Below are 230,686 nucleotides of genomic sequence, written 5' to 3' on the forward strand. Positions count from 1 at the left end.
CCGTGCCAATCGTGATGAACTCCTCAGCATAAGCCGCAGGCGACAAAAATGCGGCGGTTGCGAAGGCTGTGATAGAAGATTTTTTGAGCACTTTGACACTCCTGTTGTCAGTTTTTTTGATCTTTGTGAGAATGGCTGATCCACCCGAAACGTCGTTTGGAATCAGCCATTCAGATGGCAAGGAACTAAGCGAAACCAGACAAGGCGTGTCTATACGGTAGATTACGTATAGGCTGGTGATTCAAAGAGCAGCCACCGCGATACGGCCCAGGTGAAAAGACCGTCTGGATTGACTATTGGACACGACAGCACAGCAACCCTTCCATCAAGATCACTCAGAGCCGGCCCGCAGGCGCAGATCACTGCGTGCGACGCTGGCGCTATGTCTGGCGGGGCTGCAATTCGTAGCGGTGCTGTCCGTGACATTGTCGACTTTTGTCAGTTCGGAAAAAGCCCTGCTACGGCAATCGCGGATTTCTCTGAACGAGGTCAGCGTCAATGTCATTGGCCAGGTGCGGAACTTTCTCAATCCGGCACAGCAAGTATTGGATGCCACCAGGCGGCTGGCGGAAAACGATGTGCTGGATATCAACGACACTTCGGCGCTGGAAAGCCATTTCTTTCAGCAAATTCAGGTGGCTCCGCAATTGGCAGGCATCTATCTGGCAGACCACAGCGGGCGGTTCGTTTATGTCATGCGGACCGAGGAGCCAGGCCGGTATCGCACAAAGGTGATCCCGCCCTTTGCCGCTGAACTGACCGAGCATCCGGCAAGTTTTCAGTGGCGCAATGACCGGTTTACCCTTTTGGAAACGGCGCAATCCCAGACAGATACTTATGAGGCGCGCGCCCGGCCTTGGTTTAGGATGGTATCCGAGGCGAAGGCCCCGATCTGGACCCAGCCTTATATCTTCTTCACCACCCGCCAGCCAGGGATTACGTATGGGGTGCCGGTTTTGGATGACGAGGGAAACATACGGGCCATTCTGGGGGTGGATATTCAGATTGACGCCCTGTCGGGGTTCTTGCTGGATATCTGGTCAGAGCGCCGCGGGGCCGCGCTGGTTTTGAACGAGGATGGTTCCGTCCTTGCCCACCCAACTCTTGTTCTGATCGACCAGGACGCGGATTTTGACAATCCTGAACTGCCAATGGTGGATCAGATTGACGACGAATTGGCCCGCCAGGCCTTTGGTGCTTTGGCGCAGAGGGGCAGCAGTCAGATCACCGGACCTGTTCATACTGATTTCGAGTTGGACGGTCAGGACTATGTTGCCATGTTGATCGATGTCTCGGAACCCGGTTTGAACTGGCTGATCGGGCTCTATGCCGCCGAGGATAATTTTATTGGCGAAGTCAAAAAGAACCGGGTGCAAGGGATCTGGATTGCCCTGTCCATTGCGATTCTGACGGGCGCCATCGGTCTGGCGCTGGCGGACCGGATTTATGCCCCTGTGCGCATGTTTGCCAGTCAGACGCGCCGCCTGTCCAGTGGAGAGATCCCGGCCGGAGAAAGCCTGCACAGCCCCTATCGCGAGCTCGAGGATACCGGCGCGGCGCTGGCGCAGCAGGTGAGGCAGCGGCAGCGTTTTGAGGCGGCCTATGGGCGCACTTTTGATTTGGCGTCGCGTGGGATGGCACAGATTTCTCCCGAAACCGGCCGGTTTCTGCGGGTGAATGAGCAGCTTTGCGATATCATGGGGTATCAGCCGGGTGAGCTGGAAAAGATGACGCTGGCTGATATCCTGCCTGCAGATGGCAAGCAGATCGCTGTGACACTCCGCGAAACGCTATTGCAGGATTCTGAGTTTATCGTTGAAAATCCCTTTGTTCGAAAGGATGGGTCGAATATCTGGCTGCGTGTGAACGCGATTTTAATTCGCGACGAAAGTGGCGCGCCAGATCATGCGGTGGCCATTATCGACGACGTCAGTGACCGCAAGCTAGCCGAGGCTGAGGCCAGTCGTCTGAGCCGCGACCTGTCCCATGTGGCACGGGTGAACCTGATGGGGGAAATGGCATCGGGCTTGGCGCATGAGCTGAACCAGCCGCTCAGCGCGATTTCATACAATGTCGATGCGGCCATTATGACGCTGGACGAACTGGGCGAGACGGACCCGGAGTTGACCGAAATTCTCAGCGATGTTGACCGTCAATCGCGTCGTGCCGGTGACATCATTCGTGCCTTGCGCGATATGGTCCGCAAGGACCGGGGGCGGCAAACACCTTTCGAATTGGGTGGCCTAATCGCGCAGACCATCACCCTGATGGAGGCCGAAGCCAAAGCCCATGATTTAGCGCTGAGATATGATCGGGTAGACCTGCCGCCGGTGATCGGAAACCGGACCCAGATCGCTCAGGTCCTCGTGAATTTGCTGCGCAATGCGATCGACGCCTTGGCTCGAGACTCAGCCGGGGTCGGATCTATCGTGATCACCGCACACGCCGCAGAAGATGTTGTCGAAGTCCGGGTTGAAGACAACGGCCCCGGGGTCAGTCCCGATGTGGTACTGTTCAACACCTTCGACACACAAAAGGCCGAAGGCATGGGATTGGGTCTTTCGATCTGTCGCACGATCATCAAGACGAATGGCGGTGAAATCTGGCATGACCCGTCTGTTCTGTCGGGCGCGCGGTTCTGTTTCACCTTGCGGCGCAGCGACCGTTCCGGGAAAGAAGATACATGACCGAATTGACCGTCTATATCATTGATGACGATGATGATGTTCGTATTGCCTTGTCCCGTTCTTTGCGCAGGCGCGGCATGACGGTTGCGCATTTCCCTGATGCTCAGAGCTTTCTGGATCAGGTCGACGCAGATGCTTCTGGATGCCTTGTCCTGGACTACGGGATGCCCGACATGGACGGGCTTGAACTGCAAGATTACCTTGTCCGGCAGGATTCGACCCTTCCGATCATCTTCATCTCGGGGCATGGTGGCATCCCGGAATCTGTCCGTGCCACCAAGGCGGGAGCGATCGACTTTCTGGAAAAACCCTTTGACCTGAGCGTTCTGACAGACCGGATCGCAGTGGCTTGGGAGTTAGGAGAGAAGTTGCGCCAGCAAAAAGCGCGACGGCTGGATCTTGCGGAAAAGCGAGGGCGCCTTACAGATCGGGAAGACGAGGTATTGCAGTATATTCTGCGCAACCCCGGCCGCACCACCAGCAAAGAAATCGCAGCAGAATTGAATATCAGCCCGCGCACGGTCGAAATTCATAGGGGGCGCATTCAACTGAAAGTTGGGGTGAAAACCACAATCGAACTCTATGAGTTGTTTGGTAGATCGCCCTAGAGGTCGAACAAGAAAGCGCCCAGCCTACTGGCGGCCGGGCGCATGTTCATCTCGACAGATTGACGGTTCGACTTCGGCTTTCGCGATACAATGCCTCGGCTACGCGCGCATATTTGCACCGTTGGCGTCGTATGCAGGTCCCCCCAGAACTTCGGCGTCGTAGAACTCGCCCAGGATTTCCACTTGCAGCTTGGTTCCCGGTGCCGCACTGTCCGAGGCGACATAGCCCATGGCCATCGACTTGCCGACACGGTGGCCGTAACCGCCGGACGAGACATAGCCGACCGCTTCGCCGTCTTTCAGGATCGCTTCGTCGTTTGAGACGTCGATGCCGTCCACGTCGATGGTCATGGTGACCAGCTTTCGTGCCACGCCGTCTGCCTTGAACTTCTCGGTCGCTTCTCTGCCTACAAAGTCCTTCTTCCAGTTGATGAAGACATCCATGCCGGATTCGACCGCATTGAAATCAGGGCGGAAATCGGTGGTCCAGACGCCCCAGCCTTTTTCAAGGCGCAGCGACATCAACGCGCGTGCGCCGTACCAGCGATAGCCCAGATCGGCCCCGGCCTCTTCGATCGCCTCGGCCAGACGCAGCAGGTACATCGGCTTGCAGTAGATCTCAAAGCCCAGCTCGCCCGAGAACGAAATACGGTTCAGGATCACCGGCACGCCGCCTACGAAGGTCTGGCGCAGATCGCGGAACTTAAGCGCATCGGCGTTTACGTCGTCGCGGGTTATACGGGCCAGCAGTTCGCGCGATTTGGGGCCTGACAGCGCGATCCCGTGCCAGTCATCCGAGACATTGGCATAGCTCACGTCCGCAGGCAGGTCCTTTTCGAACCAGCGGCGGTGCGCATCCTGCATTGCGCCCGATCCGAACAGCATGAAATGGTCATCGCCCAAACACGCCACGGTCAGGTCACCGTACAGACGGCCTTTTTCGGTCAGCATCGGGGTCAGCGCTAGACGGCCCGGTTTCGGGACATAGCCTGCAAGAGTCCGGTTCAGGTAGTCTCGCGCCCCGGCGCCCTTGAACTCGTGCTTGGCAAAGTTGGCGATCTCAATGCCGCCCACGGCCTCTTGCACGGCTTTTACTTCGCGCGCCACATAGTCGTGGCTGCGGTTCCGCTCGAAAGTCGGGGTTTCATGCGCGTCTTCGGCGTTGCCAGCAAACCACAGCGCGTTTTCCAGACCAAAGCCTTGCCCCATCACGGCGCCCTTTTCGACCAGACGGTCATAGAGCGCGGTGGTTTTCTGCATCCGACCTTTGGGCAGCGTTTCGTTCGGGAAGGTCATCACGAAACGACGCTCGTAGTTTTCCGAGGACTTGATGGTGCCCCAGTCCGGCGTTGCGAACTCGCCAAAGCGGGCCACGTCCATTGCCCAGACGTCAATCGAGGGCTCGCCGTCGATCATCCATTCGGCCATGGTCAGGCCAACACCGCCGCCCTGACAGAAACCTGCCATGACGCCCACGGCGACCCAGTAGTTCTTCATGCCCGGAACCGGGCCGATCATCGGGTTGCCATCTGGGCCAAAGGTGAATGGGCCGTTGATGGTGTCCTTGATGCCGGATTCGCCGATGGCGGGGATACGCTCGAACGACATTTCCAGACGGTCGGCGATGCGGTCCAGATCAGGTTGCAGCAGTTCGTGGCCGAAATCCCACGGCGTGCCATCGACCTTCCACGGGGTCGATTTCGGCTCATACGTGCCCAGCAACATGCCGTGGCGTTCCTGACGGAAATAGATGTTGGCCTCATAGTCGATACCCGCAGGCAGACGACCCGCTTCACCCAGGCTCTCCATGCGGTCCCTGATCATCGGGATCGCATCGGTGATCAGATAGTGGTGCTCCATCGGCTGCACCGGCAGGTGGATGCCCGACATATGGCCCACCTCACGCGCCCATAGGCCACCGCAGTTCACGACCTGCTCGGCGTTAATGACGCCTTTGGGGGTGGTCAGATCCCAGCTGCCATCAGGGCGTTGGGTCATCGACGTCACACCGCAATGGGTGAAGTATTGCGCGCCGTGGTGACGGGCGGATTTTGCAAAGGCGTAGGTCGCGCCCGAGGGGTCTACGTCGCCGTCCTGCTCATCCCAGAGCGCGGCGTGATAGTGTTTGGGATCGATCAGCGGGTGACGCTCGGCCAGTTCCTGCGGGCTGATGAATTCCTGATGCAGGCCCATGTAACGCGCTTTCGAACGCTCGCGCTTGAGATAATCGTACCATTCCTTGGTCGAGGCCGCGTAGAAACCGCCGGTGATGTGCATGCCGACCGAGTGGCCCGAGGTTTCCTCGATCTCTTTGTACAGATCGATGGTATAGCTTTGCAGGCGCGATATGTTGGGGTCCGAGCTGATCGTGTGGATCTGACCCGCCGCGTGCCAGCTGGAGCCTGAGGTCAGTTCATCGCGTTCCAGCAGGACAACGTCCTTCCAGCCGAACTTGGCCAAGTGGAACAGGATCGAACAGCCTACAACGCCGCCGCCGATAATGACGACTTTGGCATGGGAGGGCAGTTGTTTGCCGGATGTGGTTTCATCTTTTTGAATCTCGGGCATGAGAGGGTCCTGTGTCTTTCGTTTAGCTGGGGAAGGGGGCTGTCTGCCCCCGCCGCGCTGGCGCGCGATTCCCACCGAGGATTTTTTGGCCAGATGAAGAGATCCCGGTGCTAGTACCAGGCGTCTGGGATTTCTTCTTTGCGCTTGGCAACATAGGCGGCCAGTTCTTCTTTCTTGGCCTCGTCCATCTCAGGCGGCTGGTAGTCGTTCAACATTTGGTTCCAGCGTTCATAGGCGCGGCGGCGCATGTCCTTGGAGCCGCCTTCTTCCCAGCTTTCGACATTTTCGCTGTCGCTCAATCTGGGCTCATAGAACGCGGTCTGGTAGTTTCGCATGGTGTGGGCGCAGCCCAGGAAGTGTCCTCCGGCCTTGACCTCGCCATAGGCGTCGCGTGCAAAGGCCTCGTCACTAGTATCCAGGCCCTGGCTGAGCACTTTCTGGTAAGAGCCGAGACGGTCGGCATCCATGATCAGTTTTTCGAACCCGGTGCACAGGCCACCCTCGAGCCAACCGGCTGAGTGCAGCACGAAGTTGGCTCCGGCCAGCATGGTGGAGTGCATGGAATCGGCGGATTCGTAGGCGGCTTGCGCGTCTTCGATCTTGGAGGCGGTCAGCGAGCCGCCGCAGCGCAGTGGCAGGCCAGCCCGACGGGCCAGTTGTCCGATCGCATAGTTCGACATCACCGGTTCAGGCATGCCAAAGGTCGGTGCGCCGGATTTCAGCGACATGGATGACAGGAAATTGCCCAAGACAAAGGGCGCGCCGGGGCGCAGCAGTTGCACATAGGCGCAGACCATCATCGCCTCGGCCATGGCCTGTGAGACGCTGGCGGCAGTACTGACAGGACCCATTGCGCCGGACAAGATGAACGGAACCACGATCATGCCTTGGCCGCGAGTCGAATAGACTCGCGCCGCTTCGGTGACAACGCGGTCGACCAGCAGCGGAGAATTCGTGTTCACGTTGCCCATGATGACGCAGTTTTCGCGCATGAAGTCCGCGCCAAAGACAATCTCGGCCATGTCGACACTGTCTTGCGCCCGGCTCATCTCGGTGATTGCGCCCAGATGCGGTTTGTCGCTGAGGGTCATATGCGCAAACATCATGTCCAGGTGGCGCTTGCTGACCGGAACATCGCAGGGCTCGCAGGTGACGAACCCGCCATGATGCAGATATGGGTGCATGTAGGTCAGTTTGACCAGCTTTTCGAACGCGTCGATGTCGCCATAGCGGCGACCGCCCTCAAGGTCGCGTACGAAGGGCGCGCCGTAGACAGGTGCAAAGACCTGATTGCCTTCTCCGATCACCACTGATCGTTCGGGGTTGCGCGCGATTTGGGTAAAGCTCTTAGGTGCCTTGGCGCACAAGCTGCGAATCCATTGTGCGTCGGCCCGCACAATATCCCCTTCGACCCGCGCACCTTCACGTCGCCACAAATCCAGCGCCTGCGGATCGTCGCGAAATGCGATGCCTACATCCTGAAAAATCCAGTCAACCTGTGCCTCAAGCCGCGTCAGGGCCTCTTCGGTCAGAGGGTCGAAAAACGCCAGTTTGCGCTGGATATATGGGGAGGCCGGAATCGAACCGGGCTCTGAACTGTGGGACCGGGATTGACGCGAACGCCGAGCCATAGTGAATCACTCCATTCTTTTTCGACATATTAAGGCCTTGAAATAGCGCTGTGATGCTTGAAAAAAAGAATGCGTAGCATAAACAGTATTTATGCAAGAACTCTGGAAACTTCTCGGATCTCCGCGGCATCTCGTGGTATTTGAAGCTGCCGCAAGGCTTCAATCCTTCACGCGGGCTGCACAAGAGCTTAACGTCCAACAACCGGCGGTCAGTGTCGCGATCCGACGTCTTGAGGAGGGGTTGGGAACGGCGCTTTTTACCCGAAGCCACCGTCAGGTTGTCCTGACCACGGCAGGCGAGAGGTTGCTGGCCGATGTAACCCGCGCTTTTGAACAGCTCGCTCTTTCTGTCTCATCCATCCAACAGCTTGGTCAGACCGGATATGTGACTCTCAGCGCTTCGACGGCTTTCAATAACTATTGGATCATGCCGCGCCTTGCTGACTTGCAACAGCAACACCCGCAAATTGACCTGAGATTGCAGTCCAGCGACCGGGACCCCGACATTGACGCGGAAAACATCAGTCTTGCAGTGCGGCAGGGGGACGGGAACTGGCTGGAATGCGAAAGCGCCCTTATCGCGCCCGAGGTGATCTATCCGGTTGCATCACCGCGCGTCATGGCGGCGGCTGTTGATCTGCGTAGCTTGCCCAATCTGCTGACCCAGCGCTTGATCCACTTGGAAGAGCCCATTCGTCAACGTCCAAGTTGGCGAGATTGGTTCGCGAATTTTTCGGTCAATACAGCGGTGCCGCAAACGGGTCTGCGTCTCAATGACTATGCTCTGGTCCTTCAGGCTGCTATGGCCGGTGAGGGCTTTGCCTTCGGTTGGAAACACCTGACAGACCGGCTGATTGAGCAAGGTCTGTTGGCGGCCAGACCGGAATGGCAATGGACAACGGGGAAGGGGTTTTACCTTATCTGGTCGAAGAGAAGACCCTTGTCTGATGATGCGCAGAGGGTCAAGGAATGGCTTCTTGCCACCGCGCAAGCAGAAGCCGGATAGACCTGCAAAAAAGGAACCGTCTCGCCTTACATCTAATATTTTCCAGTACCGGCTGAAAGAAGCGGGCTGCTATACCGAAGAGCCGACGCGGAATGGTGTGACCCGTGAACGGAACCCTCGACCGTCCACATTTTGTCCTGAACACTTTGTGCGCTTGACGCAGAAAATACAGTGATATAGCGCAGAAGTGCACCCTTAACGGTTTTGGTGCGCGACCAGGCGGCGATTGAGGCGTTTATGTCCCAACCCCAAAAGTTTGTGTTCTTTCTGACGGATGAGTTTTCGCATCTGGCGTTTTCCTGTGCAGTCGAGCCTTTGCGAATTGCAAACCTGATCAGTGGTAAAGCACTATACGAATGGTCCTTGCGCTCGGAAGATGGGGTATCGGTTACGTCGTCGAACGGGTCTGAAACGCTGGTGGACGGGGATTTTTCTGTCGTCCCGAAATGTCATAGGTTGCTGGTGTTGTCTGGCATCAACATGCGCAATCATGTCAGCCGCCCCTTGTTGGCGGCGCTACGGCGTGAACGCGCAAAAGGAACAGAGATTGGTGCGCTGTGCTCGGGCGCATGGATATTGGCAGAGGCCGGTTTTCTGGACGGTATGAAAGCGGCCATTCATTGGGAATATCACGACAGCTTTATGGAAGAGTTTCCAGATGTGAATCTGGTGCGCAGTGTCTTTGTCGCGGACGAAAAATACATCACCGCCTCTGGAGGCACGGCGACCGCGGACCTGATGCTGCATTTGATCGAAGCGGATCACGGTGAAGACCTCGCCTTGGATGTCGCAGACCAGATGGTCTATGTCGCCGTTCGTAACGCCACCGCTGAACAGCGCGTTTCCTTGCAATCCAGAAATGGGATGCGCAACAAACATCTGGTCGGCGCGATCCGTGTCATGCGCGATCATATCGACGAGCCGGTCTCGCCTTCGGTTATTGCAACGCAGCTCGGCATTTCGACCCGCCAACTTGAAAGGCTGTTCGGCAAATACTTGAATTCGACTCCCAAAAAATACTATGTCGAAATGCGAATGGACCGGGCACGGACGCTGTTGTTGCAGACCGAGGATTCGATCACCGACATTGCGTTGGCCTGCGGATATGAAAGCCCCGGTCATTTTTCGAAAGTCTATCGTGCCCATTTTGGCGTTTCGCCTCACGCGCAGCGCAACAAGATAGACTAGCTTCATACGCCAGGGCCGACCCGGGGCTTCGAAGGTTGATTCGAGTCCCGGGCCCTTGTCGTGTCGCACGCGGCACCATCATGTCGCATCTATCAAATATGCTTCGCTCATTTTGACGCAGCCGCGTTCGGCAACTGCCATATTCTGTGAAAATCCTGGAGAATCCCGATGACCACAGAAACTCGCACCCGTTCCCGCTCTGGCGGTCGTTCTGCCCGGCGGGCCATTCGTACCGCTCCGGTGTTCGACATGCTTTCCGGCTTGACCCGCAACTTGCCGGTTTGTGAAGTCATGGACGGCGCCCAGGTAGAGTTGATCGACAATGCGGCCATGGACATTCTGGAAAATGTCGGTGTCCAGTTCCGCGACCCGATCGCGCTGGAAGACTGGAAGAAGGCTGGTGCAAAGGTCGTTGGCGAACTGGTCTATCTGGATCGCAACATGGTGCGCGAGTTGATCGCAACCATCCCGGCGCAGTTTACATATCACGCGCGCGATCCGAAAAAGAATGTGATGCTGGGCGGCAAGCACTCGGTCTTCGTGCCGATGACCGGCGCGCCCTTCCTGCGAGATCTGGAGGATGTGCGGCGAAACCCGTTGCTGGAAGATCTGGCGATGTTCCACAAGCTCAGCCACATGATGCCGGCGCTGCACAGCTCGGCCCACCATATTGTCGAGCCCTACGATCACCCGATCAGCCAGCGTCACTTGCGCATCACATATTCGTCCATGAAATATTCCGACAAAATGTTCATGGGTATGACCACTTCGCCCAAAAACGCCGAAGACGTGATGGATATGTGCGCGATCCTGTTCGGCGATGAGTTCATCGACAACAATCCCGTCACCACGGGGAACTGCAATGGCAACAGCCCGCTGGTATGGGATGAAACCATGCTGGGCGCGATGCGCGCTTTCAGCCGACGCAATCAACCCGTTTTGTGCTCGCCCTTTGTGCTGGGTGGCGCAAACACGCCGGCATCCGTTCCCGCCACCGTGGCGCAGCTGACGGCTGAGGCCTTGTCGGCGCTGGCCTATACACAGGTGATCCGCAAGGGGGCCCCGGCGATCTGGGGTCACTATCTGTCGACTGTGTCGATGAAATCCGGCGCGCCGATGGCGGGCACACCCGAGATCAGCCTGATGAACTTCATGATCGGTCAGATGGCGCGGTTCTATGATGTTCCGTGGCGCACCTCGAACACTTTGGGCGGTGCCAAGACCTTTGACGCGCAGGCAGGCTACGAATCCGCAACAACGCTCAGTGCGGTGATCCATGCCGGTGCGAACTATATCTGGCACTCCGCCGGTTGGAACGAAGCGGGAATGCATTGCTCGGTCGCCAAGTTCATCGTCGATGCGGAACAATGCGCCATGGCCTATCGCATGGCAGAAGGCCCCAAATGGCACGACTTCGATCAGGCGCTTGCCGCGGTTCCAGATGTTGGGCCCGGTGGTCACTACTTGGGCCATCCGCACACGCAAGACAATTTCCAGGAGGCGTTCTTCATGCCGGAACTGTTCGACAACAACTCGATCGAGCAATGGCAAGCAGAAGGCAGTGTCGAGATTACCGAACGCGCGTTGAAACACGCCAAAAAGCTGTTGGCCGAGTACCAAGAACCCAAATTGGACGAAACCAAGAACGAAGAGCTATTGGATTACATCGCGCGCCGTGAACGTGAGATCCCTGCAGCTGATGAACTGAACCAGACTTACTGAGAAAAGTCTCTCCCCGTACTGGCCCGCCTCAATAGGCGGGCTTTTTTTCGAGGTGGGAAAACAATGTTGCGGGCGACCGAGCGGATCCGCCCGGCGCCCTGACTATTCTACACGCGCGCGCCATTCCTTCCACCGAAGCACGGCGTTGCCGCCGATTTCTCGGAAGGGTTGCGGTGGCAGTCGTTTTGGTTGAGCTTCTGCCGAGAAGTGCTGTGAGATGGCTGAACTGTGACCGCAGGCGAGTTCTGCCGCCGCGATACCTGTGAGGGTTCCGCGCGCAGTGCCCAGCCCGTTTTGAACGCAGCCGGAATAGACCCCGGTGTCGATTTCGCGGGTGACTGAAACGCCGTTCAGGCTCAGGCACAGGTGACCTGCCCATTGGTACTGCATCTTCATGCCAGCAAGCTGGGGGAAGCGCGCGTTGAATTTGCGCTGCATGACCTTTGAGGCGCGCGTCAGGTCGCGAGCAGTAGCGGTCATGCCGGGGCGTAAGGCGGCGCAGGTTCGGGTGATGATGCGGTTGCCGCCTTGTCCGGTGTCAATCCGGCGCATGGTGGTGCCCATGGGATCGGACGGGGTCACTCCCCAGCGGGGTTGGCCGCCCAGTTTCTCCAACGCATCGCTGCCCAATTCCGGGGTCATCGACGCAAACAGAAACAGATGCATCAAACGGTCGCGCTCGAGCCCAAAGCTTTCAAGGTGGCCGTTGACGGTCAGGATCACCATGGGTGCCGTGACGCTGCCTTTCTCTGCCTGCACGCGCCAGTCTTTGCCTTCGCAGGCAAAGCCGGTGACAGGGCTGTTTTCAAAAAGACGCACGCCTTGCCCGACCAGACCGTCCGCCAACCCGCGGATATAACCGGCGGGCTGCAACATCACCGTACCTGACGTGTAAAGCCCTGACGTATAGTGGTGCGAGCCGGTCAGTTCATACATTTGCCGAGCATCCAACGTCTGGCTTTCTTCGCCCAACGATGTCAGGTGCTGCGCATAGCTTTTGTTGTGCGCCTCAGCCGTGTCGCTGACCGCCCCATTGACCTTGCCCGCCGGGTCAAAATAGTTCGGGTCGATTTGATATTCCTCAACGGCCATGCGGGCAAAACGGATCGCTTGTCGGTTCAGATCAATCATCTTGCGATCGTCACCGCTGCCTGCATAGTCGTCCGAGGCCAGATCATGCGGCAGGTCGATCATGAAACCCGAGTTTCTGCCTGCTGCGCCTTCGGCGATCCGACCGGCCTCAATGACCACGACTTCGGCCTCGGGTTGCAACTGTCTAATACGGCGGGCGGCTGTCAGTCCCGCAAAGCCCGCCCCAACAACGACAAAATCAGCAGTCTGATCCTCGTCCAGCTCCGTCGGCTGAGCTTGCGGACCCAGAATCGTGTTCCAAGCAGCCGGTCCGCGTTGGACCGGCAGGGTTTTAGCGGTGTACCGCGTCAATTCACAGCCTCATCGGCGTCATCGGCAAGATCAATCCAGATGGTTTTCAGCTGGGTATATTGATCATGGGCATGGACCGAGTTGTCGCGGCCGCCAAAGCCCGACTGTTTGTACCCGCCAAACGGGGTCGAGATGTCGCCTTCGCCAAAGCTGTTGACTGTGACAGTCCCAGCCCGCAGGGCGCGGGCACCGCGAATGGCGCGTTTGGCATTGGCGGTGAAGATCGACGCACACAGGCCGTATTCGGTGTCATTTGCGACCGCGATCGCCTCGTCAAAGCCCGAGACTTCGATCACCGACAGAACCGGGCCAAAGATTTCTTCGCGGGCCAGAACGGCATTGTTGTCTGCAACTTCGACCACGGTGGCATCGACAAAACCATCCTTGGCAGTGCCGCCGATCAGCACATTTTCGGCCTGGTCCAGATAGCCGCATACCTTGGTGTAATGCCCCTCGGATACCAGCGCGCCCATGCGGGTTTCCGGGTCCAGCGGGTCGCCGATATTCCACTGTTTCGCATGATGCGCGATACGCTCCAACAGCTCGGCCTTGACGTCCTTGTGCACGATCAGGCGGGACGAGGCCGAGCAGTTCTCGCCCATGTTCCAGAACGCCCCGTTGACCAGATGCTGGGCCACGCGGTCCAGGTTTTCGGCATCATCCATCACGATGGCGGGGTTCTTGCCACCCATTTCAAGCACCACTTCTTTGGCGTTGCTTTCCGCCGAATAGGTCAGGAACCGTTTGCCGGTCACGGTCGAGCCGGTGAAGGACACCATGTCGACATCCATATGCCGCCCGATGGGTTCGCCCACATTGGCCCCGCCTCCGGGAACGATGTTGAGAACACCGGCTGGAACACCGGCCTCCATCGCCAGTTCAGCCACACGCAACGCCGTCAGCGTGGTTTCCGCCGCTGGTTTGATCACCAGCGAACAACCCGCCGCCAGCGCCGGACCGATCTTCCACGCCAACATCAGCAGAGGGAAGTTCCACGGCAGCACAAGGCCGACCACACCGATGGGTTCGCGCACGACCATTGCGATGTGATCGTCAGACGCGGGTGACACCTGATCATAAATCTTGTCGATCGCCTCAGCATGCCACTTCAGACAATGAATCGTCTCGGGCACATCCACCGTTTCGCAATCATAGATGGTCTTACCGCTATCGATGCTTTCCATCACCGCAAGTTCCCGCGCATTGCGGGTCATCAGCTTGCAGAGTCGGATCAGTATGTCCTTGCGTTCGGACGGGTGCAGTTTCGACCAGCGGCCATCGTCAAAGGCTTCGCGCGCCTTTTCAACGGCAAAATCCACATCTTCCGCACCACATGCGGCGATCTCGGCCAGAGTCGCGCCGGTCGCCGGGTTGGTGCTGGTGAAGGTCTTGCCCGAGATCGCCGGACGGAAGCTGCCGTCGATAAAGGCACCGGTGGGCAGGTCCAGACCCGCGGCGATGGATTTATATTCGTCCTGTGTCAGCAAGCTCATGCCTTATCCCTCCGCCACGATGTCAGCGATTTTGCGTTTCAACACGCGCGTGACCTGTTCCAGCGCGCGTTTGTCATCCTTGTTCAGACCCTTCAGCGGCGGGCGCATGATGCCCGCGTCGATACCGTTCATGGTGACGCCGTGCTTGATGGTCTGGATGAACTTTCCACCCTGTTCCAGCACATGCATAAGCGGCAGCATGGCCGACATGATGCGGCGGCCTTTGTCAAAGTTCCCCTGGACCACGCAGGCATTGTACAGCGCCACATGTTCCGCTGGCAGGAAGTTCGACCCACCACAGACCCAGAACGGCGCGCCCCAGGCAAAGAATTCCAGCGCCTGATCGTCCATGCCGCAGCCCAGCTGGATATGCGGATAGTCACGCGCCAGCAGGTGTACCCGGTTGATATCGCCCGAGCTTTCCTTGATGCCGCAGAAGTTGCGGCTGCGACCCACGCGATCCAGAAACTCTTCGCCCATCATGGTGCCGGTTCGGTGCGGATAATTGTACAGCATCACCGGCAGATCAGCCGCCTTGTCGATGGTCAGCGCGTTCAGCGCGTTTTCCCGGTCGGTGGGCACCGAATAGGCCGGGCTGGCCAGCAGGATCGCATCTGCGCCAATCTCACGCGCGCCTGTCGCCAGCGCAATGGAATCCGGCGTCATCATCGCACCGGTGCCGACGACCAGCGGCAGGCGGCCATTCAATCGTTCATGGGTGAACTTCGCCAGCTCCAGGCGCTCGGCCACCGGCTGCGCATAGTTCTCGCCGGTGGACCCGCCCGAGATCAGGCCTTGCACACCGTTTTCGATGAGATATTCGATCACATCCGACAGCGCGTCCCAGTTGACGCTGCCATCCTCGTGATATGGGGTCACGACGGGCGTGTAGATCCCTTCAAATTTGAACAGGGGTGTCATTTACATCCTCATGCAGGGGTTTTGCGCGCAAAAGATCCAAGCGGTACATCAAGCCCTGCGGGCGTGACGAACAGCTCGATCTGGTCGCGGGACAGGTTCCAATGGTCGATGGCGAGCTGCGCGGCAGCCGCCTCATCGCCCGCCTCGATGGCGGCGATGATGGCATCGTGCTCACTGCTGGCGACTGATAGGTTTTCGGCCATGTGTTGGTCCTGCGGCTGATAAAAGGTCATGCCAATTCTGGCGTGGTCAATCAGCAGTCGCTTGAAGGACGGCAACAGATAAGTGTTATCTGCCATGGTGCCGGTAATCTCGTGGAACAGGTTGTTGGCCATTGCCCGGTCCGCACCCGAACCCGAGCGCAATGCCGTCTTGAAGTCTTCCTGTGCGGCTTTCAAATCGGCAAGTTGAGCAGTTGTCGCATTCTTTGCCGCAAGGCGCAGAATTGCCCCATAAATCATTGGTGCGGCCAGAAAGAAATCACGCAGGGTCGTGTACGACATCCCGGTTACCCGCGCACCGCGGTTTTCGCGAAGCTCCAGATACCCTTCGCCCGCTAACAGTCGGAACACTTCACGCAAGGGCGTGCGGGACAAGTCGAACTCTTCTGACAACGTGGCTTCGTCCAAATCTTCCCCTGGCGTCAGTGCAAGCGTCATCACCGCTGTTTTCAAATGCTCATAGAGCTGCGTTTTCTTGCGCCGGGATGCATCTTTCATCTCAGGTCCTCTCATCGCGCGCCCCTGCGATCTGTGAAATCAGAATCGCGACAATGGGGGTTGTCTCTCGGTCAGATACCTTAAAATGCAAGTTGTATACAATTATAATATTTTATCATCCGCACATAATTTTTGCTCGAAGGTCCAGGTGTAGGCCCTGTGATTGGTCGGCGAGGCCATGGGGCAGGCGTGGCGCGCGATGCGCACCCTGAGGGGTGCAACACTGGCCGTTCAAGACGGTAAAGTCCGGACATACAATTGAGACATGACCCGACATCCCCCTGAGACATAGAAACAGAACAATCATGACATCCGAATTCGATCTTGGATTGTCTGCTCAATGCGGGGCGATCAAACAGGTTTAAATTCTGTCCAATTCAACGCCGTCGGTTTGGGTTCATGCATGGATACAATTGATACAAATAGCGACATCAAATGGAAAAACTGTCATGGTTCTTTAACCTGTTCGCCAGTCGAACGCTCGCAAAGGACGGTGGTTTTGGAAGATTTTGCCCTACGCTCCGAACTTGACGCCGATGCGGCCATTGCCTTGTTGGAAGATGCGTTTTCCGGCGTCGCCTGCGGTATGGCGCTGTTGGATGAAGATCTGAATTTTGTTCTGGTTAACGAGAGCTTTGCGGATATCGCGTTCGGTGGTGAAACTGCATCTCGGTTTAGCGGGAAAGTGGACAAGATACCATTCGAGAACTGGTCTCTGGATCATTTCCAAACCCCGGATGGTTTGGAAGAAGTAGGGCTCAAGGCCGATCTGCGAAGAGCCATTACATCTTGCGAGCAGGGTATGGCATGGAAATTGCGGGACGGGCGACAATTTCAGGCTTCAGCCAAACGCGCCCAAATTGGCGGATATCTGGTCTCGACGACCGAGGTGACACCCCGCGATACGATGGAGGCCGCCGAACGCGCGCGGAACATGTTGCGTGAAGCGGTGGACGCCTTGGATGACGGGATCATGTTGTTCGACAGCGACATGAATCTTGAGGTCTTCAACACCCGCGCCTCTGAGTTCTTTCAAAGAGATGGCAACCGTTTCGAACCAGGCCAGTCGTTTGAGGCGATCTGGCGCCGTCTCGCGCTGGATGGATTCTGGGTTCTGGAGGACGGCGTCGACCCAGAAGACCGTGCGCGGCTGGCGGTTGAAAACGTGCGAAACGGGGCCAAATACCGCGAAATCCGGCTGTCTGACGGGCGTGAACTGTTGGCCTCGTCGCACAAGACCGATCAGGGCGGGTACCTACTGGTTTACCGCGATCGCACCGATCAGGCGCGGGTGGAAAACCTTCTGGAAGACGTCATCGAAAACCTGCCCGTGGGCGTCGCGGTCGAAGATGCAAACCATCGCCTGACCCATTGCAACGACGCGTTCAGCCGTTTCTACGGTATTTCGGGCGACGAATTGAAGTCGCTATCGCGGGCGGATCGCATCGCCCAATTGTATGACAAGCTCGAGGCCCTGAACGACGTTCCTTGCGACGGCTTCCCGCTAAGCGCCCAACGCTCGATCATGCGCGCCCATAGCGAACAGTTCATCCCTGTTGAGATGAAATTCAGGGACGGGCGCCACATCCTGGCCGAACGTGCCTCGACCACACGGGGCGAGACCATTTTGGTGATGACAGACACGACCTCGCTGAAGGAAGCGCGGGATATGCTGCTGGACGCTTTTCAGGCGCTGGATGAAGGCATGGTGCTGTGCGACGGGGACATGAATTACGTCTTTGGCAATGACGCCTGGAAAAAGATGAATTTCGAAGGGGCTGAGCACATGATCCCCGAGGTCGGAGACAGTGTCGTTGAAAACCTCGCCGCCCTTATCGCCATGGGGCACTACGACATGGGCGGCATGTCGGGCGAGGAATACATGCAGTGGATGATGTCCGAGATGTCCCAGCACGGCAAACGGGCGCATGTGAAGTTCGCCAACGGCCGGCACATCATGGGTTCATCGCACCTGACCTCCTACGGTGGTGCGCTGCTGTTTGTGCGTGACATTACCGAACAGCAAAAGCTGGAAGCTGAACTGGAGCAACAGCGCGAGATCGCGCATCAGAACGAGAAACTTTCGGCTTTGGGCGAGCTTCTGGCTGGGGTCGCGCATGAGCTGAACAACCCTTTATCTGTTGTTTTCGGCTATTCTCAGATGCTGCAAGGCAAAATCAACGACCCGGTCTTGTCGGAACGTGTCGACCTCATCTGCCAGTCTTCGGAACGGGCGGCCAAGATCGTGCGTACTTTCCTGGCCATGGCACGGCAACGTCCGACTAGCATGGAACCCTGCCCGGTCAATGACATCTTGGAAACGGCGCTTGAGGTCTCAAGCTATTCCTTGAAATCCAACGGAACCGAAGTGGTTGTCGATCTGGACGGATCAGATCCCCATGTTACGGGGGATTTCGACCAGCTGGCACAGGTGTTTAGCAACCTGATCGTCAACGCAGGACATGCGGTGCGCAATAAGGGCGCGCGCGGGAAGATCACGGTTCGAACCCGGCATGAAGGCGGGCAGGTGCAGATCGACATTTCGGACAATGGCAACGGCATCCCCAAGGACATCCAGCCACGCATTTTTGAGCCCTTCTTCACCACAAAGGATGTCGGCGAAGGAACCGGGATTGGCCTGGCCTTCAGCCACCGGATCGTTGAAAGCCACGATGGCACTTTGACCGTGGCCTCGACCGTGGGGCAGGGGGCCACATTCACCGTTCGCCTGTTGGCATCGGAGGATGACAGCGTTCTTCTGACTGGTCCCGAGGTTGAACACCCGTCCAGCCGCTCGGTTCTGGTGGTGGATGACGAAGAGGGCGTCGCGCGGCTGATCACCGATTTGCTGACCGAGGCGGGATATACAGTGACCATGTCCACCGATCCGACTGCTGCACTGAAGTTGGCCGAGGCACAACAATTCGATGCGGTGCTGAGCGATTTCAAGATGCCTCAGATGAGCGGTGATACTTTCTTTCGTGCTCTGCGGGCTGTTGCCCCGGAAAATGCCGCCCGAACCGGATTTATCACCGGTGACGCGATGAGTACGCAGGTCACAACCTTTTTCAAAACCTCGAAACGCCCCCATATCGAAAAACCCATTATGCAAGATGAGTTGCTGTCCCTGCTGACATCCTTGATCGGAGACTCCACGAAATGACCGCCCCTCGAATTGCTATTTGCGATGACGAAGCCCCCCTGCGTCGCATGTTGCACGACCATCTCAGTGAATGTGGATATACCGTGGATCAGGCAGCCAATGCACAGGAACTGGCCGAACTGCTGGAGGCCGGAGAGCCCGATCTGATCGTTCTGGATATTCGTATGCCAGGCAAGGATGGCCTGACCGCTTTGCGCGAAATCCGCGAAACCTCGACCGTTCCGGTGATGATGCTGACGGCGGCAGGGGATGTGGTGGACAAGGTGCTGGGACTGGAGTTCGGGGCCGATGACTATCTGGTGAAGCCAGTGGATCTGCGCGAATTGCAGGCCCGCGTCAACGCCGCCCTTCGGCGGAACAAATTTCAGACTGACAAGCAGGAATCGCTGAACAGGTTGTCGGGCACAGTACCTTTTGGAACCTGCCGCCTCGATCTGGATCAGGCTCGGCTTTTTGGTGCCGATGGGCAGGAAATCCCGATCACCGCGATGGAATTCAGCCTGTTGCGGGTTTTTGCAGAAAACCGCGGGCGTGTGCTGAACCGTGACCAGCTGCTGGAACAGGCCCATGATCGCGGGTGGGAGCCTTTCGACCGCTCCATCGACCTGCGTATCTCTCGGATCAGGCGCAAGATCGAACACAACCCGACAAAGCCCGAGGCGATCCGAACCGTGCGCGGCATTGGATATGTCTTCAGCTAGAGCGCTGGGGCCATGATGAACCACACCCGCTGATAAAACGTCAACCCATTGATACAAATGAGACAAACCGCAACATCCTGCTGAGACAGACGGGGCGGATAAGGGGCTATGACAACCTTTTTGTATCGGAGAAACCCTATGCGTCTTGTTAAACCCGCCATCCTGACAGCCTGTATGTCGACCGGTATCGCCGCGCAGGCAAACGCGTGCGACATTGAACATTCCCTACGCTACTCGATCGACGGGCAGGGTGAGCATAGCGTGCATTTGAATGACGTCCTAATCGACAAAGGCGACCATTCAAGCGGTTTCGCGCGGCTCAGCAAAGGGCTGGTTGCCGGCATCAACGAGGTTTCGATCGCGTTCACGGCCCGTGATGCAAACAGCACGGCGCGCTACAGCGTCCACAAAAGCTGCAAGGGCGGCCTTCCAGATGAAACCCCGATTGCGCAGGTTAGCTTTGACAGCACGGCGACTAAGACGCTGCAATTTGACACCGAAGTGCAGGACACCGCAATTTATCCCGGCGTGGAAAGAACCGACGGCTCTGGTCTGATGGCCGCCGTGCAATCACTGCAGGATGCCATTCGCAGCCGCAATAGCGACGCGGTGTTTGCTTTGCATGGGCCTCTGCTTGCCAACATGGTGGCCAACGGCGCGCCACTGGAACGGATCAATGCGCATGTCGGCGGTATGATTGCCGAAGGCGAGCTGCACATTCAGGACGAGCTTGAGATGAAAGCTGTTCTGGACGGTCAAGCCTGGCAGGTGGTTGGCCCGCGGGGTGAACCGCCCGTGTCCATTACCCGGACGCATTCTGACGGCACCCATGGGTGGTCAAGTGGTACGTTGTGGATCTTTGTCGACGGAGCATGGGCCATTCTGGAACCCTGAGCGGAGGGTGTCGCGCCTGCGGGCGCAATGCAGCACATCCCAAAAATTGAAACCCCAGCGCCCCGTTTTGCCCTTCTCCCGTGTCTTATCCAATGAACTGACACCATAAGGGGTATTTGAAATGGTCGGAAAAACACTGATCCTTGGGGCCGGGCTGGGCGTCGGGCGCGCAACGGCGACCGCGCTAGCCAAAAAGGGGCGAAACGTTGTTGCGGTATCACGCTCGGCTGTGGATCTGGACAGTTTATGCGCGGAAACAGACAACATCACGCCCGAAGTCATGGATGCCTCCGAGGATGGCGCGGTATCTGATCTGCTTGGAAAACACGGTCCCGACACGGTTCTGCATATCGGTGGGATCAAACCGCAGATGGGGCCGATCAGCAGCTATGACTGGTCGGATTTCTGCGCGCCGTGGTTCAACGACACCAAGATAACCTTCGATCTGGCACAGGCCGCGTTGAACGGTGCCATACCGCAAGGCGGTACTGTCCTCACCTTTGCCAGCGGCGCAGCCCTGAACGGATCGCCCTTGTCCGGGGGGTACGCGGGGGCAAAACGTATGCAGCATTTCGTGATGAACTACGCGCAGATGGAAGCAGACAAACGCGGGCTCGGTCTGACCTTCGCCACGATCTACCCCAAACAGTTGATCGCGGGCACCGCCATCGCGCAAGAGGCAGCGAGAGCTTATGGGCAGATGCGCGGCGGCGATGCGGCCAGCTTCATGCGCCAATGGGACACCCCCCTGACACCCGAGGCGATTTCTGCGCATATGTGCACCTTGGTCACCCATCCCAAAGCCGGGGCCTATAGCATTGACGGCGCGGGCGTGGAAAACTTGGGGTGACATGAAGCCTGATTTGCCAACGACCAATGCCGCCGTGACCGCTGCACTGACGACACTGCGTCCTGATCTGCATCGCTTTCTGTCGCGTATGATGGGATCCGTTTTTGATGGCGAGGACGTGCTGCAAGACGTAATGCTTGCCGCGCTGCGCGCCATTGAGACGGGGGCTCGGGTCGAAAACCCCCGTGCATGGATGTTTCGGATCGCTCGGAACACCGCGCTCAACGCCATCCGCGCCCGAAAGTCGGAGCAGGCCATGAAATCCCGCCTGAGTCATTTCGAAGAGGTCACACAAACTTTGCCGGTTTCGGGCGGGACGGCGGATACGTTGCGCCCTTTGATGGCGCTGACGCCCAGACAGCGCAGCGCTGTCATCCTGTTTGACGTGTTGGGATACAGCGCTAGCGAGGTGGCCGATATCTCGGATTCCAGCATCGACGCGGTCAAGTCGACGCTCAAACGTGGACGCGCGGCGCTGAGATCCGCGCCATCGGAGCAGCTGGGCGATCTGAACGACACTGACAAAGTGCTTTTGGCGCGATACACTGCCTGCTTCAACGCACATGACTTTGATACGATCCGCGCTATGCTGGCGGAGGAGGTGGCGCTGGATGTCGTCAGCATCGAACACCGCACCGGCGCTGAGGCGGTGGGCGGGTATTACTCAAACTACGCGAAGGTGGCGGATTGGATGATGGTGCCCGGCCATGTGGACGGGACGCCTACGGTGTTGGTCTTTGACCGTGAAAAACCCGGCATTGCCCCGGTCTATGTCATTCGCCTGACCTTTTCGGACCAAAAACTGCTGCGCATTCAGGACTTTCGCTATGCGCGTTACGTGATGCAGGATGTTCACTGGCGGCGGGTATAACCTGATTGTCTCAGTTCAGGATGATAGACCATTCGCCGTCGATCCTGGCCCAATAGGTGCCAAGGGGCTGTGTCCAGGCGCTGCCATCGTACTTGTAACGGGACGCCAACGCCACATCGTACCCATCGGTCAGGCGTTGGAAGATCCTGCCTTCAGCGGCGGGAAAAAAGGTACTGTTTTCGGGCAAGTCAAAGATACCTTCTGTCACGGCATGGATCAGATGAGCAACAAGGGCATCCCGATCCAACCCGCCTTCGACACTCCTGTCTATGACAAGTTGCAACGCGCTCAGTACGGCTTGCGCATCCCGCGCAAGGACTGTGTCGCGAAACGCGTCATAGGCCGCAGCCAGCCCGTCAGGGTCGCCGGGTTCCAACGCTTCAAACAGAGGATTGCCGGGTTTCGTCAAATGAACCGAGAATGCCACTTCGCCCCCGCCAGACAGGTCAGCCTTGGAAGACGCCGCCTGATTTTCAAAACCCCCGGCACAGGCGGACCTGATCTGAAACATCGCGCTCTGATCACCTTCAAATCGGATGTGAACCCGATTTTCGCCTTGAATGTTCCATTCGGCAAAGCCCAGAACGTTTTCATCTGGACCTACGAATTTGCGGTAGTACACGTCATTCAGAAAGATAATCGCGTGGCCGTCTTCGATGCTGAATTCAAGGACGTGTTTTAGATTACGGCTTTGGGCGGGATGGGCCGTAATAGCAGCCGCAAAAAGGGCTGGTTTCTAAGGGAACATCATCTCTCCTGTCAATTTTTCGCAAAATAGGGTGTCGGCTTTTCCGTCCATCCGGCCTGCGCCGTGTGTCTGAAATAGGTTGCGCCCCGTATCAATTGTATCACTGTCGCTTGGGTCAGATGCAGCCCGGAGAACCCGAAAAAGTGGTGGAATTACAATTGATACACTCCGCGGCATGCGGATGATACACAGCGCGTTCAGCATCCCCTCATCACGCGAAGATGGGCTGTTTTGCCCTCGCGGCTAGCATGGGGCAGGTCATATGAGCACGACGAATTTCGTCCTTTTCGCGATGGGGGTCGGTGGCACGACCTTCGCCTTCTGGGGATTCTATACGCAGGCTGGGCAACAAAACTTTGACGGTATGAGCGGCATGATACCGTTCGCCGCTGGGGTTCTGGGCGTGTTGTTTCTGTTTCTGGCCATTCTTTTGGCGGGCTATCAGTATTTCTTTTCACCCATGGCTGTCGCGCCGGTGCCCCCGGCTTTTCCTGATGCGCCGCGATACTCAGAGCAAAATCACTGGGTGTTGCTGCTAGCCCTTGTCGCGATGCTAGGCCTGTTTGATCTGTTCTGTCGCCTAACGGTTGGGGTTTCCGGTATCCTAATTGCGATTTCATGGTTCGAGGGCACCGGGTCTCATTGGGTGCTGGGCGCGCTTTTTGTTTTTGTGCTGTTTCTGCACGCCTTGTTTGCATCAACCTCGCTTGTCGCCATCCATGCCCGGTACTTTAGCCAACCGGAACGCTCGGTCGTGGTCGGCCATGATTTGCACAACGAGGTGTTCCGGCTCTATCCCGCGGGCGAGATTGTCGCGACGTCCAGCGCCGTCCACGATGACAACGACGTGTTCACCGACCGTTTTTCCGATCTGCGATGGGAGAAAACCCTGCGGTTCGGCCAACGGGCCGAGGATACCTTGGGCTGGCAATCCTTCACCACAGCCGCAGCGATAAAGGCGGGTCTAATGCACTGCCTGACCTTGGTGATCCTCGGGCTGTTCTTTATTGGGCTGATTGGCTGGTCTGTCGACTATCAGGGGGATTTGGGTGATAGCTCGGGCCGACCCCTGGAAGATGGCTTTGCCTGGCTTTGGACCCATCACAGGGCTTTGTTTCTGGGCGCGGTTGTCGGCGGCACAGTCGCGATGATAGCTCTGGCCGCCTCGGTTCATGATCCGAAATTGGTTGCGCAACTTCAACCGGACGAGGTTTTTGCGCAGCTCCCCGATACAATCCAGTCCGGCGCCGTTATTCAAGGCGTTGTTACAGATCACACAATCGAACAGTTGCATTTCAAAAACCAGTCTGGCCCGCGCATCTCGCACTACAATGTATTGGTTCGCTTGGACGGGATTTTCGCCCGTCCGGTCTGGATGCGGATCAGCCTGGGCACTCAGAAATCAGTTCGTCTCTGGTTGGAAGGCGCCGTCGCGCAACAGGAATACGCCCAACCTTTCGTTGTGCAGCAGGACCTGTCCATCATGCCTCAATCGCTTCATGGTCAGCGGGTCGGGATCAGCGGTGAGTAGTTTCGTACTTAACCCACAAACCAAATCGCTTTCTTGCAGGATCACATCATGACAACGCCCCCTCTCTCATGTTTCTGGAAGGGTTTGTCAGCGGTCTTGTCTACAGTGAATTGCAGCGCACTGCCGGTTAGTGAAGCGTTCGCGCAAACGGTTGCGGATAGTACGATATTGGCTGAAACACCTGTTCAGGAGGAAAAGCTTGAACTGGCTCCGGGCGATGACGGCGACCTTCGCCTTGAATGCCTCGAGGGGACCATGGACGTGATTGTCAAATCGCGGACCTATCGCCTTGCCGATGGCGAAATTCTGGCGGTTCCGATTGCCAAACCCAGTGAAGTGGATCTGGAGTGCAGGTTTGCAAATATCAGGTTCTCGGCTGGAACAAAATGCTTTACACGCGGGCATCTTCGCGCGTTCTTTCTGAACGGAATGGCGATTTTGGGATGTTTTGACAGGCCGGTGCCCGCCTCACTTTCTTATCGAAGCTGATTTGGCCTGGAACTGCCTGTCCGGACCCAAATCAGGTTCAAGCCTTGTCTCTTTCCATCTGTTCCGGTCTTTCGATTGGGCGGTTGTCATCTCGGTACAAGGCCAAGTGCGTCCGAATGGCGCCGATGCATACCGGTAGATCGCGGGCAATGGCGGCGTCATAGATCGCCCGATGTTCACGGCGTGTCAACTGAGAGAAGCCAAACCCTTCAATTCGGGACACCGCGCACATTCGGAAGGTGTCGTAGACCGATTTGTAGATCCGCATCAGCAGATCAGAGTTGCACGCCCCCAACAATGTGCTGTGAAACACCCAGTCCTGCCGGGACCAGCGTTTGACAAACGGTGTGACATCTTCTGCTTGCTCCATACGCGCCTCGATATAGTCGAGGTTATGATGTGCCGCGTTCAGCGCCATCTCCCATTCGAAATCGCCCTGTTTCAATGCCAGCTCAACCGCTTCGCATTCCAACACCATTCGCAAGTGTGCCGCCTGTTGGAACGTTTCATCTGAGTGTTCCACGGCGCGAAATCCGTGGTTCTTTTCATTTTCGACAAACCCTTCACCGGCCAGGCGTAACAAAGCTTCGCGCAATGCTGCGGTCGAGCATCCGAATTCGTCTTTCAAGTGCTGTGGTTTCAGCCGCTGGCCGGATTTCCAACGCCCCCAAATCAACCCATCGCGCAGGCTGTCGTAAATATCGGCTGATGACGTGCTGTCAGGGGATATGTCCATGCCAAATGCCCTATGGGGCGGTCGTCATGGGGTCAAGAAATTTTGGCGAGAATTTTCCATTTCATTTTGCGGGCCATGTTTCAGAATTCAGGACTTTTGCATCCACCGGAACATTTGGAAATGGTTGAGACAGCGAAACGCCTCTGTCTCAGGTTACCCATCATTACCGCGCTGCGGTGGTGACAAAGAAATAGACCCACTCGCCTTTGAAATCCGGGTTGTCCGCACGGACTTCGGCAATGCGGGTCTTGAGGAATTGCAGATAGCCTTCGGCGGGTTCGACCAAGGGCCGCTCTGTCTGGTAAAGCGGCTCGGACGCGGCGAATGCGACGGCGATTTCCTGACCGTAGGGAGGGCCGATGGTGATGAACAAGCCCGGGTCACCCTGTTGTGCCGCGCCGACCTGTAACCGAGCCTTGGCGGGCGTTAGCTCCATCGGGGTGGAGGTGTTGGGTCTGAGGTGGATCACCTGTCCTTCGGCATCGAAATAATCGACATAGACATAGGCGTCATAATCGGCACCGGTCAGCTCCAGTACTAGTTGCTGGCCGTCAACATAGCGAAAGTCGCGAGCGTGGATATCCTGTCCGATAAGCAGCGGATTGGTGATCTGATCGGTGGACTGCGGCAGTCCCACATCGGCAATCCCGCTGAGCGCGCCGCATTGCGGGCGGGGCAGGATGCGAATGTTGTCATCCACCCGAATGTTGCTGCCCATCTGCGCTTGCAAGGCGGTCAAAACAGGGTTGCGCAATCCATCCTCAGGGATATGACCGATGACTTCCAAAGTATTGCTGTCAGGCCGAAACTGCACCTGAAGCCGCGCGCAGGGCACTTGCGCCAGCAGGCCGTCTATCCCGTCCCGCAGGTCTTGCGCGCTGGCACCGGCATCCTCAGGTCGCATGAAGCTTTGGATCGCAGCCAGTGAGACAGGGTCAATAGGGCCGTCGCCGGTGGTGGAAAAGACCTCGGACGCGCTGGTTTGCGGGATGTCGGGGATGGTCTGGGGCAGGGCGACAGGTTCGGGTTGCAGAGGTCGGGCCTTCTGCGCTTTGGGGGCCGTAAGCTGGGCCGCCTGCGCCGGTGGCAGGTTCAGGACTACAGGCTGCGCTGACACTGCAGCCGAAACCAGTTGCACCGCTGCAACCTCAGCCGCTTGCAGCGGTGCGGCTTCGGCGATGGTCTGTGCAATCACTGTGGCCCCGGAATCCTGAGGCGTTAGAGCCTGCGGCGCGGGTTCGGCGGCCACGACGGCTTGCTGTGGCAAGGGCGCGGCGGTGGCAGAAGACTGCGCGATTGCGCTTTGACCCAGTTGGGCTCCGGTGGCGTCCTGAGCCTGTGCGGCCTCTGGTTCTGGTCGGGCTTCAATGGCCTGACTTTGCTGCACCTGATGTGCCGAAAGCTGCATCCGGGTTTCGGGGACGGGCTGGTCCGCTACGGGGTCAGGCTGAACGCTCCAGACAAGGGCGATCGCTCCGCCGACATGCAGCAAGACCGAGCTGACCAACCCGATCCCCCATATAACCGGCCCCCGGATCACCGCACCGGCCCTGGTGGCGTCACCACCAGCACCACATCGCGCGCGCCCATCGCCTCGAACCGCGCAATCCGAGGCAAGATCGCGCGCAGGGCGGCGTCTCGATGGGCGTTGATGCGGATCAGGACGTCCGGCTGCGTCGCCAGCAACGCCTGAACACGCGGATCGATCTGGTCGGGCGCAATCGCCTCACCGTCCAGTGCCATGGTGCCATCGGCTGCAACGGACAGGGTGACGCCGCCTGCGGGCATGTCCGCACCGGTCAGGGCTGTGGGTGGTGAAACTTCGAAGGGCGCGGTGGCATCCATGCGACCGATCAGCATGAAGAAGACCAGCAGAAAGAACACAACGTCGATCAGGGCAATGATCGTCTCCGGGTGACGGCGCGGGGTGGGGCGGGTGATCTTCATGGGCGTGCCTCAAGCCGGACCACGCGCATGTTCACCGCCCCGGCGCCGGTGACAGTATCCATGACCGAGACAAGCGCTTGCAGTTTGGCCCCACCGGTCGGCAAAATGATGACCTGAAGTGCAGGGTTCGCTGTCAGGCGCGCCGTCATCTCATCGGCTAGTGCGTCCAGTGTCATCGCCTGCCCGCGATGATAGGGCGCCCCATCGCCACCAATACGAACCAGCAAGGTTTCCGAACCCGCCTGACCCGACGATGCCTGCGCAGGCCGATCGGATTGCGCCAGCGCCGGGATCATGTCGAGGTTCAGATAGGTCGACGTCACCATGAAAAAGACCAGCAGAATCAGCATCACGTCAATCATTGGCACCAACGAGATCAAGGGCCCCGTTGGCTTGCGTCTGTTCAGGCTGAGATCGCTGTCCATCGCCATGATCCTAATGCGCGCCGCGCTCCTCCAGCACCATCAGACGGCCAACTGAGTTCTCGATGGATTGGGCGCCTGCTTCGGCCCGGCCCGACAATAGCGAGGCTCCGATGGCAGCGGGAATGGCAACAACCAGCCCAGCAGCGGTCGTCAGCAATGCTTGCCAGATCCCTCCGGCCAGAACCGAGGCGTTGGCCGCACCCTGTGCCAGTTCGAGTTCCTGAAACGATTGGATCATCCCGGTGACCGTGCCCAAAAGCCCCAGCAGGGGTGAGATCATGGCGATCAGTTCCAACACACGCAACCAGCTGTTCATGGCGGCAAATTCCAGATTGCCGCGTCGGGTTAGCTCGGCCATCAGAGCGGGGCCCTTAAAGCCGTCAATCAGCGCCTGCATGGCATAGGCGCAAACCCGATCGGCAGGGGATTTCCCCGCCGCAACCGCCTTTTGTGCGGTCTGCCGGTCGCCGCTCGACCATTGAACAAAGGCCGCATCCCGCGCCGGTCCGCCCGCGCGCACCGGGGCCAGCTTTATCACTTTGACGACGATCACCGTCAGCGAGAGCAGGGACAACAGCCCGAGAATGGCGATGATGGGCCCTCCGGTGCCCAGATTTTCCAAACCCGGCATGGCTTATTGCGCCAGATTGGCAGAGGTCTTGCTGTCCAGCGCCAGCAAAGGGAAGCAATCGACCGGGTCCGCGTTCTGCGGTTTGCAGGCGGGCAGATCGTGCAGCAGAACCTCTGATATGTCGGAACAGTCAATCTCGGGGATCTCGAACAATTTCAAAACCGTCCGTTGCACCGGCAAGGGGGCTGCGTCGATCGACAAGAGCCGGTCAATTACCCCGTTGGTATCAAGGATGGCCAGCGACATCTCGAACGCTTCAAAACTGTTGCCGGTCTGGTTTCGAAACAGAAAGAAGGCCCGGCAGCCGCCGGATTCGCCGGGTTCGAACTTGTTCAGCTCGACGGAAAGCTTGCCGTCCTCGGCCTGCGCGGTGACAGCGGCAAGCGACAGCGCAATGGCCGCGAATAGTCGTGATTTCATTCTTCTCCCCATTTTCCGATCTGGCAGTCTTGTTGACCAAACTCGCAAGCCCGTTTGCCGGTTAGACGCGGACCGGGCTTGTCTGATCATTGCAGCAACACCCCGCAGCCGAGAAGAAAAAAATTCCCGTGCAAGACAACTAACTTGGTTAGACATAAGAAAAAACGCGCCTCGGCGCTGGTGCGACCAAGTCATGTCGCAAAAAAAACGTATTTATTAGGTTTGACTTTACGCCGGGTATGCGGCTGATTCATCACAGTGACTGCGCATGATGTGCGAAATGTGAGAAAATGTCGTGGCCCTGTGAAGTAGTTCATTTAGGTCGTCAACGATATCACGTTAAGCGGTGCCAACAAACAGACAAGTGGTGAATAACCGCGATGTTATTGGGGAGAGTATGAATTTATCGTCTTATCTGGAGCCCAGAAGCGAAGACCAGCCAAGCGGAGAAAACCTGGAATACGATCCGGCGTTTACCGATCTGGAAATAGCCGCGCAGCCCGGTGAAGAACGGCAGATGGGTGACGAGGTGGTCGCCGCCGAAGAACAGGATTGGGCTGAAGTCGAGACCAAGGCGCTGGCGGTCATGGAGCAAAGCCACGATCTGCGCGCTGCAATCTACCTGGGCGAGGCCGTGCTACACACCAAGGGTCTGCCCGCGTTTGCGACGACCCTGAACTATGCGAAATCCCTGCTTGAGGATTTCTGGGACACTTGCCACCCTGAGTTGGACGAAGACGATGGCGACGCCACGATGCGGATCAACGCGGTGCGTGGTCTGGCCTCGACCGACCGGATGGTGCGGGCGCTGCGGCGCACCGGTCTAACCGACAGCCGCATGTTCGGGCGCATGACCCTGCGCCATCTGGATGTTGTGGATGGCCGGATCAACATGCCCGCCGATCTGGATGATATACCGGATGCCAACGGCGTTGCGGCGGCCTTCAAAGATACCGATGACGAGGTTTTGGCGGCCAATGCCGAGGCAGTGTCTGCTGCGCTGGAAGATGTGGGTGCGATTGATGCGGTGTTTACGGACAAGACACCGGGCGAAGGCCCCAATCTGGACCCGCTGATCGAGGCGCTGAAAAGCATCCGACAGGCCTTGGCAAAATATGCCGATGTAGGCGAGGTTGCCGCCGAAGATGTGGCCGATACAAGTGCCCCCGCCGCAGCCACGGCTGCTGCAGGCGGGGCCGGTGCCGCGGCTCCTGCGGGTGGCGGTGCGATCAACTCGCCTGATGATGTAACCCGGATGCTGGATCGCATCATGGACTATTACGCGCGGTGCGAGCCCTCCAGCCCGCTGCCGGTTCTGCTGGAACGCGCCAAGCGGCTGGTCAACGCGGACTTTCTTACGATTATCGAAGATATGGCCAAGGAAGGTCTGGACGAAGTGCGCCAGATTGGCGGCCTGAAAACCGATGATGATGACCATGGATTTTAATCCACTTCCGGCAAGGCCGGGGCGTGGATGGACACAAAAAACTGACGGATGAATCGAGGAGCAACAGATGGCTGACAGTTCACAAAAATTCATAGCCCGGAACAGGGCTCCGAGGGTTCAGATCGAATATGATGTGGAGCTTTACGGCGCCGAGAAAAAGGTACAGCTGCCCTTCGTCATGGGCGTCATGAGCGATCTGGCGGGCAAGTCCGAGGTGGAACAGCCTGCTGTTGCCGACCGGAAATTCCTGGAAATTGACGTCGACAATTTCGACGACCGGATGAAGTCTATGGCCCCGCGTGCCGCCTTTACCGTGCCCAACACGCTGACCGGTGAGGGCAATCTGGCCGTGGATATCACTTTTGAAAGCATGGATGATTTCAGCCCCGCCGCCATCGCGGCCAAGGTCGCACCGCTGAAAGAGCTGCTGGATGCGCGCACACAGCTGTCCAACCTGATGACCTATATGGACGGGAAAACCGGGGCCGAAGATCTGATCTCGAAAATCATGCAGGACCCAAGCCTGCTGAAGACACTTGCTGCGCAGCCCAAACCGGGCGGCGACGCTGCCGAGGAGGAATAAAAGATGGCCGATCAAGAAGCCAAGGTAGAAGCCACTGAGGGCGCAACAGCGTTCGGGTCCTCGGAATTCGAGGCTCTGCTGACCAAGGAATTCCGCCCGAAATCGGATCAGGCGAAAACCGCCGTTGAAAGCGCGGTCAAGACGCTGGCCGAACAGGCGCTGGCCAATACCGGCCTGATCTCGGACGACGCGCTGCGCTCGATCGAAGGGATTATTGCCGAGATCGACAAAAAGCTGACCGAACAGGTCAACCTGATCCTGCACCATGAAGAATTCCAGCAGATGGAAAGCGCGTGGCGCGGTCTGCACTATCTGGTGAACAACTCTGAAACCGACGAGATGTTGAAAATCCGCGTGATGAACATCTCGAAGAAAGACATGCACAAGACCCTGCGCAAGTTCAAAGGGACGGCATGGGATCAATCGCCGATCTTCAAGAAGCTCTATGAGGAAGAATTCGGCCAGTTCGGTGGCGAGCCCTATGGCTCGCTGGTGGCCGATTATCATTTCGACCACAGCCCACAAGATATTGAGCTGTTGGGCGAGATGTCCAAGATCGCAGCCGCAGCCCATGCGCCGCTGATCACTGGGGCCAAGCCCAGCCTGTTCCAGATGGACAGCTGGTCAGAACTGGCCAACCCGCGCGATCTGACCAAGATCTTCCAGACCCCGGAATACGCCGCATGGCGGTCCCTGCGCGAAAGCGAGGATTCGAAATATGTTGGTCTGGCGATGCCGCGTTTCCTGGGTCGTCTGCCCTATGGCTCCAAAACAGAACCGGTCGAGGAGTTTGCGTTTGAGGAAGATACCAGCGGCGCCAACAGCGACAGCTATAGCTGGGTCAACGCGGCCTATGGCATGGCGGTGAACATCAACCGGTCGTTCAAGGAATATGGCTGGTGCTCGCGCATTCGCGGTGTGGAAAGCGGCGGTACGGTCGAAGGCCTACCCGCGCATACATTCCCGACCGACGATGGCGGCGTGGACATGAAGTGCCCGACCGAGATTGCAATCTCGGACCGGCGCGAGGCGGAACTGGCCAAGAACGGCATGATGCCTCTGATCCACCGCAAGAACACCGACTCGGCCACGTTTATCGGCGCGCAGTCGCTGCACAAGCCTGCCGAATATGACGACCCGGATGCCAGCGCCAACGCCAATCTGGCCGCGCGTCTGCCTTATCTGTTCGCCACCTGCCGTTTTGCGCATTACCTGAAATGCATGGTGCGCGACAAAGTCGGGTCGTTCAAAAGCCGTCAGGACATGGAAAGCTGGTTGCAGGAATGGATCAACCAGTATGTTGACTTCAACGCCGACATTTCCGCCGAAGCCGAGAAGGCACGCAAGCCGCTGGCCTCGGCCGAGGTTGTGGTCGAAGACGTCGAGGGCAACCCCGGCTATTACTCCTCCAAGTTCTTCCTGCGGCCGCATTATCAGCTTGAGGGCCTGTCGGTATCGCTGCGCCTCGTGTCTAAGCTGCCGTCTGAAAAGTCCGGTTAAATCAAAAACTTCGACGGCATGTGAAGTGGTTCACTGCCGTCGAATCAAACCTCGCATATCTCAGTGACATCACTAGTCCTTAAAGGAAGGTAAAATGGAAAACGTATTCATCAAAATGGACTTCCCCGGTGAAGCCCGTGAAAAACAACACTCTGGCTGGATCGCTTGTAAAGAGATCAGCTGGGAAGTTGCGCGCACCCTGGATATGGGTGACATGGGCACGACCCAACGTGGATACGCAAACGCGAATTTCGGTAAGGTCTCATTGACGACTGAGCTGAGCCAGGCCTCGGCCAAGCTGATGACGTATGTTGCCTCGGGCCGCGCCAACAAAGAGATGAAAATTCACCTCTGCCGGTCGGGCGATGACGAAAAGAAAGGCATGGAGCCTTACCTGATCTTCACCCTGCGCGACGCCATCGTCGACAGCTATTCGGTCTCGGGTGGTGAGGAATCGATCCCGTCGGAAAACTGGACTGTTGCCTATCGCGGTATCTCGATCAAATACCGCATTGCCGATTTCAGAGACGGCAAGCTCAGCGATTGCAACGAGTTCAAGTGGAACCTGGAAACCGGCGACGTCAGCTGATTTCCCCCACGATCCGGGCTTTGGCGGTATGTGCCGCCCAAGCCCACACTACCCATTTCTGACCATACGAGGGCCGCATGACGCCGGAAGACCATCTAAGAACAGGCGATCTGACTGCCACGCTTGCCGCCCTGCAAGACAAGATCCGCGCAAATCCCGCAGATGCCAAGCTGCGGATTTTCCTGTTTCAGCTTCTTTGCGTTCTGGGTGACTGGAAACGTGCGATCACCCAGTTGAAGCTGAGCGCGGAAATGGACGAAGCGGCCACGATGATGGCCAAGACCTACCGCGAGGCAATCATCTGCGAGGTGTACCGCGAAAAAGTCTTTGCGGCGGAAAAGACGCCGATGATCTTTGGCGAACCCGAAGAGTGGCTGGCCCATCTGATCGAGGCCCAGAAGCTTACCGCAGGCGGCAATTTCGATCAGGCTGCCGTGATGCGCGCCAAGGCTTTTGACGCCGCTCCTGCCACTTCGGGCACCGTGAATGGTGAGCCGTTCGAATGGATTGCCGATGCGGATATGCGGCTGGGTCCTGTGCTTGAGGTCATCGTGAACGGGCGATATTTCTGGCTGCCTTTCGCGCAGATTGCACGGCTTGAAATCGAGCCTCCCAGCGACCTGCGCGACGCGGTCTGGACCGCCTGCACTCTGACCGTGGCCAGCGGCGGTGAGATCGCCGCGCTGATCCCAACGCGCTATCCCGGCACAACCCAGCAGGGTGACGACGCCGCGCGGCTGGCAAGAGCCACAAGTTGGATGGATGCGGGGTCCGAAACATTTGTGGGTCTGGGCCAGCGTCTGCTGACGACGGATCAATCGGATGTTGCGCTTCTGGACGTGCGCGAACTGGTACTGAACGTGGCCACCGAGGCCGGGGAAGCGGCAGGAGATGGCTGAGAAGACCCTTGCCGAACGCCTTCAGCCTTCGCTGCTGGACCGGCTGACTGACAATGCGCCGGACCAGTTGAAAGAAGGGCGCGACGCGCGGGTCATCGACGTCGGGCGTCTGCGCGAGATTATCCAGCGCGACCTGTCGTTGCTGCTCAATACCACCGATCAGTCCGATCTGATTGATGAAGATATCTATCCCAACGCGGCCAAATCGGTTCTGAACTACGGCATCCGCGAAACCTCGGGAGCGTTTTCGACCTTGCGGCAGGCGCAGCGTATTCAGCGCTCGATTTCAGATGCGATTGAGGCGTTCGAGCCCCGGATCGTCAAGGGTTCGGTCTCGGTTGATTTGCGCTCTGAAAAGGGATCGGGCGAGATGCACGTGGAATACGACATCCGTGCCGTGATGTGGGCGCAGCCAATGCCCCTGGAACTCTATCTGCGCAGCCGGGTCGATGTAACGACCGGCGAAGTCGCAATCGAGCGGAGCTAGCGAGATGGACACACGGCTTCTGAAACACTACGAAACCGAATTGGCCTTTCTGCGTGAAATGGGGGCCGAGTTCGCGGCGGCCTATCCCAAGATCGCATCCCGTCTGGGCATGGAGGGGATCGAGGTCGTCGACCCCTATGTGGAACGTCTGCTGGAAGGCAGCGCTTTTCTGGCCGCGCGGGTGCAGCTTGAGCTTGAGATGCAGTTCCCGGCCTTTACGTCGAACCTGCTGGAAATTGTCTATCCCCATTATCTCGCGCCAACGCCGTCCATGATGGTGGTGCAGTTCGAACCGGATGTGGCCAATGCGGCGCTGAAGGAAGGTTATGACATTCCGCGCGGCACACCGTTGCGTTCGCATCTGGCTGAGGGCGAACAGACCGCCTGCGAGTTCCGCACCTCAGCGGACATGACCATGTGGCCGATCGAGATTACCGAGGCCGAATATATCGACGGTCGCGGTGAACTGGTCGCGGCAGGAGTGGCTAGGGATACCGAGGCACGGGCCGGTATTCGCCTACGGCTGAACCGCACCGACGGCGCGCCGATGGCCGAGCTGGCGCTGGACAACCTGGTGCTGCATCTGGACACACAAGGCGGCAAGGCCTGGTCACTGCATGAATTGCTGGCGACCCAATGCGTGGGCCTGACCGGGCGTTCGACCGATCGCCGCGCCGATTGGGCTGTGCGTTTGCCCGCGGCGGATGTGACCCCCAAAGGGTTTGAACGCGACGAGGCCCTGTTGCCGACCCCACGCCAGTCCTTTGACGGCTACCGCCTGCTTCAGGAATATTTTGCCATGCCCGAACGGTTCCTGTTCGTGGAACTGACAGGTCTGCAGCCGGCTTTGCAGAATTCGGCAGGCACGGATGTCGATATCTATATTCTCTTGCAGGACGGTATGCGCGATGTGGCCCCAGCGGTCACCCCTACGGCTTTTGCGCTGAACGCAGTTCCGGCTGTGAATCTGTTCCACCGCCGCTGCGACCGGGTGCATCTGACGCAGATGGACACGCAGCACCATGTGGTGCCGAACAGGACGGCCGGTTTGGACTACGAGATTTTCTCGATCCAGCGTGTCATCGGCATCAAATCAGATGATGAGGGCGACATCCCCTTCCGCCCCTTCTACAGCGACACAGACCTGACCGCAGCGGGCGACAACCACAGTGCCTATTACACGATCAAGCGGCGGATGCGGCAGCGCAACGAAAAGGAACGCCTGCGCGGGGTACGCACGTCCTATCTGGGGTCCGAAGTCTATCTGTCTTTGGTGGACCGGGCCGAGGCGCCGTATCCCGGCACTCTGGATCAGCTTGCGGTCGAGGCGCTGTGTTCGAACCGTGACCTGCCGATGCTGCTGGCAGCCGGTGGGGCGGATGTGTTTCACCTGCCTGAAGGTGGCCCGGTCAAATCGGTACGCACGCCGGTAACGCCGACCCGGCCCCATGCCACGTTGGCACAGGGCGACGCGGCGTGGAAACTGATCAGTCATCTCAGCCTGAACTACCTATCCATCTCGGGCGATGGCAAGGAGGGCGGAGCCGGGGCGCTGCGCGAATTGCTGGGCATTTACGCGCCCTTAGGTAACCGCGTGACCGAGAAACAGCTTGAGGGCGTCGTCTCGGTCACCAGCCGTCCGATCGTGCGCCGCATGAGCGACGAGGTGATAAGCACCGCCGTGCGCGGGCTCGAGATCACGCTGGGCTTTGACGAAAGCTTTTACGAGGGCACCAGCGTTTATGTTCTGGGCGCAGTGCTGGAACGGTTTTTCCGCAAATACACCACGATCAACAGTTTCACGGAAACCGTTCTGAAGACCGAAAGACGAGGAGAGATTGCCAGATGGCGACCGGCAGCGGGTCTGGGCAGGGTCATTTGAACCTGCTTGCCGCTCTGGCGGCGCATCCTGAAAGGCATCACGTCTTTCAGGCGCTTCGCGTGATCGAGGCGCACTATGCCGACGCGCCGCGTCTTGGGGAATCGCGCCGCCCACGCGAGGACAAAGTGCGGCTGGGGCAAGAGGTCTCGCTGGCTTTCCCGCCCAGCACGCTGACCCGGTTCCAACCGGCCTCGGATGATGCACCGGGAAAGCTGAGCAACTTGTTCTTTGGCTATTTCGGCCCGCAGGGGCCCTTGCCGCTGCATCTGACCGAATTTGCCCGCGACCGGCTGCGCAACCACCGCGACCCGACCTTTGTGGCCTTTGCCGACATGCTGACGCACCGGATGCTCAGCCTGCTGTATCGCGCCTGGTCTGCCGCCGAACCCGCACCCAGCTTTGATCGCGGCGATGATCCCTTTGAACAAAGGGTGGCCGCACTGGCCGGGTACAAAGGCACCGGCTTCGATAATCGAGACGCGATGTCGGACATGTTGCGGCGCTTCTTTGCGGGGCATTTGGGGTCAGGTACCAAAACGGCTGAAGGCCTGATCGCCATCCTGTCCGACTATTTCGGCGTCGAGGCACATGTGCAGCAATTCGTCGGCACCTGGCTGGAGCTAGAGCCCGACGACACATGGCAATTGGGTGCACCTGCGCGGCTGGGGCAATCCACCAGTATCGGCAACCGGGTCTGGTCGCGGTCTGCTAAGTTTCGCATCCGTCTGGGGCCCGTCTCGCTGGAGGACTACAAACGCCTGCTGCCTGGCGGGGTGTCGCAAAAACGTCTTGAAGCGATCCTGCGCACCTATGTCGGTGACACGTTGGATTGGGAGGTCAATCTGGTGCTGGCCGGCGACGAGGTGCCGCGCGCCTCGCTGGGCGGTACAACCCAATTGGGCCACACAAGCTGGATTAGAACCCGCGATGACCCGGACGAGGCCCGCCCGGATGCAGAGGATCTGATCCTATACCCCGGATACATGAACCAAGAATTCGAGGCCGACAAATCGGCCCCCAACGAGAGGTATTGAAGATGACGGAAATCAGCCGCGTGTCGCTGTTCGGCAAGCTGAACAAGCTGGGCTATCAGGCGATCGAAGGGGCCACCGTGTTCTGTAAGATGCGGGGCAACCCTTATGTCGAAATCCAGCACTGGCTGCACCAGATCCTGAACGGTCAGGACAGTGATATTCACCGCATCATCCAGCACTATGATTTGGACCCCGGCAAGATCGCGTCCGAACTAACTCGTTCGCTGGACATGCTGCCGCGTGGGGCGTCCTCGATCTCGGACCTGTCGGACCATCTGATGGACGCGATGGAGCGGGGCTGGGTCTGGGGCTCGCTTCTGTATTCCGACAGCAAGGTGCGCACCGGCTATCTGATCCTTGGTATGCTGAAGACGCCTGCGTTGCGCAACATTCTGGCCAGCATGTCGCCGGAACTGGCCAAGATCGGTGCCGATGATCTGGCCGACAAGTTTGCCGAAGCCACCGATGGCTCGCCCGAGGACACGCTGGGCGCGCAGGATGGTTCAAACGTCGGTGGCGGGGCCGAGCCTGGCGAGGCCAGCGGCGCGATGGCCCCCGGTGCCATGGGCAAGGGTGAGGCGCTGGAGCAGTTCTGCACCGACCTGACAGAACAGGCTCGCAATGGTGAGATTGATCCGATCGTGGGTCGTGACGAAGAAATTCGACAGATCGTCGATGTGTTGATGCGCCGCCGTCAGAACAACCCGATCCTCACGGGTGAGGCCGGGGTGGGTAAGACCGCCGTTGTCGAAGGGTTCGCTTTGCGGATTGCGCGTGGCGATGTGCCGCCTGCGCTGAAAGATGTGCGCCTGCTGGTGCTGGATGTGGGTCTGTTGCAGGCTGGTGCCAGCATGAAGGGCGAGTTTGAAAACCGTCTGCGTCAGGTGATTGACGAGGTGCAGGCCAGCCCAACGCCGATTGTGATGTTTGTCGATGAAACCCACACTTTGGTCGGCGCTGGCGGCGCGGCTGGCACGGGCGACGCGGCCAACCTGCTGAAACCGGCGCTTGCACGGGGCACGTTGCGCACCATCGGCGCGACCACATGGGCCGAGTACAAGAAATACATCGAAAAAGACCCGGCTCTGACCCGGCGATTCCAAGTCGTGCACGTCGAAGAGCCCGATATCCCCAAGGCGGTTTTGATGATGCGCGGCATTGCCTCAATGCTGGAAAAACACCACCGCGTGCAGGTATTGGATGAGGGGATCGAAGCGGCGGTGACTCTGTCCGCTCGCTATATCCCCGCGCGGCAATTGCCGGACAAATCGGTCAGCTTGCTGGACACGGCCTGCGCGCGGGTCGCGGTGTCTCAGCACGCGGTTCCGGCCGAGGTCGACGACAGCCAGCGCCGGATTGAGGCTCTGACCACCGAGTTGGAGATAATCGAACGGGATGAAACTGCTGGATATGACGTCGCCGACCGGCGCGAGGCCGTGAATGCCGCAAAAGAGGCGGAAGAGGCGCGGTTGGCCGAACTCAACGGGCGATGGGAAGCCGAAAAGAAAGTGGTCGAAGACATCCTCGATCTGCGGGCTAAACTGCGCGCTGGCGGACAGGAGGTCGAAGGCACCGGCACCGCCGAAGGCGAAGCCGCGACCGAAGAAGCACCGGGTGCACAGCCCATCGACCGCGACGCGCTGCTTGCGGAACTCAAGGCCAAGAACGCCGAGTTGGAAGAGGTGCAGGGCGACAGCCCCCTGATCCTGCCCATCGTTGATCATCAGGCCGTGGCCAGCGTTGTCGGCGACTGGACCGGTATACCCGTGGGTCGCATGGTCAAGGATGAGATCGAGACGATCTTGAACTTAGAAGACCGTCTGGCGCAGCGCGTCATCGGTCAGGATCACGCGATGAAGATGATCGCCAAGCGGGTGCAGACCAGCCGCGCGGGGCTCGATAACCCGAACAAGCCCATAGGTGTCTTTATGCTCGCAGGTACCTCGGGTGTCGGTAAAACCGAAACCGCGCTGGCGCTGGCTGAGGTGCTTTACGGGGGTGAACAGAACGTCATCACCATCAACATGTCCGAATATCAGGAGGCCCATACGGTCAGCAGCCTGAAAGGCGCGCCTCCGGGTTATGTCGGCTATGGCGAGGGTGGTGTTTTGACCGAGGCGGTGCGACGTAAGCCGTATTCCGTGGTGCTGTTGGATGAGGTCGAAAAGGCCCATCCCGACGTGCACGAGATCTTCTTTCAGGTCTTCGACAAGGGCGTGATGGAGGATGGCGAGGGCCGTGTGATCGACTTCAAAAACACGCTGATCCTGCTGACCTCGAATGTCGGCACCGAAATGATCATGGATATGTGCGCAGATCCCGACCTGATGCCCGAACCCGAAGGCATGGCCAAAGCGCTGCGCGATCCGCTGCTGAAAGTGTTCCCGCCCGCCCTTTTGGGACGTCTGGTGACGATCCCCTATTACCCGCTTAGCCCCGATATGCTGGGCGAGATCACCAAGCTGCAACTGGGCCGCATCAAGAAACGCGTGCAAGAGGCCCACGGCGTGCCGTTCGAGTACACGGATGCGGTGGTCGAAGAGATCGTCAACCGCTGTCAGGAGTTGGACAGCGGTGGGCGCATGATTGACGCGATTGTGACCAACACGATGCTGCCCGACATATCTGCCGAATTCTTGCGTCGTATGATGGAAGGGCACGAGGTGTCGAAAGTCACGATCGACGTCAAGGACAATGATTTCACCTATGGTTTTGACTGATCCCCGGCCACACCGGGCAGAAAAAACTCTGTTCTGAAATTGAGTTCACAGAAGGCGCCTTAAGAACTGTGGTTGTTTGAGGCGTCACTGCAAAAGGGAAAGGAAAACCAGTGGTTAAACACGTTGTCATGGACATGAAAAAGGTCCCCATCAAGGTAACAGGCCTTGAGATGGTGAAACCACCAGAACTGTCGTTCAAAGTGGTTGTCGAGCTGGACAAGAAGATGGAAAAAGGTGTCGAGAAAGACCCTCTTTTGCAGCAGGAATTTCAGGCCTCGGCCAGCGAGGTTTTGGAGCAGACCAAGAAGACGATCGAACAGAAATGCAAGGTGTTCGACAAAGCGTTTGTTCAGATGGTTAACAAGGGCGCATCCGACAAGGACATGCAAAAGCAGCTCAAGGGTCTGAACGACGCGATCAAGAATGACATGAAGATCGCTGAAAAAGGCGCTGAGCTGGCCGCGCAAAAGGCGTGGACCAAGCTTCAGGCCAAGAAAAAGGAATGGAAGAAGTTCAAGATCAAGGTTGCAGTGTCCATTGCAGGCACCGTGGCTGGTCTGGCTGTGTCCATTGCGGCGATGGCGACCTCTCCGTTCTCGGGGGGCGCGGGGGCCGCGTTCGGCATTCTTGGGCTGATCAAATCTGGTGTATCGCTGGCCAAGGATATCGGCAAGCTTGCAACGGATATCGATACTGCCAAGAAACACCTGTTGGTCGAGTTGAAGGTAGTTGAGAAAGCCGCCCAGAACAAAGGCCTTTACGCCGCAAACGAAATTTCCGCCGCCGTGCTGAATGAATTCGTGGGCGTCGCACAACCTTCGATCAAGACCGTCGAAGATGCGGCGGATACGCTCAAGGCGAAATACGCCCAGATGGTCGTCAAGGTGCATGATCTGTCCAAAAAGCTGAACAAGGTCCTGAAGGAACAAGACAAGCTTAAGGCCGAGTTCTTGAAAGAGGTTGCCAGCAAGCTGAAGAAGCATCCGGTGAAGGACAAAAAGGCCCAGTTGACCATGATCAGTAAGGCTTTGGACACTGCATTGGCACCCAATTACAAGGCGGTCGATGAAGCGATCAGCAAGGTCCAGATAATGTATGCGGACACGCGGACATGGGCCCCGAAGATCAAGGACCTGATGAAGCGCGTCGCACAGTTGAAGATCAAGGACCCCAAGGGCCTCAAGGTCTTCCGCGAAGGACTGAAATTTGCCGCGCTGGCCACATCGCCGATCGACGGAAACGCGATTGCGAACACCACCAAGGATCTGGCTTTGGGTGTCGGCGGCGCGGTTGGCGGGTATGCTTATGACAAGATCACCAGCAAGGCGCTGGACGGAACGGTGTTTGACGCCGCCTGACGCAGGTCAGGGTAAAGAATACGGGGCGCGCGGGTAGGACCGTGCGCCCCGAACGGACGACAGGAGGCAAAGTTGGAAACCGGAATCGGAAAGGGTGAAACGCTCCGTGATGCTGTGCGCGAATTTGTCGAGCGCAGGACGGTCACGAACACGATTTTGGGTGTGATTATCTTCAACGCGATCACGCTGGGCCTGTCCACCTCGTCGTCGATTCAGGCCAATATCGGTCATATCCTGAGCGTTTTCGACCAGATTGTTCTGGGCATCTTCGTCACCGAGCTGCTGCTGAAATTCTACGCCTATCGGATGAGCTTTTTCAGCAATGCCTGGAACATCTTTGACCTTGTGGTGGTGACACTGGGCCTGTTGCCCAACCGCGATGGCCTATCCGCCCTGCGGGGGTTGCGGGTCATCCGCGCGATGCGCTTGCTGTCGGTCATTCCGCAGATGCGATCCGTGGTGCAGGCATTGCTGGACGCGCTGCCAGGGATGGGCGCGGTGATCATCATGATTTCGATCGTGTTCTATGTCTTTGCCGTCATGGCCACGCTGATGTACGGTCCCGATTTCCCGGAATGGTTCGGCACGCTTGGTCGGTCTCTTTACACGCTGTTTCAGGTCATGACGCTGGAAAGCTGGTCCATGGGCATCGTGCGCCCTGTGATGGAGGTGCATCCCACCGCATGGATATTCTTTGTGCCCTTCATCGTCATCACTGCGTTTTCGGTGCTGAACCTGTTCATCGGTCTGCTGGTCAACACGATGCAATCGGCGGTGGAGGATGATGCGGTCGAGGAGTTCTCTCACCTTCGGGATCTGGTGCGCAGTGAAACAGATATCGTGGACGACCGGGTGAAAGAGCTGCTGGTCGAGGTCAGAGCCCTGCGCAGCGAAGTGGCGGAATTGAAAGGACAGGGGGATGGCTGACAATTCCCAGAAATTCATCGCGCGCAACAGGGCGCCGCGGGTTCAGATCGAATATGATGTCGAGCTTTACGGCGCCGAAAAGAAGGTGCAACTTCCCTTCGTGATGGGCGTTATGAGCGATCTGTCCGGAAAATCCAAGGCCGAGACACCCTCGATATCCGACCGCAAGTTTCTTGAGATCGACGTCGACAATTTCGACGACCGCATGAAGGCGATGGCCCCGCGTGTCGAATTTGCCGTGCCCAACACGCTGACCGGCGAGGGCAACCTGTCTGTCGATCTGACCTTCGAGAAGATGAGCGATTTCAGCCCTGCACAGATCGCTTCGAAGATCGAGCCATTGCAGAAACTGCTTGAGGCCCGGACACAACTGGCCACGTTGTTGGCCTATATGGATGGCAAGGCCGGGGCCGAGGCGCTGATCGAAAAGATCCTGGCCGACCCGGCTTTGCTGGCGACATTGGCCAACAGCCCGGTTGACGCGCAGGACAGCCAATCGACGCTGGACGCCCTACGCGAAATGGCCCCGGAAGACGCGCCTCAGGACACTGCGGTCGCCGATGCGCTGGCCTCATTGCCCGAAGCCGAGGACACAGCGCCCCGGGACGAGACCTCGGATGTCTTGTCCGAGTTGTCCGCTGCAGCCCCCGAGAGCGCGCCGGAAGATACAACTGTGCAGGATGCGCTGGCCTCTGTTCCAGACGCGGTTGACGCCGATGCCGAACCCGATGTCACCGCCGGAGTGCTGTCCGGCCTTGCCAACGCCGCCCCCGACGAGGTCCCGCAGGACACTGCAATCGAAGATGCGTTGGCGTCTATCCCCGAGACTGAGGAACAAGACGCGACAGATGACAGCGCGGATATCCTCTCGGAACTTGCCGACGCGGCGCCCGAGGATGAGGAGGATACCAGCCTCGATGATCTGCTCGGCGATCTTGCCGATATGGCTCCGGATGACGCCGCCGAAGATACCTCTGCAGCCGATGCTTTGGCCTCACTACCCGATGCGGTCGCGGAGGAAGATGCGGATGACAGCGAAGACATCCTCTCGGACCTTGCCGACGCCGCACCTGAGGATGAGGACGAGGATACCAGTCTCGACGATCTGCTCGGCGACCTTGCCGATATGGCTCCGGATGAGGACGTTGAAGATACCTCTGCCGCCGACGCTTTGGCCTCATTGCCTGACGCGGTAACAGAGGACGACGCGGATGACAGCGAAGACATCCTCTCGGACCTTGCCGACGCTGCACCTGAGGATGAGGACGAGGATACCAGCCTCGACGATCTGCTCGGCGATCTTGCCGATATGGCTCCGGATGGGGACGACGAAGACATTTCTGCTGCCGATGCTCTGGCCTCACTACCCGATGTGGTCGCGGAGGAAGATGCGGATGACAGCGAAGATATCCTCTTGGACCTCGCCGACGCTGCACCCGAGGAGGAGGACGAGGATACCAGCCTCGACGACCTGCTCGGCGATCTCGCTGATTTGGCTCCGGATGGGGGCGAAGAAGACTCTTCTGCTGCCGATGCTTTGGCCTCTCTGCCCGATGCGGTCGCGGCTGAAGACGTAGATGACAGCGAAGACATCCTCTCAGAACTTGCCGACGCCGCACCTGAGGATGAGGACGAGGATACCAGTCTCGACGATCTGCTCGGCGACCTTGCGGATTTGGCTTCAGACGACGAAGACAGCGACGAGACTGACGATATTTTGTCTGAACTCAGTGACGCGACGCCCGAGGAGGAAGACGAAGATACCAGCCTTGATGACCTGCTGGGTGATCTGGCCAATATGGCGTCGGATGATGATGACGCCGAGGACAGTTCGACTGATGATGCCTTGGCGTCTTTGCCCGATGTGACGGAGGACGAGGATGAAGGCATGGATCTGGACGATCTGCTGGCGGATCTTGCAGATGAATCTGAACAGTCAGACGAAGATGAGACGGATGATATTCTGAGCGCTCTCCCGGATATTGAAGAGGAGGCGGATGCAGATGACCTCGACGATATTCTGGGCGATCTGGCGGATACCGCGCCAGAGGAGGACGAAGCAGACGATCTGGATGCGCTGCTAAGCGATCTTTCGGACGACTCGCCCGAGGAGGACGAAGACACCAGCCTCGACGGTCTGCTGGATGATCTGACAGCAGAGGATGAAGACACGCCAGAGGATGATTTGGATGCGCTTCTGGCGGATGACACCTCTGACGATGATCTGGACCTCGATAGCCTGCTGGCTGATGACGCGGACGAAGCGGACGACGGGGATGAGTTCGATCTGGACAGCTTGCTGGGCGATGACGACGAGCCTGCCTCGGACGAAACGGACGATACGGACGATTTCGACCTCGACGGTCTGCTGGCCGAGGATGATGATACAGATGATACCTCGGCGCCGGATGGGGCCCAACCGGATGGTGAACCGGTGCTGGCCTTTGGCCGCATGAGCGCCGACCGGCCCGAACCTGAACAGTTGAAACGAAGCCGATTCCGCATTGCCATCTTTGGCGATTTCTCGGGTCGTGCGGCACGGGGCGAGATGGAAACAGGCGATACGCTGGCTGCGCGTGCGCCGATCCTGCTGGACCCTGATACGGTCGAAGATGTGATCTCAGGCTTTGCCACCACGCTGGTTCTGCCTATCGGCAAGGACGGCGCGGGGATAGAGGTCAAGCTGACCGAACTGGACGATCTGCACCCTGACGAACTTTATGAAAAGGTCGCGTTGTTCGAAGGGCTGTCGGGCTTGAAAGGCCAGCTTGGGGCCGGAGCAACCGCCGAGCATGCGGCGAAACAGTTGACCGCTTGGGGCGAGGAATTCGGACGGGCCGTGGTTCCACCGCGCAAGACTTCGGGTGGCAATACCGTGCGGGCCGACTTGAAGCTCAGCGATTTTCAGAAGTTGATCGGAGATACGAGCGGAGAGCTGGCGCGGCCTTCTCCGGTGGATGATCTGCTGAAACGGGTGGTCGGGCCGCATATTCGCAAACTACCAAGCCCGGACGTTGCGGCGATGAAAACAGCAGTGGATGAGGCGCTGAGTGCGGCGATGCGCATGGTTCTGCATCATCCCGAATTCCAGTCGATCGAGGCGCAGTGGCGCAGTCTGGACCTGATCGCGCGCAGCGTTGAGGATGACGATACGCTGGACGTGATACTCTATGATGTCTCAGCCGAGGAAATCGGTGCCGATCTGGCCTCGGAGGAAGATCTGGCGCAGACCGGTTTGGTCCGGCTGCTGACCGAGGAACCGTTGGATGAGGAAAACGGGCGCGGCGGCTATTCCGCCCTGATCGGGCTTTATACGTTCGAGGAAACCCCCCCTCATGCCGAGTTGCTGGGACGTATCGGCCGGGTAGCCGCTCATGTGGATGCGCCTTTCATCAGCGCAATCACGCCCGCCTATTTGGACGTCAAGAAAGAGGACCGCCACCCGCTAGTGGTCAAGGCCTGGGACACGTTCCGCGCCATGCCTGAGGCCGGGCATGTAGGCCTTGCCTCGCCGCGCTTTTTGCTACGTCGGCCCTATGGGGCCAAATCCGAGCCCATCTATGAGTTTGAGTTCGAGGAATTCACCCAAACCGAAGGTCTGCGTGGCATGCTATGGGCCAATCCGGCGGTTCTAGTAACGATCCTGCTGGCGCGGTCCTTCAAACAGAATGGTAAGGCGATGAACCTCGGCTCGGTTATGAGCCTGGGCGGGGTGCCCTATCATTTCGTCAACGACCGCTATGGCGATCAGGTGGCGTTGCCTTGTACCGAACGCAACCTGTCGCTGGACAAGCACGAACATTCGGTTCAGCGGGGCTATATGCCGGTGCTTTCCGTCAAGGGACGAGATGAGATCCGGCTGGGATCATTCAACTCGGTTGCAGGACAAGAACTTCTGGGGCCATGGTCAGGCGTTCCCGCCCCGGCGCCGTCGCCCGATATCCCCGCGGAACCCGAGTCTGAAGACACCCCCGCCGAGGAGGATTTCAATCTAGACGATCTGGGGCTGGACGACGATACCGGTTCTGACGATGACGCGTCGGATGATGTTGATGATTTGGACGACTTCCTTGCTTCCTTCGATAACGACACCGATGAAGACGAGGATGATGATGAAATGGACCCGGAGCTGGCCGCTCTGCTGGCCGATCTATAACGGCGTGTCCAACGCGATTTGGAAGGATTAGGAAATGTCTGACAATCTGCAAAGCAAGGAATGGCCGCTTCGGATCACCGGCAGTTACAAGTACAAGGAAGAAGAGCTCGTCATCCGCCGCGCGATCATCAACGAGAAGATGGGCGAGTTGACCGAGATACAGGTTGAGTTGCTGTCGTCGGACAAGACCATCAAGCTGGAAGAGCTGCTGGGTAAAATCCTGACGATCCACATGGCCTCGAGCGAGGGGAAAGAGCGCAAGTTCACCGGCACGATCGTGCGCGTTGAACGGCTGGCGCTGCGGGATGGGTTCGTGCATCTGCTGGCCGAGCTACGTCCGTGGTTCTGGATGCTTCAACAGACCACCAACAGCCGCATCTTTCAGAACATGTCGGTCGTCAAGATCATCGAGGACGTTTTCAAAGCACACGGGTTCTCGGATTTCCAGAAGAAGCTAAGCGGAACCTATGAACAACGGGAATATTGCGTCCAGTACCGGGAAACCGATTTCGACTTTGTATCACGCCTGATGCAGGAAGAGGGCATCTATTACTTCTTCGACTATGCCAAGGCGAATAACAAATATGAAACGTTGGTCCTGTGTGACGGGCTGTCGGGACACACGCCGCTGACCGGAATGTCGGAGCTGTTTTACCGGGCGGGCGACGACTACAAACAGCGCCTGCCCGACAGTGTGACCGAATGGGCCACCGCACAGCAGATCGTTCCCGGTGTCGTTGCCTTAGGCGATTTCAATTTTGAAACACCCAGTGCCAAAATGGCCTCGGTGTCGAAAACCATCCTTTCGCCCGATCACAAGCACAATAAATATGAGCTGTACGACACGCCCGGTCATTACAGCGACGCCAACAAGGGCAAGCCGCGCGCGCAGGTTCGGATGGAGGCTGAAGAAACCGAATATGACCGCCGCCGGGGTCGTGCCTCGGTCCGGGCGATGGAGGTCGGAAAGACCTTCACCCTGAAGGAACATCCCGACAAGGATCAGAACCAGGAATATCTGGTCACGGCGGCCACTTTCTATTTGCAAACGACCGAAGGCTACGGATTTGTAAAGAACGAAAAGGATCTGGATACGGGTGCGCTGGAGTTTCCTGAAGACAACAGCGAAATGTATATGGTTGAGTTCGACGTTCAGCCCAAGAAGGTCCAGTATCGCAACGCCCGTACCACGCCCTGGCCGGAGATTGCTGGATTGCACACCGCAATTGTCACCGGCCCAGCGGGCAAAGAAATTTACACCGACAAATATGGCCGGATCAAAGTGCAGTTCCACTGGGACCGTGTAGGTAAAAAGGACGAGAAGACCTCGTGCTGGGTGCGTGTTGTCACCCCGTGGTCCGGTAAGAACTGGGGCATGATCCACATCCCGCGGATTGGGCAGGAGGTCGTCATCCAGTTCGAAGAGGGCGACCCCGACAGGCCCATCTGCACCGGCATGTTGTATAATGCCGAAACGATGCCGCCCTATGATTTGCCGGCAAACCAGACGCAGTCCGGTATCAGGACCCGGTCGTCAGAAAAGGGCAAAACCGACACGTTCAACGAGCTGATGTTCGAGGACAAAGCGGGGGCGGAACTGGTGCGCTTTCAGGCGCAGAAGGACCATGAAAAGCTGGTAAAGAACAAATCCACCATCACCATCGGCTATGACAAGCTGGACACGGGCGGCAATGGAGGCGACGGCTGTCTAAGCCAGGTGGTCAAGAAAGACGTTGATGAGACGATCAAGGAAGGTGATCACACGTTCACGATCGAAAAGGGCAATCAGGACGTTTTCATCAAGACCGACCAGACGGAAACGGTCGAAGGGAAATCCACCCGAACCGTCACCGGCAACAACACCGAGACGATTAAGCAGGGCAACAAGACAACGACCGTGAAAATGGGGAACATTCAGGTCGACGCCAAAGCGGGGAAAATCACAATAACCGCGATGCAGTCGATCGAGCTTAAGGTCGGGACCTCTTCGATCAAGCTGGACCCGACCAGTATCACTGTCAAAAGCACGATGATCAACGTTCAGGCGAACGCCAAGCTTGACGCAAAAAGCCCACTGACGACGGTCAGCGGCGATGCTATGCTGACCCTCAAGGGTGGCGTGACGATGATTAACTAGGGGTCGGATGGATGAGCGAACGATTTGCCAATTTGACCAAGACACCCCAGATGCCCGCGGCCCGGATGCTGGCCGATGCCAATGCGCGATTGGGCACCAAGCTGGACGCGCCCGCCAGTGCGCCTCTGGATGTGGTTCTGGCTGAGCTAGATGAAAAAGGTGCCCCGATTGACATGCTACGACTGCTGGGCGTGGCTCTGCCGCCGCGTGAACGGGTATGGTGGTCCTGTCTGGCGGCGCGCGACTATATCGGCGAGGCGCCTGAACACAACACGCCGTCGCTGGCAGCGTCTGAGGCTTGGGTTTTTCGCCCGACGCCCGAGAATCGTGAAAAGGCCGAACAGACGATAGACTTGGCCGATCCGGATGATGAGACGATAAATTGCGCCATGTGCGCGCTTTATGCCGATGGGACACTGGGTACAGGTGAACTTGCCGGGATGACCGCTCCGCTTGGCGCGGCCGAGGCGCTGGCCTTTGCCATGAATGTCACCGCGATGGGTTATCATGAGGGCGACTTCGATGCCTATGTGCAATTGCTGATCGACCGTGGCCTTGATATCGCCCGTGGTGGAAACGGCAAGCTGGAGGCGAAGGAGTAGATATGGGATTTCCTCAGGCCCGCGTTGCGGATCTCCACACCTGTACCTTTCTGGCGCCACCGCCTGCGCCACCCGCGCCGGTGCCTGCGCCGATGCCCATCCTGCCGCCCTGCTGCCCGACAGTGTTGGTGGGCAAGATGCCTGCGGCGCGAATATTTGACATGGCCACACCCGCCTTTCCGCACCCGATCATCAAAGGCTCGGCGACGGTTTTGATTGGCAAGATGCCAGCTGCGCGGGTGATGGATACATGCGCCTGTGGCGGGCCCATCGTCAAAGGTGAATTTACCGTGCTGGTCGGAGGATGAAGACAGAAGAATGACGGTCACGCTCAAATTCCAATCCACCGGCGTCGTGCCGGGCGACGGGCGTCCTGTATCGATGCAGGGGGGATCGCTGACCGTAGGGCGTGGTCCGGCCAATGATCTTGTTTTGCCCGACCCCGAGCGGACGCTCAGCAAGAACCATTTCGTGATCGAGGATCACAATGGCAACGTGGTGATCGTGGACCTGTCGACCAACGGGACCTTTCTGAACTATTCCAAGATTGCTTTGGGTCGGACGCCGACGCCGCTGAACAATGGCGATGTGCTGACGGCGGGCGGTTATGAGATGGTGGTCGAGATCGGTGCCGATCTGCCTTCGTTCGAAGAGATGATCCCACAGCCGATGCGGCAGGGCAATGTCTCGCCCGGACAGTCGCAAAACGCGCCGGATCCCCTGGATTTGCTGGACGCGTCCTCGCCGGGCGGGGATTTTCTGGACGACCTGCTGGGTGGTGAAGCCCCCAAAGGGCCGGGCCAGATCGCAACGCCTGATCCCATGGACGAACTGCTGCCACCACTCGGCGATGATGACCCTTTCTTTGCCAAACCGGCGGATGCGCATCAGGGCATGGGGGCGAGCGACCCGATGCACAACCCCTCGGCCACGGATGCGTTTTCAGCGCCCAGCAGTGGCGGCGGCGCGAATCTGATCCCCGACGATTGGGATGACGACTTCCTGTCGCCGCAAGAGCCGTCCTCCTCGGACCCGTTTGCTGCGCCACCGCCGGAACCGGCCGCTCCACCGGCCAAGCCAACACCGGGCGGGCGTGCGGTCCCACCTCCGCCGCCGGAACCAGTGGCTCCGGCGCCTGCGCCCGAGCCTGCAAATGAGCCCACAGTGGTCGAAACGCCTGCTCCCGCTGCGGCAAGTGGGGACCAATCCGCCGCCCGCGCCCTGCTTGAGGCGCTGGAGGTGGACGATCTGCGCATCGACGACGCCGATCTGCCCGCCACGATGGGCCGGATGGGGCGCGTGTTACGGGCAATGATCACGGGTCTGCGCGAAATTCTGATGACGCGTACCTCTATCAAGTCTGAATTCCGCATTGATCAGACCATGATCAGCGCCGGCGGAAACAACCCGCTGAAATTTTCGATCAGCGCCGAACAGGCGATCGAGGCGTTGGTGAAACCTCGGGTCAAAGGCTACCTCGCCTCCGAGGAGGCCACCGCCGAGGCGTTGAACGATATCAAGGCCCATGAGGTCGCCATGGTCACAGGGATGGAGGCCGCGCTCAAAGGCGTGTTGTCGCGGCTCGACCCCGAGGTGCTGGCCGGGAAAATCGAAGGCTCCGGCAAACTTGGGTCACTTTTCAAGGGTAAGAAGGCCCAATATTGGGAAGTGTATGAAAAGATGTATGCGGAAATTTCGGATCAGGCCGAGAATGATTTTCACGATCTCTTCAGCCGGGAATTCGCGCGTGCGTATAAGGAACAGCTGGAAAAGCTGAAGTAACGCCCCATCGGGCGCAATAACAAGGGAGGGCAGCCATTGTCCTGGGACAGCAAGGTGCTTTGGACCGAAGGGTTGTTTTTGCAGCCCCACCATTTCCAGCAGGCCGACCGGTATACCGAGGCGCTGGTGGCCGGGCTTGCGCGCCGGGTGACACCCTATGCCTGGGGGCTGAGCGCGCTTGAGCTGGATGACGAGGTGCTCAAGGTCGGGCAAATAGCGCTCAAATCCTGTTCAGGGCTGACGCCGGACGGGCAGGTGTTTCGCGTACCGCAGGCCGAAGATCATCCGCCCGCTTTGGAAGTGCCCGAAACGATCAAGGATTGCGTTGTTTACCTGACCGTACCGCAGCGGCGCCAAGGCGCGTCCGAGGTGGATCTGAGCGGTGCGGAACAATCCGTCAGCCGCCTGCGTCCCGCCGAGCAGGAAATCACTGACGTGATGAGCCAGCAGAAAAAGCCGGTAACGCTGGGTGTTGGTAAGCTGCGACTTCAATTTGCACTGGCGGTGGACGATCTGGCCGACAAGCTGGCCATTCCGATTGCCCGCATCATCGAAGTGCGCCCGGACAAAGAGATTGTACTGGATCGCGGCTTTGTGCCCTCGGTCCTGGATGTGCGCGCAGCCCCGGCACTGGCGGGGTTCATGAACGAGCTTGAGGGAATGCTGTCGCACCGGATGCAGGCGCTGGCCGGGCGGCTGTCCGAAGGCGGACCTGCCAAGGGTGCCGCGGAGATTTCGGATTTCCTTCTGTTGATGGTGATCAACCGCAACCTGCCGCTGGTGCGCCATTTCGCCAATATCGAAAACGTGCATCCCGAACACGCCTACCGCGTTTGCGCCGCACTAGCTGGCGAGTTGGCGACCTTCATGAGCGCCGAGAAAGAAGCAGTGCAATTCCCCGCCTACCAGCACGACAACCTGACCGAAAGCTTTGCCCCGGTGATCCGAGTGCTGCGCCAATATCTCAGCTCGGTGCTGGAGCAGACGGCGATCTCGATCCCGTTGGAGCCGCGCAAATACGGCATTAGCGTCGGTGTGATTGCTGATCGCAAGCTGATCGGCTCGGCCGGATTTGTGCTGGCAGTTAATGCGGATATCCCCGCCGAAGACGTGCGGCGGCACTTCGCGGGTCAGGCCAAGACCGGCCCGGTTGAGGAAATCCGCCAATTGGTCAACTCGGCCCTGCCAGGCATCACCTTGCGCCCGCTGCCGGTCGCGCCGCGCCAGATCCCGTACCATTCGGGCGTGGTCTATTTCGAACTGGACGCAGCCAGCCCGTATTGGAGCAAGATGACCACTTCGGGCGGGATCGCGGTGCATGTGTCGGGGCAATATCCCGGCTTGCAGATGGAGCTGTGGGCGATCCGCAATCAGTAGCCGTCCGGGCCGCTGATTGGTACGAAACAAATTGATAGGGTTGCTTGCGTGGACCACTGGACTATGCGGGCGCTGTGAGGAAGCAGGTAGATCATGTCCGACAACGATCCTTTTGCCGAACCGGACGATACAGACAAGACGGTCATTCGCCCCAACCCGGGTGGACGACGTCAGGCCGGGACCATGCCGCAACAACCTGCCGCGCCTCAGCAACCGGCGGGCTACCCCGAGCCGATGGAAGCGCCACAGCCACAGCCTGCCGCAGATGGGGGCGGATATGGCGTGCCACCGGCGCAGGCCCCACAGTCGCGCCCGCCACAAGGCGGTGGGGAACAGGTGGCCGCAACCGGGATGAACCGGCTGAACGCCTGCGCCGCGCCTTTGTTTTCGCTGATCAGTCGTATACGCAACCGCGCCCAGCACATGGACCCTGACAAGCTGCGCCAAAGCGTGGTGGCCGAGGTGCGCAGCTTTGAAAATGCCGCCCTACAGGCGGGCATCGCAGCGCAATCGGTCAAGGTGGCGCGTTATGCACTGTGCGCTACGTTGGATGATGTCGTGCTGAACACGCCGTGGGGCGGCCAGTCCAGTTGGGCGACGCAATCACTTGTTGGCACCTTCCACCGCGAGACGGTGGGCGGGGATCGTTTCTACGACCTTTTGGCGCGGCTGGAACAGGAGCCTGCGAACAATATCGAGCTGCTGGAATTCGTCTACATGTGCCTGTCGCTTGGCTTTGAAGGCCGCTTGCGGGTCGAACATGGCGGCCCGGATAAGCACTTGCAAATCCGGCAGGGCTTGGCGCGGGTCATCCGAGCGCAACGTGGCCCTGTCGAACGTGATCTGGCCCCGCATTGGGAAGGGGTGGACAAGCCTTTCCGCGCGCTCAGCATGTGGAAGCCGGTCTGGATCGCGCTAGGCGTGACGGCTCTGTTGCTGGTGATCGAATTCAGCGGACTGTCTTACGTTTTATCGAACAAGACCGAAAACCTAGTGGGACAGATGTCGGTGATCGACGCGGGCCCAGTGACCGAGTTGCAGCGCCGCGCGCCACCGCCACCGCCACCTCCTCCGCAACAGCAACCTCAGATCGCGAAGGTCGTCGAATTCCTCCAGCCCGAGATTGATGAGGGGCTGGTCGAAGTCTTTGAGAAAGGCAATACGCTGGTCATCCGCATCAAGGGGTCGGGCATGTTCGGTTCAGGCTCGGACAGTCTGCAAGACAAATTCCAAGAGCCGGTGCGCCGGGTTGCCGTGGCGTTGAATGCTGAGCCGGGCACGGTGATCGTGACCGGACATTCGGACAATGTACCAATCCGGTCCGCGCGCTTTCCATCCAACCTCGCCTTGTCGCTGGCGCGCGCAAAATCGGTGATGAATAAGATGTCGCCCGAATTGACCGACCCCAATCGCCTCAGCGCCGAAGGCCGGGCCGACAGTGACCCGATCGCCGACAATTCCACCCGTGAAGGCCGCGCCACCAACCGCCGGATCGAAGTCCTGTTGGTGCAGGAGGATACCCAATGAACATCCGTAGATTCTTCAGATTCGTTTTCATGTCGATCTACACCGTGCTGTTCTTTACGGCGACGGCGCTGTCCTTGTGCCTGTACTTCTTTGGTCCGCTGATCGGGTCGGACGAATGGCGCCCGCTGGACGGGATGACCACCCGGCTGATCTGGTGCGGTGTGATCTACGCATTTTTCCTGATCATCGCACTGACCATTTTCTTTATCCGCCGCCGGCGCGAAAAAAAGCTAACCGAAGAGATCACCGAGGCCGTCAGCGATGGCGGCGACATGATCGACAGCGAAATCTCGGAACTGCGCGGCAAGTTGAAAACCGCAATGGCCGCGTTGCGCAAGTCCAAGAACGGGCGGCGGCATCTGAATGAGCTGCCGTGGTACGTGATGATCGGCCCACCGGGCGCGGGTAAGACCACGGCGATTGTGAATTCCGGTTTGAACTTTCCGCTGGCTGATGAGATGGGTAAAACCGCGATTGGCGGTGTGGGCGGCACGCGCAACTGCGATTGGTGGTTCACCGAAAACGCCGTTCTGATCGATACGGCCGGGCGATACACGACGCAGGAAAGCGATGCGCAGGTCGATAACGCGGCGTGGATTGGGTTCCTTGGGCTGCTCAAGAAATACCGCAAGCGCCAGCCGATCAATGGGGCGATGATCGCGATCTCGTTGTCGGATCTGTCTTTGCAGGATGAGATCACCCAGAAAGAACACGCCAAGGCCGTGCGTCGTCGTCTGGAAGAGCTGCGCGAAAAACTGGGCGTGCGCTTTCCAGTCTATATCCTGTTCACCAAGGCCGACCTGATTGCCGGGTTTGCCGAGTTCTATGACAATCTGGGTAAGGAAGACCGTGAACAGGTTTGGGGTTTTACCTTGCCATTGGACAAGTCCCGGTCTGAGCAATCCCCGGTTGCCGCCTTTGATGAGGAATTCGCGTTGCTTCTGGGCCGTTTGAACGCCCAATCGCTGGAGCGGATGCAGACTGAAACCGACCCGCAGCGCCGCGCCTTGGTTGCGGGCTTCCCGATGCAGGTGGCCTCATTCCGCAAGGTGGCGCATGAATTCCTGACCGAGGTGTTTCAGGACAGCCGTTATCAGCATCGCCACATGCTGCGCGGGGTCTATTTCACATCCGGCACGCAAGAAGGCACCCCCATTGACCGGCTGATGTTGGGCATGGCGCGCACCTTCGGGATCGGACGTCAGGCGATTGGTTCGGGGCAGGGCTCGGGGCGGTCGTATTTCCTGACCCGCCTGTTCGATCAGGTTATTTTTCGTGAGGCTGGTCTGGTCAGCGCCGATGACAAGGTCGAGCGACGCTATAAGATCACCAAATGGGCCTCGGTCGCGGCGACGCTGATTGCCGCTGTGGCAGTGGGTGCTTTGCTGGTGCGCAGCTTCTCGGGAAATTCCGAGTTGATCGCTGAGGCACAAGAAGGCGTGTCCGCTTATCAGGCCGCGGCCGCGACTCTGCCGCCCAGCCCGGTGGGCGACACCGATCTGGTACCGGTAGTGCAGGCGCTGAACACACTGCGCGATCTGCCCGCGAACCCGACCCTGTCCGACCCGGACCCTGAAACGCGCTTGACCTACGGCCTGTATCAGGGGGACGTGATAGGCACGCAGGCGGCGCAGACCTACCGCGCGGCGCTGAACCAGCGCCTTCTGCCGCGGCTGCTGTTGCGTCTTGAAGAACAGATGAGCGCCAATATCAACAACCCCGACGTGCTGTACGAGGCGCTGAAGGTGTATCTGATGTTGGGTTTGCAAGGGCCTATGAACCAGAACCTGGTCAAAGAATGGATGAATATCGACTGGACGGTGTCCTTCCCCGGCCCCTCGCGCGAGGAATTCCGCGCTGATCTGAACGACCATCTTGAGGCATTGTTGAGCCAGCCGATGCAGGCCGTCGCATTGAACGGCCCTATGGTCGAGCAGATACAGGGCTTGCTGTCCGAACTGCCACTGGCGCAGCGCGTGTATAACGGCATCATTTCAAGTCCATCCGCAACGGCGCTGCCGGAATGGCGTATCACCGAGGTCGGTGGCCCAGCGGTTGCGCGCGTTCTGGTGCGGTCCTCGGGCAAACCGTTGAATGACGGGATCGAGGGGATCTTTACCTATCGCGGTTTCAACGACGTATTTGTCGGCGAAGCAGTTGGCGTAGCCAAACGGGTGCAAAAGGAAAGCTGGGTTCTGGGTCCGCGCGGCGAGGCGGAACAGACCGAACTGGCGCTGGCGGCGCTCAGCCGCGATGTTCTGGACCTGTATTACAACGACTATATCGCGCGCTACGACGCGATGCTGGGCGATATCGACATCGTACCGATGGAAAGCCTCAGCCATGCGGTCGAAGTGACCAATGTGCTGTCCGGGCCGACCTCGCCTATCGTCAACATCCTGAATTCGATCTCGGACGAGACGAAGCTGACAGAAAGCCGATCGGTCCTGCCCAATTCCGAAGCGCTGAGCGATGGGTTGTCCAGCGCAGCCAGCCTCGAGTTGCAGTCGGCGACCTCAGTCCAGACGCAAATTCTGCTTGAGGCGCTTGCCAAGTCCAGCGGCGCGACGGTGTCCGAGCCGGTGCAGGAGCCGGGTCAATATGTCGAAGATCGCTTTGCCTGGCTGCATCAGCTTGTAGACCGGCCCGAAGGGCAGCCCTCGCAATTGGATCAGTTGATGGGGTCGTTGACGGGTGTCTACCAGGAACTGAACAAGATGTCCTTCAGCGGAACCTCGGGCGGTGAATCTGGGCAGGCTTTGCAGCAGTTTCAGTTGGAAGCCGCGCGCATTCCCGGCCCAATGGAACGCTGGGCGGTGCAGATCATCGACGGATCTTCAGGGATCACGTCTGACAGCACGCGAGCCTCGCTAAATGCGCGCTGGCAGGCCAATGTGCTGCCCTTCTGCGAGCAGGTCGTCACTGACCGCTATCCATTCAGCCGCAGATCAGGTGCGGATGTGGCGATGGGCGATTTCAGCCGGTTGTTCGGCCCGCAAGGTCTGATCGACACGTTTTTTACGGACAACCTCGCCAAACACGTGGACATGCGCACGCGCCCATGGAGTTGGAAAAGCAGCGTGAACGAGGCGGATCTGGGCATCAGCCAGGCCGTTCTGACCCAATTCCAGAACGCCGCCGAAATCCGCGAGGCTTTCTTTGCCGCCGGCCCTCAACCGCAGATTCAGTTCCAGATCATGCCCGAGGCGCTGGACCCCAAAGCCAAGGGCGTCACGCTTGAGATTGACGGCCAGTCACTGGAGTTCCGCCATCGCGGCGGGTTGCCGTCGCCGATGGCGGTCACGTGGCCGGGGCAGGTCGGGTTGGCGCGGGTCACTTTCCAGCCCGACAAGCGCAACATCGAAAGCGTGCTGTCCAAGGACGGGCCATGGGCGTGGTTCCGTCTGCTGGACGCGGCCGAGGTGCGACGGACCAACGTATCGGACCGCAAGAAGGTGATCTTCAACGTCGGTGGCCGCATTGCGATCTTCCAGTTGCAATCCGGCTCGGTCATCAATCCCTTTGCCCTTCCGGCGCTGCAAAAATTCAGCTGCCCTAAATCGTTCTGATGCAGCGCAGCGGATTTGGCGCATTTGGTAAAATGCCGTCGGTCGGGGATTTCTTCCGACTGGGGGTGACGCAGGATTTCGTCCAGCCGTGGGACACGTGGATACAGCACAGCATGTTGGCCACGTCTGAGGCTTTGGGCGCGTCATGGGATGCCCACTACATGTCGGCCCCGATCTGGCGGTTCTGTCTGGCGCCGGGGCTGGCGGGGCCGCAAAAGATGCTGGGTGTACTGATGCCCTCGGTGGATCGGGTCGGGCGACGTTTCCCGTTGACCCTGGTGGCTGGGGTGTCCAACGAAGGTTCGGCCATTCTGACCCATTTCCGCGCGGATGCCGTGTACCGCCAGCTCGAAGATTTGGCCCTGGCCGCGCTTGGGGACGACATGACCCGCGACAAGCTGGCCGAGGGGCTAGAGGCGCTGCCCGTTCCATTGCAGGAACCCACATCCCCGGTCCGGGCCGAGGGTAAAACGCTGGTTCTGACGCGGGGCGAGGTCTCGGACAGCCTGTTGCCTGACCTTGCGGCGGGGCTGGTGTCGCATCGCTATCACACTCCGACAATCTGGAGCACCGAAATCGCCGGTGTCCCCCGCATGATGGTCTGCGAAGGTTTACCGCAAGCGGCAAACATGCAAGGCTTATTCAATCTTCACGCGTCAGTCTGGACCGAGGCACGGCCAATATGAATTCAAGTCACCGCGTTCGGTACAGCGCCCGCAGCCATGTGGGCCTCAAGCGGAAGCTCAATGAAGATGCCATTCTGGCCCTGCCCGAAGAAAGCCTGTGGTTGGTCGCCGATGGTATGGGGGGCCACGAGGGTGGCGATTTTGCCAGTCGTTTGGTGGTCGATATGGTGGCCGCAATCCCGCCGGGCCTGCCACCCGCGGACCGTCTGGTCGCGTTGCGCGATGTGCTACAACAGGCCCATGCCGCGATTGTGCACGAGGCCGAGGCGCGCGGCGGCAAGACCATTGGCACCACCGTGGCCTGCATGATGCTGGCCAATGGCCATTTCGTCGGGCTATGGGCGGGCGACAGTCGCATCTACCTGCTGCGGGACAACCAGATTCAAATGCTGACCACCGATCACTCGGTCGTTGCCGAACTGGTGCTGGCCGGACAGATGAGCTGGGACGAGGCCGAGCAGCATCCGCAGTCCAACGCCATTATCCGAGCGGTCGGGGTCGGGGATGTGCTGGAACTGGACAAGATCCGGGGCGAGGTTCAGCCGGGCGACCGGTTCCTGATCTGCTCGGACGGGCTGAGCAAATACGCGACATTCCCGATGCTGGAAAAGGCTCTGTCTGAGATGCCGATCGAAACCGTCGCGGATCAGTTAATACAGATCGCGCTGGACGGGGGCGGGGCTGACAATATCTCGGTGATCGTGGTCGATATTCCCTGAACCCCGCGCTATTGCGCGAGGGTGGTCAGGATACGGCTGTCCAGCGACAAAATCCGCGTTTCCACATTACGATCCTGTTCGCGCAGCGCCTCGGCATATCCGGCAGCGGATTCTGTGGTTGGGCGCAGCGTGTCGAACAGTTGATTGTCGGTATGCAGCACGATCACCTTGCTTTTGCCCAAGGTGCTATCATCGACCTGAAAGGCAATGCCGCCGTTTTCCTGACTTTCCGGAATGGAATAAGCCACGCGCACTGACAATGGCCCACTTTCCCCATCCCGCAGCGCGGCGATACCATTTTCCTGACGCGTGACATTGGGCAGCAGGTGGAACACATTGCCCGACACATCCAGCACCGAGACAGACAGGAACCCGTCTTGCACATCCTGCGGCAGGTCTACGTCGATCACTGGGTTCTGGCCGACAACGTAGTCTCCGGTCGGATTGGGGGCGTCGTTCTGTTCACCGTTATAGAACGCTATTGAGATATCGCTGGTGGGTGCTGTTGGCAGGAAATTCTCGATCAGGCAAAGAGTCGGGTTCAATACATTCACGCCGCCCAGATCTATCGGTCGCGCTCCGACCAAAGCTGTCAGGGCAGTGTCCAGGCCGGTCAGGCTGTCTTGCGAGGCCAAGGTGCCAATGACCCGAACCGGGGTCTCGGGGCCGTATCCGGCAGTGGGGGCATTCTCCAGCTTTAGCGCGCCGCAATCGGCTAGACCGGCCAGGATCGGTCGGATATCTGTGGCGGACAGGAACAGCGGCTCAAGTTCCAGCTCGACAGTGCCTTGCAGTCCGGCGGGCAAGCCAGCCGAGTAAAGCTGTTCCAGCTTGTCATGCAGCGCCTGATCCGTGGTTTGCCCTGTCAATTGAGCGTCGTTTCCATTCACGACCAGCCGCCATTCATCCAGCTCCATCACTGTGTCGATGACGTCGCTGACCGCAGCGCCCCAGCTTTCCGAGATATCCCCGGACGCGAGCGTCAAATCAACCGTCCCACCTTGATCGGTGATCTCGCGGGTCATGGCATCACGAGTGTCTTCCGAGGGCACAAAGCCGACGGCGCGCGGCGGCAGGCCCTCGCGCTTGTCCGCCACCAGCGTATAAGGTGCGGCCACGGGATATTGGGGCCCGGTAAAGCTGTCGAATGCGCCGCTGAAATAGGCACCGGCACCACCGCCGACAATGACCAGCGCGCCAAGGGCAGCAACCAGCCCGGTGCGTGATTTCTCGGGCGCTTTGGCGGGTGGCGCTGATGGCGCGGCCGCGGCGGGTTCAGGCGGGGTAGAGGCAGCTGGTTTGCTTTTGGGAACGATGATCGTCGCGTCGTCATCGGTGTCAGCAGGGGGGGCTTGCACCTGTCCCGACCGGGTCGAGGACAGCGCCTTCAAAACTTCGCTGGCTGATTGATACCGGTCATCGGGCTCCGGCGCGGTCATCTTGTCCAGCACGGTTTTCAGAGGTTCGGGTACATCTGCAGTGTCCAGCGGTTGCTTTTTGCTTTCCACAACCTCCAACAGGTTACGCCCGGAATTGGCCTTTTCGCCCCGGAAGTTTGCCAGCAGCAGCGCGCCTAGCGAGTAGATATCGGTGCGCTGATCGGTCTTGCCCGACAGCTGCTCGGGCGCGGCATAGGCGTATTTGCCCGCGAACTCTCCGCCCACGATGGTTTCGGCACCGGGGTTGGTGTCCTTGGCGATGCCAAAGTCGATGATTACCGCCTGTGCCGGATCACCGTCACGCAGGATGATGTTGTCCGGGCTCAGGTCACGGTGGACGATGTTGCGCGCATGCGCGGCCTCAAGCCCTTCGCAGACGCGTTTGCAGATGGTCAGAATATCGTCTGCCGGCATGGGGCCATCGGCCAGTTTCCGGTCCAGCCCCGGCCCATCGACGTAGTCCATCACCAGATAGACATGTCCGTCGGCGGTACGGTTGTTTTCGGAATACCGCACCACTGCGTCATGGCGGATGTCGCGGATTTCTTCCTCGCGGGTCAGCAGGACCAGATAGTCGTCATTGCTGGAGAACTCGGCTTTCAGCACCTTGAGCGCCGCCAAGCGCCCCGAAATTTCCGAACGCGCCCGGTAGACATCCGAGGTTCCGCCCCGCCCAAGGATCGCCTCGATCCGATATGTGTTGTTCACCAGATCGCCCGGCTGAAACAGATCGCCTGCGCGGGATTCAGTCATGCTGCCCTCGTTATTCTTTTGTCTTCAGAGGCTACGGATTCAGCCGAGGGCCTGGAATTCGACGCGACGGTTTTCGTCTGCGCGCGGATCGGATTTATTCAGCGGCTCGGCCTCACCCACGCCCAGCACCTCAAGCCGTTCGTCGGCGATGCCGCAATCGCTGACCAGGAAACGTTTGACCTCTTTCGCGCGCAGCAGCGACAGGTTCTGGTTGTAATCCGCAGACCCGGCGCTGTCGGTGTGACCGATGATCTGGAAGACGCTCACATCCACGTTTTTCATCGCGTTACACAGCGCCGACAGCTTCGGCTTTTCGTCGTCGCGCAGCGCGGCAGAGGCGAAATCAAACCGGACCTGAATATTGACCTGATCTTCGGCCGCAACAGGCTGATATTCCGCAGGCGCTGCGGCTACGGTGGTTTCCTCGACCGCTGAGGAGGCGGTATCGGTGTTGGACGGCACGATGACCAGCCCACGCGTCTTTTGCTTGTTGAACGCGTCGGTGATCTCGTCTTCCGTCAATTCAGTGCTCTGCGCCAACACAACCTGCGCCGAACAAATCAGCGCCACAAACGGCACCGCGATACATTTCCTAGGCGAGAATGCAATCATTACCAAAGTCCTTCCCTGTTTGACGGCAAGAGTATCCGTGCCTCAGGGACGCGGCAATGAAGAATGTCACATATAGGGGGCAGAAACGCAGGCAAATGCGTGACAACTCGACCGGTGGCTTTTAGGTTTGGTGCGACAGGCACGACAAAACAGGAAAATAAGGCAGATGCGCATTGTTCCAGCGATCATTCTTGGGGTCGCGATCATCCTTGCTCCGGTCATCTGGTATGTCTTCCCGCTGATCGTTCCAATTGATGACAATTTCGAAGGGCCTGCCATCGATTCAGGCGCACGGATCGAAATCGAGATGCTCAGCCAGCAAGTCGAGGATATGCGCGCGGAAATCGAACGGCTCTCGCTTGAAATTTCGCGCGCGCAAAGCGGGGCGGCGGCACCGTTGCAGGGGGCTGATGGAGCGGATGATTATGGCTATGACAGCTCAACCCCCAACGAGATTATTGATGCCTATGCGCAGGTCGTGCTGATTGCCGACCGCAACAACGTCAATCAGGATCTGCAACTTGCCAGTTCATCCTTTCTGAAAGAGACGTTTGGACTCCCGCGCGAAGACCTGACGGATAGTTGCCAATCCATGACCAATCCGCGTCTTGAAGAGAATTTGGTGCTGGAAGAGGTCGGGCCGGTTCGTGTGCGCATGCTGAAACCCGCGATCGAATCTCTGCGCACGGTGTTCGACAATATCCGCCGAACCGACCCCGATCTTTATGATCGTATCAACACGGCCGGGTCGCTTTGTGTGCGTAGGGTGCGCGGAGCGACATCGTCGGCCTCGGCGCATGCCTATGGTCTGGCTGTCGACCTGAACGTCGACGGGGTTCTGGATACGCTGGGTGACGGGAAAACCCAGCTGGGCCTGACCATTCTGGCTGATTTCTTCCGGCAGGAGGGCTGGGTCTGGGGCGCGGCCTGGGGGCGCGAGGATTCGATGCATTTCGAGGTCAGCCGCAACAAGATTGAAGAGTGGCTGGAACAAGGACTTTTATAATTTTGTGTGTTGCACACGGTATTGTGAACTGGGACACGGACAACCATAGAATCAACTGAGATATGTATAGCCGCAATCCAAACGGGTATCCGGTGGTGGGAAATACAATCTTGCTTTGGCCTGGGGGCTGGGCTTTTCTAGGTACTGTTTCACGATTTCAGCAAGGGTAGCGAATGCCAAGATCTATGTATCGGACGATCACGCGAATTCCACGTCTCAGCATGATATTTGTATTCGTGACCGTTGGTATTCTTGCGCTTTCTGATAAGGCGCTAGCACAAAGCGCATCGAACCTTGCGCCATCTACGTTTCAGCCGCAAAATCAACGCAATACCGGGCCCGTTACCGTTGCACGCGATCCCGGTGCCCCGGTCCCCGAAGGTGCAGACCGGCTGTTTGTGACTGTTGGTAGGGTCGAGATCGAAGGTGCGCTGCCGCAGATGGAGGCCGCAAATGATGCCTTTATCGCGCGCCTTTCCGGCAAACGTGTTCCCGCGTCCGAGATCTTTGCTGCAACCAATCGTCTGGAAAGTGCTTATAACAATGCGGGGTTTGTCCTTAGCCGGGTCGTTCTGCCGCAACAGACCTTGCGCGACGGCGGGACGCTTCGGATCGTCGTGGTTGACGGGTTTGTCGAACGCATCGACGCTTCGAAAGTGCCCGAAAGGGTGCGCGATCGGGTCGTCAAAATTACCGAGCCGCTGATCGGAAAACGCGGCATTAAGCTACAACAAATCGAACGAGCCTTGCTTTTGGCGGGGGACACGTTCGGCATCCGGTTGGCCTCGACCCTGTCGGCGGGTCAGGCCAATGGTGGCACCGTTCTGACACTGGATGGTGAGTTCAAACAATTCACTGGCTCTTACGGGTTCGACAACACCTTGTCCGATGATCTTGGCCCCGTGAACCTGAGCCTTGGGCTGGAGTTCAACGGCCTTCTGGACCTGGGTGAGACATTCTATTTCAACCTCGGCGGCTCGCCCACACGGTTCTTTTCGGACGATGCCGAATATCGAATTCTGGCGGCGGGTGCAGTGTTCCCCATAGGCTACAATGGCCTGACGATCAACGCCGAGGTCACGTCGAGCACAGCGCAGCCCGACACCGATTTTCTGCCGAATGAAAGCGAATTCGAACGGTTTTCGCTACGTCTGTTTTATCCTTGGATCCGCTCCCGGCAGCTTAACCTGTCGTCGCAATTGATCCTTGATCGGATCAGCGACACGCAGGATCTGCTGATCGGCCCGTTCGAAATTCCGATCTTTGACGACGATATTAGCGTGTTGCGCGCGACGTTGGATGCCACACGCGCCTATGACAATGGTGGCTTCCTGCGCGGTGGTGTGGTGCTGTCACGCGGTTTGGATATTCTCGGGGCGCGGACCTCGGTCGGGCCGGGCGAAACCCCGTTTTCGCGGCAGAATGCCGAACCCGAGTTTACAAAACTGGTTTTGTCGGGGCAGTATCAGCGTCCCCTGAGCGCCAACTGGTCGCTTAATGTGAACGGTCGGATACAGACGAGCTTTGGCGATGCACTGGTGACGTCGGAACAGTTCAGCATTGCAGGCACCAGCGAACTGTCGACCTTTGACGCGGGGTCCCTGCGCGGTGATGATGGTTGGGTGGTTAGGTCCGAGGTCGGACGGTCCCAGCGTGTCGAAGTGGCGGGTTTTCCTCTGATTCTAAAGCCTTATCTGTTTGGCGCCTATGGCGAATTGGGTATTGAAGAGCCAACGATTCTAGAACAAAGCACAACTACGGCCTATTCCTACGGGATTGGGGCTGATCTGATTACGATTGAAGACTCGACCTACAAGTCGGGATCGTTACGAGTTGAATATGGGAGGGGTGAACGCGATGACCTGGGGGAAGACGAAAACCGCTTCAGTATTGTTGCTAGTCGTAGGTTCTAAGTACCGCAACAGCATGCTGCGGTGTGCGATCTTGTCGGCGACGGCGGCGCTGTGGGGCACGACGGCGCTGGCGCAATCGTTGCCAACTGGTGGGACCGTGGCAGCTGGCACCGTGACGATCACGCAGCCCAGCAGCACGCAGTTGGACATTTCGCAAGGGTCGAACTCGGCCATTGTTAACTGGAATGGCTTTTCAATTGGTGCCGATTCAACGGTAAATATCTTCCAACCCGGACAGCAGAGTGTAATCCTGAACCGGGTGACGGGCGACACGACCAGTGAAATCCTTGGCCAGTTGAATGCCAATGGGCAGGTGTTCCTGGTCAACCCCAACGGGATTTTCATCGGTCCGAATGGTGCGGTCAACGCGGGCGGCTTTGTGGCCTCGACCTTGAACATAACTGATGAAGACTTCCTGAACGGGCGCAACAATTTTGCCGGAAACGGAGCCTCGGCGGCGGTGGAAAACGCAGGCACGATCTCGATCGTACCGGGCGGCTATGCGGCGCTGATCGGCGGCAAGGTCTCGAACTCGGGTCTGATCCGGGTGCCGCTGGGCAAGGTCGGGCTTGGCGCGGGTGAGCAGGTGACGCTGGATATTTCCGGCGACGGCTTTTTGCAGGTTGCTGTGCCCTCGGACAGCGATGACGCGATGATGGAGGCGCTGGTTACCAATTCCGGCCGGATCGAGGCCAATGGCGGATCCGTCCACCTCAAGGCAGCCAGCGCCCGCGATGCGGCGCGTCAGGTGATCAACATGTCCGGTGTGATCGAGGCGCAATCAGTGGGTGGCGTGTCCGGCGCTGTTGTGCTTGGCGGCAGCGGCGGTGCGGTTCAGGTCAGCGGCCGAATTGACACTTCGGCGCAGGAAACGCTGGTGGCAACCTCGCTACGGCCTAAAGTGCGTGGGGGATCAATCACCATAACCGGCGAAGCGATCACATTGGCGGGTGCCACGTTGACCGCCGACGGGGCCGGGGGTGGCGATGGCGGCACCATTCTGGTCGGCGGCGATTTCCAAGGCGGCGGCACGCTTCCCACCGCGCAGACCACCTTTGTAGATGCGGGTACGACGATCTCGGCCGATGGCGGGGATGAGGGCAATGGCGGCCGCGTGATCATCTGGTCCGACGATCTGACCGAATTCCATGGCCAGATTTCGGCCCGTGGTGGGGATATTTCGGGCGATGGCGGCTTTGTCGAGGTCTCGGGCCAGACCGATCTGGTTTATCGGGGTTTTACCGACCTTCGCGCCGCGAACGGGGAAACCGGCGAACTGTTGATTGATCCGGTGAACATAACGATCCCGGGCACGTTGACCGAAGCGGGCCTGGAAGCCCAGCTTGAATCTGCGGATGTGTTTCTGACAACGTCGATGGCCGGGTCGGATGCGGGTAATATTACGATAAACGCCGATATCGACTGGATGGCGGCCAATACGTTGTTCCTGGTCGCGGATAACATGATCACGATCAATGGAGCGATCAACGCGGTCAGCGGAGGGTTGCTGTTGAACGCAATGGGAGCGGTTGACGGCGTTGGCCGGATCACCACCGGCCCGGGCGGTAGCATCAATGTGGCCACGTTCAACCTGGTGGCTGGTTTCTGGGACCAGGTCTCGGCCACATTGCCCAGCTTTTTCGCGGGGGATTTCATCGTCTCGCCCAACGCCACATTCCTGCGCGCCACGGGCGGCAACGGATCTGGCGCGAATCCGTTTCAGTTGACCGATGTCTACGGGTTGCAGGGCCTGAACGGCTCCAGCCAGTCCTTTGCACTGGCCAACGACATCGACGCATCGCCCACGTCCAGCTGGTCCTTCGGCTTTGTGCCTGCCGACTTTTCAGGCACGCTTGAAGGCAATCGGTTCAACATCGACAACCTTTTTGTAAACAACGATTTCGTATTCGGCGGTCTGTTTGGTACTTTGAATGGCACCGTGCGCAACCTGAGCATCCGCAACGCCAACGTGACAGCGCAAGGCGGCGGCATTCTGGCCGGTGAAAACACCGGCACAATCTCAGCCGTCAGCGTCTCGGGGCGGTTCAACGGCAGTGACGACGTGTCAGGTGGCCTGGTCGGCATCAACAACGGCGGCACGATTGTCGACAGTTTCTCGACCGCGACCGTTTCGGTCGAACAGATCGAGGCCGATTTCGTCGTTGCAGGCGGTTTGGTTGGCGAGAACTCGGGCACGATCCGGCGTTCGCACAGTGTCGGCCCGGTATTGGGAGTTGGCTTCGGCGACTTCATTATGGGCGGCCTGGTGGGTGAGAACTCGGGCACCGTGGTGGATTCCTATTCGAACTCGAATGTCGATGGCACCAGCCAGTTCTCGGGACCTGCCAACACGGTAGCGGTCGGCGGGCTGGTCGGGTTCAACAATGGTGGTTCGGTCATACGCAGCTATTCCGACGGGTTTGTCGACTTTTCCGGCAGCGATTTCCCCTCGCTCGGAGGGCTGGTCGGCATCAACACCGGGTCGGTTTCAGCCTCGTTCTGGGATACGGAAAACTCGGGTCAGGCAACCAGCGCCGGTGGGACCGGTCTGACCACGTTCCAGTTGCGTGATACGGAAACCTTCTTTGCCATCGCCTCGGCTGCGGGGTGGGATTTCACCAATACATGGGCACCCGGTGTTGGCGAAGTCGGCCCCGCGAATTACACCACCTCGCCGGTGGTGTTCGCTATCCCCGATAATATCGCGGTACTGGATGGCGAAGAGCCACCAAACTTCACCACCGGCACGATCAATGGCGGCCCCTCGGTTTACCTGTTTGGCCCCGAGTCAGATTCACTGGACACCTCGACCGTGTTCCAGGGGCTGGAGTTTTTCGAAACCGAAGGGGGTGAGACCTTCTTCTTCCTGACGACGGACTTCCTGTCCAGTGCTGCAGATGTTGGCTATCAGGTGGCCTCCCTTCCCGGCGCGGTCGTTACCGTTATCGACCCAATCCCGGTGCCGCCAACGCCCGAGGTCGAGGTGACGCCAACCGTTGACACAACCATTACCGGCGGCGGCGGCGGAGGTGGGACTGCCGTGACAACCGTGACCGAGGCCGAAACCGCGCTTGGAACGGTTGACAATGCCTCGCAGGAATTTGGAGGAGAGATCGCCTCTTGCGCAAGCAGCGGTGACAACGTCAGCGAGTATCTGGCCTGCTTAGCCGAGGCAATGGACGACTATGCCTCTGAGCTGGACGGTATCGTGAAAGGCCTGCCGCCGGGTCTGGAGTCGGTGGGTGACATCATTCGCGGTGCCAGCGCGGGTATCCGCGAGGCTGGTGACGAAGCCAATCGCCGCCTGTCGCTGGCCACTACCGCCGAAGAGCGCAACGCCATCCGCCGCGAGGCCGTTCAACAGGCCCGTCGGCAGATCCGTCAGGCCCAACGTGAGATCCGCAAGGCCATCACGTTGATAAGAGCAACCGATCCCGAGCTTGCCATCGTTCAGAACCAGCAGGTAGAAACGATTGTGGCTGCGGTCGGTCAAGCGGAAATCGGACTGACCCGCGCCATCGGGCTTTGATACGTCGGAGAGTGGACCTGTGTCTCTGAAACGTTGCTTCGCAGCGCTTATCCTGATGTTGTTCAGCGCAACCATGGTGCTGGCGGATAAGCGAGTTGCGCTGATCATCGGCAATTCCGATTACGTGTCGGTCAGCCCGCTGGACAACCCGATCAACGATGCCTCGGATCTGGCAATCGCGCTGGAAGGGCTGGGGTTCGAGGTGTTTCTGGGCACCGACCTGACTCGGGATGAGATGCTGTCGCTGGCAGAGTCCTATGGCACGACTGCTGCGGATTCCGATGTATCGCTGTTGTTCTACGCCGGGCACGGGTTTCAGGTGAATGGGCGCAATTACCTTGTGCCCGTCGATGCGCAGATCACCAAGCCCGAAGATATCCCTGAACAGACCATCCAGATGGAGGAGTTCGTCAACCGAATGGAACGCTCGGACGGCATCCGTCTGGTGTTTCTGGATGCCTGCCGCGACAACCCGTTCGAAGGAACGGGTTTGGAGGTAGGCGGCGAGGGGTTGGCACGAGTCGGCAGCGCGGCGGATTTCATGTTTGCCTATGCGACGCAGCCGGACAACGTGGCCTATGACGGCACTGGCCGGAACAGCTTTTTCACCGAAGCGCTGCTGAGCCATATCTATACGCCGGGTCAGGACATTTCGGACCTGATGATCTCGGTGCGCAAGGACGTGCTGGCCTCGACAGGGGGACGTCAGATTCCGTGGGACAACTCATCCCTGACGCGGCAGTTCCGGTTCGACAACAGCCCCGTGACTGCGTCTGAGGAGACGCTGCTGTGGCAGGTTGCCGCCAATGCGCAGGATGCGTCCCTGATGCAGCTCTATATGGATCGCTATCCGCAGGGCGCACATGTGAATGAGGTTGTGGCCTTTTTGGACCGGGCCGGGCAGGGGCAGACACTGACCCGCGCGGTGGCTGTCGAGGACAAAGACGAACAGGCTGAGCGTCTGTGGAAGCTGGCGCAGCGCAGCCGGATGCGCCCGCTGCTGGAGTTCTACCTTGAGCAATATCCCGACGGTGCCCATGCGGCACAGGCGCAGCGTCTGATCGCATCCATCCCGCGCCCCGAGGACAGCACACCCGGCGGTATCTGCGAACGTCTGGCAACGCATCCACGCGACCGCACGGCCAGCATCCCCGGCGTGCCCTTTAGCCGTCTTCAGGAAAATGCCCTGACGGCCATTCAGGCGTGCAGCGCTGCAGCGGCGCAAACGCCTGATTTGACGCATTATGTGGCACTGTTGGCGCGAGCGACGATTGCCGCCGGTGACGTGGATCGGGCGGTAACGCTTTACAAGCAAGCGGCCGAAGCCGGGGACCTGCGGGCCATGGTCTCGCTGGCACAGCTGCATGAGGGCGGCACAGGCGTGTCGCAGGATCAAGCCAAAGCGCTATCTTTGTATGAACAAGCCGCCCAAGGGGGCAGCTTTGATGCGATGATCAATCTTGCCGTAACTCTGTTTGAAGGTCAGATCGTCCCCAAGGACGAAGCGCGCGCAATCGCGCTGTTGCAACAGGCAGCGAATGGGGGGTCAGCCAAGGCGACTTTCAATCTGGGCGTTCTGGCGCAGGATGGAATTACAGGTTCGCCCGATCAGGCACTTGGCTATTTCCAGCGCGCTGCACGTGAAGGCGAATATCAGGGCTATTTGGCAGCGGCGATCCTGCTGGACGAAGGGCGCGGCGTGCCCCGCGATCCGCTTGAGGCCGCGCGCATGTTGCTGCGTGGCGCGGCTGAGGATGACGGGGCGATCATGAACCAACTGTCGCTGGCCTCGGACCAGTGGACGCGCGAGACGGTGATGGAAGTGCAGAAACTGTTGCAAAAGGCTGGCTACTACAACAGCACCATCGACGGTGTGCCGGGGCCGAATTTCATCTCGGCCCTGCAACAATGGCGCAGCGGCGGGTTCGATCCGATCATCCTGGCGGCGAACTGACGCCTCTAGTTCACCGGCACAAATTCGATCCGGCGGTTGCGGCGTTTGCCCTCTGCCGTGTCGTTCGAGGTCACGGGGCGGCTTTCGCCATAGCCCACGGTTACAAGACGTTCCGGCGCAATCCCCTGATCGACCAGATAGGCATTCACCGCCTGCGCCCGCCGTTCGCTGAGCACCCGGTTGGCCGCATCTGATCCATCACTATCCGTGTGCCCACCGATCTCGATCGTCAGGTCCGGGCAGCGGTTCACGATGTCATGCAGGTTGGTTAGCAGCGGGATCGAGGCGTCGGACAAGCGCGCGCTGCCCGAGTTGAAATAGATATTGCCGGTGCGGGACAGGATCTCCATCCGGCCTTCGCAAGCCTCGCGGTCCAGATCACCCTTGGTCTCAAGCGCCGCAGCGCCGGGGGTGGCCGCAGCCGTGATCAATTGCGGCGGGGTGCCCGCCTGGGCGCGGTCGAACACAAACCCAAAGCTGACAAAGCCAAAGGGCAGGATGTCGACGCCCGCGGCCTCTTGCAGCTTGCCGCGACCCTCTTCGAGGTTGAAATCGGGCAGGGCGATGGCAATCGGCGTGGTATTGGCCACCGCCACGCGGTCATTGTCGACCAAAGTGATGGCGACCTGCGCGACGCCATCCTTGGTCACACCGTGTAGCGACAGAGAATAGGGAAGGTCGATGATCTTGTGCCGCGCCTGATGCAGGTCGACCAGCTTTTCGGGCGGAAGCTGGGCGGTGATGATGGCCTCGGGGTACTTGAAGGTTTCAAAGAACAAAAACCGCATCCGCACGTTGCGCAGGTCGATCTTGGTATCCACGCTGTCCATCTGTACCCGGATCTCGGCGGCACCGTCCGGGCCGATCACGCCTGACAGGCTGGCAAACCCGCTATTCTCCGCGACCGAGCTTTTCTTGACCGACAGGAATTGCAACTCGGACGCGGCACCATCCAGCGTCCAGCCGTGTTCAAACGGATCAGCGCTTTGCGCCCATGTCGCGTTGGCCAGCATAAGGCTGGCTATGGCAAAAAAGCTTCGCATCAGGTTTGAACGCGGCATGTGTGACCCTCTTCCTATGCTTGATCGCCAATCCGGGATATGTCAGGCGATGGCCACAATAAAGTCAAACGATAGATTTAGATATATTCAGATTGGCATGATGCTACGGCGTCACGGGTGTGATAAAAGAACGGCGATAAAGGATCCGATGTGTTTCGCATTTTCTACCCTCTGATTGCGATAATCAGCCTGGTATGGACCAGCCTCGCCTGGGCCGAGCCCCGCATTGCGCTGGTGATCGGAAATTCGGCCTATGGCTCGGTGTCGCCGCTGGACAATCCGGTCAATGACGCGACGCTGATTTCCGGCAAGTTGACCGAGCTGGGGTTCGAGGTTCGTAACCTGACCGATAGTTCCCAGATCGAGATGAAGCGTGCCATTGCCCAGTTTGGCCGCGATCTGCGACAGGGGGGCGAGAATGCGGTGGGTCTGTTCTACTACGCGGGTCACGGAGTGCAGTCGTTTGGGTCGAACTACTTGTTGCCGGTTGATATCTCGCTGAGCGATCCCGCCGATCTGGATTTGATGGCGGTCGAGGCGCGCTCGGTCCTGCACCAGATGGCCTCGGCGCATAACAAAACAAATATCGTCATTCTGGATGCCTGCCGGAACAACCCGTTCGAAAATCTCGCCGATATGGATGACAACGGTTTGGCTGAGATGAAGGCTCCCACGGGCACGTTTCTGGCCTATGCCACTGACCCCGGCGGCGTCGCGCTGGACGGTGAAAAGGGCAACAGCCCCTTCACGCTGAGTTTGGCGAGCCATATCGAAACACCGGGGATGGCCATCGAACAATTGTTCAAGAAAGTCCGCGTGGATGTGCTGGAACAGACCCGAGGGCTGCAAACGCCGTGGGATACTTCGTCGCTGACGCAGGATTTCGCGTTCTCACCCGAAACTCAAACGCCCATCGTTCAAACCCAGAGCGAAGATGAGCTGTGGCAGGAAGCGATCACAAACCGTGATCCGGTGCAAATCATGCTGTTCATGCGCGCCTATCCAGACAGTATTCATGCTGACGAGGCCAGCGAGCTGTTGCAAACCGTACTGGCCGAATCCTTCGGCACCGTGCCGCAACCAAAAGTGCCGGCGCAAAAAGTGGTCGAGGCGAACGAAACTGAACGCCTCATGTATGAACTGGCGCTAGCTGATGACACGGTCCACGCCTATGAGGTCTATTTGCAGAGCTTCCCCGAGGGGGCATTTTCAGGCAAAGCCGCTGAGCGTCTTGCTGCCTTGCAGTACGGCGAGGAAAACGTCACCCGCAAGACCGAGCCAGAGGCCGAGGTGTCAGAAATCGCGCCATCGGGCGATACCCCGATGACTTTGGACTCGATATTGGATTTCGGAAACGACCATGTGCGCGGACAGACGATCAATCAGCTGGTGGCAGGCGCGCCACTGTTTCCCCCGATCGAAGGGTTGCCGGATGAGCTGTGGAAAGACCAGTCTTGCTCGAACTGCCACCAATGGACGCCCGAGGACCTGTGCAATCAGGCCCAGACCTATGTCAATCGCCCCGAGGCCGGGAATGTCGCCAAACAGCACCCATTTGGCGGCGGTCTGAAGGTTAACCTACGCCGATGGGCATTGGGCGGATGTCAGGGCTAGGGTCCTAGCCCGACAATTTCGCCAGATCAGCGCTGAGCGCGCGTGCATCCGCGATGCTCTTTTGCAGGGCTGCAAGCCGGGCATCTGGCGTTGCACCGCCGGGGGCGTCGTTCAGGACGCGGTCAATGCGTGCGGCTGTTGCCGCGTCACCTCCTCCAATCGCATCCCGCTGTTGCAGTATTTTCAGTTTTAGCTGGGCCAATTCTGTTTCGGACGTGCGAATTTGCGCGGCCAACGCATCATTTCGAGCCTGCGCCGATGCAACGTCACCCTCGGCGGCGGCGATCCGGTCGTCATAGGCTCCGGTGGCAATGCCCGAAACCCCGGCAAAGAACCCTCCATCCGCCGGGTCGGTCGTGGTCTGGCATGCGGCCAGCACAAGGCAGGGAAGGGCGGCAAAGCGCATCATTCTGTCCCCCATTACAACGACGACGCCAGATCGCTTGCGATCCCGCGCATCTGGGTGATCTGGTTCGACAGAGCTGTCAGGTCTGCATCAATGGGCGATGCCGTCTGACCACGGGCAATTGTCAGCGTTCGAGCCTCGGTGAACTCGGACTGTCGTTTGGTGGCACCGTCTATGGCCAATTCCATCTGGGTAAGGTTGCCGTTGGCTTCAGCCAGTTCTTTTTCGATCAGCGCCGGGTCCGCCTTGCCCGCAGCGATGCTGGCGTTCAGCGCGTCCAATTCAGCTTTCTGCGCGGCCAGTACCTGGTTCATTACAGTCAGCGTTGTCTGCATCTCGGCGGCATTGCGGTCCAGATCTTCTCGGATCTGGCGCAGTCGCGCCTCGCGGCCGGCATAGTTGCGCTGAACAAAGGCCACATAGGTGCCGGCAAGCGCGCCAGCCCCCAAACCGATGGAAATCCCGCTTCCCGCATCGTCGCTACCACCCAGCCCAAAGCCGATCCCGCCGCCAATCACACCTCCGGCGACTGCACCCTGAAGGATGGTCTTTTGCATGGCAGCGGCCTGTTTGACCAGATCTGCCTCGGCCTGCGTTGACCCAGTTGGCGCTGTCGCCGGGGCCGAAGTCTGGCTGCTGTCGCCGCAAGCCGACAGGACCAGAGACAGTGTAACAAGACCTGCGCCTATTCGGGTGGGATAAAATCGGCCAGCCATTGGTAACTTCCTTTTCTGCTATCATCTGCTTGCGACACATGCCGGAGGAACAGCGCCGCATCCCGACGCAATTGCGCGTCGGCAAAATTCAGATCACGCGACTCCGACGCGGCACTTACAATCGAAATATTTATGTCGGGCGGGAAAAACACGACGGCGCGGCGTAGCACCTCGTCGTAGTAGCTGCGACTTTGGTCCAGCCGCCGCAGGATGATCCCGCGTGAACGGTAGATGTCGTAGATATCGTTTCGCGCCTGTTGCAAAACGGGCAGAGCGCTGTCATCTGAGCGGGCAATATCTTCGATTTGGCGCAGGGCATCCTCGGCAATGGTCAGTGTGCGTTCGACGCTGCGCAAGGCCACGATATCAGTGCGCAGCCGTTGCATCGTTGTGGCTGCCAGAAAAACCGAGACTTGCGCCGCATCCTCGAACAATTGCGCGGCCGAAGCGTTTTCAGGCATTGGCAGTCCCTGCCGGTACCTGTCTAACGCCGGGCCAAGATCACGGGTCAGCGGGTCAGTCAAATGCCCCAAAGCCATCAGGGCCGAGGCAAGTTGCTCGGGGTCTGCCTCGGTCATTGTGGTGGGGATTGGAGCGGCAATAAGAGGTGTCGCACCGTCCAGCCCCGATAGTTTCTCGTGCGCGAAAGTTGCGAACAATCCGTCTGGAAAGGTCTGCAAATAGGTTTCGAACGCCCGTTTGTCTGAACTCGAGGCGATCTGCCTCCAATGTTCCAGATCGGCAGCGATGTCGTCTTGGGGCGTGCTGCCCGGCAAGCCCGGCGCAAAGCTATGTTCGTCCAGAACCGATTCCTCAACCCAAGGGATCTGGCGCCCTTCCGTCTCGAGAACCACTTGTTGGCGGACCCGACCCAGCATCAGTCGAACGTCCAGATCAGGGGTTGAGATATGGTCCAAAAGCCCCGAGGTGAACACGCTGTTCTGACCTTCGCCGTCATAGGCCACATTGCCGGGATCCGTGGCATAGGCGATCAACAGACCAGCGCCGCCGCGCATTCGGACCAGCCCTTGTTCCACTAACCCGCTATCCGAAAACGGATTATTGCGGCAGGCGTCCAACAGCAGGATGCCAACATCCGGCCCTGCCTTGGCCATCACGTCCCGCACCCGGTCCAGCGTCATCGAACTGCGCTGCAGCGAGCCGAGATCTGACCCTTGGAAATCGGTGCCGATCAGGTAATTCGCCCCACCGATTTGCACCCCGTGCCCGGCATAAAAGAACACGGCCATTTCCGCCCCTTGCGCCGCGATACCGAATTGATCCACCGCGCGTTCCATGGCGGCGGCTTTCTGGTTTAAGGCCTGAATGACGGTAAAACCCAGCTCCTTTAACGCGTCGCTCAAGGCGGAGACATCATTGCCGGGGTTGCGCAGCGACATATCCGGCGATGCATAGTCCGAATTGCCGATCATCAACGCGACACGGTCCGAAGCAAGTAGCGGAGATGCACACAGAACCGCGCAGAAAAACAGGGCAACTCGGCCAGCAATCAGGCGGATCACATTCATATACTCACATTACCGCAAAGAATCGAAAGACCACAATTCGTTTTCCCGCACGACGTTAAATTCGCGGGCTAGGCCGCGCCTGCCGCCTGGGACACAGTTTAGCTTGTCCGTTCCTTTGCCAGCCGTTTGGCAGCCTGATCCCCGGCAACGTCGACCTGATGCTTAAGCTCCTGTGCCACAACAATCATCGCCGCATGCGGGTTCAATTCGGTGTCCAGCGGGCGATAGCTGTTCAGCGCCTCAGACAGTTTTTTGGTGCGCTTCGCAAATCTGGAAAGAATAGCGTGATCAGCAGAGTCGTCGGGGACAACATAGTTTTCGAGCAATTTGTTGATTTCCGGTGTCTTGAAATACCGAGAGTCCATGCCCGGTTTCGATTTCACCGCGCTGGCCTTGATCCGCGACCAGGCTTTCACGTCGGGCTCCACATCACAGGGCAACCAGTCCACATCCGCGTGCGAACCAATGGTTTCGAACTCTTTATCCTGCAGGGCCGCGCGCAGATAGGCGACCACGCCCTGACACACGTCCGCGCTGTCTTCGAACGCCTCGGGCGTCAGGCCACAGCTTTGCAGCGCGCGGCGGGCCTGTGCGTCGCCATCGATACAGGCACCATAGGCCAGAACGCATTTTCCAAGCGTGGTGTTGACCTTGATCGCTTCACGGGCGAGGCGGCGGTTCTTGGGCTGCTCGCGCGCCAAAACAAACAGCTCCCAACCCTTCTGGATTTGTTCGCGGCCATGTTTCCCGAACCAATAGCTGTTGAGGAACTTGCCGATCTTCTCGATGCTGGTCAGAACAGCCGCGCCGATATGCGTGGCATCGGTCAGCCGGGCAATTTCGGCCCCGACGCCAGCTGAATCGGCGGCGACCTGCGCCGCATCATGGGCGGTGCCTGCGATCAGCACGTCCCGCTCACCCACCACGGCAGGTTCATAGGGGCTGTAGCTGCCACGTATCGCATTCATCTCGCGGCTCCATTTGTTCAGCGACTTGCGGCGGCGATGCAGCTTGATGCTGTCGGCAATCAGAGTGCGGATCTTGCCCAACAGTGCCGCGCCCGGCATGGCGGCCAGCAAAATACCGGTAGCCCCTTTGGTGGCTTGATCAATCATTTTGATGCGCTGGTCGGTTTTCTTGACCTGCAGGGTCAGTTCCTCGACCGCCGACATCGCCCGCTCATACTCTTCAGCATAGATTTTCGGGTCGGAATATTGGTCCAACCGCGTCAAATCGGCCTGTTTTTTCAGTTTTTCAAGCCACTCGTCCTCTTCATCGATATCCGCCTCGACCGAGGCGACGAATTTGGGATCCTTCAGCAAAGTGGCGGTCACGTCGTCATAGAGAACCCGCACCTCGGCTTCGAGCTTATTGTTATTACGTGTGGGTCGTTTTTCAATCTCATCGATCTTGTCGATCATCGAGTCCAGTTTATCGTCCAGCGCCTTCTCATCTTCGGGTGACAGGTTAAGCTCGGCCACGTCGCGCGCATCCTGCGAAACCATGCTGTCGTAAATTTCGCCCAATTTTTTGAGCGCGCCCATCACCGCAGTCGGATCGGCCTTGTCCGGGTCCAACGACAGGAACAGTTTCACATCCTTCTGGTCCTCGGGCAGCTTGTATTTCTTGACCATGGCGCGGCATTTATCCATCGCCTTTTTCACCTTGACCCGGTCGGTCATAAAGCTTTCGTCTGCGATTTGCTGAGACAACTCGCGCGCTTCGTCCATGACCCCGCGCTGATCGGCGACGGTTGCCATGTTGCCGCTCATGCCGAAATCGGTCTGACCCCCGGCATGGGCCTCTTCCTCGAACGGGTTGGTTGCAAAGGGCGAGTCGCTGCCGTGGCCGCCCCAACCGGCCTCGATATCGCGCGCGTCCTTGTCGACGCGGACCGCATCCCCCTGCAAACCGGCGGTACCTGCAAAACTTGCCGCCACAGGCAACAGGGCCAGTTCCTTGACGAACGTGTCCCAATCACCTTTCTGGGCGGCCGCCACCATCTTGTCGATCATCTGGGTCGACATCCCGATGGCCTTGGCCAGCATCCCCCACGAGGCGGCCTCGTCTCGGCTGTCCTTGCCGGTGTCGCCCCAGCCGCCATCTTCACCCTTGGTGCCGCTGGCCGACATGCTTTCGCCTGCCGCGTCACACAGATCGGCGACCGCTTCGACCACCAGCTCGCGCGGATCGCGCAAGGTTCCCTTGGCCTTGGCCTCAGCCAGTTCGCTCAGCTTCGAGACTGCTTTTAGCCCGGCCTTTCCGGCCAGAATCCCGAACTTGGTCTTGTGTTCGCGGTTTTGCGTATCGGCGTCGCTGGTCAGATCCTTGGCGGTGCTGCCGGCGGTCATGCCTGCCGCGAAGGCATCGGCCATCGCCCCGGCCAGACCAATCGCCACCTCGCGTTTCTTTTTCTTCTTGTCCCGCGCGCCTTCAACGGCCTCGACCGCACCAAGAGCTGCTGCAACTGCGCATTTGCGGGCAGCGTCCTGCCGCACGTATTCCCCATAGGCCTGGGTCATCTTGGCGGCCTTGATATTTCCCAGCTCGCGCTCAAGCTCGGCCTTTTCTGTCACTGAGGCGGTTTCCATCTCGGCCAGAATCCGCTTTTCTTCGCCCGCCAGCCAGTCGTCGTAGTCGCCTTTACCGCCGTCCTCTTTGAATTTGTCGAACTGTGCCTGCGTCAATTGCAATTGCGTGACCTTGGCCTCGTCATCAGCCAGTTCTGACAGGGTCATGCCGTCCTTGATCTCAAGGTTCGCATATTCCAGCTTGTTCTGTTCAACCGACACGCCGTCCAACTCATTGCGCAGCTGAATCAGCTTTTCTTCGTCTTTTTCGGTCTCCATCTGCGCAACAAGAGTTTCTTCTTCCTGCGACAGCCAATCCTTGTAGCTTGTCGCGCCTTCCGGGTGGGCCTTAGCATAGCGCGCTTCGGTCAGATCAGATTGCGAAATCTTGGGGCGGTCCTCTTCGTCCATCTTCTTGATCTCGGCGATGGTTTTGCCGTCAATTACCAGATCGTCATATTCGTCGGGCATTTCATCATACGGGACGACATTGCCTTCGATCACATCCGCGCCCTTGAACTTCATGAATTCCGCAATATCGTCGCGGCTGGCCTCGGTGATCGACAGATTGGCGTAGTCGAGGGCCTGCGAACTTGCCAAATTCGCCGCACCAATCAGTAATTTGGCGTTGCGCAGACCCGACCCCAACTTGGAGCCGCCCATTTCCTGCCCCTCTTCTTCCGCCATCAGGCGGGTATAGATCGCGGTGGCATTGCTGAACACGTTCAGCCCCTCGGAAAAACTGTCGGGCACCAGGTTGGACGGAATGACCCCTTCGCGCACCAGCGGGGTCCACAGTTCCTTTTCGATGTCGCGGTCGCTGAACAGCCGCTTGCCATCCTTGCCTTGCAGCTTGGCAAGATCGTTGGATTTTTCGATCAGCGGTTCTAGCTTGGCATACATCTCGCGGATTGCAGCGGCGGCCTCGGGCGAGGAAAAGGCAAATTCCTCGTCGCCCTTTTTCAACTTCTTGAACTCACCCGCGCGGTCGGCATAGCTGTCCCATTCGGCGTTCTCGATCTCGACCGGGATTTTCTTGTCGCCCACATTGGCCAGAACCTGAATGCGCTTGGGCGTTTTGATGCCCATCTTTTTCCACACAAGTCCGGCAGCAGGGTTCAGGGACATCGTGCTTTCGATGTTCTTGTCGTAAGTCATGACGACGAAATCCATATCGGACAAATGCGTCTTGAGGTCGGATTTGATCTTGTCGAATTCTGCGGTCTTCAACGTCGCGTCGATGAAACTCTGACGCTGTTCGAAATCGTGCAGCTCATTGGCCAGTTCAGGGGCCAGAGTATCATTTTCACCGCAGACCTGTTTCAGCCATTCATGTTCTTTTTCAAATGCCATGATCTTTGTCCCCGGTTACGACTGTTTGACTTCGGCCAGAAGGTCGGCTTCGGTTTTTTCGAGGAAGTAGAGGAACCTGCGCACCGGGCGCCCGCCGTCAAACGGGTTGGTCTTGTAAAGCCCGCCGATCTTGCTTTCGTCCAGAAACCGCCTGTTGCGGCGGATCATGGCAAAGGCCTGTTCGCGCAGCGCAATCAGCTCGGGCATGTCCGCATCCTTGGCGGCGGTGATCAGCTTGAAACATTCGGCCGAAAGGTCCATCTTTAGGCCGACCTGTTCGGCAACGGATTTGATTGCTTTTTCATTTTTGTCGATCAGAGCCACGACGTTTTGGGCCGTTTCATCCGCGTCCGAGTCGCGCGCTTTGGCGGCGACGGATTTCACGTGCTTGCCGTAAAACTCATCCATTCCCTTGAAATAGGGCGACAGACTGTCGATCAGCCGGTTCAGGATCATCTCAAACTTCTCAGCGGGCGGTTTGTCTTTCAGGTCCAGCGTGACATTTGCATCGGCAAACTCGCGCGCCTCGTCCATCAGCCGCAGCGCTTCGTCACGCAATTCGTCCCAGTCCTCAACTGTGACCGCAGATTTCGCGCGGCTTTTCAGCGCTTTCAGCAGGGTCTCGTTGCTTTCGAAACTGTCCCGTGCCGCCCCTTTGAGGTGTTTCTTTTCCGCCGAGATCAGATTGTCGAACCGGTCGCGGGCTTCTTTGTACCGCGCCTTGGCTTCTGCGGTCTTTTCGTTCTTGTCGCCCGACGTGTCCATATCGGAAAGTGCGTCCTTAAACGCCGTGCTACCATGCCCCTTTATGCCGGCAATCAGCGCCGAAGGCGCTTTCTTGCCCTTCAGCCCTTTGAACGCGTCTTCGGCCTGTTTTAGCAACCGGGTTTCACGGCCAATCTCGGCAATCAGTTTTTTCAGGGCCGGTTCACCGTTGAATTCGTAGGTTGTGTTGTCGCCAATTTCGATGGTTCCCCAGAGCTTGGCAAATTTCCCCTCAAAACTTCCGACGTAGTCTTTGCGGTCGGCGGCAGACTTAAGCCGTTTCAGCATCGCGGCGTCAATCTTCAGCCCCTCGGCCATGTTGTTGTCATTGCCGGTGTCCAGCTTGTCAGAAAAGGCCTTTAACGTGGCCTTGAATTGATTGACATAGGCTTTGGTCAGGTCCTTGCGCGCCGAATTGAATCTTTTTTCGAAATCCTTGTAGAGCGTGCGATAATATTCCGCGCTTTCCACCTGAGCTTCCAACTTCTTTTCCTGCGATTTCAGGGTTTTCAGACAATCAGGCAGGTTTTTGGGGTCTTTGACCTTTTCATTCGCCCCGTCGAACTGATCTTTATAAAACTGCTTGCCAGTAGCGGTGTATTTCAGAACGCCCTTATCCAGTTGGGTCTGCCACCTCTGGGCGCATTTTTCATATTCGATATAGTCGTCGACATTATCCTCCAGAACTTTCAGTTCGGCAGCCATCTCTTGTTCGAAGGTTTCCAACAGCTCCAGATCGGCGCGGCCCAGCTCTTCTGACCCCGCAATCAACTGCATAACCTCAAGATTTGCGGCCAGAGGGCGCAGCACTTCTTGCGGCAATCCGGTCAGACCGCGCCGGATCAACGGGATCGAGCGGCGGGTCTGCAATTCGCCGTGGCCCGTGGCATCAGCGCCTTCCTGTTGGATCTCGTGATCCGAGATGGCCAGATATTTGGCCAGCTTTTTCTCATGAAATTCGGCGCATTCCTTGAAAAAGGCTGCCAGCAGTTTTTCACCAGCAGCGACTTCTTTTACCGCCTTTTTCTGCCATGCCAGGATCTTGTCGACATCCTCCTCGAAATGGTCCTTGGCCTCATCAAGTTTTGGCAGGTGCACATAGTTGGGCATGGTGTCGTTGAACTTGGCCAGCGCCTCGTAGGGTTTGTTCTTTTTGTCCTTGTATCTTGACGCGTATTTCTTGCGCATTTTGCTTGCGGTGATGCGCATGTCCCTCATATGCCGGGTGGTATCGACCACCTCGCGCGCCAGACTATCCAGTCGGTTGGCATCGGCTTCGTCGGCCAGTTCCTCGGTCGATTTCCGGCTCGCGACCGCCTGTTCCAGATCCTGATCCTCATTCCCCAAAATCTCGCCTTTCGGGGCATCGGCGGCTTGGTTTTCGGACAGGGCCAACTTTTCGAGTGTCTCAAGGTACAACAAACCATTCAGAACCGCCTGAGCCTTGGAATAATCCCCATCGGCGCACAGTTTCTCGGCCACTTTCGCAGCCCGTTTCAGCACGCGCTGACCCCGACGGGCGAGCTTGTCGTGATCGCTGTCCTGATCGCCCTTTTCGGCCTTTTGGTCTTGCAGATCGGCCAGATCGCCCCGCACGGTCTTGAGTTTCAGGTCAATCGAGGCCTTGAGCGCTGCAACTTTCTTGTCGCGCAGTTTCTTGTCTTTTTGGTGGTCACGGAAATCAATCGGATGCCGCCATGCTCTCAGCAGCTTGACCTCCTGCGAGGACAGCTCGAACTTCTCTAGTTCCCGATCTGTAAAAGTGAACAGCTCGGGGTCGAACTCATCAAGATCGGCACCCTCTTCGGTCATACCATAAAGCTGAGCTGCCGCCTGACTGATTTTCTCTTCGATGGACGTCCCATCGGGCCGGTCGGGCACCACTACGGATTTCAGTTTTAGGGCTGCCATCAACTTGGCGGCAAAATCGCGCGCCCGTTCGGCTTTTTTCGGATCTACAGTGTCGTCCAGTTCCTGAACTTCTGCGCCTTCAGGCATTTGCTTTCCCCCCAACGGACCTTTTAACTGGTGCTCAAGGCCTGTTTCATCTGTTCGACCGCCCCACCCAGCGTTTCGGCCAAAGTCATCGATACGCTCAGATCATTTCCATCCATGATCTGAATGGCCTCGTTCGTGTTAAGGAACTGGCCCATTTCGTCAAAAATGCTCTGCGCTTCGGCCTTGGCGTTGGGCAGCTTGTCCTCATTCGCGGCGTCAAGGCCCAGAAAGGCCGCATTCAACCGGGTATAAAGATTTTCGGAAAATCCGGTCAGGCCGTTATCGGCCAAAATCTGGCAATTGGGGTCTGAGAAACCCGCCAACTCTTTCCGCAAGGATTCGATCTGACCATTGGCCTGAGTGCAAGCCGCGTCCCAGATATCGCGCACGCGTTTGGCGGCTTCCCGACCAGTCGGACCGGGGTCAAGGCCTGCGGGGGTCGCATCAGCGCTGGCCAATTCCTGTTCGATCATCGCCAGCGCTTTCAGAGCAATCGGGTATTCCCCGGCCTCGGCCCGAGTGACCGCTTGCGCATATATCTTTTTGGGCTTTGCGAACTGTGCTGCGTCCCGTTTCAGGGCCGCCGCCAGAATCGGTGCAATCCGGGCGCGCTCCTGTTCGTATTTCTGCTTGCCTGCCAGAGCGTCAGTCTGCCGGGTTTCGGGCTCCGCAGTACTCCCCGCTTGAATCTGGCCGGACAGAGCTTTGAGAATTTTCAACGCCATCTCAAAATTGCGCGCATCCGCTTCGGCCACCGCCTTGACCCAGGCCGCGTTGGCTTTGCCGCCGTCGATCCGGCCTGCATCGATCGCTTTTTTCAGAACGGGCTCAAACTTGGCCGAGCCGATTTGCCATTTCTTTTCGTTCAGATCGATAGGTGCAGGCGCTTCCTCGGGTTGCTGGTCTGCAGCGGTCATCGACTGAATCACCCGTTTGGCGACCTTGATCGCCCCGGCATAGTCGGTCTCTTCATCGCCGATCCGCACCGCATAGGTCCAAGCGGCTCTAATCTTGGATACATCGCCAGTCGAGGTCTTGAGGAATTGCAGTATTTTGGGTTCAACGGTCGATTTCAGCTGTTCCCATTTCGCTTGAAGCGGGTCGGGAGCTTGGGTTTCCGCGGTATCGCCCTCGGCATCCGCATCTTCGCCATCCTGTTCGATCAGGTTTCCCTGAGCATCCAGGATACACACTTTCATAGGCAGCTTGGCCAAAGTCAGAAAGGCGCGGGTCTTTTTGGACAGCCCGCCCAATTCATCGGAAAGAAGGGTCAAGTTTAGCGTATTGCCGTCAGCGTTACAGGTTCCAAAAGCGACCTTGGGAGTTTCTCCGGCCTTTTTCGCGTTTCGGCCTAACAGGTCTGGGGCCTTGATGCGGTCCAGCAGGAAAACGGTAGTGTCAGATTTCTTCCCCAAGCAAATAGCGAAATTGAGATCCCGTTTTCGGGCCGCAGCAATATGACCTTTGAGGTCTTTTACTACTGTCTTGTCCAATGCCATCTCTATGCCTCCCCCGAGCGCAAGAAAACGCGACGGTGCTGGCGGTAAACAAGATTTGCGACAGCACTTGGTAACGATCACACTTTTAACTTCGCACAAATTTGAAATCTTTGCGCGCAAAACTCAACGAATTTTTGGTTTCTTTTGTGTTTAGTCTATACCTTTGGAGTGTTTATCCGCCCCAACGCGTCCAAAACGGCAGCGCCGGTTTTAATTCCATCCAGAAATCTGACAATCTCCAAATTCTCGTTCGGTGCGTGGTTAGCCTCGTCTGCGTTGGCATAGGGAATGACGAAGGCGTCCTTGCCTAGTATTTTTGTAAATACATAGTCTGGCAGGGATCCCCCCATTGTGGGATAGATCAGGGGCTCGACCCCACGGGCCGCGACAATGGCGTCGCGCAGGGGTTTTGCGTAGGGGCTGTCCAATGGTGTTTTCGACGGCAGCATCCCGTTGTGGCGCACCACCTGAACGTTCGGCGCATGTCTGGCGACATGAGCCTCGATCCGTTCGAAAACGTAACTTGGCGTCAGCGGCTCGACCAGACGCACGTCGCATTTGGCAAATGCCTCATTCGGCAGAACCGTCTTGCTGCCGGGTCCGCCATAGCCGCCATGCAGGCCATTGATGGTCAGCGTCGGGTGGAACATCAGCCGGTCCCAATAGGGGCGCTCGAGCGGACCGTCCATCTGATCCAGTGCCAGATCTTCCATCACCGCCTTTTCGTCGTCAGGCAGGCGAGCCACGGCGTCGCGTTCCAGATTGGTCGGTGGGATTACCGGTTCGGTCAGCCCCTCGACCGTAATGTTGCCCTCGGCGTCTTTCATCGTGGCCAACAAGTGAACCAGCGTCCAGATCGGGTTGGGCACCACGCCGCCGTAATTGCCGGAATGCACATCTCGGGCCGCCCCTTTGGCCACCAGATCGAACGAGGCCACGCCACGCACGCCAAAGGTAATCACGGGCGCGCCGCTTTCATGCAGGGGCCCGTCCGAGGTGACAACCAGATCGGCCTGTAGCCGATCCGCGTTCTGTTGCACGAACTCGGCGATTTGGGGTGAACCAATCTCTTCTTCACCCTCCAGCAGGAAGATGATGTTGCAGGGCAGGGTGCCATTCACGGCCAGATGCGTCTCAATCGCCAGAAGCTGCGCGAAGTGCTGCCCCTTGTTGTCGCCAATCCCGCGGGCCCAGATGCGGCCATCCCGCAGCGTTGGCTCGAAGGGCGGGCTGACCCACTGGTCCAGGGGGTCAGGGGGTTGCACGTCATAATGACCGTACAGCAGCACGGTGGGCTTTTCGGGATCAACGGTGGCGTGGCCTAGCACGAAGGGATGTCCCGGTGTTTCGACCAAACCAGCATCGAACCCAAGATCGGAGAGAAACCCGACCAGCATGGTCGCGACCTCGCGTATGCCAATGTCATGGGCCGAGATCGACGGGTGGCGCACATAATCCATCACCCGCGCGATGAAACTGTCGGCCTGCGTGTCGATATGGTCGAAAAGGGCTTGGGTCATTCTGTGTCTTCCATAAGCAATAGAGCGCCCGATGGGTGGACCGTCGCGGCCCATCCGGGTGCGATCAAGGCGGTGGTGTCCAACTGGGTCAGGATTGCCGGTCCGGTGATTGTGGCCTCGGCTCCAAGCGCTGCGCGGTCATAGATAGGCGTCTCGGCCAGCCCGGTTGGCCAATAGACCTGTTGCATCTGCAAGGGTGCGGGCTGGTCAGTCTTGTCCAACGTCGGAGTTTGCACCGGAGCGGTCTTGCCGACGGCCTCGATCCGCAATGTGACCAGCTCAATCGGAGCATCCAAAACGAAGCCGTACAGAGACCTGTGCGCCTCGCGGAACCGGGTTTCCGTATCGTTAGGTGTTTCGGCCCAATCGATCGCGATTTCCCCACCCTGTCCGTGAAAGCGCAATAAGGCGCGGGCCTTAAGCGCCCTCTGCTCGGGTGCAATGCCTTCGTGATCCATCCAATCAGAGGCATCTTGCGTCAATTCCGCCACGATGCTGTCTCCCAAATCCTGATCGACCGGGCCAGGCTTGGGCAACGCCCGGGTGAATTCGGCCTTCATGTCGGCGGCCAACAACCCTGCGGCACAAAGTAGCCCAGGCGCGGCGGGGATCATTACTTGGTTGATCCCCAGTAAATCGGCCAAAGCACAACCATGCAGCGGGCCAGCCCCGCCAAAGGGAACAAGGGTGAAGTCGCGCGGGTCATGGCCGCGCTCGACGGAAACGGTGCGAACCGCGCCCACCATGTTGTTGTTCATGATGGCCAGAATGCCCTGCGCCGCCTCTTCGGGTGTCAGGCCAAGCGGGCGGGCGACGTTGTCGGTGACGACGCCTTTGGCGGCCGTAACATCCAAAGACATCGCGCCACCCAGCAGGGCATGGGGCAGGGTGCCCAAAGTGACATGCGCGTCGGTGACGGTGGCTTCGGCCCCGCCATGCCCATAGGCCGCCGGTCCGGGCCGCGCCCCGGCCGAGTTTGGCCCGACCGACAGGGTGTTATGGGTCACCGCAGCGATAGACCCGCCCCCGGCGCCGATTGTCACCATATCCACCATCGGCAGGGATAAAGGCCATTCACCCACTTTGCCCTGTTGGGTCAGGTTGATCTGCCCGTCGCGGATCAGGCAGATATCGGCAGATGTGCCGCCGATATCCACAGTGATGATATCCTTGATCCCGCAGGCCGCCGCCGCATCGACCGCGCCCACCACGCCTGCGGCAGGGCCAGACAGTGCGGTTAAAGCGGGCGCCGTGCGGATCGCTTCGGTCCCCGCGACACCGCCATTGGATTGCATCAGCAACAGAGGCGAGCTCGCCTGCGCTTCGGCCAGCCGGTTTTCCAGACGTGAGATATAGGTTGATACCCCCGGCATCACATTTGCGTTTAAGACGGTGGCCAGAGAGCGTTCGAATTCGCGCACCACAGGCAGAACATCCGTAGAGCAGGTGATGGCGACATCTGGCAGCGCTGCGCGCAACAGCTGGGCCACGCGTTTTTCATGAGTGGGGTTGGCATAGGCGTGCAAAAGGCAGATGGCGATGGCCTCGACCTGCTGGACGCGCAGGCTGTCCACCAGCGCGGTCACGCTACTTTCGTCCAGTTTTTCGACCACATGACCGCCGGTGCCGATCCGTTCATCGACCTCATGAATGCGGTCTGCCGGAACGGGCCTTGCGGGTTTAACCCAAGTGAACAGATTGGCGTGGCGCGGGATGTCTTGTCGCCCGATCTCAAGCACGTGGCGGAATCCGCGGGTCGTCACAAGGGCAGTGCGCGCGCCTTTGCCTTCGAGGATCATGTTCGTGGCAACCGTCGTACCGTGCAGAACGCGCGACAGGTCGGCGGCGCTAAGCCCCGCATCCTCCAACACCATGTTCACGCCGGTCATAAACGCCTGCGACGGGTCGCTGGGCACCGAGGCGGTCTTGGCCCGCCACACCGCGCCAGAGCTGCGGTCAAGCAACGAGATATCCGTGAAAGTCCCGCCTATATCAACGGCCACGGCAAAGGACGGGTCAAAGAACATATCAGACGAGGGCATCGACATACTCCTGTCGGTAAAAGCGGCGGGTTTCGGGCCTGTTGGCGCGCAGGGTCTGCGTGGCTTGCACGTCCAGCGTGTCGCTCGCGACAACCACACCATATTCGGACCGGGCGGCATCAACGGTGACAAAGCCGCTTAGAACATCCTGCAACACGGTCTCTGCGGGCCGGTCATAGGGATGGCCGTAGCCACCACCGCCCCCGGTCTCGATCCGCAGGATGTCGCCGCGTTTGAGCATGTTACCATCCGACAGCGGATCAAGGCGCACCTCTTGCGGCGTGCCCGGGTTCACGATGGCGATGCCATGGCGACCAGATTTGCCGCCGTGAATGCCCCATGGCGGGTTCTGAACGCTGTCGATACGGATGGCGACCATGGTTTCTTCGGCCAGAATTTCATATTCGCGGACGATCCCGCACCCGCCGCGATACCGACCCGCTCCGCCGGAATCCGTAACGATGCCATAGCTGCGCATGGTCACGGGATAGCCCGCTTCCAGAAACTCGACCGGATAGTTTTCCTGCGCCACGAAATAGACCGCATCTATTCCGTCCGCCGTGGACCGTGCGCCATAGCCAACGCCGATCCCATCCGCCAACAAGTAGGGTTCCAGCGTCCCATCCTTGGTGCGGTACTTCCCGCGCATGATGTTGACCACATAGGCCGAGTTCGCCGCCGGGGCTTCACCACCGCCCGCGTTCAACAGCCCGCACATGGCCGAGATCATCCGCATCGCGGTCAGGCCGCGCAGACCCAGTGGGGCGGGGTATTCTGGTTGCAGAAAGCTGCCCTTGCGAAATAGGACCTCGTCCAGCGCATTGGGCCCCCCTGCATTGCAGACCTGACTGGGATCACCCCCCAGATAAAACAGACCCAGTGCCATACCGGGCACGCCGTTGTTCATCAGGTAGTTGATCGGGCCGGGGGCCTGATCGTCACTGTCGCGGGCGTCGAAAGTGAAATGATCTGCACCATCTGCGCCCTTTGCGCGAGTTAGCGAGAAGCGCATGTGGAATGGACCGTTGCCGTGCCCATCTGTGTCAATCGCGTCGGTGAAGGAATAGGTGCCGTAGTCGAAAGTCTCGGCCATCTTGTCCCGCACCAGATTTCGCGTGCGTTCCAGCAACTGCGCCAACGCGTCTTCGGTCACGTCCGGCCCGAACCGGTCGAGGATTTCACCCACTCGGCGCACGCCAAGTTCGACACTGGCCATCAGCGCGCGCATGTCGCCTTCGCTCTGCTCTGGATAGCGGGAATTGCGGTGGAAGATATCCAGCACAGCCTGATTGACGCGGCCCGCCTCGACCATCTTGGTCACGGGGATCATGACGCCTTCCTGAAAGATGTCGGTGGCATCAGGGCTGATCGAGCCGGGGCGCAAGCCGCCGATATCGGCGAAATGCGCCCAGCTCATGACAAAAGCGCAGACACGGCCCTCACGAAACACCGGGGCCAGCAGGACCTGATCGTTGGAATGGGAAATCGCGCCGTATGAGCCGTAGCAGTCATTGTACCAGTAGACGTCGCCGTCCTGCATCGTCTCAATCGGGAATTTTTCCAGCACGGGTCGGGTCATGTCGCCAAAGATCGGCACCATCGACCCCACGGCCATCGTGCCATTGCCGTCAAACAGCGCCGTATAGAAATCCTTCTTTTCGCGGATAAAGGCGGAAATGGCCGTGCGCTCGATCAGCGCCTCCATTTCGGATTGCGCGGCGGCAATGGCTCCACGGATGATTTCGAGCGAGACCGGATCGCACAGCGCTGCTGTTTTAAGCGTTGAGGGCTTGTTCATGGTCATCTCCCATCTGGTAAGCTGAGAAAATGCACGGTGACGCAGACCGTGCGCGTATATGTGGCTGCCCAAGTCATTCTTCGGCGAAGTGACACGCGACGCGGCGCGTTCCTATGGGGCGGGGTATTGGGACTTCGTCGGCGCATCGGGTTTGCGCGCGGGGGCAGCGGTCGCGGAACACGCAGCCCGAAGGCGGATTTCGCGGGTCCGGGGCACCGCTGCCTATTGGCAGGGGATCATGGCTTTGGTCCACATGGGGCGTAGGCACCGCCGCGACCAGCGCCTGACTGTAAGGGTGCAGTGGGGCATGCACGATGTCCTCGGTCGGGCCGTCTTCCATGATCCGGCCCAGATACATGACGATGGTGCGGTCACAGACATAGCGCACCAGCGCCAGATCGTGGCTGATATAGATCGCCGTCAGCCCCAGCCGGTCGCGCACATCGCGAAAGACGTTCAGCACGCCTGCCCGCACCGATACGTCCAGCATCGAGACAGGTTCATCCGCGACCACGAATTCCGGCTGAAGGATCAGCGCGCGGGCCATGACGACGCGCTGCAACTGCCCGCCGGAGAGTTGATGGGGATACCGCTCCAGAAACTGTTTCGGATCGCCCAGCCCGACCAACTCCAGTGCGTCGATGACGCGGGTATGCCATTCGTCACGCGGAATGCGGGCGTTGGCCAGCGGTTCTTCCAGCGTCTTTCGGATGGAATAGCGCGGGTTCACCGCATCGAACGGGTTCTGGAAAATCATCTGCGACCGGCTGCGGAAGGCGCGCAGCTCATCGCCCGACAGATCCTTGATCTCTTGCCCGTCAAACCGGGCCGAGCCACCCGTCACCTCCTCCAGCCGCACAAGGATGCGACCCATCGAGGTTTTTCCGCAGCCGGATTCGCCCAGCAGACCGACGCTTTCGCCCTTGTTCAGGGTCAGCGTCACGCCATCCACTGCCTTCACGGTTGAGGGCAGCCCCATCATCGCTGAGATCGCGTTGCCGATCTTGTAGTGCAACTGCACGTTTTCCATCTGGATCATCGGGTGGGTCATGCGGCGGTCCCCCATGTCGCAGGGTCCAGCGCCACTTCGCGCAAGGTGGCGGCCTCATCGGCGCGGTGGCAGGCGACGTGGTGGTCTGCGGCGGCTTCGGTCAGCGGTGGCTCTGTGCTGCGACACAGTTCGGTGGCGAAGGGGCAGCGCGGGGCAAAGCGGCAGCCTTTGGGCGGATCAATCAGGTCCGGCGGGCTGCCCGCGATAGGGGTCAGAACACCGGTTCCGGCGGATTGCAGATCGGGAAACGCGTTTTTCAGCCCCATCGTGTAGGGGTGCAGCGGTTCATTCAGCAGGGTCGCGGTGTCGCAGTTTTCAACGACCTTGCCCGCGTACATCACCACCGTGCGGTCGCAGATATAGGCCACGACCGAGATATCATGCGTCACCATGATGACAGACAAGCCAAGGTCGCGTTGCAGGCTGCGCAACTGGTCCAGAATCTGGCGCTGAATGATGACGTCCAACGCTGTAACCGGCTCATCCGCCACGACCAGTTTCGGGTTCAGCGCCAGCGCCAGCGCAATCGCCGCGCGTTGCCGCATGCCGCCCGAGAATTGATGCGGGAAATCGCGGAGGCGACCCGGATCAATCCCCACCATCTCAAACAATTCGACGGCACGCGCGCGGGCTTGTTGCTTGCTCATCCCGCCTCGGTCGCGCAGCACCTCCAAGATCTGATATTCTACGCGATAGACGGGATCGAGCGAGTTCATCGCCGATTGCGGAATGAACGAAATATCGCGCCAGCGCAGGTTGTTCATTTCACGCTCGGACATCGCGGCAAGGTCTTGTCCGGCGAACTGCATCGCGCCGGCGGCAATACGCGCATTGTCGGCAATCACGCGGGTCAAGGCTCGGGCCATGGTGGTCTTGCCGCAACCTGATTCCCCCACCAAACCGACGATGGCGCCTTGCGGGACGTCGAAAGACGCCTCACTGACGGCGACCACATCCAGTGCGCCCACCTGATAGGCAATCGACAGGTCTTGGATGGAAAGAAGCGTGTCTGCCATTGTCAGCGCCCCAGCTTCGGAAACAGCAGGTTTTCATACCCACGCGAGATGAAGAAACCGGCACTGACCACAAGGATGATCGCCAGCCCCGGCGGGATGAACCAGTGATAAGCTTGCCGCGCCAACGCCTGACTCGCAAAGGCGTCCTGCAGCATGAAACCCCAGCTAATCGCATCCGGATCGCCGAAACCTAGGAAGCTGATTGATGCCTCGGTCAGGATGGCCCAGCCAATGGCAATCGAGCCATACAAAAAGCTCAGCGGCAGGATATTCGGGGTGATGTGGCGCAGGATGATCTTCAGATCGGAAGACCCGACAACACGCGCCGCCTCGACATATCCGCGCGAGCGCAGGGACAGGACCTGTGATCGGATCACCCGGCCCGTGTCGCGCCATAGCACCAGCGCCATGGCGATGACCGTGTTCCATATCGACGGCTCGGAAAAGGCCGAGATCACGATGACGAAGGGCAGGAACGGGATGCCGAAGGCCACATCGGCCAGTCGCATTAGAAAGGCGTCGACACGGCCTCCGAAATACCCTGCCAGCAATCCCACGACCGAGCCGATGAACGCCACCATGAACGCCGCCGTGAACCCCACCAACAAGGCTGATCTGGCCCCCCAGACGATCTGGGAAAAGATATCGCGGCCAAGGGATGTGGTGCCTAGAATATGCCCCTCTTCCCCCGGCAACAGGTCCGAGGCGAGGTCGTAGTCCTCGGTATAAAGGATCTCGGTCGGGTCGTAAGGTGCAATCAGAGGCGCAGCGATGGCCGTGAAAATGAACAGCGCATAGATGATCAGACCTGCCAACGCGAACGGGTCGCCAACGGGCAGCTTGATCGCCTCGAATATGCGCGCGATGCCCGAGGAGGGTGCCTTGACGCTGGTATCAGGCATGGGAAATCCTCGGGTCCAGGAAGGTATAGAGCAGATCGGCAATCAGGTTCATCGTGATGACCACGATGGCGATCATCAAAAACGCACCTTGCGCCAGCGGATAATCCGAGGCGGCGACCGCGTTCACCAGCTCTCGCCCCAGACCGGGCCAGGAAAACACGCTTTCGACCACCACGTTGCCCTGAAGCTGATAGCCCACTGCGATGGCGAACGAGGTCATCACTGGCAGCAAAGCGTTTCGCGCGCCGTGCCGGATCACCACCGCCGAGGGCGACAGCCCCTTGATCTTGGCCATGGTGACGAAATCCTCTTTCATCACGTCCAGCATGTTCGACCGCATCAGCAGCAACGGCAGACCTTGCGAGTAAATCGCCAGTGTCATCATCGGCAGGAACAGATGCGAAAGGAAATTGGCCGAGGTATAAAGCTGCCACAGGCTGTCATAACTGGTGCCGGCTGACCGCGTGCCGCCAGCGGGGAACCAGCCCAGCGAGAAGGAAAAAATCGCCAGTAGCACCATGCCCAGCCAGAACTCAGGCATAGCACGGGTGGCCAGAATGGCGGGTAAGGCAGCAGCCTCGAACCGTGAATTGCGCTTCCAAGCCAGCCATGCCCCAGCGAGGATTCCGAATGTGTAAGCCACGATCAGGGATGAGAATGTCAGGATCAGCGTATTGGGCAGCAACAGCATGATCCGTTCGGCCACAGGTGTGCGATAGCGGAAGGAATAGCCAAGCTCACCCTGCAACAGATTGCCCAGATAGGTAAAATACTGTTGCCACAAGGGTTTATCGAGGCCAAATTGCCGGATCAGTGCCTCTTGCTGTTCGGCCGTGAAGGTCGGGTCAATATAGGCGGCCAGCGGGTTGCCGGGCATCAGACGGAACATCAGGAACAGGATCGTCACGACCGCCCAGAGGACGAGCATCAATTGCAGCGTACGTATTAGGAAAGGCTTGAGAGTGCTCATCTCTGTCCTGAAAGCGCCCCGAAGGGTTTGGTTGTAGTGGGAAGAATGGCGCGGCGGTTGCCCGCCGCGCCAGCCCGACGGAGATCAGTCCGCGAGTGTTTCCTTAACTCCGTCGGGATAGGTCAGCCGATCCCCAACGCCGCCATAGCCGGCCTCTTGCAGGATTGACTTGGCTACGTCGCTACCGGCTTCGAACCCGGTCACGACATCTTCGGCGTGCCAATATTCCAACGCCGGGGAGACGACAGAGTTGGATGGGACGGCGAATTTCTTGAAGGCCGCGTTTACGATCAAGCGACGGTCGACCGCAGCCGACAACGCACGACGGAAGGCCGGGTCATTGAACGGCGGACGGCGCAGGTTGAAGGCCACGTAGCGGAAGCCGATGTCGACCGTCGAGACGACCTCGAGGTCGCCATCCTGCTCGGCGGCATCCAGCAGCACTTGCGGATCGCCCTGGAAATCAGTGAGGAAGTTCAGCTCACCCGACCGCAACATCCCCAACGCGGCTTCGGCGTTCGGAACCAGACGCAGGATGAAACGCTCGGCCTTGGGGGCGTTGAAGTGATCGGCATTGGCCTGAAGCACGATTTCCTCATTCGGCAGCCAGCGCACAAACTTGTACGCGCCCGAGCCAATAGGGATATCCTCCTGATAGCTTTCCGCATTCTCTTCCTTCGTAGACAGATCGGCCAGAATGGGTTCCCACACATGTTTCGGGATGATGTTGATCTTGGCCAGGCTGGACGTCAGGAACGAGGCTGAAGGCGTATTCAGCGTGAACACGATGGTGTTGTCGCCCTCGACATCGACACTGGCGACATTGCTGCCAAAGGGCGCATACATCGGCGCCTCGCCGCCGGTGGTCGCTGCGTAGGAAAAGACCACATCGTCAACCGTGACGGGATTGCCGTCGTGGAAGGTCAGTCCATCGCGCAAAGTGACGGCAATGGTGGTATCATCACGCCAGTCATAGCTTTCCGCTGCCCAGGGCTGCGGCAGGCCATCGGGACCCACACGGAAAAGACGGTCATAGATCAGTTCCGTCAGCCAATTATCGGTCACGCCCGAGATATAAAGAGGGTTCACCGCAATCACGTTGTCCGAGCTGTTGACGATGATATCCTTCTGATCGCCCGTAGGCGTCAGACCCAGCCACGTCCAATAGCTGCGAATACCGATGCCGGACTGATCCACCACCGAGGCAGGGTCAAACACGGTCTTGTCAAAGGCAAAGGCCTGCTGTGGATGCACCAGCATCATATTTGGCTGATCGGCGTCCAGAATTTCCTGCGCTTTCAGCACCAGTTTCTGCCGCGCCTCTGGGTCGACCGTCACGCGCTGTTCTTCGACCAGTGCATCATATTCGGGGTTCTTGTAGCCGATGAAGTTATACCCGTTCTCGGCAGTTGAAGAATGGAACAGGTTATAGATGATTTCATCGGGGTCGGACCGCTCGGGCCGTCCGGTCATTTGCCAGGCCGTCACATCCCAGTCATCGCGGTTATACCAGACCGCATCGGCCATTTGCGACCAGGGCATGACATTCACATTCACGTCCAGCCCCAGCTTGCGCCATTCCTGGGCAATCAGCTGGATGGCCTGAAATTCGGCCGGTTGCGCGGCTTGTGGCCGTGTTAAAAGCTCAATCGTGCGGATCTGGTCCTGTGCGCTAGCACTTGCGGCCCAGAGCGATGCTCCGACGGCAAGTCCGGCAGCAGCCGTAACAAGAGTCTTCAATGTCGTTCTCCCGTTGGTTCGCCCACGATGCGCGCGGGCTGTTTCCATCATGGCGGTCGTTGTGGTGCCGCCTTATGCGCAATATCCGCTTCACGATTACCACCGTCCTGCGAGGCGATATTATTGTTTTACTGAATGAAACGAGTTTGCTAACGTTCATTCAGTAAAACACAGATTCGTTTAAAAGCAAGAGTGTCAGGGCTGCGCGTGTCACAAGATTCTTCCGACGCTGGAAAAGACCGAAAGTCGTATCGCATCGACGCGGTAGCCCGTGCCTTGCGCGTGATGGAGGCTTTGGCCGAAACCCCCGGCATCGGCGCGACGGCTCTGTCTGAACAGTTGGGGCTGACCAAGTCGATCGTCTTTCGCTTGCTGCAAACACTGGAAGAAGACGGCTATGTCCAGCGCGACCAGGAACGTGCAATCTATTCGCTGGGATACCGTATCGCGCTGCTTGGCGAACGGGTCGGGCGCGAGGGCGCCTTGCTGCAAGTGGCGCGCCCTGTGATGGACGCGCTACGGGATGATACGGGTGAGAATGTCAATCTAGTGATACGGGAAGCCACCGCGTCTGTGGCGATCGCAACGCGTGAGGGATTGTACAGTATAAGGCTTTTTGCGCAGCCGGGGCGGCGCGGGCCTTTGCATGCGGGCGGAGCATCGATGCTGCTGCTGGCCTATGCAGAACCTAGTATCCGCGACAGTGTTCTCTCCTCTGAGTTGGAGCAATTCAGCCCGCACACCATCACCGATCCCGACCGTCTGCGCGAGGTTTTGCTGCTGATCCGGACCAACGGATACAATGTCGCGATCAACGATCTGGATGACGGGGCCTTTTCTATCGCCGCGCCGATTCAAAACAGCGCGGGCGAAATCATCGCGGGTATCTCAGTCGCCGGGGCCTCGGTCCGATTGGATGAAGTGCGTCGGGCGAGTTACATCAAAAAAGCTATTGCTGCTGCCAATGAGATCTCAGAAAAGCTGACATTGGGCTGAGAAAAACCTTCGCTTTTGCGTCGAGTGCTTTCCATTTTTTGCAATTTCCGAGCTAGAGCAGCGGGCCTTGCGCGGAATCACTTTGTCTGCATATGTTTTATTAGATGCTACCTCGTTTCACTCACTAAAACACAGGAGAAGCCTATGACCCCTCAGGAAACCGCCTTGCTGGACCAGGTTACGATTGATGAGCCTTGGGCGCTTGTAGAAAGCTTCTCGACCTTCAAGCGCGAGCATCCCGATGACGTCAATCGCGGCATGGATGAGGTGGTGGAACGTCTGACCAAACACGGCGTAGAAGTGAAGGTACATGAACCCGAGTTGTTCCTGAGTCTACCCGGTCAGGCCCGCATCGAAGCGGGCGGCGTGATTCACCGGGCCAAACCGCCTGCGTTCAGCGCTAATGCGCCTAACGGGTTCAGCGGACCTCTGGTCTATATCCGTGGCACGACCAATATGGATGAAGAGGACGCCTTTGAAAGCCAGCTTGAAGCGGGGCCCGAAATGGAAGCCCGCGTTCGAGGCAAGATCGTTCTGACCGAAGGGTTTGCCAGCCCGGCGATCATCTCGCTGATGGAAGGGTGCGGCGCAGTTGGGGTGATTGCGATCAATCCCGGCGTCGATATCCATTGGGGCATCTGCACGACGATCTGGGGCATCCCAAGCGTCAGTGACCTGCACCGTAAGCCAAACATTCCGGCGGCGGCGGTAAATATGGAAAGTGGAAAGGCCTTGATCGAGCTGGCGAAATCCGGGGGTGAGGCCACGATCTTTACCGAGATGGAGGAAGGCTGGTTCCGCTCGAAACTGCCCGAAATCACCATTCCTGGCACTGAAGAGCCTGAGAAATATGTACTGCTGCACGGTCATCTGGACAGTTGGGATGTGGGCGTCGGCGACAATGCCACCGGCGACGCCACGATGCTGGAGGTCGCACGCGTGCTGTGGGCCAATCGGGACAAGTTGCGGCGCACGGTCAAGATCTGCTGGTGGCCCGGGCATTCGACCGGGCGGTACGCCGGATCGACCTGGTATTCGGACACGTTCGCGCTGGATCTGGATGAAAACTGCGTGGCGCAGGTGAATTGTGACAGCCCAGGCTGCCGGTGGGCGACCGAGTTCATCCATGTCTCGGTCATGTCCGAAGCGCATGATTTTCTGGCGGGGGTCATTCAGGATGTGGCCGGAAAAACGCTGCAATCCGAACGGCCGCATCGGGCTGGGGACTATTCCTTCAACGATATCGGGATTTCAAGCTATCTCATGCTGTCCTCGGCCATGACCGACGCGCATCGGGAAGAGCTGGGGTACTACGCCGTCGGTGGGTGCGGTATGAACATCGCCTGGCATACCGAAAATGATACGCTTGAGATTGCTAACAAGGATATCCTGTTGCGCGACATCAAGGTCTATCTGCTGGCCGTCTTCCGCAACGCAAATGCGGGTCTTCTTCCGATGGACTGGCGTGCGACAGCGCGGGAGTTTCAGGCGACGATCGCGGATTATCAGCAGCAGGCCGGGGACGGGTTCGACCTGTCAGATGCCGCCTCTGCCGCAGACGATTTGCTGGCGGAATTGGAAACCTTCTACGACCGCGCCGCCAAGGGAGATATCCCTCAGGCGAAGGCTAACGCGGCTATTCAGGACCTTGCCCGCATATTGGTTCCGCTGAATTTCAACCGCTCGGACCGGTTCCGGCATGATCCGGCCCTGACCATTCCACCCCTTCCCGGATTGGAAGAAGCAACAAAGATAGCGTCCCGATCCAAAGACCTTTGGGGGTTTTCGCGAACAGAACTGGTACGGGGTCAGAACCACGTAATCGCAGGGCTGAGACGCGCGCGCGCGCGCTGCGTCATCTAGCCCCGGGGGTTGCAGGCGCAGAAATTGAGACCAACTCCTGAGGTCGGGTAGCAAAACCCGGCCATTCATTCACACAGAAGTTTCATTTCTGATGCGTGCAACAAACTCCATGAAGGCGCGGATCACACGGACATCTGCCCGCTGCGTCAGATGAATCATGCTTTCTCCCATTTGCAGATCAACTCCTTCTAGCGGGATCTGCCGGATGCGATCATCCCGGCCAAATTCGGCCTGGGAAACGAACCCGATACCTGCCCCCGAGGCGACCAATTCGCGCACGGCTTCGCGCCCTTCAGCGACAATGGCGGGCTTCAATGTGAATCCGGCGCGCCGGGCTTCATCCTCCAGTTTCTGACGGGTTTTGGACCCTTTTTCGCGAAAGACCAAAGGATGGTTCTGCAATTCGGACATCGACAGAGACAGCAGATCATCCGAGACACGTTCGCGTGCGGCAAATCCGACGATCCGCGCTGAACCAAGGTCCAGCAAGGTCATGTCTTTTCCGGGGGAGGGGCTGCCAACAATGCCGATTTCCGCATTATAGGCTCGCAATTCGTCTAAAACGTCGTTCGTATTCCCACTGCGGACGGTGATCGTGATGTTGGGGTACGCGGCCCGAAACTGCCCCAGATAGTCAGTCAGGTGATGCGCGGAGTCGGCGATTATGCGCAACTCTCCATCAATAGCTGCGCGAGATTCCGACAGGAAATCTTCGATCTGCGCCTCGGTCTCAAAATATTGCTTTGTGAACCGGAACAGACGCTCTCCGGCGGTGGTCAAGACCACCTGCTTGCGTTCACGCTGAAACAAAAGCAGGTCGTGGTCCTGTTCCAACCGTCGGACCTGTTCCGAGACAGCAGGCTGAGTTAGAAACAGCGCTTCTGCCGCGCGAGAAAACCCGCCGTGCAAGGCCACATGATGAAAGGCACGAAGTTGACTGTAACGCATGAGGAACTACTGAAGCTCGATATATAGGCCAGATTTATTGATAGATTGATAATAGCAATTTTACATATGGTAAACCTCGTTGCAAATCAGTCGTGAAAACCTGGTGCAGGATCTTGATATGACCGGACACGACACAGCGATCCCGAAGCCGCAAATGGGCGAACCCTATCTTCTGACACCCGGCCCGTTGACCACTTCTTACGCGGTGAAACAGGCGATGTTGCGGGATTGGGGAAGCTGGGATGAAGACTTCCGAGCCATGACGCGTGAAATGCGTCGTCGGTTGCTGGCGCTGCTGGGCGAAGGTGCGGATGCGTTTGACTGCGTTCCCATGCAAGGCAGCGGCACATTCGCGGTCGAGGCGATGCTGGCCTCGTTCATTCCGAAAGAAGGCAAAGCGCTGGTGCTGGCGAATGGGGCTTATGGGCTGCGTTCGGCGCAGACGCTCGCCTATCTGGGGCGCGAACATGTGGTGCTGGACAAGGGCGACTACCTGCCGCCGCGTGGCGCGGAAGTGGCCGAGATTCTGGCGCATGACCCTTCGATAACCCACGTGATTGCCATCCACTGCGAAACAAGTTCCGGCATTTTGAATCCGGTCGAAGAAATCTCCGAAGCTGTCTACGCGGCGGGGCGCAAGTTGTTGATCGACTCGATGTCTGCCTTTGGCGCAATTGAGCTGAAGCCCTCGGACATCAGGTATGAAGCTGTCGTGTCATCGGCCAATAAATGCATCGAAGGCGTGCCGGGTTTTGGCTTTGTCATCGCCCGAAAGGAGGAGCTTGAGGCGGCGAAAGGCAACAGCCACTCACTATCGCTGGATGTGCATGCGCAATGGGCGCATATGGAAAAGACCGGCCAGTGGCGATTTACCCCGCCCACCCATGTGGTTGCTGCTTTTTTGGAAGCGCTGAAAGCCCATGAAGCCGAAGGTGGTGTTGCCGCGCGCGGCGCTCGCTATAGCCGCAACCGCGATGCGATGGTTGAGGGTATGCGCGCATTGGGGTTTGAGACGCTGTTGCAGAACCGTTGGTTGAGCCCGATCATCGTGACTTTCTTTTGCCCTGCGGACGAGAAGTTCGTTTTTGACCGCTTCTATGAGTTGATGAAGGGCAAGGGCTTTATCATCTATCCTGGCAAGCTGACTGTAGTGGACAGTTTCCGCGTCGGCTGCATCGGACAGATGGATGAACATGTGATGCGGCAGGTTGTGGCTGCCGCCAAAGACAGTCTGACCCAAATGGGGGTCGCCAGCGCGACACCTCCGGCGCAGGCTCTGAAAGAACGCGCCAAACTGGCCGCATAAGAGACAAGGACACGCCTATGACCATTCAAACTCCCGTGACCGCGAATGAGCGCGTCTACCCGTCCCCCAAAGTCCCCGCCATCGCCATCTGCCTGGACGGGTGCGAGCCGGAATATCTGGAAGTGGCCATTGCCAAGGGCCTGATGCCGACACTTAAACGTATTTGCGAGACTGGCACCGACCGACTGGCCCATTCGGTGATCCCCAGCTTTACCAACCCCAACAACCTGTCCATTGCCACCGGTCGTCCGCCGATTGTCCATGGTATCTGCGGCAACTACCTGATCGACCCTGACAGCGGCGAAGAGGTGATGATGAACGACGTGCGCTTTCTGCGCGCGCCGACCATCTTTTCGCAATTCTATGATGCGGGCTATCGTGTTGCCATGGTCACCGCCAAGGATAAGCTGCGCGCGCTGCTGGGCGCGGGCCTGAAATTCGACGAAGACCGCGCGGTGGCTTTTTCTTCAGAACGTTCGGGCGAGACTACCAAGGCCGAGCATGGCATCGACAATGCCAGTGCTTGGCTGGGCATGCCGGTGCCCGAGGTATACTCGGCGGATCTGTCCGAATTCGTCTTTGCCGCAGGCGTCAAGCTGCTGAAAGAGTTCAAGCCCGACATCATGTATCTGTCGACCACGGACTACATCCAGCACAAGTTCGCCCCCGAACAGCAGGGCGCACTGGATTTCTTCGCCATGTTCGACAAATACCTAGCGCAGCTGGATGAGATGGGCGCGGCCATTGTCGTCACCGCGGACCACGGCATGAAGCCCAAGCACAACGCTGCGGGTGAGCCCAATGTGATCTACGCGCAGGATCTGATGGATGAATGGCTGGGCGAAGGTCAGGCCCGCGTGATCCTGCCGATTACTGACCCCTATGTGGTCCATCACGGCGCGCTTGGCGCCTTTGCTACCGCTTATCTGCCCGAGGGCGCGGATCGCGCGGAGATCATGGCCAAGCTGGACGCAAGGGACGAGTTGATCCTGGTGGTGGATAAGGAAGAGGCAATCAAACGCTTTGAGCTGCCCGCCGACCGGATTGGTGACATCGTGATGATCTCGGGCGAGAACATGACCATCGGCACCTCGGCCGACCGTCACGATCTGGCCGCGCTGAAAGAGCCGCTGCGCAGCCATGGCGGCTTGACCGAGCAAGAGGTACCCTTCATCGTCAACCGGGTCGTTGATCTGGGCAACGCGCCCGATCTGCGCAACTTTGATGCGTTTTTCTACGCCACTACAGCGGCGGCACAATAAGTTATGAAAGATCAGCCCATGACCGAGATCAGAAATGAAGGGATGCGTATCGGCGGCGAGATAGTCTTTACCGACGAGACGGTGCCAGTTCTGTACCCTTACACCAACGAGGTGGTTGGGCACGTCCCCGCAGGTAAGGCCGAACATGCCCGCAAGGCGTTCGAGATCGCTGCTGCCTTTAAACCGAAACTCACCCGCTATGAGCGGAGCCAAATCCTGCAGCGTGCCGGAGAGCTGATCGGTGAGCGCCGCGAATACCTGGCCAAGTGGTTGGTGCTGGAGCTTGGCATCTGCCACCAGCACGCGATTTATGAGACCAAGCGCGCGCAGGACGTTTATCAATTCGCCGCCGCCGAGGCACTGAAGAATGACGGTGAAATTTTTTCCTGCGACCTGACCCACAACGGCAAGGACCGCAAGATCTTTACAACGCGCGAGCCCGTGAATGCGATTAGCGCGATCACGCCCTTCAATCACCCGCTGAACATGGTCAGCCACAAGATTGCGCCCTCAATCGCCACCAACAATTGCATGGTGTGCAAGCCGACCGAATTGACGCCTCTAACGTGCCTGACGCTGGCTGATATCCTCTATGACGCCGGTCTGCCGCCCGAAATGTTCCAGGTGGTCACTGGCTGGCCGCAGGATATTGGTGATGAGATGATCACCAATGACCACATCGACATCATAACCTTCACGGGCGGCGTACCGGTGGGCAAGTTGATTGCGTCCAAAGCAGTATACAAACGACAGGCGCTGGAACTGGGAGGCAATGACCCGCTGATCGTTCTGAATGACCTCTCGGACGCCGATCTGGATAAGGCAGCAACTATCGCCGTGGCCGGAGCAACTGGGAATTCAGGCCAGCGCTGCACCGCGATTAAGCGCATTCTGGTGCAGGATAGCGTGGCGGATAAGTTCGTGCCGCTGGTGCTGGAGAAGGCAAAGAAGATCAAGTTTGGCGACCCGCAGGACCTGGATACCGAACTTGGTTGTGTCATCCATGACAAGGCTGCTGAACTGTTCGAGAATCGCGTCTATCAGGCCGAGAACGAGGGCGCAGAAATCCTCTATCACCCTGGTCGCCAAGGCGCGCTGCTGCCGCCCATCGTGGTAGACAAGGTGCCCCATAACAGCGAGCTGGTGATGGAGGAAACCTTCGGCCCGATCATTCCCATCGTCCGTGTGCCAGACAGCGACGAAGAGGTCATGGCCATTTCGAACTCGACCGATTTTGGCCTCAGCTCGGGCGTTTGCACCAACGACCTCAATCGCGCCATCGCTTTTATTAACGGGTTGAACGTCGGCACCTGCAACATCTGGGAACAACCCGGATACCGCATCGAAATGTCACCCTTCGGTGGTATTAAGGACAGCGGCAACGGGGTCAAAGAAGGCGTTATCGAAGCGATGAAATTCTTCACCAACGTCAAAACCTATTCCTTGCCCTGGCCGGGGTAAATTGAAAGGCGTTCTTGTCTGCCGACGACAGAACCTTGGCGCCCGACTCTGGCCGATCGGGCGTCAGCTACGTTTGGCCGTGCTCAGCCGTGCGGATGTACCGCAATTTGAATTCCTGTTCGGCCTGATCATCGACATCGACTGTCTCAGGGTGCCTGAACGATCCTGAGAATGCTTTCGACGTTGAAATTCAGACGTTCTTCCAAAGCTTGCTCGTCCATCATGTTGCGCTGAAACAGAAATGATCCCGTAAAGCGGTTGGTCAGATAGTAATAGCCAATAGCCGCAATCGTAATGTTGAGCTGGGTTGCATCAATGCCCGCGCGAAACTCGCCGGTTTCCTGGCCGCGCTTCAGGATCGACTCGACCATATCGACAAGTCCTCGGGTCGAATCCTGCAAGCTGGTCAGCGATTTGATATGTCGGGCGCGATGCAGGTTTTCACTGTTGACCAAAGTAATGAACTCGGGATTTTTGAGGTAGTATTTCCACGTAAATCGCACCAGGGATTCCAGTGCGTCTGACGGCGACAAGCTTTCGAGGTTCAGCTTGCGCTCGGCGCTGCGGATATCAAGATAGGCCTCTTCCAGAACGGTTCGGAACAAGTCCTCTTTGCTGCCGAAATAGTGGTACAGCATCCGCTTGTTAGCATCTGCGCGCTCGGCGATTTCGTCAACGCGCGCGCCACCCAATCCGTGTTTGGCGAATTCTTTTTTGGCCGCATTTAGTATTCGGGCCTTGGTCGCCTGGGCATCCCGCTTTCTACCCTTCTTTTCTGGTTCGCCCACGTCCTTGGTCCTCAATACTTTTTGTTACTGGCTTCTCTGCAACTTCAATATTTCAAATCCTGTTCCAGCGAAACCATCCAGCCGCGCAATATTGCAGTCGACCGCAGCCCAATTTGCGATCTGGGTTTCCTTTTCTTAACGCTTGACACATGCTCTCGTAAAGAAGTAACTAGTTAGTGCATAAAATTCGCACCTGAGAGGGTGTGTAGCTTGCGCCGAGGGGGAGCGGCACGTGCGTGTCTTTGCTTCTGACTGCGGATCCAAACGGGAGGACGTAATGTCATTTATCAAAAAATACATCGAACAAGAGACGATCACGCGTCGTAATCTGTTGCTTGCATCGGCCTATGGCGTTGGTGGTGCTGCGATTTCCAGCATGTTGGGGGGCATGGCGCGTGCGGCTATTACCGACCCGACAGTTGCATGGTCCTATCGCAACCGCACCAACCCATACTGGAACGAGATCGTTTCGGGCGGCGAGGCGTTTGTCGAAAGCCTCGGCAAGCCCAAGGACTTCCTGACTCACCTGATCAACGAGGGCTCTTCTGAGAAATCCTTGGCGGACGTCAAGGCGTTGCTGTCCAAAACCAATGGTGAATTGGCATTGGCCATCGACACCAATGATGCGCCCAATGCGCGTCCGGTGGTGGAAAGCTGTGTCGAGGCAGGTGCTTATGTATCCACGCTGTGGAACAAGACCGACGACCTGCACCCCTGGGACTTCGGCGATAACTATGTCAGCCACATGAGCTGGTCCGATGAAGGCCCGGCCGAACAGACGGCGCGAATTCTTCTGGATGCAATGGGCGGTTCCGGTGGGGTTGTTCATCTGGGCGGTATCGCGTCAAACAACCCTGCGATCGAGCGTCTGGCTGGACTGAACAACGCGCTGAAAGACTACCCCAACGCAGAATTGCTGGCAGCCGAGCCTGCCGACTGGGATACTCAGAAAGCCAATCAGGTCATGAGCGCTTTCCTGACCCGCTATGGCGACGACATCAAAGGTGTGCACTGCGCCAACGACACCATTGCTTATGGCGTGCTGGAAGCGCTGCGTGCGGAAGGTATCGAGGATATGCCCATCGTATCTTATGACGGTAACCCGCAGGCGGTTGAACTGGTCGGCGAAGGCAAGATTCTGGCCACTGTCTTTACCAACCCGCATTGGGGTGGCGGCATCACGGCAGCGCTGGCCTATTATGCCGCAACCGGTCACTTCAAGCCGTCCGAAGAGCCCAACGAGCACCGCGAATTCTACGGCCCGACCATCATGGTCCGCCCTGAAGACGCACAGGCGTTCAAGGCTGAATATCTGGACAGCGTCCCGACTTATGACTGGAAGGATTTCTGGTCCACGTCGAACGGCCAGATTCAGTATAAATAAAGTGATGGCGGGCCGGACGTGATCCGGCCCGCTCACACGGGTCTGCGGCGACAGCGACCCCCACCAATTCACTCAGTGGGAGAAAGCACGTGAGCAATGTGCTGACACGGGATGTTCTGATCAAATGGGCGCCCCTGATTGTCCTTTTGGTTCTGGTCCTGTTTTTCACAATGATGGAACCCCGTTTCTTTTCGCTGCGTAATTTCGCGCGGATCGGGATTTCGTCCGCACCGGCGTTGATGGTCGCAATCGGTGTGACCTTCATCATCATCATGGGCTCGATTGACCTGTCGATGGAGGGCACGGTGTCGGTTTGCGCAGTGGTGTTTGCCTTTGCCTTTATCGCCTTGGGCGGCACGCTGGCGTCGTGGGCGTGGCTGGCGATCCCGCTGGCGCTGTTGGTTGGTGGGGCCATTGGATTCGTGAACGGGCTGGTCCATGTCCTGCTGAAAATCCCGTCGTTCATGGCCTCACTTGCAATGGGTTTCGTTGGCACTGGTTTCGCGCTGCTGTTGACGGGCGGTGACCGTATCCGAGTCGAGGATGACCTGTTCCGGTCCCTGCTGACCGAGCGTTGGTTCGGGTTTCCTATCATGTGCTATGTCGCGCTGCTGTTCCTGCTGATCGCTTGGTTCATCCAGTCCCGCACCACGCTGGGTCGGAATTTCTACGCTGTCGGCGGAGGCGAGGAACTGGCCCATGCCTCGGGCCTGAACGTCAATCGCGTGCGGATCATGGGGTTTGCACTAGCCGGTATTTTCTATGCGGTTGGGGCCTTGTTGGCTGTGGGTCGGATCGGGATCGCGGAAACCGCGACCGGGTCGAACTTCATGTTCGTGTCGATTACTTCTGTCGTTGTTGGCGGCACCGCGCTGTGGGGCGGGATCGGGGGTGTGTGGAATACTCTGATCGGGGTCTTGATCGTCAACGTCATCAACAACGGCATGGTTGTGATCGGGTTGCCCGGCTACGTGCAGGACGGAGTTTTGGGCATTCTGGTGATCGCCGCGGTGGTACTGTCGACCGACCGTAAATCCGTAACCTTCGTGAAATAGGGGCCGGCAGATGTACGAACTGATTAATGTCGACAAGAAATTTCCAGGCGTCCATGCGCTGAAATCCGTGGATTTCAAGATCGGACGCGGTGAGATCGTGGGCCTTGTTGGCGAAAACGGCGCGGGCAAGTCCACTCTGATGAAGGTTATCTATGGAGCGTATCAACCCGATGGAGGCGATATCACCATCGACGGCACCAAAGTGCGGTTCCAGAACCCGCGTCAGGCGATGGATCACGGCATCGGCATGGTGTTTCAAGAGCAATCCCTGATCACCAACCTGACCGTGATGGAAAACATCTTTCTGGGGTTCGAGCAGCAATTCGTCAGATATGGCGTGATCAACTGGAAAGCCATGGCCGAGGCCGCGCGCAAGCAACTGGCCAAGGTCAAGCTGGATATCGACCCGGCGACCACGACCTCGAAACTGTCCTTTGCACAGCGTCAGCTGGTCGAATTGGCCAAGGTTCTGACACTGGAAGAGCGGATCGACGGCGATCTGGTCATTTTGCTGGACGAACCGACCAGCGTACTGGCGAAAGAAGAGGTCGAGCTGCTGTTCAGCCTCGTGCGGGAACTCACCAAGCGGGCGTCCTTCATCTTTGTCAGCCACCGCATGGACGAGGTTCTGGACCTGTCAGACCGTATCTATGTGATGAAGGACGGCGAGGTTGTGGACGTTGTCGCCCATGATGACGCCGATGTGGATGCAATCCAGCACAAGATGGTGGGCCGCGACGTCGACAAGGAATATTACCGCGAACAAAAGCAAAAGCCCTATCAGGCCGAGGCGAAACCGTTAGTAGCCTTCAACGATGTCTCTGTGGCCGGAAAATACTCCGATATTTCATTCGACCTGCGCCCAGGAGAGGTTCTGTGCCTTGTCGGTACAGAGGGATCGGGGCGTGAGGCGATCCTGCGCACGATCTTTGGTCTGGAAAGCCCGTCTTCGGGAACCGTCGCCCTCAAGGGGGAAACGGTTACCAAGTTTAACGCGCAGGCCGGGGTTGCCAATGGGGTTGGTTACATCCCTCGCGAACGCAAGGTCGAAGGCATCGTGGCCGGGATGAATGTGTATGAGAACATGACTCTCAGCCAGATGGGCAACTATGCCAATTCCGGCGTGCTTCGCATTGGTGAGGAGAAATCTCTGGCCAAGCAATGGATCGACCGTTTGGCGATAAAAACCCCCGATGTCTACAAGGATTGCGGCGGGCTGTCGGGCGGCAACCAGCAAAAGGTGGTGCTGGCCAAATGGCGCTCGGCGGGATCAGACATCATCCTGCTGGATCACCCGACGCGCGGTTTGGATATCGGCGCCAAGGAAGATGTCTATGACATGGTGCGTGAGATGTCGGATGACGGCGTCGGCATCATCTTGGTGGCAGATACGCTGGAAGAGGCCATCGGCCTCAGCCACAGCATAATCGTTCTCAAAGACGGTGTTGCCCAAAAACGTTTCGATTGCAGCCCAGGGGACAAGCCGTCGCTTTATGACCTTGTCCACCACATGATCTGAGGCCGAACCCATGAGCTTTGAACGCATCAAACCCCATCTGCCCTGGATCACGCTGCTGGCGCTTGTGCTGGTCGTGGGGGCTGCGGATGCTAATTTTCTGCGCCCGGCGAACCTGATTTCGATGATGGCCGACATTGTGCCGTTGTTCATCATGGCGCTTGGGATGACCTTCGCGATCTATATCGGCGGGATCGACCTGTCGGCACAGTCGGTGGCCAATATGACCACGGTTGTGGCGACAATTGCCCTGCCGACTTTTGGTATCGGCGCGGCGTTGATCTGTATTCTGGCCGGCATTGTTCTGGGCGCTGTCTCTGGTTTTGTGACGACTCGGCTATTTGTGCCGTCCTTTATCTCGACCCTGGCAGTGGGCGGCATCGCCTTTTCGGCCGCACAATACATGTCGGGGCAACGGGCCTTGTTCATGAATGCAGAGATGCGGGATTCGACCTTTGGCTGGATGACCGGCTCGGTCGCTGGTTTGCCCGCGGAATTGATCATTGCTGCAGTGCTGGTTCTGGGCGCGTGGTTCCTGCAGTCGCGCACCACCTTTGGGCGCGCGCTCAAGGCTGTCGGGGCAGGGGAACCGGCTGCTGTTGCCTCGGGGCTGAATGTTAACCGCATCAAGATCATGGCCTTTGCCCTGTCCGGTGGACTTGCGGCGATTGCAGGCTTGCTGTTCTCGGTCAAACTCTCCGGAGGCTCTCCCACTCTGGCGAACGGGTTCCTGCTGCCAGCAATCGTCGCGGTTCTGGTCGGTGGCACACCACTGACCGGAGGAGTAGGCGGGGTGATCAACACGCTGATCGGTACACTCATCGTGGCGGTAATTCGATCCTCGATGCTGTATTTCGAGGTGGACGCCACCCAGCAGCAGATGGTGTTTGGCCTGATCCTGATCACGGCTATCGCGCTGACCATCGACCGCACAAAGCTGAGGGTCGTGAAATGACCAGAACCATGAGAGCGGCCGTTTTGGTGAAACCCGGCCAGTTCGAAGTTCAGGATGTGCCCCGTCCTGTCCCAGGTCGCGACGAGGTTTTGATCCGCATCTCTCGGGTCGGGATCTGTGGCACGGACATGCACATATTCAACGGGCACTACGCGGCCGAGAACCTGCCCATGATTCCCGGTCACGAATTCACCGGAACGATTGCAGAGCTTGGCCAGGGTGTCACGGGGCTGACCATCGGCGCGCCTGTGGTGGTCGATATGAATATCGGTTGCGGTACCTGCTATTGGTGTCGCCGCAATGAGGTCCTGAACTGCCCCAATATGCAACAAATGGGCATCACGATGGATGGGGCTTTTGCCGAATATATCTCGGTGCCCGCGCGCTTGGTGATCCCTGCGCCCGGTGATGTAAGCGCCGGGGTTCTTGCCCTGACTGAACCGCTGGCCTGTGTCGTGCGTTGCGCGCGCAAGGCGAACATCAGTTTCGGTCAATCGGTTGTCGTGCTGGGCGCGGGCCCTATCGGCAACTTGCATGTACAACTGCTTCGCACAATAGGAGCGGCACCGATCATCGTGGCCGATCTGTCCGAGGAGCGCGTCAAAATGGCGCTGGAGGCCGGTGCAGACGTGGGTGTCAGCGACCCCACAAAGCTGAAAGACACTGTTCTGCACCATACAGATGGACGCGGTGCGGATGTGGTGATCGAAAGCGTGGGACTGCCTGCGCTTTACCAACAAGCGACGCGCCTGATCCGCAAAGGCGGTCACATCGCGGCTTTCGGTATCACCGGGGCGGGTGAGACCTTACCTGTCGATATTCTTCAAACCATTCTACAAGAGAACTCGATCAAGGGTTCGGTCGCGGGCATGGGGCAGGATATGCACGACGCGTTGACGCTGTTGACCTATGGGCGGATCAAAACCTGTCACTTTACCGGCGCATCTTATCCACTGGATCAGATACAGGCCGCTTTTGACAGTTTTGTCGACCGTCCGCAGGACCTCAAGACGCAGATAGCATTAACAGACTAGCCGCAATGGGAGGAGCGCACATGACTGTAGAAGTTTACACATCCAAACCCGAAGGCATGATCCCAAACAGCCGGTTTCCCCTGCTGATCCATCGCGGCGCAATACCCGGTGGCGGCGTGGATGCGGTCAAGGCCAGATTTCGCAGCAATGGCTGGGGGAACAATTGGGAATATCCAGGTGTCTATAAATACGCCCATTTCCACTCGACTTCGCATGAATGTCTGGGCTGCGCGATTGGCTGGATGGAGTTCAACCTGTCCGTCGAGGGCTGGACCCGGGTCAGGATCGAGGCGGGCGATGTCATCGTCATGCCCGCCGGTGTCAGCCACGAGATGGTGGGTCATTCCGACGATATCATGATGGTCGGCGGCTACGCCGGGGGTCGTGACTGGGACAACATTCAGGAAGCCTTCCTGACGCCCGAGATGTTTCAGGCGGCCGCCAAGCGGATCATGATGCTGCCTATCCCGGACAAGGACCCCGCAACCGGGGATATCCTGCACCAATGGCATGATGCGCCGTCCTCTGTGGATGGCGGGTGGAATGATTTCCGCGACGGGCTGGACGCCTCGGCCTGACGCGCGCTTATTTCGGAGACCAGATGATGGACCAAAACGCACAGATACTGACGCCACCCTCCGAACCTCGTGAGTTCGGGTTCTTCATGGAGGGCCGCTGGGTACCTGCCGGAGACCGCGATCTGTTCGAGCGATCTTCGCCCGGACATGGCGTGCCAGTTACACGTATTCCGCGTTGTACAGAGGACGATCTGAACGTCATTGTCGCTTCGGCCCGCACGGCCTTCGACGACCGCCGGTGGTGTGGGTTGTCCGGGGCCGACCGCGCGGCGGTCTTGCTTAAAGCCGCTGAGTTGATCCGCCAGCGCACCGATGAAATTGCCTATTGGGAGACGCTGGAGAACGGCAAACCCATCAGCCAAGCGCGGGGCGAGGTCAGCGGTTGCGTTGGCATGTTCGAATTTGCAGCAGGTTTGGCGCGGGCTCTGCACGGTGACAGCTTTAACAACAGTGGCGACGGCGCCATGGGGATTGTCACACGCGAGCCCGTTGGCGTGGTTGGCCTGATCACGCCTTGGAACTTCCCTTTCCTGATCCTTTGCGAACGGGTGCCCTATATCCTCGCTTCGGGCTGCACGATCGTTGCCAAACCTTCCGAGGTGACCAGTGCCACGACATTATTGCTGGCCGAGATCCTGTCGGAAGCAGGATTGCCGGATGGTGTGTTCAACGTGGTCACCGGATCAGGCAGCGTGATCGGCCAGAAGCTGGCGGAACACATGGATGTGGATATGCTGTCCTTTACCGGCTCAACCGCTGTTGGTCGCTCGGTCGTTGCAGCGGCGGGGCAGAGCAATTTCAAAAAGCTAGGCTTGGAACTGGGGGGCAAGAACCCTCAGATCGTCTTTGCCGATGCCGACCTAGAGGACGCAGCCGATGGCGTAGCTTTCGGCATCGCATTCAACACGGGCCAGTGCTGTGTATCCGGCGCCCGCTTGCTCGTTGAACGCTCGGTGGCAGAAAAGTTTGCAGGCATGGTCGCGGACAAACTGCGCAAGGTCCGCGTGGGCGATCCGTTGGACGAGCGCACCCAGGCGGGCGCGATCACGACAGACGCGCAGAACCGCACCATCCTGTCCTACATCGCCAAGGGTCAGGAAGAGGGCGCGACCCTGCTGATCGGGGGCGGAACGCCCGAAATCGCGGGTGGGCAATATATCGACCCGGTCATCTTCACCAATGCGACCAACGACATGGCCATCGCGCGGGAAGAGATTTTTGGCCCTGTTCTGGTTGTCATCCCCTTCGACACGATTGACGAAGCGATCTCGATTGCCAACGATACGGAATACGGTCTGGCGGCAAGTGTCTGGACCAAGAATATCGACAAGGCACTGACGATCTCTCGCCGTGTTCAGGCCGGGCGGTTTTGGGTCAACACGACGCTGGCCGGTGGGCCCGAACTGCCGATCGGCGGGTTCAAAGCCTCCGGTTGGGGCCGCGAGGCCGGGATGCACGGCGTCGAGGAATATACGCAGATCAAGTCGATCCATGTCGAGATCGGCAAACGGTCACATTGGGTAGAGTAATGGCAATCGGATTTGACTATATCATCGTTGGTGGCGGATCAGCGGGCTGTGTTTTGGCCAATCGCCTGACCGAAGACGGCGCCGTCAAGGTGCTGCTGCTGGAGGCGGGCGGAAAGGACAATCACCCGTTGATCCACATGCCTGTGGGCTTTGCCAAGATGACGGACGGGCCGCATACCTGGGGTTTTAAAACCGTCCCGCAAGTCAACGCCAACAATCGCGAAATCCCCTATGCTCAGGGCCGGGTGATCGGTGGTGGAAGCTCGATCAATGCCGAGGTGTTCACGCGCGGCAACCCGGTCGATTATGACCGTTGGGCCAATGAGGAAGGGTGCGAGGGCTGGGCCTTCAAGGATATCCAGAAATACTTCATTCGCTCCGAACGCAATGCGATCCTGTCCGGAGACTGGCACGGGACCGAAGGGCTTTTGGGTGTGTCCAACATCCCAGACCCGCAAGAGATGACCCGCGCCTTTGTACGCTCGTGCCAAGAGGCGGGCATCCCTTATAACCCGGATTTCAACGGGGCGGTTCAGGAAGGTGCAGGCGTTTACCAGACGACCACTTGGAATGCGAAACGCTGCTCGGCTGCTGTAGGATATCTGAAACCGGCGATGTCGCGCGGGAACCTGACGGTCAAAACTGGGTGTCAGGTGCATCGGATTGTCATCGAAAATGGCCGGGCGACCGGTGTTGAATTCGATCAGGGCGGACAGGTTGAGACGGCATCGGCGGATCAGGAAGTGCTGATCACTTCGGGCGCTATTGGAACACCCAAGCTGATGATGTTGTCGGGTGTCGGCCCCGCCGCGCATCTGCGCGAGCACGGGATCGAGGTGAAACAAGACTTGCCCGGTGTGGGTGAGAACCTGAACGACCATTTCGGCATCGATATCGTGGCCGAACTGAACGGGCACTATAGTTTGGACAAATACAACAAGCCCCATTGGGCTGCCTGGGCTGGAATTCAGTATTACCTGTTCGGCTCAGGGCCTGTTACTTCGAACGTGGTTGAAGGCGGGGCGTTCTGGTATGGAGACGACACGGCCACGGTGCCTGATCTGCAATTTCATTTCCTTGCGGGGGCCGGTGCCGAGGCCGGGGTTCCCAGTGTGCCCAAAGGCAGTTCGGGCATTACGCTGAATTCGTATACTGTCCGTCCCAAGGCCCGCGGCACCGTACGTCTACGTTCGAACAAGGTCGAGGATATGCCGCTGGTCGATCCCAATTTCCTGGGTCACCCGGATGATCTGAAAATCTCGGTCGAAGGAGTGAAGCACAGCGTCGAGATTTTTCGGCAGAAAAGCCTTCAAAACTACATCCGCAAAATTCACTTCCCCGGTGACAACGTGAAAACACAGGCGGAATACGAAGCCTACGCCCGCCAATATGGCCGTACCTCCTATCACCCAACATGTACTTGCAAAATGGGTGTGGATGAGATGGCGGTGGTCGATCCGCAAATGCGGGTGCGCGGGGTTGATGGGCTGCGAATCTGCGATAGCTCGGCGATGCCCAGCCTGATTGGATCAAACACCAACGCACCGACAATCATGATGGCCGAAAAAGCATCGGACATGATCCGGGGCAATCACTGAACTTGAAAGCGTTCCCCAAACTGGCGGTGCCGTATCCCGGCACCGCTTTTTTTCCTTAGTCCCACTCGGGGGCCCACGGCACTAGATCTTCGGTTACAATCCGGTATCCGGTTTGGGTCATCGCGTCGATCCGGTCCATGTCGATGCTGGACAGCGTGAAATCCATAACGTCGAAATTGGCCTGAATGTTGGCCCGTTTGGTGGACATGGTGTTGATCGACACCCCTTTTTGCAGAATCCAACGCAGCACGACCTGCCCCGCCGTTTTTCCATAGCCTGCGCCAATCTCGGCAAAAAGCGGATGCTTGAACACCTCGCCGCGCGCGACTGAGCAATAAGACGACAGCGGAATACCTGTCTCGGTGGCTGCGGCCAGCAGGACATCTTGATTCAGCAAAGGATGAAACTCGACCTGGTTCGAGACAATCGGCGCATCAATGATTTTTACCGCGTCACGCATCATCTGGGCGGTATAGTTCGATACACCAATATTCTTCGCCAACCCCTTTTCATAAGCTTGCGCCAGCAGTAGCAGCGAAGGTGCGATATCCCCTCCGATCGGCGGCCAGTGCAGCAACAGAACATCGACATAGTCCAGACGCAGTTTCTTGAGGCTTTCCTCGACCGAAGGCAAGAACTCTGCTGCGCCAAAATTGTCGGGGTGCACTTTAGTTGTCACGCAGATCTCTTCGCGGGGCAATCCCAGATCGGCCAGCCCGTCACCGGTTTCTTTTTCATTTCCATACATTTGTGCTGTATCGAAGGAACGATACCCAACCTCAGCCGCGATACCCATTGCGTCGCGAAGCTCTTTCTCGGTCAGTGGAAAAGTGCCAAATGTACGTTGATTGGTATTCTGAAAGTATATGTTCACGATGATCCTCCCAAAGGACAAGTTTACAAGTAACCTAATAGTTACTTGTATTCTGGTCAATTCCTTCGTTTTGGTAATTTCAGTTGCCTTTTGACGCCCGCCAAGGCATAAACTTATAACCAGTTAGTTACTTTCGTGAGGATCGCATGACAAAGCAGATGACAGCGCGCGAAGCAGCCAATCTCGTACCAGATGGGGCGACTGTGGCGGTGAATTCGTCCAGCGGTCTGTGCTGTCCCGATGCGGTTCTGAAGGGTTTGGGCGAACGTTTCGATGAGGAAGATGCGCCGACAAACCTGACCACCATTCATCCCATCGCGGCCGGAGATTTCTTTGGCACCAAAGGGGTCGATCATATTGCCAAACCTGGTCTGCTGACGCGGATCATTGGTGGCTCGTATCCGTCAGGTCCCAGCAATGCTGAACCGCCCTTGATCTGGCAGATGATCACGGGCGAGCAGGTGCGGGCGTATAACGTGCCCTCAGGCATCATCTTCGACATGCTGCGCGAAGCGGCGGCCAAACGGCCCGGTGTTCTGACCAAAGTGGGAATGGACACCTTTGTCGATCCTCAGATCGAAGGCTGCGCCATGAATGCAGCGGCGCGGGCCGAGCCCATTGTCAAACGAATGGAGTTTGAGGGCGAAGATTGGCTGTATTTCAAATCCATGGCCCCCAACGTTGCCATTATCCGCGCGACCACAGCTGACGAAAAAGGCAACCTGAGCTTTGAGCATGAAGGAGCCTATCTAGGCGCGATGGAAATGGCACTGGCGGCTCGCAACAATGGCGGTGTGGTCATCGCGCAGGCAAAGCGGATCGCGGCGGCGGGCAGTATCCGTCCCCATGACGTACATGTGCCGGGTATTCTGGTGGACGCGATTGTCGAAGCGCCCGATCAGTTGCAGACCACTGCCACAGAATACGACCCCGCAATCTCGGGCGAATTGACCCGTCCCATCGAAAGCTTTCGCACGGCCGAGTTCAACATTGGCAAGGTCATTGCCCGCCGCGTCGCGAAAGAACTGAAAGACGGCTGGGCCGTCAATATCGGTTTCGGCATCTCAGCCAACGTTCCGCGCATTCTGGTCGAAGAGGGGCTGCATGGCTCGGTCACATGGATGATTGAGCAGGGTGCAGTGGGCGGTGTGCCGCTGTTGGATTTCAAATTTGGCTGTTCGGCCAATGCCGAGGCGTTCGTGCCGTCACCGCATCAGTTCTGTTACTTCCAGGCGGGTGGCTTTGATGCCTCGCTTCTGTCCTTCCTTGAGGTGGACAAACACGGCTCGGTCAATGTCTCGCGCCTGTCGGCCATCCCGCACCGCACGGCGGGGGCCGGAGGATTCGTTGATATCACGGCGCGGGCGCGCAAGATCGTGTTCTCGGGCAATTTCAATGCGGGCGCAAAAATGACGGTCGAGAATGGGCAGATCACCATCCTGAAAGAGGGGAAAGTGGCCAAGTTTGTGGACGAGGTTGACCAGATTTCCTTCTCGGGCCAGCGCGCGCAGATGCAGGGGCAGGACGTGACCTATGTGACCGAGCGCTGTGTGATCAAACTGACCGATGATGGGCTGATGATCACCGAAATTGCACCGGGCCTAGACTTGCAGCGGGATATTCTGGATCAGGCAGCAACTCCCTTGCTGGTCTCGGAGGATTTGAAAACTATGGATGCCGATCTGTTTGATCCGGCATTGATGGGATTGGAGTTGCAGTCGGCGTGATGGACCATTTCCTGCTCGATATCCAAAACGGCATAGCGCGGCTGACGATCAACCGCCCGGACCGGCTGAACGCGCTGACCGAAGCGATGATGGATGATCTTTTGGCGTTGTGTCGTCAGATCGAAAGGGCAGAGGATGCACATGTTGTCATTCTGACCGGTGAAGGCAGGGCGTTTTGCGCAGGCGGAGACATTGATGCCTGGGCCGATCATACGCCCGATGGATTTGCGCGGCACTGGCTGCGCGACGGGCACCAGGCCTTGGACGCTTTGGCGCGGCTGCGGCAGCCGGTGATCGCTGTGCTGAACGGTCATGCGTTGGGGGGTGGGTTGGAACTGGCTGCTTGCGCCGATCTGCGCATCGCCGAGGCGCATATCCGAATTGGCCAACCCGAACCCGCCTTGGGCATCATTCCGGGCTGGTCCGGTACACAACGCACCGTGCGTCGTTTCGGAGCGCAAACCGTGCGCCGCATGGCACTGTTCGGAACTCAGTTCGACGCGGTCGAGGCCGAGCGTCTGGGGTTGGTGGATCAGGTCGTTGAACAAGGCCAAGGTCTGGCTGCCGCGACCGAACTGGCCGAAACGCTGCGCTATCGTGGGCCTATTGCGACCGAGTTGGTCAAAATGCTGATCAACGCCGCCGAGGGCGAAGAGCGTGAACGCGTTTTCGAAGTTTTGGCTGGCCGCGCTGCCGCTATGCAGCCCGAGCTTCAGACCGGGTTGGCCGCCTTCAAGGCCCGCAAAAAAGCAGATTTCTGGAAGTAACATCCAAAGGACACAAGCATGATCCGCCACCTTGTCCACCTGCGCTTTGCTGACACCGTGTCAGAGGGTGAAAAACAAGCGCTCTACGATGATCTGGCCGCGCTTTCGGGCCATATCGACGGCATTCTGGATTTTCAGCACCGTAAGAATATCTCGGTTGAAACGCCCCTGGTGCGGGGGTTCAACGACATGTTCTGGTTTGATTTTCGGGACATTTCGGTGCGTGACGCTTACCTTGTGGACCCCACCCATCAAGAAATTGGCGGACGGATTGTGGCCAAACTGGAGGGCGGCGCGGACGGCGTCTTTGTCTGCGACATCGAGATGTAGCACCCGACAGCGCGGGTCAGTCCGCCGTGGCAGGGCCTGCGTGACGCTCAGCAACAGGCGCGAAAGCGGCTGACGATCGTGTCTAGAACCTCATCGGGGTCGTGTTTCCACCAGTTTTCAGCCGAGAAAATCTCGACCTCGCACAGCCCGTAATAGCCGGCAGATTCTACCGCATCACGCAGGGCACGCAGATCGGCGACGCCGTCTCCCATCATACCGCGATCGAGTAAGACGTCGGTCGTGTCGGCCAGCCAATCACACAGGTGATATCCCAATATGCGGCCTTGCGCTCGGCGGGCCAACGTGTCGGCCAGCGTAGTGTCCCACCAGACATGGTAAACGTCGATGGCAACGCCCACATTTTCTGCTCCAACAGCATCGCAAACATTCAGCGCATCCGCCGCTGTCATCAGACAGGTCCGGTTCCCGGCTGTCGCGGGGTTCAGGGGTTCCAGCGCTAGGTTAACGCCTCGGTCCGCTGCATAAGGCGCCGCCCGCGCCACCCGGTCGGCCAGGATTTTCTGACTGTCCAGAACGCCTTTGGTTCCGGGCTCTGGTCCGCCAGTGACGATAGTCAGGACGTTCGTCCCAAGGCCTGCGGCCTGATCGATGGACAGGTAGAAATCATCCATAATCTGCTGGTCCGAGGGCAAGGCCAGCGGCCCGGTCAGAAATGGCGTCCGGCACAGACCGACCACTTGCATCCCTGCCGCGCGCACCCGGTCGCCGATTTCTACCTCGCGTCCACTCAACTCGCGCCGCCAGAAGGTGATGCCGCCATAGCCGCGCGCCGCGCAGGCATCGATCACCTGCTCGGGCGACCATCCGGCACCATAGCCATCGAGATTATGGCCCAACGTAGCCGTATTCAGCGCCAGCGCAGAATGATCGTCAGAGAAATCTCGCAATAATCAGACCCCGTAGAGCTTCAGAATATGCCCCATGCGCGCAACCGCCAGATCAGGGTCGCGCAACAAGCCACATTCATCTGCCATTTTGAAGCAATCGGTGAAATAGGGCAAAGACCGGGTTGCCTGTGCGCCGTTCAGCATCACGAAATGATCCTGAAACCCGTTCAGCCATGCCAGAAACACCACGCCGGTCTTGTAGTATTGCGTGGGTGCTCGGAATATGTGCCGGGCAAGTGGAACGGTCGGGTCCAACGTTGCGCGGAAGGCCGCGGTATCACCTTCGCTCAGTTTGCTGACCGCATAGGCCGCCGCCGGGGCGAGGGGGTCGAATATCCCCAGCAGGGCGTGCGAAAAGCCTTGCTCATCACCCTCGATTAGTTCGGGGTAATTGAAATCATCGCCGGTATACATCTTGACGCCGTCTGGCAGAAGGCGGCGCATGATGATCTCTTTTTCCGCGTCCAATAGCGAGATTTTAATGCCGTCGACCTTGTCCGGATTGGAGCGGATCACGGTCAGTGCGGTGTCCAGCGCATCGTCAAAACCTGCGCCACCCCAATACCCAGCAAGCTGCGGGTCAAACATCTCGCCCAACCAATGCAGGATGACAGGGTGATCGCAGGCCTCCAGCACGTCGGAATAAACCGCGATATAGTCATCCGGCCCCGTCGCCACCTTGGCCAGCGCCCGAGAAGCCATCAGGATAATGCGTCCGCCCAGCTTTTGGATTGCTTCGACCTGCTCCAGATAAGCGCGGCGGACATCGTCCAGCGACGTGGCCTCAGCCGGGTCCAGATGATCCGTCCCACAACCATTGGCGACCAGAGCATCCGGCAGCTCTTCTTTCGTGCGCCGGATCAGCTCCAATGCGCCGGTCCAGTCCAGCCCCATGCCGCGTTGGGCGGTGTCCATCGCTTCGGCGATGCCCATACCCATCCCAGCCAAATAGTGGCGGAATTCCATGGTCTTGGTCCAATCCACATGAGCGGGACCTGTAGGGTCGTGATCACCAAACGGGTCCGCCACGACATGGGCAGCGGAATACAGCACGCGGGCCGAATTGGGCGTCAGCTTCGACGGCGCAACAGGGGTGCCGACAAGGGCATAGTCATGCAGCGTTCCGGCCGTATCAGGCAGTTTGATCTTCATCAGTCGACCTCAGAAACGGGGGACCAGCATCCCGGCATCGGCCGAGATCACCTGTCCGGTGGTATAGGGAAGTTTGCCGCTGGCCAGCGAGGCGATGATATTGCCCATATCCTCGGGCTGACCGACACGCGGGAACAGGGTCAACCCATCCTTGGCGCGCTGTTCATAGCTGTCGATCACCGGGGCGGTCATCTCGGTCGCGATCAGTCCGGGCTGCACGTCGTAGACCGCGATATTCTCGGGACCCAGCCGCACGGCGAAGGTTTTCGACACCATCGCCGCCGCCGCTTTTGACGCGCAATATTCCGCGCGCGGCGCCGCGACTGCGGACGCGTTTGACGAGGTCACGTTGACGATTGAATGGAACGCGTTTGCATCGCGATCCCGCGCCAGCAGACGTTTGGCAAAGGCCTGAGACAGAAAGAACATTGCCTTGGTGTTGATTTCCATACAGCGGTCATAGCTTTCTTCGGACACCTCCAACAGATCTCCGCGCTGAAGAACGCCAACGCCGGCATTGTTGACCAATGTCGTCAGAGGGCCCAGCTGGTCTTCGATGGCCGACAGTTGCGCTTCATGAGCGTCGATGGCCGAGACATCGAACGCAGCCGCCACGGCCGGAACACCAAGGTCGCGAACCCTGTCCAGCGCGGCCTGCAACTCTGCGTCCGCTTCCGGGCCGTTCACAGCGATGGCAAACCCTTGTTTTGCCAAGGCTATGGCAGCCGCCAGACCAATCCCGCGGGACGATCCTGTTACTAATGCAACCTGTCTGCTCATGTAGCAGCCCCTTTTGCAAGCAGTTCCCGTGCGATGATCATACGTTGAATTTGGTTGGTGCCTTCATAAATCTGGGTGATCTTGGCGTCGCGGTAAAGCCGTTCAACCTCAAAACCGCGAATATACCCGGATCCACCAAAGACTTGCACCGCATCCGAGGACCGCCGCACAGCCATGTCACCGGCAAAGCATTTTGCCATAGAACATGCCTTGGTTGCATCCTGACCTGCGTCGATTTTGTAAGCGGCAGAATGAACTAGCAAGCGGGCGGCTTCGACGTCTTTGGCAATATCGGCCAACAACCACTGGACACCCTGAAAATCTGAGATCGGCTTGTTGAACTGTTTGCGCTGCTGCGCATAATCCGTTGCGGCTTCTAGACCGGCCTGACCGATCCCCACTGCAAGAGCAGCGATGCCTACGCGGCCTTTGTCCAGAACGCTCATCATCATGTGGAACCCGCGCCCTTCTGTGCCCAACAGCGCATCGGCCGGCAGGCGCACATCGTCGAAGGAGAGCGGGCCAACCTGGCTGGCGCGCTGGCCCATCTTGATCTCTTTCGGGCCGCGCGTAACGCCGTCAGCATGCAGGTCGACCATGAAAATCGACATGCCGCGATGCCCGGCCTCGGGGTCGGTTCGAGCCAGAACAAAACCCACATCCGCAACGGGCGCGTTGTGAATCCAGATTTTACCGCCATTCAACACCCAGCCGTCGCCATCACGTACCGCCGTAGTGCGGATGCCAGACACGTCGGTGCCCGCTTCGGGTTCCGTTATGCAATAGGCAGGGCGCATTTTTGCGGCCAGCAATTCCCCCAACCATTTGCTTTGTTGCTCGGCCGTCCCGTGGCGCACCAGTAGGGTCGTCACCAGTTCAAGAAGGCCACATTGATCCGCGATTGAGGCGTAACCATGAGATAATTCCTCCATCACCAAGGCATAGGTCAAAGTGTCGAAACCGGGCCCTCCCAATTCTTCAGGTACGCCGATACCGAACAGGCCGAGTTCAGCCATTTGGTCATAGATTTCAGAAGGAAAACGAGAATCGCGATCTAGTTCTTCCGCGGCGGGGCGAATGACATCCTGTGCGAACTGGCGGGTCATATCGCGGACCTGGATATGTGTTTCGGTCAGAAACATGGTGGCGTCCCCAAATGTAACTAATCAGTTACTAATATGATGTCCTAGGTGCCCGCGTCAAGTGGCTTGATCGAGAGTGTGAATTGATATAAATAACCAAACAGTTACTTATGAGAAGGCAGATCGGACCGCCCCGGTTTGCGCAAGGGAGGTTTGCATGACACCAAATTCCAAGGCCAAATTCGGCCGCGTAGATCTTGAAGTATCCACCTTCGGCTTTGGCACTGCGCCGATTGGCAACATCTTTCGCGAGATTGACGAGCAAACCTCGGACGCGATGATTCAGCACGCGTGGGATGCTGGTGTTCGCTATTTCGACACGGCACCAATGTACGGCCACGGCCTGTCCGAATTGCGCACCGGTCAAAGCCTGCGCTGGAAGAATCGGGACGATTTCATCCTGTCCTCCAAGGTTGGGCGTGTTCTGAAACCGGCGCGCCGTCAGGATATCAACTTTGAACCTTGGACCAATGCTGCCCCCTTCACCATGCATTTCGACTACAGCTATGACGGTGTGATGCGCTCGTTCGAGGACAGTCTGCAACGCATGGGGCTGGAACGGATGGATATCTGCTTTATCCACGATATCGACGTGTTCACACGTGGCGACGAACAGCCCGAAGTGTTCAAGCAGGCAATGGATGGGGCCTGGAAGGCACTGGAAAGCCTGCGCAATCAAGGCATTGTCAAGGCGATTGGCGTAGGCGTCAACGAATGGGAAGTCTGCCACGCCGCCTTGGAACAGCGCGACTTTGACTGCTTTCTGTTGGCCGGGCGCTATACGCTACTGGAACAGGATGCTTTGAATAAATTCCTTCCCATGTGTGAAGAGCGCGGCGCCGCCGTTGTCGTGGGTGGGGGGTTCAACTCAGGCATTCTGGCGACCGGCGCCAAAGAAGGGGCCAAGTACAACTATGCGCCAGCCCCGGCAGACATAATGGAAAAGGTCCGTAAAATCGAAGCCGTCTGCGCCGAGTATGATGTTCCACTGCCGGCAGCCGCGCTGCAATTTGTCGTCGCCCACCCGGCGGTACCGACCTTCATGGCTGGAACACGGACGGTCGAGCAGTTGGACCAGAACCTCAACTGGTTCAGCCACGACATTCCATCCGATTTCTGGGCCGATCTAAAAACCAAAGGGTTGCTGCGCGAGGACGCTCCGGTTCCCGCATGACTGGGCTCCTAAAGGCCGGCACCTACGGGTTTCATGACCTGGAAACCGGTGATCTTATACATACCAAAACGGCCGAGATATCGGCGGACCTGATCACGAGCTTTGCGAACCTGACCGGGGACCGTTACGCGCTGCACCTGGATGATGACGTCGCGCGCGCTCGCGGCTTCAAATCTCGGGTGGCCCATGGACTTTTGGTGCTTTCGGTGGTCGATGGGCTGAAGTTCCAGGCCGAAGCAAAACTGGATGGTCTTGCTTCATTGGGTTGGGATTGGCGCTTTGAAAACCCGGTATTTGCGGGCGATAGGATACGAGCCGTTCTGACGGTGACGGCAAAACGCATCACCGCGTCTGGCAAGCGCGGGATCATCGCGTTCCACTTCGATGTTCTGAACCAGGATGATCAGCGGGTTCAGCAGGGTACCAACGAATTGATCTTTGACTTATAGATGGGGAAGAGATGTCGGTTTCGATCTCGAAAAAGATGATCACGTGCAGCGCGGCGTCCACAGCCGTTCAGGCGGCCATAGGGTACGCTCAGCAAAATGGCTGGGCAGTTGCCGCAATCGTCGTTGATGCCAGCGGTCACATGCTGGCGGCGGGGCGGATGGACAACGCGCCTGCGGCTGTTGCTGGATTTGCATTGGACAAGGCCCGAACCGCGGTTCTTGGCAAATCCACCCAGGATTTCGCAAAACGCATGCTGTCCGGGCCAGAGCTCCAACTGGGAATGGTCAATCGCCCCAATATTTGCGCATGGGAGGGCGGGATACCGGTTCACGAGAATGGAAATCTGATCGGCGCTATTGGCGTATCTGGCGCAGCAGGGCCAGAGGACGTGCAATGCGCCAAGGCCGGACTCGACGCGATCGGCCTCTGACCTCAAGCAACCAATGCCCGGCTTCTGGCGTTGCCAGTGCCGAGTGCGAACCGAAACAAAAGCCCAGCTTATGCAGCCGGGCTTTTGAGTTTTGAGCGGCTCAAAGCCCCCATTTCTCGCGGTTCTGGTCGAAGAACCCTTGGGCTTTTTTGACTTCGATCCAGTTGTTCACATAGTTGATCCAGACCTGATCGCCCTGCGGCAGGATCATCGCAATCGGCGAGGGTGACCGTGGGCCCGCATTCTTGACTCGCACAACCGGGAATTTTTCTTCCAACGTTGAGCCTTCGATATTCGAGGTGATGAACACGTCGGCACGCCCGGCGATCACCTCCTGAAAGCCGCGGGCCGGGGCCTCGACCACTTTGATCTCGGCATTCGGGAACCATTCACGCACACGTTTTTCAAAGGTGGTGCCCAAAGTGGTGGCGACCTTGACGCCCGGCTGGTTGATCGAGTCATACCCGTCGAACTTGTCAGCCTTGTCCTTGGTTGTGTAGGGGAACAGTTCGACCGAGATATAGCTGTCCGAGAACCCCGCGACCTTCATGCGCGGCGGTGAGATCGAGGCCGAGCCCGTCAGGTGGTACTTGCCTGCCACGACGCCATTGACCAGTGTTTTCCAGTCGGTCGGCACATACTCGACCTCAACCCCCAGATCGGCGGCCAGTTCGTTCATGATGTCGATGTCATAGCCCTTGTAGCTATTGGTCGCCGGATCGCGCAGCGACATAGGGTTCCAATCCCCAGTGGTACCCACCTTCAGCACGCCGGAATCCAGCACCTCGTTCAGGGCCGACTGCGCGTTGGCTGCACCCGTCACGACCAGACTAAGCGCCGCAATGGCGGCGGCTTTGCATATACTCTTCATGGACTTCTCCTGTTGGTGGTGTTTCGACTTCGTGGCCGCTTTCGTGGTTGATTTAAGCGCAAAGCCAAAGATAACCTCAAGAAAATATTCTAATATCAACAAAAAGGGGCAGGTCGGCCAATGTCAGAAGCCGCCATAGAACTTGCGGGCGTAAACAAATGGTTCGGCGACTTTCATGTTCTGAAAGACATCAACCTGACCGTGAATGCCGGGGAAAAGGTCGTCATTTGCGGCCCTTCCGGGTCGGGCAAGTCCACGGTTGTCAGATGTATCAACCAATTGGAAAAGCACCAGAAAGGCGCGATCCGGGTGGATGGGGTCGAGCTGACCGACGATCCCAAATCCGTCGCCACGATCCGGTCCGAGGTTGGCATGGTGTTTCAGCAATTCAACCTGTTTCCGCATCTGACCGTGCTTGAAAACCTGACCCTCGGCCCGATCAAGGCGCGAGGCCTGTCCCGCAAGGAAGCCGAGGAAAAAGCCCGCCACTATCTGGACCGCGTCCATATCCCCGATCAGGCCGACAAGCGCCCCATTCAGCTTTCGGGTGGCCAGCAACAGCGCGTCGCAATTGCCCGCTCTCTGTGCATGGAGCCGCGCGTATTGTTGTTCGACGAACCGACCTCGGCCCTGGACCCCGAGATGATTTCCGAAGTGTTGGACGTCATGGTCGAACTGGCGCAAGAGGGGATGACCATGGTTGTCGTCACGCACGAGATGGGTTTTGCCCGCAAAGTGGCCGACAAGATGATCTTCATGGATGCCGGTGAGATCGTTGAGGAAGGGCACCCCGAACATTTCTTCACCAACCCGCAATCCGAGCGCTGCCGCAAATTCCTGTCGCAGATTCTACAGCACTGAGAGAGGCCGATGAAAAAACTTCTGCTGATCGTGCCCTTGCTGTTGCTGGCGAGCTGTTCTTCGTCCCAGACTTGGGGCTGGTATGTGATCGACCCGACCACGCAATCGGGCTGGACGAATGTGAAATTCCTGATCTCGGGCATGTGGGCGACGATCCAGATCTCGCTGATCGCCGCCGTGCTGTCGATCGTACTCGGCCTGATGGTCGCGCTGCCCGGCCTGTCAGAGAAACGCGGCTGGCGCTGGGTCAACCGGATCTATGTCGAATTCGTTCGCGCGATTCCTCTGCTGCCGATGCTGTTCTGGGTGTTTTACGGCCTGCCCATCGTGTTCCAGTCCATGGGGTTGAACATCCCAATCGATCCTTTCTGGGGCGCGATTATCACGCTGGCGATTTCCGACAGCGCCTTTACGGCCGAGATTTACCGCGCGGGCATTCAATCCATCGCGCGCGGCCAACGCGAGGCGGCGCAGACCATCGGGCTGAACTATGTGCAGACCATGCGCTATGTGATCCTGCCACAGGCGATCCGGCGCATTCTGCCGCCGCTGGCCAACCAGTTCATCTACATCGTCAAGATGAGCGCCTTTGCCAGCGTCATCGGGATGCAGGAACTGACCCGCCGCGCGAATGAGTTGGTGGTGACGGAATACCGCCCGCTGGAGATCTATACGCTGCTGATTTTCGAATACCTGATCCTGGTTCTGATCATCAGCGCGGGCGTACGCTGGCTGGAACGCCGCATGGGCGCGGATGAGCGCGGATAAGGAGAAACAGTAATGGGCTGGAAAGACTTCATGGCCGAGACCGAGGCCAATATCGGCACCCTGTCAAAAGAAATCCCCGACACCGTGCGCGGCTTCGGTATCATGGGCAAGGCGGCGAAAACCGACGGCGTCCTCAGCGAAAAGACGAAGGAATTCATTGCTCTGGGGATTGCTATCTCCACTCGCTGCGACAGTTGCATCGGGTTCCACGTCAAGTCCCTGGTCCGTCTGGGGGTCACGCGCGACGAACTGTGCGAGGCCCTGTCCATGGCCACCTATATGGGCGGCGGCCCATCCTTTGCCTACAGTGCCAAAGCACTGAAAGCCTTTGACGAATTTTCGGAGTAACCCCCATGCGCCCTGATCTGGCCGGAGCTGAAGGCTACATTCGCAACACCTGGTATGTCGCCGGACGGTCTGAAGATTTTGGTCGCAACCTGACCGCCCTGCGTATGTTGGACGAAGAGATTGTCATCTACCGCGACACCGTTGACAAAGCCATCGCGCTGGAAGATGCCTGCCCACACCGCAAACTGCCCCTGTCCCAAGGGACAATCGAGGGCGACCACGTGGTCTGCGGCTATCACGGGCTGACCTTCGGCTGTGGTGGCGAATGCGTCAGTGCGCCGACCCAGTTGGATAACCCCCCGCGCCGCGCCGCAGTGCATGCCTATCCGGCCGAGGATCGCTGGGGCTTTCTGTGGCTGTGGATGGGCGACCCGGAGGAGGCCAGCACAGATGACATCATCGACATCCCCAATTTCGACAACCCGGACTGGGGCAAGACCCAAAAGGGCGCGATGGAGATGGCATGTCACTACCTGTATATTATCGACAACCTGCTTGACCCCAGCCATGTGGCCTGGGTGCACCTGACCTCGTTCGCCGGGGCCGGAACCGACAACCGCCCGCTGGATCTGGAGGAAACAGAGAACGGAGTCATCGTCTCGCGCTGGATCGCGGATGAGCCCGCACCACCCTATTACGCGCCGATCCTGCCCTTTGGTCCAAGCTGTGACCGCAAGCAGCACTATGAATGCCGCCTGCCCGCGACGGCGATTAATATGTCCGTCTATACTCCAACGGGCGAGGGCGGGGCGGACCGGCCCTTTTCAGCAAACGCGTTTGTCAATATTTCGTACAACTTCATCACGCCGGTCGATGGTGAGAACTCACGCTATTTCTGGTTCCAGCATCGCAACATGCATGCGGATGACGCGGCCATGTCTCAGCGTATGTTTGACGGTGCAGTCATGGCGTTCAACGAGGACAAAGAGGTGCTGGAACATGTCCAGACCGGCATGGCGCGCCGTAAGACAGGGTATATCAATCTGGGGCTGGACGCAGGCGCCATGCGGTTCCGGGCCCGTGTCGCCAAACTGATCGCCGGGGAAGAGGCCGCGCGACTAGCCGGCTGACAACCGGCCGTTCGGGCCTTGACCGACCTGTTGCGCAGGGGCGTCGAACACGGCCCGGATGCTGGGATAGGCCTCAAGAATATCGGAGCCGCCCTCAATCAGCTCGGGCCGGAATACGCCGTGCTCCCACACGGCAACGCCGTCGACGCGGATTGTGGGATCCAGCACGTTCAGGCAGATCTCACCCGGCGCATAGTTTCCGCAGGTATGGAAATGCATCAAACGGGGGTTGCCAAAGGCCGAGCCGCTCCAGCGTTCGTAATTCTCATGCGCGGGGGTGGGGTAGGCGCAGCCAGGGTGAATGCCTGCGTGCCAGGAATGCATTGTCATCGGGTCTAGGTCGAACATCTGGCCGACCTTCTCGTAGTGCATCTGCGCGCAATGCACGTCCATCGGATGGCCCGAGAAGCCCGTTAACCTGTTGTCTTCAAACGCGACCGCAAGCGGTTCCTGCAAATCGCAGCCATATGGTTCGTAGAATTTCGACCCGGTCCCGACCAGAAACCCATCCTGTATGACCACGCCCGAAAACCCCGCCGAAGGTACCGGCGCAAAGACCGACATTGGAAAGCGGGTCACGCTGACATCCGCCGCACTGGCGGTCGGGAATGCAGCGCCCGGTCCGCAGAAATCGGTGCCAAGCGGGCAGGTGACATGAATGTGCGTCGCATCCGCCAGCGCTGTGTTCACCGCATTCTTAAGCGCGACAAACCCCGCGTAATCGGCCGAGCCAAATCCCGATCCCAACATCTCGACATCCAGCGCATAGGACATGATCGGCCGGATATTCGTAATCTCGGGATTAAAGCGAAGCTGATCACCCGTGCGCGACAGGAACAATGTGCGATCGGCTGCCTTCATTTCAGCCACGACGGACTGCGGCAATCGCGCTTCCATCGGGTCAAAGGGTATGGTTTGCACCGACGCCCTGACGCCGTTCTGACGGGCGCATTCCACAATAACATCAGCGATCTCGGAATCGTAATAGGCGTAGTCGGGGTCTTCGCGCAGCACAAGAAGGTGGTCGCCTGACGACAGCCCGGCGCAGTTGAACAACAGGTTTTCAGCGCCCGCTTTCTGGTTCGGACGAATCATGATGGTGGCTCCTGCGCGATGTCACAGTGCAGACTATCCCGCTCACGATCCTGTGATCTAGCAAAAATGACTGTGCAGGAAAAATATCTGCTGACACCCGCGTTGCCTTCGCCCATAACCTGAGGTCGTTCTAGACAGGAGGCCCCGGCATGAGCGCTTGGATCGAAATGGTTTCGGATGATCAGGCCGAAGGCCGGTTGAAAGAGCTTTTGGACAAGGCTCGCACCCCGCATGGCACGGTCGACACCGTCATGCGCGTCCATTCCCTGCGGCCCGAAACGATGAACGGGCATGTCACGCTGTACCGCTCGGTCCTTCATTCCGACGACAATCAGCTGCCGTTTTGGTTTCTTGAGATTGTGGCCAGCTATACTTCGATACTGAACGATTGCACCTATTCGCTGACCCATCACTTCATGAATGTGCGCAACCTGTTGAAAGACCAACCCCGCAGCGACCGCATCTTTACTGCCCTGAAGGCGCACCGCCCCGAGGATGAGTTCGAGGGCAAAGAACTGGCGTTGCTGCGATACGCGGGCAAATTGACCACCGATGTCGGCCGAATGGTGAAATCGGACTTTGAGGCTTTGAAAATCGCAGGTTGCTCTGACGGACAGATCCTCGAGGTCAATCAGGTCTGCGCCTATTTCAACTATTCCAACAGATTGCTCAACGGGCTTGGTGCAACGACCGAGAATGATGTCATCGGCTACTACAAGGCCGATGAGTAACCACTATAGGGGCCGCGCAACGCGCCCCTTGGAGAGCGACGAACTAAAACCACGAGGCGACAATGCACATCAAACCGTTCGGCGTTGAAATGTGGATGAACGAGTTCGAGACAACTTGCGAGCTCAACCTGGCCGAAACCTGTGTGGAATCCATCACGTTGGGCGAGTTGTTTGAGATGTCTGGTCAACACAACAGCATTCTGAATGACCTTTCGGCGATGAAGATGTCCTATGGCGCAATCGAAGGGTCGGATCGGTTGCGCGATGCAATCGGCGGCATGTACGAAACCCTGAACCGTGACAATATCCTGACCACCCATGGCACCATCGGTGCCAATGCACTGGTACATCAAACGCTGGTGTCGCGTGGGGATCACGTGATTTCGGTCATTCCGACCTATCAGCAGCATTATTCGATACCCGAAAGCATTGGCGCAGACATCCAACTGTTGCACCTGCGGTCAGAAAACGCGTTCCTGCCCGACCTGGACGAGCTGCGCGCGATGATCCGCCCAGATACGCGGTTGATTGCGATCAATAACCCCAACAATCCAACCGGTGCGCTGATGGATCGTGCGTTGCTGGACCAAATCGTGGATATCGCCCGAAGCGTGGACGCCTGGCTGCTATGTGATGAGGTGTATCGCGGCACCGACCAGACCGGCGACGGGTTTACCGCATCGGTCGCGGATATCTACGAAAAGGGGATCAGCACAGCCAGCACCTCAAAGACGTTTTCATTGGCGGGGCTGCGCGTGGGCTGGATTGCCGGACCAAAAGACATGCTGAACCAGGTGATGATCCATCGCGACTATAACACCATCTCGGTCGGTGTCGTGGACGAGTTTCTGGCCGCAATCGCGCTGGAAAACCGTGACAAGATACTGGCCCGCAGCCAAAGGATCACGCGCGAGAACCTTCAGATTGTAAAGGACTGGATCGCGTCGGAACCTCTGTTGAGCTGGGTCGAGCCTATGTCCGGCACCACCGCGCTGCTAAAATACGATCTGCCGATGACATCGCGCGATCTATGCGTCGCGCTATTGCAAGAAGAAGGCGTGATGCTAACCCCAGGCAGCGCGCTGGAAATGGAAGGCTGGCTGCGGCTGGGCTATACTAATCCGACGGCAGATCTAAAGCTGGGGCTGGAACGTTTTTCGGGTTTCCTTACTCGTCATCGAGCCCACACAAGCAGCTGAAAACAAAAGCCAAGGGCATAGCTTGTGTGTTTGCTTGCGGTCCGAAAGCGGCTGAACAAAGGCCACTTCAAGTTGTCGAATACGTCTTTAGTTGTTGAAGCAATCCAAAACAATGGGGTTCCCGTCCACATCTACAGCGCCCACATCAAATTTGATTTGAGGCGCGATTCGGGGGCGCGTGAAGGCAATCGAGGCGTATCTGCTTGGCGAGATGATAAAATCACCCAGCAAAGGAGTGTAGTCCAAAAAAGACTCGGTCATCAGCATCGTGTCGCCTTGCGCGAATAACGGAATGCGACTTGCGTACAAATCTATTTCGTCATTTGTCAGGTCCAACAGCCCGTCAGTGGATTCTGACCAACAGAACTCCAGCACCCGTTGCGATTCATCCGCGCAATTTTCGGTACATTCGACCGTCGATATGCGCAGCTCGGTTGGATAGCCGTTATCAGTCAGGAACCTAAAGACACTGTCCATCCCGTCGAAATAGTTGGCATCAATAAAACTGTCTTCACGGCTAACCATGTCGGATACCGTATAGGTCGCCTTCGACTGGATATAAGACACCCGGATCGCGTCCTGGACCACAAGGCCGCCAGAGGTCAGTAGAATCAAAAATGGAAGCACCATCCCCATTTCCACAAGTGCTGCGCCGCTTGTGTCATCTTTAAAGCGGAGGATTGCACAATGAATAGCGCGGGCATGTGTCTTGAGTTTGGAAAACATCAGAAGGGCTCGTTCACAAAGGCAGATTTTGAAACAAGGGCGAAATTGCCGAACTCATCATAGCGTGGCAAAGACCGCAAAGCGTCCATCGGGGGAAACAGAGAGCGCTGGATCAAACAGGCGCGTGCAATCATCAACTGATTTTCGATACCTGCCGTGAAATCAATCGGCGGCATATAGCCGTCCTCGGGAGTCGTATCCAGGCAATTGGTTTGACCCAGATCCAGATTCCAAACCGATCTTTCAACTTCGCGCACCTGCAACAACAGGCTTTCCGAGCAATCCCAGAGAATGATCCGAGCCAGCGTTTTGGCACACATCGCATCTTTGACGCTGTCGTGGTCTGGGTTGGGGATCAAACCCAGTCGCAATTCGCGAAATGTCTGGTCGGTTACCCGATCGAGAGAGATCTGCCGCATCTTCAGATGGGCAAACTCAAGCGTCAGAAAGAGCATCAGCAAAAGCAATGGCAGACAGAGCGCGTATTCGACCAAGACCGCACCATCTTCGTTTTTGCGCCAACCCCGGATGCGCTGAAAAAAGGTCCCGTTTGCACGCTCGCGCGTTGGTGCAGAAGGGGTGGGGATTTTTGCGAAATTCATCATGATTCAAACACTCCAACTCAACTACTGCGTAAGGCGCAGGCGGTTGATTTGACGCGCAATCGATTGAAACGCCGAGTCGATGTCCAAGCTATTTACGTCATAGAAAAAGGCGGGGGACGAAGCGCAATCCAGCAAAGTTGCGTCACCCTGCGCATAGGTATCCATACCAATGGTAAAGATAGTGATGCCGTTATCTTTCGCTGCTTGACAGATTGCCGACGTGCGCGGGTTTTTCGAGGTGTTTACCGTTTGGTCGATAATCCGGTTGTAGTGGCCGACAGCGCTCCTGCGTCTGTCAACTCTGGCGAGAACAAGCTCGGCAAATCTGTATACCGGGAATTGGGTCCATACCTCTGGCCAGGTCAATTGAACCAACGTTCCGTTCGGTCGGCTCACCCACCGGGCTGTAGATATTTCGAAAAAATCGTTGCGGGTTCTGGGGCGGTTCTGGAAATAGTAGAACCTGTTTGTTCCACGTACCTGGACCACAGGTGAATTACCGGTCCTAAACGGCGGCTTGACGTCATAGCTCTGCGTGTTTTCTCCATCCGACATGACGATCAGATACTTGACTGTCTCATCGCTGGTGAATTCGTCGGGGACACCGCGCACGGCCGGACCAGACAGATATTCAAACCCCGGCTCAGTCGACAGAGATGACAAAACCGGTCTCAACGTAGGGTCCAACAAAGCGGCCCCCCATTTCGTCGCCATTTCAATCGAGGTAAAGCCGCCCGGCTGCATTGCTCTTATGCGCGCTTTCAAGACTTCGGGGTCTTCTGACCACGGTACAATGTCACGGGTCGCCGAATCTGTGGGGCAGGCGACCGTGCCACTGGTGACCGAACGAGCCCCCGTGCTTGGAGCATGATGCGCTGTCCGGTTCAACAAATCCGTCGTTGAAATCGCCGTGGTCTGATAATCAACCTCGTCGCTGAACGTCACGCAATGGGACAGGTTGTGCTCTGCCGTAACCGAGAAATTGCTCAACAGGGCTTCGCCAACCGAAACCTGTGTCGCAAAGGGTACGAGCGATATCGTTGTTCTCCCAGGCTGTCCAGGTCTGGGTTGCACCGCATCGACAAAAGCCTGGGCGGCAGGGATCAAAAGATCCATCCGGGACGGCGTTGACGCCGGGCCGGACGTCGCGCCCGGTGCCCAGGACATTGATCCTGAGTTGTCGAGCGCCACGGCAATTTCCAAATCCTGACGCGATTCCGTAGCGGCGCCGGCGACGGCCACATCCCAAGCTTCGTTGCCGACAACACGGGACAGGTATGCCGGGAGACGTTCACTGGCTTCGATCGATACGGTTCGCTCTGCAATGCCGCTGACAACAGTTACGTTGTCCAGATTGTCTGCCAAACCTGCCTTGGCGAAAAAATCTTCGACCAAATCCTCGGGATCGAGCGTTTGCTCCAAATCGGCTGCCGCCAGGCTGGCTGCATCGGTTGTGTTTTGCAGCTTAACCCGTGTGTCCTCGGTCAGCGCTAATTCGAAGGCATATCCGATGAAGGCCATCATCGGGATGACCATTATCGCAACCAGAACCAAAACACCGCCTTTGGTGTCGCGCCGAAACCGCTCAGGTAGGCCCCCGGAATTCATTAGATCGCAGTGTGGTTTCTTGTGTGAAGGTGCTCTGTTTTGCCCTTCGTTCAAATCCTCAAAACTCATACCCATCTGAACAACTCATTAAGTGTTGGAACCGTTGAAACGTCGAAAAACAAACAAAACTTTACACCAAAATGAACCATTGATGAACCCAAAATGAACAAATTCCGACAAGATTTGGCCACAATCGTTAATTTGAAATAGTCGTTGAAGTAGACGCAAGGTTGCTGGAACCTTGTTTGCGCTTGGCAGCAGGTCAACACTCAGGTTTATAAAATGGCTTTTTAATCATGATGTTACGCCGAGTTGCACGCGATTGGAGAAGCTTTTCCAAAAAAGACTCCGCAGCCTTTTGGCCACGAAGCAAACTACCAACGCAGATGTGGTGGTTTTGTTGTGCCCTGACTCTCAAACCTTTGAAATTCAGCTGATTACTCCGGATTTCGGCGACGATAGGGCTTTGGCGGCTGCATTGTTTGCAAGAATCAAAGCAATGTTGCCTCTGAGCCAGTCGTATCAAGCGTGAAACCGGAAGTACGCATGGGATCGTTTGTCCAATAGCAGGCAGATCGCCGACGGTTAGATCACTGCGCCAAGGTCACTTGTTTGAGCCCGTCGAAAATTTCAGATTTCGCATTTTCACTCAGACAGGGAACGGACAATGCCATATCAAAATCTGCGTGGTCTGTATCGTCAATTTTACCGTTTTTAGAAACTTCGTTGCCCAATTCGGTCAGGATAGTTTGACCTAACCGCAGCAATTCAGGACGGATATCAGCCACAAGATCAGGCGGGTTTGGTACCGGAGAGTCGCCGCCTTGCCACTGGCTGATCCAGCACCGCTGGATAGCCTTCGCTGCTTCGATCTGAGCGCGAAAAAACATCTGGACACTGGGGCCGGACAGACCGGCCTGTTGGGAAGCTTCCACAGCGGCTTGCAGAACCACCGCTTCACGCGCGAGGTCTTCCACGTCGACCTCGTTTCGATACTTCCACGCGGCGACACCCTTCATCCATGACAGACGGTCGTTGATGGAATTAAACAGCGCATCCGTATCTGCGCGCGGCTGCGCAGAAGTCACCAAAAGCATGCAGACAAAAAGGCAAAAAGTCCCAATAGATTGTTTTAGCATGATCTCTGATCGTTATTTGGGGCGCCGCCGGTGCCGCAGAACTTGCGACTGTTCATAGTTTGTTTAGCCCAATGCGTTGTTGCGAACCACAAGAGTTGCGGACAGGGTCGTTCAGGGGCGGTTCTCTAAGATCGTTTTGATCAAAGGTTGCAGGTGTTTTTCGTACCGGCGCCACTTCTCTTTCGACGTCGTATAGAGAGGCTGGCGCACCTGCTGCACGCTGGCGGTGCGGACCCGGCGTTTGCCGGTATAGAATTCAAGGCAACTTTCTGACCAGTCCAACCCGCAATAGTCGATGAGCCCGCGCGCGACCGTGTCGATATCATCCACTAGCGCCTCATACCGGATCGTATGAAAGGCACCTTGCGGCAACACCGTCTGCCAATGCCTCATCAACCGCGTGTAGGCGTTGTAGTAACGCCCCAACTCGACTTGGTCATAGCTGTGCAACTGGCTGCGTTCGAACAGGCGTGTGTAGCAGGACAGGCAGATATCCAGCGGGTCGCGGGTAACGTGAATGATCCGGGCATTGGGCATCAACGCATGTATCAGGCCCACCAGTTGGAAATTCGCTGGCATCTTGTCGACCACATGGGGCGCTTCACCGCCCAAACGGGACAGAATGGCCACGTAGTCTTCGGCGCGGCGGGTCAGATCGGCGCTCGACAGACCGTTAAGGGCGTGCGGTACGTTGTTGCGCCCGTCAGGCAGCGCGCCAAAGAGCTGTTGCATTTCATTCAACTCTCCGGCCCCGGCCACCAGCGGGTGGGCGTCCAGAATGGATTCCGTCAGCGTGGTGCCCGACCGAGGCATTCCCAGCACGAAAATCGGTTTTGCGCTAGAAACGCCATGGCGGCGAAGCTGCGCGATCCGGTCGGCTGTAAAGGTAGCAATCAGATCGTCGGTCAGCTTGTCCGTCTCGGCCGCATCGTAGGAGATCAAAGACCGCTTCAACTGCGCGCCTGCCTCGAATTGCGCGAAGGCCTCGTCATAACGTTGTAGCTTCTCGTAGCATTCCCCCATCGCAAACCGATACGAGACCGCCTTTTGCGGCAACATCTCGGCGGCCTTTGTCAAAGCCGCCTCCAAAGCTTGAAACACCGGACTATCCTCGGTGATCTTATTCAGCCGCGCCAAGGCGATTTGCGCGCTTAGCGGATCATCCGAGGTTTCGGCGGCGGCGGTGAACGCATCCCGCGCCGCGTCGAAATCGCCCTGTTCCATCGCCAGATGCCCCAGCGCCAACCGACTGGAGGTCATGTCCGGCTTGATCGCAAGCGCTTTGGCATAAAGCGCACGTGCGCTATTCTCGTCCCCCAAATGCGCTTGGACCAACGCCATTTGATGGCAAGCCACCGCGCTTTCGGGGTCCAGCTTCAAGGCTTGTACAGCCTCGATCAACGCCAGTTTGGGGTGGTTCTTTTCAAACAGGACCTGCGACAAACCCACGTAGCTTTCCGTCTTTGTCCCATCCAAAGAGATGGCGGCGCGAAAGGCTTTCTCGGCCTCATCCAAATTGCATTCCAACAGCGCGATACGGCCAAAATTGCGGCGCAGCTCAGCATCGCGCGGCGCAGTTTCGGCATGTGCTTCTGCCACAGAGCGGGCGGCGGCGACATCTTCAAGCTCAATCAGGACCGAGATCAGGTTGTTGGCGGTCTCGGACGATGCTGGTTGAAGCCGAAGCGCCTGACGGTAAAGCTTGGCTGCCTTGGCGCGGTCCCCCTGATCACGAGCAATGCTGCCCAGATTGTTCAAAGCCCTATCCAAATCAGGAGACAGAGCCAACGCCCGTTCTTGTGCGGCGCGGGCTTTCTCAAGGTCTTCAAGGTCATAATGAACCAGACCGAGGTTGGACTGTGCCGCCGCATGCCCCGGCGCCAGTCGGACTGCCTGTTCCCCGGCGGCACGGGCCTGATCCAATCGCCCTGCACTCCGCAGAATTTCTGTGTAGTTGGCAAGGTATTGTACGCTGTCGGGGCGCAACTGAACCGCGCGCTCAACCGCCTGTATGGCTGCATCGGTTTGTCCGGTTTGGAACGCGATCAGGCCCAATATGTGATGCGCGTCCGCATGTTTGGGGGCGGCGGCGATGATTTTGGACAAAAGCGGTACGGCCTGCGCCAGCGCACCCTTTTGGTACTGTGCCATGGCCAGCGAAAACGCCTCCTGTACCGAGATCTGCTGACCCTGCGCAGCCATGATGCTCCTCCTCTGACACGTTGCCCGGTTATTCGGATCCGGGCTGTTGTTGGAAAGGTGGTAGAGCATTCCCGACAATGCGTCCATCCGCAAGCCACGGCGGGTGTGGGGTCGCTAAAGGCGATGATGACGTTTTCGTGTGATTAACTGCATAGACCCACGGCAGTTTCAATTTTAGCATGGGGTAGAAATTTACAGAAAAGGTGAATTGCAATGTTCCCAGACCGTAAATCCGTCCTCCCGCTTCTTGTGATCGCATCGACCGCCATCGCGGGGACCGTTCAGGCAGACGACACCGATACCGAAAAGATGTCATTCTTCATCACCAGCGTCGGGAAAGGGGATGGTGCCAATCTTGGCGGTCTGGAAGGGGCTGATGCCCATTGCAACGCATTGGCCAACGCTGCCGGTTCATCCAAGACTTGGGCGGCATATCTGAGCACAAGCATGATGATCGACCGCAGCACCGACCCGATGACCATCACCAACGGTATATCGGCGCGGGACCGGATCGGGACTGGCCCGTGGTATAATGCCAAGGGGGAAATGATTGCGCAGGATGTCGACAGCCTGCATTCGGACGCGGTCAATATCAGCCTGCAAACCGCGCTGGATGAAAACGGCAATCCGGTGAACGGGCGGGGCAGCAAGCCCAACCGGCATGACATTCTGACCGGCTCGGACAGTGCGGGGCATTTCTCGACCTCGGGTGGAGACAGCACATGCAGCAACTGGACCAGCAACAGCTCCGACGGATCGGCCATTGTCGGGCATCATGATCGCGTTGGGCTGAACGATGCGCGCAACATGGTGTCGTGGAATTCGTCCCACGGCTCGCGCGGGTGTGGCGAGGGCGATCTGCCCCGGTCTGGCGGCGCTGGCCTGTTCTATTGCTTCGCGGTCGAATAGCCTGATCCTGAAAACGTGACCGCAGCGCATGGGGCAGGGGTGTTAGAGTTCTCGCGACCGAGTTGGGAGAATTCCATGACCAGACTGCTTCTTGCGTTTGCAGCCCTTTTTCTTGCCACCAGCGCCGCGTTTGCCGAAACCGTGCGGTTCAAGGCGGCGGACGGAGTTGTTGTCACCGCCGATTTTCAAAAGCCCGGTGCCGCCTATGACACCGTCCTTGTCCTTTATCACATGGCCGGGGCCAGCCGGGGCGAATATGGTGATATTGCCAAGCGGCTGAACGAACTTGGCTATGCATCGCTGGCCGTCGATCAACGCTCGGGCGGCAAGTTTAACGGCGTAAAGAACGAAACCGCCGCCAAGGCAGGCGGCAACGTGGCATACACCGAAGCGATCCCCGACATGCAGGCGGCGTCAGCCTGGGCGCGTAAGAACGCGGGCGCGCGTCACGTCGGAGTTCTCGGGTCCTCGTATTCCGCGGGTTTGGTTCTTGTCCTCGCCGCGCAGGATCGCAAATTCGCCGATGCTGTCATGGCCTTTTCGCCGGGTGAGTATTTCGGTGGCAAGACCTATGTCACCAAACGGCTGGGTGATTTAAAAGATCCGGTCTTTCTGACCTCGGCCCGGAATGAGGCCGGTCAGTGGAAGCCCTTCGCGTCCAAAATCGCCGGTCCCGTCACCGGGTTTCAACCAGACGGGCGGGGTCGGCACGGAGCGTCGGCTCTCGTCAGTGCGGGTGGGGCCGAATACTGGGCGGCACTAACCGCTTTTCTAGCCACGCACCTACCGGCAAAGGGAGGGAGTTGAGCGCATACCGCTCAACTTCTTTTTGACCTCGCTGCCCGGGTCTTAGTGACGTTTCTTGGGCGGGATCAGATCTGTGATCGTACCCTCGAACATCTCGGCGGCAAAGTTCACCGTCTCACTGAGCGTCGGGTGCGGGTGGATCGTGTGGCCCAGATCGACTGCGTCTGCACCCATCTCGATGGCCAGCGCAGTTTCGGCGATAAGATCACCTGCATTGGTGCCCACGATACATGCCCCTACGACGCGCTGATCTTCGGGATTGAACAGCAGCTTGGTGATGCCTTCGGACCGGCCATTAGAGAGGGATTTGCCGGATGCAGCCCAAGGGAACACGCCTTTTTCGACCTTGATCCCTTTGGCCTTGGCCTCGGTATCGGTCAACCCGCACCATGCCACCTCGGGGTCGGTATAAGCGACCGAGGGGATCAGCTTGGCGTCGAAGAACCGTTTGTGACCGGCGGCCACTTCGGCGGCGACCTTACCTTCATGCACTGCCTTGTGTGCCAGCATGGGCTGGCCGACCAGATCACCGATGGCGAAGATGTGCGGCACACCCGTGCGCTGCTGGTTGTCCACCGCGATGAAGCCACGTTCATCAACCACAACACCCGCCTTTTCGGCGTCGATCAGCTTGCCATTGGGCTTGCGACCCACGGCGACCAGAACCTTGTCGAACGTGTCGGTGAAGCTTTCGCCCTTGTCATCTTCGAACGTGACTTTCAGGCCCTTTTTCTGAGGCTCAATCGCGGTCACTTTGGTCTTGAGGAAGATGTTCTCGTACCGGCCCTTAATGCGGTTCATCAAGGGTTTGACGATGTCCTTGTCGGCACCGGGGATGATCTGATCCATCAGTTCGACCACGGTGATGTTCGACCCCAAAGCGTCATAGACGCAGGCCATTTCCAGACCGATGATACCTCCACCAAGAACCAGCATCCGTTTGGGCACATCCGCCAGTTCCAACGCCCCGGTCGAGTCGATCACGCGATCGTCGTCATGCGGGATGAAAGGCAATTCAACCGGTTCAGAGCCCGCAGCGATGATACACTGGTCGAATGAAACGGTGGTCATGCCATCATCACCCACAACTTCGATCATGTTGGGGCCCGAAAAACGGCCATAGCCGCGCACGATCTGAACCTTGCGGCCTTTGGACAGACCGTCCAGACCGCCGGTCAGCTTGCCGACAACGCTGTCTTTGAAGGCGCGCAGCTCGTCCAGGTCGATCTTTGGTTTACCGAAGCTAACCCCGTGTGCGCCCATCTCTTCGGCTTCGGTGATGACCTTGGCCACGTGCAGCAGCGCCTTCGAAGGGATACAACCCACGTTCAGGCAGACGCCGCCCAGTGTCGGGTTGCGTTCGATCATGACCACCTTCTTACCCAGATCGGCAGCACGGAAAGCGGCGGTGTAACCACCGGGGCCAGAGCCCAGCACAACCACCTCGGCATGCACATCGCCCTGACCAGTCGCCGTGCCGGTGGCGGCCACGGCTTGCGGCGCGGCGACGGGTGCTTCTGCCGGGGCAGCTTCGGGCGCGGCCCCATCGGCGGCTTCCAATGTCAGGATCAACGCACCTTCTGAGACGTTATCGCCTTCGGACACGGCAATCGAGACCACTTTGCCTGCGGCGGGGGAGGGGACCTCCATCGTGGCTTTGTCGGATTCCAGTTCGATAAGTGGGTCCTCGGCGGCGACAGTATCGCCGACCGAGACAAGAATGCTGATCACGGGTACATCGGAGAAATCACCGATATCGGGTACTTTGACGTCCATCTGATCTCTCCTTACCACATCAGCTTGCGCATATCGCCCAACAGCGTCTTGAGCGTCACGCAGAAGCGCGCGGCCAAGGCGCCATCGACGGCACGATGGTCATAGCTGAGCGACATTGGCTGCATCAGGCGCGGCACAAACTCCTCGCCATTCCAGACCGGCGCCATTTTCGAGCGGGTCAGGCCCAGGATTGCCACCTCGGGTGCATTGACGATGGGGGTAAAATGCGTGCCGCCGATACCGCCCAACGACGAAATCGTGAAGGTCGCGCCCTGCATATCGTTTGACTTCAGCTCACCCGCCCGGGCCTTGCCGGACAGCTCCATCAGGTCCTTGGAAATCTCGACAATCCCCTTACGGTCGGCATCCTTGATGACCGGAACCACCAGCCCGTTGGGCGTATCCGCGGCGAAACCGATATTGTAGTAGGATTTGCGGATTAACTTGTCGCCATCAGGGTGGATGGACGAGTTGAATTCCCAATGCTGTTTCAACGCACTGACCGAGGCTTTGACGACAAAGCTAAGCAGTGTAACGCGATAGCCTTCTTCCTTGGCCATCGTGTCCATTTCCTTGCGGTACTTGTCCAGATCGGTGATGTCCGCCTCGTCATTATGCGTCACATGCGGGATGTTCAGCCAGGACCGATGCAGGGCGGGGCCCGACAGCTTTTTGATCCGCGGCATTTCCACATCTTCCACGGGGCCGAATTTCGAGAAATCGACAACGGGGATCGGCGGGATGCCCATGCCGCCCGCCGCACCGGCAGCAGCCGGGGCCGCCGCGGTTGAGGCTTTCAGGAACTTGGTGACGTCTTCGCGCAGGATGCGACCCTTACGGCCCGAACCGTTGACTTTGGACAGGTCGATATCCAACTGGCGCGCAAAGGCGCGCACCGATGGTGAGGCGTGGGCCTTGCCGAATCCCCCATCCACAACGGGCGCAGGTGCCGGGGCAACAGGCGCTGCGGTCGGTGCCGGAGCGGCAGCAGGTGCGGGCGCAGCCTCGGCCGGGGCGGCAGAGGCCCCTTCGCCTTCCAGCAGCAGGATCAGCGCGCCCTCAGACACGTTGTCGCCCTCGGCCACTTTGATTTCCTTGACGACACCAGCGGCCGGGGAGGGAACCTCCATCGTTGCCTTATCGCTTTCCAACTCGATCAGCGGGTCTTCGGCGGCGATGGTGTCACCGACCGAAACCAAAATGCTGATGACGGGAACGTCCGAGAAATCCCCGATATCCGGGACTGTTACTTCGATTGCCATTTCTATATCTCCTCGTGCCCCGTGGCCTTAAACCAACCGGGGGTTCGGCTTGTCGCCGTCAATTTCATATGTCTTGAGCGCTTTCTCGAGCTCGGCCTTGGTCACAGCACCTTCACGGTACAGATCGACCATGGCGGCCGCCGCGATGTGGTTGGCATCGACCTCGAAGAACCGGCGCAGGTTCACCCGGCTGTCCGAGCGGCCATAGCCATCCGTGCCCAGCACGGTGTAGCGACCGGGCACGAAGGCGCGGATCTGCTCGGCGTAGTTCTTCATATAGTCGGTGGCCGCGATGATCGGGCCCTTGGCTTTAGACAGCTGCTCGGTCACATACGGCACACGTTCTTCGGCCAGCGGGTCCAGACGGTTCGCGCGCGCCGCGTCCTGACCATCGCGAGCCAGTTCGTTGAACGAGGTTGCCGACCAGATATCCGAGGTCACGCCGAAATCTTTCTTCAGCATCTCGGCCGCTTTCATCGCCTGCACCAGAATGGTGCCCGAGCCCATCAGATTGACGTGCTTCTTGCCCGGCTTTTTGACCTCCTGGAACCGGTAGAGCCCCTTGATGATGCCTTCTTCGGCGCCCATCGGCATATCGGGATGGGCATAGTTTTCGTTCATCAGGGTCAGGTAGAAATAGATATCCTCCTGATTGCCATACATCCGTTGCAGGCCGTTCTGGATGATCACCGCGACCTCATAGCTGAAGGTCGGGTCATAGGTGATGCAGTTCGGAATGGTGCCCGCAAGGATATGGCTGTGCCCATCCTCGTGCTGCAACCCTTCGCCGTTCAACGTGGTCCGACCGGCAGTGCCGCCCAGCATGAAGCCCCGCGCGCGGCTGTCGCCTGCGGCCCAGGCCAGATCGCCAATCCGCTGGAACCCGAACATCGAGTAGTAGATGAAGAACGGGATCATCGCCACGCCGTGGTTGGAATAGGACGTCGCCGCCGCAATCCAGTCGGCCATGGCCCCGGCCTCGTTGATGCCCTCTTGCAGGACCTGACCGTTGGTCGTTTCCTTGTAGAACATCATCTGATCGGCATCTTCGGGGGTATAGTTCTGACCCGCCGGATTATAGATCCCGACCGAGCGGAACAGCCCCTCCATCCCGAAGGTACGGCTTTCATCCGGTACGATCGGCACCACGTTCTTGCCGATACCCTTGTCACGCAGCAGCGTGGTCAGGATACGGACAAAGGCCATTGTGGTCGAAATCTCACGATCCCCGGTGCCTTTGAGCTGCGCTTCGAATTTGGACAGGTCCGGGATTTCCAGCGCGGGTGCGGTGCTGTCGCGTTTCGGGAATTCTCCCCCCAGCGCTTTGCGCCGATCGGCGAGATACGCCTTTTGTGCATTGTTCAGCGACACGAACGGCGCGTTGGGCAAATCTTCGTCACTGACAGGGATTTGGAACCGGTCGCGGAAGGCGCGCAGTTGATCTTCGGCCAGTTTCTTTTGCTGGTGCGTGGTGTTCTGACCTTCACCAGCCGAGCCCATGCCATAGCCTTTGACGGTTTTCACCAACAGGCAGGTTGGCGTGCCTTCATTCTCGGTTGCACGTTTGAACGCAGTAAAGACCTTTTCGGGGTCATGCCCGCCCCGACGCAGCGCCCAGATCTGATCGTCGGTCCAGTCTTCGACCAGAGCGGCGGTTTCGGGGTATTTGCCAAAGAAATGTTCGCGAATATAAGCGCCGTCCTTGGATTTGAAAGTCTGGTAGTCCCCATCCACAGTCTCATCCATCAACTGGCGCAAGCGGCCGGAGGTGTCTTTCTCCAACAGCTGATCCCAGCCTTTGCCCCAGAGCAGCTTGATCACGTTCCAACCTGCGCCGCGGAAGTCGCCCTCAAGCTCTTGCACGATCTTGCCGTTGCCGCGCACCGGGCCGTCCAGGCGTTGCAGGTTGCAGTTGATGACAAAGATCAGGTTGTCCAGACCTTCGCGCACGGCAAGGTCAATAGCACCCCGGCTTTCGGGTTCGTCCATCTCGCCATCGCCCAGGAAGCACCACACCTTGCGGTCTGCCATGTCGATATGGCCCCGGTTGTGCATGTATTTCATGAACCGCGCCTGATAGATTGCCATCAATGGACCCAGACCCATCGAAACGGTCGGGAACTGCCAGTAATCGGGCATCAGCCACGGGTGCGGATAGCTGGACAGACCTCCTCCGCTGACTTCCGAGCGGAAGTTTTCCAACTGCTCTTCGCTGATGCGACCTTCCATGAAGGACCGGGCATAGATGCCAGGGATCACGTGGCCCTGAAAGAACACCAGATCGCCGCCATGAATCGCTGATTTCGACCGCCAAAAGTGGTTCAGGCCAATGTCATACATGACCGCCGACGAGGCGAATGAGGCGATGTGCCCACCGTATTCGCTGCTGACCTTATTACGCCGCACAACGGTCGCCATCGCATTCCAGCGGTTGATCGTCCGAATGCGCCATTCCATGTCCTGATCGCCGGGAAAGGCATACTGATCATCGACAGGAATGGTGTTCTGGTATGGCGTGGTTGCCGAAAACGGCAGAGTCGCCCCGGCGGCGCGCGCCTTTTGCACCGCTTTGTCCAGCAGGAAATGCGCACGATTGGCGCCGTCCCGTTCGATGACGTCTTCGATGGCGTCCTGCCACTCCTGAGACTCGATTGGGTCGATGTCGGGTTCAAGGTCTTTCATGTGGCAGGGTCCTTTTTTGTGTGTGTCCGCGCGTTAGACGAAGAACTGCGCGCCGTTGGCAGAGATGGTCGAACCGTTGATGAACTGACTGTCATCCGAGGCTAGGAAGGCCACGCAGCGGGCGATCTCCTCAGGCTCGCCCAGCCGTCCCGCCGGGATTTGTGCGATGATCGAATCGCGCACCTTCTCGGGTACAGCCATGACCATCTCGGTTGCTATATATCCGGGGCAGATCGCGTTTGCGGTGATGCCAGCCCGCGCGCCCTCTTGCGCCAGAGATTTGACGATACCCAGATCGCCCGCCTTGGTTGCGGCATAGTTCACTTGCGCGAACTGACCTTTCTGACCGTTGATCGAACTGATGACGATGATACGGCCAAACTTGCGCTCGCGCATACCGGGCCAGACGGGGTGGACGGTGTTGAACACACCGGTCAGGTTGGTGTCGATCACGTCTTTCCACTGGTCCGGGGTCATCTTGTGGAATGGTGCGTCGCGAGTGATGCCTGCATTGGCCACGACAACGTCAATGGGTCCGAGGTCCGCTTCGACTTGCGCGATACCTGCGGCCGAGGCTTCGTAATCGGCAACATTCCACTTGTAAGTCTTGATACCTGTCTCGGCGGTGAAGGCGGCGGCCTTTTCATCGTTGCCTGCATAAGTCGCGGCTACATTATATCCTTCAGCCTTCAACTTTCTAGAAATCGCTTCGCCGATACCCCGGCTACCACCGGTTACAAGTGCAGTACGTGTCATTTTCAATTCCTCCAATTAGTCAGAAACTTTGACCTAACTCACTTTGTTACGTAGCGTAATTTTCAGCGTACGGATAGGCCTGAGCGGAATACCAGCTATGCGTCTCAGGAAAAGTTTAACGTTAAACTATCTGAAAAACGCCACGCATAGCCTTGGGCGATTTACTTGATCCCTTAGCCATAGTTGCGGGATTTTGACATCTTGCCGATCCCCGGATTGAAAGAGTTTGTCGGATCGCAACACGTGTAATGCGCCGCAAGGTCGGGTTTGGCCTTATAGAGATGTCCGACATTATGTTCCGCCGGATATTCAGCACCACGTGCGTCGAACAGCTTCAGCATCGCAGCCTTCAGTGCTTTGGGATCCGCCCCTTTGCGCACCACATAGTCCTGGTGCATCACGTGACACATGAAGTGGCCATAGTAGAGTTTGTGAACAATCTGATCGCTGATCTCGGGCGGCAAAACCTCAAGCCAATCACGATCATTGCGGCGTAGGGCTACGTCCAGCGCGATGATGTCCTCGACCTCATCTGCGTGAATCGCCATGTAGCGCACCGCAGCACCGGCGGCTGCAAACCGGTGCAGACCCGCGATCTTGGCTTCGCGGGGGGTGCATTCGAAGAAACCTGCATCGCGCCCTTCGAAGAAGCCGGGCAACCAATTGCGGATCGCCTCGATGCCATCGTCCTTCATCTTCAGGATCAGATGATGTTCATAGGCCTCTCGGTATTCGATCATCCTCTTGGGCAGGACCTGCGGCAGGAGGCTGACTGCGGCCTGCATGAACCGGTCGGTGAAATTGCGCAGAAAAGGAATGCGCCGTAAACGTGCATCCACTGCGCCCTTCAGCGCAAAGAACATCGGCAAGCGATCTGTGCCCAACTTGTCGATCATCCACACCGTGTCCTTACCGTAGGCCTTAGTGATGTCGAACACGTCGCGCTGCATGTACTCGGCCGAGACTGGCAGGGACGCGAATTGCGACAGGATATGCCGGCGCAACTCGGCCAGATCGTCTGGGGAGTTGGTTCCGATATAGAAAACCTGTTCAGCCTCGTTCTTGGCGAAAGTGTCCAGACGCACGGCAAACACAGCCATTTTTCCGGCTGAACCCGCAGTTTCAAACAGCTTCGCCTTATCCGCATTGTATCGTGCGGGCGTTTCGGCATCCACGTCGCGCACGATCTGCGCATAGTCACTGGCCGAGGCGCGTTTATTCGTGGCCCCCGGATTGCGCTCGAACTGACCAGTATCGAGATTTGACAGTATCTGTTCCGGTGTCTCACCCAGATCAATGCCCAGGTGGTTGACCAGCTTTAACGTGCCGTCTTCGGTGATGCGGGCATAGACTGACAGCTCGGTGTAAACCGGCCCGCGTTCAACCAATGAACCGCCCGAGTTGTTGCAGACCCCGCCCACAATCGACGCCCCGATGCACGAGGATCCGATCACCGAGTGCGGCTCACGCCCCATTGGGTCCAGCAACTTTTCCAATGCAAAGAGCGTGGCACCCGGAAAGCTGACGACTTGCTCGCCGTTGTTCAGCGGCACCAGAGTATCCATGCGGCGGGTGTTGATCAGAACCACATCGCGGTCATAGCGGCCCGAGGGTGTTGACCCTTCGGTCAGGCCCGTATTGGCGGCCTGCATGATGACGATCTTGTCGGCTGCAACACAGGCTTGTAGCACCTTCCACTGTTCCAGCAGGGTGCCGGGTTGTACGACGCACAGCGCCTCGCCTTCACCCGACCTGAACCCACGGCGGAACCGCTCGGTGGCGCGTGCGCCGGTCAGCACATGGCGTGACCCGACGATTGCGCGGAAGTCGGATATGAGGGCATCGTTGGTCATGCCGCGTTCCGATGCGCCAACCCCTGAACCGTCACCGGGTCACGAAACCGCAGATTGGCGCGCGACAGTTGATCAACCCGCGTGACGCCCATCAGCTTCATGTCGCGCTCAATCTCGGCCCGCATCAGCCCCAACGCGCGTTCGACACCGGGCTGTCCAGCAGCCGCCAGCGGATACAGATAGTGCCGTCCGACACCAACCGCCTTGGCCCCCAGAGACAGCGCCTTCAGCACATGAGTGCCGCGTTGAATGCCGCTGTCCATCATCACGTCCAGCTTGTCACCCACCGCATCCACGATCTCGGCCAGTTGGTCGAAAGGTGTGCGCGAGCCGTCCAGCTGACGTCCGCCATGGTTCGACAAGATGATCCCGGTGCAGCCGATCTCGGCCGCGCGGCGGGCGTCCTCGACGGTCATGATCCCCTTGAGGCAGAACTGACCGTCCCATTCCCGAACCATCTGGGCCACATCGTCCCAGTTCATCGACGGGTCCAGCATTTCGGTGAAATAGCCACCGATCGAGCTGGCTCCGCCGCTCATGTCCACGTGCTCGTCCAGTTGCGGTAGGCGGAATTTCTCGTGCGTGACATAGTTGATGCCCCACATCGGTTTGATCGCGAACTGGATCATGCCGCCCAGCGTCAGGCGGAACGGGATCGAGAACCCCGTGCGCAGGTCACGCTCGCGATTGCCGCCGGTGATGCTGTCCACGGTCAGCATCATCACCTCGACACCCGCCTCTTTGGCGCGCTGCATCATGGCCGAGTTCAGGCCCCGGTCTTTGTGGAAGTAGAACTGATAGACCTGCGGGTTTTTGTGTTTCTGGCGTAGTTCCTCCAGCGAAACGGTGCCCAGCGAGGATACGCCGAACATAGTCCCGTATTTCTCGGCCGCCGCCGCCACCGCGCGCTCGCCCTGATGGTGGAACAGGCGCTGCAGTGCGGTGGGAGAGCAATAGATCGGCATGTCCAGCTTTTGCCCCATGACCGTGACGGACATGTCCACGTCTTTGACCCCGCGCAACACCGATGGCAGCAGATCGCAGCGATCAAAGGCGTTGGTGTTTTCGCGATACGTCACCTCATCATCCGCGCCACCGTCGATATAGTTGAAGATCGGTCCCGGCAGGCGGCGCTTGGCCAGTTGGCGGAAATCGTGGAAGTTATGGCAATCGGTCAGACGCATGTCTCTTCCTCCTATCAATACGCGACGGATGGCAGCCAGGTGGCCAATGTGGGCCACAAGAAAACCAACGCCAGCCCGGTCAGTTGCAGCAGGACAAACGGGATGATGCCCTTGTAGATGTCGGTCAGTTTAATCTCTGGCGGGCAAACGCCTTTGAGATAGAACAAGGCAAAGCCAACCGGAGGTGTCAGGAAGCTGGTTTGCAGCGTGACTGCCACTAGGATCACGAACCAGACCAGCGCGGGTTCGTCCAAGACGCCAAAGCCGGGTATGTCGATGCCCAGCCCATTCACGATCGGGCGCATCAGGGGCAGGACGATCAGGGTGATTTCGATCCAGTCCAGTACAAAGCCCAGCAGGAAAACGATGAACAGGATGAACAGCACCGTGCCACTTGCACCGAACCCGGTGGATTGCACCACATGTTCGATCAACTCATCGCCGCCGAGTTCGCGCAGCACATAAGAGAACACGGTCGCGCCCAGGAAGATCGCAAAGATATAGGCGGTGGTGTTGAAGGTCGACACCAGCACGTTCCACAGCTTTTGGAAGGTCAGCTTGCGATAGCCCAAGGCCAGCAGGGTCGCACCCAATGCACCGATGCCTGAGGCCTCGGTTGGCGTGGTCAGGCCCGCAAAGATCGAACCCAACACCGCGAGGATCAGCAGCAGCGTCGGGATGACAGCGATCAACACGTCTTTGACGGCTGCCCAATCGGGGGCCGTAGCGCCCTCGGGGACAGGGGCCGCGTCGCGTTTCACCAGCGCCAAGATGAAGATGTAAGTCAGGTAGAGGCCACCAATGATCACTCCGGGGACGACGGCGGCCATGAACAAATCACCCACCGACAGGGCCATCTGGTCGGCCATAATGACCAGCATGATCGAGGGCGGGATTAGAATACCCAACGTGCCCGACGCGGAAACGACGCCCGCTGCCAGCGTAGGTTGATATTTCTGCTGCATCATCGAGGGCAGCGAGAGCACGCCCAGCAACACAACAGACGCACCAATGATCCCGGTTGAAGCCGCAAGGATGATCCCGATCAGGGTCACGGTGATCGCCAAACCTCCGCGTACTGTGCCAAAGAGGCGCTGCATCGAAGACATCAGGCGCTCGGCCACGCCGGATTCGTCCAGCATCAGACCCATGAAGATAAACATCGGCAAGGCGACCAGAACCGCATTGGACATGGTCGCGTAGACCCGGTTCACCACCGCACCCAGCGTCAGATAGTCCAGCCCGGTAAAGGTGCTTTCCAGCCCCGTCCACAGCATCAGGTCGTTGTCGAACAAATAAGCCAGCCCGCAATAAGCGACACCGACACCCGCCAGCACCCATGCAACCGGATAGCCGGTGAAGAGCAGCGCGATGAAAGTCAGGAACATGGCGATGACCAGCTTTTCTTCGGTGGTCTCCACCAGGAAGGTCAGGCCAACGCAGACGGCGGCAAAGACGGCCAGTACCAGCAGAATGCGGCGCAGGGAAGCGCCCTCACGTTCGCTTTCGGGGCCGTAGATCAGCGCGTGGCCGTCATGGATCAGCCGAGCGAGGGCGGCCAGCGCCAGCAGCACGAAGCTGATCGGAATGACGGCCTTGAACGCCCACCGTGCCGGCAAGCCAGTCGGGCTGTCAGAGCGTTCGTTGACGCGGAAGCTTTCGTAGAAATAGTCAAACCCCTGGTCGATCATCAGATAGATGAACGGGGTCAGCAGGGTCAGGATGCCGATGACTTCGATTACTCGCTGGGCGCGTCGGGAAAGCTGCATATGCAGCACGTCCACACGCACATGGCTGTCGGTGATCAGGGCATAGGAAATGCCGATCATCGTGACGATGCCGTAGAAATGCCACTGGATCTCATCCAGCTTGGGATAGTTCTGGCTGAAAAGGTAGCGCAGCGAAACCTGTGAAAAGATCGCTGCCATCAGCAGCACATTCGCCCACATCACAACATGCCCAACGGCCTTTACGCCCGAGTCGATGGCAACGGCAATTTTCTGGCGGTCTGTATCGGGGTGCTCCAGGAAGCCTTCATAGGCTTCGACCGGATCATTGAGGTCTTTAGGCGTGGCCATGTGTAATCCTCGCTCGGTTGACCGGCTTAACCGCGGTCAAGGGATTGCAGGTATAAATCCTGAGAGAACCAGGGCGGCAGAGGAAGGCCGCCGCCCCGGCAGCGTCAGCAATTCAGCTTACTGACGGGGGAGGAACGCGTTGGTTTTCCACAGGTCATAGCCATCGCGGAACTGGGTCATGTCATCCATGACCTTGGCAAAGAAGGCGTCGTTCGCAGCCTCTTCCGCTGCAACCTCTTCCCAGGTCGCGCGGAACGTGTCCAACATCTCGGGCGACCACTGCTTGATGGTGACACCGTTGTTTTCAACGTTGTCGATCAGTGCGGCGTGCTGAATAGCCTCACCTTCGGCAAAGCTGTCGGTCATCGAGGCCTTACAGGCATTTTCGAGGATCGCCTTGTGCTGATCGCTGGCTTCGTTCCAAACGTCCTTGTTGATCATCAGCTCAAACACAGTCGCTTGCTGGTGCCAGCCGGGGAAGTAGTTGTACTTGACCAGCTTGTGGAAGCCCAGACGGGCGTCAATTGCAGGCATTGAGAATTCGGTCGCGTCAATCGCGCCTTTTTCCAGCGCCGGGAAGATCTCACCACCGGGCAGCAGCGAAGTGGCAACGCCCAGTTTCTGCATGACTTTGCCGCCCAGACCAAAGAAGCGCATCTTCAGGCCGTTCAGGTCTTCGGGGCTGTTGATCTCGGATGCAAACCAGCCTGATGTTTCAGGCGCGATAACGGCGCAGGGGATGACGTGGACATTATAGCCCGCCTGGTCGTACATTTCCTGATACAGCGACATACCGTTGCCATAGTAGAGCCACGCCATGTATTCGCCGGCTTCGGGGCCGAAAGGTACCGCCGAGAACAGCGGTGCAGCCGGGATTTTACCCGCCCAGTAGCCGGCGGTTGTGTAGCCCGAGTTGATCTTGCCAGTCGACACCGCGTCCAGAATTTCAAACGGCGGGACCAGTTTGCCGGGTTCATAGACCTTCATCTTCAACGTGCCGCCCGACATCAGCTCAAGCTGTTCGGCCACGCGCGGAATAGGCGAGCCTAGACCGGGCAATTCGGTCGAGAATGCGATCGGGGTTTTCAACAGCAACTTATCAGCGGCAAGCGCGGGTGCAGCCATCAGGCTGGCAGCAACCGCAAAGCTCGTCAGGGTCTTTTTCATGAATTCTCCTCCGGGATGTTTCGGACGCAACGTCCAATCAATCTGTGACGCAAGGTTGTCTGGCGCCTTGAGTGGTCAATAAAGTTTACCATATCAATCAGTCAACAATTTTATTTACCACTGGTCTGGTCACGCAACTGCCCATCGGTTTGAAATTTTTCGCAACTGGAAAGAGTGCAAGAGCACCCGGCTTCAGTTTCTTTGCGATTTTTCTTTTTCAAAACAGTGAAAAGTGTACTTTCCGGGAATACAACCTGGCGGCAAATATTAAGTTGAATACTAAGGTTTCAAAGGTTAACTTATTTTACCAAGTGCTATGTACAGGACCCTGATCAGAAAGGCGGCCCGACATGACCCCAACTGCGATTTTTGAACCGATTGGCCACGAATCACTGGCGGACGCGGTGGTTGCGCAGATTGAAGATCTGATTGCCTCGGGCGTGTTGAAACAGGGTCGCAAGCTACCATCCGAGCGAGAGCTGGCCGAAATGCTGCGGGTTTCACGCCCAAAACTGCGCGAAGCGCTGCATACGTTGGAAGAACGCGGTCTTGTCACCACGCAGCACGGAGAAGGCACTTTTGTCGCCGCCCTGACCGGAAGCGCCATGTTGCCCGCTTTGCTGGCGCTCTATGAACGGCACGAACCGGCATTTTTTGATTATCTGGAATACCGCCGCGAACAGGAAGGGTTTGCCGCCCGTCTGGCCGCGCGTCGTGCAACCTTGGCAGACAAGGAGCGGATCTCTGAAATCCTGGCCGAGGATGAACGCGCTTGGCGTGAAGGGGATGCTCTGGCTTCGCGAGAGGCGGATTTCGCGCTGCACGCAGCCATTGTCGACGCAAGCCAGAACGCAACGTTGATCCACATGATGGCGTCAATTTATGAACTGACCCGCCAAGGCGTCTTTTACAATCGCGATTTTCTGAAAACCATCGACGGAACCGGCAAACAGTTGATGGAACAGCATCGCGAACTGGGGCAGGCCGTCATAGACGGCGACGAAACCCGTGCACAGAAAGCCGCGCACGATCACATCGATTTCGTCGAGGAATCCTTCAAACTCGGTCTGGAAAGGCGGCGTCGAGAAGCCATGGCGGAAAAAAGGCGCATCTTGTCGAACTCGATGTCGAAGTAGCGATCTGCAACCTGTCAGACGCCCGCGTTGCAGATCAACTCGTCACCGGCAAGGTGATCGATCAAAGCACGGACTCGGGTGGTAAGGCGGCGGTTCTGAGGGAACAAGGCGGCGACGACATAGGGGGTGACGCGATGGTCGGAGAACAGTTCGACCAATGCACCTGATTTCAGTTCTCTGGCGACCGTATAGGCCGGACATCGCGCGATTGCCGCGCCAGAGACCGCAAGCTGTGCTGACGCGGCCGGAGCATTCGCTTTCAACCGCCCACTCACCTGTACTGCCACATCCTCTCCATCAATACTAAACCGCCACAAGGCGGGTTCGGACATGTTGCCGTCCAGAATGCAATCATGGTTTGCCAACTCCAATGGATGTTGAGGCACGCCAGCACGCGCCAGATACGCGGGCGCCGCACAGATGATCAGGGGCATCGGCCCCAACTGCCGGATCTTTAGCGAGCTATCGCGCATCGGACCGATGCGGACGGCCAGATCTAGCCCTTCCTCTATGATCGACACGCGAAGGTCGGATAGTTGCAGATCAATCTCGACCTCGGGATGTAGGGTGGCGAAAGCAGCCAGAGACGGCGCAAGACGGACAGAGCCAAACCCGGTCGGCGCCGAGATTCGAATAACGCCCTGCAAGGATGTCTGGGCATTTCTGACCGTTTCCTCCAACTCGTCAAACCCGTCCAGTAGCGGCTCACACATAGTCAGATAGGTCGCGCCCGCATCAGTCAGAGACACGCTGCGTGTGGTCCGGTTCAGCAATTGCACCCCCAGCGCGTCCTCCAAATCAGCCACGTATTTGCTGACCAGTCGCGCAGATTTGCCCAACCGCTGGGCGGCGGCGGTGAAAGAGGCGTTCTTGGCCACCAGCGCAAATGCGCGCATTCGGTCTATCTTATCCATGGTTATTGCGCCCTCTCAGGGCTTAATCATCCACCAAAAGTGGCAATTATCATCAACCCGTGCAAGCGTTATCTGTCGCTCCAGTTCACAGTTATTCAATGATCGGAGCCACAACATGTCTAACCCAGTTCGCATTCACCATTTCCCAAAGTCAGGCCATGCTCACCGGGCGCTGGTTTTCGCCAAGCTGGCGGATATCCCGCATGAGGCTGTCTTTGTCGATCTGGTCGCTGGCGCGCATAAGACGCCCGAGTTTCTGGCGATGAACCCCAACGGCCAAGTACCGGTTTTGGAAGATGGCGATGTGGTTGTCTCGGACTCGAATGCAATTCTGGTGTATCTCGCCCGTCAATACGCGCCGGACTGGATGCCCAGCGATGCGGTCGGGGAAGCTGAAGTCCAGAAATGGTTGACCCTGGCTGCGGGCGAAATCGCCTTTGGCTCATGCGCGGCGCGCTTGATTACTGTCTTTGGCGCCCCGCTGGACGTTGACTTCGCGGCAACCACCGCTGCCAAGGCGATGCAAAAGCTGGAAACGGGTCTGGAAGGCCGCGATTGGCTGGTCGGGGATCAACCCACCATCGCTGATGTCGCCGCCTATTCCTACACCGCCCATGCGCCCGAGGGGAATGTCTCGCTTGAACCCTATCCGAACGTGCGCGCTTGGATTGCCCGATTCGAGGCGCTGAACGGGTTCGAAGCCATGCCCGCAACCGCCGCTGGCCTTGTGGCCTGAACCAAACCCGCCCCAAGGTCGGCATGTCTGGCCTTGGGACTTTTGGCAACCGAAGGGATCAGGACGATGACCGATGCCGCAACTCCGTTCCACGCAGGCGAACTTGCCGCGCAGCAACGCGCGGGCGTTGGCTATATCGCCACAAAAGGCGCGCCTTTCATCCGAGAGTTCATGCCCGACCAGCACCGCACCTTTTATCAGGCGCAACCCTTTCTGGTTGCTGCATCCGCAGACACAAAAGGCCGGGTCTGGGCTAGTATTATCGAAGGGCGCGATGGCTTTGTCCGGTCCCCTGACGCCCACACAATAACCTTGGACACAACCCCGGATCCATCCGACCCGCTGGCGCAGACACTGACAGCCGGAACCGATATTGGCGTGGTCGGGATCGAGCTTGCAACAAGGCGACGCAACCGGTTCAGCGGCAGAACGCGGCCAACCGATAGTGGGCTCGCCATAGATATCCGTCAGACATTCGGCAACTGCCCCCAATACATCAACGAACGGGACTGGTGGCGGGTTCAACGCAACCAGCCCGTCCGGCCACTAACATCGGAAAGCCTCAATTCCGCACAGATCAAGCGAATTGAAGCCGCCGACACTTTGTTCATTGGCTCTGGTCAGCAAGGACAACAAGGGGCGGCCTCGAACGGGTATGATGCGTCTCACAGGGGGGGCGAGCCGGGATTTGTTCGCGTGATCAGCCCAAACCGTCTGCGCATCCCCGATTACTCGGGCAACAACTTTTTCAATACGATTGGCAACTTGCTGCAGGACCCTCGCGTCGGGTTGCTGTTTGTCGATTTCGAAACCGGTGGACTGTTGCATCTGACCGGGCGCGCCACGATTGACTGGTCTCCCGAAGAAGCGCGCGATCCGAACATTCTGCGCATGATAGAAGTCGAGCTCGACGCCGTGATCGACCGGCCCGAAGCCCTGACGCTCAGATGGTCAGCGCAACCGACACCATCCCGGAAATTGATCGTCACCAACAAGGTTGTCGAGGCTGAGGGGATCACGTCCTTCCATCTTGCGGCAACCGACGGCGATCCGCTGAAGTTGTTTCAAGGCGGTCAGCACCTGCCCATCGCATTGGATATCCCGTCGCATGACAAAAAGGTCCGCCGCACCTATTCCCTGTCAGGAACAGCAGGAGGCGACCACTACCGGATAACTGTCAAACGCGAGGCCAGTGGTGTCGCCTCACGTTTCTTGCATGATAACGTGGCCATCGGAGATGTTGTCGAAGCCAAGCCGCCCACCGGGGATTTCATCATTCCCCAAGGTGATGCGCCTTTGGTTCTGGTCAGCGCAGGCGTCGGTTTAACGCCGATGCTGGCGATACTGCACCAGCTCGCGGGGCAGGGGAGCCAACGCCCGGTCTGGTTCGTACATGCCGCGCGCAACGGGCGCCACCACGCCATGGCGGACGAGGTTGGACAGCTTGTGGCTACAAACCGCACCCTCAGAAAACGCATCTTCTACAGCACACCCGACAGCACAGACCAGCTGGGACAGGACTTTGACGCGACAGGTCGGATTTCGGCCACCGACCTTCTGGCGTTGGGTGCTGGACGCGATGCCCACTACATGCTGTGCGGCCCATCTGGGTTTGTAACCGATCTGAAATCGGGGCTTGAGAACGCGGACGTGCCGCCCGACCGAGTTCTATTTGAGGTTTTTGGAACGACTAAATCATAGCTGTGAGAAAGCTATTTTGAATTTCGAACCCGGTATCAAAGGGTAGACAACCTCTTGTTGCGCAGCCTAACTTTTGGGAATTCGCAAAGGTAATGTGGTCGATCCCCGGTTCGACCCGCAGGATCGAAGGAGCGGGCCATTTCAGACGGAAACGCCAACGCAGCCGAAAATCGGTTCGTCCATCTTTCGACCCAAAAATTCCGCCCCAAGGAAAAGTTTGAATTCTGGCGCAGCCTGCACCCGTGGATTTCTATGGACGCGTCGGACCGATCGCGCGAGGCCAACTACAAAGGCCAGCTTTCCTATTTTGGCGCGCCCTCGGGCGCGACCTTCGGATTTACCCGTTCAGACGATACGACCACTTATTTCGGTCAACCGACGGGGGACTATTTGGTTCTTAGCTCGACAATTTCCGGGGCCGTTCGCCTTGAGACCAAGGATGGTGACGGCCAGACGGTAACGGCGGGGTCGAACCTGGTTGTTCTGGACGGTTCAGTCCCAGTTTCAACCCGCACACGAGATCATTCGCATGTCTACATGACCCTTCCGATGGAGCTGATCCGGGATCAGTTAGGGGGCGAGGTCCGTCCCGCGGGCAGGGGGGTTGCCCAAATGGCACCCAATGGGTTGGCCCCCTTCCTGGAAAGTCAGTTGCATATGATGGCCAAGGAGTGCACCAAGCTTTCTGAGGTTGAAACTCTGCATCTGATTGACTCGTTGCAAAGCCTGGCTCTGGGGGCCTTGTCGCGTCTGGGTTCTGATCCGCCACCTGCGGGCGCCCCTGCGCAAACGCACGCACTTCATACTGCTGCGACGCGTTACATCGCATTGAATCTTGGGGACGAAAATCTCAGGGCCGACTCGGTCGCGGATGCAATCCAATGTTCCAGATCGTCCCTGTTTCGCGCGTTTCAAGACCACAACGACACGTTCGGCAATCATATCCGTCGCGCAAGATTCAAACTGGCAAAATCCTATTTGGTGAACCAGCCAGACATGCCGATCCAGATCGTGGCCCATCTTTGCGGCTATAAAACCCCGGAATCCTTTGGTCGGTTCTTCCGCGAGCAGGCCGGAATGACAGCATCGGCATATCGAGACAGCGGCGTCTAGACCTTTTCTATCCTAAATTCCTTGATCAGATCTTGGTTCTGACACGTTTTGTCAGGCAATTGAGACGTACTGGCAGGCCAATGTTCTGTCGAGTTGACTTGGCTTGTATATCCTCGTCTTTAACTTGGCACCTTCGGTTGATGTGGCTCTCCGGTCAACTAGCGACAGGTTGCTTCACAGAATGGGGTCGACCGAACACGTTTGAAAATTCCTCGTCAATCTAAGCGATATCGCGTCGAAGTTTTCCCTAATAACGGCTGACGCGATGCCCATCCCCGACTTCTGGCGATCACCTTCATGATCTTGGATCAGTTGCCCTGCAGGCTATGAGCTGGTCCTGATTGAAGTACGCCTTCTGGTCGGGGATGGGGTTTTCATAACTCCTGACTGGCTTTTGCCAAGACCAGATTGGTTTCGATTCAGTTCGCTCGCAATTTAACCAATTTCCCTTGGTTTCAAACTTGGAGACTTAAGCGGAAAACAGTTCTTTTAGCCTGCGATCCAGCGCCCGGTCGTCATCGATCAAAGCGGCAATAGTCGGGCGCGACAAGGCACGGGCTCGATAGGCGTTGAGATTTGGAAAGGCCGAGTGATCAACTTTTGCATGATCCGACAAAACGAAGAACCACGTCAGATAGGCATCCGCCGCCGAAAACCTGTTACCCAACAGATAATCGCGCCCATTCAAATGATCCTCAATTATCTGAAACCTGAGCGGTGCCAGAGCTCGTACACGATCTTTCACTTCATCCGTGGCTTCCTTGTAGAACACCACACGAAACAGCCCCTTGTGCAGTTCCGTCGCGCAGAAAGCCAGCCAGCGCAGCATCTGAAAATACTCCGGGCTGTCAGGCGATATCCGGAAATCATTGTCTTTGGACTGTACCTGAATCCAGGCAATGACTGCCGAGGTTTCGGTTAGTTTGGTTCCATCGTCAAAGCTGAGAACCGACACTTGCCCCAAGGGGTTCACGTCATAGAGCGAACCACCTGCCGCCAGATTTTTACTGCGCAAGTGCAACGGCTCAATTTCCAGTTCGACACCCGCTTCGGCTGCGGCGAACCGCGCAGCCAATGAACATGTGAATGGGGCATGAAAAAGCGTTGGCATAAACAGGTCCGATCAATTGAATTGGTAAGTTACTGCGCTCGGCAGAATAGACTCAAACTTGTCTGCAAGGACAGGCGTAAATACGGGGTCCGAACCTTGAGAAAATCCGCTTTCGTGATCGCATGAAAGGTTAACTTGACGAGCGTCTTTTTGACGGTTGTAGTGCAAAAAGACGAATTTGGATTGGATCGAATTATGCGAATTTTTGTGCCTTTTCTGGCGGCCACTTTCTTTCTGGCATTCTCGCTGAGCGCGGCACTTGCCGAAACTCAAGCGCACACAACCACCTCAGTTCATATGCGCGCAGGGCCAGGCACAAACTATCCCGTGGTGGCTACATTACCGCAAGACGCAACGATCGAGCTTTATGGCTGTCAACCGGGCTATACTTGGTGCGACGTCTCCTGGAATTCGGCGCGCGGCTGGATCGCTTCGAACTACATTTTGGTTGATAGCGAGGGACAGACCAAGGTGATGAACCCCGTCATCGCAGCCGCATTGGGAATTGCCTTTGTAGAGTTCAGCCAGGCCTATTGGGAAAACCACTATCAAGCCTATCCCTGGTTTGCGTATTGGAACCGCTACTACCATCCTTATCACCCAGTCCCCGGGCCGTATTGCTACCATTCACCACAAGACCCAGCCTGTCACTATCCACCGCATGATCCGAACCGGCTGTATCAGCCTGAACCGCATTATCCCTTCTATGGAAACGGATACTACCATTTTCACCGCCACTGACTGACACGGGTATTGTCGCTGAGAGCCTGAGGATAAGATCAATAAGGTCGTGTTCAGCTGTTTGACCAGTGAACTTTTTGTTGGCGTTAAATAACACACTGTTTTTAACATAACATGGATTACAAGATCTGCTACTGAAGCAAGGCGCGCTAACGAGACATGCGTCTCCTTTCATAAGATAACGAGTTAGAGAGGTAAAATTCCTTGGATTGAACCCGTCTTCGCGACGCCGTCTGTGCGTCTCAGTTTCGGAACGGCCCAGAAGTTCAAAGGCCAAACACATCCATGGCGTTCTTACCCGCCTTGAGCCCTGCGACCCATTCAGCTTCTTTGCCGATTTTGTCCTTCACGTCGGATAGAAGATCACGGGCAGCAACCGGAGAAAGGACCACAAGTCCGTCACGGTCACCCAAAATCAGGTCACCCGAAGCTATTGTGCATCCGCCGAAAGAGACTGATGCATTGATTTCTCCATCGTTAGCGCTGGTGGGGCCACGGGGCGTAATGCTTCGGGCGAAGACAGGAAAATCCTCCCATGAACCCAGCGTGTCTATGTCACGTACGGCCCCATCTACAACAACCCCTTTGCAGCCGAGGTCCCTCAGGTGCCCGCCTAGAATTTCACCTATCATGGCGAATTCGGTTTCACCGTTGGCGGCAATCACAACAACTTCGCCGGGCTTTGCATGGTCTAAAACGTGAATGACGCCCCCGAAATCAGGTGGCGAAACCGAGACAGTCCGGGCCCGCCCCAGCAGATGCAGTGGCCCGGCATCCAAGGTTCTTACCTGAATCGCCGGATCGATCAGACTGGATGGCTGCAAGTCGGCCACGATACTGGCGGGCACACCCCGCCACGCCTCGACTTGGTCCTGACTTAAGGGAATGTTTTCGGGATGTATGGTTACCGACATTCTTTACCCTTTCTCGGCAAGTTGACGCTGAACAGCTTTCGCCAATCGTTGGACGGCTTCGGTCAGTTTGGCCTCGTCGTTTAAGGTGAAATTCAGACGGATCCCCTGCCTGTTTTCCCCATGGGCATCAAAAACGCTACTAGGCGAAATACAAACCTTTTCGTCCAGCGCAATTTCAAACAAGCGGTCCGTGTCGATACTCTCATCCCGCGCACGAGCCCAGACAAACATGCCGCCTGCGGGCACCTCCCATTCGAACCACTCCGCCAGATAGGAATTCAGAGCCGCACACAGGGCATCTCGTCGCCTGCGATACATGTCCAGGACCTGCGATTGTGTTGCCTTGATCAAGTCGGATTTCAGGATTTCATACGTAATACGCTGGGTAATACCGCTTGTGCACATGTCCGACCCTTGTTTGGCAAGTGTCAGTGCGGAGATCATCTTGGGCCTCGCAATCACCCAACCCACGCGTAGACCAGGGGAGATCAGCTTCGACATCGTGCCCAGATAGACGGTGTTGGACAATTCCCCAGTCTGAAGCGCTAGATCAAACAGGTTCGGGGGCAAAGGACCGTCGTAGCAAAGACTGCCATAGGGATCGTCCTCGACAAGCCATGCCCCGGTTTGACGGGACGCGGCCAGCAAGGTACGGCGCGCCTCCAATCCGACCAATCGTCCTGTCGGGTTAGAGAAATTGGGCACAGTATAGGCAAACTTTGCGCCTTTCATGGCTTGAAACGGGTCGAACGCGGCGGCATTCAGATCCATGTTTCGAAAGCGCGGGCGACGGGGTCGCCATGCGTCAAGAGCTCCCAGATAGGTCGGAAACTGCCCCGCAATCAGATCCCCTTCGTTCAGCAAGACCTTTCCCAACAGGTCGAGCGCTTGCATGCCGCTAGTTGTTATCAACACATTTGCGGCAGTCAGTTTTACGTTTTTGGTAGAAAACCGGTGCGCAATGGCATTGCGCAATTCCGGGAGGCCTTCGATCGGGCCATATCCCAGTGTCTCGGTCGGGTGGGTCTCAATAACCCTTTGGGCCAGTTTTGCGATCTGGGGACCGGGATAGGTCGCAGGTTCAGGTAGCCCCCCAGCTATGTTGAGCAGACCGGGAATTTGACCGGCCGCGAGAAAAGCTCGTGTGATTTCATTTGTCTCAGACAACCAACCGGCAAAGGCTGCGGGCTCGACAACCGGCTCGCCCACACGTTCCAGTTTGTTTTCCAACTTCACATTAAGTCTCCTGATCGGTTCTTCGGAAGGATAGCCAAAGTCGCGCGCGCTTTCTCGGCGTTCTTCGCTTTTATCCCTGTCAATATTGATGATTTGTGCTAATTTTTAGCACTAAAATAGAGGAAAACGTTAATGTTCGACCCGGATAGTATCGACAAACGCATACTGGCGGAACTACGGCGCGATGGGCGCCTTGCCATAAGTGATCTTGCCGAAATTGTTGGGCTTTCACCGACGCCCTGCGCCCGCCGGGTCAGAAAGCTTGAGCAGGCCGGGATTATTCGCGGGTATCACGCAGACATCTCGCCGGAAAATCTTGGGAAACAAATCTGTGTGCTGATTTCAGTGAAACTGGCGAAACACAACCCAGACGGCCATGCGGTTTTTCAACAAACTGTAAAACAGAGTTCCGAGGTCTCGGAATGCCTGATGGTGACCGGTGCGGCGGATTATATCCTGAAAGCCTGGTTTCCGGATATCGAGGACCTGCGTCTGTTCATTACCACCACGGTTCAAAACCTTCCCGAAGTTGCCGAGACCTCGACAATGTTGGTTGTGGGGCAAACAGATACCGGATTCGAGATGATGTGATCTATGTGATTGCGCCCCGCAAAACAGTGTCAGCCTACGCGCAAAATGTCACAAGGACGGCAAGGTCAACGCGATCCCTGGGAAGGCGATCAGCAGCACCACAAGCAATAGCGAGCAGAAAATGAACGGGAAGGCCGAGGTATAGATCTCGCGCATCGTAGTGCCTGGTGGGGCGACGCCTTTCATCACGAACAGCAGCAGCCCAAAGGGCGGCGTCGTAAAACTGATTTCCAGCGACAACAACATGATCAGGCCGAACCAAATCGGATCGAACCCGAGCGTTTGGGCCAGCGGGAAAAAGATCGGTACCGTCAGCAGCATGATCGAGATTTGCTCCATGAACATGCCCAGCAGCAGTAGGACGGCGAACATCACCGTCAGCATCGCCAGAGGGGCCAGATCGAACGCAATCGCCCAATTGACCAGCCCTCGGGACGCGCCGGAAAAGGCCAAGAGCTGACTGAACGTCGCCGAACCAAAGACGATCAGGTAAGCCATCAGCGTTACTTTGAGCGCGCCAATGACGGACTTCTTCATCGCCTCCCATGTCAGGCAGCGAAAAACGGCAGCGAGGATCAGTACACCCAATGCCCCGAAAGCCGCCGCCTCGGACGGGGTGACAAAGCCTTTGATCATTAGAACGATGATCACGACCATGACGCCGACCATCGGAACCACCTCGGTCATCAGCAATTTCAGGCGGTACCCCATCGACATCGGTTCGACGTCATAAGCCGGTGCGGCGGTCGGGTCGATCCGGGTCTGCAGCCAGATCGTTCCGATATAGAACCCGGCCAGGATCAGGCCGGGAATGACACCCGCGATCAGCAACGCAGCGACGTCGATTTGCGCCAGCGTGGCCAGCAGAACCGCAAGCGCCGAGGGTGGGATGATGATCGCAAGGCCGCCCGTGCCCAAAATGGGGCCGATGCTCATGTGCGATTTGTAACCACGCCGCTTCATCTCGGGCACCATCAGCGACCCCAGCAGCGCGGTGGACCCCATCGACGACCCGGACAAAGTAGAAAAGGCCGTTCCCCCCAGAACAGTCACATAGCTGAGCCGCCCGGGCAATCGGCCAAGCAGCTTGTCGATTGCGTTGAACATTCGCCCACCAAGGCCGGTGTGAAAGAAAATCTCACCCATCAGCAGAAACAGCGGGATGGGCATCAGGGCGTATTTCGTCAACGCCCCCAGCCCGTTGTTGAGCAGCTGTGTCACCCCGCGCTCGCCGCCCATGAATACCCACGCCCCCAGAATATTCGCGGCCAGAAAGGCCAGCGCAACCGGCATTCCGATGGCCATCAGGAACACGATCGAGCCCAACAGCAGGGCAAGGGCCTCGTACCATTCCATTATTCATGTATCCCTGCTTCGCCGCTGTGCATCAGGTTAGGGCCAAACACAAAGCGTGAAAATTCAATCGCCATCAGCCCAAAGGACAGAGGAAAGGCGATGGTCAGCATCCAGCGGGGGAAGTAGTAGGCGCGCGTATCATAGTCCCCGCGTTCGATATTAGTCAGAACCAGATCGCCCCCCTGCCACGCAAGGATCAGGCAGACCAGCACGCAGGCAGCTGAGACCGAACGGCTGACGATCCGGCGCAGGTGCAATGGCAGAGCAGCCGTAACCAGCTCGATATGTACATGGCCCTTTTCGCGCACCAGCCAGGGAGCGCCCAGCATCGTCATATACAACAGCCCGTATTCGGCCGAGGTGAACAGCCACGCAAAAGGCTGAAGCCCTGCATTGCGCATCAGCACCGAGGTAATAACAGACAGCATAAGCCAGACCAGCAACAGCCCCGCCAGAATGGCCATGCCAAAAAGCACCGCATCATAGGCCTTTTTCATGGTCATGCCTGCATTGCCCCGAATTCCGGTCAGGCCCGCAGGGTTTCCGCGGGCCTGTCCTTGGTCTTAGTTTGCTGCGTCGAGATCGTAGAACAACTCGATCAGGCGATCATAGTTGTCGGTTCCACCCGACTGTTCTGCCATAAGGCCATTCATCCGCTCCCACGTTTTTTCGCGCGCAGCGGCAAGGTAGTTCGCCTTGGCTTCACCTTCCAAGCTGACTACGGTCATGCCTGCAGCATCCAGTGCGGCGAAATCATCATCCCGTTTGCTGCGCAGGGCTTCGACGCTGGCTTTCTCATGCTGGATCGCCACGTCTTGAAGGATCGTCTTGGCCTCATCCGACAGCGAGTTCCAGCGCTCCAGATTCACAATGACGCCCAGATCGGTCGAGAAGAAACAGGGCTCGATCCGGTAGTTCAAAAATTCGTTCCATTTCAGGTCGATCAGACCGATCTGGGTCCAGCCGGTCGCGTCCACGACACCGCGTTGCAGGGCTGAATAGACCTCACCCGTTGGCAAGTCGATTACCTGCGCGCCCAGATAGTTGGTGAAGAACGCATTATACACGTTGTTGCCGCGCAGCTTTAGCCCTTCGACCTCAAGATTGCCATCGGCGTCAAAGCTGGGCTCATTCCGGGTCCAGAGGTTGTAGCAAACACCACTGTCGAACCAGCCGAGATACTTCAGACCCATTTTTTCCTGATGAATCTGATCGATCAGCTCTATCCCGCCATTCTGGCGGGTCTCAATCGCGGTCAGGTTTGAGGCTACCATCGCGTCTTTTTCAGGCAGCGCACCGCCGTAAAAAGAGCCCGGCGTATAAACCATATCGACAATGCCATCGCGCACCGCGTCAGGTTGCTGGAACATGCCGATGGCCTCGGGGCCACCGCGCACGTCAATCTGAATGACACCTTCACCCGCATCGTTCACTTTATTAACAAAATCCAGAAAGCTCTGGGTGTAGATCAGAGTTTCAGGAAAGGCGTGCACGGCAGAGATTGTTTCTTCCGCTTTGGCTGCTCCGGCAACCATCACGGCTCCGGCGAACAGGCCAGCCAATGAGTTCAGTTTCATGAGTCTTCCTCCACATGTTGTTGGGGCAGTTTTCTGAATGCGCCCCTTGTTTTCCTGGCCTTTTGGCCTGTTGCGTCGTCTGTGCGCGACGTGGCTTATTCGCAAAGTGCAGGCCATGCCCAAGGCGCGGTCTGACTGCGGTGGTGTCGGTGAGCACGGATTGTCTGCGCGTGCTGTTGGGTCAGGTCAATGTCATCCCAGCCATTGATCAGCTTGACGCGCCATCCTTCGTCCAGTTCAAATTTCTCAGTGCGGCCTTCCAAAGTGAACCGGCCTTCGGGCAGGTCAACCGAAAGCTCTGCGGGCGCGTCTGTCAGTGTCTGAATAAGGCGTTCGTGCGTCGAATTGCTTACCCGTGCGGGTAGTAAACCGTTGTTGATTGCATTATTGGCGAAGATGTCGCCAAAGCTGGGCGCAATGACGGCGCGTATCCCAGCATCGACCAGAGCGTATACCGCTGCCTCGCGGGATGAACCGCTACCGAAATTCTGACCTGCCACCAGAATACTGATGTCTTCATGCCGATTGAGCGGGAAGTCCGGGTGCAATTCTTCATCAGCGTTGCGCCGCATATCGTGCAACAGGTACCCTCCGTACCCATCGCTACGCGGAACCGACATGAACCGCGCTGGGATCAGTTGATCGGTGTCGATATTGTCAACAGCCAACGCCAGGGCCCGACCCGTATGCTTGCTCCACCCGGCCATCACGCAGCCCTGCCCTGCAAAAATGGTCGAACATCCGTGATCGTACCTGTCACAGCAGCTGCAGCCACCATTGCCGGAGACATCAGATGCGTACGCGCACCGCGCCCCTGCCGGCCGCGAAAGTTACGGTTGGTCGACGAGGCGCAGCGCTTGCCTTCACCGACCAGATCGCCGTTCATTCCGACACACATGGAACAGCCGGATGCGGCCCATTCCAATCCGGCATCTATGAAAACACGGTCCAGCCCTTCCGCTTCGGCCTGTGCTTTGACACGCGCAGATCCCGGCGAGACCAAACCCGGCACTTTCGCACCGCGTCCGGACAAGACCAACGCGGCCTCTCGCAGGTCTTCGATGCGGCCATTTGTACAGGATCCGATAAACACCTGATCTACAGGGATGCCGTCCAGCGCGCGCCCCGCTGCCAATCCCATATAGTCCAGCGCATCGCGGGCGGCATTTGCCTTAGCAGGGTCCATCACGTCCGGATTCGGGATCGATGCTGATACAGGTAGTGCCTGTTCCGGACTTGTGCCCCATGTCACGGTCGGAGCAATGCCGGACGCATCCAGCGCAACGTCGCTGTTGAATACCGCACCTTCATCAGTGGTCAGCTTTTGCCACGTCCGGCAGGCCGCCTCAAAATCCGGGCCGTTCGGCGCATGTTCGCGGTTTTCGAGATAGGCAAACGTCACCTCATCAGGGGCCACCATGCCGAAACGCGCGCCTCCTTCGATGGACAGATTGCACAGGGTCATGCGACCCTCCATGGACAAGTCCCGCACCGTCTGCCCCGCATATTCCACTGCGTGACCTTGCGCACCACCTGTGCCCAGCATCGCAATCCAGTTCAGCGCGATATCCTTGGCCGAGACACCCGGACCCAACTGACCATTCAATGTAATCCTCATCGCCTTGGGCTTGCGTTGCCAGACGGTATGCGTCGCAAGAACATGCGCAACCTCGGTCGCGCCGATCCCGAAAGCCAAAGCCCCAAAGGCGCCGTGCGTAGATGTATGGCTATCTCCGCAATTAATCAGCAGACCCGGCAGTGTCAGCCCAAGTTCCGGCCCGACCACATGCACGATACCCTGTGTCGGATCATCCAGATCGAAAATCCGCAGATTGTGCCGGGCAGCGTTGCTGCGCAACGTCTGGATCATGCGGGCAATCTTTGGATCAGAAATCCGGCCGCGATCGCGCGTCGGCGCATAGTGATCGACAACCGCAAAGGTCAGATCCGGTTCGGCCACGTGCAATCCGCGCTCTGCCAACTTGGCAAAGGCATGGTGCGAGCCTTCATGCACAAGATGCCGGTCCACCCACAGCAGCGACACGCCATCATCGCGCCGCAGCACCTCATGCGAGGCCCATAGCTTGTCGAGCATTGTACGCGGGGCGGTCATTCCTCGGCCTCGCTGCGGCCAATGGCAGGTTCCCAATGGCGTGCTGACCCGGTTCCAACTCGCGCCAGAGGCATCTCAAGGCGGAACATGTCAGGCCGGTAAAGACCAGACAGGTATTCGACCCCATTGCCTTCGACATCCCGCACAATCCGTTTCAACGATAGCAGCGCCGAGCCAACCGCGACGCCCAAAGCCTCGGCCACGTCGGGGCCCGCAAGCGTTGCCGACACCGTCTGGTGCGCTTCTTCGATCTGCACACCACCCCGTTCCAACAGCTTGAACAACGGCGTCGTGGCCAGATCGCTTTCCGAATAATTCCGGGCAATTTCGGCAGGAACATATGTTGTCAGGTGAGAAAACGGCACTTCGTCTGTCAGGCGGACCCGCGTAGCAATCTGCACCTGCCGGTCGTCCTGAAGACCCATGGCTGTCGCCACCGCCTCGGGCGCTTTCCCATAGGAAAACGACAAGAGCCGGGCCGTCGTGCTTTGGCCCATTTCCACAAGCTGCGGCATCAAGGTGTTGAAGTCCATCGCCGCCCGCGCCCCATGCGGCGACCGGCCCGATACCCGTGTGCCACTGCCCGCGTGCCGTTCGATCAGGCCGTTGCCTGCCAGCGCCTCAAGCGCACGCCGGATGGTTACGCGGGACACGCCGAACTTCTCAGCCAGACGCTGTTCGCCCGGCAGGGTCTCCCCTGCCGACAACTGCCCCTCGGTGATCTGATCGCGCAGAGACAGGTAGACGCGCTGCGCCTTGGTTCCGTCCGGAAGATTGGCCGCTTTGATCTGGTTCACCCGATGATTCCCCTTTCCCAGCATTGGCAATCGTAAGAGGGACACTTCGAAAATCAAGCTTTAGTATTATGGGTCTTTCAAAAATAGTCTTACTATTGATGGCAAAGCTGTATTACAAATAATACCAATTGTGAGGGGTAAACGGCGTGCCAATTGTCGAGCTACATGTGATAGAAGGCTATAGCACCAAGGAAAAACAACGACTTGGCCAAGCATTGACTGACGCAGTGCGATTCGTCGTGCCTGCTCCGCCTGATCTCGTCACGGTGCTTATCCATGACCTCCCACCTGAAGACTATTACCGGGGTGGCCAGACCAGACAGCCCGCGCCAGCGAAGGATGACCCCGAAAAGATCGTCCGGGCTTTTCTGGCGGAGATGAGTGAACGCGCGTTCGACAAAGCGAAGACCCGACTGGCACCGGGTTTCGTGATGCACTTCCCCGGAGCACAACCGATGCACGACTTGTCCGAGTTGATGGACTGGGCGGCACCGCGCTATCGCAGCATCGCCAAGAGCTATGAAGGCTTCGATGCAATGCAAGGCGTAAGCGACGCCGCGATTGTCTATTGCCGGGGCACCTTGTCCGGGCAGTGGCCCGATGGGACCCCTTTCGAAGGCATCCGCTTTATCGACCGGTTCGAGGTCGCCGACAATCTGATCACGCAGCAGGATGTCTGGAACGACATCGCAGAAACAAGGGCACAGGCATGAGCGAGATTGACCCGATCACTCTTTCGGTTCTGGCAGGTCGCATGGAACAGATCGCAGATGAGATGGACGCAACCCTGTTCCGCGCGGCTTTCAACCCCATCATTGCCGAGGCGCATGACGCCAGCCACGGGCTATATTCGGCCACAACTGGCGACACATTGGTTCAGGGCAAATCCGGCCTGCCGATCTTTGTGGGCGTGATGTCATTTGCGGTGAAGGCTGTGATCGAAAAAGCTGCTGCAGATGGCGATCTGGAAGACGGCGACATTTATATCTTCAACGACGCGCATATCGGCGGCACGCATCTGTCGGACATGCGATTGGTGCGGCCCTATTTTCGCGATGGTCAGCTATTCTGCTATCTCGCCTCGGTCGGGCACTGGCATGACGTGGGCGGTGCGGTTCCCGGAAACTACAACCCCGCCGCAACGGATGTATTTCAGGAAGCGTTCGTTCTTCCGCCCGTCAAACTGGCGCGGAAGGGCGAGGTCAATCAGGACATCATCGACATCCTGCTACGCAACACCCGCCTGCCCCAATCCGCCATGGGCGATCTGAACGGCCAGTTGGGGGCGCTTGATCTGGGCGTTCGGCGAATGGATGAGCTGCTGGACGAATACGGCGCGGACACCGTATCAGCCGCGCTGGATGCGCTCGGCCATCGGGCCGAGGCACTGATGCGAGCCGAGTTGCAGGACCTGCCTGATGGCCGGTGGGAGGCCGAGGATTTCCTCGACAATGATGGCATCACGGACACGCCCCTGCGCATCAATATGGCGCTTGAGATATCGGGCGACCGGATGGTTCTGGATTTCAGCGGCTCCTCGCCGCAATGTGCAGGGCCGGTAAATATCGCTCTGCCGACGACTGTCGCAACGGCCTATGTCGCCATCAAGCATGTCTTCCCATCCCTGCCCGCCAATGCCGGGGTGATGCGGCCCATCGAGGTCATTGTGCCCGATGACAGTCTGCTTTCGGCCAAGTTCCCGGCCCCGACCGGCGGATATACTGAAACCATCTTACGAATGATCGACGTGGTCTTTTCCGCCTTCGCCAAGGCCGCGCCGGACCGGGTGGTGGCCAATGCCTATGGCACGATCAACGCTCTGTCGATTGCGGGCAAACGGTCGAACGGGCAGCCTTGGGTAATGTTCAGCTTTTACGGCGGTGGGCACGGCGGCTCGATCGAAAGCGACGGGTTGAATCACGGCAATGCGCCAATTTCCACCGCTACGATCCCGCCGATGGAAATCCTTGAAGCCGCTTATCCCGTTATGTTCCGGCAATGGGCCCTGCGCCCGGACAGCGCCGGGGCCGGGGCGCATCGCGGCGGTCTTGGGGCTGTCTATGAAATCGAAGTGTTGGAAGAAAACGGGGCCGAGGCATTTTTGTTCGGAGAACGCGGACGTTTTGCGCCCAAGGGGATCGTCGAAGGTCAGGATGGCGCGATGAACGTCTTCACTTACGAACAGGATGATGGTTGGAAAGCGCCGCCTTTGGTGTCGAAAATGCGAGGGATCAAGTTGCGCCAAGGGCAAGCCGTCCGGTTGGAAACCCCTGGTGGCGGGGGATATGGTGCCACGAAACGCCGTGCGCCGGAAGACATCGCCAAAGACGTTTCTCGCGGTTTAGTCAGCCCCGATCAGGCGGATCAGGCCTATGGTTCCGCCTGGCGGGAGGTGGTGCAATGACCGGACATATGATTGGCGTCGATGTTGGCGGTACCTTCACGGATGTCTTCGTGTTGAACGAAGAAGATGGCACCGCAACCGTCGCCAAGGTGCCCACCACCCGCCCGGATCAGTCCAGTGGTTTCCTAGACGGGATCGGACGCGAGGTATCAGATCTGTCCGAAATTGCAGTGGTCGTGCATGGCACCACCGCGGGCACGAACGCCTTGTTGGAGCGCAAGGGCGCAAAAACCGGCGTGATCTGCACCCACGGCCTGCGTGACGTGCTGGAAATGCGCCGCCGCGACCGCCCCCGCACATGGGGCCTGCGCGGTGATTTCGAACCCGTCGTGGATCGGCGCGACCGGCTGGAAGTGCCCGAGCGCACCTTAGCCAACGGCAGCATCCGCACCCCGGTCGATCTGGACGCCGTGCGCGCGGCGGCCAATCAACTGCGCGATCAGGGATGCGAGGCCGTCGCGATCTTGTTCGCCAACGCCTATGCCAACCCCGAAAACGAGACCGCCGCCGTGGCAGCGGTGCGCGACATCTGGCCTAACCCGCATGTTTCGGCCTCATCCGAAATCCTGCCGGAAATCCGGGAATTCGAGCGGTTTTCGACCACCGCGCTGAACGCCTATCTTCAGCCCGAGGTTTCGGGTTACTTGAACCGGCTTGAGAACGCACTGCACTCGGGCGGGTTCGATGGTGAGTTCATGATCGTGCAATCCAACGGGGGTGTCATGGGCGTTGGTACCGCGTGCCAATTGCCGGTGCGCACCGCCCTGTCTGGCCCAGCCGCAGGGGTCATCGCAGCCGGTTACATCGCGCAATCGGCGGGGTTCGACAATGTTATCACCGGCGATATGGGCGGCACTAGTTTTGACGTCTCGCTGATTGCCGAAGGGCAGACGATGCTGTCGGCCCAGACTTCAATCGACTTTGGCATGGTCGTGCGCAACCCGATGATCGAGATCACGACCATCGGCGCAGGCGGCGGGTCAATTGCTTGGGTCGACAAGGGGGGGTTGCTGAATATCGGCCCGGAAAGTGCCGGTTCGAACCCCGGCCCGGTGGCCTATGGGCTGGGCAATGACCGCCCGACTGTGACCGACGCTAACGTGGTGCTGGGCCGGATCGACCCTGACAATCCCATTGGCGGCAAACTGGAAAGACTGGATGTCGAGGCGGCCCGTCAGGCGATTGACACTCATGTGGGTCAGCCACTTGACCTGTCCACGGTTGAGGCCGCCGAGGCCATCCTGCGTGTCGCCAATTCTCGCATGGCAGGCGCGATCCGACTGGTCAGTATCGAACGCGGGTTTGATCCCAAGCGGTTCGTCTTTATGCCCTTCGGCGGTGGTGGAGCACTGCATGCCGGGGCCATGCTGGCCGAGGTCGGCATCGCCCGCGCCATCGTTCCGCGCTATCCCGGCGTAACCTCGGCGATGGGCTGCGTGATTGCGAATATGCGGCAGGATTTCGTACAAACGATCAACACGCTGGTATCGCAGTTGGACAGCACCGCGATGGGGGCTTTCATGCAGGATCACGTCGATCAGGGTATGGCCTTGCTGGACGCCGCCCGAACCACGTTCGAGGCACGCGAAATCTCGTTCGAGCTCGACATGGCCTATGTGGGACAAACGCACACGGTACCGGTGCCGCTGACTGTCACCGTGTCGGACGGAAAGGTCAATCCGCCGGACAGCGCGGCCATAGAACAGGCTTTTGACGCGGCCTACAACGCCACCTATGGCAGACTTCTGAAAAACGGTATGCGCCGCATCCTGAACCTGCGCAGCGCGGTTACAGGCAAACGGCCCAAATTCGAACTGTCCACGCTGGCCCCTTCAACGCGAGGCTCGGTAGAACCAATGGCAACACGAAAGGTTCACTTTGCACAAAACTGGTACGACACGGCCATTTTTGACCGTCTGTCCCTGCCAGTCGGGGCTGTCATCAAGGGGCCTGCGATCCTGACGCAGCCCGACACCACCGTACTGATCGAACCGCATCTGCAAGGCCGCGTGGATGCCTATGGTAACACGATCATCGAACCGAAGGAGGCCGAGTGAATGAGCGATCCAATCACCTGGGACCCGCAAAAGACGGCCCTTGTGACCATCGACCTGCAAAATGACTTCCTGCATCCCGAGGGCGCATACGGTCGCGCCGGGCAATCGGCCCCCGCCATAGCGGCTTTGCCCGACCGCATCGCGCCGTTGGCACGGCGGCTGCAAGAGGCCGGAGGGCGCTATTTCTCGGCCCAGTTCACGCTGGTGCCCGATCGCAATGGCGAGCCGCTGATCGCCCCACACCTGAAACAGTTGCGCCCCTTCCTGACCAAGGGCGATTTTGCCCCCGGCGGGTTCGGTCACGCATTGGTCGACGCGCTGCAACCTTGCGACTTCGTCATCGAAAAGGTTGCCTACTCTGCCTTCTACCAGACCCGGTTGGAATACCTGATGCGCGCCGTGGGGATCGAAAACCTGATCGTTGGCGGGATAGTTACCAACGGCGGCGTTGCCTCGACCCTGCGCGACGCGCATCTGCGCAATATTGAAACTGTGTTGCTGACCGACGGCTGTGCGGCCTTCCGGGATGAAGTTCATAAGGCCACGATCCTGTCACTGGGCACGGTCACACATCAACGCACCTGCGCCGAGGTACTGAACTGGTTGGAGGGCGCAGCATGAACCTGAAATCCCGCCTGCAACAGCAAAAAATTCTTGTCGCGCCCGGTGTCTATGACGGGCTGACCGCCTCGCTTGCCGAAAAGGCGGGGTTCGAGGCGCTGTATCTCAGCGGGGCCGCCGTGGCCTATACGCGGCTTGGACGTCCCGATATCGGCTTGTCCACTGCCTCGGAAATGGCCGACACCATGACCCTGATCGCGGATCGGGTTGGGCTGCCGGTTATCATCGACGCGGATACCGGCTTTGGCAACGCGCTAAACGCACAGCGAACCATGAGGCTTTACGAACGCGCCGGAGCCTCGGCCCTACAAGTTGAAGACCAGACCTATCCCAAACGCTGCGGGCACCTGTCGGACAAATCGCTGATCCCGGAGCAGGAGATGGCCGGAAAGATCGCCGCCATGGCCGATGCACGCGCCAGTGCCGATACGCTGATCATCGCGCGAACGGACGCTATCGCGGTCGAAGGCTTCTCTGCCGCGACCGACCGCGCCGAAACTTATCTTGAGGCAGGCGCGGATGTGCTGTTCATCGAGGCTCCGCAGAGCCGAGAGCAACTCACCGCCATTGCCGACCAATTCGGCTACCGCGTGCCCCTTTTGGCGAACATGGTCGAGGGGGGCGCGACCCCCATACTCGGGGCCAGCGATCTGGAGGAGCAGAGCTATTCCATCGTCATCTTCCCTGGCGGTATCGTAAGGGCGCTGGCCAAGACGGCACAGGCTTATTACCAAAGCCTTGCCGCAAACGGCTCCAACAAACCCTTTGCGGATCGCATGTTCGACTTCGGTGGCTTGAACGAAGTTATCGGAACCTCCGATATGCTGGAAGCCGGGGCGCGCTATGACGACCCCCAGAGTTGAAAGCGCCCTGCCCGACCAATTTGATCTGAAGACCGGCACTTTGATTGTCGGCGCTGGCGCTTGCGGCATGGTCGCGGCCCTGTCTGCCGCTGAACAGGCGCAAGATGTGTTAGTGATCGAGGCTGATCCGGTCCCCAGCGGCTCAACCGCCCTATCCGCGGGGTTGATCCCAGCTGCGGGCACCCGATTGCAACAGGCCGCGGGGATCACCGATTCTGCCGAGCTGTTTGCAAACGATATTCAGGCAAAAGCCCATCATCAGAACGATCAGGCATTGGTTGACCTCCTGGCAGGGACTGCCGCAGAGGTCATTGACTGGCTGACCGATCGGTACGGCCTACCCTTTTCGGTTGTGACGGATTTCGACTATCCCGGACATTCCCGCAGACGGATGCACGGCCTTCCGACCCGCTCGGGCGAGGAACTGATCAATGCCCTGCGCAGCGCCTGCGAAGACGCGGGTCTGGACATCATCTGCGACCGTCGCGCAACGGTGCTGTATCGAGACGACGACCAGATCCTCGGTATCGCTGTCACCGGCCCGGATGACCTCGTCGAAACCATCGAATGCGACCGTCTGATCCTTGCCTGCAACGGGTACGGCGGCAATCGCGAACTGGTCGCCCAACATATGCCCCAGATCGAACAAGCCTTGTGGTTCGGCCACAGCGGCAACCGGGGTGAGGCCGTTTTGTGGGGTGAAGCACTGGGGGCCGACTTGCAGAACCTCGGTGCCTTTCAGGGCCACGGCAATGTCGCCCATCCACATGGCATCCTGATAACCTGGGCCGTCATCACCGAAGGTGGCGTCCAGGTGAACCGCGACGGCCAACGCTTCTGGAACGAGGCGCAGGGCTATTCCGAAGCCGCCCGTGCTGTGCTGTCTCAACCCGGTGGTGAAGCCTTTGCCATCTTCGACGAGCGCATCGCGGCGATAGCGCGCCAGTTTGAGGATTTCAAACAAGCCGAGGCAGTTGGGGCCATCCATTCGGCAAATTCAATTCAGGACCTCGCGATCCGCCTCGCCATGCCTGCTGACTCCCTGGCACAAACGCTGCGGGACATATCGGAAGGCGGTACAGACAGGTTTGGCCGCACTTTCAGTTCACCCCCTCTGACCCCGCCCTACAAGGGCGTACGTGTCACCGGTGCCTTGTTTCATACTCAAGGTGGTTTGAAGATCGACGCCTCAGCTCGGGTGCTTCGTGCAAATGGTGCTGCGATCCAGAACCTTTATGCTGGAGGAGGCGCCGCCTGCGGTGTCTCGGGTACGGGCGACAGCGGATATCTGTCAGGAAATGGCTTGCTGAGCGCGGTTGTTTTGGGGCGAATTGCTGGGCGACAGAACGGAGCCTTTCGTAGTCGCTAAAACTTCTAGGCCCGTCATTTTTGTCTGCGCGCAGCATCTTTGTCCGGAAAAGCGCGTGAAAACCTTGACAAACAGTAATCGCTGATCGGTTTTGGCAGCGCATCTTCTTGCTGGTCAAACCGCCCAAGGCAGCATCGCGCCAAGGTCGCGCGGTGGTGCAAATTGTGCTAGGGTCAGGACCTTGGATGCTGCATATTGCTTTTTCTGGATTTTCGCCGCTCGCGCTTTTGCTGGGCCTTTTTTTGTTATGCGGACCGGTTATTGCGTTGGCGGATATCTTGGGTACCAAATGCATGGCGCCTGTGATCAGAAACGCACAATATGACTATGTTTCGAACCTTCCCAACACATCCAATAACGCGCAGGACGTCGCCGCAGCACTGGGGCGTATCCACTTTGATGTGACCGAGCTCTACGATCTGGACTATCGCCACATGCGGCTGGCTCTTCGTGATTTTTCCGACAAGGCGGCGGGGACCGATGTGGTGTTGGTCTATTTTGCCGGCCACTGGATCGAGATCGACAATACCAACTACCTTATCGCCTCCAATGCTAAGCTTAGGAATGACAGTCATAGACTTGGTCAACATGATCCGCAAAGGTCAATTCACGCCCGGATATCATCCGTTTCAACGGTTCGCGCAATTGGCAGGATAGTCACCTTTCCTGCTCAAACTACATTGCCTTCGAAGAAACTCGCGACAAAACCCGTCGCCGGGCAGCCTAACGATCCCCCTGTCTATCAGGAAATAGCCTATTGAGCGCGTCAACTCCACAACCGGGCAGAGCTATCTTTAGGCCGACCCGGACTGACCACCTCAGAATTGCTACGTCCGGTCATCGGGATTGATCGTCTGCCCTGCCGCGTCGAAAAATTGCAGTTTCTCGGGTGCAAAATGTAAGCCGATTTGTGAGCCGGCCCTAATCTGTGTGTCCCCGCCAAGGCGAACCGTCACTTTCTCTTCAAACCCGCAATCGACGATGATGAACATATCGGCGCCAAGATACTCGACCACCTCAACCTTGCCGTCGCTGTGACCAGAGCCAGGTTCGACGACACTTATATGTTCTGGACGGATGCCCAGCATCGTGGCTGTACCAGTCCGATCAAACGGGCCGCCTCCACCGTTTTCCAGCTGAAACTGATCGCCGGACACAGTGCAAGGAATGACGTTCATTTTCGGGCTGCCGATGAACTGCGCCACGAACAGGTTGGCGGGGCGTTCGTATAGTTCGCGTGGAGTACCGACTTGTGCGATCTTGCCGAATTCCAGCACCACGATGCGATCAGCCAGTGTCATCGCCTCGACCTGATCATGAGTCACATAGATCATGGTGCGGTTGAGGCTCTGGTGAAGCTTGGCAATCTCATACCGCATTTCGACCCTGAGGGCCGCGTCCAGGTTTGACAACGGCTCATCGAACAGGAAGGCGGTGGGGTCACGCACAATCGACCGACCGATCGCCACTCGCTGACGCTGGCCGCCGGATAAGTCTTTGGGTTTGCGCTCCAAATAGGATTCGAGCTTGAGGACCTCGGCGGCTTTTCCCACACGTTCGGCAATCTCGTTCTTGGATACGCCAGCCACTTTAAGCGAGAACCCCATATTTTCAGCCACGGTCAGGTGCGGATAAAGTGCGTAGGACTGGAACACCATGGTCAGCCCACGCTTTGAAGGTGGATTATCGGTGACGTCATCCCCATTGATCAAAAGTGACCCACGCGAGATGTCCTCGAGCCCACCGATCATCCGTAACAGCGTCGATTTACCACAGCCCGACGGGCCAACGAAGACGACAAACTCGCCCTCTTCGATCTTTAGGTCGATGCCTTTGATCACCTGCACTTCGCCGAACCACTTCTCGACGGATTTGAGTTCGATGCTACCCATCAGTTTCTCCCTGCCCAATGCAGCCAGACGGCGGCGGTCCATGTGAACGAATTGCCACCGGCAGGACTCCCGGTAATCGGATCGTAGTATTCGGCAAACCCGTGGCCTGCGATTAGACGACCGGTTTTCAGGCGCAGCGCTTCGGCCTCAACCCCGTGGCCCATATCCTTCAGACCGAACCCCGCCAGCATGTTCATGAACGCCCATGTTGGCCCGCGCCAATATCGACGTTCATCGAATTTGGGCGATGTGGGATCATAGCTGGGGATCGGGTGCGGAACCGTAGTCAGAACAGTTTTCAACCGGTCCAACATTTGCTGGGATTCGATGCCTGCATACCAGCACAGATAGCTTGCATTTGAGACGCTTTCAGCCCACTGGCCCGTATGCGCATCTCGGGCATCAAAGGCTCCCAACGTTTCGTTCCATAGTGACTTTGCACCGGCGTCGAGCCGGTCCACGTCAGCACTAAGGCCTTCAGCCCTGATCCCCAATTCCTTGCTGATCGCCAGCAGATCGTGGGCGGCACGTAGGGCTGTGAAACTCATAGTAGGATCGGCAACACGGAACGGGTTCTTCTCCAACAATTGCTGCTGATCCCAGCCCGCTTCACGCCCAATCTGCACCAGTTTGATGTAGCGGTCGTAGTCGTATTTGGTGGGCCGGTCGGCGCTGTTCACGTGGCTGGTGTCGCGGCGCTGGTATTCCCCTACGTCCGAGGCATCAATGCCCGCCATCGCGCCATCCCAGTCCGGTGCATTGTCACGCCCTGCCTCCCACGGGTGGGTGGTGCAGACCGCGCCTTGATCATCAAGACGCCATCTCATAAACCACTGATGCCAAGCCAACATGGCCGGGAACAGGGCGCGGAGGCGGTCTTCACCAGTCGCGGGGTCTTTCTCCCATATCCGCCGCGCCATGGTGGCCGCCAGCGGTGGCTGGGTTACGCCAGACGAGGCAATTGGCCCAGTTCCGCCCCAGACATCCGGCCCGGGAAAATAGCCCGGATCCGGTTTGTGAAACAGGATATGTGGGAGCATTCCGTCATCCCACTGGCCCGAGAACAGCGTCTCAAGCTCAGTCCAGGCACGGTCGATATCGAACTCGGCAAAACCCAGCGCGGCGACCGCGCTGTCCCAGTTCCACTGGTAGGGATAGAGCCCGCTGGTTGGGATCGTATAGCCGCCCCGATCGTTGGCAATCAGGATATTGCGCGCGGAATCCGTCGGCGAAGTAAAGTGGTTCATGTCTGTCATCCTTTGACCGAACCTGCAGTCAGGCCCTTGGTCATGAAACGTTCAAGCCCCAGAAACAGGGCCATAATCGGAACGGTGGCAATCACCGCGCCGGCCATCAGGTGTTGGCGTGGGATTTCCGAGGAGTTCAGCATTGTGACGCCTCGGGTTAGGGTGAATTTCGAGGGATCGTCCAGCAGCATGAAGGCCAGAAGGAATTCGTTCCAAGCGATCATGAAGACATAGAGCGACACCGAAGCAAGCGCAGGAAGGCTGAGCGGCAGGGTGATCTTCCAGATCACTGCCAGGCGCGAGAGACCATCCATCAGACCGGCCTCTTCCACCTCGGTCGGGAGACCGCGGAAATACCCCTGCAGCATGTATAGCGCGACCGGGATAGTGGTGACCGGGTAGATCATGACGATGCCAAGGATCGAATTCCGCAACCCAGTGAGCGAGAATGCTATATAAATCGGCAGCGCCAGAACGATCATCGGCACCATGTAGATCAGCAGGATCGAGCGTGAGAATGCCTTTTGGCCCTTGAACCGGAACCGCGCGACCGCATAGGCCCCTGGAATGCTGAAAGCCAGTGTGATGAAGACCGTCAGCACCGAGACGTAGAAGGACGTCCACAGGTACGAGCCGAAATTGAAGTCGCGGAACAGTTCTGTGTAGCTGCGAAACAGCGCCCAGCCCTGATCCAAATCCAGCGAGAAATCCAGCGGGTTCTGCAACAGGGCCTGTTGAGATTTGAGGCTGGTCATCACCATAACGTAGAAGGGGATGACGACGATGGCCGTGAAGAAGATGTATCCAAAACCAGTGCAGAACCGGATCACAGCGTCTTCATATTCATGACGGGTAAGTTCGCCAAAGGGCAGTTCTTTCAGGATTTCCGCCATCGACAGGTGCATAACGGCAGCAATCGCCACCACAGTGACCAGCACGGCCTGCAATGTGGTGTCCGAGCCAATCAGAACCGGGCCAAAACTGGTCAGGCAGGTTAGACCCAACAGAGCCGACACGCCCAGACGCGCAGAGGCATGGCGGGCCGGAAAGCGGACATACGCCAAACCCGCAAGTGCGCCCCAGATGACGCTCAGCAGAACCTGCGGACGGAAAGCAGCACCCGTGGCGAAGGACATTGTGACCGCGATGGTGGTAGCGATTACAACCAGCCAAAGCGCGCCTAGGATCGGGCCAGTGAAATAACCTTGTCGCATCACAGACCCTCCTCACGGCTAATGAACTTGAAAAAGACTAAGCTGAAGGTGATCAGGCACAGCAATATGACCACGGCCACAGCCGCGCCCGCCCCGATATTCGACACTGCAAATGCCTGTTCATAAACGTTCACAGTCAGCGTGCGGGTTCCTGCATTGCCACCGGTCAACAGAAAGATGTCGTCGAATTTGTTGAACGTCCAGATGAAGCGCAGCAGGAACAGGACCGACAAGATACCCAGCAGTTGCGGGATGCTCAGCAGCCAGAACTTCTGGAACGGTGACGCGCCATCCATATCCGCTGCCTCATACATGCTGCTATCGATGGACTGCATCCGCGCCAGAATGAACAGGAAGGACAGCGGGAAGTAGCGCCAGATTTCAAAGACGGTGACCATGATCAGCGCCAGCGGGCGTTCCCCGAAGAAGTTGATCGGCTCGCTGCTTAGCCCCATCTGCACAAGCAGCGCATTGGCCGAGCCTGAGAAGGGGTCGAACAGTGTTACCCAAGTAAACGCCACGGCGATGACGGGGGCCACATAGGGAAACAGGTAAAGACCCCGGATGAACCCTTGTCCCTTGAAACTTTTGTTCAGTAGCAGGGCTGCAAAGAGCCCCATGACAAGTGCGCCGATGGTGCCGAAAACCGTGTAAAACAGCGTAACCCACAGCACGCCCCAGAACTCGTCGCCGTCGAACACACGGGCGAAGTTCTCCAGGCTGAACTCGAAATTCGTCAAAACACTGGGGCCGCTGCCAGTGACTGTTGGTTCTGACCCTTCAACCAGGTCTTCGAACGCGTCCGGGTCACCATCGACCGCAACAGGGACGCGAATACGCTCGCGTTGGCCACCTTCCAGCGTACCAAAGTCGCAGAACAGCTCTTGCCCGGTTAACGCACAAGGGGCTGCAACGTCGCCGAGTGGCATCACGCCATCGGGCAGGACATCCCGGACGGTCACGCCATCAATCGCAATATCCTGACTGGAGTTGCGCAGGCGGTATTCGATCCGCAGATCATCACCCGATCCACGCAGGCTTTCACGCACGACCGGTGCAGGAGGGCGCAGGTCAGAAAGGGTGAAGGGTTTGAAGCTGATCCAGAAGATCGCCAGCAGGGGCAGGATCACAACCAGCGACACACTGATGATGGTCGGAGCCAGCAGCGTCCAGGCCAGACGCGCCTCGCGTTTGGCTAACGCCCCGGTTCCGGTCGGTGGGGTGGCCGAAGTCATAGTTTACCTCGAAGGGTTTAGGGGCAGCGGCGCGCACGCCGCTGCAGGTGCCGGGGTGGTTACTGAACCTTGCCCAACTCGTCGTTCATTGCCGCGATGGCTGCGGCCGCGTCGATCTCGTCGTCGATATACTGGCGCACGACGCGGTTTATGGCCTGGCTGTTGATCATCTTCGATGCCAACGCCAGTTGGCCTTCAGCCACACCCCAGCGCTGTGCCACATCCAGGCCGCCAACGATTTCGTCGATCATGGATTGTTCGTACAGATCACCCAGCGGGGCCTTACGATCGACACCAACAGGTAGCTCTGCCCAGGCTTCTGAGAACGCGGTTGGGTTGTCGGCATTGCCACGGCGAACCGGGAACTTGCCTTCCGGCGCGATGGCCAGCGTCTGGGTGTAACCTTCGTCCATGGCGTATTTCACGAACTCCATCGCTGCATCGGTATCGGCATCATTGGTGATTCCAAAGTACCGCACATCCCCCCAAGCCGCGCCATCAGGGTTCGACGGACCCGACAGTTTGGTCACGATGCCGGTCTTGCCGGCCAGATCGCGCGAGGTCGGGTCGTCGTTGATCGTTGGCGGGGCGCTGTCACGCAGACCGGCCAGTTCGTCCAGTATGAATGGCGACCAGATGATCATCGCGGCCTTGCCGTCAAAATACAGTTCGCGCGATTGTTTCCAGAAAAGCTCACCCGGAGGTGACGCTTTGGAGATTGCTTTGTAGAAATCCAAAACTTCGGTGGTCTTGGCTTCGTCCAGCGGTTGGAACCCATCAGGGCCAACGGGACTGACGCCATTGGCGAGGAACACGTGCTCCAGCACCTGGCTCATGAAGTTTTCGTCCACCTTGGTGGCTGAGACAAACCCGTACATTTCCGGCGGGTTGTGCAAGGCTTCCAATGCGGCCTGAATATCCGCAAAGCTGTCAGGGGCCTCCAAACCCGCCTCGTCGAACAGGTCCTTGCGGTAAACGACCATCTGCGTCCAGCCATCGACTGGAACCGAGGCGGTTTCGCCGTTGAACGCAGCCATCGCCAAAGCACCGGGTGCAAAAGTGTCTGCGCCCAGTTCTTCGATCACTTCGGTCGCGGCTTCGGTGTCCAGAATGCCAGCCTCGGCCCAGGGCAACGCGTATTGCAGCGTGTGATAGACAACATCCGGCAGGTCGCCAGCAGCAAAAGCGGCAGTCGCGCGCGTTCCCAGATCGCTTTCGGTGACCGGGATCACCTCAACTGTGGTGCCGGTTTCGACTTTGAACTGGTCCGCCATCTCTTGCTGTTTGGCCAGACGTTCGGGCTGCTCTTCAGTTGTCCAAAAACGGATTGTGTCGGCCTGCACTGATAGCGCTGTCAGCGCCAGCGCAAGTGACGAGCCAAGCATCAGCTTCGCAGCTTTGGGTGTTAGTTTCATCGGTGTCCTCCCCGGTTGTGTTCACGTCAGATGGTTTAGTTTCTGCGCCAATTCGTGTGACGTCAGTTTTGGTGGCCCGTCAGAGCCACCTTCGATCAGAGTGGCCTCGACCAGTTCTCGCAAGCCTGCAGCCGCTTCGCCGCGGATTTGTCGGATCAGTAATGTCGCCAGCCGTACACCGGCCGCGCGGGAATCGACGGAAAATGTGGTCAGTGCAGGCCGCGCGTAACGGCATTCCGGAATGCCGTCATAGCCAATCACCGAGATGTCGCGCCCTATCTCGAGCCCCTGATCCTGCGCATCCGCGCAGAACCCCAGTGCGGCCAGATCGGTCGCGAAGACAATCGCTGTTGGAGGTTGATCCAAGGCCATCAGTACTCGTCCCTGCGCTGCGCCATCTTCGCGCGTGCGCGCACCCTCCTGGATCAGATCCGGATCCAATGGCAGACCAGCAGCGTGCAGACCCTCGGCATAACCGTCACGGCGTAGATGCGCGTAGTTGAACTTGGGATCGCTCCCGACAAAGCCTATGCGTGTATGCCCCAAATTGCTCAGCCGCAAAACGGCATTGCGCATCGCGCTTTCCCCGGCAATGTCGAACCACGAAGTCTCGTCCCAATCGTTCGGTTGTCCATAGCCGGTGCGACCATACAGGATATGAGGCACCCCAAGACTGCGCAGCAGGCCGATACGTGCATCCTTCACCGCTGTCCGCGGTAGAATAAACCCATCGGCTTTCCGTTCTTCGTAGAGGCGGCTAAGAACTTTTAGTGTGTCTTTCTCGGAGGTCGCCGTGGAAATCGTCATTGTCCAATCCAGGCAGCTTGCTGCTTCGCAGGCTCCGGCCAGAAAGTCCTGCAAGAAGGGATTGTGCTGATCCGGTTCCTCGCTGTTGATAACCATCGCTATCGCACGAACTTGCCCGGTTCGGATCGCCTGCGCATGGCTGAGCGGGCGGTATCCCAATACCCGAGCCGCTTTTTCAACACGTGCGCGCGTCGTCGAAGAGATATCCGGATACCCGTTGAGTGCGCGTGAAACAGTGCTTTTGGACAAGCCCAGATGCGCAGCCAATTCGTCCAATTTTACCCGGCCCGAGACGGTTGCTGGACCGGATTGCTCACGCGGTGGATATGAAAGATTCGCAGTCATTGAAGCTATTTGTTCGTTCCGAAACCGGTTTCGGCAACAAAAAAGTTAAAAAAAGTGCAACCTGGTTATTTTTTGAACGCTTTAAGGATCGCGCCAATAATGAAAGGAAACACGTAGAAGGAGTTTGGCTCTCCTATCCCGACCGAGATGGTCAGGCGCAAGTAGCAAAACGAAACAGCGGAACAGGATAGCAGGTTCACCAAGAGGCAAACCCGCCGAGCCGATCTCTTGATTTCGTGCAAAGTTGTGATCCCGACATCCATTGCGGGCCTCTGCCACGGGCCTATTGTTGCCTCGAACTACAGACGGGTTTTTATCGGTCTTTGGAATGTTGTTAGCCAGTGAAAGGACACCTCATGAACTCTTTGACTCAAGCTCTTCTAGGCGCCGCCGTATTCAGCGCTTCAATGGGTATTGCAGTGCATGCAGGCGATCTACAGGCTGGTGGTGAGACAGCTGGTCAATGCGCCGCCTGTCATGGCAATGCCGGGATCAGCACCGCAGATAATTTTCCAAACCTCGCAGGTCAAAAAGAAGGTTATATCAGGGCGCAATTGAAGGCATTCAAATCAGGGACGAGGAAGAACGATCTGATGAATGCAATTGCCGCAAACCTGACAGAATCGGATATCGAGAACCTGGCTAATTATTTTGCCAGTCTGCCCGGAGGTGAAGCCGGCGCGGTCGCGAATAATGAAACTGGTTTGGACGGTTCACTCTTGAAGCTGCCAGAGGACTACGAAACAACTTTCACCCGATATCATCGCAAAGACTATGACGATCGTAAGCAAGTGCGGTTTTTCAGCGGTAACAACATTGCACTTGCCGGAGTGGCGGATGGAGGGCCTTTTGAACCCGGAGCCTATTTCCTTGTGGAAGTATTCGACGCCAAGAAGGACGCCGATGGCAATCTGCTCAAAGATGCCGAAGGCCGTCTTATCGCTGGTGAACGCAAGTTATACACCGCGATGGAAAAACGAACCGGGTGGGGTGATGGCGTGCCCGATATCTATCGAAATGACAACTGGCGGTATTCCGTGTTCGAAGCTGATGGCAGCAACAAAAACGGCGTAAATGAAGCGCCCTGCATGGCGTGCCACAAGCCCCTGACAGAGGATGATTATGCCTTTACCGTTGATTGGGTGGAAGGTTTCCAATCCTCAAAGACAATCGGGTATTCTCACAAACTTTTAGAGTAAGTGTTTGAAGTTCCCTGTGCTTCATTGGCAAGGGCCAGTTGCAGAAAGACTAGCACCAAGGTGTTTTTTCCGCTCGACCTTGCCAGTGGGCTCTGGATGCCTATCGAATACTCCTTTTTGCCCACTGGCAATTGCATTTCTAGGCTGGATTGAGCCGGCTAATTGCGTTCTGATTTGACGACAACGCTTATAAGTGCGCCGCTTTCTTGCGACGCGGTGATGATGACCTAGTGTGAGCCCAGGACGTTCGCGAAAACTTTGACAGTCGGATTCTGATGGCTTGCAACGATTGCTGGTCGGTGCCTTACATGTCGAAGCCAAAGTTGTTTCAGACAAAAGCGAACCGGTTATTCGACCCGCATCGCTTCGGTTTCGATGTTGATATCCACCTGATCGCCAACCAGACCGTTTCCTACGCCATAGGCCATCCCAAACTCGCTGCGTTGGACCGATGTGTCGATAGACAGGCCAAGAACCATACGTTTGTGCCCGAACGGATACGTATCGGCTTTGTTGAGTTTTACGTTCAGCGTCACCGGTTGTGTGATCCCTAAAATCGTTAGGTCTCCGGTCACGGTACCCGCATCCGCCGAGGCCGGTTGACCCGCCATGGCGTTGAAGGTGATTTCCGGAAACTCGGACACATGAAGAAAATCTTTTGCCTTTACGTGCCCATCCCGCGCGTCGTGGAAGGTGTTGACGCTGTCGGACGCGATCACGACTCGCACATTCGCAAGTTCCTGCGTGTCAGTGTCATAGTCAAAGCTGCCCCGAACCTCACCAAAGATGCCCAGCGTTTTTGCGAAACCGATATGCTCGACCGTAAAGTAAACCGTTGTGTGATCGGGGTCGAGCTCATACCGGGCCATCTCAGCAGCGGCTGCGACTGGGGTGGTGGCGATCAGAAAGCTTAAGGCTAGGTGGCGCATCGGTGGCCCTCGTCAAATTGTCGAGTTAGGGTGCAAGACTTACCTGTACATAGTACGCATTCCGCATCGACAAAGAACATCAAATGTACGCTACCCGATTGATTTGCGTCACCTGGAACATTCACCGCGCTCGCGGGCATGACGGCCTTGTCGATCCTTCGCGCATCCACGGGGCCGTTACATCAGACCTTGCCCCCCTAGCTCCCGATATCTTTGCCCTGCAAGAGGCGGATGAAGAGTGCAGGCCGCATGCAGGTCTTCTTGACATGAACCGGATATCGGCCGAGACCGGGCTTGCCTATCAGCATGACGCGCCCGGCATGCGTTGGGGTCGTGACAGTGATGGGTTTCTGGGGACCATTCTGTTTCTGCATCCGCGCTTCAACGTCACGCACAGTGATGTACTGGACCTGCCCGGCCATTGCTATCGCGGCGCGGTTGTCATCGAGGCCGTGTGTGACGGCATTCCCGTTCGTGTTATTTCGACACATTTGTCCCTGTTCCAGCCTTTGCGCGTCATTCAGATGCGGATCGTCGGTCAATACCTGCGTCGCCGCCCCGAGATGCAAAACATACTGCTGGGGGATCTGAATGAATGGCGGCCCTGGGGAGGGGCGATGTTTCAGCACCGTCTTATCGGGAGGTCGCTGAGCGGGCCGGTACGGGCAACTTTTCCAGCCAAACGCCCACTATTGCCCCTGGACCGGATTTTGACGGATCGCGAAGGCGCCGTCCGGGACATGCAGGTCTGCACATCGCGGGCCCTTCGCAGTGCCTCGGACCACCTGCCCTTGAAGGCCGAGGTCCTAATCGAAAAATCTGGTGAATAAAATGGCGTTTCAAGTGTTATCACATTAGCCAAAGCGGAATTACGCACTAATTTGAGTATGATGGTAACAGACGACCCGAAGAAACTACCATGAAAGCGCATCGGCCCCTGGGCCCGGTGACCCATTCCCAAGCGTTCTCGCCTGTGTCTGTATTTGCCGGGCAGGCAGTGGTGATGGGCGCAGGGTTGGCTCTGGCAGCGTCTATGGCCCTGCCCTCGGTGTTCTGGGCATTGTCCGCGTTTCTGGTCGCGACGGTCCTGTCTGGTGCGGGGTTGGTCAGCCGCTATCCGCACAGCGTGCTGGGGCTGTGCAACACAACAACGCTGCTACGCGCCGCCTTGGTTGCATTTCTGTTCGGCACCCTGTTCTTCACGACCGAGGTCTCTGGCTGGCTAGTCTTTGCGGTTGGTGCGTTTGCCTTTGCTCTGGATGGGTTGGATGGGTGGTTTGCCCGCAGATCCGGTCTGCAATCCGACTTTGGCGCGCGGTTCGACATGGAAACGGACGCCGCGCTGGGGGCGGTCCTTGCGCTTTGGGTGATGTTGTCGGGGACCGCGCAGGCCTATGTGCTGATTTTGGGGTTCGCGCGTTACGCTTTTGTTGCGGCCGGGTGGGTTTGGCCTCAACTGCGCGGGAACCTGCCCCCTTCGTTTCGCCGCAAAGCAGTCTGCGTGGTCCAGATTGCGGCGTTGCTATTGCTGGTCTTCCCGCTGACCCCTGCCGCTGTGCTGGCGCCGCTGTCACTAACGGCGTCCTTGGCGCTCAGCTATTCTTTCGGGGCCGATATTCACTGGCTGTTGCGCCAATCGAAATGAAGCAGGTCCTGACACTCAGCCTCGGAACCGGCCTGATCTTTTGCGTACTGGTCCTGCCCAACCATCCCGGTACGATGACGTGGTCCGCGTTGAATCGCTGGCCGTTGGAATTGCCTGTGATCGTTGCGCTGATGGTCGCCCTTGGCCGGTTGCGCGGACTGGCGACGGTGATTGCGCTGTTGCTGGTGGTCTCAACGCTGGTCAAAATTGCCGACTATGGCACGTTCATCGCCTATAACCGGACGTTCAACCCCATCGTCGATTTGTTCCTGATCAACGCCGGGTTCGGCCTTTTGACAACCAGCTTGGGCCTGCCGCTGACGCTTGTGTTGGTGTTGCTGGGCAGCGCAGCCCTAGCACTTTTGTTTGTCCTGCTTCGGTTCGCGTTGAAAGCCTGGGCCGATCTGCCCACGCAGAACTGGATGCGAGGGGTGGCGGCGGCAGGTGTGCTGATGGCCGGTACATGGGCCGTTGCGGATGTGGGTCACCACCTTGACCAGTGGCGGTTCGAAGCCAGCCCGCCAGGTACGGCCTGGACTTCTCGCCTGATCTACAAGCGCGGGGCCGAGATGCAGGCGACTGCCGCCGATCTTGCCCAATTCCGCCGCAAAGCGCAGTCTGACCCGATGCTTCAGGCCCAGGGCTTGCTTGACAAGCTGGAAGGCCGCGATGTGCTGCTGATCTGGATCGAAAGCTATGGGCGCGCCAGTTTCGACAACCCGCTTTATGCACAAACGCATCAGCAAACCCTGCGGAGCGCCGAGACCGCGATCCGGGAAACCGGCATGTCCATGCGCAGTGGCTGGCTGACCTCTCCGACGGCGGGCGGCGAAAGCTGGCTGGCGCATGGGACGCTGGCAACGGGGCTGTGGACCTCGGATAACGGGCGATACAACGCGATGATCGCCAGCGGTCGAAAATGGCTGTTCCATTATGCGCAAAGGGCTGGGTACCAGACGGCAGCCATCATGCCCGCCATCACGCTTGCCTGGCCGGAAAGCAGCGCCATGGGCTTTGACCACGTGTTTGCCGCCGCAGACATACCCTACCAGGGCAAACGGTTCAATTGGGTCACGATGCCCGATCAATTCACGCTTGCTGCCTACCCGGACCTACTACCCCAATCCGCGCAGCCGCGCTTTGTACAGGTGGCATTGATCTCGTCGCATGCACCATGGACCCCGGTTCCCCGGATGATCCCTTGGGAGGAGATCGGAGACGGTTCGGTTTTTGAACAAATGGCCCAGCAAGGCCCCGCCCCCCGCGAGTTGTGGAAGGACCGAGACGCCGTGCGGGACGCCTATCGGCGGTCGGTCGATTACAGCTTGCAAGCCGCGTTTGCCCACGTGGCCAATCTGGGCGCGCAGGCGCCTTTGATCATTGTTGCAGGAGATCATCAGGCCGCAGGATTTGTGGCAGGTAGCGACAACCGCGATGTCCCCTTTCATGTCATTGGCCCGTCCGAGGTGGTGTCGCATCTCGCCCATTGGGGGCTGAGCGACGGGCTTTTGCCCGCGCCTGACACGCCGGTACGGCGGATGGATCGATTCCGCGATGACTTTCTGAGCACATTCTCGTCCTTCGAGCCATTGGCGAAGGCCGCGCCATGATGGGACGTATGGGGCGCATACTGGGATCATTGGCGCTGTTGGGCGGCCTTCTTTGGTTCAGCGCGGCTGGCGATGTCTGGGCGCGGCTCCGTGAGACCGACCTATACTGGGTTTTGGTCGCGTTCGTGGCCCTGACATGCAGCACGCTGTCGATGGCACGGCGCTGGCAACTGACCGCAGGCGCACTTGGGCTTGAGCTGTCCTATTTCGGCGCGGTGCGAGAATACTATCTGTCCCTGCTTGCCAACTCCGCCCTGCCCGGTGGCGTCGTCGGAGATGTCAGCCGCGCCATTCGCACCCGACACTACGGCGACCTGAAAAACGCAACCCAATCGGTGCTGGCCGAGCGTCTTTTGGGTCAGGCCGCGCTGCTGGCGATTGTGTTTGGCGGTCTATTCTGGGCTCTGTTGATACCGGGTGGGATCGCATGGCCTACGGCGACCGGCTGGCTGATAGCCGCCGCTCTGGCCGTTGCGGCGGGTCTGGTGATCTGGCTTGCAAAGGTCAGGATGACGGCGGGTTTCACCCGGTTTTTCCTGGGGCTGCTGTCCCGGCGTGATATCACGGCGCATGCGGTTTTCGCGGCGGTTTTGCTGATACTGGGACTGTACGCCTGCGCCCGTGCCACCGGTACGTCCTTGCCGCCAGAGGCCTGCTATACCATCCTGCCCTTGGTCTTGTGCGCCATGATTGTCCCGCTGTCCATCGCCGGATGGGGCTGGCGCGAAGGTGCCGCGGCGGCGTTGTTCCCGCTGGCTGGTGCCACGCCCGAGGCCGGGATAGCGATGGGCATTTGCTATGGCGCTGTCATGTTGCTGGCCGCCCTACCTGCGATTGGCTTTCTTTTTCTTTCAACCGACCATGCCCATAAGCGTAAACCATTGGAAAACGTATGATGAGTGCTGTTTTTGCAATACCCGACGACAAAGACCAGCGCACTGGCGGCTATATATATGACGCCACGGTTTTGGACCTGCTGAATAAAAGCGGCTGCGCGACAACGCATCTGGAACTGCCCGGCAGCTTTCCCGACGCCCCGCCGCAGGACATGTCCCGAGCTGTGCGGGCGTTGAACGCCGTACCCGCCTCGGACCCGGTTATAATTGACGGTTTGGCCCTTGGCGCGATGCCGCCTGACGAGATTGCCGCGCTTGCTGCGCCTGTCATTGCACTGGTGCACCATCCGCTTGGTCTTGAAACCGGCACTGATCCGACCAAAGCGGCCGAGCTAATCCGCAATGAGGCCGCAGTTTTGGAACAGGTCGCGCATATCATCGTGACCAGCGCCCATATCGGACGGACGCTCCGATCCGATTTCGGGGTGCCTGCCGACAAGATCACCGTGGCTGCGCCCGGATTTGAACGTCCTCGCGCCGTTTCAGCGCCGGTTGACCCCCCGCTTATCCTCAGCGTTGGTCTACTGGTCGAACGCAAGGGGCATGACGTGCTGATCCGCGCGTTGGAGCAGATATCGGACATCCCGTGGCAAGCCGAAATCATAGGTCGGCCGCAAGACCCCGCCTATGCTGCCGCGCTCCAGGCACAGATCAAAACGGCGGGTCTGAAAGACCGCGTGACGCTTGTGGGTGAAGTAGATGGCACAGCCATCCAGGCGGCCTATCAGCGCGCCAGTCTCTTTGCTCTGGCCACCCGGTACGAAGGCTATGGCATGGTCCTGAGCGAGGCGATGCTGCGCGGCCTGCCCGTCGTCTCATGCGCAGTCGGCGCGGTCCCGGATACCACCGGTGATGCGGCAGAGTTGGTCCCCCCGGACCAACCCGAGGCTTTTGCCCACAAGCTGCGAGCGCTGTTGCAGAACCCCGACCATCTTGCGCACATGGCCCGCGCCTCGGCTTTGCGGGCCGCAAGTTTGCCAACCTGGCAGGACACCGCAAACCAGTTCGCCAAAGTAATCGAAAGGTTTGCGTCATGACCTGCGCCCTCATTTACACCATGCAGATGCTATGAATTGGAAAGCTCATGTTTGCTGTTGAAGTCCGCGACCACGTGATGATCGCACATTCCTTGCCCTCGCCCGTGTTTGGCCCCACTCAGGGGATGCATGGGGCCACATTTGTCGTGGATGCCGCTTTTTACACCGCCGATCTGGACGAAAACGGTCTGGTCGTCGATATCGGCCTGGCCACCGAGGCCCTGGCCCAGACGCTGGCCCCGCTGCGCTATACTAATCTGGACGAGGTGCCTGCCTTCAAAGGCAAGATCACTACAACCGAATTCCTTTGCCACCATATCTGGGAACAGTTACGCGATGTCGCAAAGACAAGAGGGCTTGGCGACAAAGGTCGCCTCAAGCGTATCCGCGTGCAGCTACACGAAAGCCATGTCGCGCGTGGGTGGTATGAAGCAGACCTCTGAAATCGGCTTTGAACCCGACTGGCTCAGCCTGCGGGAACCGGTCGATCACCGGTCTCGGGATCAGGATCTGCTGCGGCGTGCAGCGGGCTGTGTCGCTGAGGGGATGACGATCCTTGATCTTGGCAGCGGCACGGGTTCAACCGCTCGCGCCTTTGCCAATGCCGGATTTTCGGATCTCAACTGGCGGTTTGTCGACAATGATCCGGCCCTGTTGCGTATCGCGGCCTCGCGGCATCCCAACGCGCAGTGCGTGCAATGCGATCTGAGCCGCATCGACGGTCTTGATCTAAACCGGGTCGGACTGATCACAGCTTCGGCCCTATTCGACCTGATGCCCGAAAGCTGGGTGGACGCTCTGGTCAAGTGGGCCAGCGCGGCCGGTATTCCGGTTTACACGGCGCTCAACTATGACGGCGTGATGCGTTGGTCCCCCGCAGACCCACACGACGAGGGCGTCACCCAAGCCTTTAACCAGCACCAGCGAACCGACAAGGGGCTGGGACTAGCACTTGGCCCCGAAGCCGGATCACGCTTTGCAAGGGTTTGCGCGGCAGATGGCTATGCGGTCAGTTCGGCCCAAAGCCCCTGGCACCTTGGTGCTGAGGACACCACGCTGCACGCCAAGCTGTTGGCCGGAATTGCACAGGCCGCGCATGAGGTTGGCAAGGACGAGGCCCAGGATTGGGCCGCCGCCCGACAAAAGACACTGTCCCAGACGCTTGGTTTCATCGGCCATACCGATCATCTGGCGGTCCCAAGATGAACAACGGCAAGCCGGAATACGGAGATAACGATGCAGGACGTTGACGTAACACCCAAGGTCTGGGACCGTATCTTGTCTGTCCGTGCCGGTCACGGATGCTTATGCGACCCCGATTGGAGCGAAGGCGAAAAGCAGGCCCTTTCGATCTATGGCGCTCTGGCGCAACCGAAGTCCAGTGGCCAGGTCATTGGTCAGATTGGGCAGTCGCTGGATGGGCGCATTGCCACCGTATCGGGCGATGCCAAAGATATCTCGGGCAAGGATGGCCTTGTCCATCTGCACCGTCTGCGGGCGCTGTCCGATGCGGTTGTGATCGGGGTCAAGACGGCGCTGCACGACAATCCTCGTCTGACCGTGCGCATGGTCGAAGGTGAGAACCCCGTCCGCGTGATCATCGATCCAAACGGGCGCATGCCGGACGATATCGGGTTGATGCAAGACAGGTCAGCGCATTGCATTGTCATCCAGTCCGTCGACAAAGCCCGTCCCGACCATGTCGAGGTGATTACACTGCCGTGCACCCATTGGATTTCACCCGCACAAATCCTGAATGCCTTGCAGCAGCGGGGATTGAACCGCATCCTGATCGAAGGCGGTGGCATCACCATCGCCAAATTCCTTGAGGCAAATCTGTTGACCCACCTACATGTCGCCGTCGCACCCTTGCTGATCGGCGCCGGGCCACAGGGCCTGACCACCTCTCCAGTCGAGCGTCTATCTCAGGCGCTGCGGCCCCGGACGGATGTCTATGGGCTGGGCTCGGATGTGCTGTTCGATTGCACATTTGAACCCGCCTCTGCGCAGATCAAGCCATACCCCCTGCCCTGTCGGGCCGCCGTCCACACAAACTGACAGCTGCTCCCGACACAAACTCGAAGATCAAAGGCACGCCATGAAAGTCAATTCAGACCAAACGGCCCGCGCGTTGTGGATCACCCAAGCCGGAAAACCCACGCTTTTGGACACGGTCCTTGGCGACAGTCCTGACGGCGTACGGATCAAGACGCTATATTCCGGCATAAGTCGCGGGACCGAGCGTTTGGTGTTTCGCGGGCAGGTTCCTAAGGCCGAGTTCGACACGATGCGCGCCCCTTTTCAGGAAGGCAGTTTCGAATTCCCTGTCAAATACGGCTATGCCGCCGTCGGAACCATTCAGTCCGGCCCTCGGGCAGGACAGCTCGTTTTTGCCCTGCATCCGCACCAAACGCAGTTCAGCGTGCCATCATCTGCGGCCATCCCAATCACCCCATCGGTCCCTCCCGCCCGTGCCGTGCTTGCCGCCAACATGGAAACCGCACTGAACATTCTGTGGGACGCGGAGCTCGGTGCCGGTAGCCGCGTCACCATCGTCGGGGCTGGGGTAGTCGGCGCCCTGACGGGGTATCTCTTCGCCCGCATGCCCGGAACCGAGGTCTGCCTTGTCGACACCAACCCCGACAGAGCCACAATTGCGCAGCAGTTGGGTTGCGACTTTGCGCACCCCGATCAGGTACCGCAGAATTCCGATGTGGTGATCCATAGCTCGGCCTCATCTGCGGGGCTGGCGACCGCAATCGCCGCAGCCGGGGTCGAAGCCACCATCATCGAAGCCAGCTGGTACGGCACCCAACCCACCACCGTGCCACTGGGGGGCGCCTTTCATCGCAAACGCCTGCGGATAATCAGCAGTCAGGTCGGGCGTATTCCGGCCCATATGGCCGCACGCTGGACCTATGGAAAACGGCTGCGTAAAGCCATCGACCTACTTGCAGACCCGGTTCTGGATGCTCTCATCTCGGGTGAGACGGAATTTGACGATCTGCCACAAAGCTATGAGGCGATTTTGGACGCCTCATCAACGCTTTGCCATCGGATCAGGTTTGCCCAGGATTGACCATGGTGCTGGACATACAACACTGGCTTCCGTCAAACGCGTCGCACCATTTGACGGCTATGGCCGACGCCGCATTAAGCGCCACGGCCGGCTTGCAGCAAGCCTTTGCAAACCGCGACGCGCTGCAGGTCGAACAAAAGACTAAGGGCGATTTCGTCTCACAGGCCGACCGCGAGGCCGAAGCACAGATCGCCCGGAAGCTGACCAGTGCCTACCCGAACTACGGCTGGCTGGGCGAGGAAACGGGCAGCCGCCTCGGTCAAGGAACCGACTTGCACTGGGTTGTTGATCCATTGGACGGCACGACGAACTTCGTGAAGGGCATTCCGCATTGGGCTATCTCAATCGCGCTGTGCGACAAAGACGAAATCGTCGCCGCCCTTGTGTGCGACCCAATAAAGAACGAGGTATTTTCTGCCGAACGTGGGACCGGGGCCTATCTGAACGGCGGACGCATTTGGGTCAGTGACGAGGGCGACCTACAAAATGCACTTTTTGCCACCGGGGTCCCGGCGGGCGCGCGGGTCACGTATCTGAAAGCTGCATTGGCGGATATCGAACGGCTGATGCCAAGCTGCGCCGGGATCAGACGCGGCGGCGCGGCGGCGCTTGATCTGGCTTATGTCGCCGCAGGCCGCGTTGAGGGCTATTGGGAACGCAACCTTGGCGCTTGGGATATCGCCGCCGGGCTGCTACTGGTCCGCGAGGCCGGAGGATTGGTTCAACCCCTTTGGCCAAACACCGACATTCTGGCGACTGGGTCCCTGATTGCGAGCAATTCCGAACTCGCCACAGTGCTACGCAAGAACATCTTATGAAAACGCTCGGCAGATTGCGCCCGCGGAAGGTTGTCCTCTAAGGTGTTGTTTAAGAATTTCTGCCTAACCATTTCGATTGGGATCGAGCAACCAAAGCCTTTGTCCTAGACGTTCCCGACGGATGGATGAAGATAGGCCACCTGTGGCATCGTAGCGGGGCTCATCCTTCTTCTAAAACCCGACCCTATCTTTACTGGTGAAACGGTTTCTATTCTGGATCACCTGAGCAGCACCGCTTCGGGCAACTATCTGACCAATGCGGACCTAGGATGCGAAAATGCGCAGCAGGATTTTTTGCCTAAACAGTAAATTTATATATCTGTTTCTTATACTTATACTAAACGCCGACTGCAGACAACCAGCGTCCACACTGAGTCAAAACCGGTACGACAACACCGATAATTCGCTGCTTGAAGCGCCGTCCAAAATACTTCTTGACGTTTTGTTGAAGCCTGTGGTTTTGTATATGAAACCGTTTTGCGGTGAATCGTTAAGATCGGCGAAGGGAGGCGCTGTGATGGCGAAGCAAGAGTCGGCGCTTCGGGCGCAACAAGGAACTGAAAGTCAGATTACCGTGTCCCTCAGCGGGATTGGTATGTCGTTTTCCGGTGTATCTGTTCTTCGAGACGTCGATCTGGTTTTTGACGGCGGTGAAATCCACACTCTCATGGGTGAGAATGGTGCCGGGAAAAGCACGCTGGTTAAGATCATCAGCGGCGTACAGAAGCCGACATTCGGAACGTTCCAGATTGACGGGGAAACCGTCACGTTCGACTCGCCGCGCGATGCGGAACAGCACGGTATCGTCATCATGCATCAGGAGCTGAGCCTGATCCCCGAAATGACGGTGGCCGAAAATGTTTTACTGGGGCATGAGCCGCGAAAATTCGGCACCTTCATCGACCGCAAAGCTCTGAGGCAGAAGGCACGGCAGGCCCTATCGCGGTTCGGATTCACGCTGGATATCGACACCTCGGTCAAGGACCTGCGTGTCGGAGAACAACAACTGGTTGAGATCGCACGCGCACTGCTGATGAATGCGCGATTGCTGATCATGGATGAGCCGACCTCGGCCCTGTCGCAGGCTGAAGCCGATATTCTGATGGAAGTCGTGCGCGATCTGGCGCTGCAGGGCGTCGCGGTCGTCTATATCTCTCACCGGATGGATGAGGTGTTCGAAATCTCGGATCGGGTCACGGTTCTGCGCGATGGTGACTTGATCGGAACGCGTCTGGCATCCGAGACAACATCCGCCGAACTAATCCGAATGATGGTTGGCCGCACGGTTGAGATTAACCCCGTTGAACGCCAGAACCCGGCGCAAGACGAAGTGGTTCTGCAGGTCGCGAACCTGTCGGCCTGGACCGGTAACCGCAAAGTTTTGGAAGATGTGTCGTTCGACCTCAAACGCGGAGAAGTGCTGGGCATTGGTGGCCTGCTAGGAGCCGGTCGCACCGAGCTTCTGGAAACACTGTTCGGCGCGCGCGGCGGGAACTATCACGGGCAGATCACGCTGGAAGGCAAACCGCTGCGCCCGGTTAAACCGCAAGACGGGGTTCGCAACGGGCTGGCGCTGATCACCGAGGACCGCAAGGGGAACGGGCTGTTGCTCGAACGGTCAATTTCATCGAATGTGGCACTGCCGCTGATGCCTTTGCAATCGCGATTTGGGCGGTACTCGGACGTCGAGCAGCGCAAACAGGCGTTGAAGGCGATCGAAACACTGAAAGTGGCGGCCACAGGGCCGGATCACCCGGTCGGAAAGCTGAGTGGGGGCAACCAACAAAAGGTCGTTTTGGGCAAATGGTTGGCGACACAACCGCGTGTTCTGCTGCTGGATGAGCCTACCCGTGGCATCGACATTGGTGCCAAGGACGAGATTTACGATCTGGTTGGACGGCTGGCAGATCAAGGCATTTCGGTCTTGTTCGCAAGCTCGGAACTATCCGAGTTCATGGCTGTCTGCGACCGCATGATCGTGCTGTGTGAGGGCCAGATGGCCGGAGAGCTTTCGCGCGACGAAATGACCGTGGATTCAATCAAAGCACTTGCGATGCAATTCCGCTAAGCGCTTGATCCTTAATCGAGAAAAGACATGACTGTTATGGAACCCAATAGCCCAACCTTAGAACAAACCCGCACCTCGGGGGCGGTGTTCATGCGGCTGCTGAACAAGACAAAACTCTACTGGGGTTTGGTTGCTCTGATCCTGTTCGGGGCGTTGACCTCACCGGTTTCGTCCAAGGGCAACAACATCTTTCTGTCGCTGGGCAACCTGACAGACATCCTGCGTCAGGTCTCGGTCACGGGCATTGTGGCGGTCGGCATGACGATGGTGATTTTTATCGCTGGTATCGACCTGTCTGTCGGGTCCGTCATGGCGCTGGGTACCGTGATATGTGCGATGTTGCTGACGCAAGAAGGATGGACCGCGGCAAGCTATTTTGGCGTGCCTGCCACCGGGATCGTCCTGTTTGTAGCCATCGCCGCCCTGATTTATTTCGTGCAAAGCAACCTGAACCGCACCTCGGACACAGCGGCCACCACAAGCGCGCCGTCACGGATGCTAAGCCGTCTTGTTGCCGCTGCAATTGCCATCGGTGTGATGGTTTGGCTGGCCGGTCAGGTGATGCCCAAGTTTGGCGTCCTGGCTGTGCTGATTGTAGTGCCCTGCATTGGGGCCGTGATGGGGACAGTAAATGGCGCCTTGATCGTCTATGGCCGCCTGCAACCCTTTATCGTGACGCTTGCAATGATGGTGGGTGCGCTGGGTCTGGCGCGTGTGATTGCCGGGCAGGATACCGCTGTCTATCCGGTCTACACCGGCAGCAACGCGACCGAGAATTTCGAAGTGCTGCGTCAATTGCTGTGGGGTGTTCTACCCGTGCCGGGCCTGTTCTTCCTTGCCGTCCTGCTGATCTTTTTCCTGATCACCCGTTTCACCACCTTCGGCAGCTATCTGATGGCTATCGGCGGCAATGAAGAGGCCGCGCGTCTGGCTGGCATCAATGTGGGCCGCAACAAGATCATCACCTATGCGCTGGCGGGCGGTTTGTCCGCGCTGGCTGGGGTGTTGTATGTGGCGCAGTTCCGCCAGGGCAAACCGGATGCCGGTCTTGGCTTGGAGCTGGACGCGATTGCGGCCGTGGTCATAGGCGGCACCAGTCTGATGGGTGGACGCGGCGCAATCATGGGAACATTCGTTGGGGTCCTGATCTTTGGCTTCCTCAGCAACATCCTGCAATTGAACAACATCGACAGTAACACGCAGCTGGTGCTGAAGGGCATCATCATCGTGGTCGCCGTCCTGCTTCAGGAAGGGCGATTTGAAGAGATCTTTGTCATGGCGAAAGAGCGCCTGGGCAGAGGGAGGAGGCTCTGACCTCGAATCTTGGCGGACCAAGGTCAGAGCAATCAGAACGCGGGAACATTGGAGTAACCCGCATCATGACTAAGGAGTAGACTATGAAAAGAAGAACATTTGGCAAGAGCCTGATGGCTGCCACCGCGCTCGCAACTTCGTTTTCGGCCTCGATGGTACTGGCGGCTGACAACTATGTGATCGGTTTCTCGCAGGTGACAACGGTTGAACCCTGGCGTGTCCAGTTCAACAAAGACCTGCGCGCCGAGGCCGACCTACACGACAATGTCGAGCTGATCATCGCCGACGCAAACGACCGCACCGAAAAGCAGGTTGCCGACGTCGAAAACTTTATCCGTCAGGAAGTTGACGCGATCCTGATCTCGCCGAAAGAATCCGCCGGTCTGACCGGTGTGGTCGAACAAGCCACTGACGCGGGCATCCCCGTCTTTGTTCTGGACCGTAACGTCGACACCGACAAATTCGTTCAGTGGGTTGGCGGCGACAACGAACTGATCGGCCGCGAGGCAGGCAAGTTCGCGTTGGACCAGCTGGGTGGCGCGGGCGCTGCAAAAGGCACTATCGTAGAAATCTGGGGGGGTCTGGGCACGCAAGCCGCGCACGACCGCGCCAACGGGTTCCACGAAGCCTTTGAGGGCGAAGAAGGCGTTACCTTCCTGCTGGATCAACAGTCGGGCGACTGGAAGCAGGATCAGGCCTATGACATCATGTCGACCGCCCTCCGTAACTATGAAGACATCACAATGGTGTACGGCCACAACGACCCGATGGCCTATGGTGCATATCTGGCAGCCAAAGACGCAGGCCGTGCCGATGACATCATCTTCATTGGTGTTGACGCGCTTCCGGGCGAAGGCGTGACTTGGGTTGCCAATGGCGAGCTGTCGGCCACCTTCCTGTACCCGACCCCCGGTGCAGAAGGCCTGCGTCAGGCACTGAAGCATCTGAAAGGTGAAGAAGTTCCAAAATCGGTTGTCATGGGCACCGAGGCGATCACTTCGGAAAATGCTGGTGACGTCCTGAAGAAGAACGGCCTGTAAGGACCGTTCAGGCCGGTTTCCTTTCTCCTCCCTGTCGGGATGGCCGGCCGGACAAGCAGGGGCTTGCGCCCCTGCTGTTTTTTTTGGGAAAGCTACAAGAAAAGGTTCCGCCCATGTCCGAGCAAAAAACGAAACTTCAAAAATACTCCGCCCCCGCACTGGAAAAGGGGTTGGATATTCTTGAGTTTCTTTCGCTTTCGGACGTTTCCCCTACCCTGTCGCAACTGGCGCAGGGAATCGGGCGGTCGAAGAACGAGATTTTCCGCATGATGATCGTGCTGGAGGAACGCGGATATATTGAGCGGCAAGAAGGCGATCTGTTCAAATTGACAGGTAAGCTGGCTTTGCTGGGCGGCGACCGCACGGATAACGGCAAACTGGCCGAACTGGCCGAGCCGTATATGAATCGGTTGGCCGAGGAAATTGAGCTGTCCAACCACCTTTGGGTGCCTAATGGCAAAAAAGAGTTGATCGTCGTCAACAGCGTTTCATCTTCGCAGAACTATGGGGTCACGGTTCAGGTTGGATACACCACCCCTGTGTTTCCGACCTCGGTCGGCGCATGTTTTCTCTCAGATTTTGCGCGGGAACAGGACCGGTTAACCTTTCTTCGCAGCATCGTGCCCGGCGAAAGCGAAGACGCACTTCAGGAGTTTTCCGATCAAGCAGCAATCTGTGCCGAGCAGAACTACATTTCGCTTAGCAGCCCTGAAAGCAACGCGATCAGCGAGATTTCAACGCCCATCCGTCACGGTGCGGATCAATCCGTTATCGCGTCGCTGACAATCCCACATTTCGCATCCGCCCTGATCGACAACCGGCGCGAATTTGTAATCGACGCGCTGAGGGCAACTGCAGCACAGCTACAGACTAGTATTGCGACACGGATGCCGCTTCCGCGGACACCCTGGCATCAACTAGCCTGAGCATTGGTCAAAAGCATTCAGACCCCCTATACCCATCTCCAAAAACTAATGATCAGATTGCACGGAACTAGTGCGACGATTGCCAATCGGCAAATACCCGCATTCTCCTTTCCAAAGGGACTTTCCTAGCAAAATTACAGGATCAAACGCGGTAACTCGAACTGTCCCGAAATGTCCTCGCATGTCGGGTATTCGTCCTCGAATATCATTGAGAAAAGCCCGCTTGGAGAGGATTTTTCACACCAGCGTTGAGCACTAACGTCGCCATCTATTCGTGGTGGTGGCGCTGATAGAGTTTTCGGAGGAGATAAAAATGGGCGAAATCACGCAACAGAACATTTGGCCGGACATGCAGATCGAAATAGATCCCAACAGCTACAGCTCGGTTGTTGAGATGTTCGAACAGGCCTTCCTGACATATCCCGAAAAGACAGCATATGTCGGGCTCGGCGGAAGCCTTTCCTACGCCGAAGCGGATCGGCTGTCGCGTGATTTTGCGGCGGTTCTGCAAGCCAAACTGGGCGTCAAGAAGGGCGATCGCATTGCGCTGATGGCACCGAATATTCTGGCGTTCCCGATTGCTATGCTGGGTATCATTCGCGCCGGTGGCGTGCAGGTGAACGTCAATCCGTTGTACACGCCGCATGAGTTGGAACATCAGTTGAACGACGCCGGTGCCGAGATCATCGTGGTCTTTGGCGGCTCGACTTCCACGCTGGCTGAAGTGGTGGACAACACACCAATCAAGACGGTGATCACGATTGATCTGGGTGACACCACAACAACCAAAATTCCAAGCCCGCCAGTTGATGAGCGACTGTCAAACACGCTGCGCTTTGCCGAATTGCTGGATGACGGTGAAGAACTGGACTTTGATCCACCGGTGACCACCGGGGATGACTTGCTGTTTCTGCAATACACCGGTGGTACAACCGGACTGTCTAAAGCAGCCGTTTTGACCCATCGCAACCTTGTGGCCAACACCGAGCAGACCAAAGCCGCGTTGCCGGAAGCCATGCGGCACGGGCAAGAGGTCGTTGTAACCCCCCTGCCCCTCTATCATATCTTTGCGTTGATGGTGAATATGATCACCTACAGTTCGATCGGGGCGACAAACTATCTGGTGGCTAACCCGCGTGATCCAGAACAGCTGATCTCGGCCTATCGCGACAGTGGTTTTACGGTATCGACTGCCGTAAACACACTGATTGCCGGGTTGGCAGCCCATCCAGGTCTGAAGGACATTGATTTCTCGAACTACCGCGCGATGATCGGCGGCGGCGCACCGGTTCAGGAAGCCGTTTCAAACCGCTGGAAAGAAGTAACCGGCCATCACGTGCTGGAAGGTTATGGTATGTCCGAAACCTCTCCGGTGCTGACGCTGAACCCGATGGGGCAGGAAGAGTTCTCGGCCGCCGTAGGGTATGCGCTGCCTTCGACTGATATCATTTTTCTGGACGAAGATGATCATCAGGTCGGCGTTGGTGAAGCGGGTGAGATTTGTGCCAAAGGTCCCCAGGTCATGCAGGGTTATTGGAACCGCCCGGAAGAAACTGCCTCGAACTTTACCGAAGATGGTTACTTCCGAACCGGCGATATCGGTGTGCGGGACGAAAATGGCCTGATCAAAATTGTGGACCGAAAGAAAGACATGGTTCTGGTCTCGGGCTTCAATGTGTATCCGAATGAAATCGAAGCCCATGTGGCCATGTTAGACGATGTTGCCGAATGCGCCGCAATCGGAGTGCCGGACGAGAAAACAGGCGAGGCGATCCGTTTGTTCATCAATCTCGCCAACGGCTCTGACCTTACGTCGGATCAGGTAATTGAACATTGCCGTCAAGGACTGGCAGGGTACAAAGTTCCTAAACAGATCCGGTTCCTTGACGAATTGCCCAAATCAACCGTGGGCAAAATCCTTAGAAAAGACTTGCGGGAGTTGTGAACGATGACTCAGACAAAGAATTTTCCCGACGCCTACACTGTTGAGAATATCGAGGATCATGTGGGCCGTGTTTTCGGCCCCAGTGATCCGGTAACTGTTGATCAAGAGCGCATTCAAGGATTCGCGGACGTAACCGGCGATCAGCAATGGATCCACGTGGATGCCGAGCGGGCAAAGGCCCATAGCCCCTTTGGCGGCCCCATCGCTCATGGCTACCTGACCCTATCGATGCTGGCCGCAGCCCAGATGGACTTGGGCATCGTGCCGGAGGGCAGCAAAGGTGTGATGAACTATGGGTTGGACAAGGTGCGTTTTCTGTCACCGGTTCCCAGCGGCGCTGACGTCGAAATCTCGGCTGTTCTAACTGGCGTCGAGCGCAAAGACGGCAATCGTATCATGATCCACTCGACCGTCACGGCACAGGTGGTCGGAGCGGACAAGCCGGCTTTGATCGCCGAAACTCTGGCGATGGCCTTTAGTTAAAACTCCGAAAACAGGAGAACAAAGATATGTCTGACAAAGACCCCAAAGACGAAGGTTTCGCCGGCTCGATCTCGAATTTCTATGGCGCACTGGCAAAGCATCCCATGGAGCTGATGCGCATGGGCATGAACACGAGCAACGAGCTTTTCAGCGTATTCAGTGGCCTGAGCACTGCAAAATCAGAAACCACGGACAAGCGCTTTGCCGACCCGGTCTGGGACAGCAATCCGGCGTATCGTGCTCTCAAGGAAAGCTACATTGCCTGGTGTCGCAATGCCATGAAGGGCATCGACGACCTGGATCTGGACCACCGTGACACAGAACGTCTTCGTTTGCTCACCAACACCTTTTTGGACACCTGGTCGCCGACCAATGTGCTGATGGGTAACCCCGCGGCGATGAAGAAAACTCTGGAAACTGGCGGCGAAAACGTGGTGGCCGGGTTTCGGAACTTCATCGATGATGTCGTCAATAACAACGGGATGCCATCCTCGGTTGACCGTTCGAAATTCACCGTCGGAGAAAATCTGGGCATCACAAAAGGGGATGTCATCCACCGCGACAGCCTGCGCGAGTTGATTCAATACGCGCCCCAAACCAAAAAGATCAAAGCTACGCCGATCCTGATCGTGCCACCTCAGATCAACAAGTTCTATGTCTGGGATTTGTCACCCGAGCGGAGCCTTGTCGAATTTCTGGTGCGCGAAGGCTTTACGGTTTTCATCGTATCGTGGCGCAACCCTGGCCCAGAAGACGCTGACTATGGGCTTGACGATTATGTCCGTTCTCTGGACGAAGCTTCGGAAATCGTGGCCAAAGTCACTGGTTCAGACAAGATCCACGTCGCGGGCGCCTGCTCGGGTGCGGTTGTCAGGGCTTCGGCCAGTCCAAGATACATCGACCGATCGATCGCATTTTTTTTGCCGGGGTTCGACATCGTTATACGCAGGGTAGAACCCAGTTTCTCGGTCGCGACACCTTGCGTGGCTGTATTTTCGTTCGTCATTTTCATTTCTTTCGCAGGTTTATTTTCGGGTTGTCTGTTAGGCAGCGTTATAACCAGCCAGGCGTTCGCTGATGATCTGATCAGCCTCGGACATGACGCGGTCCAACAGCTCCTGGCAGGACGGCACGTCATTGATCAGGCCAACAACCATGCCGCAGGACCAAGCACCGCTATCCATATCCCCGCCCTGCATGATACCCGGGTAGACACCGGCCACTTCGTCGATGATGTCTTCGAACTGAATTGTCTCACCCTTTTCTTTTTCCTTGGCCAGAATGCGCTCGACCGCCGGGTTGGTCATGACCCGTTCCGTGTTGCGCAGCGGGCGCATGACAAGGCGCGTGTCCAGTTCGGTCGCCGCGACGATGGCGTCCTTTACGTTCTGATGCACAGGCGCTTCCTTGGTGGCAACGAAACGCGTACCCAGATTGATACCCGACGCCCCCATAGCCAACGAAGCCACCAGTGAGCGGCCATCGGCCTGACCGCCGGACGCGACGAAGGGGATCTCCAACTCATCAGCGGCGCGGGGCAACAGGATCATGTTGGGCACGTCATCCTCGCCCGGATGCCCGCCGCATTCGAACCCGTCAACAGATACGGCATCGCAGCCGATTTCCTGCGCCTTGAGAGCATGGCGAACCGAGGTACATTTGTGGATCACCTTGATCCCTGCATCCTTAAGATACGGCATAACCTGCGCCGGGTTGCGCCCAGCCGTTTCTACCACTGTGACGCCACCGTCGATGATCGCCTTGATCAGGGCCGGGTAATCCGGCGCGTTGACGGTTGGCAGAAACGTGACGTTCACTGCAATAGGTTTGTCGGTCATATCCTTGCAACGCGCGATCTCATTTGCCAGATCGGCGGGCGTTTTCTGTGTCAGTCCAGTGATCGTTCCCAGACCGCCAGCATTTGAAACGGCGGCTGCGAGTTCGGCAAACCCGACATAGTGCATCCCGCCCTGAATGATTGGGCGTTCAATGCCAAAGAGTTCGGTAATTTCGGTTTTCATGGCCTTGGCCTCCGTGATGAGTCTGTTGTTGGCACCGCCTCTCAGGTGCCTCAGTTTTTGCGATTGGGGGCGGCACCGCCGCCCCTTACCCCAGTTTTGATGCACCTAGCCAACCTGAACGTCAGATGAAAACAGGTGTTCGGCCAGCGTTTCCCCGACCTTTGAAACCGTTGCTCCGTTCTGTCCCGAAAGTGCTAAAGGTGCGTGCATCCTGTACGCCGTTTTTCTATTCGCGATACGGTGTGTCATACCGGATTCTGGCGGAAAGCATGGCGTGACGTGGGGTCGAACTGGATTGCCGGTTCACTAGACGTCGGATCAGCCGGGTGTACTGTCACGACGGGCCAGAGAATGCCGCTTCACCTGAAAACCCTCACGATTGTCAAATTTTTCAAGATAGAGCTGTCGTTCCCTTGTGTCTGGTCGGAAACCTACAACCAGAGCATATGTTAACAGGCACGGTTTTCTTCAGGAGCACACATGAGCAATACGTATTTCGCACCAAAAGGTGGGCATCCCGGACAAGACCAGTTGCTGACAGATCGTGCCGTGTTTACTGACGCCTATGCCGTCATCCCTAGGGGCACGATGCGGGACATCGTCACCAGTTTTTTGCCCTTTTGGGAAGACACGCGACTGTGGGTCATCTCGCGCCCGCTGAGCGGCTTTGCCGAAACCTTTTCGCAATACATCATGGAAGTTCAGCCCGGCGGAGGCTCTGACCGGCCCGAGACCGATCCCGAGGCGCAAGGCGTCTTGTTCGTGGTCGAAGGCAACGCGACATTGCACGCCGGCGGTACCACCTATCAGCTCACCCCCGGTGGCTATGCCTATCTGCCTCCTGAAACCGATTGGACCTTGCGAAACCACGGTGAGGACACTTTGCGATTTCATTGGATCCGCAAGGCGTACGAAGCTGTAGAAGGGCTGGGCACACCTGATATCCTTGTTCTCAACGAAAACGACATTGCGCCAACACTGATGCCGGGCACGGATGGCAAATGGGCGACAACGCGATTTGTAGACCCAAACGACTTGCGACACGACATGCATGTGACCGTCGTGACTTTTGAACCCGGCGCGGTCATCCCCTTTCTTGAGACGCATGTGATGGAACACGGCCTGTACGTTCTTGAGGGCAAGGCCGTTTATCGCCTGAACAATGACTGGGTCGAGGTCGAAGCCGGGGATTATATGTGGCTGCGCGCCTTCTGCCCTCAGGCATGCTACGCAGGTGGGCCAGGGAAATTCCGGTACTTGCTATACAAGGACGTGAACCGCCACATGGCGTTGCGGACTGGACCCGCAGCGTTTCCACGACATCAGCGCCTTAGGTCCGCGGCAGAGTGACGACACCCCCGATCGCCTGCGTCAATTGATGGGCTGCCTCGATGACGGGGCGGCTTAGTCGCTCGATCTCGGCTTCGCTCACACGGCTTGTTGGCCCGGACACCGATATCCCGGCCACCGCCTCTCGATTGATATCGAACACGGGTGCTGCAATGCATCTCATGCCCGTGTTCTTTTCTTCGTTATCAATCGCGTAGCCCTGCGATCGGATGGCTACCAGATCCTCTTTCAGTGCATCCGGCTGCGTAATCGACCGATCCGTGAATGCCTGCAACTCGGCGGCGGCCAACAAGCGATCCAGCCGATCTTCATCCATATAAGCCAACAGAGCCTTCCCAATACCCGAAGCATGCATCGGGGACAAAGTGCCCGGAGGAAAAAATGCACGGATGCTGGCGTGTGTTTCCACCTGGCTCAGAAATAGCACCGCCCCTTCTCTCTCGACGCCCAGATTGGCGGTCTCTCCAGTCGCTTCCATCAGCTTTCGCATGACGGGCCGTGCCCGATCAACAAGGCTGGTTCGTCTAAGAAACCGCGAGCCTATAACAAAGGCGCGCGGGCCAATATGCCAGACTTGTTCATCACGATCGAATTCGACAAGCCCCCTGCCCTCCAGCGTCACCAGAATACGATAAACCGTTGCTGGGGACTGCTTCATTTCATCGGACAGCGTCGTCAGAGCCTTCCCTTGCGCTTCGCTCAGATATTCGAAAACCTCCATCGCCCTATCCAAGGACTTGATGGTATTTTGCGCGGTCTTGTCATCCCATCCTCGGGGTCTTCCCCTGGCTTTGCGACGGGACTCAGGCTCATTGTTCCGGAAATCCATAAAATACCTTTGATCTGTTTTGAAAGCTTAATTCATGATATGAAAAATGTAAGCATCTGACAACTATAAGATAAATGCCATTATCTGTATTTTGAAAAGTGTTTTCAAAATAATTTCCCGACGAACGCCTTGGTCGTATTGTTTGGTCAACGACGGAAGGAGACCACCCATGAGCTTTCAAAACCCCGTTTTCATTCCGGGTCCGACCAATATCCCCGAGAGCCTGCGCAAGGCCTGCGATATGCCCACGATCGACCACCGCTCGCCGCTGTTTGGGCAAATTCTGCATCCCGCGCGTGCCAGTGTTCAGAAAATCCTGAAAAGCAAAAGCGCCGAGGTTTTTATCTTTCCGTCCAGCGGGACTGGCGGCTGGGAAACCGCTTTGACCAATACCCTTTCAGCCGGCGACAAGGTTCTTGCAGCGCGCAACGGTATGTTCAGCCATCGCTGGATCGACATGTGTCAACGTCACGGGTTGAATGTGAAAATCGTTGAAACCCCTTGGGGCCAGGGCCTGCCCGCCGACCACTACGAAGAGATTTTGACCGCGGATGCGAACCACGAAATCAAGGCGGTTCTGGCCACGCACAACGAAACAGCAACAGGCGTAAAATCGGATATTGCTGCCGTGCGCAAAGCATTGAACGCCGCCAAGCACCCCGCCATGCTGTTTGTCGATGGAGTTTCGTCCATTGCATCCATGGATTTCCGCTTTGACGAATGGGGCGTAGACGTTGCGGTGACCGGATCTCAAAAAGGATTCATGCTGCCCGCCGGGCTTGCCATTGTAGGCTTTAGCAAAAAAGCGATGGAAGCGACCAAAACCGGCACCTTGCCCCGCACGTTTTTCGACGTGCATGACATGGCCAAGGGTTACGCCAACAATGCCTATCCCTACACGCCCGCCGTCGGGTTGATGAACGGTCTCAATCAGGCTTGCGACATGTTGCTGCGTGAAGGTCTGGAAAACGTCTTTGCCCGCCACTACCGCATAGCTGAAGGTGTTCGCGCCGCCGTGAGCGCCTGGGGGTTGGAGCTTTGCGCAGCCAACCCATCGGTGTATTCAGACACCGTCAGCGCGATACGCACGCCGAACGGCTTTGATGCAACAGACATCGTTACCCATGCCGCCGAAAAATATGGCGTTGCTTTTGGTGTCGGGCTCGGCGAGGTCGCCGGTAAGGTGTTCCGTATCGGGCACCTTGGCAGCCTGACCGATGTCATGGCGCTGTCCGGCATCGCCACAGCTGAAATGTGTATGGCCGATCTGGGACTGAACATCCAATTGGGCTCGGGCGTTGCGGCTGCACAGGAATATTATCGCGGTCATCCAGCCGTCGCGCAGAAGGACGCTGCATGATGAAGGATTGCACGATGTATATCCCGACCTACGAAGATATGCTCGACGCCCACAGCCGGATCGAGCCCTACATCCGCCGCACCCCGGTTCGAACCTCGGACTACCTCAATGAACTGACCGGGGCGCAGTTGTTCTTCAAATGCGAGAACTTCCAGGAACCCGGCGCCTTCAAAGTGCGCGGGGCTACCAATGCCGTGTTCGGCCTTAATGAGGAACAGGCAAAGAAGGGCGTCGCGACACATTCGTCTGGCAATCACGCCTCGTGCCTCTCTTATGCTGCAATGAAGCGGGGCATACCGTGCAATGTCGTCATGCCGCACACCGCGCCACAGGCAAAAAAGGACACGGTTCGCCGCTACGGTGGAAAGATAACGGAATGTGAACCCTCTACCTCGTCGCGCGAAGCGACATTTGCCGAGGTTCAAGCAGCGACGGGCGGCGATTTCGTTCACCCGTATAACGATCCAAGGGTGATCGCCGGGCAAGGCACATGTTCGCGTGAATTCATAGAACAGACGGACGGCATGGATGCTGTTGTTGCCCCGATCGGAGGTGGCGGCATGGTGTCTGGGACGTGTCTGACTCTTTCGACCTTAGCGCCCGAGACTGCAATCATCGCAGCCGAACCCGAGCAAGCCGACGACGCCTATCGCAGCTTCAAAGCAGGGCACATTATCGCCGATGATGCTCCAAAGACAATCGCCGACGGTCTTCTTGTCCCCCTGAAAGATCTCACGTGGCACTTCGTGTCGAACCACGTTTCCGAAATCTACACGGCCACGGAACAGGAGATCATCGACGCAATGAAGCTGACGTGGAAACACCTTCGGATCGTGATGGAGCCGTCCTCGGCCGTTCCATTGGCCACGGTACTGAAGAATCCAGACGCGTTCAAAGGCAAGCGGGTCGGTCTGATCATCACCGGTGGCAATGTCGATCTAGACAAGCTGCCCTGGCTGACTGTGTGATCACCCCCGACAGACATCAATCCCGATATAGGAACACGGAAATGAAAGACATGACCAATCTCGACGAATTCGAAGTCGGCTATGACATTCCGGCCAAGCCCGGAATGGATGAAGCCGATATCCAGACCCCTAGCCTCGTGCTGGATCTCGATGCACTGGAACGCAATATCAAGAAAATGGGCGACTATGCAAAAGCGCATGGTATGCGCCATCGCGTGCACGGGAAAATGCACAAATCTGTGGACGTTGCAAAACTTCAGGAAAGGATCGGTGGCGCCGTTGGTGTTTGCTGTCAGAAAGTTTCCGAAGCGGAAGTTTTCGTTCGCGGTGGCATCAAGGATGTTCTGGTATCAAATCAGGTGCGTGACCCCGCCAAAATCGACCGTCTTGCCAGCCTGCCAAAGCTGGGCAGCCGCATCATCGTCTGCGTGGACGATGTGGACAATGTCGCAGACTTGTCTGGCGCGGCCGTCGATCACGGGACGCAATTGGAAGTTTTTGTGGAAATCGACTGCGGTGCCGGGCGTTGCGGTGTCACGACAACCCCAGAAGTGATCGAGATTGCCAAAGCCGTAGTAGACGCCGAAAATCTGAAATTCACGGGCATCCAGGCCTATCAAGGCGCGATGCAGCATCTCGACAGCTACGAGGCGCGCAAAGAAAAGCTCGACACGGCGATTGCCATGGTCAAGGACGCTGTTGAAGGGCTGAAGGCGGAAGGCATTGAATGCGAATTGGTCTCGGGTGGCGGTACCGGATCTTATTACTTCGAATCCAACTCGGGCGTGTATAACGAGTTGCAGTGTGGGTCTTACGCTTTCATGGACGCCGATTACGGCCGTATTCTGGACAAGGACGGCAATCGCATCGACCAAGGAGAGTGGGAGAACGCCTTTTTCATCCTGACAAGCGTTATGAGTCACGCCAAGGCTGACAAGGCAATCGTTGATGCCGGCCTCAAGGCACAGTCGGTTGATAGCGGCCTGCCGGTCGTCTATGGGCGCGACGATGTCGAGTATATCAAATGTTCGGACGAACATGGCGTCGTCATGGACACGGACGGGGTACTCAAGGTCAACGACAAGCTCAAGTTGGTTCCGGGGCACTGTGACCCGACCGCGAACGTGCATGATTGGTATGTCGGCGTGCGCAACGGTAAGGTTGAAACCGTGTGGCCCGTATCTGCCCGCGGCCACGCGTATTGATGCCCGACACCCAATAGCAGGCAAATCCGGCTCAAAAAGCAGCCCGACAAGTCGCCCGTGTGCGTTCGCTTCCTTCCAGAGACGCACACGGGCGCGTGAATTCTGAGTGGAGAACAACATGTTGATCGTACCCGAGCGCGAAATCGGTGACCTGATGACCCGACAAGCCGCCTTTGACGCTGTCGAAAAGGTTTTTGCTGCAATGGCCGCTGGCGATGCCTACAATTTTCCCGTTGTTCGGGAAGCCATCGGGCACGAAGATGCGCTTTATGGCTTCAAAGGCGGCTTTGACCGCGCCGGCCTTACGCTGGGTTTGAAAGCAGGGGGCTATTGGCCGAACAACCTGGAAAAGCGCGGGCTTATCAACCACCAGTCCACCGTTTTCCTGTTCGATCCCGACACCGGCAAACCTTCGGCCATGGTGGGTGGCAATCTTTTGACCGCACTGCGCACTGCGGCGGCATCCTCAGTGTCGATCAAGCATCTCGCGCGCGCGGATGCAAAAGTGATCGGTATGATCGGCGCCGGCCATCAAGCCGCCTTTCAGCTGCGCGCAGCACTCGAGCAACGTGCATTTGAAAAGGTCATTGGCTGGAACTACCACCCGGAAATGCTGCCCAACATTGAAAAGGTCGCCAATGAATCAAGCGTTCCATTCGAAGCGGTAGAACTCGACGGAATGACCGAAGCAGATGTGATCATCTCAATCACCTCGGCCTTTTCTCCTTCGCTCATGGCCAACCATGTCAGCCCTGGAACGCATGTCGCCTGCATGGGCACCGATACCAAGGGAAAGCAAGAAGTTGAAGCCGCGTTGTTGGCAAAAGCATCCGTCTTCACGGACGAGGTTGCGCAATCCATCACAATCGGCGAGGCGCAGCATGCCGTGGCCGAGGGCTTGATCAAGGAAAGCGATGTGGCACAGCTGGGCGCGGTTATCAACGGCACGAATTCCGGCCGGATATCGGACGATCAGATCACCCTGTTCGATGGCACCGGAGTTGGACTTCAGGATCTAGCGGTGGCCGCGTCCGTTGTAGAGTTGGCCGTAGATAAAGGGATCGCTATCGACGTTGATTTCTGAGGGTCAAGGGAAACATCCGACACAGAACTAGTTGCACAAAAAGCTTGGCCACCGGTTCTTTTTCCGGTGGCTTTTTTTAGTCCATGATCATGAACGGCTCGGGGAACCAATATTCCTCAAGGTTGGGCCCGCTGCCAATTCTGTCCACGACCGCAAATAGACCCGGATCGTGAAGCGGTGTCAGCACGCCATGCCAGGTGTTGCGGTGGTAGTTCACGCCCTGCCCCGGCGTTGTTTTGAAAGCCTCAGGCCTCGCGGGGATGCCATCTTCATCACTAGCGACGACTACGACGAAGGGTTTGTCCGACAATGGCAGAAACGCCTGACTGCCGTCTGGGTGACGTTCAACCATTTCCAGCTTAATCGGAAGGCTGAAAGCCTTGGACTGAAACACGCTAATCCCGGCGCGACCGCCGTTGAAATCAAGCAAGGCACGGTCGTGATATCGAGCACAATTGCCTTGATTGATGTATTTGTCCGCGTTGCCAGACACCTCGATGACATCACCAAAGGGCGCGAAAACTTGCGACGTCAAGGGCCGGAGTTTCAGCGCAACCGTCATCCCGCAAATTTCTCGATCAAGCGCAGTTCTGCAATCCGCTCGACCTGGCGGCAGGCTTCGGCAAATTCGGTGTCCCGGTCGCTGTCGATGCGGCGATGGAATGCGTCAAGGATGCTTGCCTTCGTGTTGTCTTTGACCGCGATGATGAAAGGGAAACCAAACTTGGTGGTATATGCCTCATTCAGCACGGTGAACGTTGCGCGCTCATCATCGGTTAACATATCCAGACCGGCCCCGGCCTGTTCGGCGGTGCTTTCCTTGGTCAGCCGTCCAGCGGCAGCCAGCTTGCCGGCCAGATCTGGGTGGGCCGTCAGGACATCAAGCCGTTTCTCGGAAGGTGCCGTTCGAAAAACCCGCGCAAGTGCGTTGTGGACGCCAGCTGCATTGTCATGGGTTGGCCCCAGCTCAAGCTCATATGCGCCTTCCGCAATCCACGGGCTGTGTTCAAACACTCCGCCAAATTCGGACACAAAGGTAGACTGGTCCATTTCGGACGGGGTCAGGCGTTGCATGGGGGGGTGTTCCTTTGCCCAGTGGTCGGCAATCTGTTCGCGCGTTGCGAACCAGACGCCATCATGTTTCTTGAAATAGTCCAGCGCACGTTTCAGTGCCATCGCGCGACCTGGCCGACCAATCAATCGACAATGCAATCCAATCGAAAGCATTTTCGGCGCCCCTGCCTCACCTTCGGCATAGAGCATGTCAAAACTGTCTTTCAGATAGCTTTCAAACTGTTCGCCATTTGTGAAACCTGCCTGGATCGCAAAACGCATGTCGTTGCAGTCCAAGGTATATGGCATGATCAACTGATCTTTGCCTCCGGCCTTGGTCCAATATGGCAGATCATCCGCATAGCTGTCAGCGATATACGCAAAGTCGCCTTCCTGGGCAGCCAGATCGACCGTATTCATCGAACAGCGGCCCGTATACCAACCGCGCGGAGGCTGGCCGGTAACTTCAGTATGCAAGCGGATGGCTTCACGGATTTGAGCACGCTCTTCCTCCGGAGCCATATCCTTATGTTCAATCCATTTCAGCCCGTGACTGGCGATCTCCCATCCTGCATGCTTCATTGCCGCAACTTGCGCAGGAGCACGCGCCAAGGCAGTAGCAACCCCATAAACGGTTATCGGCAGATCCTGCAAAAGGTGATGCACACGCCAGAATCCCGCGCGACTGCCGTATTCATAGATCGACTCCATATTCCAGTGCCTCTGCCCCACCCACGGGGCGGCACCGGTGACCTCCGAGAGAAACGCCTCAGAGGCGGGGTCACCATGCAATATGTTGTTTTCACCGCCTTCTTCATAGTTCAATACGATTTGAACCGCGACTTTGGCACCATTTGGCCAGTTCGCTTTGGGCACTCGCCCAGCGTAACCGGTCATATCTCGTGGATAAGGCTTCACGTCAGTTTCCTTCTACTTGAATTGATCAATACCCCAGATAATTCGAGATATTTTTCAAAAAATACGAAAAACAGCTTCGGACAGTCTGCCTTTGCCCATTGGCAAGAAATAAGATTAGTAACTGGGTGACTTGAGGAGTAGCGCAAATGACTGGTTACCTAACCACCCACGTCCTAGATACCGCGCGGGGCTGCCCCGCCCAAGGGTTAAAAATCGAGCTTTTCCGCATCGACGGCACAGATCGCAGTTTACTGAAAACATTGGTTACCAACGATGACGGCAGAACTGACGAACAAATATTGCCCGAAGCTGAGTTTTCGACAGGCGAGTTCGAGTTGATCTTTCATGCAGGCGCATATCTCGACGCGTCCGGTACCCCGCCCGAGGACCCACGTTTTCTAGATGTGATACCCATTCGCTTTGGGATGTCCGAAGACTCGCATTACCATGTGCCTTTGCTTCTTTCACCCTTCGGGTATTCAACCTATCGCGGCAGCTGAGTAGTTTACCGAGAAGTATTGGCCGCAGCTATGGATGATCCAATACGTTCAATGATGAACTCCATGAAAAGCCGCGTCTTGGGGTCCTGCATGCGACGATGCGTAAACAGGCACGCCATCTGAATCGGTTCCGGGGGTGTTTTTTCGGCCACCGGGACCAGTTTTCCCGACTTAAGATGCTGGAAAATTTCAAATATCGGTTTCAACGCGATCCCGTGACCAGCAAGAGCCCAATCGGTTAGCACGTCACCGTCATCTGACTCATAGCGTCCCGAAACGCGAAACCGCTTTGGCCCGGAAGAGGTTCTTAGCAGCCATTGAAACTCGGTCGCGCCCGGAAAGCGCAGGCTCAGACACTCGTGGTTGTCGGCGATAATGTCATCACCGCTTTCAGGCATTCCGCGGCTTTTGATGTATTTCGGAGATGCACAGAGAACCCGCTCCACATCCGCTATCTTGCGAATACGCAAGTTGCTGTCTTCCGGCTGACCAAGGAAAAACGCCAGATCCAGCCCTTCGGTCGTCAGATCCACCTTTCGATCTGTCAGCCTGAGCCTTACATTCACCTCTGGATATTCAGCTAGAAACTTTGGCACTTGCGGCGCGATCAAGCGGCGTCCGACCCCCAACGGGGCGGCAACATAAAGTGACCCTTTCAGGTTTTCTGTAATATTAACGATCTGCGCTTCTGCTCTTTCGACCGCCTCAAGAATTTCAGCAGCCCCCCGGTAGAACGATTTTCCCTGCTCGGTCGGGGTCAGGCTTCGTGTGGTGCGCTGAAACAATCGCACGCCCAGATGCTCTTCCAGTTGGGATATTCTTGCCGATGTCACAGCTGGAGAAACCCTCAGATCGCGACCTGCCGCAGACATGCTGCCCAACTCGTAAACCCGGACAAAAGTTCTGATGTTATCTAGGTATGACATTTTTTTGCATTTTTTGATACTGCTTGGTCTTTGCTAGCAATACCAGAACAAATCGGACTCGCATAGAGTGCCGGAAAAAGGATACTGAGGAGCAATGCCATGTATGACCTAGCCGTAATCTGGGAGTGGGTCGCCTTTTCTGTCCGCTGGCTGCACGTGATCACTGCGATGGCGTGGATTGGGGCGTCTTTCTATTTTATTGCGCTTGACCTCATGCTTAAACCGAACGCTGCGCTGCCGGATGGTGCCTATGGAGAAGAGTGGGAAGTCCACGGGGGCGGATTTTACCACACCGTTAAATATCTGGTCGCACCCGCCAGCATGCCCGAGCACCTGACCTGGCACAAATGGCAGAGCTACACGACATGGCTTTCAGGAGCGGCATTGCTGATGATCATCTACTGGGTCGGAGGCGAGTTGTTTCTGCTTGATCCTACCAAAGTGGATCTGGCGCTGTGGCAGGGGATCTTGATCTCTGGCGGGTCACTGACAATTGGCTGGCTCCTTTATGATTACATGTGCAAATCCAAGTTAAGCGATCATCCCACCCTTCTCATGCTGCTCTTGTTTGTGATCCTCGTGATCATGTCCTGGGGCTACAATCAGATTTTCACCGGACGCGCGGCGCTGTTGCACCTTGGTGCGTTCACAGCCACCATCATGACGGCCAACGTGTTCTTTCAGATCATGCCGAACCAGCGAATTGTGGTCGAGGACCTCAAGGCAGGTCGAACACCGGACGCAAAATACGGTAAGATCGCGAAGGTTCGTTCCACCCACAACAACTATCTGACATTGCCTGTCGTGTTTCTGATGCTGTCAAACCATTACCCGTTGGCCTTCGGGACCGAGTATTCGTGGATCATTGCCAGCCTGATTTTCCTGACGGGCGTGACCATACGGCACTACTTCAACACGATGCACGCAACTGGCAAGGGGCCGCATTGGACCTTGGGTGTTACGGTCATTCTTATGGTCGCGATCGCCTGGTTGTCTTCCGTTCGATCCGGCGAGACTTGGGAAGACGCAGAAGCGCGCGAACTGACGCCGTACGAGCAGAAATTTGCCTCAGCCGCCGGATTCGAGGCCGCATATGACACCGTGCTGGGCAATTGCTCTATGTGTCACGCTCGAGAGCCCGTCTATGGCACGATGAAATGGGCGCCCAAGAAGGTCTACCTTGAAACACCCGGCGACGTCGCCCGACAGGCCGACCAGATTTATCTTCAGGCAGGGATCAGTCACGCGATGCCGCCGCCATCCGCGGTTCAAATGGATGATGAAGCGCGCAAGACGATCATAGCATGGGTAAAGGAAGTCAGGGCTCAGTAAAACCAGACAGTACCAACCAGCGAAGGCGAAATCAGTCTAGTTACTGATCTCGCTTGTTTTCAGTGAGACACGAAAAATCGCTTACTGTTCTGCGCGATATGTTCGACGAACAAACGCACCTTGGGGTCCTGAAGCTTTTTGTGCGGGTATAAACACCCAAAAATCGTCGGCACTGGTGGCGTCTTTGGAAGGACCTCGACCAACTGTCCATTCACCAGGTATTCCCGCACGTCAAATCGGGGCTTGTTGACAATCCCCTTTCCTGCCAGCGCCCAATCCGTCAGCACGTCCCCATCATCGGCGTCGTACTTGCCGCGGACTTCCAACTTTCGAGGACCCATATCGGTATTGAGAGACCAAAAATATTCGGGCGATCTGGGATAGCGCAGCAATAGGCAGTTATGCGTCGGCTGTAGCAGGTCGTCTGGAGTATTGGGCACGCCGAAGTTGGACAGGTAGTCAGGCGACGCGCAAAGGACACGGTCGCAATCCGCGAATTTTCTCAGCTTCATGGTGGAGTCGCCGGGCTCTCCTATGAAGAACGCGATATCCAGGCCATCGGCCATTATATCCACTTTGCGGTCGGACAGGCGCATGCGAACCTCTGTTTCCGGGTACAGATCCGAAAACTCCGGGACCAGCGGCGCAACGATTCTACGACCGACACCCAATGGTGCGGTGATGCGAATTGCACCTCGGGGGGCGTCGGAAAAGCTGGCCACCCGCGCTTCGGCATGATCAAGCGCCAGCAGGACCGCTTTGGCTTCCTCGTAGAATACGGAACCAACTTCGGTCGCCGTCATCGAACGGGTTGTTCTGTTGAACAGCCTCACGCCCAAATGGTTTTCCAACTCTTTCAACCGCTTGCTAGCCACCGCCGGAGTCAACCTCAGATCGCGCCCACCAGACGTGATGCTTCCCAGCTCCATCACTCTGACAAAAACCCGCAAACTTTCGATGTATGACATTTAACCCTCCCGATGCGGTCAGATTGCGCTGAGGGCCTGCTTTTTTCAATGATGTGTTGAAAGTATTTTCCATTTCCGACGATTTTAAGACTCAATCGTTGACTCTATGGTCCCCCGGTCACCTCCAAGCAGGCAGGGAGTAGGGAGAGCTTCATGACGTTTCGTACCGACATTCGTTTTGTCCTGAACGGCAGGGATGTGACCGTTCCAAGCGTGTCAGCAAACCAAACTCTGTTGGACTTTTTGCGACTGGAGCAACGGCTGACCGGCACAAAGGAAGGCTGCGCCGAGGGCGATTGCGGCGCATGCACTGTACTTGTCGGACGGCTTGGAAAGGCAGGTCTTACCTACGTGCCAGTTAATGCCTGTATTCGCTTTCTTGCGTCTGTAGACGGGTGTCATGTTGTGACGGTTGAACACCTTTCCGGGCCCAATGGACGCCTGCATCCGGTTCAGCAAGCCATGATCGACCATCACGGCAGCCAGTGCGGCTTCTGCACACCGGGCTTTGTGATGGCCCTGTACGCGCTTTGGATGAAAACGCCAGAACCGAGCAAAGAACAGGTCGAAACTGCCCTACAGGGTAATCTTTGCCGCTGCACCGGATATGAACCGATTGTACAAGCCGCGATAGCCGTCAGTCGCTATGGCACCCCAGCATCGGATCATCTGAATACCGAACGTGAAACCATGACATTGCGCCTGGCTGCGCTGAAGGACGGATTGCGGGTCGTTTCTGGCCCAGAGGATAACCTGAGTATCCTTCCTGCCTCTGTCGATGACCTGGCCGTCTGTCTGCAAACCTATCCAAAAGCCACGATCATTGCAGGGGCTACCGATGTTGGTCTTTGGGTCACCAAGTTTCTACACAAAATTGGGCCGGCGATCTTTATCGGTCATCTTGAAGACCTGCAAACAGTTGAACGACAGGGTTCCTTCCTCCTGATAGGAGCTGGCGCAAGCTACACCGATTGCCAAGAGCACCTGTCCAAGCACTTGCCACACCTTTCCCGGTACTGGGATCGCATTGCAGGATGGCAAGTGCGGAATATGGGCACGGTCGGCGGCAATATCGCCAACGGGTCGCCCATCGGGGACACGCCACCAGTGCTGATCGCGCTCGACGCCGAGATCACATTGCGTCGCGGTTCGGATATCCGGGCATTGCCACTCGAGGCTTATTTCCTTGAATACGGCAAACAAGACCGCCAACCGGACGAGTTTGTCGAAAGCATACGCGTTCCTCTGCCGAAACCCAATGATCTGGACGCGGCCTACAAGATTTCCAAACGCCGCGATGAAGACATTTCATCGGTCGCGGTCGGTATCCATATTTCGGTCGCGGACGGCATCATCAGCGATGCGCGCCTTGCATTCGGTGGCATGGCCGCCACTCCTAAGCGGGCCTCTGCCACGGAAACAGCTTTAAATGGCCAGCCTTGGTCCCGCGAAAGCTTTGAGACCGCCGCTGCGGCACTGGCGCAGGATTTCTCTCCGCTCACGGATTGGCGCGCATCTTCAGATTACCGAATGCTGACCGCGCAAAATCTGCTGCTCAGGTTCTTTCTTGAAAACGACGCCGAAACAACTGGCCCTTCGCAGCTGGCCTGTGTCTGACAAGGAGACCCACAATGAAAGACAACGTTTCCATTATTGGCGCGCCGCACACAAACGTTAACCACGACAGCGCAGTCAAGCATGTCACCGGACGCGCCGACTATACAGACGATATCGCGCTGCCCGAGGGCACTTTGCACGCGTATCTCGGTGTCTCAGACGTAGCACATGCCAAGCTTATAGGCATTGATTTCGCAGACGTTCTGGCAGTGCCCGGCGTGGTCGGGGTGATAACTGCAAATGACGTGCCAGGGGTCAACGACATCAGCCCGACACATCTGAATGATGAACCCGTTTTTCCGACCGACACTATTCAGTTTCACGGCCAGCCGTTGTTCGCAGTGGTCGCCGAGACCCGTGACATCGCGCGGCGCGCAGCGGAGTTGGCAAAGATAGAATATAAGGCCTTGTCGCATGCACTGGATCCGATTGCGGCGCAGGAAGCCGGGTATCCGCATGTAACAGCACCGCTCAAGCTGGAGCGCGGCAACGTAGACGCGGCACAGGAAACGGCCCCAAACAGAATCAAGGGTCGGATGCGGGTTGGTGGGCAGGATCATATGTATCTTGAAGGCCATATCGCCTTTGCCCTTCCGGGTGAGGACGATGACGTGGTCGTGCATTGCTCGACGCAGCATCCGTCGGAAGCACAGCACATGGTGGCCCATGTGCTTGGGGTGCCTTCCAATGCAGTTGTGGTCAACGTGCGCCGCATGGGCGGTGGTTTTGGCGGCAAGGAAAGCCAGATGAACCTGTTCTGCGCCGTGGCTGCCATAGCTGCGAAGAAGTGGAACCGAGCGGTCAAAATCCGGCCCGACCGGGATCAGGACATGACCGCCACAGGCAAACGCCATGACTTTGTAATCGACTATGACGTTGCCCATGACGACGACGGCCGCATTCAGGCCGTCGATGGCTGCTTTGCCGCGCGCTGCGGGTATTCGGCAGATCTGTCAGGTCCGGTCACCGACCGGGCGTTGTTTCACGCAGATAACGCGTATTTCTATCCAAATGTGCGTCTGAACAGCCGCCCGATGAAAACCAATACGGTGTCTAATACCGCCTTCCGCGGGTTCGGAGGGCCTCAGGGCGTGATCGCCGCTGAGCGGATGATCGAAGAAATCGCCTATGCCACGGGGAAAGACCCGCTGGATATTCGCAAGCTTAATTTCTACGGCTCAGGGGAACGCAACATAACCCCATACCATCAGAAGGTTGAAGACAGCATTCTCGACCGGCTGGTCGGAGAGTTGGAAGAGACATCACAGTACCGCCAACGCCGTCAGGACATCATCGCGTTCAACAAGACCTCTGCTATTCTGAAGAAAGGCATCGCGCTGACGCCGGTCAAATTCGGCATCTCGTTTACGGCCACATGGTACAATCAGGCCGGGGCGCTGGTGCATGTCTACAACGATGGATCGATCCATCTGAACCATGGCGGCACCGAAATGGGGCAAGGCCTGAACACCAAGGTCGCGCAAGTTGTGGCCGAGGCCTTTCAGGTCGATTTCAGCCGGATCAAGATCACCAAAACAACCACTGAGAAAGTTCCCAACACCTCGGCTACTGCGGCGTCAAGCGGGACGGATCTGAACGGTATGGCCGCCTTGAACGCGGTTGAGCAGATCAAAGAGCGTCTGGTGAAATTCGCCTCCGAAACCTGGGGGGTCGCGCCTAACGAAGTGGTCTTCCTCGCCAACCAGGTACATATCGGTCAAGATGTTCTGCCCTTCGAGGCCTTTATCAAACAGGCTTATCTAGCGCGCGTGCAACTGTCCGCAGCGGGGTTCTATAAAACCCCAAAGATCCATTGGGACAGAGCAAAAGGACAAGGCCGCCCGTTCTATTACTATGCCTATGGTGCCTCCTGTTCCGAAGTGACGATTGACACGCTGACAGGTGAATATCGGGTTGAACGCACAGATGTGCTGCATGATGTCGGACGTTCACTGAACCCGGTTCTCGACAAGGGTCAGGTTGAAGGCGCCTTTCTTCAGGGCATGGGCTGGCTAACCACCGAGGAGCTTTGGTGGGATGATGCCGGTCGCCTGCGCACCCATGCACCTTCGACGTACAAAATTCCGCTCGCATCGGATCGCCCGCGCATCTTCAATGTGAAGCTTGCCGATTGGTCCGAGAACCGCGAATTGACGATCAAACGGTCCAAGGCTGTTGGCGAACCACCATTCATGCTGGGAATTTCGGTGTTCGAGGCGCTGTCGATGGCGGTCGCTTCTGTCGCCGATTATCGGGAATGCCCTCGTCTGGATGCTCCGGCCACGCCGGAACGTGTGTTGATGGCCGTTGACCGTTTGCAGAAAAGCACTTGAGCCATGAACTCTGCCTTGTCCCTGAAAGAGTTTCTGTCCGCACAGCACAGCGTGATCTGCATCGCGCTAACGCGCGTACGCGGGTCCTCGCCGCGCAATGAGGGGACAGAAATGTTCGTAGCCCTCGAGGCGCTTTGGGGCACCATAGGCGGCGGGCAATTGGAATTCATGGCCATCAATGCCGCGCGGAAGATGCTGGCTGATGGGGTTCTGCATCAAAAGATGGATGTGCCGCTGGGGCCCGAGATCGGCCAATGCTGTGGCGGACGGGTCGAGTTGAAACTGAACCGTATGCGCGCATCAGATAGGCACTCTGTTACGGAACGGGCGGCGCGTCATGATAAAACTTTGCCCCATGTTTATGTGATGGGCGCCGGCCATGTCGGACGTGCACTGGCCAACCAGTTTCAGCATTTGCCTGTGCGTTGCATTCTTGTTGATACAAGACCCGAGGAAATCGAACTTTGCTCGGCGAAAGTCGAAACTCGCGTAAGCGCAATCCCGGAATTCGAAATTCACGGTGCACCCGAAGGCAGCGCATTTGTCGTCCTGACCCACGATCACGGGCTGGATTTCCTGCTTACAACTGCAGCTCTTGAACGTCAGGACGCCGCCTATGTAGGCATGATTGGATCTGCGACAAAGCGGATAAAGCTCAGGAATTGGGCGCATAGACACTGTGACGGACAGTCCATCGAACATTTGAGATGCCCCATTGGGGCCAGCGGTAGCCGCGACAAGCGGCCCAGCATCATCGCCGCCTTCGTGGTATCCGAGGTGATGGCTGAACTGACCTCTGAAACTGCCGCGACCGCCCCGACCGGGGCAAACCAAGCGCCCCTCGTGGGCCACTATCACAACCGGAAAGGGAGATTGGCCTGACACTTGTCGGGCTATTCCGGTCATATCAGAGGAGGAAACCGTCATGGACGGGAGGACCTACGAATATAAGCTGTTTACGCGCAGCGATTTCAGCGCTTTTTGGGCGCTTTTTACTGACAACCTGGTAAACTTGCTGATCCTGTCTGGGGTCTGTCAATTCGTGTTCCAGATGCCGGCCGACATCGTGTATGGCCGTATCGTTCCAGGTGCGGCGATTGCAATTTTGGCCGGGGTCGCTGTTTACACCTATCTTGCCAAATATGCGGCAACCTTAAAGGGTGAAGATGTCACCGCGTTGCCTTACGGCATCTCGACACCGGTCATGTTCGTCTACCTTTTTGGTGTGATCGGGCCGATTTATTGGGCGACCAACGACCCAATGCTGGCTTGGCAAGTGGGCATCGGCGCCGGTTTCATGGGGGGCATCGTCGCGGCATTGGGTGCCATCGTGGGACCTTACCTCAAGCGCATTACCCCACGCGCGGGGATGTTGGGCACGCTTTGCGGGATTGCCTTGGTCTTTATCGGCTCCGTGCCGCTAGCCGAAGTTTTCGAGAACCCCATCATTGGTTTCACATCGCTGCTGTTCATTCTCTGGGGTTTGATCGGTCGTTTTCGCCTTCCGGGCAACGTTCCGGCCGGGTTGGTTGCGATTGCTGCCGGTACGGTCATTGCCCTTGTTCTGGGCGAGTCCAAAATTGACACAAGCGGTATCGGATTCTACCCCCCGATCCCCTATATCGGAGACCTGATCGCCGGTGTGCAGTACCTGTTCGCCAACCCGGAACTGTTCCTAGTTCTGATCCCAGTCCAAATTTACAACTTCATCGAAACCATGAACAACGTGGAATCGGCCGAAGCGGCCGGGGATCACTATCCGGTTGGGTTGTGTCAGGTTACCGATGGTGCAGGTACGATGCTGGGGGCTGTGTTCGGTTCGCCGTTCCCTACCACCGTTTACATCGGTCATCCGGCGTATAAGCGACTTGATGCACACGCAGGATATATCGTGGGCGTCGCGGTCGTGATTGCCGCTGCTGCCTTTGTCGGTTTTCTGTCTTTCCTTGCAGGGTTGATCCCGATTGCCGCTGCAGCACCGGTATTGGTGTTTGTCTCTGTCAGCCTGATCACCAATACCGCCTGGGCCGTAAAACCGATGCACATGGCAGCCGTATCTTTCGCGATCTTGCCGCACATTTCGGCATTCTTGATGGTCAAATGGGGATCACTGATGAATGCACTGCGCAGCTCAGGCGTCGAGGGGCTTCCTTCGCTTGGTGACGAAGGCCTGACGGCCGCACTTCTCATGGAAGGGGCGCATTACGAGGGGCACCTTGCCCTGAGCCAAGGCGCGATCATCACAGGGCTGATCTGGGGTGCGATAGTGGCTGACGTAATTGATGGCCGCTTTCGGATGGCCGGAGCGTTCGCTCTGGCAGGTGGCCTTATGTCCTCGGTTGGGATCATTCATGCATACACGTTGCAGATGCCTCAGTTTGACGGGATCACCGTCGGCTACCTGATCGTCGGAACCTTCCTTTACGTGTATCCGATGCTCGCACCGAAAGGAGATCTGGAGCACCGCGTGATCGTCCCGGATGAACCTGACTTCATCGACGACAACACGCCGGCGCAGCAGGCCTGATCCGCATTGGGGCAGCCGCGCGGGCTGCCCCAACTCACCCCTCCTATAAACGAGAATATTCATGACTCAGAGATTGCTGCGTGGTCGTCTGCTGACCTTCCATCGTGAGCCTCAGAATGGCGAAGACTTGAGCGCCTACACCTATCTTGAAGATGGCGCCCTGTTGATCGAAAACGGGATTATTCAGCAAACGGGCCCCTATGCCGAGTTGAGTGCAAAAGCCGTAAACGTGCCAGTGACGGATCACCGCCCGCATCTGATGATGGCCGGTTTCATCGACACACATATTCACTTCCCCCAGGTTCAAGTGATCGCCTCTTGGGGGGCCCAGCTCTTGGATTGGCTCAACAACTACACGTTCCCGGAAGAAATCCGGTTTGCGTCCGACGAACACAGCACGCTTATGGCGCGAGCGCTTTTCGATCAGCTTGTCGACCACGGCACAACGACTGCGGTCGCCTATTGCTCGGTCCACAAAACGTCGGCGGATGCATTTTTTACCGAAGCGACCAGGCGGAACATGCGCATGATAGGCGGCAAGGTTCTGATGGACCGGAATGCGCCCGACGGTTTACGGGACACGTCACAATCCGGCTATGATGACACAAAAGCCCTGATCGCCGATTGGCACAGCAAAGGTCGCAACGGCTATGTTATCACACCCAGGTTCGCAATCACGTCAACGCCGGATCAAATGAGGATGGCCCAGGCATTGGCGCGGGAACATCCCGATTGCCACATCCAGACTCATTTGTCGGAAAATAAGGATGAGATCGACTATACAAAGCAGCTCTATCCGCAAGCGCGCGATTACCTGGATGTTTACCAGTCCTTTGGACTGTTGGGGCAAAAAACACTTCTCGGGCATTCCATCCACCTCGAGGCACGTGAGATCGCGGCAATTGCAGAAACCGGCGCGCACCCTGTTTTTTGCCCGACCTCAAACCTGTTTCTAGGTAGCGGCCTGTTTGACCATAAAGGTCTAAGCATGCGCGGCATTTCAAACGGGATTGCGACGGATGTTGGTGCAGGCACCAGCTATTCGATGCTGCAAACCCTCAATGAAGGATACAAGATCCTTCAGTTGCAAGGTATGGCGCTGCATCCGTTACAGGCGTTCCATTGGGCAACCCGTGGAAATGCCCGCGTTCTGGGCCTTGAAGACAAAATCGGCAGTCTCGATCCCGGAACCGAGGCGGATATCGTCGTCCTGAATGCGCGCAGCACACCGGCTATGGCCCTGCGTATGGATCGCGTTGACAGCCTTGCTGAAGAACTGTTCGTCTTGCAAATGATGGGCGACGATCGTGCGATTGAGGAAGTCTATATTTCAGGGTCACCCAGCAAGACCGTCCCGAAACAAGAAGCCGCTTCCACTCGCGCCCAAGTCACCGCCTAGCAGCGCCCGAAACGAAAATCCAAGCTGTCCGCTGACCACTGTGACGGTCACACGGTTTTGGCGGACAGCGGCACTGCATCGAGAATTCCGTAGGGGTCCCAGTTTCTGCCGAGTTAGACTGACCACGACTCAGAATACCCTCAAACACCTGTGCTTTCGGAAAGGATGAACCATGCCCGAAGTCAAAGTTGCGCTGATGACCGGTACAGGCCAAGGCATCGGTCGAGGTTGCGCCATTGAAATGGCCAAGGCTGGCTACAAGGTCTCGTTGATGTCTCCGTCCAATCGATCGATCGAACTCGCACAAGAGCTTGGGGGAATAGGCCGTCGGGGCTCTGTGTTGGATGTCGATGATCTGCAAGCGATGGTCGACGACACCATGCACGAATATGGACGTATCGACGCAATTGTCAGCAATATGGGCCACGGGGGGTCAGTGCCCCAAGCCATCAAAACGGTTGGGTTCGATCCCGACTTTGACGGGCCACTTCTAGAACTCAGCGACGCGCTGTGGCACGAAAGTTTGGACATGTATGTGCTGAACGTCGTCAAGATTGCCCGTATTGTCACGCCCATCCTGATTGAACAAGGTGGCGGCGCCTTCGTGAATATTTCATCCATGAACACGATAGAACCCCGCGCGCCCTACCCGATGAGCATGCTGCGCGGTGCCCTGCACAGTTTCTCAAAAATGTATGGCGACCGATATGCCCGTCACAATATTCGCATGAACAATCTGCTGCCAGGCTTCTGTGAGAACGTAAACCTGTCGGACCGCGCGCGTCGGGAAATCCCAGCTCAGCGGCCCGCAACCTTCGAGGAAATTGGACAGGCTTGTGTATTTCTTGCCAGCGAAGGGGCCCGGTATATTAATGGTCAGAGTATCCTGTCTGATGGCGGGATGAACCGCGCGGTACGCTAGGTGCAAGGCTGGAAAAGATGATCGTCAAGGCACTCGAAGACATTTTGGGGACAGAACGGGATGTCTCTGGTCCGGGATGGAACAGCCGAAGATTGCTGCTGGCCTCTGACCGCATGGGATTTTCGCTGACCGACACAATCATCAAAAAGGGCGCGGCGCTTGAGTTGGAATACACCCACCATCTAGAGGCGTGTTATTGCATCGAAGGTAAGGGGCAGATCAGGGCTGCTGATAGCGAAACCTGGCAATCCCTTGAACCCTTCACCCTGTATGCACTGGACCGGCACGATCGGCATGTGGTGCAGGCCACTGACGCCGACCTTAGACTTGTCTGCGTTTTCACACCACCGCTCAGTGGGCAAGAAGTGCACCGGGACGATGGCAGTTATGCCCCGACCGAAAATCTTGAATAAGGCAGGTACTAAGCAGAGGACCTGCCAGCCGGAACCGCCCAGTGCTATCTGTCAATCAGACCCTCGCTTTTTCGAATGCACTCCAGGCAGTTTCGAAGGCTTCAAAATCAAATCTCGGCTGTCGGGCGGCGTCCAGGATGATACGCTCGGTCGACAAAAGATTTTGAATGGCGGCTTCCAGTTGATCAATAATGTCTTCCGGCACAACCAACGCCCCATGTCGATCGGCGTGGACCAAATCGCCGGGGCACACCTCAAGTCCAAAGATTGAAACCGGCGTGTCAATCTCGCGGACATGGACAAAGCCGTGACTTGGCCCGACGGAGCCTGCGATGACCGGAAATCCCTTGGGCATGTCCCCAAGATCACGCATGACGCCATTGGTCAGGACGCCCGACATGCCGAACCCTTTATGAACCGTTGTATTGATCTCACCCCAATATGCACCGACGCATTCGGGATAGTCCGTATCCTCGACCACCGCGATGGATGGGCCGGGCGGTTCGGCCATATATTTGTAGTAGGCCATGCGACGTGTTCGAATGACCTCTGGCGGCTCATTCGGGGGGTGAACTGCAGCTATCTTGGCCGTACGCGCGTAGCCAACGATCGCGGGTTCTTCAGGAGCGGAGCAGAGCATTGTACCGCGTGTAAACCTGTTGAACCCGCGCTGGCCCTGCGCCACTTCGATGGCGTTGCAGACAGTCGGCGTATCGACCTTACGAAGCAAAGACAAAAGAGACGGTGTCATGTGTTCTCCAACCAGCTCGAAAGGGCTTCTGTTGTTTCGTTTGGCTGTTCCAATGTAGGCAAATGACCTGCACCATCGACGATTTTCAATGTGCTGTTTGGCAAGAGATCATCCATCAATTGATGGCGCTCGATCGGGCATAGCCCGTCTTCTCGCCCACACAGAACCAATGTCTGTCCGCGATAGCTGGATAGAACCGCGCGCTGATCCGGTCGATTCATTAGTGCTAGCGACTGACGCAGAAAGACGTCCGCTCCCAGATCGACCGCCATTTCCATGCAAAGATCCAGTATGCGGCCCTGACGAGAGCTCTCGGCCAGATAGTTGGGTTTCATTTCCTCGCGCATCACTTGCTGCAGGCGACCTGCACGCACCGCTTCCATTTGCGGCCCGCGACGAGCTTTCACTTCAGGCAACTCGGCCAACGGATTTGTATCGAGCAACGCCAAACGTGCGACACGGTCGGGGGCTTGACGCAGCACCTCCATAGCCACAATCCCGCCCATCGACAGGCCCGCCAGTGCAAAGTGCGGTGGGGCATTTCCCAAGATGTCAGCTGCCATTGCCACGACGCTATCGTGTTGGCTTAGCGGAAAGGTCATGACCGGCAAAACACTGGACAATGTTTCGATTTGAGGGCCAAAAAGCCGCGCGTCACACATCATGCCGGGCAAGAAGATCAATGGGTTCATAAGGAAACCAGCTTTGCGCCCTCTGACAGTGCGGACAGTTTGGCATAAGCAATCTGCGGATCGACCGCGCCGAAGCCTGCAAATGTTCCAAAGCCACAATCGCTGCCAGCAATCACCCGGTCGGCCCCTACAATCTGGGTAAAACGTTCGATCCGCTGGGCCACGAGTTCGGGATGTTCAACGAAGTTGGTGGTCGTGTCGACCACGCCCGGGATCAGAACTTTGTCATCGGGAATCTCGGCCTTGCGGTCACGAAATACTGTCCATTCATGTGCGTGGCGCGGGTTCGAAGTTTCGAACAATACATAGCGTGATTTGGTCGCCATCAGCGCGCCAAACACTTTGTCCATTGCGATGTCGCAGCAATGCGGACCCTCGTAGTTGCCCCAGCAAATATGAACCCTCACACGCTCTTGCGGAACGTTTTGAAGCGCGTGATTCAGAGCCTCGACATGCATATCCGCAATCTTGACGAACTCGTCGTCTGAAAGGTCGGTGAACAGCATGTGGCGGGACAAAGCCAAATCCGGACAATCCAATTGCAGATCCAAACCTGCGGCGACAATGGTTTCGTACTCCTCTTTCATAACGTCGGCCAACGCCGTCAGATACGCTTCGCGCGACGGATAGAAATCATTTTGCAAAAACAATGAGATTACACCCGGTGAGGCCGCGTTCATAAAGCCATGTTCGACCCCGTGCTGCGCCATAGCCGCTTTGAGGTTGGCAAGGTCTTTTTCCAGCTCTCCCTGCCCTTTGGACCGAACCTCGCCAGTGCACATTGGCCGTGCGTATTGCGGCGTGCCCCCACCCTCAGCCAGCCGTTGAAGAAAGCTGGGAAACATCTTCAAATCTGCGGGCGCGTTGCGGGTGCTGTCACCTGAAAATCCAAAATACCGATCCTTGACATAGGTCGCGTATGAAATTTTCGACGTTTCACCGTCACTGACTATGTCCACTCCGGCTTCGACCTGTTTACGAACCGTTTCGGAGACTGCATTTGCCATGCAAGCGTCAAAAGCATCCCCGACATAAGGCGTGTCGTTTTCGCGGGCGAAAATGAAGTCCACAACGTCCTGCGTTCGAGGCAGAGACCCAACATGGGTGGTTTTGATCGTCATCAGAGCCTCCTGATATTTTTGCGCGCATTTTTTGCCTGCGCGTCGATGGTGTCCACGCTCATCCTATCCAAGTGGGGCCCGCCGGATCATCCGTTGCCGTGATCCGATAGAGACCCGCCTGCCCTGTCATCGAAGGGTTCACACAATAGGATTCACCAGGCAGGACCAAAGCCGTGTCACCGGTGGACAATGTGGTTTCATGATCGTTGATCGAAATGCGCCAGTGGCCGCTTGCAGGCATAAGAACGACGGCAGATGCTGCAACGGTTGGTTCGGTAACAGAAGACCCTCGTCCAAGGAAATCGACCTCAAACCCAGGTTTGTCCTTGATTATTCCATTCTCACCGATCACCCGAACGGGCTTTTTGGCCGACAAAGCCATTAGGTCCCAATAGCGCGCAACATATTTGCCCACGACATCCTCAACCGGAACTTCGGGGTAGTCCTTCAATTGCTCTTCAGTCAACAGAGGCATCGGATGCACATTGTGTGGCAGTTCCTGCCCCTTTTTGGAATCGTACAAAACCCCATTGTCACCCAGCATCAAACCATGTGCCTGCGCATCTTCAATAACCTGAGGGGCCCAGGTCACTCCGCCGCCTGCATCGTCGCCGCCCAGGATCGACATGATCATCCCATAGTCCTGACCGACATTTTCGAAACCTCGGAAAATACCCGTGGGAATGTTGAAAACATCGCCTTCTTCGGCAATGAATTCACCCGCTGTGCCATAGCGGCCCCAGAAGAACCGCCAGCGCCCTTTGGCGACGAAAAAGACCTCGGCTGTGGTATGGCTGTGCAGTGAATTCCGGCATTTCGGAGGCTGCCCTGCAGCACCAATGTTAAAGCCAATCTTATCGGTGATATGGACATGCTGATCGGGGCTTTCGGACACGCCACCGCCGATGATGGTAAAGTTCTCTTTCTGATCGCTGCCCGGAGTATGGGCGTCGATGAAGGCGGTTTTGCAGGGCTGCAGTTCGCCGTAGCGGACGATGCGTTGTTGGATTGTGCTCATGATGGTCTCCTTGAAAATGGGGGTGATGGGATCAATCCCGTCCCCCGGGAGGTCGGTTGTTCAAACGCCGCGCGCGCAGCGAGGCGCGATGCGTGTGAAAGCGCCGCGCCGCCTGACTGGCGTTCAGCGAGAGGCACATCGCAGCCACTCAGTCCTCCTGTCCCTGTAGCAGGATCTGTTTCCAGACCGAGGTCTCGTCGAACAAGGTGTATTCCCGGCGCAGCTGCGGCTGGCCGGCGATCAACTCGCCGAACTCACCGTGGCTGATGCCCAGAACATAGACCTGCGCACCTGTTGGCGCGCCAAAGACACCCCAGCCATCATGCTTGCCCCACAGGCTCCAGCGGATCGCGGCGCGAGGAGGCATATTCGGGTCATCGCGGCCAATCTGGTGTTCGATCTTGAACTCTGAGTTGGGGAAGCTGGCGCGCAAACCCATCCAGAACCGATCCACTGAGTCCCAGCCGTGACCGGTAACCCCGCCTACATACTCGGACTGAACAGCGCGGTCGTATTCGGTTTCGATTGCGCCCAAATCGGCATTCATGATCCGGGTCAGGATATCGGCGTAACGCTGCCCCCATTCATTGTCGTTGCCGGTTCCCTTGTAGGGACCGGGCTGGTCGATCTCGGGTGTCAGCGGTTTGACGCAGTTCTCAGGTCCACCTTCGCGCGCGATCAAATCGGCGGCGTATTCCTTGGGGTCCCAACCCATCTGACGCACGATCGCCCCCTGATCGCGGATCAGCCACTCGTCATTGATCTGATTGTCGATGGCGTGGCAGTCGGCGAGAATCCGATAGCGCAGTTTGATCCCGGTCGCTTTACCGTAGACACCTTCGGCCAAATGTGTCGCGGTCGAGATGATCCGGTGCGAACTTAGCATCCCCTCTTCCGGAGTACCGGACCAGATAACATCCTCTCCAAGCAATTGACGGTCGGGAAATTCGGCGAGAGTCGCCATGGTCGCGCCGATGACGTTCTGGTTGCCCAGCACCACCGACCCGGGCGAGCGCACGACGATATCCTTGCTATAATAGTCATGCAGCGTGACGATGCCGCGATCTTCCCAGATCTCTTTGGTGATCCCGATGATGTAGTCCGGAAAATCCCGGAATTTCGGATCAAAGCCCTTCATGTCTCAGTCCTTTGTGGTTTCCACCCCTTCGGCAAACGCGCCGAAGTCCGCACGACCAGAGGCCCGTCTATGGCCACTTTGCGTGGTTCGGCCGTGGCCGGGGTGTCGATGTGGTCAAGCAAAGCGGTGACGGTTTCAGCCACCATCAGATTGGCGCGCTGGCGGATTGTCGTCAGGTTATAGGCGGGCCACCCGGCGGGCGGCACGTCGTCATAACCGATGACCGAGACATCCTCGGGCACGCGCAGGCCAAGTTCAAAGCGGATCACGTCCATCACCGCCAAAGCCATGTGATCATTGGCCACAAAGACCGCGTCAGGTCGTTTATCAGGGGCAACATCAAACATCCGGCGGGCGGCGGCTCGGGCGTTTTCGGTGTGGAAATCTCCGACATCATGGGCGAACACATCCTGCCCACCTTCAGCCAGGGCCGCACGGAACCCAGCCTCGCGGTCACGCTGGGTCGAGGCGCCCTGCCAACCCGCGATATAGGCGATACGCTTATGTCCTCCGGCCAGTAGAAACTGAGCCACTTTGCGCCCGCCCGCATAGTTGTCCGAGGCCACCGTGGTGATCCCATCAATATCCTGCGAACGGTTGAACAGCACCACCGGAACACCGGCCTGCTGACAGCGCGTGGCGATATCCGACGACATCGGAACCGAGGCCAGAATGACCCCGTCCACCTGATAGTCCAGAATCTCGTCCATCACGTCGTCAATATTCCCGGCCGAGCGTGAGGCCATGAAAATCAGCACGTGATAGCCTTGTTCCTGCAACGCATTGGAGAGCTTTTCCAACGCCTCAGGGTAGAAGTAGTTCTCAAGATACCCCACCACCAAACCGATGATGCGGCTTTTGCCCGACACCATGGCGCGAGCCAGAACATTGGGCCTGTACCCCAGTTCAGCGGC

General features: G+C 57.8%; 191 protein-coding genes and 3 pseudogenes (1 of these 194 cut by a window edge). 112 read left to right on the forward strand and 82 right to left on the reverse strand.

Annotation, left to right across the window (positions count from 1 at the left end):
• Positions 1–296: 296 nt before the first annotated feature.
• Positions 297–2,687 carry a sensor histidine kinase gene (locus GOV79_RS06315; protein WP_170789023.1) on the forward strand — a complete coding sequence of 797 codons (2,391 nt, stop codon included), beginning with the start codon at positions 297–299 and terminating at the stop codon, positions 2,685–2,687.
• Positions 2,684–3,295, forward strand: a complete 612-nt coding sequence (locus GOV79_RS06320; protein WP_170789025.1) for a response regulator transcription factor — start codon at positions 2,684–2,686, stop codon at positions 3,293–3,295. Before GOV79_RS06315 ends, GOV79_RS06320 begins: the two co-directional genes overlap by 4 nt.
• Before the next feature lie 99 nt (positions 3,296–3,394).
• On the opposite strand, the gene GOV79_RS06325 is transcribed toward GOV79_RS06320, so the two are convergent.
• Positions 3,395–5,863, reverse strand: a complete 2,469-nt coding sequence (locus GOV79_RS06325) for a GcvT family protein (protein WP_170789027.1) — start codon at positions 5,861–5,863, stop codon at positions 3,395–3,397.
• A gap of 110 nt (positions 5,864–5,973) precedes the next feature.
• Complete coding sequence (locus tag GOV79_RS06330) at positions 5,974–7,494, reverse strand: trimethylamine methyltransferase family protein (protein WP_170789029.1); 1,521 nt, start codon at positions 7,492–7,494, stop codon at positions 5,974–5,976.
• 133 nt (positions 7,495–7,627) lie between these two features.
• Between GOV79_RS06330 and GOV79_RS06335 the strand changes: the two genes are divergently transcribed.
• The 3 genes from GOV79_RS06335 to GOV79_RS06345 all read left to right on the forward strand — a co-directional run bounded on the left by GOV79_RS06335 (position 7,628) and on the right by GOV79_RS06345 (position 11,410).
• Positions 7,628–8,500, forward strand: coding sequence for a LysR substrate-binding domain-containing protein (locus GOV79_RS06335; protein WP_331252389.1), 873 nt, complete (start codon positions 7,628–7,630; stop codon positions 8,498–8,500).
• 237 nt (positions 8,501–8,737) lie between these two features.
• Positions 8,738–9,688 (forward strand): GlxA family transcriptional regulator, encoded by a 951-nt coding sequence (locus tag GOV79_RS06340; protein WP_170789031.1) that lies wholly within the window; start codon positions 8,738–8,740, stop codon positions 9,686–9,688.
• A 168-nt stretch (positions 9,689–9,856) separates the two neighbouring features.
• On the forward strand, positions 9,857–11,410 hold the full coding sequence (locus GOV79_RS06345; protein ID WP_170789033.1) for a trimethylamine methyltransferase family protein: 1,554 nt from the start codon (positions 9,857–9,859) through the stop codon (positions 11,408–11,410).
• Positions 11,411–11,512: 102 nt separating this feature from the next.
• On the opposite strand, the gene GOV79_RS06350 is transcribed toward GOV79_RS06345, so the two are convergent.
• Genes GOV79_RS06350 through GOV79_RS06365 form a run of 4 tightly spaced genes read right to left on the reverse strand, consistent with a single transcriptional unit; the run spans position 11,513 to position 15,986 of the window.
• A complete protein-coding gene (locus GOV79_RS06350; RefSeq protein ID WP_170789035.1) occupies positions 11,513–12,853 on the reverse strand; it encodes an NAD(P)/FAD-dependent oxidoreductase in 1,341 nt (446 codons plus the stop codon).
• A complete protein-coding gene (locus GOV79_RS06355; RefSeq protein WP_170789037.1) occupies positions 12,850–14,346 on the reverse strand; it encodes an aldehyde dehydrogenase in 1,497 nt (498 codons plus the stop codon). The genes GOV79_RS06350 and GOV79_RS06355 overlap by 4 nt, the downstream gene beginning before the upstream one ends.
• 3 nt (positions 14,347–14,349) lie before the next feature.
• Positions 14,350–15,267 (reverse strand): dihydrodipicolinate synthase family protein, encoded by a 918-nt coding sequence (locus GOV79_RS06360; protein ID WP_170789039.1) that lies wholly within the window; start codon positions 15,265–15,267, stop codon positions 14,350–14,352.
• Between the two features lie 8 nt (positions 15,268–15,275).
• A complete protein-coding gene (locus GOV79_RS06365; RefSeq protein WP_170789042.1) occupies positions 15,276–15,986 on the reverse strand; it encodes a GntR family transcriptional regulator in 711 nt (236 codons plus the stop codon).
• Between the two features lie 499 nt (positions 15,987–16,485).
• Here GOV79_RS06365 and GOV79_RS06370 point away from each other — a divergent pair, with 499 nt between their 5' ends.
• The 5 genes from GOV79_RS06370 to GOV79_RS06390 all read left to right on the forward strand — a co-directional run bounded on the left by GOV79_RS06370 (position 16,486) and on the right by GOV79_RS06390 (position 22,465).
• Positions 16,486–19,149: a PAS-domain containing protein gene (locus tag GOV79_RS06370; protein ID WP_170789044.1), complete on the forward strand. Its 2,664-nt coding sequence runs from the start codon at positions 16,486–16,488 to the stop codon at positions 19,147–19,149.
• Complete coding sequence (locus tag GOV79_RS06375) at positions 19,146–19,850, forward strand: response regulator (RefSeq protein ID WP_170789046.1); 705 nt, start codon at positions 19,146–19,148, stop codon at positions 19,848–19,850. The genes GOV79_RS06370 and GOV79_RS06375 overlap by 4 nt, the downstream gene beginning before the upstream one ends.
• 138 nt (positions 19,851–19,988) lie before the next feature.
• Positions 19,989–20,744: a hypothetical protein gene (locus tag GOV79_RS06380; RefSeq protein WP_170775582.1), complete on the forward strand. Its 756-nt coding sequence runs from the start codon at positions 19,989–19,991 to the stop codon at positions 20,742–20,744.
• A 121-nt stretch (positions 20,745–20,865) separates the two neighbouring features.
• Positions 20,866–21,594 (forward strand): SDR family oxidoreductase, encoded by a 729-nt coding sequence (locus tag GOV79_RS06385; protein WP_170789049.1) that lies wholly within the window; start codon positions 20,866–20,868, stop codon positions 21,592–21,594.
• A gap of 1 nt (position 21,595) precedes the next feature.
• Positions 21,596–22,465, forward strand: coding sequence for a sigma-70 family RNA polymerase sigma factor (locus tag GOV79_RS06390; protein ID WP_170789051.1), 870 nt, complete (start codon positions 21,596–21,598; stop codon positions 22,463–22,465).
• Positions 22,466–22,475: 10 nt separating this feature from the next.
• Here the strand turns inward: GOV79_RS06390 and GOV79_RS06395 are convergent, their stop codons facing one another.
• Positions 22,476–22,976, reverse strand: a complete 501-nt coding sequence (locus GOV79_RS06395; RefSeq protein ID WP_170789053.1) for a hypothetical protein — start codon at positions 22,974–22,976, stop codon at positions 22,476–22,478.
• 499 nt (positions 22,977–23,475) lie between these two features.
• Here GOV79_RS06395 and GOV79_RS06400 point away from each other — a divergent pair, with 499 nt between their 5' ends.
• A complete protein-coding gene (locus GOV79_RS06400; protein WP_170789055.1) occupies positions 23,476–24,744 on the forward strand; it encodes a hypothetical protein in 1,269 nt (422 codons plus the stop codon).
• A 48-nt stretch (positions 24,745–24,792) separates the two neighbouring features.
• Complete coding sequence (locus GOV79_RS06405) at positions 24,793–25,233, forward strand: hypothetical protein (protein ID WP_170789057.1); 441 nt, start codon at positions 24,793–24,795, stop codon at positions 25,231–25,233.
• 37 nt (positions 25,234–25,270) lie between these two features.
• Here the strand turns inward: GOV79_RS06405 and GOV79_RS06410 are convergent, their stop codons facing one another.
• The 6 genes from GOV79_RS06410 to GOV79_RS06435 form a co-directional block, all read right to left on the reverse strand.
• A complete protein-coding gene (locus GOV79_RS06410) occupies positions 25,271–25,969 on the reverse strand; it encodes a GntR family transcriptional regulator (RefSeq protein WP_170789059.1) in 699 nt (232 codons plus the stop codon).
• 163 nt (positions 25,970–26,132) lie between these two features.
• A complete protein-coding gene (locus GOV79_RS22580) occupies positions 26,133–27,509 on the reverse strand; it encodes a DUF4384 domain-containing protein (RefSeq protein WP_170789061.1) in 1,377 nt (458 codons plus the stop codon).
• A complete protein-coding gene (locus GOV79_RS06420; protein ID WP_170789064.1) occupies positions 27,506–27,916 on the reverse strand; it encodes an ExbD/TolR family protein in 411 nt (136 codons plus the stop codon). Before GOV79_RS06420 ends, GOV79_RS22580 begins: the two co-directional genes overlap by 4 nt.
• Positions 27,913–28,341 carry an ExbD/TolR family protein gene (locus GOV79_RS06425; protein ID WP_170789066.1) on the reverse strand — a complete coding sequence of 143 codons (429 nt, stop codon included), beginning with the start codon at positions 28,339–28,341 and terminating at the stop codon, positions 27,913–27,915. Before GOV79_RS06425 ends, GOV79_RS06420 begins: the two co-directional genes overlap by 4 nt.
• Before the next feature lie 10 nt (positions 28,342–28,351).
• On the reverse strand, positions 28,352–28,972 hold the full coding sequence (locus tag GOV79_RS06430) for a MotA/TolQ/ExbB proton channel family protein (RefSeq protein ID WP_170789068.1): 621 nt from the start codon (positions 28,970–28,972) through the stop codon (positions 28,352–28,354).
• Positions 28,973–28,975: 3 nt separating this feature from the next.
• Complete coding sequence (locus GOV79_RS06435; RefSeq protein WP_170789070.1) at positions 28,976–29,392, reverse strand: hypothetical protein; 417 nt, start codon at positions 29,390–29,392, stop codon at positions 28,976–28,978.
• 397 nt (positions 29,393–29,789) lie between these two features.
• Here GOV79_RS06435 and tssA point away from each other — a divergent pair, with 397 nt between their 5' ends.
• The 21 genes from tssA (at position 29,790) to GOV79_RS06540 (ending at position 59,373) form a co-directional block, all read left to right on the forward strand.
• Positions 29,790–30,839, forward strand: coding sequence for a type VI secretion system protein TssA (tssA, locus tag GOV79_RS06440; protein ID WP_170789072.1), 1,050 nt, complete (start codon positions 29,790–29,792; stop codon positions 30,837–30,839).
• 67 nt (positions 30,840–30,906) lie between these two features.
• Entirely contained in the window at positions 30,907–31,422 is a 516-nt protein-coding gene (gene tssB, locus GOV79_RS06445) for a type VI secretion system contractile sheath small subunit (protein ID WP_170356373.1), read from the forward strand.
• A gap of 3 nt (positions 31,423–31,425) precedes the next feature.
• Positions 31,426–32,922 (forward strand): type VI secretion system contractile sheath large subunit, encoded by a 1,497-nt coding sequence (gene tssC, locus GOV79_RS06450; protein WP_170775556.1) that lies wholly within the window; start codon positions 31,426–31,428, stop codon positions 32,920–32,922.
• A gap of 94 nt (positions 32,923–33,016) precedes the next feature.
• A complete protein-coding gene (locus GOV79_RS06455) occupies positions 33,017–33,511 on the forward strand; it encodes an Hcp family type VI secretion system effector (RefSeq protein WP_170775553.1) in 495 nt (164 codons plus the stop codon).
• 77 nt (positions 33,512–33,588) lie between these two features.
• The gene (locus GOV79_RS06460) at positions 33,589–34,410 is read left to right on the forward strand and encodes a type VI secretion system accessory protein TagJ (RefSeq protein WP_170789073.1); all 822 of its coding nucleotides are present in this window, start codon (positions 33,589–33,591) and stop codon (positions 34,408–34,410) included.
• Positions 34,403–34,897 carry a type VI secretion system baseplate subunit TssE gene (gene tssE / locus GOV79_RS06465; RefSeq protein ID WP_170775549.1) on the forward strand — a complete coding sequence of 165 codons (495 nt, stop codon included), beginning with the start codon at positions 34,403–34,405 and terminating at the stop codon, positions 34,895–34,897. Before GOV79_RS06460 ends, tssE begins: the two co-directional genes overlap by 8 nt.
• A gap of 4 nt (positions 34,898–34,901) precedes the next feature.
• Positions 34,902–36,779 carry a type VI secretion system baseplate subunit TssF gene (tssF, locus tag GOV79_RS06470; protein ID WP_170789076.1) on the forward strand — a complete coding sequence of 626 codons (1,878 nt, stop codon included), beginning with the start codon at positions 34,902–34,904 and terminating at the stop codon, positions 36,777–36,779.
• Complete coding sequence (tssG, locus tag GOV79_RS06475) at positions 36,743–37,813, forward strand: type VI secretion system baseplate subunit TssG (RefSeq protein WP_170789078.1); 1,071 nt, start codon at positions 36,743–36,745, stop codon at positions 37,811–37,813. The genes tssF and tssG overlap by 37 nt, the downstream gene beginning before the upstream one ends.
• A 2-nt stretch (positions 37,814–37,815) precedes the next feature.
• The gene (gene tssH / locus GOV79_RS06480; protein WP_170789079.1) at positions 37,816–40,533 is read left to right on the forward strand and encodes a type VI secretion system ATPase TssH; all 2,718 of its coding nucleotides are present in this window, start codon (positions 37,816–37,818) and stop codon (positions 40,531–40,533) included.
• 110 nt (positions 40,534–40,643) lie between these two features.
• Positions 40,644–41,891 (forward strand): hypothetical protein, encoded by a 1,248-nt coding sequence (locus GOV79_RS06485; protein ID WP_331252395.1) that lies wholly within the window; start codon positions 40,644–40,646, stop codon positions 41,889–41,891.
• A 72-nt stretch (positions 41,892–41,963) separates the two neighbouring features.
• Positions 41,964–42,818, forward strand: a complete 855-nt coding sequence (locus GOV79_RS06490; RefSeq protein WP_170775539.1) for an ion transporter — start codon at positions 41,964–41,966, stop codon at positions 42,816–42,818.
• The gene (gene tssB, locus GOV79_RS22630) at positions 42,811–46,974 is read left to right on the forward strand and encodes a type VI secretion system contractile sheath small subunit (protein WP_170789082.1); all 4,164 of its coding nucleotides are present in this window, start codon (positions 42,811–42,813) and stop codon (positions 46,972–46,974) included. The genes GOV79_RS06490 and tssB (GOV79_RS22630) overlap by 8 nt, the downstream gene beginning before the upstream one ends.
• A gap of 34 nt (positions 46,975–47,008) precedes the next feature.
• A complete protein-coding gene (locus tag GOV79_RS06500) occupies positions 47,009–49,111 on the forward strand; it encodes a type VI secretion system Vgr family protein (RefSeq protein WP_170789084.1) in 2,103 nt (700 codons plus the stop codon).
• Between the two features lie 11 nt (positions 49,112–49,122).
• Positions 49,123–49,713, forward strand: coding sequence for a DUF6931 family protein (locus tag GOV79_RS06505; RefSeq protein WP_170772288.1), 591 nt, complete (start codon positions 49,123–49,125; stop codon positions 49,711–49,713).
• Positions 49,714–49,715: 2 nt separating this feature from the next.
• Positions 49,716–50,021, forward strand: coding sequence for a PAAR domain-containing protein (locus GOV79_RS06510; RefSeq protein ID WP_170356385.1), 306 nt, complete (start codon positions 49,716–49,718; stop codon positions 50,019–50,021).
• A 10-nt stretch (positions 50,022–50,031) separates the two neighbouring features.
• Positions 50,032–51,495 carry a type VI secretion system-associated FHA domain protein TagH gene (gene tagH, locus GOV79_RS06515; RefSeq protein ID WP_170789085.1) on the forward strand — a complete coding sequence of 488 codons (1,464 nt, stop codon included), beginning with the start codon at positions 50,032–50,034 and terminating at the stop codon, positions 51,493–51,495.
• A 36-nt stretch (positions 51,496–51,531) separates the two neighbouring features.
• Complete coding sequence (tssK, locus tag GOV79_RS06520; protein WP_170755852.1) at positions 51,532–52,872, forward strand: type VI secretion system baseplate subunit TssK; 1,341 nt, start codon at positions 51,532–51,534, stop codon at positions 52,870–52,872.
• 93 nt (positions 52,873–52,965) lie between these two features.
• Positions 52,966–54,399 (forward strand): type VI secretion system protein TssL, long form, encoded by a 1,434-nt coding sequence (gene tssL / locus GOV79_RS06525; RefSeq protein ID WP_170789087.1) that lies wholly within the window; start codon positions 52,966–52,968, stop codon positions 54,397–54,399.
• Positions 54,396–57,968 carry a type VI secretion system membrane subunit TssM gene (tssM, locus tag GOV79_RS06530; RefSeq protein ID WP_170789089.1) on the forward strand — a complete coding sequence of 1,191 codons (3,573 nt, stop codon included), beginning with the start codon at positions 54,396–54,398 and terminating at the stop codon, positions 57,966–57,968. Before tssL ends, tssM begins: the two co-directional genes overlap by 4 nt.
• The gene (gene tagF, locus GOV79_RS06535; protein ID WP_170789091.1) at positions 57,968–58,654 is read left to right on the forward strand and encodes a type VI secretion system-associated protein TagF; all 687 of its coding nucleotides are present in this window, start codon (positions 57,968–57,970) and stop codon (positions 58,652–58,654) included. The genes tssM and tagF overlap by 1 nt, the downstream gene beginning before the upstream one ends.
• On the forward strand, positions 58,651–59,373 hold the full coding sequence (locus GOV79_RS06540; protein ID WP_170789093.1) for a PP2C family protein-serine/threonine phosphatase: 723 nt from the start codon (positions 58,651–58,653) through the stop codon (positions 59,371–59,373). The genes tagF and GOV79_RS06540 overlap by 4 nt, the downstream gene beginning before the upstream one ends.
• Positions 59,374–59,381: 8 nt before the next feature.
• On the opposite strand, the gene GOV79_RS06545 is transcribed toward GOV79_RS06540, so the two are convergent.
• Entirely contained in the window at positions 59,382–61,565 is a 2,184-nt protein-coding gene (locus GOV79_RS06545; RefSeq protein WP_170789095.1) for a serine/threonine protein kinase, read from the reverse strand.
• Between the two features lie 39 nt (positions 61,566–61,604).
• A complete protein-coding gene (locus tag GOV79_RS06550) occupies positions 61,605–62,177 on the reverse strand; it encodes an OmpA family protein (RefSeq protein ID WP_170789097.1) in 573 nt (190 codons plus the stop codon).
• Between the two features lie 166 nt (positions 62,178–62,343).
• On the opposite strand from GOV79_RS06550, the gene GOV79_RS06555 reads away from it, so the two are divergent.
• From GOV79_RS06555 to GOV79_RS06570, 4 genes are all read left to right on the forward strand, one after another.
• Positions 62,344–63,183, forward strand: a complete 840-nt coding sequence (locus tag GOV79_RS06555; RefSeq protein ID WP_170772271.1) for a M15 family metallopeptidase — start codon at positions 62,344–62,346, stop codon at positions 63,181–63,183.
• Positions 63,184–63,419: 236 nt separating this feature from the next.
• Positions 63,420–65,096 (forward strand): ShlB/FhaC/HecB family hemolysin secretion/activation protein, encoded by a 1,677-nt coding sequence (locus GOV79_RS06560; RefSeq protein WP_331252112.1) that lies wholly within the window; start codon positions 63,420–63,422, stop codon positions 65,094–65,096.
• On the forward strand, positions 65,041–68,625 hold the full coding sequence (locus GOV79_RS06565) for a two-partner secretion domain-containing protein (RefSeq protein ID WP_170789098.1): 3,585 nt from the start codon (positions 65,041–65,043) through the stop codon (positions 68,623–68,625). The genes GOV79_RS06560 and GOV79_RS06565 overlap by 56 nt, the downstream gene beginning before the upstream one ends.
• 19 nt (positions 68,626–68,644) lie before the next feature.
• A complete protein-coding gene (locus GOV79_RS06570) occupies positions 68,645–70,579 on the forward strand; it encodes a caspase family protein (protein ID WP_170789100.1) in 1,935 nt (644 codons plus the stop codon).
• A gap of 5 nt (positions 70,580–70,584) precedes the next feature.
• Here the strand turns inward: GOV79_RS06570 and GOV79_RS06575 are convergent, their stop codons facing one another.
• Positions 70,585–71,640, reverse strand: coding sequence for an OmpA family protein (locus GOV79_RS06575; protein WP_170783581.1), 1,056 nt, complete (start codon positions 71,638–71,640; stop codon positions 70,585–70,587).
• A 150-nt stretch (positions 71,641–71,790) separates the two neighbouring features.
• On the opposite strand from GOV79_RS06575, the gene GOV79_RS06580 reads away from it, so the two are divergent.
• Positions 71,791–73,254, forward strand: coding sequence for a caspase family protein (locus tag GOV79_RS06580; protein WP_170789102.1), 1,464 nt, complete (start codon positions 71,791–71,793; stop codon positions 73,252–73,254).
• A gap of 4 nt (positions 73,255–73,258) precedes the next feature.
• On the opposite strand, the gene GOV79_RS06585 is transcribed toward GOV79_RS06580, so the two are convergent.
• From GOV79_RS06585 to GOV79_RS06650, 14 genes are all read right to left on the reverse strand, one after another.
• On the reverse strand, positions 73,259–73,663 hold the full coding sequence (locus GOV79_RS06585; protein WP_170789104.1) for a hypothetical protein: 405 nt from the start codon (positions 73,661–73,663) through the stop codon (positions 73,259–73,261).
• Positions 73,664–73,674: 11 nt separating this feature from the next.
• A complete protein-coding gene (locus GOV79_RS06590; RefSeq protein WP_170789106.1) occupies positions 73,675–74,376 on the reverse strand; it encodes a hypothetical protein in 702 nt (233 codons plus the stop codon).
• Positions 74,346–75,905, reverse strand: coding sequence for a caspase family protein (locus tag GOV79_RS06595; protein ID WP_170789108.1), 1,560 nt, complete (start codon positions 75,903–75,905; stop codon positions 74,346–74,348). Before GOV79_RS06595 ends, GOV79_RS06590 begins: the two co-directional genes overlap by 31 nt.
• A gap of 98 nt (positions 75,906–76,003) precedes the next feature.
• Positions 76,004–79,828 carry a hypothetical protein gene (locus tag GOV79_RS06600; RefSeq protein ID WP_170789109.1) on the reverse strand — a complete coding sequence of 1,275 codons (3,825 nt, stop codon included), beginning with the start codon at positions 79,826–79,828 and terminating at the stop codon, positions 76,004–76,006.
• Positions 79,829–79,843: 15 nt separating this feature from the next.
• Positions 79,844–82,591 carry a hypothetical protein gene (locus tag GOV79_RS06605; RefSeq protein ID WP_170789111.1) on the reverse strand — a complete coding sequence of 916 codons (2,748 nt, stop codon included), beginning with the start codon at positions 82,589–82,591 and terminating at the stop codon, positions 79,844–79,846.
• A 23-nt stretch (positions 82,592–82,614) separates the two neighbouring features.
• Entirely contained in the window at positions 82,615–84,090 is a 1,476-nt protein-coding gene (locus tag GOV79_RS06610; protein ID WP_170789113.1) for a hypothetical protein, read from the reverse strand.
• A 155-nt stretch (positions 84,091–84,245) separates the two neighbouring features.
• Positions 84,246–85,610, reverse strand: coding sequence for a M20/M25/M40 family metallo-hydrolase (locus tag GOV79_RS06615; RefSeq protein ID WP_170789114.1), 1,365 nt, complete (start codon positions 85,608–85,610; stop codon positions 84,246–84,248).
• Complete coding sequence (locus tag GOV79_RS06620) at positions 85,607–87,652, reverse strand: hydantoinase/oxoprolinase family protein (protein ID WP_170789116.1); 2,046 nt, start codon at positions 87,650–87,652, stop codon at positions 85,607–85,609. The genes GOV79_RS06615 and GOV79_RS06620 overlap by 4 nt, the downstream gene beginning before the upstream one ends.
• A complete protein-coding gene (locus GOV79_RS06625) occupies positions 87,639–89,450 on the reverse strand; it encodes a hydantoinase B/oxoprolinase family protein (protein ID WP_237217958.1) in 1,812 nt (603 codons plus the stop codon). Before GOV79_RS06625 ends, GOV79_RS06620 begins: the two co-directional genes overlap by 14 nt.
• 73 nt (positions 89,451–89,523) lie before the next feature.
• On the reverse strand, positions 89,524–90,501 hold the full coding sequence (locus GOV79_RS06630; protein ID WP_170789120.1) for an ABC transporter ATP-binding protein: 978 nt from the start codon (positions 90,499–90,501) through the stop codon (positions 89,524–89,526).
• A complete protein-coding gene (locus tag GOV79_RS06635; protein ID WP_170789121.1) occupies positions 90,498–91,517 on the reverse strand; it encodes an ABC transporter ATP-binding protein in 1,020 nt (339 codons plus the stop codon). Before GOV79_RS06635 ends, GOV79_RS06630 begins: the two co-directional genes overlap by 4 nt.
• A 2-nt stretch (positions 91,518–91,519) precedes the next feature.
• Positions 91,520–92,419, reverse strand: coding sequence for an ABC transporter permease (locus GOV79_RS06640; protein WP_170789123.1), 900 nt, complete (start codon positions 92,417–92,419; stop codon positions 91,520–91,522).
• Complete coding sequence (locus GOV79_RS06645) at positions 92,412–93,389, reverse strand: ABC transporter permease (RefSeq protein ID WP_170789124.1); 978 nt, start codon at positions 93,387–93,389, stop codon at positions 92,412–92,414. The genes GOV79_RS06640 and GOV79_RS06645 overlap by 8 nt, the downstream gene beginning before the upstream one ends.
• An 84-nt stretch (positions 93,390–93,473) precedes the next feature.
• Complete coding sequence (locus GOV79_RS06650; protein WP_237217959.1) at positions 93,474–95,129, reverse strand: ABC transporter substrate-binding protein; 1,656 nt, start codon at positions 95,127–95,129, stop codon at positions 93,474–93,476.
• Between the two features lie 207 nt (positions 95,130–95,336).
• Here GOV79_RS06650 and GOV79_RS06655 point away from each other — a divergent pair, with 207 nt between their 5' ends.
• Both GOV79_RS06655 and GOV79_RS06660 read left to right on the forward strand, forming a co-directional pair.
• Positions 95,337–96,125, forward strand: a complete 789-nt coding sequence (locus GOV79_RS06655; protein WP_170789129.1) for an IclR family transcriptional regulator — start codon at positions 95,337–95,339, stop codon at positions 96,123–96,125.
• A gap of 144 nt (positions 96,126–96,269) precedes the next feature.
• Positions 96,270–97,988 carry a M28 family metallopeptidase gene (locus GOV79_RS06660; protein ID WP_170789131.1) on the forward strand — a complete coding sequence of 573 codons (1,719 nt, stop codon included), beginning with the start codon at positions 96,270–96,272 and terminating at the stop codon, positions 97,986–97,988.
• Positions 97,989–98,057: 69 nt separating this feature from the next.
• On the opposite strand, the gene GOV79_RS06665 is transcribed toward GOV79_RS06660, so the two are convergent.
• On the reverse strand, positions 98,058–98,936 hold the full coding sequence (locus tag GOV79_RS06665) for a LysR substrate-binding domain-containing protein (RefSeq protein WP_170789133.1): 879 nt from the start codon (positions 98,934–98,936) through the stop codon (positions 98,058–98,060).
• Positions 98,937–99,054: 118 nt separating this feature from the next.
• Here GOV79_RS06665 and GOV79_RS06670 point away from each other — a divergent pair, with 118 nt between their 5' ends.
• The 3 genes from GOV79_RS06670 to phnY are packed head-to-tail and all read left to right on the forward strand — an operon-like array spanning position 99,055 to position 102,965.
• A complete protein-coding gene (locus tag GOV79_RS06670) occupies positions 99,055–100,242 on the forward strand; it encodes a 2-aminoethylphosphonate--pyruvate transaminase (RefSeq protein ID WP_214648113.1) in 1,188 nt (395 codons plus the stop codon).
• A gap of 17 nt (positions 100,243–100,259) precedes the next feature.
• Positions 100,260–101,504, forward strand: a complete 1,245-nt coding sequence (gene phnA, locus GOV79_RS06675; RefSeq protein WP_170789135.1) for a phosphonoacetate hydrolase — start codon at positions 100,260–100,262, stop codon at positions 101,502–101,504.
• A gap of 18 nt (positions 101,505–101,522) precedes the next feature.
• A complete protein-coding gene (gene phnY, locus GOV79_RS06680) occupies positions 101,523–102,965 on the forward strand; it encodes a phosphonoacetaldehyde dehydrogenase (RefSeq protein WP_237217960.1) in 1,443 nt (480 codons plus the stop codon).
• 146 nt (positions 102,966–103,111) lie between these two features.
• On the opposite strand, the gene GOV79_RS06685 is transcribed toward phnY, so the two are convergent.
• A complete protein-coding gene (locus GOV79_RS06685; protein ID WP_170783546.1) occupies positions 103,112–103,753 on the reverse strand; it encodes a TetR/AcrR family transcriptional regulator in 642 nt (213 codons plus the stop codon).
• A gap of 277 nt (positions 103,754–104,030) precedes the next feature.
• Between GOV79_RS06685 and GOV79_RS06690 the strand changes: the two genes are divergently transcribed.
• The 8 genes from GOV79_RS06690 (at position 104,031) to GOV79_RS06725 (ending at position 113,402) form a co-directional block, all read left to right on the forward strand.
• A complete protein-coding gene (locus tag GOV79_RS06690) occupies positions 104,031–105,137 on the forward strand; it encodes a sugar ABC transporter substrate-binding protein (protein WP_170783544.1) in 1,107 nt (368 codons plus the stop codon).
• A gap of 89 nt (positions 105,138–105,226) precedes the next feature.
• The gene (locus GOV79_RS06695; protein WP_170772218.1) at positions 105,227–106,192 is read left to right on the forward strand and encodes an ABC transporter permease; all 966 of its coding nucleotides are present in this window, start codon (positions 105,227–105,229) and stop codon (positions 106,190–106,192) included.
• A 10-nt stretch (positions 106,193–106,202) separates the two neighbouring features.
• Complete coding sequence (locus tag GOV79_RS06700) at positions 106,203–107,711, forward strand: sugar ABC transporter ATP-binding protein (RefSeq protein WP_170789138.1); 1,509 nt, start codon at positions 106,203–106,205, stop codon at positions 107,709–107,711.
• 10 nt (positions 107,712–107,721) lie between these two features.
• Positions 107,722–108,663, forward strand: coding sequence for an ABC transporter permease (locus tag GOV79_RS06705; RefSeq protein ID WP_170789139.1), 942 nt, complete (start codon positions 107,722–107,724; stop codon positions 108,661–108,663).
• On the forward strand, positions 108,660–109,697 hold the full coding sequence (locus GOV79_RS06710) for a zinc-dependent alcohol dehydrogenase (protein ID WP_214648114.1): 1,038 nt from the start codon (positions 108,660–108,662) through the stop codon (positions 109,695–109,697). Before GOV79_RS06705 ends, GOV79_RS06710 begins: the two co-directional genes overlap by 4 nt.
• Before the next feature lie 20 nt (positions 109,698–109,717).
• The gene (locus GOV79_RS06715; RefSeq protein WP_170789141.1) at positions 109,718–110,275 is read left to right on the forward strand and encodes a hypothetical protein; all 558 of its coding nucleotides are present in this window, start codon (positions 109,718–109,720) and stop codon (positions 110,273–110,275) included.
• A 23-nt stretch (positions 110,276–110,298) separates the two neighbouring features.
• Positions 110,299–111,804, forward strand: coding sequence for an aldehyde dehydrogenase family protein (locus GOV79_RS06720; RefSeq protein ID WP_237217961.1), 1,506 nt, complete (start codon positions 110,299–110,301; stop codon positions 111,802–111,804).
• A complete protein-coding gene (locus GOV79_RS06725) occupies positions 111,804–113,402 on the forward strand; it encodes a GMC family oxidoreductase (protein ID WP_170789142.1) in 1,599 nt (532 codons plus the stop codon). Before GOV79_RS06720 ends, GOV79_RS06725 begins: the two co-directional genes overlap by 1 nt.
• A gap of 55 nt (positions 113,403–113,457) precedes the next feature.
• Here the strand turns inward: GOV79_RS06725 and GOV79_RS06730 are convergent, their stop codons facing one another.
• Entirely contained in the window at positions 113,458–114,276 is an 819-nt protein-coding gene (locus GOV79_RS06730) for an aldo/keto reductase (protein WP_170789143.1), read from the reverse strand.
• 146 nt (positions 114,277–114,422) lie between these two features.
• Here GOV79_RS06730 and GOV79_RS06735 point away from each other — a divergent pair, with 146 nt between their 5' ends.
• From GOV79_RS06735 to GOV79_RS06745, 3 genes are read left to right on the forward strand one after another with little or no spacing between them, the layout of a single operon-like run.
• Positions 114,423–116,003: an acyl CoA:acetate/3-ketoacid CoA transferase gene (locus tag GOV79_RS06735; protein WP_170783536.1), complete on the forward strand. Its 1,581-nt coding sequence runs from the start codon at positions 114,423–114,425 to the stop codon at positions 116,001–116,003.
• The gene (locus GOV79_RS06740; RefSeq protein WP_170789145.1) at positions 116,003–116,770 is read left to right on the forward strand and encodes an enoyl-CoA hydratase/isomerase family protein; all 768 of its coding nucleotides are present in this window, start codon (positions 116,003–116,005) and stop codon (positions 116,768–116,770) included. Before GOV79_RS06735 ends, GOV79_RS06740 begins: the two co-directional genes overlap by 1 nt.
• Before the next feature lie 18 nt (positions 116,771–116,788).
• Entirely contained in the window at positions 116,789–117,100 is a 312-nt protein-coding gene (locus GOV79_RS06745; RefSeq protein WP_170789147.1) for a Dabb family protein, read from the forward strand.
• Positions 117,101–117,147: 47 nt separating this feature from the next.
• Here the strand turns inward: GOV79_RS06745 and GOV79_RS06750 are convergent, their stop codons facing one another.
• Genes GOV79_RS06750 through GOV79_RS06765 form a run of 4 tightly spaced genes read right to left on the reverse strand, consistent with a single transcriptional unit; the run spans position 117,148 to position 121,082 of the window.
• The gene (locus GOV79_RS06750) at positions 117,148–118,008 is read right to left on the reverse strand and encodes a sugar phosphate isomerase/epimerase family protein (RefSeq protein WP_170789149.1); all 861 of its coding nucleotides are present in this window, start codon (positions 118,006–118,008) and stop codon (positions 117,148–117,150) included.
• Between the two features lie 3 nt (positions 118,009–118,011).
• On the reverse strand, positions 118,012–119,160 hold the full coding sequence (locus GOV79_RS06755; protein WP_170789150.1) for a dihydrodipicolinate synthase family protein: 1,149 nt from the start codon (positions 119,158–119,160) through the stop codon (positions 118,012–118,014).
• Between the two features lie 9 nt (positions 119,161–119,169).
• Positions 119,170–119,940, reverse strand: coding sequence for a 3-ketoacyl-ACP reductase (locus tag GOV79_RS06760; protein WP_170789153.1), 771 nt, complete (start codon positions 119,938–119,940; stop codon positions 119,170–119,172).
• A complete protein-coding gene (locus tag GOV79_RS06765) occupies positions 119,937–121,082 on the reverse strand; it encodes an acyl-CoA dehydrogenase family protein (RefSeq protein WP_170789154.1) in 1,146 nt (381 codons plus the stop codon). Before GOV79_RS06765 ends, GOV79_RS06760 begins: the two co-directional genes overlap by 4 nt.
• Before the next feature lie 157 nt (positions 121,083–121,239).
• On the opposite strand from GOV79_RS06765, the gene GOV79_RS06770 reads away from it, so the two are divergent.
• Genes GOV79_RS06770 through GOV79_RS06780 form a run of 3 tightly spaced genes read left to right on the forward strand, consistent with a single transcriptional unit; the run spans position 121,240 to position 123,136 of the window.
• Positions 121,240–122,256, forward strand: a complete 1,017-nt coding sequence (locus GOV79_RS06770; protein WP_170783524.1) for an aldo/keto reductase — start codon at positions 121,240–121,242, stop codon at positions 122,254–122,256.
• Complete coding sequence (locus GOV79_RS06775) at positions 122,253–122,705, forward strand: MaoC family dehydratase (protein WP_170789156.1); 453 nt, start codon at positions 122,253–122,255, stop codon at positions 122,703–122,705. Before GOV79_RS06770 ends, GOV79_RS06775 begins: the two co-directional genes overlap by 4 nt.
• A gap of 11 nt (positions 122,706–122,716) precedes the next feature.
• A complete protein-coding gene (locus GOV79_RS06780; protein WP_170789159.1) occupies positions 122,717–123,136 on the forward strand; it encodes a GlcG/HbpS family heme-binding protein in 420 nt (139 codons plus the stop codon).
• Between the two features lie 100 nt (positions 123,137–123,236).
• Here the strand turns inward: GOV79_RS06780 and GOV79_RS06785 are convergent, their stop codons facing one another.
• Positions 123,237–124,007 carry a transporter substrate-binding domain-containing protein gene (locus tag GOV79_RS06785; protein WP_170789161.1) on the reverse strand — a complete coding sequence of 257 codons (771 nt, stop codon included), beginning with the start codon at positions 124,005–124,007 and terminating at the stop codon, positions 123,237–123,239.
• Positions 124,008–124,127: 120 nt separating this feature from the next.
• Between GOV79_RS06785 and GOV79_RS06790 the strand changes: the two genes are divergently transcribed.
• From GOV79_RS06790 to GOV79_RS06805, 4 genes are read left to right on the forward strand one after another with little or no spacing between them, the layout of a single operon-like run.
• The gene (locus tag GOV79_RS06790) at positions 124,128–124,868 is read left to right on the forward strand and encodes an amino acid ABC transporter ATP-binding protein (protein ID WP_170772181.1); all 741 of its coding nucleotides are present in this window, start codon (positions 124,128–124,130) and stop codon (positions 124,866–124,868) included.
• A 9-nt stretch (positions 124,869–124,877) separates the two neighbouring features.
• Complete coding sequence (locus GOV79_RS06795) at positions 124,878–125,636, forward strand: amino acid ABC transporter permease (RefSeq protein WP_170789163.1); 759 nt, start codon at positions 124,878–124,880, stop codon at positions 125,634–125,636.
• 12 nt (positions 125,637–125,648) lie between these two features.
• Entirely contained in the window at positions 125,649–125,984 is a 336-nt protein-coding gene (locus tag GOV79_RS06800) for a carboxymuconolactone decarboxylase family protein (protein WP_170789164.1), read from the forward strand.
• Between the two features lie 5 nt (positions 125,985–125,989).
• Complete coding sequence (locus tag GOV79_RS06805; RefSeq protein ID WP_170789166.1) at positions 125,990–127,054, forward strand: aromatic ring-hydroxylating dioxygenase subunit alpha; 1,065 nt, start codon at positions 125,990–125,992, stop codon at positions 127,052–127,054.
• Here GOV79_RS06805 and GOV79_RS06810 read toward each other — a convergent pair.
• Positions 127,043–128,149: a hypothetical protein gene (locus GOV79_RS06810; protein WP_170789168.1), complete on the reverse strand. Its 1,107-nt coding sequence runs from the start codon at positions 128,147–128,149 to the stop codon at positions 127,043–127,045. The genes GOV79_RS06805 and GOV79_RS06810 overlap by 12 nt on opposite strands.
• 149 nt (positions 128,150–128,298) lie before the next feature.
• Here GOV79_RS06810 and GOV79_RS06815 point away from each other — a divergent pair, with 149 nt between their 5' ends.
• Positions 128,299–128,880: a carboxymuconolactone decarboxylase family protein gene (locus GOV79_RS06815; protein ID WP_170789170.1), complete on the forward strand. Its 582-nt coding sequence runs from the start codon at positions 128,299–128,301 to the stop codon at positions 128,878–128,880.
• Between the two features lie 62 nt (positions 128,881–128,942).
• Positions 128,943–130,079, forward strand: coding sequence for an aminotransferase (locus tag GOV79_RS06820; protein WP_170789172.1), 1,137 nt, complete (start codon positions 128,943–128,945; stop codon positions 130,077–130,079).
• Between the two features lie 87 nt (positions 130,080–130,166).
• On the opposite strand, the gene GOV79_RS06825 is transcribed toward GOV79_RS06820, so the two are convergent.
• The 5 genes from GOV79_RS06825 to GOV79_RS06845 form a co-directional block, all read right to left on the reverse strand.
• Entirely contained in the window at positions 130,167–130,805 is a 639-nt protein-coding gene (locus GOV79_RS06825; protein ID WP_170772167.1) for a TadE/TadG family type IV pilus assembly protein, read from the reverse strand.
• Positions 130,805–131,410, reverse strand: coding sequence for a TadE/TadG family type IV pilus assembly protein (locus GOV79_RS06830; protein ID WP_170789174.1), 606 nt, complete (start codon positions 131,408–131,410; stop codon positions 130,805–130,807). Before GOV79_RS06830 ends, GOV79_RS06825 begins: the two co-directional genes overlap by 1 nt.
• A 21-nt stretch (positions 131,411–131,431) precedes the next feature.
• Positions 131,432–133,018, reverse strand: a complete 1,587-nt coding sequence (locus GOV79_RS06835) for a TadE/TadG family type IV pilus assembly protein (RefSeq protein WP_170789176.1) — start codon at positions 133,016–133,018, stop codon at positions 131,432–131,434.
• A 590-nt stretch (positions 133,019–133,608) separates the two neighbouring features.
• A complete protein-coding gene (aroQ, locus tag GOV79_RS06840; RefSeq protein WP_170789178.1) occupies positions 133,609–134,106 on the reverse strand; it encodes a gamma subclass chorismate mutase AroQ in 498 nt (165 codons plus the stop codon).
• A gap of 162 nt (positions 134,107–134,268) precedes the next feature.
• Positions 134,269–136,359 (reverse strand): tetratricopeptide repeat-containing sulfotransferase family protein, encoded by a 2,091-nt coding sequence (locus tag GOV79_RS06845; protein ID WP_170789179.1) that lies wholly within the window; start codon positions 136,357–136,359, stop codon positions 134,269–134,271.
• A gap of 213 nt (positions 136,360–136,572) precedes the next feature.
• On the opposite strand from GOV79_RS06845, the gene GOV79_RS06850 reads away from it, so the two are divergent.
• Together GOV79_RS06850 and GOV79_RS06855 are read left to right on the forward strand one after the other, a co-directional pair.
• Positions 136,573–137,268: a hypothetical protein gene (locus GOV79_RS06850; protein WP_170789181.1), complete on the forward strand. Its 696-nt coding sequence runs from the start codon at positions 136,573–136,575 to the stop codon at positions 137,266–137,268.
• Positions 137,269–137,343: 75 nt separating this feature from the next.
• On the forward strand, positions 137,344–138,075 hold the full coding sequence (locus GOV79_RS06855) for a CocE/NonD family hydrolase (RefSeq protein ID WP_170789183.1): 732 nt from the start codon (positions 137,344–137,346) through the stop codon (positions 138,073–138,075).
• A gap of 42 nt (positions 138,076–138,117) precedes the next feature.
• Here GOV79_RS06855 and lpdA read toward each other — a convergent pair whose 3' ends face one another.
• The 8 genes from lpdA to GOV79_RS06895 all read right to left on the reverse strand — a co-directional run bounded on the left by lpdA (position 138,118) and on the right by GOV79_RS06895 (position 150,833).
• Complete coding sequence (gene lpdA, locus GOV79_RS06860; RefSeq protein ID WP_170789184.1) at positions 138,118–139,851, reverse strand: dihydrolipoyl dehydrogenase; 1,734 nt, start codon at positions 139,849–139,851, stop codon at positions 138,118–138,120.
• 11 nt (positions 139,852–139,862) lie between these two features.
• Positions 139,863–141,113, reverse strand: coding sequence for a dihydrolipoyllysine-residue acetyltransferase (gene aceF, locus GOV79_RS06865; RefSeq protein ID WP_170789186.1), 1,251 nt, complete (start codon positions 141,111–141,113; stop codon positions 139,863–139,865).
• 27 nt (positions 141,114–141,140) lie between these two features.
• On the reverse strand, positions 141,141–143,795 hold the full coding sequence (gene aceE, locus GOV79_RS06870) for a pyruvate dehydrogenase (acetyl-transferring), homodimeric type (protein WP_170789188.1): 2,655 nt from the start codon (positions 143,793–143,795) through the stop codon (positions 141,141–141,143).
• Between the two features lie 33 nt (positions 143,796–143,828).
• Positions 143,829–144,551 carry an acetoacetyl-CoA reductase gene (phbB, locus tag GOV79_RS06875; protein ID WP_170789190.1) on the reverse strand — a complete coding sequence of 241 codons (723 nt, stop codon included), beginning with the start codon at positions 144,549–144,551 and terminating at the stop codon, positions 143,829–143,831.
• 173 nt (positions 144,552–144,724) lie between these two features.
• Complete coding sequence (gene dld / locus GOV79_RS06880) at positions 144,725–146,404, reverse strand: D-lactate dehydrogenase (protein ID WP_170789192.1); 1,680 nt, start codon at positions 146,402–146,404, stop codon at positions 144,725–144,727.
• Positions 146,401–147,588, reverse strand: coding sequence for an alpha-hydroxy acid oxidase (locus tag GOV79_RS06885; RefSeq protein ID WP_170772142.1), 1,188 nt, complete (start codon positions 147,586–147,588; stop codon positions 146,401–146,403). Before GOV79_RS06885 ends, dld begins: the two co-directional genes overlap by 4 nt.
• 14 nt (positions 147,589–147,602) lie before the next feature.
• A complete protein-coding gene (locus tag GOV79_RS06890; protein WP_170789194.1) occupies positions 147,603–149,666 on the reverse strand; it encodes a TRAP transporter large permease subunit in 2,064 nt (687 codons plus the stop codon).
• Between the two features lie 117 nt (positions 149,667–149,783).
• The gene (locus GOV79_RS06895; protein ID WP_170789196.1) at positions 149,784–150,833 is read right to left on the reverse strand and encodes a TRAP transporter substrate-binding protein; all 1,050 of its coding nucleotides are present in this window, start codon (positions 150,831–150,833) and stop codon (positions 149,784–149,786) included.
• Positions 150,834–151,183: 350 nt separating this feature from the next.
• On the opposite strand from GOV79_RS06895, the gene GOV79_RS06900 reads away from it, so the two are divergent.
• The gene (locus GOV79_RS06900) at positions 151,184–151,969 is read left to right on the forward strand and encodes a FadR/GntR family transcriptional regulator (protein WP_170789198.1); all 786 of its coding nucleotides are present in this window, start codon (positions 151,184–151,186) and stop codon (positions 151,967–151,969) included.
• Between the two features lie 14 nt (positions 151,970–151,983).
• Here GOV79_RS06900 and GOV79_RS06905 read toward each other — a convergent pair whose 3' ends face one another.
• On the reverse strand, positions 151,984–152,883 hold the full coding sequence (locus GOV79_RS06905; protein WP_170789200.1) for a LysR family transcriptional regulator: 900 nt from the start codon (positions 152,881–152,883) through the stop codon (positions 151,984–151,986).
• Between the two features lie 115 nt (positions 152,884–152,998).
• Between GOV79_RS06905 and GOV79_RS06910 the strand changes: the two genes are divergently transcribed.
• From GOV79_RS06910 to GOV79_RS06920, 3 genes are all read left to right on the forward strand, one after another.
• Positions 152,999–153,619 carry a glutathione S-transferase family protein gene (locus GOV79_RS06910; RefSeq protein WP_170783485.1) on the forward strand — a complete coding sequence of 207 codons (621 nt, stop codon included), beginning with the start codon at positions 152,999–153,001 and terminating at the stop codon, positions 153,617–153,619.
• Positions 153,620–153,685: 66 nt separating this feature from the next.
• Positions 153,686–155,320 carry an FAD-binding oxidoreductase gene (locus GOV79_RS06915; protein ID WP_170789202.1) on the forward strand — a complete coding sequence of 545 codons (1,635 nt, stop codon included), beginning with the start codon at positions 153,686–153,688 and terminating at the stop codon, positions 155,318–155,320.
• Between the two features lie 252 nt (positions 155,321–155,572).
• On the forward strand, positions 155,573–156,433 hold the full coding sequence (locus GOV79_RS06920) for an AraC family transcriptional regulator (protein ID WP_170789204.1): 861 nt from the start codon (positions 155,573–155,575) through the stop codon (positions 156,431–156,433).
• 469 nt (positions 156,434–156,902) lie between these two features.
• Here GOV79_RS06920 and GOV79_RS06925 read toward each other — a convergent pair whose 3' ends face one another.
• Positions 156,903–157,544, reverse strand: a complete 642-nt coding sequence (locus GOV79_RS06925; protein WP_170789205.1) for a glutathione binding-like protein — start codon at positions 157,542–157,544, stop codon at positions 156,903–156,905.
• A gap of 135 nt (positions 157,545–157,679) precedes the next feature.
• Here GOV79_RS06925 and GOV79_RS06930 point away from each other — a divergent pair, with 135 nt between their 5' ends.
• Positions 157,680–158,285, forward strand: a complete 606-nt coding sequence (locus tag GOV79_RS06930) for an SH3 domain-containing protein (protein ID WP_170789206.1) — start codon at positions 157,680–157,682, stop codon at positions 158,283–158,285.
• A 266-nt stretch (positions 158,286–158,551) separates the two neighbouring features.
• Here GOV79_RS06930 and GOV79_RS06935 read toward each other — a convergent pair whose 3' ends face one another.
• Both GOV79_RS06935 and GOV79_RS06940 read right to left on the reverse strand, forming a co-directional pair.
• Positions 158,552–159,199 carry an RraA family protein gene (locus GOV79_RS06935; RefSeq protein WP_170789207.1) on the reverse strand — a complete coding sequence of 216 codons (648 nt, stop codon included), beginning with the start codon at positions 159,197–159,199 and terminating at the stop codon, positions 158,552–158,554.
• Positions 159,200–159,202: 3 nt separating this feature from the next.
• The gene (locus GOV79_RS06940) at positions 159,203–160,435 is read right to left on the reverse strand and encodes an aminotransferase-like domain-containing protein (protein ID WP_331252401.1); all 1,233 of its coding nucleotides are present in this window, start codon (positions 160,433–160,435) and stop codon (positions 159,203–159,205) included.
• 132 nt (positions 160,436–160,567) lie between these two features.
• Here GOV79_RS06940 and GOV79_RS06945 point away from each other — a divergent pair, with 132 nt between their 5' ends.
• Positions 160,568–161,026, forward strand: a complete 459-nt coding sequence (locus GOV79_RS06945) for an Lrp/AsnC family transcriptional regulator (protein ID WP_170772119.1) — start codon at positions 160,568–160,570, stop codon at positions 161,024–161,026.
• A gap of 48 nt (positions 161,027–161,074) precedes the next feature.
• On the opposite strand, the gene GOV79_RS06950 is transcribed toward GOV79_RS06945, so the two are convergent.
• The 6 genes from GOV79_RS06950 to GOV79_RS06975 all read right to left on the reverse strand — a co-directional run bounded on the left by GOV79_RS06950 (position 161,075) and on the right by GOV79_RS06975 (position 166,869).
• A complete protein-coding gene (locus GOV79_RS06950) occupies positions 161,075–162,382 on the reverse strand; it encodes a TRAP transporter large permease (RefSeq protein WP_170772117.1) in 1,308 nt (435 codons plus the stop codon).
• Positions 162,382–162,885: a TRAP transporter small permease gene (locus GOV79_RS06955; protein ID WP_170789208.1), complete on the reverse strand. Its 504-nt coding sequence runs from the start codon at positions 162,883–162,885 to the stop codon at positions 162,382–162,384. The genes GOV79_RS06950 and GOV79_RS06955 overlap by 1 nt, the downstream gene beginning before the upstream one ends.
• Positions 162,886–162,945: 60 nt before the next feature.
• Complete coding sequence (dctP, locus tag GOV79_RS06960) at positions 162,946–163,959, reverse strand: TRAP transporter substrate-binding protein DctP (RefSeq protein ID WP_170789209.1); 1,014 nt, start codon at positions 163,957–163,959, stop codon at positions 162,946–162,948.
• Between the two features lie 95 nt (positions 163,960–164,054).
• Complete coding sequence (leuD, locus tag GOV79_RS06965; protein ID WP_170783471.1) at positions 164,055–164,666, reverse strand: 3-isopropylmalate dehydratase small subunit; 612 nt, start codon at positions 164,664–164,666, stop codon at positions 164,055–164,057.
• Positions 164,666–166,072, reverse strand: coding sequence for a 3-isopropylmalate dehydratase large subunit (gene leuC / locus GOV79_RS06970; protein WP_170789210.1), 1,407 nt, complete (start codon positions 166,070–166,072; stop codon positions 164,666–164,668). The genes leuD and leuC overlap by 1 nt, the downstream gene beginning before the upstream one ends.
• On the reverse strand, positions 166,069–166,869 hold the full coding sequence (locus GOV79_RS06975) for a GntR family transcriptional regulator (protein WP_331252403.1): 801 nt from the start codon (positions 166,867–166,869) through the stop codon (positions 166,069–166,071). Before GOV79_RS06975 ends, leuC begins: the two co-directional genes overlap by 4 nt.
• 146 nt (positions 166,870–167,015) lie before the next feature.
• On the opposite strand from GOV79_RS06975, the gene GOV79_RS06980 reads away from it, so the two are divergent.
• The 8 genes and pseudogenes from GOV79_RS06980 to GOV79_RS22675 form a co-directional block, all read left to right on the forward strand.
• A complete protein-coding gene (locus GOV79_RS06980; RefSeq protein ID WP_170789212.1) occupies positions 167,016–167,582 on the forward strand; it encodes a tautomerase family protein in 567 nt (188 codons plus the stop codon).
• Positions 167,579–169,273, forward strand: coding sequence for a hydantoinase B/oxoprolinase family protein (locus GOV79_RS06985; protein WP_170789213.1), 1,695 nt, complete (start codon positions 167,579–167,581; stop codon positions 169,271–169,273). Before GOV79_RS06980 ends, GOV79_RS06985 begins: the two co-directional genes overlap by 4 nt.
• Entirely contained in the window at positions 169,270–171,330 is a 2,061-nt protein-coding gene (locus GOV79_RS06990) for a hydantoinase/oxoprolinase family protein (protein WP_170789214.1), read from the forward strand. Before GOV79_RS06985 ends, GOV79_RS06990 begins: the two co-directional genes overlap by 4 nt.
• A complete protein-coding gene (locus tag GOV79_RS06995; RefSeq protein ID WP_170789215.1) occupies positions 171,331–171,951 on the forward strand; it encodes a cysteine hydrolase family protein in 621 nt (206 codons plus the stop codon).
• Positions 171,948–172,814 (forward strand): isocitrate lyase/PEP mutase family protein, encoded by an 867-nt coding sequence (locus GOV79_RS07000; protein ID WP_170789216.1) that lies wholly within the window; start codon positions 171,948–171,950, stop codon positions 172,812–172,814. The genes GOV79_RS06995 and GOV79_RS07000 overlap by 4 nt, the downstream gene beginning before the upstream one ends.
• Positions 172,795–174,183, forward strand: coding sequence for an FAD-dependent oxidoreductase (locus GOV79_RS07005; RefSeq protein WP_170789217.1), 1,389 nt, complete (start codon positions 172,795–172,797; stop codon positions 174,181–174,183). Before GOV79_RS07000 ends, GOV79_RS07005 begins: the two co-directional genes overlap by 20 nt.
• 293 nt (positions 174,184–174,476) lie before the next feature.
• A pseudogene (locus tag GOV79_RS22670) lies at positions 174,477–174,722 on the forward strand (caspase family protein); the annotation flags it as partial.
• Positions 174,723–174,756: 34 nt separating this feature from the next.
• Positions 174,757–174,840, forward strand: a pseudogene (locus tag GOV79_RS22675) (IS6 family transposase); the annotation flags it as partial.
• Between the two features lie 170 nt (positions 174,841–175,010).
• On the opposite strand, the gene GOV79_RS07015 reads toward GOV79_RS22675, so the two are convergent.
• From GOV79_RS07015 to GOV79_RS07040, 6 genes are read right to left on the reverse strand one after another with little or no spacing between them, the layout of a single operon-like run.
• Positions 175,011–176,075, reverse strand: coding sequence for an ABC transporter ATP-binding protein (locus GOV79_RS07015; RefSeq protein ID WP_170789219.1), 1,065 nt, complete (start codon positions 176,073–176,075; stop codon positions 175,011–175,013).
• The gene (locus tag GOV79_RS07020) at positions 176,075–177,322 is read right to left on the reverse strand and encodes an MGH1-like glycoside hydrolase domain-containing protein (RefSeq protein WP_331252406.1); all 1,248 of its coding nucleotides are present in this window, start codon (positions 177,320–177,322) and stop codon (positions 176,075–176,077) included. The genes GOV79_RS07015 and GOV79_RS07020 overlap by 1 nt, the downstream gene beginning before the upstream one ends.
• Positions 177,323–177,327: 5 nt before the next feature.
• Complete coding sequence (locus GOV79_RS07025) at positions 177,328–178,536, reverse strand: carbohydrate ABC transporter permease (RefSeq protein WP_170772088.1); 1,209 nt, start codon at positions 178,534–178,536, stop codon at positions 177,328–177,330.
• Positions 178,536–179,771: a carbohydrate ABC transporter permease gene (locus GOV79_RS07030; protein ID WP_170772086.1), complete on the reverse strand. Its 1,236-nt coding sequence runs from the start codon at positions 179,769–179,771 to the stop codon at positions 178,536–178,538. The genes GOV79_RS07025 and GOV79_RS07030 overlap by 1 nt, the downstream gene beginning before the upstream one ends.
• Before the next feature lie 59 nt (positions 179,772–179,830).
• Positions 179,831–181,186, reverse strand: a complete 1,356-nt coding sequence (locus tag GOV79_RS07035) for an ABC transporter substrate-binding protein (protein WP_170789221.1) — start codon at positions 181,184–181,186, stop codon at positions 179,831–179,833.
• Positions 181,187–181,207: 21 nt separating this feature from the next.
• On the reverse strand, positions 181,208–182,338 hold the full coding sequence (locus GOV79_RS07040; RefSeq protein ID WP_170789222.1) for a LacI family DNA-binding transcriptional regulator: 1,131 nt from the start codon (positions 182,336–182,338) through the stop codon (positions 181,208–181,210).
• On the opposite strand from GOV79_RS07040, the gene GOV79_RS07045 reads away from it, so the two are divergent.
• A complete protein-coding gene (locus GOV79_RS07045; RefSeq protein ID WP_170789223.1) occupies positions 182,320–182,529 on the forward strand; it encodes a hypothetical protein in 210 nt (69 codons plus the stop codon). The genes GOV79_RS07040 and GOV79_RS07045 overlap by 19 nt on opposite strands.
• Before the next feature lie 165 nt (positions 182,530–182,694).
• Positions 182,695–183,537, forward strand: coding sequence for a cytochrome P460 family protein (locus GOV79_RS07050; protein ID WP_170789224.1), 843 nt, complete (start codon positions 182,695–182,697; stop codon positions 183,535–183,537).
• A 347-nt stretch (positions 183,538–183,884) separates the two neighbouring features.
• Here GOV79_RS07050 and GOV79_RS07055 read toward each other — a convergent pair whose 3' ends face one another.
• Positions 183,885–184,466: a YceI family protein gene (locus GOV79_RS07055; protein WP_170789225.1), complete on the reverse strand. Its 582-nt coding sequence runs from the start codon at positions 184,464–184,466 to the stop codon at positions 183,885–183,887.
• A gap of 83 nt (positions 184,467–184,549) precedes the next feature.
• On the opposite strand from GOV79_RS07055, the gene GOV79_RS07060 reads away from it, so the two are divergent.
• The 17 genes and pseudogenes from GOV79_RS07060 to GOV79_RS22635 all read left to right on the forward strand — a co-directional run.
• Positions 184,550–185,296 carry an endonuclease/exonuclease/phosphatase family protein gene (locus GOV79_RS07060; RefSeq protein ID WP_170789226.1) on the forward strand — a complete coding sequence of 249 codons (747 nt, stop codon included), beginning with the start codon at positions 184,550–184,552 and terminating at the stop codon, positions 185,294–185,296.
• An 89-nt stretch (positions 185,297–185,385) separates the two neighbouring features.
• Positions 185,386–186,111: a CDP-alcohol phosphatidyltransferase family protein gene (locus tag GOV79_RS07065; RefSeq protein ID WP_237217962.1), complete on the forward strand. Its 726-nt coding sequence runs from the start codon at positions 185,386–185,388 to the stop codon at positions 186,109–186,111.
• Positions 186,108–187,721, forward strand: coding sequence for a sulfatase-like hydrolase/transferase (locus GOV79_RS07070; protein WP_170789227.1), 1,614 nt, complete (start codon positions 186,108–186,110; stop codon positions 187,719–187,721). The genes GOV79_RS07065 and GOV79_RS07070 overlap by 4 nt, the downstream gene beginning before the upstream one ends.
• Complete coding sequence (locus tag GOV79_RS07075; RefSeq protein WP_170789228.1) at positions 187,718–188,617, forward strand: lysylphosphatidylglycerol synthase transmembrane domain-containing protein; 900 nt, start codon at positions 187,718–187,720, stop codon at positions 188,615–188,617. The genes GOV79_RS07070 and GOV79_RS07075 overlap by 4 nt, the downstream gene beginning before the upstream one ends.
• Positions 188,617–189,654, forward strand: a complete 1,038-nt coding sequence (locus GOV79_RS07080; RefSeq protein WP_170789229.1) for a glycosyltransferase family 4 protein — start codon at positions 188,617–188,619, stop codon at positions 189,652–189,654. Before GOV79_RS07075 ends, GOV79_RS07080 begins: the two co-directional genes overlap by 1 nt.
• A 47-nt stretch (positions 189,655–189,701) precedes the next feature.
• The gene (locus GOV79_RS07085) at positions 189,702–190,097 is read left to right on the forward strand and encodes a 6-pyruvoyl trahydropterin synthase family protein (protein ID WP_170789230.1); all 396 of its coding nucleotides are present in this window, start codon (positions 189,702–189,704) and stop codon (positions 190,095–190,097) included.
• Positions 190,081–190,860, forward strand: a complete 780-nt coding sequence (locus GOV79_RS07090) for a class I SAM-dependent methyltransferase (protein WP_174839428.1) — start codon at positions 190,081–190,083, stop codon at positions 190,858–190,860. Before GOV79_RS07085 ends, GOV79_RS07090 begins: the two co-directional genes overlap by 17 nt.
• A 30-nt stretch (positions 190,861–190,890) precedes the next feature.
• Positions 190,891–191,712, forward strand: coding sequence for a RibD family protein (locus tag GOV79_RS07095; protein WP_170772063.1), 822 nt, complete (start codon positions 190,891–190,893; stop codon positions 191,710–191,712).
• 40 nt (positions 191,713–191,752) lie between these two features.
• Complete coding sequence (locus GOV79_RS07100) at positions 191,753–192,733, forward strand: zinc-dependent alcohol dehydrogenase (RefSeq protein WP_170789231.1); 981 nt, start codon at positions 191,753–191,755, stop codon at positions 192,731–192,733.
• Positions 192,734–192,735: 2 nt separating this feature from the next.
• On the forward strand, positions 192,736–193,551 hold the full coding sequence (locus GOV79_RS07105; RefSeq protein WP_237217963.1) for an inositol monophosphatase family protein: 816 nt from the start codon (positions 192,736–192,738) through the stop codon (positions 193,549–193,551).
• Between the two features lie 517 nt (positions 193,552–194,068).
• Positions 194,069–195,619 carry a sugar ABC transporter ATP-binding protein gene (locus GOV79_RS07110; RefSeq protein WP_170789232.1) on the forward strand — a complete coding sequence of 517 codons (1,551 nt, stop codon included), beginning with the start codon at positions 194,069–194,071 and terminating at the stop codon, positions 195,617–195,619.
• Between the two features lie 27 nt (positions 195,620–195,646).
• Positions 195,647–196,933 carry an ABC transporter permease gene (locus GOV79_RS07115; RefSeq protein ID WP_214648115.1) on the forward strand — a complete coding sequence of 429 codons (1,287 nt, stop codon included), beginning with the start codon at positions 195,647–195,649 and terminating at the stop codon, positions 196,931–196,933.
• Positions 196,934–197,016: 83 nt separating this feature from the next.
• The gene (locus GOV79_RS07120; protein ID WP_170789233.1) at positions 197,017–197,973 is read left to right on the forward strand and encodes a substrate-binding domain-containing protein; all 957 of its coding nucleotides are present in this window, start codon (positions 197,017–197,019) and stop codon (positions 197,971–197,973) included.
• A 113-nt stretch (positions 197,974–198,086) separates the two neighbouring features.
• Entirely contained in the window at positions 198,087–198,899 is an 813-nt protein-coding gene (locus tag GOV79_RS07125) for an IclR family transcriptional regulator (RefSeq protein WP_170789234.1), read from the forward strand.
• Between the two features lie 313 nt (positions 198,900–199,212).
• Positions 199,213–200,844: an AMP-binding protein gene (locus GOV79_RS07130; protein WP_170789235.1), complete on the forward strand. Its 1,632-nt coding sequence runs from the start codon at positions 199,213–199,215 to the stop codon at positions 200,842–200,844.
• 3 nt (positions 200,845–200,847) lie between these two features.
• Positions 200,848–201,327 (forward strand): MaoC family dehydratase, encoded by a 480-nt coding sequence (locus GOV79_RS07135; RefSeq protein ID WP_170789236.1) that lies wholly within the window; start codon positions 200,848–200,850, stop codon positions 201,325–201,327.
• 125 nt (positions 201,328–201,452) lie between these two features.
• Positions 201,453–201,965 (forward strand): annotated as a pseudogene (locus GOV79_RS22635) (class I poly(R)-hydroxyalkanoic acid synthase); the annotation flags it as partial.
• Positions 201,966–202,102: 137 nt separating this feature from the next.
• Here the strand turns inward: GOV79_RS22635 and GOV79_RS07145 are convergent.
• A complete protein-coding gene (locus tag GOV79_RS07145; RefSeq protein WP_170789022.1) occupies positions 202,103–202,333 on the reverse strand; it encodes a hypothetical protein in 231 nt (76 codons plus the stop codon).
• Between the two features lie 37 nt (positions 202,334–202,370).
• On the reverse strand, positions 202,371–203,453 hold the full coding sequence (locus GOV79_RS07150; protein ID WP_331252408.1) for an NAD(P)H-dependent flavin oxidoreductase: 1,083 nt from the start codon (positions 203,451–203,453) through the stop codon (positions 202,371–202,373).
• Between the two features lie 375 nt (positions 203,454–203,828).
• Between GOV79_RS07150 and GOV79_RS07155 the strand changes: the two genes are divergently transcribed.
• Entirely contained in the window at positions 203,829–204,698 is an 870-nt protein-coding gene (locus GOV79_RS07155) for a bifunctional allantoicase/(S)-ureidoglycine aminohydrolase (RefSeq protein ID WP_170789237.1), read from the forward strand.
• Here GOV79_RS07155 and bhcR read toward each other — a convergent pair.
• A complete protein-coding gene (bhcR, locus tag GOV79_RS07160; protein ID WP_170772054.1) occupies positions 204,679–205,527 on the reverse strand; it encodes an HTH-type transcriptional regulator BhcR in 849 nt (282 codons plus the stop codon). The genes GOV79_RS07155 and bhcR overlap by 20 nt on opposite strands.
• Before the next feature lie 169 nt (positions 205,528–205,696).
• Here bhcR and bhcA point away from each other — a divergent pair, with 169 nt between their 5' ends.
• From bhcA to bhcD, 4 genes are all read left to right on the forward strand, one after another.
• On the forward strand, positions 205,697–206,887 hold the full coding sequence (gene bhcA / locus GOV79_RS07165) for an L-aspartate--glyoxylate aminotransferase BhcA (protein WP_170789238.1): 1,191 nt from the start codon (positions 205,697–205,699) through the stop codon (positions 206,885–206,887).
• Positions 206,887–207,855: a beta-hydroxyaspartate dehydratase BhcB gene (gene bhcB, locus GOV79_RS07170; RefSeq protein WP_170789444.1), complete on the forward strand. Its 969-nt coding sequence runs from the start codon at positions 206,887–206,889 to the stop codon at positions 207,853–207,855. Before bhcA ends, bhcB begins: the two co-directional genes overlap by 1 nt.
• Before the next feature lie 41 nt (positions 207,856–207,896).
• Positions 207,897–209,060, forward strand: coding sequence for a 3-hydroxy-D-aspartate aldolase BhcC (gene bhcC / locus GOV79_RS07175; protein ID WP_170772052.1), 1,164 nt, complete (start codon positions 207,897–207,899; stop codon positions 209,058–209,060).
• 118 nt (positions 209,061–209,178) lie between these two features.
• Positions 209,179–210,144 (forward strand): iminosuccinate reductase BhcD, encoded by a 966-nt coding sequence (bhcD, locus tag GOV79_RS07180; protein ID WP_170789239.1) that lies wholly within the window; start codon positions 209,179–209,181, stop codon positions 210,142–210,144.
• 76 nt (positions 210,145–210,220) lie between these two features.
• On the opposite strand, the gene GOV79_RS07185 is transcribed toward bhcD, so the two are convergent.
• Complete coding sequence (locus GOV79_RS07185) at positions 210,221–210,706, reverse strand: ureidoglycolate lyase (RefSeq protein WP_170789240.1); 486 nt, start codon at positions 210,704–210,706, stop codon at positions 210,221–210,223.
• Positions 210,703–212,115, reverse strand: a complete 1,413-nt coding sequence (gene puuE, locus GOV79_RS07190; RefSeq protein ID WP_170789241.1) for an allantoinase PuuE — start codon at positions 212,113–212,115, stop codon at positions 210,703–210,705. The genes GOV79_RS07185 and puuE overlap by 4 nt, the downstream gene beginning before the upstream one ends.
• Positions 212,116–212,261: 146 nt before the next feature.
• On the opposite strand from puuE, the gene uraH reads away from it, so the two are divergent.
• Positions 212,262–212,615, forward strand: a complete 354-nt coding sequence (gene uraH / locus GOV79_RS07195; protein ID WP_170789242.1) for a hydroxyisourate hydrolase — start codon at positions 212,262–212,264, stop codon at positions 212,613–212,615.
• Positions 212,616–212,620: 5 nt separating this feature from the next.
• Here the strand turns inward: uraH and GOV79_RS07200 are convergent, their stop codons facing one another.
• Complete coding sequence (locus GOV79_RS07200; protein ID WP_170783379.1) at positions 212,621–213,541, reverse strand: LysR family transcriptional regulator; 921 nt, start codon at positions 213,539–213,541, stop codon at positions 212,621–212,623.
• Between the two features lie 99 nt (positions 213,542–213,640).
• Here GOV79_RS07200 and GOV79_RS07205 point away from each other — a divergent pair, with 99 nt between their 5' ends.
• On the forward strand, positions 213,641–214,873 hold the full coding sequence (locus GOV79_RS07205) for a urate hydroxylase PuuD (protein ID WP_170789243.1): 1,233 nt from the start codon (positions 213,641–213,643) through the stop codon (positions 214,871–214,873).
• A gap of 59 nt (positions 214,874–214,932) precedes the next feature.
• Here GOV79_RS07205 and GOV79_RS07210 read toward each other — a convergent pair whose 3' ends face one another.
• Positions 214,933–215,841 carry a LysR family transcriptional regulator gene (locus GOV79_RS07210; protein WP_170783375.1) on the reverse strand — a complete coding sequence of 303 codons (909 nt, stop codon included), beginning with the start codon at positions 215,839–215,841 and terminating at the stop codon, positions 214,933–214,935.
• 153 nt (positions 215,842–215,994) lie between these two features.
• Here GOV79_RS07210 and xdhA point away from each other — a divergent pair, with 153 nt between their 5' ends.
• From xdhA to GOV79_RS07245, 7 genes are all read left to right on the forward strand, one after another.
• Entirely contained in the window at positions 215,995–217,458 is a 1,464-nt protein-coding gene (gene xdhA / locus GOV79_RS07215) for a xanthine dehydrogenase small subunit (protein WP_170789244.1), read from the forward strand.
• A 14-nt stretch (positions 217,459–217,472) separates the two neighbouring features.
• The gene (xdhB, locus tag GOV79_RS07220) at positions 217,473–219,791 is read left to right on the forward strand and encodes a xanthine dehydrogenase molybdopterin binding subunit (protein WP_170789245.1); all 2,319 of its coding nucleotides are present in this window, start codon (positions 217,473–217,475) and stop codon (positions 219,789–219,791) included.
• Positions 219,792–219,794: 3 nt separating this feature from the next.
• Positions 219,795–220,673: a xanthine dehydrogenase accessory protein XdhC gene (gene xdhC / locus GOV79_RS07225; protein WP_170789246.1), complete on the forward strand. Its 879-nt coding sequence runs from the start codon at positions 219,795–219,797 to the stop codon at positions 220,671–220,673.
• Between the two features lie 43 nt (positions 220,674–220,716).
• Positions 220,717–222,318, forward strand: coding sequence for a xanthine/uracil/vitamin C permease (locus tag GOV79_RS07230; protein ID WP_170783367.1), 1,602 nt, complete (start codon positions 220,717–220,719; stop codon positions 222,316–222,318).
• Positions 222,319–222,379: 61 nt separating this feature from the next.
• A complete protein-coding gene (guaD, locus tag GOV79_RS07235; protein ID WP_170789247.1) occupies positions 222,380–223,717 on the forward strand; it encodes a guanine deaminase in 1,338 nt (445 codons plus the stop codon).
• Positions 223,718–223,889: 172 nt separating this feature from the next.
• Entirely contained in the window at positions 223,890–224,639 is a 750-nt protein-coding gene (locus GOV79_RS07240) for an SDR family oxidoreductase (protein ID WP_170789248.1), read from the forward strand.
• A 17-nt stretch (positions 224,640–224,656) separates the two neighbouring features.
• Entirely contained in the window at positions 224,657–225,052 is a 396-nt protein-coding gene (locus GOV79_RS07245; protein ID WP_170789249.1) for an ectoine synthase, read from the forward strand.
• 55 nt (positions 225,053–225,107) lie between these two features.
• Here the strand turns inward: GOV79_RS07245 and GOV79_RS07250 are convergent, their stop codons facing one another.
• The 6 genes from GOV79_RS07250 to GOV79_RS07275 all read right to left on the reverse strand — a co-directional run.
• The gene (locus tag GOV79_RS07250) at positions 225,108–225,803 is read right to left on the reverse strand and encodes an RraA family protein (protein WP_170789250.1); all 696 of its coding nucleotides are present in this window, start codon (positions 225,801–225,803) and stop codon (positions 225,108–225,110) included.
• Positions 225,800–226,495 (reverse strand): alpha/beta fold hydrolase, encoded by a 696-nt coding sequence (locus GOV79_RS07255; RefSeq protein ID WP_170789251.1) that lies wholly within the window; start codon positions 226,493–226,495, stop codon positions 225,800–225,802. Before GOV79_RS07255 ends, GOV79_RS07250 begins: the two co-directional genes overlap by 4 nt.
• Entirely contained in the window at positions 226,492–227,616 is a 1,125-nt protein-coding gene (locus GOV79_RS07260; RefSeq protein WP_170789252.1) for a cobalamin-independent methionine synthase II family protein, read from the reverse strand. Before GOV79_RS07260 ends, GOV79_RS07255 begins: the two co-directional genes overlap by 4 nt.
• A 58-nt stretch (positions 227,617–227,674) precedes the next feature.
• Positions 227,675–228,634, reverse strand: coding sequence for a cupin domain-containing protein (locus GOV79_RS07265; RefSeq protein ID WP_170789253.1), 960 nt, complete (start codon positions 228,632–228,634; stop codon positions 227,675–227,677).
• Between the two features lie 148 nt (positions 228,635–228,782).
• The gene (locus GOV79_RS07270; protein ID WP_170789254.1) at positions 228,783–229,772 is read right to left on the reverse strand and encodes a nuclear transport factor 2 family protein; all 990 of its coding nucleotides are present in this window, start codon (positions 229,770–229,772) and stop codon (positions 228,783–228,785) included.
• On the reverse strand, positions 229,769–230,686 hold the 3' portion of the coding sequence (locus tag GOV79_RS07275) for a LacI family DNA-binding transcriptional regulator (RefSeq protein ID WP_214648116.1). Its footprint extends 126 nt past the window's final position; only the last 918 of its 1,044 coding nucleotides appear in the window; its start codon lies beyond the right edge, outside the window; its stop codon occupies positions 229,769–229,771. Before GOV79_RS07275 ends, GOV79_RS07270 begins: the two co-directional genes overlap by 4 nt.

It is taken from the genome of Ruegeria lacuscaerulensis (assembly GCF_013034745.1).
GTDB classification, from domain to species: Bacteria; Pseudomonadota; Alphaproteobacteria; order Rhodobacterales; family Rhodobacteraceae; genus Ruegeria; species Ruegeria lacuscaerulensis_B.

What these genes read in the sequence shown, in the direction of transcription:
- GOV79_RS06320 (WP_170789025.1), top strand. Translation starts at nt 2,684, where the DNA reads ATGACCGAATTGACCGTCTATATCATTGATGACGATGATGATGTTCGT.
- GOV79_RS06325 (WP_170789027.1), bottom strand. Translation starts at nt 5,863, where the DNA reads ATGCCCGAGATTCAAAAAGATGAAACCACATCCGGCAAACAACTGCCC.
- GOV79_RS06330 (WP_170789029.1), bottom strand. Translation starts at nt 7,494, where the DNA reads ATGGCTCGGCGTTCGCGTCAATCCCGGTCCCACAGTTCAGAGCCCGGT.
- GOV79_RS06340 (WP_170789031.1), top strand. Translation starts at nt 8,738, where the DNA reads ATGTCCCAACCCCAAAAGTTTGTGTTCTTTCTGACGGATGAGTTTTCG.
- GOV79_RS06345 (WP_170789033.1), top strand. Translation starts at nt 9,857, where the DNA reads ATGACCACAGAAACTCGCACCCGTTCCCGCTCTGGCGGTCGTTCTGCC.
- GOV79_RS06355 (WP_170789037.1), bottom strand. Translation starts at nt 14,346, where the DNA reads ATGAGCTTGCTGACACAGGACGAATATAAATCCATCGCCGCGGGTCTG.
- GOV79_RS06360 (WP_170789039.1), bottom strand. Translation starts at nt 15,267, where the DNA reads ATGACACCCCTGTTCAAATTTGAAGGGATCTACACGCCCGTCGTGACC.
- GOV79_RS06365 (WP_170789042.1), bottom strand. Translation starts at nt 15,986, where the DNA reads ATGAAAGATGCATCCCGGCGCAAGAAAACGCAGCTCTATGAGCATTTG.
- GOV79_RS06375 (WP_170789046.1), top strand. Translation starts at nt 19,146, where the DNA reads ATGACCGCCCCTCGAATTGCTATTTGCGATGACGAAGCCCCCCTGCGT.
- GOV79_RS06380 (WP_170775582.1), top strand. Translation starts at nt 19,989, where the DNA reads ATGCGTCTTGTTAAACCCGCCATCCTGACAGCCTGTATGTCGACCGGT.
- GOV79_RS06385 (WP_170789049.1), top strand. Translation starts at nt 20,866, where the DNA reads ATGGTCGGAAAAACACTGATCCTTGGGGCCGGGCTGGGCGTCGGGCGC.
- GOV79_RS06390 (WP_170789051.1), top strand. Translation starts at nt 21,596, where the DNA reads ATGAAGCCTGATTTGCCAACGACCAATGCCGCCGTGACCGCTGCACTG.
- GOV79_RS06395 (WP_170789053.1), bottom strand. Translation starts at nt 22,976, where the DNA reads ATGTTTCAGATCAGGTCCGCCTGTGCCGGGGGTTTTGAAAATCAGGCG.
- GOV79_RS06400 (WP_170789055.1), top strand. Translation starts at nt 23,476, where the DNA reads ATGAGCACGACGAATTTCGTCCTTTTCGCGATGGGGGTCGGTGGCACG.
- GOV79_RS06405 (WP_170789057.1), top strand. Translation starts at nt 24,793, where the DNA reads ATGACAACGCCCCCTCTCTCATGTTTCTGGAAGGGTTTGTCAGCGGTC.
- GOV79_RS06410 (WP_170789059.1), bottom strand. Translation starts at nt 25,969, where the DNA reads ATGGACATATCCCCTGACAGCACGTCATCAGCCGATATTTACGACAGC.
- GOV79_RS06420 (WP_170789064.1), bottom strand. Translation starts at nt 27,916, where the DNA reads ATGAAGATCACCCGCCCCACCCCGCGCCGTCACCCGGAGACGATCATT.
- GOV79_RS06425 (WP_170789066.1), bottom strand. Translation starts at nt 28,341, where the DNA reads ATGGACAGCGATCTCAGCCTGAACAGACGCAAGCCAACGGGGCCCTTG.
- GOV79_RS06430 (WP_170789068.1), bottom strand. Translation starts at nt 28,972, where the DNA reads ATGCCGGGTTTGGAAAATCTGGGCACCGGAGGGCCCATCATCGCCATT.
- GOV79_RS06435 (WP_170789070.1), bottom strand. Translation starts at nt 29,392, where the DNA reads ATGAAATCACGACTATTCGCGGCCATTGCGCTGTCGCTTGCCGCTGTC.
- tssA (WP_170789072.1), top strand. Translation starts at nt 29,790, where the DNA reads ATGAATTTATCGTCTTATCTGGAGCCCAGAAGCGAAGACCAGCCAAGC.
- tssB (WP_170356373.1), top strand. Translation starts at nt 30,907, where the DNA reads ATGGCTGACAGTTCACAAAAATTCATAGCCCGGAACAGGGCTCCGAGG.
- tssC (WP_170775556.1), top strand. Translation starts at nt 31,426, where the DNA reads ATGGCCGATCAAGAAGCCAAGGTAGAAGCCACTGAGGGCGCAACAGCG.
- GOV79_RS06455 (WP_170775553.1), top strand. Translation starts at nt 33,017, where the DNA reads ATGGAAAACGTATTCATCAAAATGGACTTCCCCGGTGAAGCCCGTGAA.
- GOV79_RS06460 (WP_170789073.1), top strand. Translation starts at nt 33,589, where the DNA reads ATGACGCCGGAAGACCATCTAAGAACAGGCGATCTGACTGCCACGCTT.
- tssE (WP_170775549.1), top strand. Translation starts at nt 34,403, where the DNA reads ATGGCTGAGAAGACCCTTGCCGAACGCCTTCAGCCTTCGCTGCTGGAC.
- tssF (WP_170789076.1), top strand. Translation starts at nt 34,902, where the DNA reads ATGGACACACGGCTTCTGAAACACTACGAAACCGAATTGGCCTTTCTG.
- tssG (WP_170789078.1), top strand. Translation starts at nt 36,743, where the DNA reads ATGGCGACCGGCAGCGGGTCTGGGCAGGGTCATTTGAACCTGCTTGCC.
- tssH (WP_170789079.1), top strand. Translation starts at nt 37,816, where the DNA reads ATGACGGAAATCAGCCGCGTGTCGCTGTTCGGCAAGCTGAACAAGCTG.
- tssB (WP_170789082.1), top strand. Translation starts at nt 42,811, where the DNA reads ATGGCTGACAATTCCCAGAAATTCATCGCGCGCAACAGGGCGCCGCGG.
- GOV79_RS06500 (WP_170789084.1), top strand. Translation starts at nt 47,009, where the DNA reads ATGTCTGACAATCTGCAAAGCAAGGAATGGCCGCTTCGGATCACCGGC.
- GOV79_RS06505 (WP_170772288.1), top strand. Translation starts at nt 49,123, where the DNA reads ATGAGCGAACGATTTGCCAATTTGACCAAGACACCCCAGATGCCCGCG.
- GOV79_RS06510 (WP_170356385.1), top strand. Translation starts at nt 49,716, where the DNA reads ATGGGATTTCCTCAGGCCCGCGTTGCGGATCTCCACACCTGTACCTTT.
- tagH (WP_170789085.1), top strand. Translation starts at nt 50,032, where the DNA reads ATGACGGTCACGCTCAAATTCCAATCCACCGGCGTCGTGCCGGGCGAC.
- tssL (WP_170789087.1), top strand. Translation starts at nt 52,966, where the DNA reads ATGTCCGACAACGATCCTTTTGCCGAACCGGACGATACAGACAAGACG.
- tssM (WP_170789089.1), top strand. Translation starts at nt 54,396, where the DNA reads ATGAACATCCGTAGATTCTTCAGATTCGTTTTCATGTCGATCTACACC.
- tagF (WP_170789091.1), top strand. Translation starts at nt 57,968, where the DNA reads ATGCAGCGCAGCGGATTTGGCGCATTTGGTAAAATGCCGTCGGTCGGG.
- GOV79_RS06540 (WP_170789093.1), top strand. Translation starts at nt 58,651, where the DNA reads ATGAATTCAAGTCACCGCGTTCGGTACAGCGCCCGCAGCCATGTGGGC.
- GOV79_RS06545 (WP_170789095.1), bottom strand. Translation starts at nt 61,565, where the DNA reads ATGACTGAATCCCGCGCAGGCGATCTGTTTCAGCCGGGCGATCTGGTG.
- GOV79_RS06550 (WP_170789097.1), bottom strand. Translation starts at nt 62,177, where the DNA reads ATGATTGCATTCTCGCCTAGGAAATGTATCGCGGTGCCGTTTGTGGCG.
- GOV79_RS06555 (WP_170772271.1), top strand. Translation starts at nt 62,344, where the DNA reads ATGCGCATTGTTCCAGCGATCATTCTTGGGGTCGCGATCATCCTTGCT.
- GOV79_RS06565 (WP_170789098.1), top strand. Translation starts at nt 65,041, where the DNA reads ATGACCTGGGGGAAGACGAAAACCGCTTCAGTATTGTTGCTAGTCGTA.
- GOV79_RS06575 (WP_170783581.1), bottom strand. Translation starts at nt 71,640, where the DNA reads ATGCCGCGTTCAAACCTGATGCGAAGCTTTTTTGCCATAGCCAGCCTT.
- GOV79_RS06585 (WP_170789104.1), bottom strand. Translation starts at nt 73,663, where the DNA reads ATGATGCGCTTTGCCGCCCTTCCCTGCCTTGTGCTGGCCGCATGCCAG.
- GOV79_RS06590 (WP_170789106.1), bottom strand. Translation starts at nt 74,376, where the DNA reads ATGGCTGGCCGATTTTATCCCACCCGAATAGGCGCAGGTCTTGTTACA.
- GOV79_RS06595 (WP_170789108.1), bottom strand. Translation starts at nt 75,905, where the DNA reads ATGAATGTGATCCGCCTGATTGCTGGCCGAGTTGCCCTGTTTTTCTGC.
- GOV79_RS06600 (WP_170789109.1), bottom strand. Translation starts at nt 79,828, where the DNA reads ATGGCATTTGAAAAAGAACATGAATGGCTGAAACAGGTCTGCGGTGAA.
- GOV79_RS06605 (WP_170789111.1), bottom strand. Translation starts at nt 82,591, where the DNA reads ATGCCTGAAGGCGCAGAAGTTCAGGAACTGGACGACACTGTAGATCCG.
- GOV79_RS06610 (WP_170789113.1), bottom strand. Translation starts at nt 84,090, where the DNA reads ATGGCATTGGACAAGACAGTAGTAAAAGACCTCAAAGGTCATATTGCT.
- GOV79_RS06615 (WP_170789114.1), bottom strand. Translation starts at nt 85,610, where the DNA reads ATGACCCAAGCCCTTTTCGACCATATCGACACGCAGGCCGACAGTTTC.
- GOV79_RS06620 (WP_170789116.1), bottom strand. Translation starts at nt 87,652, where the DNA reads ATGCCCTCGTCTGATATGTTCTTTGACCCGTCCTTTGCCGTGGCCGTT.
- GOV79_RS06625 (WP_237217958.1), bottom strand. Translation starts at nt 89,450, where the DNA reads ATGAACAAGCCCTCAACGCTTAAAACAGCAGCGCTGTGCGATCCGGTC.
- GOV79_RS06630 (WP_170789120.1), bottom strand. Translation starts at nt 90,501, where the DNA reads ATGACCCACCCGATGATCCAGATGGAAAACGTGCAGTTGCACTACAAG.
- GOV79_RS06635 (WP_170789121.1), bottom strand. Translation starts at nt 91,517, where the DNA reads ATGGCAGACACGCTTCTTTCCATCCAAGACCTGTCGATTGCCTATCAG.
- GOV79_RS06640 (WP_170789123.1), bottom strand. Translation starts at nt 92,419, where the DNA reads ATGCCTGATACCAGCGTCAAGGCACCCTCCTCGGGCATCGCGCGCATA.
- GOV79_RS06645 (WP_170789124.1), bottom strand. Translation starts at nt 93,389, where the DNA reads ATGAGCACTCTCAAGCCTTTCCTAATACGTACGCTGCAATTGATGCTC.
- GOV79_RS06660 (WP_170789131.1), top strand. Translation starts at nt 96,270, where the DNA reads ATGACCCCTCAGGAAACCGCCTTGCTGGACCAGGTTACGATTGATGAG.
- GOV79_RS06665 (WP_170789133.1), bottom strand. Translation starts at nt 98,936, where the DNA reads ATGCGTTACAGTCAACTTCGTGCCTTTCATCATGTGGCCTTGCACGGC.
- GOV79_RS06670 (WP_214648113.1), top strand. Translation starts at nt 99,055, where the DNA reads ATGACCGGACACGACACAGCGATCCCGAAGCCGCAAATGGGCGAACCC.
- phnA (WP_170789135.1), top strand. Translation starts at nt 100,260, where the DNA reads ATGACCATTCAAACTCCCGTGACCGCGAATGAGCGCGTCTACCCGTCC.
- phnY (WP_237217960.1), top strand. Translation starts at nt 101,523, where the DNA reads ATGACCGAGATCAGAAATGAAGGGATGCGTATCGGCGGCGAGATAGTC.
- GOV79_RS06690 (WP_170783544.1), top strand. Translation starts at nt 104,031, where the DNA reads ATGTCATTTATCAAAAAATACATCGAACAAGAGACGATCACGCGTCGT.
- GOV79_RS06700 (WP_170789138.1), top strand. Translation starts at nt 106,203, where the DNA reads ATGTACGAACTGATTAATGTCGACAAGAAATTTCCAGGCGTCCATGCG.
- GOV79_RS06705 (WP_170789139.1), top strand. Translation starts at nt 107,722, where the DNA reads ATGAGCTTTGAACGCATCAAACCCCATCTGCCCTGGATCACGCTGCTG.
- GOV79_RS06710 (WP_214648114.1), top strand. Translation starts at nt 108,660, where the DNA reads ATGACCAGAACCATGAGAGCGGCCGTTTTGGTGAAACCCGGCCAGTTC.
- GOV79_RS06715 (WP_170789141.1), top strand. Translation starts at nt 109,718, where the DNA reads ATGACTGTAGAAGTTTACACATCCAAACCCGAAGGCATGATCCCAAAC.
- GOV79_RS06720 (WP_237217961.1), top strand. Translation starts at nt 110,299, where the DNA reads ATGATGGACCAAAACGCACAGATACTGACGCCACCCTCCGAACCTCGT.
- GOV79_RS06725 (WP_170789142.1), top strand. Translation starts at nt 111,804, where the DNA reads ATGGCAATCGGATTTGACTATATCATCGTTGGTGGCGGATCAGCGGGC.
- GOV79_RS06735 (WP_170783536.1), top strand. Translation starts at nt 114,423, where the DNA reads ATGACAAAGCAGATGACAGCGCGCGAAGCAGCCAATCTCGTACCAGAT.
- GOV79_RS06740 (WP_170789145.1), top strand. Translation starts at nt 116,003, where the DNA reads ATGGACCATTTCCTGCTCGATATCCAAAACGGCATAGCGCGGCTGACG.
- GOV79_RS06745 (WP_170789147.1), top strand. Translation starts at nt 116,789, where the DNA reads ATGATCCGCCACCTTGTCCACCTGCGCTTTGCTGACACCGTGTCAGAG.
- GOV79_RS06755 (WP_170789150.1), bottom strand. Translation starts at nt 119,160, where the DNA reads ATGAAGATCAAACTGCCTGATACGGCCGGAACGCTGCATGACTATGCC.
- GOV79_RS06760 (WP_170789153.1), bottom strand. Translation starts at nt 119,940, where the DNA reads ATGAGCAGACAGGTTGCATTAGTAACAGGATCGTCCCGCGGGATTGGT.
- GOV79_RS06765 (WP_170789154.1), bottom strand. Translation starts at nt 121,082, where the DNA reads ATGTTTCTGACCGAAACACATATCCAGGTCCGCGATATGACCCGCCAG.
- GOV79_RS06770 (WP_170783524.1), top strand. Translation starts at nt 121,240, where the DNA reads ATGACACCAAATTCCAAGGCCAAATTCGGCCGCGTAGATCTTGAAGTA.
- GOV79_RS06775 (WP_170789156.1), top strand. Translation starts at nt 122,253, where the DNA reads ATGACTGGGCTCCTAAAGGCCGGCACCTACGGGTTTCATGACCTGGAA.
- GOV79_RS06780 (WP_170789159.1), top strand. Translation starts at nt 122,717, where the DNA reads ATGTCGGTTTCGATCTCGAAAAAGATGATCACGTGCAGCGCGGCGTCC.
- GOV79_RS06785 (WP_170789161.1), bottom strand. Translation starts at nt 124,007, where the DNA reads ATGAAGAGTATATGCAAAGCCGCCGCCATTGCGGCGCTTAGTCTGGTC.
- GOV79_RS06790 (WP_170772181.1), top strand. Translation starts at nt 124,128, where the DNA reads ATGTCAGAAGCCGCCATAGAACTTGCGGGCGTAAACAAATGGTTCGGC.
- GOV79_RS06795 (WP_170789163.1), top strand. Translation starts at nt 124,878, where the DNA reads ATGAAAAAACTTCTGCTGATCGTGCCCTTGCTGTTGCTGGCGAGCTGT.
- GOV79_RS06800 (WP_170789164.1), top strand. Translation starts at nt 125,649, where the DNA reads ATGGGCTGGAAAGACTTCATGGCCGAGACCGAGGCCAATATCGGCACC.
- GOV79_RS06805 (WP_170789166.1), top strand. Translation starts at nt 125,990, where the DNA reads ATGCGCCCTGATCTGGCCGGAGCTGAAGGCTACATTCGCAACACCTGG.
- GOV79_RS06810 (WP_170789168.1), bottom strand. Translation starts at nt 128,149, where the DNA reads ATGATTCGTCCGAACCAGAAAGCGGGCGCTGAAAACCTGTTGTTCAAC.
- GOV79_RS06815 (WP_170789170.1), top strand. Translation starts at nt 128,299, where the DNA reads ATGAGCGCTTGGATCGAAATGGTTTCGGATGATCAGGCCGAAGGCCGG.
- GOV79_RS06820 (WP_170789172.1), top strand. Translation starts at nt 128,943, where the DNA reads ATGCACATCAAACCGTTCGGCGTTGAAATGTGGATGAACGAGTTCGAG.
- GOV79_RS06825 (WP_170772167.1), bottom strand. Translation starts at nt 130,805, where the DNA reads ATGTTTTCCAAACTCAAGACACATGCCCGCGCTATTCATTGTGCAATC.
- GOV79_RS06830 (WP_170789174.1), bottom strand. Translation starts at nt 131,410, where the DNA reads ATGATGAATTTCGCAAAAATCCCCACCCCTTCTGCACCAACGCGCGAG.
- GOV79_RS06835 (WP_170789176.1), bottom strand. Translation starts at nt 133,018, where the DNA reads ATGAATTCCGGGGGCCTACCTGAGCGGTTTCGGCGCGACACCAAAGGC.
- GOV79_RS06845 (WP_170789179.1), bottom strand. Translation starts at nt 136,359, where the DNA reads ATGGCTGCGCAGGGTCAGCAGATCTCGGTACAGGAGGCGTTTTCGCTG.
- GOV79_RS06850 (WP_170789181.1), top strand. Translation starts at nt 136,573, where the DNA reads ATGTTCCCAGACCGTAAATCCGTCCTCCCGCTTCTTGTGATCGCATCG.
- GOV79_RS06855 (WP_170789183.1), top strand. Translation starts at nt 137,344, where the DNA reads ATGACCAGACTGCTTCTTGCGTTTGCAGCCCTTTTTCTTGCCACCAGC.
- lpdA (WP_170789184.1), bottom strand. Translation starts at nt 139,851, where the DNA reads ATGGACGTCAAAGTACCCGATATCGGTGATTTCTCCGATGTACCCGTG.
- aceF (WP_170789186.1), bottom strand. Translation starts at nt 141,113, where the DNA reads ATGGCAATCGAAGTAACAGTCCCGGATATCGGGGATTTCTCGGACGTT.
- aceE (WP_170789188.1), bottom strand. Translation starts at nt 143,795, where the DNA reads ATGAAAGACCTTGAACCCGACATCGACCCAATCGAGTCTCAGGAGTGG.
- phbB (WP_170789190.1), bottom strand. Translation starts at nt 144,551, where the DNA reads ATGACACGTACTGCACTTGTAACCGGTGGTAGCCGGGGTATCGGCGAA.
- dld (WP_170789192.1), bottom strand. Translation starts at nt 146,404, where the DNA reads ATGACCAACGATGCCCTCATATCCGACTTCCGCGCAATCGTCGGGTCA.
- GOV79_RS06885 (WP_170772142.1), bottom strand. Translation starts at nt 147,588, where the DNA reads ATGCGTCTGACCGATTGCCATAACTTCCACGATTTCCGCCAACTGGCC.
- GOV79_RS06890 (WP_170789194.1), bottom strand. Translation starts at nt 149,666, where the DNA reads ATGGCCACGCCTAAAGACCTCAATGATCCGGTCGAAGCCTATGAAGGC.
- GOV79_RS06895 (WP_170789196.1), bottom strand. Translation starts at nt 150,833, where the DNA reads ATGAAAAAGACCCTGACGAGCTTTGCGGTTGCTGCCAGCCTGATGGCT.
- GOV79_RS06900 (WP_170789198.1), top strand. Translation starts at nt 151,184, where the DNA reads ATGACCCCAACTGCGATTTTTGAACCGATTGGCCACGAATCACTGGCG.
- GOV79_RS06905 (WP_170789200.1), bottom strand. Translation starts at nt 152,883, where the DNA reads ATGGATAAGATAGACCGAATGCGCGCATTTGCGCTGGTGGCCAAGAAC.
- GOV79_RS06910 (WP_170783485.1), top strand. Translation starts at nt 152,999, where the DNA reads ATGTCTAACCCAGTTCGCATTCACCATTTCCCAAAGTCAGGCCATGCT.
- GOV79_RS06915 (WP_170789202.1), top strand. Translation starts at nt 153,686, where the DNA reads ATGACCGATGCCGCAACTCCGTTCCACGCAGGCGAACTTGCCGCGCAG.
- GOV79_RS06920 (WP_170789204.1), top strand. Translation starts at nt 155,573, where the DNA reads ATGGACGCGTCGGACCGATCGCGCGAGGCCAACTACAAAGGCCAGCTT.
- GOV79_RS06925 (WP_170789205.1), bottom strand. Translation starts at nt 157,544, where the DNA reads ATGCCAACGCTTTTTCATGCCCCATTCACATGTTCATTGGCTGCGCGG.
- GOV79_RS06935 (WP_170789207.1), bottom strand. Translation starts at nt 159,199, where the DNA reads ATGTCGGTAACCATACATCCCGAAAACATTCCCTTAAGTCAGGACCAA.
- GOV79_RS06945 (WP_170772119.1), top strand. Translation starts at nt 160,568, where the DNA reads ATGTTCGACCCGGATAGTATCGACAAACGCATACTGGCGGAACTACGG.
- GOV79_RS06950 (WP_170772117.1), bottom strand. Translation starts at nt 162,382, where the DNA reads ATGGAATGGTACGAGGCCCTTGCCCTGCTGTTGGGCTCGATCGTGTTC.
- GOV79_RS06955 (WP_170789208.1), bottom strand. Translation starts at nt 162,885, where the DNA reads ATGACCATGAAAAAGGCCTATGATGCGGTGCTTTTTGGCATGGCCATT.
- dctP (WP_170789209.1), bottom strand. Translation starts at nt 163,959, where the DNA reads ATGAAACTGAACTCATTGGCTGGCCTGTTCGCCGGAGCCGTGATGGTT.
- leuD (WP_170783471.1), bottom strand. Translation starts at nt 164,666, where the DNA reads ATGGCCGGGTGGAGCAAGCATACGGGTCGGGCCCTGGCGTTGGCTGTT.
- leuC (WP_170789210.1), bottom strand. Translation starts at nt 166,072, where the DNA reads ATGACCGCCCCGCGTACAATGCTCGACAAGCTATGGGCCTCGCATGAG.
- GOV79_RS06985 (WP_170789213.1), top strand. Translation starts at nt 167,579, where the DNA reads ATGAGCGAGATTGACCCGATCACTCTTTCGGTTCTGGCAGGTCGCATG.
- GOV79_RS06990 (WP_170789214.1), top strand. Translation starts at nt 169,270, where the DNA reads ATGACCGGACATATGATTGGCGTCGATGTTGGCGGTACCTTCACGGAT.
- GOV79_RS06995 (WP_170789215.1), top strand. Translation starts at nt 171,331, where the DNA reads ATGAGCGATCCAATCACCTGGGACCCGCAAAAGACGGCCCTTGTGACC.
- GOV79_RS07000 (WP_170789216.1), top strand. Translation starts at nt 171,948, where the DNA reads ATGAACCTGAAATCCCGCCTGCAACAGCAAAAAATTCTTGTCGCGCCC.
- GOV79_RS07005 (WP_170789217.1), top strand. Translation starts at nt 172,795, where the DNA reads ATGACGACCCCCAGAGTTGAAAGCGCCCTGCCCGACCAATTTGATCTG.
- GOV79_RS07015 (WP_170789219.1), bottom strand. Translation starts at nt 176,075, where the DNA reads ATGGGTAGCATCGAACTCAAATCCGTCGAGAAGTGGTTCGGCGAAGTG.
- GOV79_RS07020 (WP_331252406.1), bottom strand. Translation starts at nt 177,322, where the DNA reads ATGAACCACTTTACTTCGCCGACGGATTCCGCGCGCAATATCCTGATT.
- GOV79_RS07025 (WP_170772088.1), bottom strand. Translation starts at nt 178,536, where the DNA reads ATGCGACAAGGTTATTTCACTGGCCCGATCCTAGGCGCGCTTTGGCTG.
- GOV79_RS07030 (WP_170772086.1), bottom strand. Translation starts at nt 179,771, where the DNA reads ATGACTTCGGCCACCCCACCGACCGGAACCGGGGCGTTAGCCAAACGC.
- GOV79_RS07035 (WP_170789221.1), bottom strand. Translation starts at nt 181,186, where the DNA reads ATGAAACTAACACCCAAAGCTGCGAAGCTGATGCTTGGCTCGTCACTT.
- GOV79_RS07045 (WP_170789223.1), top strand. Translation starts at nt 182,320, where the DNA reads ATGAAAGATTCGCAGTCATTGAAGCTATTTGTTCGTTCCGAAACCGGT.
- GOV79_RS07040 (WP_170789222.1), bottom strand. Translation starts at nt 182,338, where the DNA reads ATGACTGCGAATCTTTCATATCCACCGCGTGAGCAATCCGGTCCAGCA.
- GOV79_RS07050 (WP_170789224.1), top strand. Translation starts at nt 182,695, where the DNA reads ATGAACTCTTTGACTCAAGCTCTTCTAGGCGCCGCCGTATTCAGCGCT.
- GOV79_RS07055 (WP_170789225.1), bottom strand. Translation starts at nt 184,466, where the DNA reads ATGCGCCACCTAGCCTTAAGCTTTCTGATCGCCACCACCCCAGTCGCA.
- GOV79_RS07060 (WP_170789226.1), top strand. Translation starts at nt 184,550, where the DNA reads ATGTACGCTACCCGATTGATTTGCGTCACCTGGAACATTCACCGCGCT.
- GOV79_RS07065 (WP_237217962.1), top strand. Translation starts at nt 185,386, where the DNA reads ATGAAAGCGCATCGGCCCCTGGGCCCGGTGACCCATTCCCAAGCGTTC.
- GOV79_RS07070 (WP_170789227.1), top strand. Translation starts at nt 186,108, where the DNA reads ATGAAGCAGGTCCTGACACTCAGCCTCGGAACCGGCCTGATCTTTTGC.
- GOV79_RS07075 (WP_170789228.1), top strand. Translation starts at nt 187,718, where the DNA reads ATGATGGGACGTATGGGGCGCATACTGGGATCATTGGCGCTGTTGGGC.
- GOV79_RS07080 (WP_170789229.1), top strand. Translation starts at nt 188,617, where the DNA reads ATGAGTGCTGTTTTTGCAATACCCGACGACAAAGACCAGCGCACTGGC.
- GOV79_RS07085 (WP_170789230.1), top strand. Translation starts at nt 189,702, where the DNA reads ATGTTTGCTGTTGAAGTCCGCGACCACGTGATGATCGCACATTCCTTG.
- GOV79_RS07090 (WP_174839428.1), top strand. Translation starts at nt 190,081, where the DNA reads ATGAAGCAGACCTCTGAAATCGGCTTTGAACCCGACTGGCTCAGCCTG.
- GOV79_RS07095 (WP_170772063.1), top strand. Translation starts at nt 190,891, where the DNA reads ATGCAGGACGTTGACGTAACACCCAAGGTCTGGGACCGTATCTTGTCT.
- GOV79_RS07100 (WP_170789231.1), top strand. Translation starts at nt 191,753, where the DNA reads ATGAAAGTCAATTCAGACCAAACGGCCCGCGCGTTGTGGATCACCCAA.
- GOV79_RS07105 (WP_237217963.1), top strand. Translation starts at nt 192,736, where the DNA reads ATGGTGCTGGACATACAACACTGGCTTCCGTCAAACGCGTCGCACCAT.
- GOV79_RS07110 (WP_170789232.1), top strand. Translation starts at nt 194,069, where the DNA reads ATGGCGAAGCAAGAGTCGGCGCTTCGGGCGCAACAAGGAACTGAAAGT.
- GOV79_RS07115 (WP_214648115.1), top strand. Translation starts at nt 195,647, where the DNA reads ATGACTGTTATGGAACCCAATAGCCCAACCTTAGAACAAACCCGCACC.
- GOV79_RS07120 (WP_170789233.1), top strand. Translation starts at nt 197,017, where the DNA reads ATGAAAAGAAGAACATTTGGCAAGAGCCTGATGGCTGCCACCGCGCTC.
- GOV79_RS07125 (WP_170789234.1), top strand. Translation starts at nt 198,087, where the DNA reads ATGTCCGAGCAAAAAACGAAACTTCAAAAATACTCCGCCCCCGCACTG.
- GOV79_RS07130 (WP_170789235.1), top strand. Translation starts at nt 199,213, where the DNA reads ATGGGCGAAATCACGCAACAGAACATTTGGCCGGACATGCAGATCGAA.
- GOV79_RS07135 (WP_170789236.1), top strand. Translation starts at nt 200,848, where the DNA reads ATGACTCAGACAAAGAATTTTCCCGACGCCTACACTGTTGAGAATATC.
- GOV79_RS07145 (WP_170789022.1), bottom strand. Translation starts at nt 202,333, where the DNA reads ATGACGAACGAAAATACAGCCACGCAAGGTGTCGCGACCGAGAAACTG.
- GOV79_RS07155 (WP_170789237.1), top strand. Translation starts at nt 203,829, where the DNA reads ATGAGCAATACGTATTTCGCACCAAAAGGTGGGCATCCCGGACAAGAC.
- bhcR (WP_170772054.1), bottom strand. Translation starts at nt 205,527, where the DNA reads ATGGATTTCCGGAACAATGAGCCTGAGTCCCGTCGCAAAGCCAGGGGA.
- bhcA (WP_170789238.1), top strand. Translation starts at nt 205,697, where the DNA reads ATGAGCTTTCAAAACCCCGTTTTCATTCCGGGTCCGACCAATATCCCC.
- bhcB (WP_170789444.1), top strand. Translation starts at nt 206,887, where the DNA reads ATGAAGGATTGCACGATGTATATCCCGACCTACGAAGATATGCTCGAC.
- bhcC (WP_170772052.1), top strand. Translation starts at nt 207,897, where the DNA reads ATGAAAGACATGACCAATCTCGACGAATTCGAAGTCGGCTATGACATT.
- bhcD (WP_170789239.1), top strand. Translation starts at nt 209,179, where the DNA reads ATGTTGATCGTACCCGAGCGCGAAATCGGTGACCTGATGACCCGACAA.
- GOV79_RS07185 (WP_170789240.1), bottom strand. Translation starts at nt 210,706, where the DNA reads ATGACGGTTGCGCTGAAACTCCGGCCCTTGACGTCGCAAGTTTTCGCG.
- uraH (WP_170789242.1), top strand. Translation starts at nt 212,262, where the DNA reads ATGACTGGTTACCTAACCACCCACGTCCTAGATACCGCGCGGGGCTGC.
- GOV79_RS07200 (WP_170783379.1), bottom strand. Translation starts at nt 213,541, where the DNA reads ATGTCATACCTAGATAACATCAGAACTTTTGTCCGGGTTTACGAGTTG.
- GOV79_RS07205 (WP_170789243.1), top strand. Translation starts at nt 213,641, where the DNA reads ATGTATGACCTAGCCGTAATCTGGGAGTGGGTCGCCTTTTCTGTCCGC.
- GOV79_RS07210 (WP_170783375.1), bottom strand. Translation starts at nt 215,841, where the DNA reads ATGTCATACATCGAAAGTTTGCGGGTTTTTGTCAGAGTGATGGAGCTG.
- xdhA (WP_170789244.1), top strand. Translation starts at nt 215,995, where the DNA reads ATGACGTTTCGTACCGACATTCGTTTTGTCCTGAACGGCAGGGATGTG.
- xdhB (WP_170789245.1), top strand. Translation starts at nt 217,473, where the DNA reads ATGAAAGACAACGTTTCCATTATTGGCGCGCCGCACACAAACGTTAAC.
- xdhC (WP_170789246.1), top strand. Translation starts at nt 219,795, where the DNA reads ATGAACTCTGCCTTGTCCCTGAAAGAGTTTCTGTCCGCACAGCACAGC.
- GOV79_RS07230 (WP_170783367.1), top strand. Translation starts at nt 220,717, where the DNA reads ATGGACGGGAGGACCTACGAATATAAGCTGTTTACGCGCAGCGATTTC.
- guaD (WP_170789247.1), top strand. Translation starts at nt 222,380, where the DNA reads ATGACTCAGAGATTGCTGCGTGGTCGTCTGCTGACCTTCCATCGTGAG.
- GOV79_RS07240 (WP_170789248.1), top strand. Translation starts at nt 223,890, where the DNA reads ATGCCCGAAGTCAAAGTTGCGCTGATGACCGGTACAGGCCAAGGCATC.
- GOV79_RS07245 (WP_170789249.1), top strand. Translation starts at nt 224,657, where the DNA reads ATGATCGTCAAGGCACTCGAAGACATTTTGGGGACAGAACGGGATGTC.
- GOV79_RS07250 (WP_170789250.1), bottom strand. Translation starts at nt 225,803, where the DNA reads ATGACACCGTCTCTTTTGTCTTTGCTTCGTAAGGTCGATACGCCGACT.
- GOV79_RS07255 (WP_170789251.1), bottom strand. Translation starts at nt 226,495, where the DNA reads ATGAACCCATTGATCTTCTTGCCCGGCATGATGTGTGACGCGCGGCTT.
- GOV79_RS07260 (WP_170789252.1), bottom strand. Translation starts at nt 227,616, where the DNA reads ATGACGATCAAAACCACCCATGTTGGGTCTCTGCCTCGAACGCAGGAC.
- GOV79_RS07265 (WP_170789253.1), bottom strand. Translation starts at nt 228,634, where the DNA reads ATGAGCACAATCCAACAACGCATCGTCCGCTACGGCGAACTGCAGCCC.
- GOV79_RS07270 (WP_170789254.1), bottom strand. Translation starts at nt 229,772, where the DNA reads ATGAAGGGCTTTGATCCGAAATTCCGGGATTTTCCGGACTACATCATC.